Annotated in this window: 186 protein-coding genes and 1 tRNA gene; 119 read left to right on the top strand and 68 right to left on the bottom strand. The window is 60.1% G+C overall.

Annotated features, from left to right (window positions below):
* Nucleotides 1–24 precede the first annotated feature (24 nt).
* The 6 genes from H8695_RS09075 (at nucleotide 25) to H8695_RS09100 (ending at nucleotide 8,015) form a co-directional block, all read left to right on the top strand.
* Complete coding sequence (locus tag H8695_RS09075; protein WP_249300821.1) at nucleotides 25–1,230, top strand: N-acetylmuramoyl-L-alanine amidase family protein; 1,206 nt, start codon at nucleotides 25–27, stop codon at nucleotides 1,228–1,230.
* A gap of 281 nt (nucleotides 1,231–1,511) precedes the next feature.
* Nucleotides 1,512–5,165 (top strand): PBECR3 domain-containing polyvalent protein, encoded by a 3,654-nt coding sequence (locus tag H8695_RS09080; RefSeq protein WP_249300823.1) that lies wholly within the window; start codon nucleotides 1,512–1,514, stop codon nucleotides 5,163–5,165.
* A 431-nt stretch (nucleotides 5,166–5,596) separates the two neighbouring features.
* Nucleotides 5,597–5,839, top strand: a complete 243-nt coding sequence (locus tag H8695_RS09085) for a hypothetical protein (RefSeq protein ID WP_249300824.1) — start codon at nucleotides 5,597–5,599, stop codon at nucleotides 5,837–5,839.
* Between the two features lie 159 nt (nucleotides 5,840–5,998).
* Nucleotides 5,999–6,355 carry a helix-turn-helix domain-containing protein gene (locus H8695_RS09090; protein WP_249300826.1) on the top strand — a complete coding sequence of 119 codons (357 nt, stop codon included), beginning with the start codon at nucleotides 5,999–6,001 and terminating at the stop codon, nucleotides 6,353–6,355.
* A 6-nt stretch (nucleotides 6,356–6,361) separates the two neighbouring features.
* Nucleotides 6,362–6,598 carry a hypothetical protein gene (locus H8695_RS09095; RefSeq protein ID WP_249300828.1) on the top strand — a complete coding sequence of 79 codons (237 nt, stop codon included), beginning with the start codon at nucleotides 6,362–6,364 and terminating at the stop codon, nucleotides 6,596–6,598.
* 94 nt (nucleotides 6,599–6,692) lie between these two features.
* On the top strand, nucleotides 6,693–8,015 hold the full coding sequence (locus H8695_RS09100) for an AAA family ATPase (protein WP_249300830.1): 1,323 nt from the start codon (nucleotides 6,693–6,695) through the stop codon (nucleotides 8,013–8,015).
* A gap of 41 nt (nucleotides 8,016–8,056) precedes the next feature.
* On the opposite strand, the gene H8695_RS09105 is transcribed toward H8695_RS09100, so the two are convergent.
* A complete protein-coding gene (locus tag H8695_RS09105; RefSeq protein ID WP_249300832.1) occupies nucleotides 8,057–8,941 on the bottom strand; it encodes a DUF4397 domain-containing protein in 885 nt (294 codons plus the stop codon).
* 200 nt (nucleotides 8,942–9,141) lie between these two features.
* Between H8695_RS09105 and H8695_RS09110 the strand changes: the two genes are divergently transcribed.
* The gene (locus H8695_RS09110; protein WP_249300834.1) at nucleotides 9,142–9,948 is read left to right on the top strand and encodes a M15 family metallopeptidase; all 807 of its coding nucleotides are present in this window, start codon (nucleotides 9,142–9,144) and stop codon (nucleotides 9,946–9,948) included.
* A 200-nt stretch (nucleotides 9,949–10,148) separates the two neighbouring features.
* Here H8695_RS09110 and H8695_RS09115 read toward each other — a convergent pair whose 3' ends face one another.
* From H8695_RS09115 to H8695_RS09130, 4 genes are all read right to left on the bottom strand, one after another.
* A complete protein-coding gene (locus H8695_RS09115) occupies nucleotides 10,149–10,340 on the bottom strand; it encodes a ferredoxin (RefSeq protein ID WP_249300836.1) in 192 nt (63 codons plus the stop codon).
* 14 nt (nucleotides 10,341–10,354) lie between these two features.
* The gene (locus H8695_RS09120) at nucleotides 10,355–10,516 is read right to left on the bottom strand and encodes a hypothetical protein (RefSeq protein WP_249300838.1); all 162 of its coding nucleotides are present in this window, start codon (nucleotides 10,514–10,516) and stop codon (nucleotides 10,355–10,357) included.
* Between the two features lie 114 nt (nucleotides 10,517–10,630).
* Nucleotides 10,631–10,789 carry a hypothetical protein gene (locus H8695_RS09125; RefSeq protein WP_249300839.1) on the bottom strand — a complete coding sequence of 53 codons (159 nt, stop codon included), beginning with the start codon at nucleotides 10,787–10,789 and terminating at the stop codon, nucleotides 10,631–10,633.
* Nucleotides 10,790–10,836: 47 nt separating this feature from the next.
* Nucleotides 10,837–11,037 (bottom strand): hypothetical protein, encoded by a 201-nt coding sequence (locus tag H8695_RS09130; protein ID WP_249300841.1) that lies wholly within the window; start codon nucleotides 11,035–11,037, stop codon nucleotides 10,837–10,839.
* Nucleotides 11,038–11,353: 316 nt separating this feature from the next.
* Here H8695_RS09130 and H8695_RS09135 point away from each other — a divergent pair, with 316 nt between their 5' ends.
* The 5 genes from H8695_RS09135 (at nucleotide 11,354) to H8695_RS09155 (ending at nucleotide 15,794) form a co-directional block, all read left to right on the top strand.
* A complete protein-coding gene (locus H8695_RS09135) occupies nucleotides 11,354–12,028 on the top strand; it encodes a putative ABC transporter permease (RefSeq protein WP_249300843.1) in 675 nt (224 codons plus the stop codon).
* Between the two features lie 88 nt (nucleotides 12,029–12,116).
* A complete protein-coding gene (locus H8695_RS09140) occupies nucleotides 12,117–12,791 on the top strand; it encodes a LiaF transmembrane domain-containing protein (protein ID WP_249300845.1) in 675 nt (224 codons plus the stop codon).
* The gene (locus tag H8695_RS09145) at nucleotides 12,788–13,600 is read left to right on the top strand and encodes a DUF4097 family beta strand repeat-containing protein (protein ID WP_249300847.1); all 813 of its coding nucleotides are present in this window, start codon (nucleotides 12,788–12,790) and stop codon (nucleotides 13,598–13,600) included. Before H8695_RS09140 ends, H8695_RS09145 begins: the two co-directional genes overlap by 4 nt.
* 247 nt (nucleotides 13,601–13,847) lie before the next feature.
* Complete coding sequence (locus H8695_RS09150) at nucleotides 13,848–14,348, top strand: pyridoxamine 5'-phosphate oxidase family protein (RefSeq protein WP_249300849.1); 501 nt, start codon at nucleotides 13,848–13,850, stop codon at nucleotides 14,346–14,348.
* 102 nt (nucleotides 14,349–14,450) lie between these two features.
* Nucleotides 14,451–15,794 carry an MATE family efflux transporter gene (locus tag H8695_RS09155; protein ID WP_249300851.1) on the top strand — a complete coding sequence of 448 codons (1,344 nt, stop codon included), beginning with the start codon at nucleotides 14,451–14,453 and terminating at the stop codon, nucleotides 15,792–15,794.
* A 210-nt stretch (nucleotides 15,795–16,004) separates the two neighbouring features.
* Here the strand turns inward: H8695_RS09155 and H8695_RS09160 are convergent, their stop codons facing one another.
* The 3 genes from H8695_RS09160 to H8695_RS09170 are packed head-to-tail and all read right to left on the bottom strand — an operon-like array spanning nucleotide 16,005 to nucleotide 19,196.
* Nucleotides 16,005–17,525, bottom strand: coding sequence for a putative polysaccharide biosynthesis protein (locus H8695_RS09160; RefSeq protein WP_249300853.1), 1,521 nt, complete (start codon nucleotides 17,523–17,525; stop codon nucleotides 16,005–16,007).
* A gap of 60 nt (nucleotides 17,526–17,585) precedes the next feature.
* A complete protein-coding gene (locus H8695_RS09165; protein WP_249300855.1) occupies nucleotides 17,586–18,086 on the bottom strand; it encodes a hypothetical protein in 501 nt (166 codons plus the stop codon).
* A gap of 60 nt (nucleotides 18,087–18,146) precedes the next feature.
* Complete coding sequence (locus H8695_RS09170; protein ID WP_249300857.1) at nucleotides 18,147–19,196, bottom strand: inorganic phosphate transporter; 1,050 nt, start codon at nucleotides 19,194–19,196, stop codon at nucleotides 18,147–18,149.
* A 250-nt stretch (nucleotides 19,197–19,446) separates the two neighbouring features.
* Here H8695_RS09170 and H8695_RS09175 point away from each other — a divergent pair, with 250 nt between their 5' ends.
* From H8695_RS09175 to H8695_RS09190, 4 genes are read left to right on the top strand one after another with little or no spacing between them, the layout of a single operon-like run.
* Nucleotides 19,447–20,112 carry a 5-bromo-4-chloroindolyl phosphate hydrolysis family protein gene (locus tag H8695_RS09175; RefSeq protein ID WP_249300859.1) on the top strand — a complete coding sequence of 222 codons (666 nt, stop codon included), beginning with the start codon at nucleotides 19,447–19,449 and terminating at the stop codon, nucleotides 20,110–20,112.
* Between the two features lie 2 nt (nucleotides 20,113–20,114).
* Nucleotides 20,115–21,257: a toxic anion resistance protein gene (locus tag H8695_RS09180; protein WP_249300861.1), complete on the top strand. Its 1,143-nt coding sequence runs from the start codon at nucleotides 20,115–20,117 to the stop codon at nucleotides 21,255–21,257.
* Nucleotides 21,258–21,269: 12 nt separating this feature from the next.
* Nucleotides 21,270–21,818, top strand: coding sequence for a LemA family protein (locus H8695_RS09185; protein WP_249300862.1), 549 nt, complete (start codon nucleotides 21,270–21,272; stop codon nucleotides 21,816–21,818).
* A 17-nt stretch (nucleotides 21,819–21,835) separates the two neighbouring features.
* Nucleotides 21,836–22,870: a TPM domain-containing protein gene (locus H8695_RS09190; protein ID WP_249300864.1), complete on the top strand. Its 1,035-nt coding sequence runs from the start codon at nucleotides 21,836–21,838 to the stop codon at nucleotides 22,868–22,870.
* 49 nt (nucleotides 22,871–22,919) lie between these two features.
* Here the strand turns inward: H8695_RS09190 and H8695_RS09195 are convergent, their stop codons facing one another.
* The 4 genes from H8695_RS09195 to H8695_RS09210 form a co-directional block, all read right to left on the bottom strand.
* On the bottom strand, nucleotides 22,920–24,311 hold the full coding sequence (locus tag H8695_RS09195) for an aspartate ammonia-lyase (protein ID WP_249300866.1): 1,392 nt from the start codon (nucleotides 24,309–24,311) through the stop codon (nucleotides 22,920–22,922).
* 176 nt (nucleotides 24,312–24,487) lie between these two features.
* Nucleotides 24,488–25,108: an ABC-2 transporter permease gene (locus H8695_RS09200; RefSeq protein ID WP_249300868.1), complete on the bottom strand. Its 621-nt coding sequence runs from the start codon at nucleotides 25,106–25,108 to the stop codon at nucleotides 24,488–24,490.
* Nucleotides 25,102–25,968, bottom strand: a complete 867-nt coding sequence (locus H8695_RS09205; RefSeq protein ID WP_249300870.1) for an ABC transporter ATP-binding protein — start codon at nucleotides 25,966–25,968, stop codon at nucleotides 25,102–25,104. The genes H8695_RS09200 and H8695_RS09205 overlap by 7 nt, the downstream gene beginning before the upstream one ends.
* Before the next feature lie 4 nt (nucleotides 25,969–25,972).
* On the bottom strand, nucleotides 25,973–26,347 hold the full coding sequence (locus H8695_RS09210) for a GntR family transcriptional regulator (RefSeq protein ID WP_249300872.1): 375 nt from the start codon (nucleotides 26,345–26,347) through the stop codon (nucleotides 25,973–25,975).
* 140 nt (nucleotides 26,348–26,487) lie between these two features.
* On the opposite strand from H8695_RS09210, the gene H8695_RS09215 reads away from it, so the two are divergent.
* Genes H8695_RS09215 through eno form a run of 4 tightly spaced genes read left to right on the top strand, consistent with a single transcriptional unit; the run spans nucleotide 26,488 to nucleotide 29,716 of the window.
* Nucleotides 26,488–27,333, top strand: coding sequence for a putative manganese transporter (locus tag H8695_RS09215; protein ID WP_249300874.1), 846 nt, complete (start codon nucleotides 26,488–26,490; stop codon nucleotides 27,331–27,333).
* Nucleotides 27,333–27,740, top strand: coding sequence for a Fur family transcriptional regulator (locus tag H8695_RS09220; protein WP_249300876.1), 408 nt, complete (start codon nucleotides 27,333–27,335; stop codon nucleotides 27,738–27,740). Before H8695_RS09215 ends, H8695_RS09220 begins: the two co-directional genes overlap by 1 nt.
* Nucleotides 27,727–28,383 (top strand): HAD hydrolase-like protein, encoded by a 657-nt coding sequence (locus H8695_RS09225; RefSeq protein ID WP_249300877.1) that lies wholly within the window; start codon nucleotides 27,727–27,729, stop codon nucleotides 28,381–28,383. The genes H8695_RS09220 and H8695_RS09225 overlap by 14 nt, the downstream gene beginning before the upstream one ends.
* A 52-nt stretch (nucleotides 28,384–28,435) precedes the next feature.
* A complete protein-coding gene (eno, locus tag H8695_RS09230) occupies nucleotides 28,436–29,716 on the top strand; it encodes a phosphopyruvate hydratase (RefSeq protein ID WP_249300878.1) in 1,281 nt (426 codons plus the stop codon).
* A gap of 45 nt (nucleotides 29,717–29,761) precedes the next feature.
* Here the strand turns inward: eno and H8695_RS09235 are convergent, their stop codons facing one another.
* The 7 genes from H8695_RS09235 to H8695_RS11615 all read right to left on the bottom strand — a co-directional run bounded on the left by H8695_RS09235 (nucleotide 29,762) and on the right by H8695_RS11615 (nucleotide 43,218).
* Nucleotides 29,762–31,456: an alpha/beta hydrolase family protein gene (locus H8695_RS09235; RefSeq protein ID WP_249300880.1), complete on the bottom strand. Its 1,695-nt coding sequence runs from the start codon at nucleotides 31,454–31,456 to the stop codon at nucleotides 29,762–29,764.
* A gap of 163 nt (nucleotides 31,457–31,619) precedes the next feature.
* Nucleotides 31,620–33,338 carry an LTA synthase family protein gene (locus tag H8695_RS09240; protein WP_249300882.1) on the bottom strand — a complete coding sequence of 573 codons (1,719 nt, stop codon included), beginning with the start codon at nucleotides 33,336–33,338 and terminating at the stop codon, nucleotides 31,620–31,622.
* Between the two features lie 215 nt (nucleotides 33,339–33,553).
* The gene (locus H8695_RS09245; protein ID WP_249300884.1) at nucleotides 33,554–35,752 is read right to left on the bottom strand and encodes a HAMP domain-containing sensor histidine kinase; all 2,199 of its coding nucleotides are present in this window, start codon (nucleotides 35,750–35,752) and stop codon (nucleotides 33,554–33,556) included.
* A gap of 168 nt (nucleotides 35,753–35,920) precedes the next feature.
* A complete protein-coding gene (locus H8695_RS09250; protein ID WP_249300886.1) occupies nucleotides 35,921–36,616 on the bottom strand; it encodes a response regulator transcription factor in 696 nt (231 codons plus the stop codon).
* Between the two features lie 593 nt (nucleotides 36,617–37,209).
* Nucleotides 37,210–38,286, bottom strand: a complete 1,077-nt coding sequence (locus tag H8695_RS09255) for a DUF6709 family protein (RefSeq protein ID WP_249300889.1) — start codon at nucleotides 38,284–38,286, stop codon at nucleotides 37,210–37,212.
* 92 nt (nucleotides 38,287–38,378) lie between these two features.
* Entirely contained in the window at nucleotides 38,379–41,327 is a 2,949-nt protein-coding gene (locus tag H8695_RS09260; protein WP_249300891.1) for an N-acetylmuramoyl-L-alanine amidase, read from the bottom strand.
* Between the two features lie 118 nt (nucleotides 41,328–41,445).
* Nucleotides 41,446–43,218 carry a VanW family protein gene (locus tag H8695_RS11615; RefSeq protein ID WP_283243682.1) on the bottom strand — a complete coding sequence of 591 codons (1,773 nt, stop codon included), beginning with the start codon at nucleotides 43,216–43,218 and terminating at the stop codon, nucleotides 41,446–41,448.
* Nucleotides 43,219–43,528: 310 nt separating this feature from the next.
* On the opposite strand from H8695_RS11615, the gene H8695_RS09275 reads away from it, so the two are divergent.
* The 20 genes from H8695_RS09275 to H8695_RS09365 all read left to right on the top strand — a co-directional run bounded on the left by H8695_RS09275 (nucleotide 43,529) and on the right by H8695_RS09365 (nucleotide 61,310).
* Nucleotides 43,529–44,755: an argininosuccinate synthase gene (locus H8695_RS09275; protein WP_249300893.1), complete on the top strand. Its 1,227-nt coding sequence runs from the start codon at nucleotides 43,529–43,531 to the stop codon at nucleotides 44,753–44,755.
* 9 nt (nucleotides 44,756–44,764) lie between these two features.
* On the top strand, nucleotides 44,765–46,141 hold the full coding sequence (argH, locus tag H8695_RS09280; protein WP_249300895.1) for an argininosuccinate lyase: 1,377 nt from the start codon (nucleotides 44,765–44,767) through the stop codon (nucleotides 46,139–46,141).
* Nucleotides 46,142–46,152: 11 nt separating this feature from the next.
* Nucleotides 46,153–47,187: an N-acetyl-gamma-glutamyl-phosphate reductase gene (gene argC / locus H8695_RS09285; RefSeq protein WP_249300897.1), complete on the top strand. Its 1,035-nt coding sequence runs from the start codon at nucleotides 46,153–46,155 to the stop codon at nucleotides 47,185–47,187.
* Nucleotides 47,188–47,247: 60 nt separating this feature from the next.
* Complete coding sequence (gene argJ, locus H8695_RS09290; protein WP_249300899.1) at nucleotides 47,248–48,462, top strand: bifunctional glutamate N-acetyltransferase/amino-acid acetyltransferase ArgJ; 1,215 nt, start codon at nucleotides 47,248–47,250, stop codon at nucleotides 48,460–48,462.
* Nucleotides 48,463–48,471: 9 nt separating this feature from the next.
* On the top strand, nucleotides 48,472–49,353 hold the full coding sequence (gene argB, locus H8695_RS09295; protein ID WP_249300901.1) for an acetylglutamate kinase: 882 nt from the start codon (nucleotides 48,472–48,474) through the stop codon (nucleotides 49,351–49,353).
* Between the two features lie 11 nt (nucleotides 49,354–49,364).
* On the top strand, nucleotides 49,365–50,561 hold the full coding sequence (locus tag H8695_RS09300; protein ID WP_249300904.1) for an aspartate aminotransferase family protein: 1,197 nt from the start codon (nucleotides 49,365–49,367) through the stop codon (nucleotides 50,559–50,561).
* A gap of 14 nt (nucleotides 50,562–50,575) precedes the next feature.
* Nucleotides 50,576–51,484 carry an ornithine carbamoyltransferase gene (gene argF / locus H8695_RS09305; RefSeq protein WP_249300906.1) on the top strand — a complete coding sequence of 303 codons (909 nt, stop codon included), beginning with the start codon at nucleotides 50,576–50,578 and terminating at the stop codon, nucleotides 51,482–51,484.
* A 138-nt stretch (nucleotides 51,485–51,622) separates the two neighbouring features.
* A complete protein-coding gene (locus H8695_RS09310) occupies nucleotides 51,623–53,257 on the top strand; it encodes an alkaline phosphatase (RefSeq protein WP_249300908.1) in 1,635 nt (544 codons plus the stop codon).
* 149 nt (nucleotides 53,258–53,406) lie between these two features.
* On the top strand, nucleotides 53,407–53,544 hold the full coding sequence (locus H8695_RS11710; RefSeq protein ID WP_430413292.1) for a zinc finger domain-containing protein: 138 nt from the start codon (nucleotides 53,407–53,409) through the stop codon (nucleotides 53,542–53,544).
* A 238-nt stretch (nucleotides 53,545–53,782) separates the two neighbouring features.
* Complete coding sequence (locus H8695_RS09315) at nucleotides 53,783–54,016, top strand: hypothetical protein (RefSeq protein ID WP_249300910.1); 234 nt, start codon at nucleotides 53,783–53,785, stop codon at nucleotides 54,014–54,016.
* Between the two features lie 16 nt (nucleotides 54,017–54,032).
* Nucleotides 54,033–54,458 carry a phage tail protein gene (locus H8695_RS09320; RefSeq protein WP_249300911.1) on the top strand — a complete coding sequence of 142 codons (426 nt, stop codon included), beginning with the start codon at nucleotides 54,033–54,035 and terminating at the stop codon, nucleotides 54,456–54,458.
* 18 nt (nucleotides 54,459–54,476) lie between these two features.
* Nucleotides 54,477–54,794, top strand: a complete 318-nt coding sequence (locus tag H8695_RS09325; RefSeq protein WP_249300914.1) for a DUF6096 family protein — start codon at nucleotides 54,477–54,479, stop codon at nucleotides 54,792–54,794.
* Nucleotides 54,795–54,823: 29 nt separating this feature from the next.
* Nucleotides 54,824–55,165, top strand: coding sequence for a hypothetical protein (locus H8695_RS09330; RefSeq protein ID WP_249300915.1), 342 nt, complete (start codon nucleotides 54,824–54,826; stop codon nucleotides 55,163–55,165).
* Between the two features lie 3 nt (nucleotides 55,166–55,168).
* Nucleotides 55,169–56,743 (top strand): phage tail tape measure protein, encoded by a 1,575-nt coding sequence (locus H8695_RS09335; RefSeq protein ID WP_249300917.1) that lies wholly within the window; start codon nucleotides 55,169–55,171, stop codon nucleotides 56,741–56,743.
* Nucleotides 56,736–57,119 (top strand): hypothetical protein, encoded by a 384-nt coding sequence (locus H8695_RS09340; protein WP_249300919.1) that lies wholly within the window; start codon nucleotides 56,736–56,738, stop codon nucleotides 57,117–57,119. Before H8695_RS09335 ends, H8695_RS09340 begins: the two co-directional genes overlap by 8 nt.
* Before the next feature lie 10 nt (nucleotides 57,120–57,129).
* The gene (locus tag H8695_RS09345) at nucleotides 57,130–58,713 is read left to right on the top strand and encodes a hypothetical protein (protein ID WP_249300921.1); all 1,584 of its coding nucleotides are present in this window, start codon (nucleotides 57,130–57,132) and stop codon (nucleotides 58,711–58,713) included.
* The gene (locus tag H8695_RS09350) at nucleotides 58,710–59,183 is read left to right on the top strand and encodes a hypothetical protein (RefSeq protein ID WP_249300923.1); all 474 of its coding nucleotides are present in this window, start codon (nucleotides 58,710–58,712) and stop codon (nucleotides 59,181–59,183) included. The genes H8695_RS09345 and H8695_RS09350 overlap by 4 nt, the downstream gene beginning before the upstream one ends.
* A gap of 3 nt (nucleotides 59,184–59,186) precedes the next feature.
* Nucleotides 59,187–60,860 (top strand): hypothetical protein, encoded by a 1,674-nt coding sequence (locus tag H8695_RS09355; RefSeq protein WP_249300925.1) that lies wholly within the window; start codon nucleotides 59,187–59,189, stop codon nucleotides 60,858–60,860.
* A 16-nt stretch (nucleotides 60,861–60,876) separates the two neighbouring features.
* Nucleotides 60,877–61,182 (top strand): hypothetical protein, encoded by a 306-nt coding sequence (locus H8695_RS09360; protein WP_249300927.1) that lies wholly within the window; start codon nucleotides 60,877–60,879, stop codon nucleotides 61,180–61,182.
* Complete coding sequence (locus tag H8695_RS09365) at nucleotides 61,182–61,310, top strand: XkdX family protein (protein ID WP_249300929.1); 129 nt, start codon at nucleotides 61,182–61,184, stop codon at nucleotides 61,308–61,310. Before H8695_RS09360 ends, H8695_RS09365 begins: the two co-directional genes overlap by 1 nt.
* Before the next feature lie 153 nt (nucleotides 61,311–61,463).
* Here the strand turns inward: H8695_RS09365 and H8695_RS09370 are convergent, their stop codons facing one another.
* The 8 genes from H8695_RS09370 to H8695_RS09405 form a co-directional block, all read right to left on the bottom strand.
* Entirely contained in the window at nucleotides 61,464–62,555 is a 1,092-nt protein-coding gene (locus tag H8695_RS09370) for a M42 family metallopeptidase (protein ID WP_249300931.1), read from the bottom strand.
* Nucleotides 62,540–63,355: a DeoR/GlpR family DNA-binding transcription regulator gene (locus tag H8695_RS09375; RefSeq protein ID WP_249300933.1), complete on the bottom strand. Its 816-nt coding sequence runs from the start codon at nucleotides 63,353–63,355 to the stop codon at nucleotides 62,540–62,542. Before H8695_RS09375 ends, H8695_RS09370 begins: the two co-directional genes overlap by 16 nt.
* Before the next feature lie 10 nt (nucleotides 63,356–63,365).
* Nucleotides 63,366–64,397 (bottom strand): ABC transporter permease, encoded by a 1,032-nt coding sequence (locus H8695_RS09380; protein ID WP_249300935.1) that lies wholly within the window; start codon nucleotides 64,395–64,397, stop codon nucleotides 63,366–63,368.
* Complete coding sequence (locus H8695_RS09385; RefSeq protein ID WP_249300937.1) at nucleotides 64,387–65,415, bottom strand: ABC transporter permease; 1,029 nt, start codon at nucleotides 65,413–65,415, stop codon at nucleotides 64,387–64,389. The genes H8695_RS09380 and H8695_RS09385 overlap by 11 nt, the downstream gene beginning before the upstream one ends.
* Complete coding sequence (locus H8695_RS09390; protein ID WP_249300939.1) at nucleotides 65,412–66,899, bottom strand: sugar ABC transporter ATP-binding protein; 1,488 nt, start codon at nucleotides 66,897–66,899, stop codon at nucleotides 65,412–65,414. Before H8695_RS09390 ends, H8695_RS09385 begins: the two co-directional genes overlap by 4 nt.
* 128 nt (nucleotides 66,900–67,027) lie before the next feature.
* A complete protein-coding gene (locus tag H8695_RS09395) occupies nucleotides 67,028–68,068 on the bottom strand; it encodes an autoinducer 2 ABC transporter substrate-binding protein (protein ID WP_249300941.1) in 1,041 nt (346 codons plus the stop codon).
* 566 nt (nucleotides 68,069–68,634) lie between these two features.
* Nucleotides 68,635–68,710 (bottom strand) — tRNA-Val (locus H8695_RS09400).
* A 71-nt stretch (nucleotides 68,711–68,781) separates the two neighbouring features.
* Nucleotides 68,782–69,696: a magnesium transporter CorA family protein gene (locus H8695_RS09405; protein WP_249300943.1), complete on the bottom strand. Its 915-nt coding sequence runs from the start codon at nucleotides 69,694–69,696 to the stop codon at nucleotides 68,782–68,784.
* 147 nt (nucleotides 69,697–69,843) lie between these two features.
* Between H8695_RS09405 and H8695_RS09410 the strand changes: the two genes are divergently transcribed.
* Nucleotides 69,844–70,377 carry a DDE-type integrase/transposase/recombinase gene (locus H8695_RS09410; RefSeq protein WP_249300945.1) on the top strand — a complete coding sequence of 178 codons (534 nt, stop codon included), beginning with the start codon at nucleotides 69,844–69,846 and terminating at the stop codon, nucleotides 70,375–70,377.
* Between the two features lie 134 nt (nucleotides 70,378–70,511).
* Here the strand turns inward: H8695_RS09410 and H8695_RS09415 are convergent, their stop codons facing one another.
* The 4 genes from H8695_RS09415 to H8695_RS09430 all read right to left on the bottom strand — a co-directional run bounded on the left by H8695_RS09415 (nucleotide 70,512) and on the right by H8695_RS09430 (nucleotide 74,429).
* Nucleotides 70,512–71,960, bottom strand: a complete 1,449-nt coding sequence (locus tag H8695_RS09415) for a rhamnulokinase (protein WP_249300947.1) — start codon at nucleotides 71,958–71,960, stop codon at nucleotides 70,512–70,514.
* 26 nt (nucleotides 71,961–71,986) lie between these two features.
* A complete protein-coding gene (locus H8695_RS09420) occupies nucleotides 71,987–72,763 on the bottom strand; it encodes a DeoR/GlpR family DNA-binding transcription regulator (RefSeq protein ID WP_249300949.1) in 777 nt (258 codons plus the stop codon).
* A 71-nt stretch (nucleotides 72,764–72,834) separates the two neighbouring features.
* A complete protein-coding gene (locus tag H8695_RS09425) occupies nucleotides 72,835–73,470 on the bottom strand; it encodes a class II aldolase/adducin family protein (RefSeq protein ID WP_249300951.1) in 636 nt (211 codons plus the stop codon).
* A 26-nt stretch (nucleotides 73,471–73,496) separates the two neighbouring features.
* Nucleotides 73,497–74,429, bottom strand: coding sequence for a 1-phosphofructokinase family hexose kinase (locus tag H8695_RS09430; protein WP_249300953.1), 933 nt, complete (start codon nucleotides 74,427–74,429; stop codon nucleotides 73,497–73,499).
* Between the two features lie 247 nt (nucleotides 74,430–74,676).
* Here H8695_RS09430 and H8695_RS09435 point away from each other — a divergent pair, with 247 nt between their 5' ends.
* The 6 genes from H8695_RS09435 to H8695_RS09460 all read left to right on the top strand — a co-directional run bounded on the left by H8695_RS09435 (nucleotide 74,677) and on the right by H8695_RS09460 (nucleotide 81,572).
* The gene (locus H8695_RS09435) at nucleotides 74,677–75,846 is read left to right on the top strand and encodes an iron-containing alcohol dehydrogenase (RefSeq protein ID WP_249300955.1); all 1,170 of its coding nucleotides are present in this window, start codon (nucleotides 74,677–74,679) and stop codon (nucleotides 75,844–75,846) included.
* Between the two features lie 12 nt (nucleotides 75,847–75,858).
* The gene (locus tag H8695_RS09440; RefSeq protein ID WP_249300957.1) at nucleotides 75,859–76,980 is read left to right on the top strand and encodes a Gfo/Idh/MocA family protein; all 1,122 of its coding nucleotides are present in this window, start codon (nucleotides 75,859–75,861) and stop codon (nucleotides 76,978–76,980) included.
* 15 nt (nucleotides 76,981–76,995) lie between these two features.
* Complete coding sequence (locus tag H8695_RS09445) at nucleotides 76,996–78,474, top strand: sugar ABC transporter ATP-binding protein (protein WP_249300959.1); 1,479 nt, start codon at nucleotides 76,996–76,998, stop codon at nucleotides 78,472–78,474.
* An 18-nt stretch (nucleotides 78,475–78,492) separates the two neighbouring features.
* A complete protein-coding gene (locus H8695_RS09450; RefSeq protein WP_249300961.1) occupies nucleotides 78,493–79,482 on the top strand; it encodes an ABC transporter permease in 990 nt (329 codons plus the stop codon).
* Between the two features lie 52 nt (nucleotides 79,483–79,534).
* Nucleotides 79,535–80,614, top strand: a complete 1,080-nt coding sequence (locus H8695_RS09455) for a sugar ABC transporter substrate-binding protein (protein ID WP_249300963.1) — start codon at nucleotides 79,535–79,537, stop codon at nucleotides 80,612–80,614.
* Between the two features lie 61 nt (nucleotides 80,615–80,675).
* Nucleotides 80,676–81,572 carry a sugar phosphate isomerase/epimerase family protein gene (locus H8695_RS09460; RefSeq protein ID WP_249300965.1) on the top strand — a complete coding sequence of 299 codons (897 nt, stop codon included), beginning with the start codon at nucleotides 80,676–80,678 and terminating at the stop codon, nucleotides 81,570–81,572.
* Between the two features lie 73 nt (nucleotides 81,573–81,645).
* Here H8695_RS09460 and H8695_RS09465 read toward each other — a convergent pair whose 3' ends face one another.
* On the bottom strand, nucleotides 81,646–82,884 hold the full coding sequence (locus H8695_RS09465) for an MFS transporter (protein ID WP_249300967.1): 1,239 nt from the start codon (nucleotides 82,882–82,884) through the stop codon (nucleotides 81,646–81,648).
* Between the two features lie 491 nt (nucleotides 82,885–83,375).
* Between H8695_RS09465 and H8695_RS09470 the strand changes: the two genes are divergently transcribed.
* The 8 genes from H8695_RS09470 (at nucleotide 83,376) to H8695_RS09505 (ending at nucleotide 93,722) form a co-directional block, all read left to right on the top strand.
* Nucleotides 83,376–84,320 carry a zinc dependent phospholipase C family protein gene (locus H8695_RS09470; protein ID WP_249300969.1) on the top strand — a complete coding sequence of 315 codons (945 nt, stop codon included), beginning with the start codon at nucleotides 83,376–83,378 and terminating at the stop codon, nucleotides 84,318–84,320.
* A 182-nt stretch (nucleotides 84,321–84,502) separates the two neighbouring features.
* The gene (locus H8695_RS09475; protein WP_249300970.1) at nucleotides 84,503–86,458 is read left to right on the top strand and encodes a LysM peptidoglycan-binding domain-containing M23 family metallopeptidase; all 1,956 of its coding nucleotides are present in this window, start codon (nucleotides 84,503–84,505) and stop codon (nucleotides 86,456–86,458) included.
* 246 nt (nucleotides 86,459–86,704) lie between these two features.
* Entirely contained in the window at nucleotides 86,705–87,403 is a 699-nt protein-coding gene (locus H8695_RS09480; protein WP_249300972.1) for a response regulator, read from the top strand.
* A gap of 34 nt (nucleotides 87,404–87,437) precedes the next feature.
* Complete coding sequence (locus H8695_RS09485) at nucleotides 87,438–89,213, top strand: ATP-binding protein (RefSeq protein ID WP_249300974.1); 1,776 nt, start codon at nucleotides 87,438–87,440, stop codon at nucleotides 89,211–89,213.
* Between the two features lie 18 nt (nucleotides 89,214–89,231).
* Complete coding sequence (locus tag H8695_RS09490) at nucleotides 89,232–90,656, top strand: hypothetical protein (protein ID WP_249300976.1); 1,425 nt, start codon at nucleotides 89,232–89,234, stop codon at nucleotides 90,654–90,656.
* A complete protein-coding gene (locus tag H8695_RS09495) occupies nucleotides 90,656–91,480 on the top strand; it encodes a hypothetical protein (RefSeq protein ID WP_249300978.1) in 825 nt (274 codons plus the stop codon). Before H8695_RS09490 ends, H8695_RS09495 begins: the two co-directional genes overlap by 1 nt.
* A 72-nt stretch (nucleotides 91,481–91,552) precedes the next feature.
* Nucleotides 91,553–92,872: a UDP-N-acetylglucosamine 1-carboxyvinyltransferase gene (gene murA / locus H8695_RS09500; RefSeq protein ID WP_249300980.1), complete on the top strand. Its 1,320-nt coding sequence runs from the start codon at nucleotides 91,553–91,555 to the stop codon at nucleotides 92,870–92,872.
* 61 nt (nucleotides 92,873–92,933) lie between these two features.
* Nucleotides 92,934–93,722 (top strand): MBL fold metallo-hydrolase, encoded by a 789-nt coding sequence (locus H8695_RS09505; RefSeq protein WP_249300982.1) that lies wholly within the window; start codon nucleotides 92,934–92,936, stop codon nucleotides 93,720–93,722.
* Nucleotides 93,723–93,786: 64 nt separating this feature from the next.
* Here the strand turns inward: H8695_RS09505 and H8695_RS09510 are convergent, their stop codons facing one another.
* A complete protein-coding gene (locus H8695_RS09510) occupies nucleotides 93,787–94,200 on the bottom strand; it encodes a hypothetical protein (RefSeq protein WP_249300984.1) in 414 nt (137 codons plus the stop codon).
* 158 nt (nucleotides 94,201–94,358) lie between these two features.
* On the opposite strand from H8695_RS09510, the gene H8695_RS09515 reads away from it, so the two are divergent.
* From H8695_RS09515 to H8695_RS11680, 17 genes are all read left to right on the top strand, one after another.
* Nucleotides 94,359–94,829, top strand: coding sequence for an RNA polymerase sigma factor (locus H8695_RS09515; RefSeq protein WP_249300985.1), 471 nt, complete (start codon nucleotides 94,359–94,361; stop codon nucleotides 94,827–94,829).
* Nucleotides 94,826–96,082: a hypothetical protein gene (locus H8695_RS09520; protein WP_249300987.1), complete on the top strand. Its 1,257-nt coding sequence runs from the start codon at nucleotides 94,826–94,828 to the stop codon at nucleotides 96,080–96,082. The genes H8695_RS09515 and H8695_RS09520 overlap by 4 nt, the downstream gene beginning before the upstream one ends.
* 268 nt (nucleotides 96,083–96,350) lie before the next feature.
* A complete protein-coding gene (locus H8695_RS09525; RefSeq protein ID WP_249300989.1) occupies nucleotides 96,351–97,337 on the top strand; it encodes a substrate-binding domain-containing protein in 987 nt (328 codons plus the stop codon).
* A 69-nt stretch (nucleotides 97,338–97,406) separates the two neighbouring features.
* Nucleotides 97,407–98,519, top strand: coding sequence for a BMP family ABC transporter substrate-binding protein (locus H8695_RS09530; RefSeq protein ID WP_249300991.1), 1,113 nt, complete (start codon nucleotides 97,407–97,409; stop codon nucleotides 98,517–98,519).
* 103 nt (nucleotides 98,520–98,622) lie between these two features.
* Nucleotides 98,623–100,158, top strand: coding sequence for an ABC transporter ATP-binding protein (locus H8695_RS09535; protein ID WP_249300993.1), 1,536 nt, complete (start codon nucleotides 98,623–98,625; stop codon nucleotides 100,156–100,158).
* Nucleotides 100,148–101,284, top strand: coding sequence for an ABC transporter permease (locus H8695_RS09540; RefSeq protein ID WP_249300995.1), 1,137 nt, complete (start codon nucleotides 100,148–100,150; stop codon nucleotides 101,282–101,284). Before H8695_RS09535 ends, H8695_RS09540 begins: the two co-directional genes overlap by 11 nt.
* On the top strand, nucleotides 101,284–102,219 hold the full coding sequence (locus H8695_RS09545) for an ABC transporter permease (RefSeq protein WP_249300997.1): 936 nt from the start codon (nucleotides 101,284–101,286) through the stop codon (nucleotides 102,217–102,219). The genes H8695_RS09540 and H8695_RS09545 overlap by 1 nt, the downstream gene beginning before the upstream one ends.
* Before the next feature lies 1 nt (nucleotide 102,220).
* Entirely contained in the window at nucleotides 102,221–102,955 is a 735-nt protein-coding gene (locus tag H8695_RS09550) for an SUMF1/EgtB/PvdO family nonheme iron enzyme (protein WP_249300999.1), read from the top strand.
* A 2-nt stretch (nucleotides 102,956–102,957) separates the two neighbouring features.
* On the top strand, nucleotides 102,958–104,781 hold the full coding sequence (locus H8695_RS09555) for a hypothetical protein (protein WP_249301001.1): 1,824 nt from the start codon (nucleotides 102,958–102,960) through the stop codon (nucleotides 104,779–104,781).
* A gap of 72 nt (nucleotides 104,782–104,853) precedes the next feature.
* A complete protein-coding gene (locus tag H8695_RS09560) occupies nucleotides 104,854–106,281 on the top strand; it encodes an ADP-ribosylglycohydrolase family protein (RefSeq protein WP_249301003.1) in 1,428 nt (475 codons plus the stop codon).
* A gap of 11 nt (nucleotides 106,282–106,292) precedes the next feature.
* Nucleotides 106,293–107,009, top strand: a complete 717-nt coding sequence (locus H8695_RS09565) for a formylglycine-generating enzyme family protein (RefSeq protein ID WP_249301005.1) — start codon at nucleotides 106,293–106,295, stop codon at nucleotides 107,007–107,009.
* Nucleotide 107,010: 1 nt separating this feature from the next.
* The gene (locus tag H8695_RS09570; protein ID WP_249301007.1) at nucleotides 107,011–108,837 is read left to right on the top strand and encodes a hypothetical protein; all 1,827 of its coding nucleotides are present in this window, start codon (nucleotides 107,011–107,013) and stop codon (nucleotides 108,835–108,837) included.
* An 86-nt stretch (nucleotides 108,838–108,923) separates the two neighbouring features.
* Entirely contained in the window at nucleotides 108,924–109,811 is an 888-nt protein-coding gene (locus H8695_RS09575) for a LysR family transcriptional regulator (RefSeq protein ID WP_249301010.1), read from the top strand.
* Nucleotides 109,812–109,898: 87 nt separating this feature from the next.
* Nucleotides 109,899–110,258, top strand: coding sequence for a MerR family transcriptional regulator (locus tag H8695_RS09580; RefSeq protein WP_346726810.1), 360 nt, complete (start codon nucleotides 109,899–109,901; stop codon nucleotides 110,256–110,258).
* Nucleotides 110,259–110,263: 5 nt separating this feature from the next.
* Nucleotides 110,264–110,755, top strand: a complete 492-nt coding sequence (locus tag H8695_RS09585) for a flavodoxin (RefSeq protein WP_249301013.1) — start codon at nucleotides 110,264–110,266, stop codon at nucleotides 110,753–110,755.
* The gene (locus H8695_RS09590) at nucleotides 110,752–111,417 is read left to right on the top strand and encodes a flavodoxin (protein WP_249301015.1); all 666 of its coding nucleotides are present in this window, start codon (nucleotides 110,752–110,754) and stop codon (nucleotides 111,415–111,417) included. The genes H8695_RS09585 and H8695_RS09590 overlap by 4 nt, the downstream gene beginning before the upstream one ends.
* Complete coding sequence (locus H8695_RS11680) at nucleotides 111,414–112,532, top strand: carboxymuconolactone decarboxylase family protein (protein WP_346726811.1); 1,119 nt, start codon at nucleotides 111,414–111,416, stop codon at nucleotides 112,530–112,532. The genes H8695_RS09590 and H8695_RS11680 overlap by 4 nt, the downstream gene beginning before the upstream one ends.
* Nucleotides 112,533–112,567: 35 nt before the next feature.
* Here the strand turns inward: H8695_RS11680 and H8695_RS09605 are convergent, their stop codons facing one another.
* The 4 genes from H8695_RS09605 to H8695_RS09620 form a co-directional block, all read right to left on the bottom strand.
* Nucleotides 112,568–113,767 carry a glycoside hydrolase family 3 protein gene (locus H8695_RS09605; RefSeq protein ID WP_249301017.1) on the bottom strand — a complete coding sequence of 400 codons (1,200 nt, stop codon included), beginning with the start codon at nucleotides 113,765–113,767 and terminating at the stop codon, nucleotides 112,568–112,570.
* Nucleotides 113,751–114,269 carry a GNAT family N-acetyltransferase gene (locus H8695_RS09610; RefSeq protein WP_249301019.1) on the bottom strand — a complete coding sequence of 173 codons (519 nt, stop codon included), beginning with the start codon at nucleotides 114,267–114,269 and terminating at the stop codon, nucleotides 113,751–113,753. The genes H8695_RS09605 and H8695_RS09610 overlap by 17 nt, the downstream gene beginning before the upstream one ends.
* A gap of 80 nt (nucleotides 114,270–114,349) precedes the next feature.
* Entirely contained in the window at nucleotides 114,350–116,020 is a 1,671-nt protein-coding gene (locus H8695_RS09615; RefSeq protein ID WP_249301021.1) for a thiamine pyrophosphate-binding protein, read from the bottom strand.
* 184 nt (nucleotides 116,021–116,204) lie between these two features.
* Nucleotides 116,205–117,866 (bottom strand): thiamine pyrophosphate-binding protein, encoded by a 1,662-nt coding sequence (locus H8695_RS09620; RefSeq protein WP_249301023.1) that lies wholly within the window; start codon nucleotides 117,864–117,866, stop codon nucleotides 116,205–116,207.
* Between the two features lie 299 nt (nucleotides 117,867–118,165).
* On the opposite strand from H8695_RS09620, the gene H8695_RS09625 reads away from it, so the two are divergent.
* Together H8695_RS09625 and H8695_RS09630 are read left to right on the top strand one after the other, a co-directional pair.
* Nucleotides 118,166–119,005 (top strand): aminotransferase class IV, encoded by an 840-nt coding sequence (locus tag H8695_RS09625; RefSeq protein WP_249301025.1) that lies wholly within the window; start codon nucleotides 118,166–118,168, stop codon nucleotides 119,003–119,005.
* Nucleotides 119,005–119,280 carry a hypothetical protein gene (locus tag H8695_RS09630; RefSeq protein WP_249301027.1) on the top strand — a complete coding sequence of 92 codons (276 nt, stop codon included), beginning with the start codon at nucleotides 119,005–119,007 and terminating at the stop codon, nucleotides 119,278–119,280. Before H8695_RS09625 ends, H8695_RS09630 begins: the two co-directional genes overlap by 1 nt.
* A 43-nt stretch (nucleotides 119,281–119,323) precedes the next feature.
* On the opposite strand, the gene H8695_RS09635 is transcribed toward H8695_RS09630, so the two are convergent.
* Together H8695_RS09635 and H8695_RS09640 are read right to left on the bottom strand one after the other, a co-directional pair.
* The gene (locus H8695_RS09635; RefSeq protein WP_249301028.1) at nucleotides 119,324–120,784 is read right to left on the bottom strand and encodes a xylulokinase; all 1,461 of its coding nucleotides are present in this window, start codon (nucleotides 120,782–120,784) and stop codon (nucleotides 119,324–119,326) included.
* A 94-nt stretch (nucleotides 120,785–120,878) separates the two neighbouring features.
* Nucleotides 120,879–121,616 (bottom strand): UTRA domain-containing protein, encoded by a 738-nt coding sequence (locus H8695_RS09640; protein ID WP_249301030.1) that lies wholly within the window; start codon nucleotides 121,614–121,616, stop codon nucleotides 120,879–120,881.
* Between the two features lie 311 nt (nucleotides 121,617–121,927).
* Between H8695_RS09640 and H8695_RS09645 the strand changes: the two genes are divergently transcribed.
* Both H8695_RS09645 and H8695_RS09650 read left to right on the top strand, forming a co-directional pair.
* Nucleotides 121,928–123,013, top strand: coding sequence for a LacI family DNA-binding transcriptional regulator (locus H8695_RS09645; protein ID WP_249301032.1), 1,086 nt, complete (start codon nucleotides 121,928–121,930; stop codon nucleotides 123,011–123,013).
* Complete coding sequence (locus H8695_RS09650; RefSeq protein WP_249301034.1) at nucleotides 123,010–123,912, top strand: ribokinase; 903 nt, start codon at nucleotides 123,010–123,012, stop codon at nucleotides 123,910–123,912. The genes H8695_RS09645 and H8695_RS09650 overlap by 4 nt, the downstream gene beginning before the upstream one ends.
* Nucleotides 123,913–123,987: 75 nt before the next feature.
* Here the strand turns inward: H8695_RS09650 and H8695_RS09655 are convergent, their stop codons facing one another.
* From H8695_RS09655 to H8695_RS09680, 6 genes are all read right to left on the bottom strand, one after another.
* Complete coding sequence (locus tag H8695_RS09655; protein ID WP_249301036.1) at nucleotides 123,988–125,076, bottom strand: M23 family metallopeptidase; 1,089 nt, start codon at nucleotides 125,074–125,076, stop codon at nucleotides 123,988–123,990.
* A 182-nt stretch (nucleotides 125,077–125,258) separates the two neighbouring features.
* Nucleotides 125,259–126,263: an ABC transporter substrate-binding protein gene (locus H8695_RS09660; RefSeq protein WP_249301038.1), complete on the bottom strand. Its 1,005-nt coding sequence runs from the start codon at nucleotides 126,261–126,263 to the stop codon at nucleotides 125,259–125,261.
* 72 nt (nucleotides 126,264–126,335) lie between these two features.
* A complete protein-coding gene (locus H8695_RS09665; RefSeq protein WP_249301041.1) occupies nucleotides 126,336–127,154 on the bottom strand; it encodes an ABC transporter permease in 819 nt (272 codons plus the stop codon).
* The gene (locus tag H8695_RS09670; RefSeq protein WP_249301201.1) at nucleotides 127,141–127,908 is read right to left on the bottom strand and encodes an ABC transporter ATP-binding protein; all 768 of its coding nucleotides are present in this window, start codon (nucleotides 127,906–127,908) and stop codon (nucleotides 127,141–127,143) included. The genes H8695_RS09665 and H8695_RS09670 overlap by 14 nt, the downstream gene beginning before the upstream one ends.
* 135 nt (nucleotides 127,909–128,043) lie before the next feature.
* Nucleotides 128,044–130,236 (bottom strand): ferrous iron transport protein B, encoded by a 2,193-nt coding sequence (gene feoB, locus H8695_RS09675; RefSeq protein WP_249301043.1) that lies wholly within the window; start codon nucleotides 130,234–130,236, stop codon nucleotides 128,044–128,046.
* Nucleotide 130,237: 1 nt separating this feature from the next.
* Nucleotides 130,238–130,465: a FeoA family protein gene (locus H8695_RS09680; protein ID WP_249301045.1), complete on the bottom strand. Its 228-nt coding sequence runs from the start codon at nucleotides 130,463–130,465 to the stop codon at nucleotides 130,238–130,240.
* A 224-nt stretch (nucleotides 130,466–130,689) separates the two neighbouring features.
* Here H8695_RS09680 and H8695_RS09685 point away from each other — a divergent pair, with 224 nt between their 5' ends.
* The gene (locus H8695_RS09685) at nucleotides 130,690–131,646 is read left to right on the top strand and encodes an NAD(P)H-dependent glycerol-3-phosphate dehydrogenase (RefSeq protein ID WP_249301047.1); all 957 of its coding nucleotides are present in this window, start codon (nucleotides 130,690–130,692) and stop codon (nucleotides 131,644–131,646) included.
* 75 nt (nucleotides 131,647–131,721) lie between these two features.
* Here H8695_RS09685 and H8695_RS09690 read toward each other — a convergent pair whose 3' ends face one another.
* The 5 genes from H8695_RS09690 to H8695_RS09710 all read right to left on the bottom strand — a co-directional run bounded on the left by H8695_RS09690 (nucleotide 131,722) and on the right by H8695_RS09710 (nucleotide 137,595).
* Nucleotides 131,722–132,735 (bottom strand): ABC transporter permease, encoded by a 1,014-nt coding sequence (locus tag H8695_RS09690; RefSeq protein WP_249301049.1) that lies wholly within the window; start codon nucleotides 132,733–132,735, stop codon nucleotides 131,722–131,724.
* A 43-nt stretch (nucleotides 132,736–132,778) separates the two neighbouring features.
* Nucleotides 132,779–133,861, bottom strand: a complete 1,083-nt coding sequence (locus H8695_RS09695; RefSeq protein ID WP_249301051.1) for a sugar ABC transporter substrate-binding protein — start codon at nucleotides 133,859–133,861, stop codon at nucleotides 132,779–132,781.
* A gap of 58 nt (nucleotides 133,862–133,919) precedes the next feature.
* Nucleotides 133,920–134,894: an ABC transporter permease subunit gene (locus H8695_RS09700; protein ID WP_249301053.1), complete on the bottom strand. Its 975-nt coding sequence runs from the start codon at nucleotides 134,892–134,894 to the stop codon at nucleotides 133,920–133,922.
* Nucleotides 134,878–136,398 (bottom strand): sugar ABC transporter ATP-binding protein, encoded by a 1,521-nt coding sequence (locus H8695_RS09705; RefSeq protein WP_249301055.1) that lies wholly within the window; start codon nucleotides 136,396–136,398, stop codon nucleotides 134,878–134,880. Before H8695_RS09705 ends, H8695_RS09700 begins: the two co-directional genes overlap by 17 nt.
* Nucleotides 136,399–136,587: 189 nt before the next feature.
* Complete coding sequence (locus tag H8695_RS09710) at nucleotides 136,588–137,595, bottom strand: LacI family DNA-binding transcriptional regulator (protein ID WP_249301057.1); 1,008 nt, start codon at nucleotides 137,593–137,595, stop codon at nucleotides 136,588–136,590.
* A 343-nt stretch (nucleotides 137,596–137,938) separates the two neighbouring features.
* Here H8695_RS09710 and H8695_RS09715 point away from each other — a divergent pair, with 343 nt between their 5' ends.
* Nucleotides 137,939–138,850, top strand: a complete 912-nt coding sequence (locus H8695_RS09715) for a 6-phosphogluconolactonase (protein WP_249301059.1) — start codon at nucleotides 137,939–137,941, stop codon at nucleotides 138,848–138,850.
* 4 nt (nucleotides 138,851–138,854) lie between these two features.
* Nucleotides 138,855–139,802: a ribokinase gene (locus H8695_RS09720; RefSeq protein ID WP_249301061.1), complete on the top strand. Its 948-nt coding sequence runs from the start codon at nucleotides 138,855–138,857 to the stop codon at nucleotides 139,800–139,802.
* A 135-nt stretch (nucleotides 139,803–139,937) separates the two neighbouring features.
* Here H8695_RS09720 and H8695_RS09725 read toward each other — a convergent pair whose 3' ends face one another.
* Complete coding sequence (locus H8695_RS09725; protein ID WP_249301063.1) at nucleotides 139,938–140,216, bottom strand: YlmC/YmxH family sporulation protein; 279 nt, start codon at nucleotides 140,214–140,216, stop codon at nucleotides 139,938–139,940.
* A 686-nt stretch (nucleotides 140,217–140,902) separates the two neighbouring features.
* Between H8695_RS09725 and rlmB the strand changes: the two genes are divergently transcribed.
* The 19 genes from rlmB (at nucleotide 140,903) to H8695_RS09820 (ending at nucleotide 160,731) form a co-directional block, all read left to right on the top strand.
* Nucleotides 140,903–141,703 carry a 23S rRNA (guanosine(2251)-2'-O)-methyltransferase RlmB gene (gene rlmB, locus H8695_RS09730; protein ID WP_249301065.1) on the top strand — a complete coding sequence of 267 codons (801 nt, stop codon included), beginning with the start codon at nucleotides 140,903–140,905 and terminating at the stop codon, nucleotides 141,701–141,703.
* A 9-nt stretch (nucleotides 141,704–141,712) separates the two neighbouring features.
* Nucleotides 141,713–144,184 (top strand): hypothetical protein, encoded by a 2,472-nt coding sequence (locus H8695_RS09735; RefSeq protein ID WP_249301067.1) that lies wholly within the window; start codon nucleotides 141,713–141,715, stop codon nucleotides 144,182–144,184.
* 302 nt (nucleotides 144,185–144,486) lie between these two features.
* Nucleotides 144,487–146,565, top strand: coding sequence for an elongation factor G (locus tag H8695_RS09740; protein ID WP_249301069.1), 2,079 nt, complete (start codon nucleotides 144,487–144,489; stop codon nucleotides 146,563–146,565).
* Between the two features lie 131 nt (nucleotides 146,566–146,696).
* On the top strand, nucleotides 146,697–147,179 hold the full coding sequence (locus tag H8695_RS09745) for a DUF4830 domain-containing protein (protein WP_249301070.1): 483 nt from the start codon (nucleotides 146,697–146,699) through the stop codon (nucleotides 147,177–147,179).
* Nucleotides 147,180–147,359: 180 nt separating this feature from the next.
* Nucleotides 147,360–148,238, top strand: a complete 879-nt coding sequence (locus H8695_RS09750) for a YicC/YloC family endoribonuclease (protein ID WP_249301072.1) — start codon at nucleotides 147,360–147,362, stop codon at nucleotides 148,236–148,238.
* A gap of 19 nt (nucleotides 148,239–148,257) precedes the next feature.
* A complete protein-coding gene (gene remA, locus H8695_RS09755; protein WP_346726812.1) occupies nucleotides 148,258–148,521 on the top strand; it encodes an extracellular matrix/biofilm regulator RemA in 264 nt (87 codons plus the stop codon).
* Nucleotides 148,502–149,095 carry a guanylate kinase gene (gene gmk / locus H8695_RS09760; RefSeq protein ID WP_249301079.1) on the top strand — a complete coding sequence of 198 codons (594 nt, stop codon included), beginning with the start codon at nucleotides 148,502–148,504 and terminating at the stop codon, nucleotides 149,093–149,095. Before remA ends, gmk begins: the two co-directional genes overlap by 20 nt.
* Before the next feature lie 32 nt (nucleotides 149,096–149,127).
* Nucleotides 149,128–149,352 (top strand): DNA-directed RNA polymerase subunit omega, encoded by a 225-nt coding sequence (rpoZ, locus tag H8695_RS09765; RefSeq protein WP_346726813.1) that lies wholly within the window; start codon nucleotides 149,128–149,130, stop codon nucleotides 149,350–149,352.
* Nucleotides 149,353–149,400: 48 nt separating this feature from the next.
* Nucleotides 149,401–151,839 carry a primosomal protein N' gene (gene priA, locus H8695_RS09770; protein ID WP_249301081.1) on the top strand — a complete coding sequence of 813 codons (2,439 nt, stop codon included), beginning with the start codon at nucleotides 149,401–149,403 and terminating at the stop codon, nucleotides 151,837–151,839.
* An 11-nt stretch (nucleotides 151,840–151,850) separates the two neighbouring features.
* Nucleotides 151,851–152,360, top strand: a complete 510-nt coding sequence (def, locus tag H8695_RS09775) for a peptide deformylase (protein ID WP_249301083.1) — start codon at nucleotides 151,851–151,853, stop codon at nucleotides 152,358–152,360.
* 4 nt (nucleotides 152,361–152,364) lie between these two features.
* On the top strand, nucleotides 152,365–153,291 hold the full coding sequence (fmt, locus tag H8695_RS09780) for a methionyl-tRNA formyltransferase (protein WP_249301085.1): 927 nt from the start codon (nucleotides 152,365–152,367) through the stop codon (nucleotides 153,289–153,291).
* Between the two features lie 9 nt (nucleotides 153,292–153,300).
* The gene (locus H8695_RS09785) at nucleotides 153,301–153,993 is read left to right on the top strand and encodes a zinc metallopeptidase (protein WP_249301087.1); all 693 of its coding nucleotides are present in this window, start codon (nucleotides 153,301–153,303) and stop codon (nucleotides 153,991–153,993) included.
* The gene (gene rsmB, locus H8695_RS09790) at nucleotides 153,986–155,293 is read left to right on the top strand and encodes a 16S rRNA (cytosine(967)-C(5))-methyltransferase RsmB (RefSeq protein ID WP_249301089.1); all 1,308 of its coding nucleotides are present in this window, start codon (nucleotides 153,986–153,988) and stop codon (nucleotides 155,291–155,293) included. Before H8695_RS09785 ends, rsmB begins: the two co-directional genes overlap by 8 nt.
* 16 nt (nucleotides 155,294–155,309) lie before the next feature.
* Entirely contained in the window at nucleotides 155,310–156,356 is a 1,047-nt protein-coding gene (rlmN, locus tag H8695_RS09795) for a dual-specificity RNA methyltransferase RlmN (RefSeq protein ID WP_249301091.1), read from the top strand.
* Nucleotides 156,353–157,111, top strand: a complete 759-nt coding sequence (locus tag H8695_RS09800) for a Stp1/IreP family PP2C-type Ser/Thr phosphatase (RefSeq protein ID WP_249301093.1) — start codon at nucleotides 156,353–156,355, stop codon at nucleotides 157,109–157,111. Before rlmN ends, H8695_RS09800 begins: the two co-directional genes overlap by 4 nt.
* Nucleotides 157,104–158,978, top strand: a complete 1,875-nt coding sequence (gene pknB / locus H8695_RS09805) for a Stk1 family PASTA domain-containing Ser/Thr kinase (protein ID WP_249301095.1) — start codon at nucleotides 157,104–157,106, stop codon at nucleotides 158,976–158,978. The genes H8695_RS09800 and pknB overlap by 8 nt, the downstream gene beginning before the upstream one ends.
* A gap of 11 nt (nucleotides 158,979–158,989) precedes the next feature.
* Nucleotides 158,990–159,871 (top strand): ribosome small subunit-dependent GTPase A, encoded by an 882-nt coding sequence (gene rsgA, locus H8695_RS09810; protein ID WP_249301097.1) that lies wholly within the window; start codon nucleotides 158,990–158,992, stop codon nucleotides 159,869–159,871.
* Complete coding sequence (locus H8695_RS09815) at nucleotides 159,868–160,500, top strand: thiamine diphosphokinase (RefSeq protein WP_249301099.1); 633 nt, start codon at nucleotides 159,868–159,870, stop codon at nucleotides 160,498–160,500. The genes rsgA and H8695_RS09815 overlap by 4 nt, the downstream gene beginning before the upstream one ends.
* Nucleotides 160,501–160,572: 72 nt before the next feature.
* Nucleotides 160,573–160,731 (top strand): hypothetical protein, encoded by a 159-nt coding sequence (locus H8695_RS09820; protein WP_249301101.1) that lies wholly within the window; start codon nucleotides 160,573–160,575, stop codon nucleotides 160,729–160,731.
* Between the two features lie 127 nt (nucleotides 160,732–160,858).
* Here H8695_RS09820 and H8695_RS09825 read toward each other — a convergent pair whose 3' ends face one another.
* Genes H8695_RS09825 through csaB form a run of 3 tightly spaced genes read right to left on the bottom strand, consistent with a single transcriptional unit; the run spans nucleotide 160,859 to nucleotide 164,220 of the window.
* Nucleotides 160,859–161,536: a DUF2461 domain-containing protein gene (locus H8695_RS09825; protein WP_249301103.1), complete on the bottom strand. Its 678-nt coding sequence runs from the start codon at nucleotides 161,534–161,536 to the stop codon at nucleotides 160,859–160,861.
* Nucleotides 161,537–161,581: 45 nt separating this feature from the next.
* Nucleotides 161,582–161,998 (bottom strand): Holliday junction resolvase RuvX, encoded by a 417-nt coding sequence (gene ruvX / locus H8695_RS09830; RefSeq protein ID WP_249301104.1) that lies wholly within the window; start codon nucleotides 161,996–161,998, stop codon nucleotides 161,582–161,584.
* Nucleotides 161,995–164,220 (bottom strand): polysaccharide pyruvyl transferase CsaB, encoded by a 2,226-nt coding sequence (csaB, locus tag H8695_RS09835; protein WP_249301106.1) that lies wholly within the window; start codon nucleotides 164,218–164,220, stop codon nucleotides 161,995–161,997. The genes ruvX and csaB overlap by 4 nt, the downstream gene beginning before the upstream one ends.
* Nucleotides 164,221–164,512: 292 nt before the next feature.
* Between csaB and rpmG the strand changes: the two genes are divergently transcribed.
* The 5 genes from rpmG to rplA all read left to right on the top strand — a co-directional run bounded on the left by rpmG (nucleotide 164,513) and on the right by rplA (nucleotide 166,781).
* Nucleotides 164,513–164,662, top strand: a complete 150-nt coding sequence (gene rpmG / locus H8695_RS09840; protein WP_249301108.1) for a 50S ribosomal protein L33 — start codon at nucleotides 164,513–164,515, stop codon at nucleotides 164,660–164,662.
* Between the two features lie 39 nt (nucleotides 164,663–164,701).
* Nucleotides 164,702–164,944, top strand: coding sequence for a preprotein translocase subunit SecE (gene secE / locus H8695_RS09845; protein WP_249301110.1), 243 nt, complete (start codon nucleotides 164,702–164,704; stop codon nucleotides 164,942–164,944).
* A 29-nt stretch (nucleotides 164,945–164,973) separates the two neighbouring features.
* Nucleotides 164,974–165,495, top strand: a complete 522-nt coding sequence (nusG, locus tag H8695_RS09850) for a transcription termination/antitermination protein NusG (RefSeq protein ID WP_249301112.1) — start codon at nucleotides 164,974–164,976, stop codon at nucleotides 165,493–165,495.
* 108 nt (nucleotides 165,496–165,603) lie between these two features.
* Nucleotides 165,604–166,029 carry a 50S ribosomal protein L11 gene (rplK, locus tag H8695_RS09855; protein ID WP_249301113.1) on the top strand — a complete coding sequence of 142 codons (426 nt, stop codon included), beginning with the start codon at nucleotides 165,604–165,606 and terminating at the stop codon, nucleotides 166,027–166,029.
* 59 nt (nucleotides 166,030–166,088) lie between these two features.
* Nucleotides 166,089–166,781: a 50S ribosomal protein L1 gene (gene rplA / locus H8695_RS09860; RefSeq protein WP_249301120.1), complete on the top strand. Its 693-nt coding sequence runs from the start codon at nucleotides 166,089–166,091 to the stop codon at nucleotides 166,779–166,781.
* A 128-nt stretch (nucleotides 166,782–166,909) separates the two neighbouring features.
* Here rplA and H8695_RS09865 read toward each other — a convergent pair whose 3' ends face one another.
* From H8695_RS09865 to ytvI, 4 genes are all read right to left on the bottom strand, one after another.
* Nucleotides 166,910–167,140 carry a DUF4177 domain-containing protein gene (locus tag H8695_RS09865; protein ID WP_283243683.1) on the bottom strand — a complete coding sequence of 77 codons (231 nt, stop codon included), beginning with the start codon at nucleotides 167,138–167,140 and terminating at the stop codon, nucleotides 166,910–166,912.
* The gene (locus H8695_RS09870) at nucleotides 167,137–168,342 is read right to left on the bottom strand and encodes an MFS transporter (RefSeq protein ID WP_249301124.1); all 1,206 of its coding nucleotides are present in this window, start codon (nucleotides 168,340–168,342) and stop codon (nucleotides 167,137–167,139) included. Before H8695_RS09870 ends, H8695_RS09865 begins: the two co-directional genes overlap by 4 nt.
* Nucleotides 168,343–168,401: 59 nt before the next feature.
* The gene (locus H8695_RS09875; RefSeq protein ID WP_249301130.1) at nucleotides 168,402–168,944 is read right to left on the bottom strand and encodes a phosphoribosyltransferase family protein; all 543 of its coding nucleotides are present in this window, start codon (nucleotides 168,942–168,944) and stop codon (nucleotides 168,402–168,404) included.
* 100 nt (nucleotides 168,945–169,044) lie between these two features.
* Nucleotides 169,045–170,145, bottom strand: coding sequence for a sporulation integral membrane protein YtvI (ytvI, locus tag H8695_RS09880; RefSeq protein ID WP_249301132.1), 1,101 nt, complete (start codon nucleotides 170,143–170,145; stop codon nucleotides 169,045–169,047).
* Nucleotides 170,146–170,317: 172 nt separating this feature from the next.
* Here ytvI and H8695_RS09885 point away from each other — a divergent pair, with 172 nt between their 5' ends.
* From H8695_RS09885 to H8695_RS09905, 5 genes are read left to right on the top strand one after another with little or no spacing between them, the layout of a single operon-like run.
* On the top strand, nucleotides 170,318–170,761 hold the full coding sequence (locus H8695_RS09885) for an ACT domain-containing protein (RefSeq protein ID WP_249301134.1): 444 nt from the start codon (nucleotides 170,318–170,320) through the stop codon (nucleotides 170,759–170,761).
* 28 nt (nucleotides 170,762–170,789) lie between these two features.
* A complete protein-coding gene (locus H8695_RS09890; protein WP_249301136.1) occupies nucleotides 170,790–172,001 on the top strand; it encodes a homoserine dehydrogenase in 1,212 nt (403 codons plus the stop codon).
* A gap of 13 nt (nucleotides 172,002–172,014) precedes the next feature.
* A complete protein-coding gene (gene thrB / locus H8695_RS09895; protein WP_249301138.1) occupies nucleotides 172,015–172,893 on the top strand; it encodes a homoserine kinase in 879 nt (292 codons plus the stop codon).
* 20 nt (nucleotides 172,894–172,913) lie between these two features.
* Nucleotides 172,914–174,122: an aspartate kinase gene (locus tag H8695_RS09900; RefSeq protein WP_249301156.1), complete on the top strand. Its 1,209-nt coding sequence runs from the start codon at nucleotides 172,914–172,916 to the stop codon at nucleotides 174,120–174,122.
* Between the two features lie 9 nt (nucleotides 174,123–174,131).
* Nucleotides 174,132–175,106 (top strand): NAD-dependent epimerase/dehydratase family protein, encoded by a 975-nt coding sequence (locus tag H8695_RS09905; protein WP_249301158.1) that lies wholly within the window; start codon nucleotides 174,132–174,134, stop codon nucleotides 175,104–175,106.
* 51 nt (nucleotides 175,107–175,157) lie between these two features.
* Here the strand turns inward: H8695_RS09905 and H8695_RS09910 are convergent, their stop codons facing one another.
* A complete protein-coding gene (locus H8695_RS09910) occupies nucleotides 175,158–176,480 on the bottom strand; it encodes a Na+/H+ antiporter NhaC family protein (RefSeq protein ID WP_249301160.1) in 1,323 nt (440 codons plus the stop codon).
* Nucleotides 176,481–176,658: 178 nt separating this feature from the next.
* Here H8695_RS09910 and H8695_RS09915 point away from each other — a divergent pair, with 178 nt between their 5' ends.
* Entirely contained in the window at nucleotides 176,659–178,029 is a 1,371-nt protein-coding gene (locus tag H8695_RS09915) for an MATE family efflux transporter (protein WP_249301161.1), read from the top strand.
* 81 nt (nucleotides 178,030–178,110) lie between these two features.
* Here H8695_RS09915 and H8695_RS09920 read toward each other — a convergent pair whose 3' ends face one another.
* The 5 genes from H8695_RS09920 to H8695_RS09940 all read right to left on the bottom strand — a co-directional run bounded on the left by H8695_RS09920 (nucleotide 178,111) and on the right by H8695_RS09940 (nucleotide 185,346).
* Nucleotides 178,111–179,736 carry a glycoside hydrolase family 26 protein gene (locus tag H8695_RS09920; RefSeq protein ID WP_249301163.1) on the bottom strand — a complete coding sequence of 542 codons (1,626 nt, stop codon included), beginning with the start codon at nucleotides 179,734–179,736 and terminating at the stop codon, nucleotides 178,111–178,113.
* Between the two features lie 110 nt (nucleotides 179,737–179,846).
* Complete coding sequence (locus H8695_RS09925; RefSeq protein ID WP_249301166.1) at nucleotides 179,847–180,113, bottom strand: metal-sensing transcriptional repressor; 267 nt, start codon at nucleotides 180,111–180,113, stop codon at nucleotides 179,847–179,849.
* Complete coding sequence (locus H8695_RS09930) at nucleotides 180,113–182,701, bottom strand: heavy metal translocating P-type ATPase (protein ID WP_249301168.1); 2,589 nt, start codon at nucleotides 182,699–182,701, stop codon at nucleotides 180,113–180,115. The genes H8695_RS09925 and H8695_RS09930 overlap by 1 nt, the downstream gene beginning before the upstream one ends.
* A gap of 397 nt (nucleotides 182,702–183,098) precedes the next feature.
* A complete protein-coding gene (gene pepD, locus H8695_RS09935) occupies nucleotides 183,099–184,544 on the bottom strand; it encodes a beta-Ala-His dipeptidase (RefSeq protein ID WP_249301170.1) in 1,446 nt (481 codons plus the stop codon).
* Between the two features lie 34 nt (nucleotides 184,545–184,578).
* On the bottom strand, nucleotides 184,579–185,346 hold the full coding sequence (locus H8695_RS09940) for an exodeoxyribonuclease III (protein WP_249301172.1): 768 nt from the start codon (nucleotides 185,344–185,346) through the stop codon (nucleotides 184,579–184,581).
* A gap of 318 nt (nucleotides 185,347–185,664) precedes the next feature.
* Between H8695_RS09940 and H8695_RS09945 the strand changes: the two genes are divergently transcribed.
* Nucleotides 185,665–187,098, top strand: a complete 1,434-nt coding sequence (locus H8695_RS09945) for an aminoacyl-histidine dipeptidase (RefSeq protein WP_249301174.1) — start codon at nucleotides 185,665–185,667, stop codon at nucleotides 187,096–187,098.
* Nucleotides 187,099–187,151: 53 nt separating this feature from the next.
* Here H8695_RS09945 and H8695_RS09950 read toward each other — a convergent pair whose 3' ends face one another.
* Together H8695_RS09950 and H8695_RS09955 are read right to left on the bottom strand one after the other, a co-directional pair.
* The gene (locus tag H8695_RS09950; RefSeq protein ID WP_249301175.1) at nucleotides 187,152–187,685 is read right to left on the bottom strand and encodes a GNAT family N-acetyltransferase; all 534 of its coding nucleotides are present in this window, start codon (nucleotides 187,683–187,685) and stop codon (nucleotides 187,152–187,154) included.
* Nucleotides 187,686–188,181: 496 nt separating this feature from the next.
* Complete coding sequence (locus H8695_RS09955) at nucleotides 188,182–189,588, bottom strand: MATE family efflux transporter (protein ID WP_249301177.1); 1,407 nt, start codon at nucleotides 189,586–189,588, stop codon at nucleotides 188,182–188,184.
* 367 nt (nucleotides 189,589–189,955) lie between these two features.
* Here H8695_RS09955 and H8695_RS09960 point away from each other — a divergent pair, with 367 nt between their 5' ends.
* From H8695_RS09960 to cysS, 9 genes are all read left to right on the top strand, one after another.
* Nucleotides 189,956–190,456, top strand: a complete 501-nt coding sequence (locus H8695_RS09960) for a nitroreductase family protein (RefSeq protein ID WP_249301179.1) — start codon at nucleotides 189,956–189,958, stop codon at nucleotides 190,454–190,456.
* 6 nt (nucleotides 190,457–190,462) lie between these two features.
* Nucleotides 190,463–191,341, top strand: a complete 879-nt coding sequence (locus H8695_RS09965; protein ID WP_249301181.1) for a phosphatase PAP2 family protein — start codon at nucleotides 190,463–190,465, stop codon at nucleotides 191,339–191,341.
* 5 nt (nucleotides 191,342–191,346) lie between these two features.
* Nucleotides 191,347–192,285: a DUF1385 domain-containing protein gene (locus H8695_RS09970; protein ID WP_249301182.1), complete on the top strand. Its 939-nt coding sequence runs from the start codon at nucleotides 191,347–191,349 to the stop codon at nucleotides 192,283–192,285.
* The gene (gene prmC / locus H8695_RS09975; RefSeq protein WP_249301184.1) at nucleotides 192,279–193,124 is read left to right on the top strand and encodes a peptide chain release factor N(5)-glutamine methyltransferase; all 846 of its coding nucleotides are present in this window, start codon (nucleotides 192,279–192,281) and stop codon (nucleotides 193,122–193,124) included. The genes H8695_RS09970 and prmC overlap by 7 nt, the downstream gene beginning before the upstream one ends.
* Before the next feature lie 88 nt (nucleotides 193,125–193,212).
* Nucleotides 193,213–194,235, top strand: a complete 1,023-nt coding sequence (gene recA, locus H8695_RS09980) for a recombinase RecA (RefSeq protein ID WP_249301185.1) — start codon at nucleotides 193,213–193,215, stop codon at nucleotides 194,233–194,235.
* Nucleotides 194,236–194,284: 49 nt separating this feature from the next.
* Nucleotides 194,285–194,905 (top strand): regulatory protein RecX, encoded by a 621-nt coding sequence (locus H8695_RS09985; RefSeq protein ID WP_249301187.1) that lies wholly within the window; start codon nucleotides 194,285–194,287, stop codon nucleotides 194,903–194,905.
* Nucleotides 194,902–196,242, top strand: a complete 1,341-nt coding sequence (rimO, locus tag H8695_RS09990; RefSeq protein WP_249301189.1) for a 30S ribosomal protein S12 methylthiotransferase RimO — start codon at nucleotides 194,902–194,904, stop codon at nucleotides 196,240–196,242. Before H8695_RS09985 ends, rimO begins: the two co-directional genes overlap by 4 nt.
* A 304-nt stretch (nucleotides 196,243–196,546) precedes the next feature.
* A complete protein-coding gene (gene pgsA, locus H8695_RS09995; RefSeq protein ID WP_249301191.1) occupies nucleotides 196,547–197,086 on the top strand; it encodes a CDP-diacylglycerol--glycerol-3-phosphate 3-phosphatidyltransferase in 540 nt (179 codons plus the stop codon).
* Nucleotides 197,087–197,111: 25 nt separating this feature from the next.
* On the top strand, nucleotides 197,112–198,518 hold the full coding sequence (gene cysS, locus H8695_RS10000; protein ID WP_249301193.1) for a cysteine--tRNA ligase: 1,407 nt from the start codon (nucleotides 197,112–197,114) through the stop codon (nucleotides 198,516–198,518).
* A gap of 45 nt (nucleotides 198,519–198,563) precedes the next feature.
* Here cysS and H8695_RS10005 read toward each other — a convergent pair whose 3' ends face one another.
* Nucleotides 198,564–199,220, bottom strand: coding sequence for a GNAT family N-acetyltransferase (locus tag H8695_RS10005; protein ID WP_249301195.1), 657 nt, complete (start codon nucleotides 199,218–199,220; stop codon nucleotides 198,564–198,566).
* Between the two features lie 78 nt (nucleotides 199,221–199,298).
* The gene (locus H8695_RS10010; protein ID WP_249301198.1) at nucleotides 199,299–200,894 is read right to left on the bottom strand and encodes a DUF5050 domain-containing protein; all 1,596 of its coding nucleotides are present in this window, start codon (nucleotides 200,892–200,894) and stop codon (nucleotides 199,299–199,301) included.
* Nucleotides 200,895–201,171: the final 277 nt, after the last annotated feature.

The following is a 201,171-nucleotide window of genomic DNA, read 5'->3' on the forward strand; positions in this document are numbered from 1 at the left end:
CGACACCACAGAGGGAGAATAGCCATGAAACTCTGGTTAGACCCCGGCCACGGGACGCAGACTACATACTTTGACACCGGCGCTGTGGGGCCATATGGCACGCGGGAATGCGATGTCGCACTCTCAGTGGCGGAGGCCCTGCGCTCTCAGCTCGCACTTGCCGGGCACGAGGTCAAAGTCACCGATCAGCGCAATATGGTCATCGCCGACCGCTGTAAGCAGGCGAACGCATGGGGCGCAGATCTGTTTCTCTCGCTCCACTGCAACGCTGCGAACGGCAAGGCGCGGGGCGCAACGGCATTTGTGCGCAAGAGTGACAGCGTGTCAAAGGAGATCGCCGGGAGCATCATGGACAGTTATCTCGCGGCGACAGGCATCACAGACCGCGGCGTCAAGGTGGATGTGGATGCGCTCGGAAAGTCGCTTGGCGTGCTGCGTCAGACTGATATGCCGGCACTTCTGCTGGAACTGGACTTTATCGACAACACACAGGGAGAGCTCATGTTGAGCTCTCCCTTATTCGTGGAGGTGGCGGCAAAAGCCATTTACGAGGGAATTGAGGAGGCTATGACGGAGAAGAGCAGGTATTACGTAAAGGGCGGCATTCACTTTGTGGACATCGCGCCGGGGAAGTTTCACATCAAGGTGTGGGACGCGGCGAAGAAGACAACAAAGATCAGGGACTATTTCAATCTCGGCTTCTTCGGGATTCTCAAGGGCGGCGCGACCATTCCGGTGGGGAATCTCTGTGCGGATGGTGAGGTCATCACCGAGGCATCGAATCAGGAGAGCTGGCTTTCGAGCCACGGGCGCAAAATGACGACGCTTTGCGTGTTTGACGATGGGACAGTGAAAGTCATGAAGACGGACACGATCTCGGGACTGAAAGGATTGCAAAGTGCTGTGAGCGGCATTCCGGTGGTGCTCGGCGGGGAAGATGTGAGCTGGAAGAACGATTGCAAACCGGAGGGATACACGGGCGGCGAGTGCTATGCGACATGGCATGGATTTCTCGGGTCGCTGCGCGACGGCAGTCTGAAATATTTCGCGATGAAGACAAAGACGGGCAACTGCATCCAGTCGTCGGAGGTATGGAACAAGATCAAGGGGTATGGCTTCGACGACGTGATTATGCTGGATGGCGGGGGCAGCTTTGTGCTGGACAACGGCGGCAGGAATGTAGCGGTGACCAGTGAGAACCGCAGGATTCATTCAGTGGGACTGTATTGAGAGAGAAACGGCGCGATTTCCATTTGAGTGAGCGCGAAGTGCGAACTGGCGGCCCATCACGGGGCGGGTCCCTGCGTGACGGCAATGGGGGCCCCCGCGGGAACCGTAGTTCCTGTGGGGAGGAGGACGAGCGGCGAAGTAGACGTATGCCCGGCGGTCAGCCGGACGGAGGGAGCGGAGCGCACGGCGACAGGCGCTGAGGCTGCCACGATTCATTCGCGGCAACCTCACATGAAAAGAAAGGGACCCCCAACTGGGGTTGTCCCGTTGGGGGGAAGAAAATGAGAACTGACACGAAGACGGACACGGTGAAGAGAAAAAAGACACCCGCGGATTTGTTCAGCGGCGCAATGGGCACTATAAACGCGGCTGCGCAGGTGGGAGCCAATCTCCTTAACGCGGCGACATCGAACCCGGCGACGGCGGTTGTGGCAGCGCCGGTGATAAACAGAGTGAGCAGCGCCATTGACGGCCTTTTGGGGGGCGAGAGCAGCCAGCCGTCTGAGCCGGTGACTGGTCAACCAGCGGGTATGGGTGGTTTATCCCCGAGGAAAGAGGAGTCGTGGAACAACCGCGAGAGCCGTGACAGAGCAAGGCAGGAGCTTTTTGAGTCCGTTGGGACAAATCCTCTGGGGCTCAACCGACTGACACTCCCGACAAGCCGGCAGCGTACGGTCGACGAGATTCAACAGGAGATTGACCGGTTGACCCACGAGCGCAGCGCATGGGCGCAGGCAAAAGTGAGTGGTGAGAACGCGCGCAGGCGTGACAGCAGAATCACAGAGATTGACGCCCGGCTCAAACGGGATCGTGAAGAGATCTATGGCAGGGAGCTTCGCACAGCACAGCTCACGGATGACCCGGCCATGGCAGCGGATGTACTGAAACGCCGAGAGGGTGAACTGTACGGAGAGCTGACCGGCGGCTACCGCGAGACACGCTCGGCCGCCGTGACCGGGCCGCAGGCAAACCCGCAGGGAGTACGCGAGTATCAGAAGACGAAGCAGATGGCACAGACCGCAAGCCGCGAATCGGATGCGCGGGAGTACGGGAAGAAGTACCTTGAACGGAATTATGAGGACAATTTCTTTGGCCAGTTCGGGGCGAGCCATACGCTCGGGCGGCTGTCGCAGGATGAGAATGCCGCCTGGGCTGACTATGTAGCAAACCCTACCGAGAGCAACCTCCTTTATGCCCAGTCGGTCAGCGACGCAAAGGAGCAATTCGTCACACGAAACGCGCAGGCACTCGACGACGACGCTACACTGCCATGGATTTCACAGTCTTTGGCGGGATATTTACCGCAGTGGTGGGATCAAACCAAGGCGCGGGCCGCAGGAGGCATAGTCGGCGGATTTGCGACGCTGGGGAATCTAGGCGGCGTCAAGGCGGGTATCACAGCGGGCAGCGGCCTCTACTCCTACAACCAAATGAAAGGCGCGGCCTTTAAGGGTCTGATCGATGCAGGCGTACCGCAGGAGATCGCGCTCAAAGCGGCAAACGACGAGGCGCTTCTCTCGTCATTTTTTGAGATGGCGGACACAGGAATTGATCTGGTAACGCTCGGCACAGGCAAGCTGCTGAATCTTATTTTCAAGGGCGGCGCGAAGAATCTCGCCAAGAACGCAGCGCAGAAGACCGCGCTGAAAAAAGTTCTGGGTATACTCAAGGGGTATGGATTAAACATTGCCAGTGAGGGGGCGCAGGAGTTTCTGCAGGAGGGCGTCTCTATCGCGAACCGGAGCCGCGCGCAGGAGGGAAAGACAGGATTTTGGAACCTTGCAGGCAGCACGGCGAACACCATTGGCACCGCAGTCACAGGACAGGACCGGCAGGCCCTTGAGCAAATGCTTGAGGCCGGCGGCGAGGGCGCGAAGATCGCAGCCATGGTCGGCGGAGCGACGATTGTTGTCAACACGGCGACGGGCACTGTGATTCAGGGGCGCAGGGACACGCAGACCGGCAGGCTCATCACTGTGACAGAGAGCATTGACGCTGTGGTGGAGACCGGCCTTGAGAGCGCGCCCGGTACGGAGAGCTACCGGCTGGCGACGAAGATCAAAAGCGACATGGATGCGGGCAGACCGGTATCTGAGCGCCGGATTGGCGAGCTCTACCGCGCCAATATTCTGGCTGTTGAAGCTGAGAATGCCGCAGCGGGCGAAAAAAATACCCCCACGAATGTGGGGGATGAGTACGCTGATACCGGGGGAACGGGAGAGACTGCCTCGCAGAATCGCCTGATTCCGTACTCGGACCGGGAGGCCGCCAACCTGTTGACCGGTGTGAAAAACAGGATTTATCACACAGGTACAGATATTACGGACTTTGTTAAAAACGCACTGAGCGACAAAAACAGCAACCAGAAGCTCTATCTCGGCAAGGTGCCGCAGAGCACGGCAGATCAGATTGCCGGTCTGACGGGCGTAGATGTTTCCGGCTACAACGTCGTGATTCCCGGCGACGCCGTACGGCATACATTTAAGCACCACGGGGATGTGGTAAGCGAATCAAACAGAGGTCAGGTAGCTGTGACGCCTGAGACGGTGAGCCTTATTCCTGAGATTGTCGCAAATCCTGATAATATCAGAGTATCGCCTGTAAAAGATTCCAGCGGCAGGACTGCGCTCTTCTTTGAAAAGAGCTATGGGGACACTATAATAGTATTACAAGGCGTTTCACAGGGTCAGCACTCGCTGGTACTCGACACCATGTACATAAAAAAAGAGAGGTCTCCCACAACGTCCGATGCCAAAGGCCCCGAACACAACGTCCGAAACGGAGGTGGGCAAACCTCTAATAATAATATACCCAAAAATGGAGAAAATGTCAATCGGGCGGGCGGTGTGGCTGTGGTGGAAGAGCCGCAGAACATGCAGGGAACAAAGGCAGTCAATGCCGTTGCGCCCGCCGATGGCTCGGGGTATAATAAAACCAGCAATGGTGCAGCTTCTACGGGAAGAGCAAAAGAATTTGATGCAGACGGGAACCCTGTTTATGCAACAACCAGGGCGCAGGCGGATATTCAGCCGGAGAATTTTGCCGACCGGAAGCGCCGAAAGAGGGAAGCCGCTGAAAGGTATGGTATCACAGCGCAGGAGAGCATCTCCCTCGATAGTTATACCATGGGGATGTTCCATGAGCTCAACAAGCGTATGCGAGACGGAACTCTCAAAAGTGCGGATATGGCCATTTTGGACAGAATCGTTTCGGCTCTCAAAAAACATCCGGTTTTCAGCGGGCGAACTTACAGAAACCTCGACTTTGACAGCGAGGCCGCCTATAGGAGCTTTCTCTCTGAACACGGCGTCGGGCAGGAGATTTTGCTTAAGGCATTCACTTCTGCCTCCAAGCGCCCGAATGGATATCCCGTGTTCGGGTCTTATGTCATTCATATGGTGATTGACGGGGTCAGCGGCGCGGATATTTCTGACACTTACGGATACAAGCGTCAGCAGGAGGTTGTTTTACTTCCGGGAACCAAAATCAAAATCATATCTGTTGGTACGGCGAATGATGGAAAACCACTTATTTATGCACAGGAGGTAAGGGAAAATGACCTGGGACGAGATTATGCAGATCGAGAACCCGAACGAAGCACTGCTCAAGATCGACGAAAAGATCGTCAAAGAGTATCTGTCGATAGCAGAGATGGAGAAACAGATCTTAAATTATATGGAGAAGCACGGGGTCAGTATGGAGGAGATGGCATTCTATCCGGACGGGCGCCACGTGATCGGGTATCAACTCGATGTGGGGGAGAACAGGGAGTAAAAGCAGAGAGCAGCGCGGGTGAACCGGCTGCTCTTTCTCATATCTTTGGCGCAGACACAATCGGGGAGAGGCTGTTCACCCGTGAGGAGGTTAAGGCCATGACGCCGGAAGAGGTACACAAAAATTATGACAAAATAAGAAGATCAATGAGAAAGTGGTAGCCATGAAGTGTGAAAGGAAGCACTTCGCATGAGTCCCGCGATTGAAAAAGCGGCGCGCGAACTGGCGCGATAGCGCCCAGGAAGCCTGAATTGATTTCGGGCTTGCGCACATTAAATGGAAAGGGGTCCCCACGGGAACTATGGTTCCCGCGAGTGAGCGCGCAGCGCGAACTGGCGCGATAGCGCCCAGGAAGCCCGAATTGATTTCGGGCTTGCGCACATTAAATGAAAAGGGCCCCCACGGGAACAACAGTTCCCGCGAGTGAGTGCGCGGCGCGAACTGGCGCGATAGCGCCCAGGAAGCCCGAATTGATTTCGGGCTTCCGCACATTAAATGAAAAGGGGCCCCCACGGGAACAACGGTTCCTGTGGGGAAACACGCGTATAACGACATGCAAAAGCGGCAAGGCTGGTGGCAGAGGGGTGAGCGTATGCCACAGGATTACAGGGCGGCCTACGAGGCGTTTCGCCGCCGGCCGCCGCAGATGCCGCGCGAGCGCGCCGCCTGCGTCGAGGCGATCGAGACGCTGCGCCGGTGGCTCGGCGACGGGCTGTTCTTCCAGGTGGAGGACACCATTATGGAGTACGGCGAGCTGCGCGAGAGGATCGGTTTTGCGGGCGGGTTTCAACAGGTGTCTTCTCACAGACCGCAAATGGGCGAAAAGCAGGACTGAAAGTGGTGAAATCGGCGAAAGCAGCGTGGTATTACACACTTCGACAAGTTTTGACAATCTGCGTGTAGACAATAGGATATGTCATGGGAAAATGTTGTTTGTGACCTGTTGAGACCGCGGCAAAAAACTTCTATGATTGTTAAGACGGAGGTGATCGGTTTGCGTGATATCGGCTCGATTGTCGGCGAAAACATCCGCTACTACCGCCAGCGGCGCGGCCTGAGCCAGGAAAAGCTGGCGCTGGAAGCGGAGATTTCCACATCCTATCTGGGGGACATTGAGCGCGGGGGACAAAATCCGACAATAAATACGCTGTACCTGATTGCCAAGGCACTGGGAATTGATGCGTATCTTCTGATCATCGAGAAGAGCTCCGTCTGCGTCAAGGACCGGTCGACACGCGAGCTGTACCGGCGCATCTACCGCGATCTGCTGCTGATGCCGGAGGAGTGCAGAGAGACGCTGGCGCAGTTCGCCGACGAATTTGCGGCGCTCTGCGCCAGATATGGGGAGTGAGCGGCAATGAAAGACTGCGCCTTTCGCGTCTGCGTCTCGGCGCCCGGCCGTTTCGGCCTTGAGCTTGTGCGGGTCGACCACACGGTTCTGGCCCGGCGGCCCGACCTGACAGCCGACGAGCAGGCGCTGCACCGGCTCGCCTTTACCATGAACCGGCTCGGCCTCTCGCAGGACCACTTCAACGATGTGGTGGACGACTTTCTCAACGACCAGAGACACAGTGCCTTGATTGGCCGCCCATAGGGCGGCTTTTTTTCTGCGCCGGCGGCGGCGCGGCCCTTTTCAATTGCCGCGCCGTGGGGTACAATAGAGGCAGGTATGAGAGGAGGCGGCCTTTGTGAGACAGCAAACTTTCTTTGAGGGGCAAAGCGGCCCCGATCCGCTGGCGAGCCGCCTGCGCCCCGAGACGCTCGACGAGTTTGTCGGCCAGAGGCATCTGCTCGGCGAGGGCAAGGTGCTGCGCCAGCTCATCGACCAGGACCAGGTATCCTCCATGATCTTCTGGGGGCCGCCGGGGGTGGGCAAGACTACCCTCGCGCGCATCATCGCGGGCAGAACCCGCGCAAACTTCATCAATTTCAGCGCCGTGACCAGCGGCATCAAGGAGATCAAAGAGGTCATGGCCCGCGCCGAGAGCAGCCGGCTGCTCGGCGAGCGCACCATTCTGTTTGTCGACGAGATTCACCGCTTCAACAAGGCCCAGCAGGACGCCTTTTTGCCCTATGTGGAAAAGGGCAGCATCGTGCTCATCGGCGCGACGACCGAGAACCCCTCGTTTGAGATCAACTCGGCGCTGCTGTCGCGCTGCCGGGTGTTTGTGCTCCAGGCGCTCTCGCCGGAGGATCTCGCGGCGCTGCTGCGCCGGGCTCTCTCAGACGAGCGGGGCTTCGGCGCTCAGACGGTCGAGATCACCCCGCAGCAGATCGATGTGATCGCGAACTTTGCAAACGGCGACGCGCGCACCGCGCTCGGCACGCTCGAGATGGTGGTGCTCAACGCCCGGCGCGAGGGGGACAGAACCGTCGTGACCGACGAGATTCTCGAGCAGTGCGTCAGCCGCAAGTCGCTGCTTTACGACAAGAGCGGCGAGGAGCACTACAACCTCATCTCGGCGCTGCACAAGTCCATGCGAAACAGCGACGCGGACGCCGCGGTCTACTGGCTTGCGCGCATGCTCGAGGCGGGGGAGGACCCGCTCTATGTGGCGCGGCGCCTCGTGCGCTTCGCGAGCGAGGACATCGGCATGGCCGACAGCCGCGCGCTCGAGATCGCTGTCGCGGCCTACCAGGCCTGCCACTTCATCGGCATGCCCGAGTGCAGCGTCAATCTGACCCATGTGGTGGTCTACTTCTCGCTCGCGCCGAAGTCGAACGCGCTCTACCGCGCGTATGAGAGCGCGAAGAGCGACGCGCTCGGCATGCTCGCCGAGCCGGTGCCGCTGCAGATACGAAACGCGCCGACAAAGCTGATGAAAGAGCTCGGCTACGGAAAGGGCTACCAGTACGCCCACGACACCGAGGAGAAGCTCACGGCCATGCGGTGTCTGTCCGAGTCGCTTGAGGGGCGCGTGTACTACGAGCCGACGGGCGAGGGCAGTGAGGCGCGCGTGCGCGAGCGGGTCGAGCAGATTCGCGCCTGGCGCAGAGAGCACGAAAAATAGGCGGGGGCCCATGGGGCCCCCGCTTTTTTGCTTTGTCAGGGCTATGCGTCGGTGACAACGAGCGTCTCGAGGTCGTCGTCATCGTCAGAGCCGCGGCGGTGCAGCACGAAGATGGTGGTTGTGGTATCGGCCGGGATGTCGGCGGTGAAAGAGAGCTCGATGTCGCGCAGCGGCAGGCGCACGGCGCGCTCGAGCGTGTCGATGTCCTGAAAGCGCGGGGTGGGATTGTCCTCGGTCTCGGCTATGTAGAACGCATAGGAGCCGGGGCGTACCCGCACGACGGAGGTAACCTCCTTGAAGCGCACATCGCGAAAGACCGTGCGCCCGTCGCGCAGCAGCAGATCGAGCGGATCGCTGTCCCAGGCGAGATTCGCCATGCGCAGGCAGCTCATGCCATAGGGCCGTGTGCAGGTGGCATCGGCGATCTGGAGCAGATCGAGGCCGCCCGCGGTGTTGATCACGGCGATGGTCGCGGTGTCGTTCGCGCGGAAGGGGACGGGCTTTTGCAGGTAGACGTAGCCGTCCTGCCCGACGACGGAGACGGTCTGAAAGCCCTCGGTGACATAGCCGTAGGGCGTCAGAGACGCGTAGCCGAGCTGGCGCACAACCCGCCAGTTGTTGACAAAGATCTGAAAGGGGACGTAGCCGTCGGCGGCGTTCAAAAAGCGCACAAGACCGGTCGGCGAGCCCGCGCAGTAGTAGCAGGGCGTCTGGCCGGAGCCGGGCGAGACGGGGCCGCCCTCACCGGGATTGGGCAGAGGGATGACGGGCACGCCGCCGCCGGAGTCGACGGGGCCGCCCTCACCGGGATTGGGCAGGGGGATGACGGGCACGCCGCCGCCGGAGTCGACGGGGCCGCCCTCGCCGGGGTTGGGAAGAGGGATAACAGGCGTGGCGCCTGCTGACGATTCGGTAGATACAAGCATGACATGGTGTCCTTTCTGTGGTATTCTGTTCCATGGAGTCTGTACTGCTATTATATGTAGACAGCCGTGTCTTGCGCACTGGGCGCGGCGCTGCGAAGTGAAAAAATGCCCCTGACAAAATCAGACAGCATGCAACAATTTGCGCCGGCCATACGTTTAACATACAGAGAGACAATCGAATCGGGAGTGGAGAGAAAGACATGGGATATAAGGGCAGATCAGCAAGACGAACCACCGGCCGGCTCATCGGCGCGCTTGCGCTCGTTGCGGCGCTTGCGGGCATTTTGCTCTTGCTCGCGCAGACGCTCTTTCACGAGCCGGAACCCGCGCAGCCGGTGTCCGGGCAGAACGGCGGGGATGTGCTGACGCAGCCGGGCGGGGACGAACCGCAGCAGCCCCAGCAGCCCGAAGAACCCGAAGAACCCGAAGAACCCGAAGAACCCGAGGAGAGGCCGTGGAATCTGCGGCTTGTCAATTTTGAGAACCCGCTGCCGCAGGACTATGCGATCGAGACCAAGTCGCTGTTAAACGGCCTCGAGGTCGACGCGAGAATCTATGAGAAGCTGACCGCCATGCTCTCGGATGGGCGCAGCGAGGGGCTTCAGTTTGTGGTCTGCTCGGCGTGGCGCAGCGTGGAAAAGCAGACCGAGCTCTTCGAGAAGCAGAAGAACAAGTGGCTCAAACAGGGCTATGACGAGCAGCAGGCCAACGAGCGCGCGGCACAGGTCGTCGCGCGGCCCGGCACGAGTGAGCACAACCTCGGCCTCGCCTGCGACATCGTGGCGCTCGACTACCAGAATCTCGACGACGGCTACGCCGAGACGCCCGAGGCGAAGTGGCTCTATGAGAACTGCGCCAAATACGGCTTCATTCTGCGCTACCCGCCGGACAAGGAGGACATCACCGGCGTCATCTACGAACCGTGGCACTTTCGCTATGTGGGCGAACAGGCCGCGCAGGAAATCATGCAACGGGGCATCTGCCTCGAGGAATATCTGGAAAGCTGATCGGAAAGGACCAGGCGGCACTGCAAACCGATCGGCAAAATGCGGCCGCCCATGAAGAGCCGCAGTGGATTGCCCTCTACGGTAAACGAAAAGCCCTCAGAGAGAAAAGACAGGCCGGATGAAAACAAGGTCATACACGCACCGACCGTAAGATTTTGACAAAGCGCCCCGGTCCTTTTTGGACCGGGGCGTTCTGCGGTTTACCCGCTGACTTCAATGACGCTGACGGGGCAGCCCTCCTGGGCGGAGACGGCGTTGGCCTGCTGCCCGGCGGGAACGGGGTCGGCGTAGACCTCGGCCTTGCCGTCGTCGGCAAAGCGGAACACGGCGGGACAGATGTTGACACAGAGCCCACAGCCGATGCAGCCGGAGCGGTCAATACTCGCTTTCATCGAAGCACCTCCCCTCAGAGATCACCGCAGCAGCGGTGATGGGATTCGGCCAGCTTGATGCACAAATTGAGCTCTTCAATGGTCTCAATGGTGACCTTGGACTGCACAATGTTGTCGCGGATCTCGGCTGGCAGAGCGTCCAGATGGGGCAGAAGCGCCGGATTGATTTTGGCCAAGGGATCGCTTCCTCTCATGTTGTGTTGTAACCATAGTATGGTTGAATTGGGCCGGGATATGATAGAGAGCGAAAAGAAAGCCGGTGAATTTCTTCACCGGCTGGAGATCGTCTGTCACTCATATTGCTCTTTGAAGCGTTCGGCCACCATCTGGAGCTCGCCGAGCGTGCAGATTTTAATGCCCGATTCGATGATCAGACCCTGTACGATGGGGGGCAGCGTCTCAAAATACGCGCGCACAGACGGATCAAAGTCATAAAAAGACGGTTCCATACTATCACCTCACGGTTAGTATGACCCGCCCGGACAGCTGTATACCCTCAAAAACCGACAGCGTCGACGGTTCCGTAATCAATGGGCTTGTCCGCTTTTGTGCTGTCGATCTGGATAAACGCCGGAAAGCAGATACCCTGATCGACACTGTGATCGACAAAGGTCAGGTCGATGACATCGACGCCGTCTTCAGCAATCTGCTGAAGCTTACCGAGCAGCATCTGTGTGGAAACGGTCATTTTCAGCATAAATACTCCCTCTCTCTTGAATGGGGCGCAAAATTTCCGCCTTTTGCGAAAACCCTTTGCACCTTATGAATATCAGTCTAGCGGCCTTTAAAACTTTGTTCAAGAGCAAAAAAACAGAGATATTCACTAGTTTTGTCGATTTTATGGAAAAACGAGGGAATCTGACAAAATTCGGCCCGGCAAGGGGCGAAAGAAGCACCGGCAATATCGGGAAATGGAAATTCTTAAGAAAGTCGAACAAATTTGTCAAAAAAAAGACAGGGTGGGCAAACTGTGGTAGAATACCATCAGGCGCACACCGGAGAGGAGTGGGAAGTTGCACCAGAAGCAGAGACAAAAGAGCGACAGGCCCTTTGCAGAGGGTCTCGGCTTTTACAAATTGTTCTGGATCTTTTTCATCGGCTGTATTCTCGGGGTCATCATCGAGACCATCTGGTGCCTGGTCACCTCCCACCGCATCGAGTGCCGCGCGGGCGTGATCTACGGCCCGTTCAACCCCGTCTACGGCTTCGGCGCAGTGTTCATGACCGTCTGCCTGTACTGGCTGCGCGAGAAGCGCGACGCGTGGATTTTTTTCGGCGGCGCCATTGTCGGCGGCGTGTGCGAGTATGCGTGCAGCTGGGGGCAGGAGCTGCTCTTCGGCACCATCTCGTGGAACTACCAGGACCAGCGCTTCAATTTACAGGGGCGCACAAGCCTGATGTTCATGTTTTTCTGGGGCGTGCTCGCCGTGCTGTGGATCAAGGGGCTCTATCCCTGGCTGTCGCGGCAGATTGAGAAGATTCCGCGGCGATGGGGCGTGCCGCTGAGCTGGGTGCTCGCTGTGCTTCTGGCGGTCGACTGCGCCATCTCAGGGCTTGCCGTGGCGCGCCAGGCGGACCGCCACCAGGGCATTGCGCCGCGAAATACCGTGGAGGAATTTCTCGATGAGCACTACGACGACGAGCTTCTGAAGATCATTTATCCGAATATGATTATTGTGGAGCAGTGACCATCCGCGGTGCGGATTCTGCAAAGGTAACAGACCGGGTTTCAAACCCGTAAAAGACCCGCCGCCCGGCGGGAGAAAAGGGGATTCTATGAGAAACAAAGTTTCCAATGTACTCTGGGGCGCCGCGTTCATTCTGGGCGGCGTAGCGATCGCCGGAAATGTGCTTGAGTTGTGGAATTTCAGCCTGTTCTTCGACGGCTGGTGGACGCTCTTTATCATCATTCCGTCGCTGATCAGCATCTTTCAAAACGGCCCGCGCACGACGCCGCTTGTGTTTCTGGCAGTGGGAATCATGTTCCTGCTCTCGGCGCAGGGGCTCTTTGACTGGGGGCTTCTGATGAAGCTGCTCGTGCCGATCATTCTGGTCATCATCGGGCTGCAGCTTCTGCTGCGCGGCGTATTTCAGCGCCAGACGGCCGTGCCGCCCTACGAGGTGGGAAAGATTCCCGAGTACTCGGCCATCTTCAGCGGCAACGAGGTCAACTACGGCTGTGAGGAGTTCTACGGCGCGAGCCTGACCGGCGTCTTCGGCGGGGTCAATCTGAATCTCAAAAGCGCCATCATCACGCAGGATGTGGTCATCAATGCCGTGGCGGTCTTTGGCGGATGCGACATTCTCGTGCCGCCCAATGTGAAGGTAAAGGTCTCGAGTGTGCCGATCTTCGGCGGCACGAGCAACAAGGTGCCGCCCGTCGCCGTGGCGGACGCGCCGACGGTCTATGTCAACGCCACCTGTCTGTTCGGGGGAGTTGACATCAAATGACGGCGTTTCAAAAGACGGTCAAGTACCTTGCGATGGCCTTTGCCGTCGCGCTTGCCATCGGCATTTTCTCGCTGATCGCGGGTGTGCTCGGCAGTGTGTTCGGCGGCCTGTCCGACGGCTTTGGCGGCGAGCTCATGGATGTGAGCAGGAGCTTTGACGGCGTCAGCGCCATCGACATTGACAGCGCGGCCGGCGAGCTTGTCATACTGCGCGGTGAGCGCGCCGCGGTCGAGGCGCACGATGTGACGGACAAATTCACCTGCGAGCTGAGAGACGGCGTTTTGACCATTCGCAACCGCTGGAACGGCAGAATCGGCCTGTTTGACGACCGCCACACCAAAATCACGGTGACTCTGCCGCAGGGACTTCTGGACAGCGCCGTGATCGAAAACGCGGCGGGCAAGACCACTGTTTCGGCGCTGCGCACCCGGGAGCTCACGCTGTCGGCGGGCGCGGGCGAGTGTGAGTTGGACGGTCTCTATGCCGAGAGCGGCACGATCAAGGGCGGGGCGGGCGAAATCACCATCGTCGACGCCGAGCTCTACAACATGACGCTGAGCGCCGGCGTTGGCGAAATCACCGTCGACGGAATTCTCGGCGGCGAGAGCACCGTCAAATGCGGCGTGGGCTCGGCGAGGCTCACGCTGCGCGGCAGCCCGGAGGAGTATTATCTCGACATCAGCACCGGCCTTGGCGACACGCGGATCGACGGTGTGAAAGTGTCGAATGGGAAACAGGGTGACCTGGGCGCGGAAAACCGCCTCAAGATCAAGGGCGGAGTCGGCGAAATCAGCCTCGACTTCGACTGAGATGTAGCCTGCGTGACGCGGCGCCCCGGCGCCGCGTCCTTTTGCCCGTGCCGGGGGGCGCGCCTTTTGGGCGTGCCGTATGCGGCGTGTCAACGGGGCGGCAAATCTCCGTTTGAGGGGTTGACTTCTGAAATAAAGTGTGATATGAATAGTAAAAACCGCCGGGTTTGCGTCTTTGCCCCATTCCGTTAGGCCATGAAGGGATGGAGGACAGGACGCTTTATTTTTTTTCAGAGGGGAGATACCAATGTTCAGAGAAATGAGGCGAAAAAAACAGATGCTGTCGCCCGAGCAGAGCGCTGCCGTTCTTCAGAGGGGGACATCCGGCGTGCTGGCGCTCGCCGGCGACGGCGGATACCCCTATGCCGTGCCGATCAGCTATGTGTACGACGGGGAAAAGCTGTTTTTCCACTGCGCCAAAAGCGGCCATAAGCTCGATGCAATCCGCAGAGATGCGAGGGCCTCTTTTTGTGTGATTGACGAGGATCGCATCGTGCCGCAGGAGTACACCTCTTATTTCAGAAGCGTCATTGTCTTCGGCCGCGTTTGCATTGTCGAGGACGAGAGAGAAAAACGCGCGGCAATTGAAAAACTTGCGGCCAAATATGCGCCGGCTGAGGACGCCGCCAGCCGCAAAAACGCCATTGACCGGGAGTGGGAGCCTCTTTGCATGCTCGAGATGAGCGTTGAGCACATGACCGGCAAAGAGGCCATTGAGCTTGTCCGTCAAAGACAGCAGGGCTCTTGAGCCACAGGAGATACAATCGGCCCGCCGGGGCTTTTGTCATTGTGTAGTAGGCCAGCGTTACACAGAACGCTGGCCTTTTTATTTTGTCAGGAGGATATTGTCATGTACGAGGGAAAAACACACAAGCTGTTTGCAAAGTATGCCGTTGCACAGATGATCGGTCTGCTGCTCAATTCTGTCTATATGATAGTAGATGGAATTTTTATCGGCCACCGACTGGGGACGGACGCCATGGCGGCGGCTGCCGTATCGGTTCCGCTGCTTGAAGTGCTGATCGCGCTGTCAATGGCCATAGCGTCGGGCGCGGGCATTCTGATCTCCGGCCACATCGGCCGCGGGGAAGAGAACAGAGCCGTTGGGGTCTTTAACACAGCGGTGATCTGCGCGGTGGGCATGGGGCTTCTCATTGTGGCTCTGGGCAGCGCCTTTCTCGATGAGCTGGCGGAGCTTCTGGGCTCTACGGCGCAGATACACAGCCAGGCCACGGCTTATATGCGCTACATCATCCTCTTCTCTCCGTTTCTGATTTTGAGCTTTCTTCTCAGCGGGATTGCGCGCAATGACGGTAAGCCGGGTCTGGCGATGCTGGCGCTGGCCGCCGGCGCCGTCTCAAACGTCCTGCTGGACTATGTGTTTCTGTATCCGCTGAATATGGGAATCGGCGGAGCGGCTCTGGCAACGGCGTTGGGACCGATCTTCAGCGTTCTGATTCTTCTGCCTCACTTCCTGGGGCGAAGAGGGGCGCTGTTCTTTGCCAGAACGCAGCTGCATCTGAAAAAGGTGGGCCGCATTTTTACGCTGGGCTTCCCGTCTTTTATCATGGAGTTTACCATCGGTATGGTTACCTTTGTCTACAATTTCGCCATTGTCCGGCACGGATTCGGCGAGATCGGCCTTGCAGCCTATCTGGTGATCGGCTATCTGATGCTGATTATTTTGACGATCTTTCTGGGTATGGCCGAGGGACTGCAGCCGGTCTTCAGCTACTTTGCCGGGGTCGGTAAAACAGAGCGCAGCCGGGATATGCGGGCCTTTGCCGTCAGAGTGTTTCTTCTGGTGGGGGTGGTCTGCTATCTGTTGATTGTGCTCTTCTCCCGCCCGTTCTTCTCGATTTTCAACCCTCACGACACTGCGCTGATCGACTTCACACAGAGCCGGAGCCTGGGCTACTTCAGCGGCTTTTTCCTGGCCGGGTACAACATATTGATGATCTCTTACTGGCAGTCCACCCGCCGCACAGCGACGGCAATGGCGGTCTCACTGTCCCGCAGCGTCATCTGGCCGCCGGTTCTGATTGCGCTTTTGCCGCTGGCGTTCGGCCGCGAGGCGATCTGGGTCTGCCACTCGCTGAGCGAAGTGCTGACGGCCTGTACGGCGTTTATCCTGTTGCGGCGTGACGGCAGAGAGAAAGACCCCGGTGTGAGCCGGGCCGATGAGCCGGCGTGACCGCCGCGCCGGCCCCGGCGGTATCCCGGGGGAGGTGAGCGCACCCGATCAGACGGCAGCGCCGCAGTTGCCTTTGGGTTTCCTCGCGAGGGAGTTCATCCCGCGAGGCAGCCCGGTGCAGCGCCGCAGACAGCAAAGGGGCCGTGTCTGAACTTCAGACACGGCCCCTTTCATGGCGGAAAAGGGAGACACGCGGCCCCGCCCGCAGCCTCAGCGGCGCACGGGGGCCAGATCGTCCCGGCGCACGCCGCCCGTGATCCACAGGCACAGCGCATAGAGAGCGCTCAGCATCAGAGCGCCGAGCACCATTGACGCGAAAGCGGGCAGACTCTGCAGCGGCTCGACGCCGAACGTAAGGCGCGTGAGCAGCGCCGCTGTGAGCGCCGAGAGGACGGGCTTGCAAAACCACTTTCCCCAGCGGATGGGCAGCCCCGTGACCACAAAGAGCCGCCGGGCGTTCAAAAAGCAGGTGAGGAGATTTGACACGATCATCACCAGCAGAAAGCCCTTGATGCCCTCGTGCGGCACGATCAGGGCGATCAGCGCGATGCGCGAGGCCGAGTCGAGAAGACTGTAGCGCAGGGAGCTGACCTGCTGATTGAGGCCCTTGAGAATGCCGTCGATGATGTTCTCGAGATAGATCAGCGGCATGATGGGGGCGAGCACGCTCAGCAGAAACCCGACTTCGTCGCTCTTGTAGAGGAGCTGCCCGAGCGGGTAGGCGTAGACGCAGAAGAGCGCCCCGAGCAGCACCGAGATGGACAGCGTGATGTGAATGGCGCGCGAGATGGTGCGGTGGAGCTTTGCGTCCTGACGGCGGACGTTGGCCTCGCTGATCTCGGGCACCAGCAGCGTCGACAGAGAGTTTAAAAAGGACGAGGGGAAGAAGAGCAGCGGCATGGCCATGCCCTTGAGCATGCCGAACTGGGAGAGCCCCATCTCCTTGGAGCCGGTGTGCACCGCGAGCCGGTCGGGCACCAGCAGATTTTCAATGGTGCGAAGCAGGGAGTTGAGCCAGCTGCCCGCCGCGATGGGCAGGGCGATCTGGGCGAACTTTCTGAGAATGGGGGAGCGTGCGGGGGCGCCGCCCGCCGGAATGGTGCGGCAGTCGCGCCGGTAGGCCGCGAAGAGATAGAGCGTCGATGCGGCCTCGCTCACGGCATTGCCGACGACGACCGCGGCGCAGGCGGCGGCGATGCCGCGCGGGGCGTAGCGCCCGAGCAGAAAGAAGATCAGCCCCATGCGCACCGTCTGCTCGAAGAGCAGCGCCGCCGAGGAGCTCTTGACCCGCCGCCGGGCGATGAAGTAGCCCTTGAAGCAGGCCGCCGCGCTCATGCAGGGCAGCCCGAAGGAGAGGATGCGAAGCGGCAGCGCCGCGCGCTCGTCGTGGAGAAAGACCGCCGAGATGAAGTCGGACCCGAAGAAGAGGGCCGCAAAGGCCGCAAGGCCGACAAGGACACTCACGCCGACGGTGCGCCGCAGGATGCGCCGCACCGTGCGGCGGTCGGCGGTTGGGCTCTCGGAGATCAGCCGGGTCACGGCGATGGGGATGCCGGCCGTCGCGAGCGTGGTCGCGAGCACATAGAGCGAGAAGATCAGCTGGTAGAGCCCCATGCCCTCGGCGCCGATCTTGTCGGAGAGGTAGACGCGGAAAAAGATGCCGACCGTGCGCAGAATCAGCGAGGTCAGCGTCATGATGAGCGCATTTTTGAGAAAGGTCCACTTTTTCATCCGTTCCCAGCCTTTCAGGGGGTGTCCCCCTACTATTTATATTGGCCGGGCACGAAAAAATCACAGATTTTGCAGAATCAGGCGCTCCGCGGCGTCGGCAAGACGCCACAGCGCGGCGCAGAGCCCCTCGGCCGCCGCCGACGGCCCACGCGGGGAAGCGGCGCTGTCCGCGGGGGCGGCGAGTGCGCGCAGCCGGTCGCAGGCGAGCAGGGGAGCCGGCGACTTGTGAAAGGAGCCAAGCGACGCAAAGAGCTCGCCGAGGGCCGCCGCGCAGACGCCGGGATCGGGCGAAGAGGCAGGGGCGCTTTGCGCGCAGCGCCCGGCCTGCCAGGCGATCAGCTCGAGCGCCTGTGCGAGCTCCATCAGCTCGCCCGCGCCGACCGGGGGGATGAATTCGCGCGCGAGCCGGTCGCGGTAGCGCCCGCGCGCAAGGCGCAGCTCCCGCAGCGCCCGGCCGCAGGCCGCGGCATCGCGGTGTCCTGCCGCGTCGAGCACCGCACGGCACAGCTCCGCGAGGCCGCACAGCTGTTCGTAGCAGTCGGGTCTTTTTGCTCTGGCCATCACAGTCACTCCTTTTTTCAGTCCCCATATTCTATGAGAGAGAGGCGCGGCGCGTGCCGCCTAGAAGACCCGCAGGAAGAGCACCGCAAACAGGTACCCGAGTGCCCCGCAGCCCGGAAAGGTCAAAATCCAGGTCAGGGCCATGTTCCAGGCAATGTCCCAGCGCACGCCCGTGAGCCGCCGCGCTGCGCCCACCCCCATGACGGCCGAGGTCTTGGTGTGGGTCGTGCTGACCGGGAGCCCGCCGAGAGAGCTCAAAAGCAGACAGCACGCGCCGGCGAGATCCGCACAGAAGCCCTCGGGCGGGGTCAGGCGCACCATGTCGAGCCCCACCGATTTGATGATGCGGTAGCCGCCGATCGAGGTGCCGAGCGCCATCACCGCCGAGCAGAGAAGCATCAGCCACACCGGTACGGCGAAGCTGCCGGCGTCCGCTCCGCCGCGGGCGAGACAGACGCCGAGAAGAAAGATGCCCATGAACTTCTGCCCGTCCTGCGCGCCGTGCATAAACGCCATAGCGGCGCCGCCCGCCGCCTGCGCGCGGGAGAAAGCGCGGTTGGCGCTGGGGCGGCTGAGGCCCCGCCCGAGCAGACGGGTGAGCCTTGCGAGCGCGAAGCCGAGCGCAAAGCCGAGCAGCGTCGACAGCCCGAGCCCCCACAGCACCCGGCTCCACGCCGCCCACCGCACGCCGGAAAAGCCGCCGTGCAGCGCGACGGCGGCCCCCGTGACGCCGGCCGTGAGCGCGTGGCTCTCGCTTGTGGGGATGCCGAACCACCAGGCGGCGCTCGCCCAGACCACAATGGCGAAGAGCGCCGCCGCGAGAGCGGTGAGCGCCGCGCGCGCGTCGCCGCCGAAGTCGGCGATGCCGTAGATGGTCGCGGCGACGCTCGCGTTGAGAGCGGTCATGGTGAGCACGCCGAGAAAGTTGAAAACCGCCGCCATGAGCACGGCGGCGCGCGGACCGACGGCGCGGGTGGCGACGCAGGTCGCAATGGCGTTTGGCGCGTCGGTCCAGCCGTTGACGAGCACCACGCCGAGCGTGAGCGCGACAATGGCGGCGAGCGCCGGGTCGCGCAGCTCAGTCAGCAGCGCGCCGAGTGTCAGATCCATGAAAATCCCCCCTGTGACGGAATCGTTGTCCCACACAGGAAAATATATGTAAAGTGCCCGTCAAAAAGCCCGGCAGATGAGAAAACGGAAGAATGAGCGAGATTGAAAGAGCCTGACAGAGAAACAGCGGGGAGAGCCGCCGTGCGTTTTCCCCGCGGCCCGACGGAGACCGCAGGGAGCTCTGCGCGCGCTTGACGCAGTCGGCCAAAAAAGGTAAACTGAATTCAGAACACTGACGGGAGAGGATTTCTTGAGAGAGAAAAAGATCAAAACTGCCATTCCCATCTACCTTGCGGCGGGCGTCTTCGTGCTGCTCGGCATTCTCATTCCCCTGACGGGTATCGGCGCGATTCTGGGGGTGCTCGCGGCTGCGGCGGTGACCTTTGCCGTGGCGGACCGGCTGATCCCGGCGCGCACGGTGATGGTCCGGGAACCGGAGCCGGAGATCAAAACCGGCGACGAGACGGTCGACGAGGCCATCGCCCAGGGCCGCCGCGGGCTCGAGCAACTGCGCCGCGCAAACGAGCTGATCCCCGACGAGGTGCTCTCGGCCCAGATCGGCCGCATGGAGACCGCGGGGGACCGGATTTTAAAGCTCGTGGCACAGCACCCCGAGAAGCTCGACGACATCCGGCGTTTTCTCAACTACTTTCTGCCCACGGCGAACAAGCTGCTCGCCGCCTATGCCAGGCTCACCTCGGCCGATGTCCGGGGCGAAAATGTCGCCGAGGCGACCACCCGCATCCGCGACAGCATGGAGCTTGTTGCGCGCGCCTTTGAGCGCCAGCTCGACCGGCTCTACCACGATGAGGCGCTCGATATCACGACCGACATACAGGTGCTCGAGAGCATGATGGCGAGCGAGGGCCTGCTGGACCAAAACGAATTTAAAAACAACAAGGGAAAGGATGAATGACCATGAGCGAGATCCCGAAACTGACACTGGAGCCCAATCTGAACGAGGGCATGCCCTCATTGACCCTTGACCCGACCGCGCCGGCGGAGCCCAAAAAAGAGATCGTCCCGGTGACCATCGAGGAGACGAAGCTCACCCCCGAAGAGCAGAAAGCCGTCGACGAGTTCGCCGAGAAGATCGACATCGACAACACCAACATGGTGCTGCAGTACGGCGCGGCGGCGCAGAAGAGCATCGCCGACTTCTCGGGCTCGGCGCTCGAGAAAGTGCGCTCGAAAGACCTCGGCGAGGTGGGCGACATGATCACCGAGCTTGTGGTGGAGCTCAAGGGCTTTGACGCCACCGAGGAGAGCAAGGGCCTCTTCGGCCTGTTCAAAAAGACCCGAAATAAGGTGGAGGTTCTCAAGACACGCTACGACAAGGCGGAGAACAGCGTCAACAGGATCACCGGCATGCTCGAGGAGCACCAGGTCACCCTGATGAAAGACATCGCCATGCTCGACAAGATGTACGAGATGAATCTGCAGTACTTCAAGGAGCTGACCATGTACATCCTCGCGGGCAAGAAGAAGCTCGAGCAGGTGCAGACGGTCGATCTGCCCGCGCTCAATGAGAAGGCGAAAGCCTCGGGCCTGCCCGAGGATGCGCAGGCCGCAAACGACCTTGCCAACCGCTGCAACCGCTTTGAGAAAAAGCTGCACGATCTGGAACTGACGCGCAACATCTCCGTTCAGATGGCGCCGCAGATCCGCCTGATTCAGAACAACGACAGCCTGATGGCGGAGAAGATACAGTCCTCCATCGTCAACACCATTCCGCTGTGGAAGAGCCAGATGGTGCTCGCGCTCGGGCTCGCCCACTCGCAGCAGGCTATGCAGGCGCAGCGCGCCGTCACCGATATGACAAATGAGATGCTCAAAAAGAACGCCGAGATGCTCAAGACCGGCTCGATTGAGACCGCCAAGGAGTCTGAGCGCGGCATTGTGGACATCGAGACCCTGCGCCAGACCAACCAGTCGCTGATCTCGACGCTCGACGAGGTGCTCAAGATTCAGCAGGAGGGCCGCGAGAAGCGCCGCGCCGCCGAGCAGGAGCTGACCATGATCGAGGGCGAGCTCAAGGCGAAGCTGCTGGAGCTGCGCTAGGAGGAGAGGACGTTGAAGCTCTGGGAAAACCGCAAACTCGCCTGGGCCGTTCTGGCGCTCGCCGTGGTGCTGACCATTCTCTTCTCGTGCGCCGCGGGGCTGCGCCGTGAGCGAAGTCGCGCTCTCGATGTATTCTACGAGGGCACGCAGGGCGACGGCCTTTCGGCCTACAACGATCTGCAAAAGCGCGCCGAGTGCGCCTACAATCTGCTCACTCTCGCGACGAAGTACGACAAAAATGACACCGAGGGCGCAAGGGCGCTGACCGCAGCGCGGCGCGCGCTGCTCGACGCGCAGGAGATCGGCGAAATGGCCGAGGCGAACGCCGCGCTCACCGAGGCGCTCGCTCTCGTTCGCAGCGAGAGCGGCAGCTATGGCATGAATGAGCAGGACAGCAGGCTCTTCGAGCGCCAGGTCACCGAGATGGTCTCGCGCGGCGAGACCATCTCCCACAACGACTACGACCCGCAGGCGGCGCGCTTCAACGAGCGCCTGTCGGGTTTCCCGCGGGGCGTTGTCAGCGCTCTGATGGGCATCGAACCGCTTGAGCGAATCAAGTAGAGAAAGAGAGTACACAAGTGACGAATACCAGACACACAGCAAGGGAGCTCGCGGCGCTCGTTCTGGCGGCGCTGCTGCTCTGCACAGCCGCACTGGGTGCATCGGCCGTATCCAATCTGCCCGAGCCGAGCGAGAGCTTCTATGTGGCCGACTACGCCGACGTGCTCGAGAGCGACACCATCACCCACATCGTCGAGGAGAACGACAAACTCTTCGCGGCAAACGGCGCGCAGATCGTCGTTGTGACGATGGATTTTATCGGCGACAACAGCATTGAGGACTATGCCTACGCCCTGTTCAACGAGTGGGGCGTCGGCTCCGAGGAGAAACAAAACGGTCTGCTTCTCCTGCTCGACATCGGCGGGGACAACTACTGGATCACGCCGGGCCGGGGCATGGAGAAGGAGCTCTCGAGCGCCACGCTCGGCGATATTCTCTACGATTACCTCGAGGAGGACTTCGCCGCAAAGGACTACGACGCCGGCGTGAGAAAGGTCTTCGACGAGCTCGTCGACCGGGTGTATGACCACTACGGCGAGGGGACGATCGGCGGGACTGTCACGCCGCCCTCCGGCGGCACGTATGAGCCGGACTACTATGAGCCCGAGCCCCGGCGCTCGCCGCTTGCAACCATCATGACGGTGGGCTTCATTTTGCTTGTGGTGCTTGTCATCGCCTCGCTGATCTCCGCAAGCCGCCACCGGCGCTACTCGCGCCCCTATCAGGGCGGCTACGGGGCGCCCCCGCCGCGGCGCACAACGGTCTTTGTGCCCCTGTTTGGGCGCAGACCGCGCTATCCGCCGCCCCCGCCGAGAGGCCCCGGGGGCGGTCCTCCTCCGGGAGGGTCCTCCAGACCGCCGCGCGGCGGTTTCTGGGGCGGCTTTTCGAGCGGCGGCTCGTCACGCGGTGGCGGCGCGGGCCGGTCGAGCTTCGGCCGCTCCGGAGGCAGCAGTTTCGGCGGCCGCTCCGGAGGCGGACGCTCCAGTTTTGGCGGCGGCAGCCGCTCGGGTGGAGGCGGTTCCTCCCGCGGGGGCGGAGCCGGCCGGCGCTGAACGCATAAAAAGACCCGGCAGCACTTGCTGCCGGGTCTTTTTATGCAACTCAACCCGCGTGACCCATGGTCATGCCGCGCGGGTCGAGAAGCCGGTCGATCTCCTCGGCGGTGAGAGGCGTCTGCTCGAGCAGCAGCGCGCGCACCGGCCGCCCGGTGCGCAGGGCCTCTTTGGCGATGGCGGCCGACTTCTGATAGCCGAGCCTGGGGCAGAGCACGGTGACGACACTGACACTGCCCTCAAGCAGCGCGCCGCACCGCTCGCGGTTGGCGGTGACGCCGCGCAGACAGTTGTGATCGAGACTGGCGACGCCGTTTGCCAGCGTCTCGATGGATTCAAAGAGCTTGTAAAAGAGAATGGGCTCAAAGGCGTTGAGCTCAAGCTGACCGGCCTCGGCCGCAAGGGTGATGGCGCAGTCGTTGCCGATGACGCCAAACGCGATCTGACTGACCACTTCGGGAATGACGGGGTTGACCTTGCCCGGCATGATGGACGAGCCGTTCTGGCGCGCGGGCAAGGTGATCTCGCCGATGCCCGTGCGCGGGCCGGAGGAGAGAAGACGCAGATCGTTGCACATCTTCGAGAGGTTGACCGCGCAGTTTTTCACCGCCGCCGAGGCGGCGACAAAGGCGTCGAGATTCTGAGTGGCGTCAATGAGGTTGGACGCCTGGCGAAGCGGCAGCCCGGTCAGTTCCGCAAGCGACCCGACGATGTGGCTGACATAGAAAGAGCTCGCATTGAGACTTGTGCCAATGGCGGTGCCGCCCATGTTGACAACGGCGAGCTCGTCGCTCACGGCGCGCAGCCGGGCCATGTCGCGCTCTATCGCGCAGCGCCAGGCACCGAACTCCTGCCCGAGGCGGATGGGTACGGCATCCTGCAGCTGAGTGCGGCCGACCTTGACGATGTCATCGAACTCGAGCTCCTTGTCTGCAAGGGCCCGGCAGAGAGAGGCGAGCGACCCGATCAGCCGCCCGAGCAGAACAATCGCCGTCACGCGGCCTGCCGTGGGGATGACGTCGTTGGTCGACTGGCCCATGTTGATGTGGTCGTTCGGGTGCAAAACGGCGTAGTCGCCTCTGGCGCCGCCGAGCAGTTCGATGGCGCGGTTGCAGATGACCTCGTTTGCGTTCATGTTGGCCGAAGTGCCGGCCCCGCCCTGGATGGGGTCGGTGATGAACCACTCGCGCAGCTCGCCCGCGAGAATTTCGTCGCAGGCGGCGCAGATGGCGGTGCACTGACGGGTGGTGAGCAGCCCCGCGGAGTAGTTGGTGATGGCCGCCGCACGCTTGATCGCGGCAAGGCTGCGGATGAACTCCGGGTGGAGTGCTCTGCCCGTGATGGGGAAATTCTCCGCTGCGCGCAGCGTCTGAATGCCGTAGTAGGCGTTCTGGTCAACCCGCATCTCCCCGATGGAGTCGCGCTCGATTCGCATTGTCATGTCCGGTTCCTCCCACCGATATGAAAAAAATAATTCAAATTTCAAATTTTTGCAAGTTTTCTTTCATACTGTGAGTGTACCATGCCGCGTGATGGAATTCAATGCAAAATATAAAATAAATGAAAGAAAAGTTGCACAAAAAAATACCCCCGCCGTTTTGGCAGGGGCATTTTTCTTCAAAATTCCTTTTTGGCGAAAATGTGCCGCGAGATCAGAAACGAGAGGCCGAGCGCCGCGAGCAGCAGCAGCGGCGAGGCGTAGAGCAGAGTTCGGATAGCCTGCTCGGACGGGGTGAAGCCGCCCCCCGATTTGAACAGCACCAGAAAGCCGATGGAGGGGATGAGGAAGAGCGCCATGACGATCAGGCGGCTTCGCTCCACGCCGAAGCGGTATACAACCGGAATCATCACACAGCACAGCAGCATCCCCAGGGCGAAGTAGACGTAGCAGGGCAGAAGCACTTCGCCGAGATTCGCGCCCCGCTCGGCGGCGAGGACCGCCGCGGCGCAGTTGAGAAGCGTCGAGAGGCCGAGCAGAATGAGCGTGAGCAGATACCGCGCCCCGACGAACTGCGAGCGCTTGAGGGGCATGCACAGGCCGTAGGTGTCGAATTTGGAGTAGTTGTCATAGCTGAACGTGGACAGCACGCTCATCATCGGGTAGATCAGGGCCATGACGCTGAAGATGCTGACGTCGCCGAGCATGACGGCGTAGACGCCGAAGAGCACAATGGCGATGAGCATGGTGCGCAGATACTTTGCGAGATTGTAAAAGTCCTTGCAGACAAGGCCTAACATGCGGCATCCCCCTTTACGTAGTAGAGCATGATGTCATCGAGCGAACAGCCGTCGATGGGGTATTCGGGGTACTTTCTGCGGGCGAGGCGGCGGTCGTGCACGAGCACGTCGCAGCCGAACTGGTTCTCCCGGCGGCCGATGACATCCTCCCGGTCGAGCAGACGAAAGTCGCCGCTCGGGCAGTGGAGCACGCCGAGACGCTCGAGAATCTCGTCCTTGGACTCGGAGAATACGATATGTCCCTCGTGAATAAAGGTGATGTAGTCCGCCACTTTTTCAAGGTCGCTTGTGATGTGCGACGAGAGCAGAACCGCATGGCTCTCGTCCTCGATGAACTCCAAAAACAGATCGAGAATCTCGCTTCTCATCACCGGATCGAGGCCGCTTGTCGCCTCGTCGAGAATCAGAAGTCTCGGCCGGTGGGAGAGGGCCGCGGCAAACGAGAGCTTCATCTTCATGCCCTTTGACAGCTCTTTGATGGGCTTGCCGGCGGGCAGATCGAAGCGCTTGAGCCAGCTGTCATAGAGCGCGGGGTCAAAGCTGCGGTAGACGCGCTTTAAGACGGCGGGCAGCTGCCCCGGGCGCAGCAGCTCGTAGAAGAAGCCGTCGTCGAGCACCACGCCGATCTGCTCCTTGACGGCGCGCTCGTCGCGCACATGGTCGAGCCCGAAGAGCGTGACGTCGCCCGACTCCTTGCGAATGAGATTCAAAATCAGCTTGAGCGTTGTGGTCTTGCCGGCGCCGTTCTCCCCGATGAAGCCCATGATCGAGCCCGAGGGCAGGGTGAAGCTCACATTCTCAAGAGAGAACTGCGGGTAGGTTTTCGACAGATTTGATACGGTCAGGATGTTGCCATCCATAGGGTTACTCCTCCTTGTAGAGCAGAGTCAGCGTCTCGACAAGCTCGGCGAGCGTGACGCCGCCGCGCTTTGCCAGAGAGACCGCCCTTTGCAGACTGTCCTCACAGAGTTTCAAATGTTCCTCGCGGATCAGCTCGAGATTCTGAGCCGCGACAAAGCTGCCCTTGCCCGGAACGGTTGTGATGAATCCGTCCCGTTCAAGGTCCTCATAGGCGCGCTTGGTCGTGATGACGCTGATGCGAAGCTCCCGCGCGAGAAGCCGCATCGAGGGCAGCGCGTCGCCCTCTTTGAGGGCCCCGGTTGCCACCATCTGCTTGATCTGGCCTGTGATCTGCTCATAGATGGGGCGCCCGGAGCTGTTGGAGATGATGATGTCCATGAAGCACCTCGTTATAGTGTATATATACTATATATACACTATAACGCACACATATGCCCCTGTCAAGAATTTTTCTTGACTTTGCCGATGGAAATGATTAGACTGTATTAATGCAAATGATTTGCGTTTAAGGAGGAGTTATGACCGATCTCATTCTGGACACTCTGCTTGACGGCGCGAAGATGCTGCCGTTTCTCTTCGCGGCCTATCTGCTCATGGAGTGGTTTGAGCACCGCTCGTCGGAGAAGATGGAGCTTGCGCTGCGCCGCACCGGCCGCTTCGGCCCCATTGTGGGCGCGGTGCTCGGCATCTTTCCGCAGTGCGGCTTCTCGGTGGCGGCGGCCAATTTCTACGCCGGGCGCGTCATCACCATGGGCACGCTCGTGGCGGTCTTTGTCTCGACGTCGGACGAGGCGATTCCGGTACTTCTGGCCCACCCGGGCAGCGCCCACGAGATTTTTGCCATTGTGGGGGCGAAACTCGCCGTTGCGCTCGTCGCGGGCTTTGCGACTGATCTGCTGCTCGGCGGGCGGCGCAGCCTTGAGCCGGCCGAAGTGCGCCGTGAACATGAGGAGCACACCGCCGAGTGCGGCGGGGAGCACGGCATTCTGCGGCCGGCGCTGCGCCACACGGCGAGCACCTTTGCGTTTGTGCTGCTGGCGACGTTTCTGCTCAATCTCACCATCCACTTCATCGGCGAACAGAATCTTGGGCGCCTGCTGATGCAAAACAGTATTTTCGCCCCTGCCGTCGCGGCCCTGATCGGCTTCATTCCGAACTGCGCGGCGTCGGTCGTGCTCACCGAGCTCTACCTCTCGGGCGCCATCGGCTTCGGCTCCATCATTGCGGGGCTCTCGACCGGCGCGGGGGTGGGTCTGCTGATGCTCTTCAAGAGCAACCGCAGCCTGCGCGAGAACTTCAAGGTCATGGCGATCCTCTTTGTCTTCGCCACGGCGGCCGGCATGCTGCTCACGGGGGTGCTGTGATGGAGCGCACGAGGAACACCCGGCGCCGCCGAGCGATTTTACAGGCGCTCGAGCGCAGCGGCCGGGCGCTCACGGCGCAGGAGATCCAACTCGCCTGCGCCGGGACCGAGCCCGCGGATCTCTCGACGGTCTACCGCGCGCTCGCGGCGCTCTGCGAACGGGGGCTCGCGGTCAAGTCGGTGCGCGCCGACGGGCGCGCCTGCTACCGTCTGCCGCCGCCGCGCCACAGCCACACGCTGCGCTGCGAGCTCTGCGAGCGCACGGTGTCGATTGACCTGTGCCCCGTGGAGGAGCTCGCCGAGCGCATCGGAGAAGACACGGGCTTTGTCATCACCGGCCACCGGCTGGAACTCACCGGGCGCTGCCCGGACTGCATGAAAAAGGAGGAGTCTGATGAGACGCCATAAAATTGCACTGTTTGACCTCGACGGCACGCTCACCGCGTCGGCCCCCGGCGTGATTGCCGCGGTGAAATACGCGCTTACGCGCTTTGGCATCGAGGAGACCGACGAGAGCCGGCTCAGAAGCTTTGTCGGCCCGCCGCTGCTGGAGGCTTTCCGGGAGGTCTACGGCCTCTCGCACGAGGACGCAGCGCAGATGCTCAAGTATTTTCGCGAATATTACAACGACCGCGGGGTGTATGAAAACGCCCCCTTTGAGGGCGTTGAGCAGATGCTCGCTGCGCTCAGGGAGGCCGGCATCTTTGTGGCGCTTGCGACCTCAAAGCCGGAGTATCTGGCGCATGTGGTGCTGCGCCACTTCGGCCTGATCGAATACTTTGACTTCATCGCCGCCGCGACGCCCGACGAGGCGCGCACAACAAAGGATGAGGTGATGGCCTACGCCGTGGAACGCATCCCCATTGAAGACCCGGCGGATGCCGTGATGGTGGGCGACCGGAAGTTTGACATTCTCTCGGCGAACCGCTTTGGGCTTGACTCGATCGGCGTTCTCTTCGGCTACGGCGGCCGCGAGGAACTCGAACAGGCCGGCGCGACGCTGCTTGTCGAGACGGTGGAGCAGCTTCAGGTGGCGCTTCTCGGCGAATAAAATCGCTTTGATTGGACAAATCATCAATAGAAAGGTAAGGAGGTTTGTGAGTATGGATAAGACCAGAATTGTGAGTGTCACCGCCCGCGAGATTTTGGACTCGCGCGGCAACCCCACGGTCGAAGCAGAGGTTGCGCTCGCCGGGGGTGTGCGCGCCTGCGCGTCGGTGCCGAGCGGGGCTTCGACCGGTGCCTTTGAGGCGGTGGAACTGCGCGACGGCGACGGCGGCCGCTACGGCGGCAAGGGCGTTCTGCGGGCGGCGGGGAATGTCGACGGCCCCATCTGCGAGGCGCTCGCGGGGCTTGACGCCACCGATACCACAGCGGTCGACCGGGCGCTTCTCACACTCGACGGCACGCCGAACAAGGTGCACCTCGGGGCAAACGCCATGCTCGCGGCCTCCATCGCCTGCGCGCGGGCGGCAGCTGTGGCCTGCAATCTGCCGCTCTACCGCTTTCTCGGCGGTGTGAGCGCGCAGGTTTTGCCCGTGCCGATGATGAATGTGCTAAACGGCGGCGCCCACGCCACCAACAGCATCGACGTGCAGGAGTTTATGATCATGCCGGTGGGTGCCCCCTCGTTTGGCGAGGGCGTGCGCTGGTGCGCGGAGGTCTTTCACGCGCTCAGAAGTCTGCTGGTCGAGGAGGGGCTCAGCGCCAGTGTCGGCGACGAGGGGGGCTGTGCGCCCGATCTGCCGGGCGACGAGCAGGCGATCGAGTATCTGCTGCGCGCCATGGAGCGCGCAGGCTACCGCCCGGGCGAGGACTTTGTGCTCGCCATGGACGCCGCGGCGAGCGAGTGGAAGACGGCCGATGGCTACCGCCTGCCAAAGGCCGGAAAAAGCTGTACGGCCGATGAGCTCATCGAACACTGGCGCTCTCTTGCCGAGCGCTACCCCATCCGCTCGATTGAGGATCCGGTCGGCGAGGAGGACTGGGACGCCTGGCGGCGCATCACCGAAGCGCTCGGCGACAGGCTGCAGCTCGTCGGCGACGACTTCTTTGTCACGAACACCGCCCGGCTGGAACGGGGCATGGAACACGGCTGTGCCAATGCCATACTCATAAAGCCCAACCAGATCGGAACACTCACCGAGACCATGGACGCCATGCGCACCGCCCGTCGAAACGGCTACGCGAGCATCGTCTCGCACCGCTCGGGCGAGACGTCCGACACGCTCATCGCCGATCTCGCCGTGGCGCTGAACGCCGGACAGATCAAGACCGGCGCGCCGAGCCGCGGCGAGCGGGTCGCCAAGTACAACCGTCTGCTGCGCATCGAACAGGAGCTGTCGGGCGGCGGTATCTGGCCGGGGAAAAAGTGTTTTCTGTAAAAGAAGAGAGCGGGGCATCCGATCGGATGCCCCGCTCTTTTTTGCCTATCCTTTGATAAAAGCGGCGTAGTCGTCGAGAAGCTGCTCCTTCACCCGGTGGGGTACGAGATACTCGAGGTTGTTCATCGGGCCCTCCCCGTCCGCCTGCATGTGGTTCATCTTGGGGTAGGAGAGAAAGTTCCAGTTGGCGTCGTCTGCATGGGCGGCTTTCCACAGGGCGAAATCCTCCATGGTGACCTGGTAGTCGCGCTCGCCCTGGGTGACGAGCACCGGCTCGGTGATGGACTTTGAGACCTCGATCGGGTCATAGCCGAGCGTCTGTTTCCAGTAGTACTTGCGCGCGCCGAGCATGGGCAGAATTTCGCTGTCGGGCACGCTGTCGTCGGTGAGCTTGGCGATGTCGGCCTTGAGAGCGGCGACCATCTGTTTGCCCTGCTCGGTCTGCACGCCGTTTACGGTGGTCAGAAACGTGTACTGCTCCACCATCAGATCGGGCAGACTGCGCGCGGGGCCTGACATGATGATGAATTTATCTGCCTGATCGGCTTTCTCGGCGATGGCGGGGATTTTATATCCCCCCTGGCTGTGGCCGAGCACAACGATGTTTTCCGTGTCTACATAGGGAAGCTGCGCGACCATATTGACCGCATCCACGGCGTCGAGGGTCGTCTCCTTTTCCATATCAAAGGTCTCGTCGAGACTGGATTCGTTGGGATAGAGATAGGTGCGTTTGTCGTAGCGGTAGACCGCAATGCCCCGCTCGGCGAGCCCCCAGGCCACATCGCGAAACGGCTTGTTGGGGCCGGCCGTCTCGTCGCGGTCGTTCATGCCCGAGCCGTGAACCAGCACGACACAAGGAAATTTGCCCTCGCCGTCGGGCTTTGTCATGGTGCCGGAAAAGACCTTGCTGTCGGCCGCGGTGAAGTTCAGCTCGCTCTCGGACACCCCCTCGGGCATGACGGCCGGGACAGTCTCGCCGTAGGGCAGAAGCTGGATGCCGGCAATCTTTCCGGCGGTGTCGACCGTGACGCAGATGTTGGCCGCGCCCGCCGTGAAACGCGTGGGCAGCACTGCCATCTCGTAGCCCTGCATCGAGAACGAGTAGGGGGCGGCGAGCTGTGCGAACTGACCGGCGCCCTGAAAGAGAGAGTCGATGAGCACGCCCCCGTTCGGCGACGAGAAGAGAGCGCTCATGGCGTCGTCGAGCTCATAGCCGCCGGCCGCATAGGGGTTGCCGAGCAGCGAGAAGATGAAGTTTGCCGCGCTGCGCTCGGCGTCGGTCGCGCCGGGGTTGTGGTAGAGGGTGACAGTCGGGCTGCCGCCCTCAGACGACCAGCCGACAAAGAGACCGAGCCCCTCGGCGAGAGGCCGCACCGGCACCATCAGCTCGCCGTTTTCCAGATAGGGCGCGCCCCCCTCGAGCGGAACCGACACGCCGTTTCGCAGCATGGCGTCCTCGCCCTGCTGGAAGACGAGCTCCACACCGCCGGCCTGTACGGTCGCGGTGTCGTGAACGGTCGACACCGTGGCCCCCTGCGGGAACATGGCCCGGACGGTCGCGGCCAGCGGAACCATGGTGCGCCCGGCAGCGCTGAGCACAGGCTCGGCGTCAGCGGCCGCATAGGACAGGCGCTGCGCGTCGAGCATGATGGCGGGCGCGGGGGCCCCGGCGGCCGAGACCGCCGGCACCGCGCCGAGCAGCAGCAGCGCCGCAAGCAGTACGGACAACAGTTTTTTCATGAGCGAACCTCCCATAAGTCTTCTTTGGCCGCACCGGCACATGTTCCCGGCGCGGTCTTTATCAGGTGTTTTACGCGGGTAAAATCGAATGGCTCTCCCTCTTTGCGGCCATCCTGTCACGCCGCGGGCAAGAGAACAAGCCGGCGCGCGGCGCCGGCCTGTGTCAATTGGTCTTGAGAGACTGCGTCAGCGAGTAGCCCTCGCCGAGCACGCGGTCGTAGGTGAGCAGATCGAGCATGCGGTCGGCCGTCTCGGTGTCACCGTAGCCGGGTGAGTAGACAGGGCGCCTCTGCATCTCGGCGAGAATGCTCTTTGTGACGGCCGTCTTCGGCGCGCCGATGGCGTCCGCGAGAATGTGGGGCAGATAGAAAGCGCTCGTCTTGCCCTGCGGCAGGGCGCTGCGGTCGAGCAGATCTGCATTGCTCCAGATCAGGTAGCTCTGCTCATAGAGCGCGGCGCAGTTGTCGCCCGTGATACCGAGGTCCTCATAGGTGTTGCTCTGGGGGGTGAAGAAAGGGAAGTGGTCGCCGATGAAGAGCACCACCGTGGGCTCGTCAAACTCACGAAGAAAGTCGATGAACGCGCCGAGCTGCTTGTCGGAGTTGCTAATGTTCTGCAGATAGTAGCTGATTTCGGGTTCGGGCGAGTTCTCATCAAAGTAGGGCTGGTGGTTCTGCATGGTTGTGGTGAAGATGAAAGCGGGGCGCTCGCTTGTCTTCAGCTCCTGTTCAATCTGCTCATAGACGATGCGGTCGTCGATGTAGTGGCGGTAGTTCTCGGCGCCCACTGTGAGATTGTCGTCGAAGTAGAGCTTGTCAAAGCCGTAGGTGCTGTAGATCTCGTCGCGCGAGTAGAACGACCGGCTGAACGGGTGAATGTAGGTTGTGGAGTAGCCGAGACTGCGGTAGTAGGAGGCAAAGGTCTCGTGCGGCCGGTCGGAGAGAAGCCGGTGCGGAATGACGGGATTGCCGAGCGAGCGCACGGGAAGCCCGAACATCAGCTCAAACTCCGTCTTGACCGTATAGCCGCCGAACGTGGGTACAATGGCGGTTCCCGCGTAGCCCTCGCGGCGCAGCTCGTCGAAGTTCGCATAGGTGTCCTGCGCGATGGAGAGATCCTCAAAGATACGCATGTCGGCAAAGGACTCGTTCATGACGACCACGACGTTGGGGGCCTGAAAGCCGGCGGCGGAATCGGCCGGGAAGCCGGCGCTCAGAAGCGAGGCCACCGTCTGGCGGCTGTAGTCCTGTGGGACAGTGGCAGTCTCAACCGAGCGGTCGATCTGCTCGCTCGCAGAGTCCACCAGAAACGAAATCAGGCTGTTTTTCTCGTATTTCTCATTGACTTTAAACACGTTCTCGGCCGGCTCGGTGTCGATGGTGAACGCCTCCATGATCCGCTCGGAGATGGTCGAGGGGAAGAAGATGCCCAGCAGCAGCAGCGCCGACACCGAGACGGTGAGAATGGAGCGGTAGCGCTCCCACCCGACGCGGATGTCGAGAAAGAAGGCGATCAGAAGCCAGGCGAGCAGAAACAGAACCGACAGCACGACGCCGGGGTGGATGTCGAGCTTTGCGAATTTTGCGACGTCGGACATGTTGGTGGTCATCACCAGATCCGCGAGGGTAAAGTGGCTGCCGCTGACGTCGTACTTGTAGAATTCGACCAGCGACAGGGTGTAGAAGAGAAGCCCCGTGCCGGCCATCGCGATCCAGGCCTGGCGGGCGATGGCGAGCAGCACGACGAAGATTGCCGTGACAACCAGCGTGTCAAACAGGAAGATCAGCGGCTTGCCAAAGAGATACTCGCCGAGCTTCGCAAGACTCAGAGACTGGTTGAACTGGGTCGCCAGCGCCAAAAACACGGGAAAAAGAACCAGCATAATATTCTTTTGTGTCTGAAAACGTCCGCGGTTTTCCGCGCGGATCTGTCTGATGCGGGAACGCATATTACACCTCCGACCGGGCTCTGGGCGTGGTCTTTGTCACTTGTTAGACGACAGGGCGGCAAAAAAGGTTCAAAGGCCGCCCGGCGTCTCTATTGTACTATAAAACAGTGGAGAATGGGGAACAAATTTCTGGAAGCCGGGGCGGCGCTTCAGCTCACAAGGGGAATGGTGACCGTCGCTTTGAAGAGGTCGCCGTCGATCTCGATTTTGAAGCTGCCGCCCATGAGCTCGGTCAGGCTTCTCGCGATGGACAGGCCGAGGCCGCTGCCCTCGCTCGCGCGGGCCTCGTCGCCGCGCTTGAAGCGCTCCATGAGCTCCTCCTCGGGGAGATTGAGCTCGTAGGCCGACACGTTTTTGACCACGATCACGGCGTTGCCGCCGCTGGTCGCGACCGTGACATAGACCCGCGACTGGGGCGCGGCGTACTTGAAGACATTGGAGAAGAGATTCTCCAGCACCCGCCACAGCAGCTTTCCGTCGGCGAGCACCATGATGCGGTCCTCGGTAAAGGCGGTGCGGAACGTGAGGCCCGAGGCCTCGATCTTGTCGTCGAGCTCGCCGAGGCTCTGCGTGATGAGCGCCACGGCGTCAACCTGATCGAGGGTGAACGGAATGTTGCCCGAGCTCGCCTTGGTCGCCTCAAACAGATCCTCCGTCAGATTTTTCAGGCGCGCCGCCTTCTGTTCAAGGATATTCACATACTCCTCAAAGTGCTCCCCGCCGGGCCCCTCGGTTTTGAGAAGATCGATGTAGTTGATGATGGAGGTCAGCGGCGTCTTGATATCGTGGGAGACATTGGTGACAAGCTCGGCTTTCATGCGCTCGCTTTTGACCTCGCCTTCGACGGCGTTCTGAAGCCCCTCGGAGATGGTGTCGATGTTGCGCGCGAGAGTGGCGAGTTCTCCGTCGCCGGGCAGATTGATCTTGTAGTTGAGCTCGCCGCCCTTGACCCGCGAGACCCCCTCGCGGATGGCGCTGTACTCCCTGCAGTTTTTGACGAGCAGACGCAGCACGACGATGTTTGCCCCCGCGAGAATCAGAAGCCCCACCAGCACAAGAAAGCCGGAGTTTGTAAACAGGGACGCCATGGTCAGAAAGAGCAGCAGCTCCAGCCCGAACACGACAACGAAGATGCGCACAACCACCGGCCCGCTCATCGCCGCAGTGCGGATGGCTCCGCGGATCGCCTGCCAGAGTTTGTAGGGAATCAGCAGGATGAGCGTGTGCTGAATGAAACTGTGGTTTTTGACGTTTTTCGCAATGGCGAGCACGAAGTTGAGGATGATGACGATACTCATTGCAATGAGCACCGTGAACAGAGACTGGTTGATTGCGCGGTAGTAGAGCAGCGTGATCAGATAGGCGTCGCCCGTGATGACAAGCCCCACGATGATGGCATGCACCTCGAGAAACAGCCGATCGCACAGCAGCAGACGCACGCCCTCCTGCCGGGTGGTGTAACCCGCCGCCGAGCAGAGAAACACGACGGCCACAAGAGCCGTGAGCGCCAGCAGCCCCACGTCGCGCAGGATGCCGAGGTAGTAGGCGCGGCTCTGGTTGTAGCTGGACTGCATGGCGGAGTAGCTCGCCTCGTCCATGCCGAGGTAGAGCACGGCGTCGTCGGTCACCGACAGCCCCGCCAGTTCGCGCGAGCGGTCGATCTGATTTTGAATCTCATAGCCGATGTAGTCGGAGTGGAGCCCGCTTGAGAGCGAATTGGTGTAGCTCGCGTTTGCATAGAGCTTGTAGGCCGGCATTTTGAGAAAGTCAGCGCGCGAGAGCGAAGCGTCACTCGCTTTGACATAGTCGCCGAGCTTGTAGTAGTAGGTCAGGTAATTGGCCTGTTGGAACCGTTCGAGCTGGTAGCGAAAGTCGAGGAGCTGCTCCTCGATGAGCGCATCGCGAAGGGCTGCGATGCGCTGGGACCACTGCTGTGTAAAGAGTTTATACAGCTGCTCTTCATCCCAGGAGGGATTGGTCGGCTCTTCGGTGCCGGAGTATTCCGAGTAGTAGAGCTCGCGCTCATCGTCGTAGTAAAAACGGCTGCGAAAGTCCTCAAACAGCCGCTGCGTCTCACTTTCGATCATGGCATCGGTCACGAGAGCGCCGCTTTTGATATACTCCTCGCTGCGATAGTAGCACAGGCGCAGAATCGGCCAGGCCGCCTCGTCAAACTTCTCCTGGAGCATCTGGCTGTTTTCAAAATTCGCCTCAAAGACCGAGAAGATGTCGACCTGGTACTCGATAAAAGAGTTGATCAGCATCGAGCAGGCGAGCGTCAGGCAGACCACGGCGAGCGCAAATGCCGCGGTCTTGAGCACGATATTCTTCTTCCATTTGACAAACAAGGGTGTACCGCCTTTCAGACCGCTCAGCCCCGGGCGCGGCGGATGACACACGCGGCGAAAGCGCCGAGCGCCGCCACAACAAGGGCCAACCAGATTTTTTTGTGCCGGTTCAAATTGTGTTTCATCAGATACTTCCTCCGCAGCGGGCTCTGTCGGCCGGCCGCTGTTCTAGTCGTTTTCGTACTTTTCGATTTTGTAGCCGATTCCCCAGACCACCTTGAGATACTTCGGCTCTTTAGGGTTGATCTCGATTTTTTCACGGATGCGGCGAATGTGGACCGCCACGGTGTTTTCGGGCCGGAAAGAGGGCTCGTTCCACACATTTTCGTAGATCTGATCGATGGAGTAGACCCGCCCCGCATTCTCGGTGAGCAGCTTGATCATCTTGTACTCCACCGGGGTGAGCTTGACGGGCTCGCCGTCGACGGTGACCGACTTCTGCTCGTCGTCCACGACGAGGCCGCCGCTGCGAAAGACATTCTCCCGGGTGACGAAGCTGCCCAGCGTCGTGTAGCGGCGCAGCTGGCTCTTGACGCGCGCGAGAAGCTCAAGGGGGTTGAACGGCTTTGTGATGTAGTCGTCGGCCCCCATGTTGAGCCCCATGATCTTGTCGGTGTCCTCGCTCTTGGCCGAGAGCATGATGACGGGAATGTTTCGGCTCTCGCGGATTTTCATGGTGGTGCGCATGCCGTCGAGCTGGGGCATCATGATGTCCATGAGAATCAGGTGGATCTCCTGCTCCTCAAGAACTTTGAGCGCATCGAGACCGTTGTAGGCCCGGTAGACGTCATAGCCGTCGTTTTTGAGATAGATGGCGATGGCCTCCACAATGTCTCTGTCGTCGTCGCAGACGAGGATATTCATCTGTCTTCCCCCCGATTTGTCAGTCAGTGTCTGAGGTCATGCCGCCCTCACAGCGGCCGGCATGGCTGTTCGGTATTAGTATACCATACTTTGTATTTTTGCGTCGATCATCCGGCGCGCCCCTCTGATTGGCGGCCGGAAATCTGTCTTTAGCATACCGGGTAATTCTTAAGAGCCGCGCCCTTGGATTCTTACAATATTATTAATTCGCCGGCAACACAAAAATGGGCGGGGCAACCGCCGTTGACACGGCGCCGGCGCAGTGGAAAACGGGGTACAAAAGGTGGTGGCTTCGGCATGAGAGAGCGCAAGGGTATGTCATTTCTCAAAATTGCGCCGCGGCTTCGTCTCACCCCGGACAGAGTGCGCGGGCTCTATGACAGGTAACGCTCGAACTCATCCGCCGTCGGGCAGGGGGTGAAAAATCGCGCCGGGAGCTCTTTGCGTATTGCCGCGGTCGGTATGCAACGCCCAAAAAGCGCTATAAGGTCCTGCTGCGGGACAAATCGGACTGCGGCGGGCCGCCCGGCGGAGAGTGAAACGGCAGGGCAGAAAAAGAGCACCGGCGATTTGCCGGTGCTCTTTTTGCACGGTTACTGCTCGACCGAGGGATCGGGCGGAGTGGTGACGGGCTGGCGGACAAAGGCTTCGGGGTTGTTTTTGTACTCGCGTTCGAGCTCCTTTGCATAGCCGAGCACCACATGCGGCAGCCGCATACCGATCTCGTGAAGCGTCTGCTGCACGGTCGCCTCGGCCATGCCGAGATCAAAGCTGCGCTTTTTGCGGGTCTTGAGAATCAGACCGTAGGTCTTGCCGGTCGGAATGCCGTTGGTGCGGTGGCGGGTCGTGCGCTGATAGGCCCAGCAGAGGTCCTGCGCATCGAGCAGACGGGTCCAGGCGCCCTGCTGGAAGAGCACCCACCGGTCGTTCATGCGAATGCCGCCCACGGGCTGAGTCGACTGGTAAAAGGCCTCGAGCCGCTCTGTTGCAAACTCACCCTCGCCGCTTGTCTCACAGTACTTTTTGATCTCTTTCTGATAGGCGCCGGTGAGCGCGCGAATGAGCATCAAAAGGCCGATGGCAAGACAGACGACGCCGATGCCGGTGGTCACCCAGGTCAGAGCCGTCTGGGTGCGGCCCAGATAGTCCACCTTGAGGTAGTAGGGCAGAAACCAGGCCTGTGTCTCGGCGTCAAGCTCCTCATAGCCGATGGTGTCATGGTAGAAGCCGAGCGAATCCTCCGGCATGGGGAGAATGGTGCCCTTGACGGTGAAGTAGTTGTTGAGTTCACTGATCTCGCCGTCCAGATACGCCTGGGACTCCTCCATGATCTGGTCGGCGTAGGTGAGGTTTTCCTTATTCATCAGCACGCCCATGAATTCCATGTCGCCGACGGGGATGATGTACTCCCGGCTGACGACGGTCTTGACCGGGCTGCCCTCGCGGCGGCTCTCGGTCACGGCGTACCAGTCGGGCAGATAGAAGATCTCCGCCTCGACGTAGCTGCCGTTGAGCTCGTCGACGGGCAGATCGTAGAGATACTTCGGCCCGCCGATGAGCTTGAATACGCCGAAGCCGTTGTAGACAAACATGCCGATGCCGACGGCGAGAAGAATGATGACGGGAATCATCACGCTTTTGAGACTCTTTGCCTTGAGCTCTTTTAACATAGGTTCCACCCTTCCAATATGGTTATAGACAGTTCTTTCCGTATTGTATCACTGTAACTGAGGTCTTGACAAGAAGAAACGCGCGGGCGGCATCAGTATTTCACGAAGAAGTTTTCGACGCCCTTGGCGATGGCGGCCGCCTCCTTTTTGATCTCGGCGGAGTTGGAGAGGAGCTCAAACTCATAGGGGTTTGAGACATAGCCCATCTCGATGAGAATGGAGGGGCAGTCCATGATGCGGCAGACGGCAAGGCCGGTCTGGCGGGTGCCGCTGTCCTTGCGGCCGTCGAGCTCGGCGATGAGAGTCTGCTGCATGGTCTTGGCGAACGCGGAGGAGAAGTTCTCCGAGTACATGGTGAGGATGCCGAAGTACTTCTGAATGTCGTAGTTGCTCGACAGGCTGTTGTGGTGGATGGAAATGGACAGGTCGGGCTTTCTGGTGCGGGTGATGGCCGAGCGCTCATCGAGGGTGATGCTCGTGTCCTGCGTGCGGGTCATGATGACGGTGGCGCCCCTGGCCTTGAGGGCCGTCTCGAGCTCCTTTGCCACGAGCAGATTGAGCGCGGCCTCGTTCGGGCCGTCCTTGCCCATGGGGCCCATGGCGCCCGGGTCGCTGCCGCCGTGGCCCGCGTCGACCAGAATGAGCTTGCCCGCGAGCGTCTGACTGCCCGAGGCGAGATCCTGCGGGTTCTTGAACTTGATGGAGAGCACGCCGTTTTCGTGGCTCATGGAGTAGCCGTAGAAGCCGTCTTTCTGTTTGAGCGTCAGGGTGTAGACGGCGTTGTCGCCGTCCTGTTTGAAAGAGAAAGCCGAAAACAGCGGGTTGGACGAGGCCATGGTGAAAGCCTCTTTGCCCACGGTGTTGTAGAACGTGAAGACCATGCTGTCGGAATTCTGTTTGAGCTTGTAGGGGGCGAAGACCGGCATGGTGAATCGGATGTCGGTGATCTTCTCTGTGCGGGTGCCGGTGACTTTGGTGATGGTGTTTTTCTGCAGAGTCTGCTTGACGACCTTGACGTTGTCCTTGTGGACATAGCCGCCGTAGCGCAGCTTGTAGTAGCCGTTTTTCTCATCGGTGACATAGTCGGTCACACCCTTGGCGAGCGGCGTGATGCGGCTGTCGTTTGACGAGGGGCCGGTGCGTGCGATGGACTCGGTGGCCGTCACCTGCACGGTGAGCTGCGGGTCGGGGACAAAGAGCGTGACAGTGCCCGCAGCCGACTGCTTGTAGGTCTTGCCGCCGTAGCTGAGCACATACTCGGGCTTTCCCACGGTGATGCGGCCGATGCCCGCTTTTGCAGGCAGGGTGTAGGTCGCGGTGAACTTCGAGCAGGGAATGCCCTCTGTGGAGACGCTCTCGCCCCTATTGAGAGCGACCGCGGTGCCATTGATGTTCGCGATGACCTTGCCCTCGCTCGGGGCGATGCAGGAGAGGGTCACCTTGTCGCCGACCTTGTAGCTCTTTGAGGAGGTGGGTGCGAGGCTGCCGGATTTGAAGCCGGGCGAGTCCATCTGATAGGGGGCGGAGGTGGTCGACTGTCCCTTTGTACAGGTCACCTTGTAGTCGATGGTCTTGCCGTTCGACGCAAAGCGAAAGGTGTTGACCCCCGGCTCAAGCGCCACAAAGCAGGCAAAGTGGCCGCTTGCGGTGCGCGCCACGGTCTCGCCGTTCATGGTGACGGGGTAGCGGCTGTCGGCCGAGCCGATGATATAGGTCTTTTCGTATTCGGTCTTGTAGTTGTTCGAGGGGTAGGCGATGCGAAGCTCGTGGTTTTCAAAGACCTGTGAGCCGCCGTCGCCGGGGTCGGGCGTCACGGTCGGCAGACTGCCGCCGCCGAAGAGCGTCGCGAGATTGTCGCGCAGCGACAGGGTATTTGAGGAGATCTTGCTGTAGCCGTAGAAGATGCTGCCCGAGACAGTGCCCTTTTTGCGGTTGTAGGCAATCTGGTTTGGAATGGTCATCGGGTCAGTCCAGGCGGCGGGGGAGCTGTCGCCGACCTTGTAGGCGGCGTGGCTGATCATGAGCTTGACATCCGTGCCGTCGCACACGTCGCTCCACCAGTCGACGAGCACCTGGTAGTCGGCCGCGCTGTAGCCGATGGGCCAGTAGATCTGGGGCGCTATGTAGTCGAGGATACCCTCTTTGACCCAGCCGCGCGTGTCGGCATAGATCTGCGAATAGCTCTCAAAGCCGTTGGTCGCCGAGCCGAGCTCGGAGTTTTTGCTGTTTTGCCAGATGCCCGAGGGCGAGACGCCGAACAGGCAGCTGCTGTCAATGGCCTTGACCGCCTCATAGGTCTTTCTCACAAGGTCGGTGGTGTTCTTTCGCCGCCAGTCGGCGAGGGAGAGCCCGCCGCCGTACTTCTTGTAGGCGGCCGTGTCGTCAAATTTGTCGGTGCCGCTCGGGTAGAAGTAGTCGTCGAAGACCACGCCCGCGATGTCGTAGTTTTTGACCAGCTCCCGGACACCCTCGACAACCAGGTTCTGGGCCGCGGGCTCGCCGGGGTTCAGATAGAGCTTGCCGTCGGTGTAGGGCACGGCGATGGAGGGATTCTGGCGCACCGGATGGGTGGAAGACAGATCCCAGATGCTGTCTTTGGGGTTGGAGGCGGAGCCTTTGGTCAGCCGGTAGGGATTGATCCAGGCGTGGATGGCGATGCCGCGTTTTTTCCCCTCGTCGATCATGACCTGCAGAGGGTCGAACAGCGGCTTCGGGGCGAGGCCCTGGGTGCCGGTCAGCACCTCCGACCAGGGGTAGAGAGAGGACTTGTAGAGCGCATCGCCGGTCGGGCGCACCTGGAAGAAGACGGCGTTGAGCCCGGCGGACTGCGCCGTGTCGAGAATGTCGATGATCTGCTGCTTCTGCTGGGAGGTGGTGGTGCCGGGCTTCGGAAAGTCGATGTTGTAGACCGACGCAATCCAGACGCCGCGTATCTCCTCGGGCACGGCTTCGGCCGCCTCGGCCGGCCGCGCGGCGGGCGCCAGATTCACAAGCAGGATGAGAAGAAGCAGGACGGACAGAAGTTTTCGTGTTCTTGGCATATTGTTTTCCCTCGCTTTGCATAACTGTGGATGGAAAAGGGGGGCCAGTGTTCGTCTGGTCCCCCTGTGAGGTCAAAAATTCGTGATGTCGGGGCACCGGGCGGGCCGCTTCCGGCGCCTAGGCCGGATCGGTGGGCCCGGTCGGAGTGGCCGGGTCGGTGGGCTGGGTCGGCGTCACAGGCCCGGTCGGAGTGGCCGGATCGGTGGGCCCGGTCGGAGTGGCCGGATCGGTGGGCTCGGTCGGCGTCGCGGGCTCGGTTGGACCGACCGGGTCGACCGCAGGACCGCGGGTGATGATTTTGTTTGCGGGCTTGTAGCGGGACTTTGAGAGATACTTCTGCTCCACGACATTGCCGTCGGCATCCTTGTACACCTTGTAGCTCTCGACGACATAGCCGCGGTTGCCGGTCTGGGTGACTTTTTCGGTGCCGGGGGCCATGTTCGGGTCCTCCTGGTAGACCGTCTCATAGGGAGTGGTGCCGACGGTCACGTTTTTGATGGAGATGGTCGTCGTGACGGAGGGGTCCTTTGTGCCGTAGATTTTGATGTCGACGTAGTTGCTCTCCTGCACGGCCTTGATGAGAATGGGGTTGCCGGTGGTGTTTTTAAAGCGGAAGTCGATCGAGCCCCAGTAGAGGGTCGCATCTTCGCCCAGCGGCACATAGTCGACGGTGAAGACATGGGCCTTGCGCTCGACAATCTCCATCTCGGTGCGCAGCACGGCGCTGTAGATGGTCGAAGAGACCTGGCAGATGCCGCCGCCGAGGCCGTCGACTTTCTGGCCGCGCTCATAGATGATGGCCTCCTTGAAGCCGCGCGCGGCGGTGCGCTCGCCGACGATGTCGTTGAAAGAGAAGACCTCGTCCGGCATGAGAATGGTGTTGTTGAGGAAGCTGCACGCGAGCCGGATGTTGCTCGTGCGCCCCTTGAGATTGGGGTTGAGCTTTGTGCGCTTCTCGGCGAGAAGATCGGCGAAGAGAAGCTTTTCAAGCTCGGCTTTCGTGGTTTCGGGCTCGACGGTCTCGATCGTGATGAGCGTGGTTTTGCCGCTGCCCGGTTCTACTTTCTGCTTCATCTCGTCGAGATCAAAGTCGAGACCCCAGGTCTCGGGGACAATGGTATAGTCACCGTCGGCCCCCATTTCGGCGCGCGCGCTCTCGGCCTCGCGGTGCAGTTCGGCGTAGATTGCGTCGGCGTCAAAGTCGGCCTGTTTGCCCTCGGCCTCGGGGACGATGGTGGTGCTTTCAAGGTTCGTTGCCGCCGCCCGGAGCTGGCTTACCAGCGCATCGCGGGAGAAGCGGGTCTCGTTCTGCCCGGCGAAGACGACGAGGTAGGTGTCGCGCTGCTCGAAGCTCGAGGGGGCGTAGTCGCGTTCGGCGAGGGCGATGAAGTCGTCGGCAAAGCGCCCGAGCGCCTCGTCGGAGGGCTCGGCCCGGCTCTCAATCACCCGGCCGCCGAAGAGCGCTCCGAGGGCGTCGCCGATGCGGCGAAAGAGGTTTCCCGTGCGCCCGACGGCGTAGGCCTGCTGCGCGGCGGCGGTGAAATCCTGCCCCGCGAGAAGCGTGTCGAGCGGGCGGGAGAGCGTCTGCTCCCCATACTGTATAGACAGCGGCAGAGCCGCCTTTTGTTTGGCCTCTTCGCTCAAAAGCTGCGCGGCGGCGTCATAGCCGCGCCCGCCGAGCTCCTGCCCGCCAAAGCGCACACCGAGAAACACCCGGTCGCCGAGATAGAACCAGGAGAAGTAGGCCGCCGCGGCGATGAGCAGCACCAGGAGAACTGCGAGAATGGACAGCAGCGTGAGCTTCGCGTATTTGGGCATACCCGCCGTGTGCGCCCCGCCGTGCTTTGGAGCGCCGTTTTCGGGCTGCAGATTCGATGTCTCATTTGCCATTTGTCATTCCCTCGCTTTGTGAAATCTTACTATTAAATACGCACACAGGCAAAATAAGTTCCCCCGTGTGACAATATACCAATATCATACACGGTTTCCGGGGGAAAAACAACTGAAAGTTCCTGCCTGAAAGAGATACACCTTGTCCTATTTTATGCGAAATGACAGAAAACATGACCGGGCGGGAGGAGCTTTTGTATAATCTAATAAAATTGCATAGATATGAATATTTATTCAGAAAAACCCTTGCAAAACCCTCTTCCCGGGCGTATAATGGGACCAATCTAAAAACAATACGGGGGATTTTATCATGAACAACCAGAAAAAACAGATTAAAAAAGTGGTTCTCGCCTACTCGGGCGGCCTTGACACCTCGGTCATCATTCCGTGGCTCAAGGAGAACTACGACAACTGTGAAGTCATAGCGGTCGCCGCCGATGTCGGGCAGGGCAAGGAGCTGGACGGCCTCAAGGAGAAAGCCATCAAGACCGGCGCGTCGAAGCTCTACATCGAGGATCTCAAGAGCGAATTTGTCGACGACTTTGTGTTCCCGACGCTCAAGGCGGGCGCCGTCTATGAGAACAAGTATCTGCTCGGCACCTCCTTTGCGCGGCCGGTCATCGCCAAGCGCATTGTCGAGATCGCCAAGGCCGAGGGGGCTGACGCCATCGCCCACGGCTGCACCGGCAAGGGCAACGACCAGGTCCGCTTTGAGCTGACCATTAAGGCCTTTGCGCCCGACATGGCCATCATCGCCCCGTGGCGCACCTGGGAGCTCAAGAGCCGTGAGGACGAGATCGAGTACGCCGCGAAGCACGACATTCCGATTCCGGTCACCAAGGAGACCAACTACAGCAAGGACAAGAACCTCTGGCATCTGAGCCACGAGGGCCTCGACCTCGAGGATCCGGCAAACGAGCCGCAGCTCGACAAGATCCTCGAGATGGGCGTCTCGCCGATGAAGGCGCCCGACAAGGCGACCTATGTCACCCTCGGCTTTGAAAAGGGCGTGCCGGTGAGCCTCGACGGCGTCAAGATGGACGGTGTGACCCTCATCGAAAAGCTCAATGAGATCGGCGGCGCGAACGGCATCGGCATTGTCGATCTGCTCGAGAACCGGCTCGTCGGCATGAAGTCGCGCGGCGTCTATGAGACCCCCGGCGGCGCCATCCTCTACGCGGCCCACGAGGTGCTCGAGACCCTCTGCCTCGACAAGGAGACTTTCCACTACAAGCAGCAGGTCGCGCTCAAGTTCGCCGACCTCGTCTACAACGGCCAGTGGTACACCCCGCTGCGCGAAGCGCTCTCGGCGTTTGTCGACGACACCCAGAAGACCGTGACGGGCGAAGTCAAGCTCAAGCTCTACAAGGGCAACATCATCACCTCCTCGGCGACCTCTCCCTACAGCCTCTACAGCGAGGAGATGGCCACGTTCGGCGAGGACGATGTGTACGACCAGATGGATTCGCAGGGCTTTATCAACCTGTTCGGTCTGCCGATCAAGGTCAAGGCCATGCTCGAGAACAAGAAGAAGTAGGAGAGTGCCATGAAACTCTGGGCAGGACGGTTTCAGAAGGAGACCGACAAAAAGGTAAACGACTTCAACTCCTCCATCGGCTTTGACGCGCGCCTCTACCGCGAGGACATCGAGGGCAGCATCGCCCACGCGACCATGCTCGGCGAGGTGGGCATTGTCACCGCCGAGGAGGCAAAGCAGATTGTCGAGGGGCTTCAGGGAATTCTCGCCGACATTGAGAGCGGCAAGGTGGAGTTCACGGTGGACGCCGAGGACATCCACATGAACATCGAGACGCTGCTCACCGAGCGCATCGGCGACACGGGCAAGAAGCTGCACACCGCGCGCAGCCGCAACGACCAGATCGCGCTCGACATGCGCTCCCATTTGAAAAAGGAGGTCGGCGAGGTCATCGCCCTGATCAAAAAGCTCGAGGGCGTGCTCTACGACAAAGCGCAGGAGAACATGGAGACCATCATGCCGGGCTACACCCATTTACAGCGCGCGCAGCCGACCACATTCGCCCACTACATGATGGCCTACGCCCAGATGTTCCGCCGCGATGTCGGCCGGCTTCAGGACACCTATAAGCGCATGGACGAGATGCCGCTCGGCAGCGGCGCGCTTGCGACTTCGACCTTTCCCATCGACCGCCAGTCGGTGGCAAAGCAGCTCGGCTACGCCAGAGTCACCGAGAACTCGATGGATTCGGTCGCCGACCGCGACTTTGTCATTGAGTTTGCGTCGGCCCTGTCGATCATCATGATGCACCTCTCGCGCTTCTCGGAGGAGGTCATCCTCTGGTGCTCGAATGAATTTCAGTTTCTCGATCTCGACGATGCCTATTCGACCGGCTCGTCGATCATGCCCCAGAAGAAAAACCCCGACGTGGCCGAGCTTGTGCGCGGCAAGACCGGGCGGGTCTACGGCAGCCTGATGACGCTTCTGACCATGATGAAAGGTCTGCCGCTGGCCTACAACAAGGATATGCAGGAGGACAAGGAGGCCATCTTCGACGCGGTCGACACGGTCAAGCTCTGCCTCGACGTGTTCGCCGATATGTTCAAGACCGCGACCGTCAAGCAGTACAACATGAGAAAGGCGGCCTCGGGCGGCTTCATCAACGCCACTGACTGCGCCGACTACCTCGTGCGCAAGGGCATTCCTTTCCGCGACGCCTACAAGATCGTCGGCAAGCTCATCAGCTACTGCATTGAGCACGACGAGTATCTCGAGACTCTCACGCTCAAGGATTTCTGCTCGATCTGCAGCGAGTTTGACGCGAGCGTCTACGACGCCATCGCGCTTCGCACCTGCGTCAACGAGCGCAAGGTCGAGGGCGGCCCCTCGCACGACTCGGTGACAAAGCAGATGGAGAGTCTCAAGAAGTTCCTCAAGACCATTTAAAGGAGACGCGTATGATCAAAGCTGGCATCATCGGCGCGACCGGCTACGCCGGCGTCGAGATTTTACGGATTTTACAGAGCCACCCCGAGGTGCAGATCGCGGCCATCAGCTCCGTGAGCTTCGAGGAGCAGGGCATTGACACGGTCTACCCGAACCTCTATGGCATTGAAGAGCGCAAGCTCACCCATTCCGACGAGGTGATCGCGGGCAGCGACGTGGTCTTCGGCAGTCTGCCCGCCGGCGTCTCGGAGGAGTTCGCACAGAAGTGTGTCGACCGGGGCGCGGTCTTCATCGACATGGGCGCGGACTTCCGCCTCGACGACGAGGCGGTCTACGCGAAGTGGTATAAGCAGGCCTACAAGCGGCCCGAGCTCCACGAAAAAGCGGTCTACGGTCTGACCGAGTGGAATCGCGCCGAAATTGCAAAGGCGCCGGTCATCGGCAACCCCGGCTGCTTTCCGACGAGCGTTGCGCTCGGGCTCTGGCCCGCGCTGATGGGCGGTCTTGTCAAGACCGGGTCGATTGTCATCGACTCGAAGTCGGGCGTCACGGGCGCGGGGCGCGGTCTGACGCAGAACACCCACTACGCCGAGCTCAACGAGGGCTTTGCCCCCTATAAGATCGGCGCCCACCGCCACACGCCGGAGATCGAGCAGACTCTCTCGAAGATGGCGGGCACACAGGTGCAGGTGGTGTTCACCCCGCACCTGCTGCCGATCAACCGCGGGATTCTCTCGACGATGTATCTGAAGTTTGCCGACGGTGCGACCCTTGCGCGCGCCCACGCGGCCTATGAGGACTTCTACCGAAAAGAGCCCTTTGTGCGGGTGCTTCGCGCGGGGGACATCGCGAACGTCAAGAATGTCAGATATTCGAATTACTGCGACATCTCGCTGCACGAGGACGCCCACACGGGCACGCTCATCGTCGTGGCGGCCATTGACAACATGGTCAAGGGCGCGGCGGGCCAGGCGATCCAGAACATGAACGTGCGCTTCGGTCTGCCCGAGACGATGGGCCTTACGATGGTGCCGCCGGCATTTTAAAGTTGACAGAGCCAAATTGCCGGCGGGCAACCGCCGGCAATTTCAAATGGAGGAGAGAGCATGAAGCCAGTTGAGGGGGGCGTCACTGCCCCGAAGGGATTTCGGGCCGCGGGCATCCACTGCGGCATCCGCAAAAACAAGACAAAGAAAGATCTGGCGCTGATCGTGTCCGACTGTGACGCGAACGTGGCGGCAGTCTACACGCAGAACGTCGTCAAGGGCGCGCCGAACCGCGTGACAAAGGAACACATGAAAGCGGGAAACTGCCGCGCCATTCTCTGCAACAGCGGCATTGCAAACACCTGTGAGACCGACGGCGTCGAGAAAGCCGAGCAGATGGCAGCGGCCGCCGCGCAGCTTCTCGGCGTGAAGACGACCGACGTCGCCGTGGCTTCGACCGGGGTCATCGGCCAGCCGCTGCCGGTCGACGTCATTGCGGCGGGACTGCCGCAGCTCGTCGGCGAGCTCTCGCCGCAGGGCGGGCACGACGCGGCGGTCGCCATCATGACGACCGACACCTATCCCAAAGAGGCGGCGGCGGAGTTCACCGTCGGGGGAAAGACCGCCCGCATCGGCGCCATCGCCAAGGGCTCGGGCATGATCAACCCCAACATGGCGACCATGCTCTCGTTCATCACGAGCGACTGCGCCATCAGCTCCGCGATGCTCGACCGGGCGCTGCGTGAAGTGGTCGGCGTGACCTACAACTGCCTGGTGATCGACGGCGACACCAGCACCAACGACATGGTGATTCTACTGGCAAACGGACAGGCGCAAAACGCCGAGATCACCGGCGCCGGGCCGGACTACGAGGCCTTTGAGGCAGCGCTTTTGTCGGTCTGCCGCAGCATCGTCAAAATGCTCGCCGCCGACGGCGAGGGGGCGACCAAGTACCTCGAGTGCCACATCCGCGGCTGCCGGGATACCGCGAGCGGCCGGGTGCTCGCAAAGTCGGTGATGAGCTCGTCGCTGGTCAAGACCGCTTTCTTCGGCGCCGACGCAAACTGGGGGCGCATCCTCTGCGCGCTGGGCTACTCGGGCGTCGATTTTGACCCGCAGAAAGTCAACGTGAGCTTTCACTCGGCGGCGGGCGACATTCTCGTGTGCCAAAACGGCGGCTCGGTGGAGTTTTCCGAGGAGCTCGCCAAGCGGATTCTCAGCGAGAAGGAGATCACGCTCACCATCGAAATGCACGAGGGCGAGGCTGAGGCTGTGGCCTACGGCTGCGATCTCACCTACGACTATGTGAAGATCAACGGCGACTACCGCACCTGAGGAGGCAATATGGAAGACAGCTACAACAAGGCGGGCGTACTGGTACAGGCGCTGCCCTACATCCAGAGATACACAAACAAGACCATTGTGGTCAAATACGGCGGCAACGCCATGGTGAGCGGCGAGCTCAAGGATGCGGTCATCAGCGACATTGTGCTGCTGTCCCTTGTGGGCATCCATGTGGTGCTCGTGCACGGCGGCGGGCCGGAGATCTCACAGATGCTCGACAAAATCGGCAAGCAGAGCCGCTTTGTCAACGGCCTGCGGTACACCGACGCCGAGACCATGGACATTGTGCAGATGGTGCTCTCGGGCAAGGTCAACAAGGACCTCGTCTCGCTGATTCAGAAAAAGGGCGGCAGCGCCGTGGGCCTCTGCGGGCTCGACGGCTCGCTCATCCAGGCGAAAAAGCTCGAGGAGCCCGGCGTCGACTACGGCTACGTCGGCGAGATTACGGATGTGAACATCGCCCCGATTGTCGACGCGCTGGAGGACGGCTACATCCCCGTGGTCGCCACCGTCGCCGAGGGCGTGGACGACGACTGCTGCTACAACATCAACGCCGACACGGCCGCGGCGAAGATCGCCGAGGCGCTCGGCGCGCTCAAGGTGGTGCTGCTCACCGATGTGCGCGGCGTGCTGCGCGACGCGGCGGACGAGGCGAGCCTGATCTCGGTCATCCGCGCGGGCGAGGTGGATCTGCTCAAGCGCGACGGCGTGATCAAGGGCGGCATGATCCCGAAGATTGACTGCTGCGTCAACGCCCTCAGAGGCGGCGTTGGCCGGGCGTATATCATAGACGGGCGCGTGCCCCACTCGATTCTGGTGGAGATGCTCACCGACGAGGGCATCGGCACCATGATCGTCGGGGACAAGGACGCTCTGAAATAGGAGGAACTGCCATGACACTCGAACAACTCGCCGAGCAGGAGAGCCAGTACGTCGCCCACACCTACGGGCGCTTCCCGGTCGCCTTTGAGAGCGGCAAGGGCTGCATTCTCACCGACACCACGGGCAGACGCTACATCGATCTCGGCGCGGGCATCGCGGTGAGCGCGCTCGGCTACGGGGATACAAAGTGGGCCAGAGCCGTGGCAAAGCAGGCGGCAAAGCTCGCACACACGTCAAATTACTACTACACCGAGCCCATGATCTCTCTCGCGCAAAAGCTCTGCGAGGCGACGGGTTACCGGAAAGTCTTCTTTGCCAATTCCGGCGCCGAGGCCAACGAGGGCGCGATCAAAGCCGCGCGAAAGTACAGCTTTGACAAGTACCACCGCAGGGACCGCGGCGGCATCATCACGCTGAAAAATTCCTTTCACGGCCGCACGGTCGCCACGCTGACCGCCACCGGGCAGGAGGTCTTTCACCAGAGCTTCTTCCCCTTTGCCGAGGGCTTCGCCTACGCGCCGGCGGGAGATATTGAGGCGCTGCGCGCACTTGTGGACGAGAGCACCTGCGCCGTCATGATGGAGCCCGTTCAGGGAGAGGGCGGCGTCTATCCGCTCGATCACGACTATGTCAGGGCAGTGTTTGAACTTGCGGCCGAGCGGGATCTGCTGGTGATCTTCGACGAGGTGCAGACCGGCGTCGGCCGCACGGGAACCTTTCTCGCGAGCGAACAGTACGGCGTCAAGCCCGACATCACGACGCTCGCAAAGGCGCTCGGCGGCGGCCTGCCGATCGGTGCGGTGCTCTTCTCGGAGAAGACCGAGGCCGTACTCGGCAAGGGTGACCACGGCAGCACGTTCGGCGGCAATCCCGTGGCCTGTGCGGGCGCGAACGTGGTGCTCGACCGGGTGGCGAAAAAGAGCTTTTTAAACCGCGTCAAAAAGAAAGGCGAGCGCATGATGGCGGCCATCCGCGCCTTTGAGAGCCCCCATGTCAAAGATGTGCGCGGCATGGGGCTCATGATCGGCGTCGAGCTTGATGGCATGGACGCCAAGGACACGGCGCTCAAGCTGCTCGGCAAGGGCCTGCTGGCGCTCACGGCGGGCGGCAATACGCTGCGGCTGCTGCCGCCGCTGGTGATAGACGACAAGACCATCGACGAGAGCCTCGGCATTCTGAAAGAAGTGCTGAGTCTCTGGGGCGACTGAGAGGGGAAGACAATATGTTACAGAATGATTTACTGTCCATGGGCGAGCTCACCGAGGAGGATATTCTCGATTTGATCGACCTTGGCATCGACTTGAAGCAGAAGCTCAAAAGCGGCGAGCCGCACCCCTATCTCGAGGGGCAGACGCTCGGCATGATCTTTGAGAAGTCCTCGACCCGCACGCGGGTCTCCTTTGAGACGGGCATCTACCAGCTTGGCGGACAGGGCCTGTTTCTGAGTACCAACGACATCCAGATGGGCCGCGGCGAGCCGATCTGCGACACCGCGCGGGTGCTCTCGCGCTACATCGACGGCATCATGATCCGCACCTTTGCGCAGGAGACCGTGGAGCAGCTCGCCGAATATGCGACCATCCCGGTCATCAACGGGCTGACCGACTACGCCCACCCCTGCCAGGTGCTCGCCGACTTCATGACCATCAAAGAGCACAAGGGCGCGCTGCGCGGGCTCAAGATCGCCTTTATCGGCGACGGCAACAACATGGCGAATTCCCTCATCGCGGGCGGACTCATCTGCGGCATGGAGGTCGCCATCGCCTGCCCGAAAGCCTATGCGCCCCACCCGAAGATTCTGGCCTTTGCCGAGGGCAAACCCTTTACGATGACCGACGACCTCTACGCCGCGGCAAAGGATGCGGATGTGATCTTCACCGACGTCTGGGCCAGCATGGGCCAGGAGGGCGAAGCGGAGAAGCGCCGCGCGGCGTTTCGGGGCTATCAGGTCAACCGCGAGCTCATGGCGGCGGCAAAACCCGACGCCATGGTGCAGCACTGTCTGCCGGCCCACCGCGGCGAGGAGATCACCGCCGACGTCTTCGAGGAGCACGCCGACGAAATCTTTGATGAGGCCGAGAACCGGCTTCACGCCCAGAAAGCGGTCATGGTGCGCCTGATGCGCAAATGACATAAAATCCCCACCCCTCAAAGGCCCCGCCTGTCTGCCCACAGGCGGGGCTTTTACCATGTTTTTACGGGTGGGCCACAGAGAGCGCACACGGGGCTGGTAGAATGCGGCTGTAATCTTAAAAAAGGAAGTGGATTCATGAGACACAGACGATTTTTCACAGTCCTTGCGGCGCTGGCGCTGAGCGCGGCCATGGTGCTCTCGGTCGGCGCGGTGAGCCTTGAGCAAGTCGAGGTCAAGGCACCGGTCAAAAATGTCATTTTGCTGATTCCCGACGGCATGTCGACCGACGTGGTCACCCTCGCGCGCTGGTACCAGGGCGGCGGCGCGCTCAATCTTGACAGCATGGCCTCGGGCCTCGTGCGCACCTACTCCTCCGACGCGCCTATCGCCGACTCGGCTCCGGCCGGCACCGCCATGGCGACCGGACACAAATCCCACACGGGCTATGTGGGCGTTCTGCCGGACGTCAACTCCATGCCCGGTCTTGATCCGCTTGAGGCGGGCACCGCACGCGCCCCGGTGGCGAGCATCCTCGAAGCGGCGAGACTCGAGGGCAAGGCGACCGGCGTGATCGCGACAAGCGAAATCATGCATGCGACCCCGGCCGACTTCACCGCCCACTATGCCAGCCGCAAGGACTATGACATTCTCTCGAAACAGCAGGTCTACCAGGGCGTCGATGTGGTTCTCGGCGCGGGCTCGGGCTATCTTGCCGGGCAGGGCCGCGCAGACGGAAACGATTTGATCGAGGTCATCCAGGAGAACTATCAGTATGTCACCACTCCCGCCGGGATGGAAGCGGTCACCTCCGGTAAGCTCTGGGGCATGTTTGCCGAGACGGCGCTGGCCTACGAGTTTGACCGCGATCCGAAGAGCGAGCCCTCGCTTGCGCAGATGACCGAAAAGGCCATCGAACTTCTCAGCCAGGATGAGGATGGCTTCTTCCTGATGGTGGAGGGCAGCAAGATCGACTGGGCCGCCCACGCGAACGATCCGATCGGGCTGATTTCCGACTGTCTGGCATTTGACAGGGCAGTGGGTGTGGCGCTCGACTTTGCAAAGGCCGATGGAAACACACTGGTCATCGCCGCAACCGACCACGGCAACAGCGGCGTGTCAATCGGCTCGGCGGCGACCACAGGCGACTACGACAAGCAGCCGCTGTCAAATTTCATTGATCCGCTCAAAAAGGCGACGCTCACCGGCGAGGGCCTTGAGAAAGTGCTCAACGCCGAGCGCAGCAACGTGGTCGAAGTCATGAGCCGGTACTTCGGCATCGACGATCTGACCGATGAGGAAATCGAGGCGATCAAAAACACAGAGAACGGCTCGATGAACTACACCGTCGGCCCGATGATCGCGCGCCGCGCCGACATCGGTTTTACCACCGGCGGCCACACCGGCGAGGATGTGACGCTCTATGTCTACGCACCCGCCAACATCAGCCAGCTTACCGGCACCGTGGAGAACACCGACATTGCCCTCTACATGGCAAAAGCATTCGGCGTGGACCTTGACGAGACGACCGAGCGGCTCTTTGTGCCCGCGCGAAAGGCTGTCGAGGCCATCGGCGGCACAATCTCCTTTGACCGCAGCGACAAAGGCAACCCCATTCTCACCATCAGCAAGGGAGATGTGGAGGTCAAGATGCCGGTCTACACCAACATCGCCTATGTCAACGGGGAGAAAACCCTGCTCGACGGAGTGACCGTCTTCGATGGAGTCGGTACCAACTACGTGCCCCAGAGCGCCATCGATCTTCTGAAATAGCCGACAGCATCACCCGGAGATGCGCCAAAAGGCGCATCTCTTTTTTGTGCAATATTTAGTTAGAAAAAATACGATAAACATATTGACAGTACGATAGATATGTATTATACTATCAACAGTAAGAAAAATAATAATCAATGGGTGATAAAATGCTTGAAATTCGATGTGAACACTGTGGGCGGCTGCTCGGCTTTTTTCTGGGCAGGGCGCAGATCAAGTGCCCGCGGTGCAAAAGGATCAATACGATAGACACAGAGCGTCAAAGAGCGCCGGTCGCAGCCAGGTGATTCCGTAGGGAGTCGCAGGGGCGGCCGGCGCTTTTGATATAGAACGGGGTGGCACAGACTCAGCTATGGCAGGCTTTGCCGGGATAAAACAGGTCTTGTGCCCCTCTTGTTCTCTGAGAAAACGGGGGAAATCCCCCTTTTCATAGAGCCGCACACAGCGGCCAACCATTTGACCGATTGCCATCAGAGCGCCAGAGAGCGCCGGTGCAGATCGCAGGATCGCACCGGCGCTCTTTTGATGAAAGGAGGTGAACACATTGCAGTGGAGATTCGAGTGAGCTGTCTGGTAGAGCGCTACTGGGACTTGTCGACCAGGCAGTATGCCGGGCAGCAGAAGCAGGGGACACTGATCGCCGTCAGCTCACAGACGGACGACGGCGGACAAGTGGAGCCTGTGGGAATCGTCATGTTGGATGACGGAAAATGGGAAAGCGTACCCATTGCGTTTATCCAGAGAGAACAAACAAATTGAAAAGGAGAAATGAACAATGAGTGCTATGAGTGCAAACAAAACAAAAATGCTTTATAAGGCGGCGGGCGGTGACACGTTTACCCAGCTTGATGGCCTGATGGAAGTGCCGGAGTTTGGCGGCGCGCCGGAGAAGATCGACGTCACGACCCTCTCCGACGGAATCAAGAAATACGTCAACGGCATTGTGGACATGGGGGATCTGGTCTTCAAATTCCTGTATGACAATTCGAGTGCAACATCGAATTACCGCGTGCTTCGAACGATGCAGGAGAACGGTGAGACCGGCGAGTTCAAGCTGACTTATCCGGATGGCACAGGCCATGAGTTCAAAGCCCAGGTGTCCGTCAAGATGGATGCTGCCGCCGTGAACGGAGCTCTGACTTTCAGCTGCACCATGAATCTGCAGAGCGAGGTCACGGTAACCGACCCGAGCGAGGAATAAGAGAGGAGAGAGGACATCATGACACGTTTTGTGACACTGCAGGTCGGCGGGGAGGAGTACAGGCTGCGCCTTACGGCGGAGGCCATTCTCGCCGCGGAGAAGAAATTGGATAAATCGATCATCACGGCGCTTCAGACCATTCAGGAAAATCTGCTTGGCACTGTGACGGTGATTTTGTGGGCGGCAATGCAGCCGTTGCAGCCCGGAACCACAATGGAACGGGTCTATGAGATCTATGACGACTATATTGACGGCGGTCACACCGTTGAGGAGCTTCTCGCAGTGATCACCGAGCTGTTTGAGGTGTCCGGTTTTTTCAAGAGAGGTCAGGCGTAACGCCTGACCCTCCGCAAAAGCGGGAATACATGGATCTTCTGCTCGACAGCGCTCTGCAGGCGGGGCTGCCGGTGTCGGAGTTCTGGCAGGCATCGCCGGGTGAGATCGGCGCGGCTGTCCGGGCGCGTGAGGAACAGCGCATGGACAGCTTGAGGCTGCTTGCGTGGCTGTTTTACAGCTGTGCCGCGCTGACGGCGGTCGGCGTGCATGATCCAAAGCGCTTTCCCGGTATTCAAAAGGCGTTTCCCACCCTGTTTGAGGAGGAACCTGCACAGGATTGGCGCCTGATGAAGCAGCGCGTGGAGGACTACGGTGCGCTGTATCGGGAGAGACACCCGCCGGCGGATCATCCGTCTCAAGGGGGTGTATAACGGGTGGATGAAACAAACAAGAGCATGGACGCCATGCTCGCAAAACTTGAAAAGTTTGAACAAAAATTGCAGCTCGTGGCCGACGGCTTTTCCCGCCTCGATGAGGCGAGTGGAAAAGTGGCAAATCTGAACGCGCAGTTTACCTCGGGCGACCCGGGCCAGTGGGGCAAGAGCATCGCAGACGGGACACAGCTCGCCACAGACGGGCTGTCAACCCTGGCGCAGTCAATCGGCGCCGCGGACATCGCCTCGAAAATCGAGGCATTTGGCAACAGCGCGCAGAACGCCTGCGGGAAAGTAGAGACGCTCGCGAAGATCGGCGGACAGATGAGCGAGCTCGGCGCGCTGTTTGAAAGCGGCGAGATGAGCCAGTGGGGCAAGGGCATCAACGATGGTGCCAAGCTCGCCCTCGAGGGACTCAAAACGGTTTCCGACGCCTTTGGCGGCGACGAGCTGGCAAGTCAGGTGGAGGAGTTCGGCAATAGCTCCTCGGCGCTCTTCGATGATCTCGGCAAACTGTCGGAGATCGGGGGAAGCTTTGCGACGCTCGGCGAGCAGTTCCAGTCGGCGAACATCGGTGACTGGGTCGTAGGCGTTCAGCAGGGCATTGGCCTTGCCAAGGACAGCTTTTCCACACTGACCGATGCGTTTGAAAACGGAAAGGGCGTCTATGACAGTACAAAAGAGCTCATCGGCGGCCTTGCGACCGCCTTTCAGAATACCGAGCTGTACCAGAAACTGGCGACCGCCGCGACGACAATCTGGAACGGAGTCTCCGGCATTGCCGCCACGGTCACAACGGCTCTCGGTGCGGCGTTTCAGTTTCTGACGTCGCCCATCACGCTGATTGTCCTCGGAATTGCGGCGCTGGTCGCGGTCATTGTGCTGGTGGTGAAGTACTGGGATGAGATCAAGGCCGCGGCCGTTGCCTGCTGGGAGAAAGTCAAAGAGATCTGGGGTGTCGTGGCGCAGTGGTTTCACGATACCATTGTCGAGCCGATCAAGGAATTTTTCAGCGGGCTCTGGACCGGAATCACCGACTGGGCCACGGGGGCCTGGAACAACATCGTAGATGTGTGGAAGAAAATTGCGGGCTGGTTTCAGGAAACGGTGATTGACCCCGTCAAAAACGCATTTCGAGGGGCAATGAACTTTTTGATCAGCATTGCAGAGGGCTTTGTCAATGGCTTCATCAGCGGAATCAATTTCATCATTCGGGGGCTGAATAAAATCAGCTTCTCGATTCCGGACTGGGTGCCGCTTATCGGCGGCAACCGCTTTGGCTTTAACCTGAACGAAGTAGCACGCATTGAAATTCCACGTCTTGCCTCGGGCGCCGTCATCCAGCCCAACCGGGAATTTATCGCGGTGCTGGGCGATCAGAGAAGCGGGCGCAACATTGAGACCCCGGAGGGGCTGCTGCGCCAGATTATGCAGGAGGAGCTGCTCTCCGGACGGAGTGCGCAGGATGTCAACGTCAATGTCTATCTGGACGGGAAGCAGATTACAGCTGCCGTGGAAAAACGCCAGCGCGAGCGCGGGGCGACCATTATGACAGGAGGTGTCTACTTTGCCTAGAGCACTGGTATCCGTAGGGGGCGAGGCTCTTCCCGAGCCGTCGGCCTACAGCGCAAACACCTCGAGCCTCGTCGACTCGGACCGCAATGTCAGAGGGAAATTCATCGGAGCGGTCATACGGGACAACGTGGCGGAGATTGAAATGACCTGGAACTACCTCACCGTGCAGCAGTGGGCCGATATCAACCGCAAATTCAAAGAGTCGGATGGCGGACAGTTTGTCAATTCCGTCACGTTTCTGGATCAGTCGGCCGGGGACTGGATCACAAGACAGATGTACATCAGCGACCGCAAGGCGGGGCTCTGGCAGCGCGATGCCAGAACCGGCGACATTCAGGGCTGGACGAATTGCAAACTCAGCCTGACGGAAGTTTAGGGGGGAGCGCATGCAAAACACAACACAGGCCTGGGTGGACAACCAGAGTTTGCCGCTTGTCTCGGAGTCCTTTGTGGAAATCGAGTACAAAGTGACCGATCCCGGGGTGCAGGAGGATGCCAGCGCAGCTGACAACGGCGCCGCGGCGATTGCCGACACCGCGCAGATTACCACACAGGGCGAAAAAAATGAGCCCGCCTACGCGCTGCTCGAACAGAACTCATGGATTTTAAACGGAGGCCGCCGGCTTGTGCCGGCGGGCCCTCCCTATGGGGACACCGGCTTTTTGAGCGCGGTGCTCTGCGGCGACGACTGTCGGTTCGATCCCGTCCCGGTTGTGACACTCTCCTTTACCGAGGTGCATCAGCCGCTGATTCCCGGTGTGACCATCACATGGTCGCGCGCCTACGGGGAGTATGCAAGATCGTTTGAGGTGACGGCGTATCAGGGGGAGAGCGTTGTTGCGCAGAAGCGGATCGATGACAACAGCGAGCTGACAAGCCTTGTGTCTGTCGACATTCAGGGGTATGACCGCATGGAGATCGCGATCTATGAGTGGAGCCGGCCGCTGTGCCGGGCAAAGCTCAGCGAGGTGATGATCGGTTTTCAGAAGATCTACACCAAGGATCAGCTCATGGGATATGAGTATGTGGGTTCGGCCGATCCGCTGTGCGCAAAGCTGCCGGAAAATACGGCCGTTTTTAAAATCAGCAATGTAAACGGAGAATTCAATCCGGACGATCCGCAGGGCTTCTCGAGGTTTCTCATGGAGAGGCAGGAAATTCGCGTGCGCTACGGCTATAAGCTCGGCGACGGGGTGGAGTGGATCCGCGCGGGGACCTTTTTCATCAGCGAGTGGAATACGCCGCAAAACGGAATCACCGCGACATTCACCGCCAAGGGGCTGACGGAGTTCATGAGCGAAATCTATACCGGCGGCTACAGCGGCACGCTCTATGAGATCGCACAGCGTGCACTCGAGCAGGCGCAGCTTCCGCAGATGGAGGATGGCAGCTGCCGCTATGCAATCGACGACAGCCTCAGGGAGATCGCCGTGGACCTGGCGGAGGACCCCAATAAGTCCATAGCCGAAGTGGTTCAGCTCTGCGCGAACGCCGCCTGCTGCGTCATGCGGCAGGATCGCGACGGCATTCTGCGCATTGAGCCGCTTGCAAACGGGATCAGAGATTATCTGATCAACCAGGACAACAGCTACAAGCGCTCGGAGTACCAGCTCTCCAAAGAGCTGAAAGCCGTCAGCGTCAACAGTGGTCTTGCCGTTGTACAGAATAGCCCGTCTGGTGAGATTCAGACCATCGACAACCCGCTCATTCAGGATGCCGCCACGGCAAACCGTGTTGCACAGTGGGTGAAGAATTGTCTCAAAGGCCGCAAGACCATGAGCGGTCAGTTCCGGGCCGATCCGCGATTGGATGAGCTAGACACTGTGACGGTGGAGAACAGTTTTTCAAACAGTGCCGTCATCATCACGGAGATTCAATACACCTATAACGGCGCTTTTCGTGGCAAATACGAGGGCCGCGTGACAACTGATGCAGCAGCGGACACCCCGCAGCAGGAGGAAGAGCAATGAGCGAGTGGACTTTCGTTACAGACCGAACCTTAGCGGATGTTGACCTTGTCGAGCGCCTGCAAGCGCTTGGATGGGAAAATATGACCGCGAGCGAACGGGAGGCGTATTTAGCCGGGTTAAAAGGCGCCTATAACGCCGCCGACTTAAATCGCGTTGGTGAGGCAGTTGCCTATATTGCAGGCCGGCTTGAGCAAGTCGGGTATCTTGCCCCGGTGTCTCCAAAAGTGGATTGGCAGACCGGCGACATACCGCTTTCAAATGATTTAGAAAATTATTTAAGCGACATCAGAACACTTCGAGGAGTGTTGGCGGTATTGCCCACCACGCCCCAGGTGCCGCAGGACATGGAGAAGCTGACCTTTACAGAGGCGAATGATATTGAAAAAATACTGGCAGACCTTGAGACATTGATTGATAACATGACCGCCGTCTGGCATTACAGCGGCGAGATTTACAGTGAAGAGGTGTAAGAGATGAAAAACAGAGTTCCGACCTATCCCGGACGGGTGAAGCTGACGCCGGTTGATGGGGAAGCAAATACATATGATCTTGAGCGTGCAGACCAGCCTACGGAACTAGGGACGCCGCTGAACAAGGCGACACTGCTCAAAGATGAGACGGCAGCACTGTATGGTCTCGGAACCGACGCAGTGCCGGATGATGTGCTAGGGAAATTGAGTGGAGCGGCAATACCGTCAAAGGTTATGACCTCAAGTGAGGCTTATATCAATTATACTGATCAGAATTTACTTAACATTTGTACAGATACTGGTATAACCGCTATTGGTAGTCGTGCTTTCTCAGTTTCAGACCCCTATAATAGCGATTCGGCTTATTATTCAGCAACAAGAATTATGAGCCATGGAAAAACCTGTATAATGCCGTGCTCTGGTAAAGGAAGCACAATGCTGGACATTACTGCGAAAGGTATCATGAGGATACCGCCAACTGGAGAACCCGAGTATATTTCATTTATAAGCGCCGGTTTAGCGGCTTCCGGTATACGATGCCACTGCCTGTATCACGATAGTACGAGATGGATTATTGTATCAAGCACACCAAATCTGTTTATCAGCGACGATGACGGCGTCACATGGCAAGCAAGACAAATCACAGGCATTCCGAGTGGTGATAAGCCATATATCAACAGTATTTGCTATTTCAAAGGGTACTATTACCTTGGCACTCCAGAATACAGTAGATACAAAGTATTAGTATTGGATTCTGATTTTTCTTTTGTCCGGAGTATTGCCTATTCAAACATCGGCGGCAGCAATAGCAGATATTATGTTGGAGCCACAGATGATGTATTGGTATGTTATGCCCGCGGCGCGGTATATTGGAGTTTAACAGGAGAAGATAACAGTTTCACGAAAATATCTTTCTCAACTTCCGATTTCAATGACTATGGTACAAGCTATAATCTATCCATGATTGACATGGTTAGTGTTGGAAGTGAATTATATTTTAGAGGCACAAATACCGGCGATTTTGCAAGGTTTACATATTCACCCGAGGCTGGTGCGAAATTTCTTATAGCGGAAAATTCTCTGCCTATTGGCATAGGGACCAATTTGAGCGTCAACGCAATAACATATGATGGAACATATGCCTATTTATCAAATCATGGTAAAGGCACAGTTATTTATGGAAGCCCCGCTACACTGTTCAGTGGTAATTTCCTTATTGACAATATGCCAAATAATAGCCCGGTATTTACGATGAAACGGGATAACAGTATCTTTTTCTTCGGGGACACATTCACCAGAAGTCTCACCAAAGAACCGGCATACAGCAACTTGCTTTACAATATGAAAGCGACAGAAATACAAGGTGGCGTATACCATACTGCTTATATGGGAACCGGCACAACTGGTGTTGATAATCCTAATGTTATTAACTTTACGGGAGCCCCTGAAATAGCTGTTATATCCAGCCCAGCTTCTCAAGCATGGTATGTATTAACCCGGGCACAGTCTGATAACGGAAATTATGTATCGAGCTATCAGATCACTTCGTCCCAGAGTCTGGCAGGTATAAATGTGAGGTGGGGAGAAAACACCTTGTCCTGGTATCATTCCGGCAATAGTGCATATTGCCAATTAAATGAACTGGGGAAAATGTATCATGTCATGTTTATCTATTAACAGAAAGGAGCAGACTATGAAGATTATTCAGATTGAACCGAATAAATCAGGTAGTCGGCCGCCGATGCAAGACTGGGCTTTAAGAAATCTCCCACAAGGATACAGCTTTGTACCAAACGGCCTTGACACAGATATTTTTTATTCTTATAACGGCTTCGTAAATCTCACAATTGAGGGTGACATCGTGACAGCGATGACACCGAACATCGAGGCATGGCAGGCCTGGAAAGCATCTCTACCTGAGCCAAAAATTGAGATTGACCCGGTGGACAAGCTGCGGGCTGATGTGGACTATATGATGATGAAAATGGAGGGAATCTGATGGAGTGGTTCGATAAAATTCAGGGGTACTACGACGCCGGGCTGTGGCCGCCGGAATGGGTGATAGAGGCCGTAGCCAAAGAGAAAATTACAGCGGAGCAGGCAGATATGATTCTGAGCAGCAAATGACGACATCTAGCCTCCTGAATTGCGTTTGGGTATGAGAGAAAGCTCTTATAATAGTACAAAAGAGAACGGCGCGGCCAAAGCCGCGCCGTTCTCTCTGCCATGGGACCTCTTCGCACCGGGGCGCCTGGAGGGAGCGCCCCGCCGCCGGAATGCCTATCGGGACCGGTCGAAGCTGCGGTCGACGAGGTTCGTCATGGCCCTGATGACCTCGGTGAGCCGCTCGATGTCCCCGAGGTCGCACACCTCGCAGGGGCCGTGGCAGTACCGGATGCAGAAGCCCATGTCAAGGCACATGATGCCGCCGTTTTCAAACTGGACATAGCTCGAGTCGGTGAGCCCTCCGACATAGGCCTGGCGCTGGATACGGATTCCGGTCTTTTCACCGGCGGCCTCGGCCAGGCGCACCATCGCCGGGTGGGCGATGGTGCCGTTGAGGGTTCCGCGGCCGTGGAAGTTGTAGATGTCCATATAGGGGCCGCCGCCCAGGCGCAGATGCCCCTCGCCGGCGAGATCGGGCGTGTCGTAGGGCGCGCCGCCGTCGATGTCAATGGACATGTCGGGCTTGATTTTTCGCGCCGCGAGCATGGCGCCGCGCAGATTGTACTCCTCGAGCACGGAGGCGACAAGCCACACCGTCGCCGGCCGCGGCTCGGCGGTGAGAGTGTGGGCCAGCTCGAGCAGCGCGGCGCAGCCGCCGCGGTCGTCGAGAAACGTGGCGAGCACGCGATTGCCCGCAAGCCTTGTGTGGCGGGGCTTGTAGATGACAGGACTGCCGACGTCAATGCCGAGAGAGAAGACCTCCTCCCGGCTCGAGGCGCCGATGTCCACATACAGCTGCTGATAGCGGTCGACCTTGTACTTCTCTTCGGGCGGCGTCTGGTGGTGCGACTTGAAGGCGATCACGCCGTCGAGATAGCGGCCGGAGCACGTGCCGATGCACACCTCGGTCATGGGCAGCACTTTCTCGGGGATGCCGCCCGCCCGCTCCAGCTTGATAAAGCCGTCCGGGTCAACATACTTGACGAAGAAACCCAGACTGTCCATGTGGGCGAAGACCATGATGACGGGAGCCCCGGGGTCGGTGCCCTCAATTTTCGCCATGCAGTTGCCGAGGGTGTCGACCTCAGGCTTCAGCCCGCAGGCGGCAAACTCCCGCTTCATGATTTCGCAGACCGGCATTTCAAAGCCGCAGAGACCGGGCGCAAGCACAAGGGTCTCCACAAATCCGCCTATTCTTTCCAGCATATGTTCGTACCCCCTCTGTCTGAGAGCTCTGCGCCGTTTGAGGTCATCACACGAACGCCGATGCGCTCAAACGCCTCGCAGTTGGATTTTGTTATTTTGTCGGTGACCAGTATGTCGATGGCGTCGGTGTCGCAGACGTGAACAAACACCTCTCTGTTGTGCTTGGTGCTGTCGGCCACGGCGATCACCTGCTCTGCGGCCTCGATCATGGCCCGTTTGATCTCGGCCTCGATCAGGGTGCGGTTGGACATGCCCTTGATCGGGTCGAGCGCATCGCAGCCGAGAAACAGCTTGTTGACATGAAAGCGCCTGAGAAAACTGAGCGTCTCCACGCCGCATTGCGTGTATGTGTTCGGTTCGACTGTCCCACCGGTGATGATCAGCGTGATGTCGCCGTGATTGACCGACGCCAGAAAGGCGCCGATCTGCAGATCCGTCGTGATAACGGTGATGCGTTTGTGGCGCAGGTGCTTTGCCACCTCGAGCGCAGTCGAGCCGGAGTCGAGGATGACAATGTCGTTCTCCTCCACAAGGCCCGCCGCCAGCTGGCCGATCGAACGCTTGGCGGCGGTGTTCTGCCGCGCCTTGTTTTTGGACGGAATCTCGAGGTTGTACCGGTCGGTAATGGCGATCGCGCCGCCGTGCATCTTGACGACAAGCCCGTTGTTGTCAAGCTCTGTGATGTCGGAGCGGATGGTCACCACAGAGGTCTTGAAGATCTTTGCCAGCTCTTTTACTGTGACTCGTTTGTGAATGTTGATGTATTGCAAAATCCTTTCCTGACGTTCCTGTCGAAACATGTGAGCCACCTCAGGACTTTTGGCCGACGCGCGCCTTTGCGACTGCCTGAATGCTCTTTCTGCGCCGCAGCTCCTGGCTGATGAAGTTGAAGCTCAAAACGGCGATGAGGAGAATGCCCCATGCGAATTCCTTGAAATAGCCGCCCAGGCGCAGCATGGTGAAGCCGCTTGAGAGAAATTGCAGCGAGAGCATGGACAGGGCCATGCAGGCCATGCGGACGTAGCCGCCGTTCGGGCTGGTCGCCCCGAGAACCGAGCAGAGGATGGCCTGACCGACGTAGCTCTCGGCGTAGTCCGCCTTGGCTGCGTTTGTGTGCGCGAGAATCTCAATGGCGCACAGAGCGGAAATCAACCCGCTGTAAACATAGGCGCGAATGCGGATTTTGTTGATGTTGATGCCGGTGTAGTGGCTGGCCTTAAGATTCGAGCCGACAAATTTCAGCTTGAAGCCAAACGAGGTGCGGTTGATGAGAACCGCCGTCAGCGCAAACACGGCGATCAGCAGCCACAGGGCGTAGGGGATGCCGAGCAGGGTGTGATTGCCGAAGTAGACCAGCTCGTCGGGCACGCCCGCCATGGCCTTGCCCTGTGTGATGATGATGGCAATGCCCGTGAAGATCGCGGTGGTGGACATGGTCACGAGCATGGCGGGGACGTTGAAGTAGGTGACCACAAAGCCGTTGATCCACCCGCAGACGAGACCCACGGCAATGGCGGCAAGACAGCCCAGGAAGATGTAGCCCCAGGCCGCGCCGCCGGTCAGATTCTTTTCAACGGCCTGGTGCATGACCATCATACCCGTGATGCAGCAGAGGTTGCCGGTGGCGACAATCGAGAGATTGAACTGCCCGGTGATGAGAACGACCATGAAGGCGAGCGAATACAGCCCAAGCTCGGGCAGCTGGTAGCCCATGGAGACGAAATTGGCCGTTTTCAAAAACAGATTGGGGCGCATCGCCGTCATCGCGGCAAAGATGATGATGGTGACAATCAGCATGCGGACAAAGTCTCTGTCTGCCTTGAAATGCAGCTTATGCTTCATGTGGTACAGCCTCCTTTTTGAGAGAGTGCCTGCGGCGCTCGCGGTTCGACATCTGAATGACAAGGCCCACGAACATCAGCACACCGGATGCCAGCTGGATGTAGAAGGAGGGCACTCCGATCAGAATCATGTTTCCCGAGATATACTCCAGCAGCAGAACGCCGAGCAGCGTGCCGAGCACGCTGCCGCGGGCCTTTGCCGAGTTTGCCGTTCCCAGGATCACCGCCGCGATGGAGGTCAGCTCCTGCCCGACAAGATCGGAGGGGACCGGGTAGCTGCAGCGCGCCACCACGTCGTGGAGCACGCCGCCGAGCCCGCAGAGAATGCCGGCGATCACAAAGACCAGCAGCCGCACGCGGGCAACCCGGATGCCGGCGCGGGAAGCGGCGGCAGGGTCGGCGCCGACCGCATAGACCTGCCGGCCGAAGTTGGTGTAAGTCATGACAACGTGCATGATCACATACAGCGCCACAACAAAGATCAGCGTGATGTGCAGCTGGGATTCCACGCCGCTGCCGTAGGCGGCTGTGTGCAGGTAGGTCGTGCTCAGCTTGGAGATGCTCGCCGGCAGCGTGTAGATGAACTTGGTGCTGATAAAGGCCAGCATGGCGCCCTTGAGAATCATCTGTGTGCCGAGCGTCGCGATATAGGGCTGCAGCTCCAGCTTGGCAATCAGCGCCCAGTTGAACATCTCCAGCGACACGCAGATCACAATGGCGCCGAGGAAGATGAAGACCGCCGGCAGATTCCAGCCGTTGAGCGTGCACAGCAGCATCATGATGTAGGAGCCGAACGCGCCCACCATGGCGTAGGACATATCGAACGCCCCCGAGCAGATGACGACCATGATCGCCAGCGCAAAAATGGCGTCGACCGAGGCGGTGCGCACCAGTGCGTAGAAGTTTGCAAGCGTCAGAATGTCGGGGTTCAGAATCGAGAAAAACAGCGTGGTGACGACAAGCAGCGCCAGAAGCTTGCTCTCATTGGCGCCTCTGATCTTTTTCCATAGCCGGTTCATGCCAGTCCCTCCTCATCTGCCGCAAGGCTCGCTTCCAGATACTCGAGCGTGGTGTCGCCAATATCGGTCTGATAGGCGATTCTGCCGTTTCGCATGACAAGCACGCGATTGCAAAGCTGCATGATCTCGTAGATGTCGTCCGAGATGACGACGACGCCGATTCCCTGTTCGCGGGCAAGGCCGCGCACGATCTCGTGGATGTCGCTTTTGGCGCCGACGTCGACGCCGACGGTGGGACAGTTGAGAATCAGAATTTTCGGGTTGGAGGCCAGCCACTTGATCAAAACGATCTTCTGCTGGTTGCCGCCGGAGAGGGACTTGACCGGGTTGCCGGGACGCATTCCGCTCACCGTCATGGAGGAGAGACCCTTTTTCACCTGGGCGGAAAGCGCCTTTCGGTTGAGCAGTCCGAGCCGGTTGGCAAACGAGCCGATCACGCGCGAGACCGAGTTGTCCGCAATGCTCTGCTCCAGGTGGAGCCCCTCTGAGAGGCGGTCTTCCGGCACATAGGCGATCTCGTGTTTCAGAGCGTCTTCGACTCTTTTGAAGATGCCGACGTCGGTGCCGTTGATGAGAACGGTGCCGCTGTCGGCGGGCCTGAGCCCGAACAGAGACTCTGCAAGCTCGCTGCGCCCGCAGCCGAGAAGCCCGGTGATGCCGACAATTTCACCGGGCAGAAGCGAGAAGTTGATGTCCTCAAACGCGCCGCCGAGCGTGTAGTTTTTTACCTCGATCAGCGGCGTCTGCGAGGTGGCGCTGAAGTCGTAGACGGCACTGCTGAACTGTTTGCCGGTCATGTAGTAGATGACCTCTTCCTTGCTGAGCTTTTTGTCGGTGGTCTTGCCGTCGTAGACGTTTTTGCCGTTGCGCATGATGGTGATGCTGTCGCAGATCTCCAGCACCTCCTCGAGTTTGTGGCTGACAAACACAACGGCCACGCCCTGCGCCTTGAGCTGTTTGACGATTTCAAAGAGCGACTCAACCTCTTTGGTCGTGAGAGCCGTCGTCGGCTCGTCCATGACGAGCAGATTGCAGTCCTGCGCGAGAGCGCGGCAGATGGCGACCATCTGCTTCTGCGCGACGTTCAGACCGGACACATACTCGTCGGGGTCCATGGTGATGTGGATTCGCTCGAGCACCTCGAGCGCTCTGCGGCGGATTGCCCTGCGGTCGATGAGCACTTTTTTGGACGCGACCGTGGAGTACATCATGATGTTCTCCGCGATGGTCATGTTGTCAAAGAGCGAAAAGTCCTGATAAATGACCTGAATGCCCTCGGCGATCGAGCCGGCAGGGGTGATGTGGCGGTACTCTTTTCCGTTGATGCTGAGTGTGCCCTCGTCGAATGGATACACGCCGGAGATGACCTTGATCATGGTGGATTTCCCGCAGCCGTTTTCGCCGACCAGGCAGCGAACCTCCCCCTCGTCGATGGAAAAGTTCATTCCGTCCATCGCAACGACGCCGAAGAAGGACTTATACATGTTTTTGATCGTTACAATATTCTTCAAATCATCCACCGTCCCTGAAAGATTTCTCAGAGAAAAGCGGGGAATGCGACAAAGCGCATTCCCCGCCTGTCACTCTGTTGCCGGGTTGTGCCGGAGTGAAGCTAGAAGTTGTAGTCGTCCATGTTCTCCAGCGTGCAGTCGAACCAGGCGGAGCCGTAGAGAATGTTGCCCTTCAGCGTGCAATCCTCAAAGCCGGGAACGCCCAGATCGACGCCGTCGGCAATCTCGGCGCCCTCTTTGACCATGACGCCCAGCGCACACATGGCTTCGCCGGCGATCGCGGGATCCCAGGCGGTGAACACCTTGATGGTTCCGTTCTCGAGATACTGCTTGCACACGGAGAGCAGGCAGGTTCCGGTGACGGCGATCTTGCCGGCCTTTCCAGCCTCCTCGACGGCCATCGCGATGCCGGGAGGATCAACCATGTCGCAGCCGATGAAGCCCTTGACCTCGGGATAGGCGGCGATGACCTCCTTGGCGATGACATACGACCCCTCGCCTGAGCCGCCGCCCGCGGCGGACTCGACGGGATCACAGACCTGGTACATGTTCGGATAGGCCTCCTCCTGGCGCTTGACGGCGCCGGCGACCCACTGCTGGTGGGAGGTCATGGTGAAGGAGCCCATCATCAGGCAGTAGCCGCCCTCTTCGCCCATCTGCTCGGCGAGAAGATCCATCATGTGAGCGCCGTACTCCTCGTTGACGAAGGCCTCGATGTCATAGTCGACATTTTTCATGTTTTCGGCCTCGTGGGAGATGACCACGATGCCCGCTTCACGGGCCTTGGCCAGCGTGGTCTCACAGGCGTCCGGATCGGAGGGGATTACGTTGATGATGTCGACGCCGGAGGAGATGCAGTCCTCGATGGTGGCAATCTGAACGGCGGTGTCGTCGTTGCCGGCGGGACCGGCCTGATACACCTCATGCCCGGTCGCATCCATAAACTTTTTGTTGCCGACCTGCATGCGGTCCCACCACTCAATGCCGATGCACTTCGGCGTGTTGGCGATGACATATTTGGAGGTTGTGGTGCCGGATCCGGGTCCGTCGTCAGGGTTGACAGGTTCCTTGTCGCCTCCGCAGGCAGCGAGCAGGCCGACAAGCATTACAATTGCCAGAAGCAGCGCTATTTTTCTCTTCATCTTTTCCCAAGCCTCCTGAATCAAATTTGTACGGAAGTGCTTTCCGTTGGTAATGATTATGATTGCTGCCGGATATTGATGCAAACGGGCTTTCTTATTGTTTTCGCCCGGTTACAAGTGCCTTTTGAGGAAAAATTTATATAGTAATGACAATTTTTGATTGCTACATCTGGACAATTTAACGAAAGAGATCGCGCTGGGAAACAGATATCCCAGCCAGGCTTTGTACGATCTATCAAAAAAACCACGACCTTTTTGGAGAAAATGTAAATTCAATAAATTTACTTTTTCAGAAATATTTGGTTTAAATTGCCGATAAAAGAAAGTAAAAGAAAGGAAAAGGACTAAAATGGGAGAGATAAAACAGAGCACTCGCTTTTCAAAGCGGCCGAATCCTCCTCATTCGTTTTCCGAAAGAAACCAAAGCACAAAAAAAGAAACAGACCCTGCAGTGCAGAGTCTGTCAGAGCTGTGCCGTTGAAATGTCAAAAGCTCCCTGGTCGTCCGGCCGGAGCCGGACGCGAAAAAAAGCCCGTCTCATTTGAAAAAATGAGACGGGCTTTTTCTGGTGGACAATACAGGACTCGAACCTGTGACCACCCGCACGTCAAGCGGGTGCTCTACCAGCTGAGCTAATTGTCCGTAACATGGAGTGCTTGTCTATTATACAAAAACGCCGGTTAAATTGCAAGGCCTTTTTGAAAAAAGTTTCCTCAAAACCATCGGTGTTTTTTAAAGTAAAAGACCAGCCCGCCGATGATGGCAAGGCTTACTGCAATGAACACAGGGTAGGCGTAGCGGTAGCTGTACTCAGGCATCTGAAAGTTCATGCCATACCAGCCAACGAGCAGTGTCAATGGCAGAAAAATCGCAGTGATGACTGTGAATAATTTCATAATGGCATTGAGACTCAGGTCGGCCTGTGCCTGATAGGCTTCACGCAGTTGGGTGATGTAGTCGCGCAGATTGAGTACACTGTGGTAGAGCCGGTCAGTTTTACCGGCGAGAAGATGGAAGCGTTGAAGCGACCGCTCGGTAAACAGGTCGTTTTCGTTGGCCTCAATGCCGGCGAACAGGTCGAGAAGTTGTTCAAAATAACGTTTGAGTGCGAGCTGCTTCTGGCGAAGTACGGCAATGGCATTCAAATAACTTTTCCGCTCGCGACCGCTTGTTACAGTTTCCTCGAGAGCAGCGATGCCCTCCTCAATGTGGCTGAGATAGTCGTAATGCACCTCGGCCTGTGTTTCAAAGTAATCGCACAGTAGTTTGGAAAAGCTGATGTCCGGTTCGCCATCAGTGGCAATCCGATCAATAATCTGGGTAATCTGCTGAGTATTCTGCACAACAAAGAGGAGTGTTCGTTCGCTGAGAAAAATGCGCAGCAGACTGTCCTGAGTCTGTGTGCTGTTGTGAAAGCGGGGCACGAAGAGGATGTCAAGATGCTCGTGACTCTCGAGCCCCGCCGTACGCACATGCATCGCATGCTCAACAGAACTCTCAGACAGCTCAAAGAAAGGGCAGCTATCATGGGCCTGTGCCGGCGTGAGAACGCCGATGAGACCGCTGCGGGGAAGAGGATCGTCAACTGACAGCCGCAGTATTTTGCCATTGGAGAGATGGTAGTACATAGAAAACCTCCCGTGGAAAGATCACCGACAGTATATCACCGCAGGACGACACATACAAGCACCCCGGGACTTTGTCCCGGGGTGCTTGTATAGGAGTACAATATATATTGGACAGTTGAATAAAATCGGCCCAAACCCTACGAGCAGATGACCTATCCCGGTCAGAGAGTCCAAGTGGATGTGAAAGTCGTCCCCCTGCGCTGCATTGCAGACCCTGAGCTGCGGCTTTACCAGTACACTGCCATTGATGAGTTCACCCGCCTGCGCTTTCTGGCTGCTTACCCGGAGCAGTCCACCTACTCCTCTGCTGATTTCCTCAGAAAGCTGTTCAAGTGGTACGCCCGCAGGGGCATCCGGGGAGAATGCGTTCAGGCCGACAATGGCTTTGAGTTCACCAACCGTTTTTCCAACAGCAAACGGGATCTGTCTACTCTCTTTGAAACCGCAGCCATGCAGTTGGGCATCCGGCACAAGCTCATCCGCCCCTACATGCCCCGCCACAACGGCAAAGCAGAGCGCAGCCACAGGGAGGGCCAGAAGCGTTTTTATTCCTGCCGCAACTTCTATTCCCTCAACAACTTTGCCAAACAGCTCCCTGTTCACAACCGACGTTCCAACAACCTTCCCATGAGGCCGCTTAACTGGCTTTCTCCTATTGAGTTCACTGTCCAATATGTTTGAAATCCTACATTTTTGAAAAAAGTTACTCAAACCGTACGGCAGCTCTGCCGGTGGAGCTGCCGTACCCGGCTGCCGCCTGCGCTGCGGCAAACGGGCAGGACGGGGCCCGGGATATGGCCCCGAGCCCCGCATCCCTATTTCAGATGAAAGTGTTCGCAGTAGCACCTGTACACCGCGTCCCACTCGCCGCGGCGGGGCGCGAAGGTCTGTATGGGGAAGGATGCGCGTATGAGTGCGCGCCCGGCCTCCACGCTTTCCAGCTCGCCCGCCGCCATCAGCTGAACCAGAAGATTCCCGACGGCAGACGCGTCGGCCGGTCCGGCGTGGACGCTGCGGCCGCAGGCGTCTGCTGTGAGCTGACAGAGAAAAGAGTCCTTTGAACCGCCGCCGACAATGTGTATTTCCCGAAGCGGCCGTCCGCAGAGCTCCTCGAGAACTTCGATGCTGTAGCGGTATTTGAGCGCGAGGCTCTCACAGATGCAGCGCACGAACTGTCCCGGCCGCTCGGGCGGCACGGCCCCCCGGCCTCTGCTGCGGATTTTGCGGCGCACATCACCCGGAGAGAAGAAGCACTCGTCGTCCACATCAATGAGAAAGGAAAACGGGGGTTCGGCTGCTCCAAGCTCTGCGAGCCCGCCGAAGGAGAGAGTGACTCCCTCGCCGGCGTATTCGGCGCGCAGCTCCTGCAGAAGCCAGCTGCCCATGACGTTTCGCAGCAGCCGATGGTGACCGGGCAGCCCGCCCTCGTTTGCGACGTTGTGGGCAAAGCCGTACTCCGTGATGACCGGGGCCGGCGTCTCGGTTCCGACAAGGGACCAGGTGCCGCTGCTGATGATGGCGGCATCGCCGGTAAGCGGCGCCGCGAGAAAGGCGCTTGCCGTGTCGTGCTCGCAGACCGTCACCACGGGAATTGCGGGAAGCCCCGTCTCGGGTCGGATGACGCCGCGCGGCGAGCCGGGGTGACAGACGGGCGGCAGAAGCTCCGCCGGGATGCCGAAGGCCTTGAGCAGCTCCGCGTGCCAGGTATCGGCCGCGAAGTCAAAGAGCTGCGTCACGGAGCTGATGGTGTACTCGCCCGATACGTCTCCCGTGAGCAGAGCGCACAGCAGATCGGGCAGCAGAAGAAGAGTTGCGCCGCTGTCGAGCGAACGGTCGTTTTCCTCGCGCATGGCGGCGAGCTGCATGGCGGTGTTGAAGAGGGCCACCTGGTTGCCGGAGAGCGTATAGAGCCGCCGCGGCGGGCACTTTTGAAAGATGGCCTCCCGCGCGCGGGCCGTGCGGTCGTCACGGTAACAGCGCATGGGAGTGAGAAGAGCCCCATCCCGGCCGATCAGACAGAAATCGTTTGAGAAGGAGTCTATGCCAAGTGACGCGATCGGGCCGCCGGCTTCGGCGCAGGCGATGCGGATGCCCTCGCATAGATTGCGGTGGATTGCAAAAAAGTCCCAGTAGAGATGACGCGCCAGCGCGACCGGGCCGTTTTCAAAGCGGTGGACCTCGCGCAGCCGGAGCCGGCCGCCGTCCACCCCGCCCAGAAACAGCTTGCCGCTGCTGGCGCCGAGATCAAAAGCCAGATAATTCATCTGTTCCTCCCAATGGGGAGACGCTGTTACACGACCTTGACTTCCGCGCCGAGCGCGGCGACGAAATCGAGACTGCGCTGATCCACCCGCTGGTCGGTGATGACCGTGTCGCCGTGAGACAGGCGGGTCAGAAAGACCTGCCCGGCGGAGGTGAACTTGGTGTAATCCACCAAAAAATAGCTCTTGCGGCAGTGGTCGAGCATCAGCCGCTTGGTGTCCACTTCCTGCATGCTGGCGTCGGTGACAAGACCGTCCTCACGGATGCCCGCGCAGCTCAGAAACGCCTTGTTCGGGTAATAGGCCTCCGCGTTTTTGAGCGTGGTGTTTCCGTAAAAGGATAGATTGCTCTCTTTGAAAGAGCCGCCGAAGCAGATGAAATGGATGTTGGGATTTTGGAGAGCCGCGGCCTCGAGCAGCAGCTTCAGGGAATTTGTCACCACCGTGATGTGCAGCTCGCGTGGGATATAGCGCACAAGGTACATGGTGGTGGAGCTGTTGTCCACAAAGATGGTGTCGCCCTCCTCGATGAGAGCGGCGGCATACTTGCAGATCTCATTTTTCTCGCTGTAGCGCTGGATGCCGCGAATCGCCACGGGGTATTCGTTCTGCTCGTCGCGCCGTTCGCGGTTGTAGACCGCGCCGCCGTGCGTGCGGGTGAGAATCCCGTCCTGCTCAAGCTCGCGCAGGTCGCGCCGGACCGTCTCGCGTGAGATGCCGAAGGCGCCCGCGAGGGTGTTGACGTCGACCTCTCCGTCGCGTTCAAGTAGATTGATGATTTCTTCTTTGCGTTCAATGTTGTACATGGCGACCGTCTTCCCAAAAGTTTTCTTTTATCGTATCAAATTTCATCTGCCGAGTCAAATTATGGTAATTTTTAGCCAAGAACGGAGTCGGGCGGCACCTGCGCGACGATGTCGTGGGCAATGCCGCAGAACGCGTCGCACTCGATGCGCTCGAGCATGCTGTACGCAAGCCACAGATCGGGTCCCGAAACGACAACCCCATGCAGCGGCAGTATGACGCCGATGGGCTTGCGCTCGGCGAGCTCGCGGTGCTCTTCAAAGTAGCGGTAGACGTTTTCGGCGAGCTGGGGCGTGTAGGCTTTGGTGTAGGGGATGCAGCCCACGCTGCCGCGCCCCATGGTGGCCTCGGTCACATTGGGTATGGGGCGCGCCTGGCTGACATAGGGCATGCACCAGAAGGGGTGGGCGTGAATGGTAGCGCCGATGTTTTTGAAATTTTTGAGAATGTCGACGTGCATCTCGCCCTCGCGCGAGAGCTTGGCGGTGCCCTCGAGGATGTTCTGCTCATAGTCGATCAGAAGCAGATCGGAGGGCTGCATCTCGCAGTGCAGCCGCTCGCTCATGAGGCTCGGTGTGATGAGGATGCGGTTTTCGTCGACGCGCACGGCAAAGTTGCCTCCTGCGGCGTTGGTCAGCCGCCGGTCCCACATCTGCTTTGCGATGCGGCACATCTCCACGCGCATTTCGTAATAGGAAAGATTGCTCATGGTAAAGACTCCTTTTTCATTATGATTCAGGCCAGCCGCTCCACACGGCACAGAGGCAGAAGACGCTCGGCGTAGCCGCGGTCAAATCCGACCGAGAGGGGGCTCGCGGCGGTGGCGGATGAGACGGCCGTTGCAAAAGCGAGCGCCTGGGCGCTTGTCAGCCGGCTCTCGAGGCCATAGAGAAGACCGCTGAGAAAGCAGTCCCCGCAGCCGACGGTGTTGCAGACTTCGACCTCGGGCGGATGGGCCCGAAAGACGCCCTCGGGCGTCTTGACAATGGCGCCGCGGGCCCCGAGGGAGACGGCCACCACCTCGATGCGGTAAGGCGCGAGATCCTCGATGGCGCTCAGCACGTCGCCGTCCGACTCGAGTGACCGGCCGCAGAGGGCGCTGAGCTCATCAAGATTCGGCTTGATGAGGTAGGGAGACTCCCGCAGCCCCTCGCGCAGCGTCTCGCCGCTTGCGTCGAGGAAGACCCGCAGCCGGCGCCCGCGAAGCTCCCGGCAGATCCGGTTATAAATGGTGGGGTCGGGAAAATTGGAGGCGTCACCCGAGAGCACGAGGCTGTCGCCGTCAGCAACGGCATTGCGAAGCTCGCTGACAAGAGCCGCGATCTCACTGTCCGTGGGTGTGACACCCCGTTCGGCTATGGTGGTGCAGGTGTGATCGTCTTCGATCAGCAGGGTGTTTGTGCGGCTCTCGCGGTCAGGGGAGTAGACAAAGCGCGTCTCAACGCCGCAGGCCTCGAGCTCGCGCAGAATATACTGCCCGGTCTCACCATAGGCAAGGCCGAATGCGCGCGACGGAATTCCCAGAATCGCGAGATTCATTGACACATGCGTTCCTTTGCCGCCCACGGTTTTGACGCCGCTGCGCGTTCGGTTGGTGATGTTTTTCTGTACCCTGTTTAAATAGAGAATACGGTCGACCGCAGGATTGAGCGTTACTGTGTTAATCATGATCCTGTTCTCCTAACCCTGTCTGGAATGCCCGAAACGGTCAAATTCAAATTACCGTTTATGACTGAATTATAGCATAAGGCCGAAAAAGTGGCAATTATGCGATATTACAAAAATAAACGGTCATATTTGTGCATCTTTTTGTGGGAAACGGGCTTGTTTCTGCGCTCATTTTTTGCTATTATGAGCACAAACAGATCAATGCGGACGCATTCGGTCAAACTGAGGCGACGATGGAGGAATGGATATGAATGATTTTACCTTTCAGTGCTCAACCAAGATTGTTTTTGGCCGCGGCGCCGAGCGCTGCGTCGGGGAGGAGACTGCCCGATTCTCAAAAAACATCCTGCTGCACTATGGCGGCGGGAGCATCAAGAGAAGCGGTCTCTACGACCGTGTCATGGCTTCGCTTGCCGGGCAGGGCATCCATGTGACCGAGCTCGGCGGAGTTGAACCGAATCCGAGGCTCGACCTGGTGTACCGGGGCATCGAGCTCTGCCGGGAGAAAAACATCGACTTTATACTTGCCGTCGGCGGCGGCTCGGTCATCGACTCGGCCAAGGCCATCGCGCTGGGCGTGAAATATCCGGGCGACGTGTGGGAGCTCTTTGCCGAGACGGGAACGGTCGGCGAGGTGCTGCCGACGGGCAACATTCTCACCATACCCGCCTCGGGCACCGAGGCGGGCAACGGCACGGTGGTCAAAAACATGGCGCTCGGGCTCAAGCGCAACGTAAACGACCAGAAACTGCGCCCGCAGTTTACGATTCTGAATCCCGAGCTCACCCTGTCGCTCTCGCCGCTTCAGACGGCGTGCGGAGTGTCTGATATGCTCTCTCATGTGCTGGAGCGCTACTTTGCGCCGGAGAAGAATGTGGAGTACACCGACCGCCTGTGTGAGGCCACGATGAAGACCATCATCCACAACGGCCTGCGCGCCGTGCGAGACCCCGGCGACTGCAATGCCCGGGCCGAGCTCATGTGGTGCGGGACCGTTGCGCACAACGACTTTCTGCAGACCGGCCGTACGCCCGATTTCGCCTCGCACAAGATTGACCATGAGGTCAACGCCGTCTGCGACTGCACGCACGGCGCGAGCATCGCTGTGCTCTTTCTGGCCTGGTGCCGCTATGTCTATACGAAACACATCGACAAGTTTGCGCAGTTTGCAGTGCGGGTGTTCGATGCAGAAATGAACTTTGAGAATCCCGCGGAGACCGCCCGCGAGGGAATTGCCCGCCTGGAGCGCTTCTACCATGACCTCGGCCTGTCCACCCGGCTGCGCGACCTGGGCGTTGAGAAGAGCGACTTTGCCACCATCGCCAAAAACTGCAAGACCTTTGCCGGCGACAAGGTGGGGAATCTGGAGAAGATCTCCCGCGACGACATGCTCGACATATTGGAAATTGCCTACTAGGAGGGACGCACGATGGAAAAGAAAATCAATGTGGGCGTCGCAGGTCTCGGCTTCGGCGGCGAGTTTATTCCGATTTACCAGAGTCACCCGCTCTGCGGCGAAGTCGCGATCTGCACGCGCAACCCGAAGACGCTCAGAGAGATCGGAGACAAATTTTCCATCCCCGAGCGGCTGCGCTATACCGACTATGATGAGATGGTGAAAAACACGGAGCTTGACGCCATTCACATCGTCACCCCGATTCTGGAGCACCACCGCCAGACTCTTGCAGCGCTTGAGGCGGGCAAGCATACGGCCTGTACCGTGCCCATGGCGACCTCGCTTTCGGAGCTTGAGGACATCGTCCGCGCAAAAAAGCGCGCGGGCAAGGTCTACATGATGATGGAGACCGCACTCTACACCCGCGAGTTTCTCTATGTGCAGGACAAGGTTCGCAGGGGCGAGTTCGGCCGGCTTCAGTTTCTGCGCGGCGGCCATATGCAGAATATGGCCCTCGAGGGCTGGGGCGACTACTGGCGGGGCTTTCCGCCGTTCTACTACGGAACCCATGCGCTCTCGCCGCTGCTGACTCTGCTCGGCACACGGGCGAAGTCGGTCAGCTGTCATGGCTCGGGCCGCCTGTCGGCCGACAAGGCCGAAAAATACGGCTCGCCCTTTGCCGTGGAAACCGCAACCTTTGTCATGGAGAACACCGACGTTGTGGTCGAGGCCACGCGCTGCCTCTTCGAGACGGTGCGCCAGGTGGTGGAGTCCTTTGACGTCTACGGCGACCGGATGAGCTTTGAGTGGGAGCAGATTCTCGACGACGGCCATGTGATCTTTGAGAACATCGACGACGCGCATAAAATCCACATGCCGGAGACCGACCATCTGCTGCCCGAACCCATCCGCAAATACGCAAGGCGCGTCAACATCAGCGACCCGACGCAGCCGTCGTTCATCCAGGGCGCGGGGCACGGCGGCTCCCACCCGTTTGTGGTCGACGAGTTTTTAAACGCCATCCGCGAGGACCGCGATTCGGCCATCGACGCCGTACAGGCGGCGCAGATCACGGGCGCGGGCATCTGCGCGCATCTGTCGGCAATGCGTGGGGGCGAGGTCATAGAGATCCCCGATTTTTCAAAAGTTGTCTAAAGCAAGGAGAGTGTCATGTCACTGTTAACTCTGAACCGGATGAAGAAGTCGTTTTTCGGTGTCGAGGTGCTGCACAGTGTGGACTTCACGCTGGAGGCAGGCGAGGTGCACGCTCTCATCGGGGAAAACGGAGCGGGCAAGAGTACGCTGATGAAGCTGCTCATGGGAGAATACCGGCCCGACGGCGGCGAGATCGTACTCGACGGCACGCCGGTGAAAATCGGCTCGCCCGCCGAGGCTCTGCGCCACGGCATCGCCAAAGTTCACCAGGAACTCAGCCCCATTCTGGATATGAGCGTTGCGGACAATCTCTTTCTCGGCCGCGAGTCAAAGCGCTTCGGCCTTGTGCGCGAGGGCGATCAGCTTCGCCGGGCGCGCGAGCTCTTTGAGAAGCTGGGCCTCACGCTCGACCCGCGCCGTCTCATGCGCGAGCTCTCCGTGGCCGAGACGCAGATGGTCGAGATCGCAAAGGCCGTCTCCTACGACTCGCGTGTTCTGATTCTCGATGAGCCGACCTCAGCCATCACCCATGTGGAGGTCGAAAAGCTCTTTTCCATGATCCGCCTGCTGAAGAGCCGGGGCGTCGGCATCATCTACATCTCGCACAAGCTCGAGGAGCTCTATGAGATATCAGACCGCATCACGGTGCTGCGCGACGGGAGCCATGTGCTCACCGACGACACAAAAAGCCTGCCGAAGCCGAAGCTCATCAACGCCATGGTCGGCCGGGAGCTCACCGAGCTCTACCCGCGCACAAAAAATGAGGTGGGGACACCTCTGCTCGAGGTAAGGGAACTCACCCGCGCGGGTGAGTTCCGGAATGTGAGCTTCACACTGCGCCGCGGCGAAATCGTGGGTCTTGCCGGCCTGATGGGCTCCGGGCGCACGGAGATCTGTATGGCGCTCTTCGGCGCGGCCCGCCCCGACGCGGGCGAGATTCTGCTCGACGGCAGGCCGGTGCGTTTGCGCCGCCCGGCCGACGCGATTTCAAAGGGAATTGCGCTGATCTCGGAGGACCGAAAGCGCGAGGGGCTCAATCTGCAGGGCTCGGTGGCCGACAACATTCTCGGCGTGGTGCAGCGCCGGTATGCCCGGGCGGGCTTTCTCGACGGACGGCGCTCACGCGGCGCCGTGCAGCAGATGGTGGAGGAGTTCCGCATCAAGGTGCACGAGGTGGGCCAGAGCGTTTCAAACCTCTCCGGCGGCAACCAGCAGAAAGTTGTGGTCGCCAAGTGGAAGCTCACCCAGCCGGATATTCTGATTTTTGACGAGCCGACCCGCGGCGTCGACGTCGGGGCAAAGGCCGAAATCTACCGCATCATAAACGGCTTTGCGCAGCAGGGGAAAGCCGTGCTGATGGTATCCTCCGAGATGCCTGAGATCATCGGTATGTGCGACCGGGTGCTTGTGCTGCACGCGGGCCGCCTCACGGGCGAGCTGACGGGAGAGCGCATCACCCAGCAGGAAATTATGAAACTGGCCAGCGGCCTTTGAATTTGGGAGTAGACAATGATGAACGCTTTGAAGACAGACCTTTCCCCGGCGGCGCCCTCAAAGAGGGGCGGCCGGCTCAAAAACATTCTGGTGCGGTGTGCGCTGCCGCTTGTCATCGTGGTCATGGCGCTGGTCTTCACCGCCATAGAGCCGCGCTTTCTGAGTATGCAGAATATGATGAACATCATGCGCCAGATCTCATTCAACGGCATTCTGGTCGTGGGCATGGTCATGGTCATCATCGCCGGCGGCACAAACCTCTCGGTGGGCTCGACCGCAGCGCTGAGCTGTGTGCTGAGCTTCATGATGGTGCGCGCGGGTGTGCCGCTGCCGCTGGTGGTGCTCGCGGCAATGGGCGTGGGCGCGCTGTGCGGGCTCGTCTGCGGCCTGTTCGTCGCCTATGGCAAAGTGCCGGCTTTCATTTTGACCCTCGGCGTCGGCATCTCGGTGCGGGGCATTGCGATGCTGCTGTGCGGCGGACGCCAGATTTCGGGCACCTATCCGGCGGCGTTTGCGAACATCGCAAGCGGCCAGCTTCTGGGGCTGCCGAATCTGTTCTGGATTCTGATGATTGTGGTGGCGTTCGGCGTTGTGCTCATGCGCTGCACCGTCTTTGGCAAGTGGGTCTATGCTGCCGGCGGAAATGCGGATGCAACGCGTCTCGCAGGCGTCAACGTGGCCTTTGTCAAGTGCATGACCTTCGTTATCAGCGGGGCGCTTGCAGGGCTTGTGGGGCTGCTTCTCTCCTCGCGCACCTGCCTCGGCGACCCGACTGTGGCCGAGGGCTTTGACCTGACGGCGGTCGCCACGGCAGTCATCGGCGGCGCGAGCATGTCGGGCGGCGTCGGCGGGGTGTTCGGGGGCTTTCTCGGCGCCATTATCATGGGCACAATGTCAAACGGCTTTGCCTTTCTGGGCATCCCGCCGCTCTACCAGGACGTCATGGAGGGCGTCATTGTAGTGGCGGCCGTGTTCTGGGACACGAAGTCCAAGAATTTCAAGCGTTAAAAAGGGGAGCTACGCCCCTTTATATTGAAGAGGATAAGGAGAATGAATGACTATGAAGAGTGCGAAAAGAGTCCTTGCGGTGCTGCTGAGCATCGCCATGCTTTCGATGATGCTGCTGAGCGTCACCGGCTGCAAGCCCGCCGAGAGCGATCCCGGCACCGCTGATCCGGGCACGTCCGACCCGGGCACGACCGACCCGGGAACAGCCGACCCCGGCGCAGAGCAGAAGAAACTGAAAATCGTCTTCACCATCACCCACCAGAACAACGAGTTCACCGTCGGCATGGGCGAGGAGTTCCTGGCCGAAGGCGCCCGCCGCGGCCATGACGTGTCGCTGGTCAACGCCAATCTCGACTCGGCGCTTCAGGTCAGCCAGATGGAGACGGCCGTCACCCAGGGCGCCGACGCCATCGCCGTGTTCTCGGTCAATGTCAGCTCTCTCGGCGCGGGCCTTCAGGCGGCGAAGAACGCGGGCGTACCGGTGTTCACCATCCACTCGGGTGTCGACGACGAGAGCCTGCGCGTGGCCCACATCGGCAGCAATCTGGTTGAGGGCGGCAAGATGAAGACCGAGCAGATGATCCGGGATCTGCAGGAGAAGTACCCCGACGCCACCGACATTGAAATCGGCTCCATGCTCGGCGGAATCGGCGCTCAGACCCAGATTGACATCACCGAGGGCGAGTGCCAGGCGCTCGGCTACACCTATTCGGCAACGCCGAAGTATCCGATTGCGACCTCGGCCGACGAGCGCATCAAAATCGTCGTGCAGGACACCGGAAGCTGGCAGGGACCGGCCGCCGCCGACCTTGCGGAGGTCTGGCTTGACAGCTACCCGGGAATCAAGGCCATCAACTGCAACAATGACGGCATGGCCCTCGGCATCTGGCCCATTCTTCAGGCGAAAAACCGCACCGACGTTCTGCTCTACGGCCACGACGGCACGCCGACCACTCTGCAGGCGATCAAGGACGGCAAGATGGCCGGTACGGCCAAGGTCGACATTGAGGGCATGATCAAGGCGCTCTACGACTCCATCGAGGCAAACGCCGCCGGTGAAAACGTTGAGTCGGTGCAGTATATCCTGCCCGATCTCGTCACACCCGAGAATGTGGACGAATATCTGAAATAAGACAATCCGGGCCGCCTGGAAAGGGCGGCCCGGCATACAGAGGTGCGTTATGACAGAGGCAATGACCAAATACCTGCGCATGGGAACGGTGCACTTTATGTCCTATCCCGATGTGCTCGCGGACGAGAGCAGAATCGTGCCGACCGTCAGGCGGCTGCTCGCAGATCCGTACTTTTCCGTGCTCGAGATCGCCCACATCAGGGACCCGGAAATCCGGCGCGAGGTGAGGGCGCTCTTCGAGCACTCGGACTGCGGCTTCGTCTTTGCCGCACAGCCCGAGCAGCTCGGTCAGAAGATCAATTTAAACTCCCTCGACGGGAGCGAACGCCGCCGCGCGGTTGAAACCCTCAAGGCCCGCATCGACGAGGCCTATGAGATGGGCGCCGAGGGCTTCGGCTTTATCTCGGGCGGCTTTGACCCGGCGCACCGCGACGAGCAGCTTGCGCTCTTCACGGAGTCCTGCCGCGAGCTGTGCGACTACGCAGCGGGGCTCGGCGACCTCTTTCTTGAGGTGGAGCAGTTCGATTTCGACTTTCACAACCGGCTTCTCATCGGCCCGGCGGAGCTGACGGCGCGTCTTGCCGAAAATATGACGGACCGGGACAACTTCGGCGTCCTTGTGGATTTGAGCCATCTGCCGCTCGTGCACGAGACGCCGCGCGAGTGCCTTCGCCATCTGGGAGGCCACATCACCCACGCCCACATTGGAAATGCCGTCTGCCGAAGGGCGGACGACTATCTCTACGGCGATTTCCACCCGCGCTTCAGCGTGCCGCACAGCGCGGTGGGCCCCGAGCAGGTCGCGGAGTTTCTGCGCGAGCTCTTTGCCGTGGGATTTCTCGGCGGAGACAGGCGTCCGGTCGTGAGCTTTGAAATCAAAGCCTGGCAGGGCGACGATCCCGAGGCGGTGCTCGCCGAGTGCAAGCGTGTGATGGATCTCGCCTGGGCGCTTGCCTGATCACTCACATTTTCCTCCGGACAGACGGGAGCCCGCGCCGACCGGCGCGGACTCCCGCTGTCTTTTTTTGTTGTCACTGCGTCTCTTTTGGAATCCGGCACAGAAGCGCGAATCCCGCGGCGAAGAGCGCCACAAGCGCGAGAATACCGTAGCGGGAGGAGCCGGTCAGAATGCCGATGAAGCCGACGAGCGCCGGGCCCATGAAGTCGGCAAATTTGCCGAAAATGTCGAAGAAGCCGAAGTACTCGTTGGATTCCTCCTTGGGAACCATCTTGCCGAAAGTGGAGCGCGACAGGGACTGAATGCCGCCCTGGGCCATGCCGACGACGACGGCCATCAGCCAGAACTCCCACGCCTTGTCGAGTTGAAAGGCGAACAGACACACGCCCATGTAGATGGCGATGAAGATGCGAATCAGCCGCAGCGGCCCGATTTTTGAGGCGTACCGGCCGGTGAGAATTGCAAAGGGAAAGGCGACGAACTGGGTCAGCAGCAGCGCGAGAATCAGACTGGAGTCGGCAATACCGACCTCGGAGCCGTAGGCGGTGGCCATGCTGATGACGGTGTAGACGCCGTCGATGTAGAGAAAGTAGGCGAGAATGTAGTAGAGCATCGGCTTGTTTCGGGTGATGGCCCGAAGCGTCCTACCGAGCCGGCGGAAGACGTCGCCGACGCTGAGTCTGCCCCTCTCCAAATAGTGGGTCTGGCGCACATTTTTGAGCAGCGGCAGCGACAGAAGCCCCCACCAGAGGGCTGTGATGACAAGCGAAATCTGCGTGGCGGCGGTGGTGGTCAGACCGAACGGCGTTGTCAGAATGAGCAGGATGCAGCCGATGAAAGGAATGCAGCTGCCGACGTAGCCCCAGGCGTACCCGTGAGCCGAGACCTGGTCCATGCGCTCGTCGCTCGTCACATCGGTGAGCATGGAGTCGTAGAATACATTGGCCGCCGCATAGCCGAGCCGCGCGATGACGAAGACGGCCAGAAAGCTGCCCCAGGTGCCGACGAGCCCGAGCGATACCGCGCCGAGAAGTCCCAGCACGAGCGCCAGGGAGAACAGGCGCTTTTTCATGCCCTGATAGTCGGCCACGGCGCCGAGAATCGGGGAGAGCAGAGCCAGAATGAGCGTCGCCGCCGAGGTTGCGAAGCCGAAGTAGGCGGTGGACTCGTGATCGGCAATGCCTGCGGCCTCGGTCAGGCTGCGAAAATAGATGGGGATGACGGCCGTGACGATGAGAATAAAGGCCGAGTTTGCAACGTCGTAGAGGATCCAGCTTCGCTCCACTTTGGAGAATTTACCGCTGCGCGGCATGGCAGACACTCCTTTGGGCGGACCGTTGGTCCGTAATAAGCGCACATGCTGCCCAATATTATATCGGAACTTGTGTGAAATGGAAAGATTCGGGTGTAAAAAATGTGTAATTTCAACAAAAAAACGGTGAAGGCGGCCACGGGGCTGAAAAGCCGTGGTATAATAGCCATAAAGCGGCTATTATATGGAATTCAGGCCATGCTCTCGCCCCTTGCGGGGCAGTCCCTGCGGGACGGCTGAAAAATATGGCCACATTGTACCATGATCGCTTTGCGCTTATGATACAATAGCCATAAAGCGGCTATTCTATTGAACCCGGGCTTGTGCTCCCGTTCCCTGCGGGACGGCTGATAACATGGCCGTTTTTTGCCATGACTGCTTCACGGCCTGGTGATTGGGCCGATCATACCCGTGCAGCGCGGGCTCTGCGCGCATGGTCACTTCGGCGCTTCGGGCGCGGCCCGGCGCAGCCGAGAGGAGGAAACCGTCCCGTGCCGTCCAACATCACACACTATCTGTTCGCCGAAGAGGTTCGGCCTCTGCTCGGCGAGAGCTGGAAAAATACGCTTGAGAAGAATCCGTGCGTCTATTCGCTCGGCGCGCAGGGACCGGATTTTTTGAGCTACCACCGCTTTCTGCCCTGGCAGGGGAAGAGCCCTCTGCACGAGGTGGACGAGCGGATTCACCGGGGCGCCAACAGCGCCTTTTTCGAGGGGATGCTGGCCTGCGGCAGTGAAGAGGGCGAACGCGCTCTGCTCGGCGCGTACCTTGCGGGCTTTCTATGCCACTATGCGCTCGATATGACGGCGCACCCGTTTATCTTCTCGATGCAGAGCATCATCCTGCGCGGGGAGAAGCTGCCGCCGGAGTATGCGACGGCGGTGCACCGCCGCGTGGAGACTGCGCTTGATCTGATCACGCTGCGCCGCTCGCGCGGCGAGCTGCCCGGAAAGCTCAAAATGGCCGCGACCATCGCGCTGGATGCCGGGGAGCGCGAAGTGCTTGCGCAGGCTGTGGCGCACGGCGTCGCCTGCCTGACCGGCGAGCGCTATCCGCAGGCGCTCTTCGACGAGGCCATGCGGGATATGAAGAGGGCCTTTGCCCTGTTTGGGGATCCGACAGGGCTGATTCGGCACGCCGCGCGGTTCATTGAAAAGAGACGGGGCATGCCGCCCGAGCTCTCGGCGATGTTCCCCACCGATGTGGAGAGCGACGAATTCGACTACGCAAACGCCCTTGCGGAGCAGTGGGAGGACGCCTTTGACGGCGGCAGTCTTCACAGCGAGACTTTTTTTGAGCTCTACGATGCGGCAAAGCAGAGAGCCGCACAGATGATCGATGGCCTCGGCGCGGTGCTTGCGGGCGAGGAAAAATTTTCAAATCTGACGGGTGACGTAAGCCTGTCAACCGGCCGTCCGCCGCGCGATTCGGAATAATTTTATTCGGCCGCACACATGCTAAAAGCGGCCGAAAGAGGGCCGCGGTTTGACAGACAGAGGGATTTTATAGTAAAATACAACTTGCTTACTTGTAGAGATTGGCTCCCGCCACAGGGAGAAAACCATAGGGCGCCGTGAGACTGGCGCCGCGACCACCCTTTTACAAAGGAGATGTTTGCATGGCTCAAAAGAGGGCTGGCACGAAGAAAAAGCCCGCCGATGCAAGGCAGGCCAGGCCAACGGAAGCCAAAGACGGCAATAAGCCGCTTTCCTATTATTTCGCCGCAGTGCTTCGCACGGCGCTCCGGGTAATTTACCGCACCGGTATGTGGGAGCGAAAGACCCTGAGGCGAATCGCCAGGAAGACAAAGCGCCTGTGGAATCGTGTAAAATACCAGATTCTCGTGCTGCTCGGGCGCAAGCCGAAGATCGAGACCTATCAGGCAAAGCGTCGCATACCGACCCTGTTTGAAGAGGAAAAGCAGCCGGCGCTCGAAAACCGCGCGAGCAAAACCGAGTACGCCCACGTCTACGAAAAGGCCGCCGACAGGGCGGCGGAGAAGACGGTACAGGCTCCCGTCGCGGCTGCCGCGACGCAGGTACAAGCCGCACCGCAAGTAGCCGCACCGCAGGTGCAGGCTGAAGCGCAGACGCAGGCTGCGCCGCAGGCGCCCGCCGAACCGCGCGTACCGGTTTATCAGCGCCTGTTCATTGCCTTTCTCTCTCTGATTTCGGGCTATCCGAAAGAGGAGATCACTCTGCCGCTCTCCGCATCCATGCGCAAAAAGTGCCTGCATGCGACGGTGGCGCGAAGCCTCTCCTATGTGGCGCCGGTCATGGCGCTCGCTGCGCTGACTGTGCTCATCATCTCCGCGAAAGACTATACGCTCGGCGTCAAGGTTGCCATCGACGGGGAGAATGTCGCGGTTCTTCAGAGCGAGGAGCAGTACGATGAGATTCTGCTCAATGTGGAGCGGTATGTCGCCAACATCACCGGTGAATATCATCACATCGACGCTGAGCCGACTTTTCAGACCACGCTGGTCAACAAAAATCTCCTGGAGGACCACGCCGCGCTCGAGGACAAGATGATTGAGAAAGCTGGAGACGTCATCACGGAGTCCTATGGGCTCTACCTCGACGGCGAGCTCATTGCGGTCAACAGCGATGGAGCGGCCATGCAGGACGTGCTTGACGGCATTCTCGACTCCTATCGCAGCGGCGCCGAGGGCGAGCGCGTCGAATTCATTCAGAATCTGCGCATCGAGCGCGACCTGCTGCCGAAGAAACAGGAAAAATCCCTCTTTGAAATTACTCAGATGCTCACCGCGACTTCGGTCGGTGAGGTCACCTATACGGTCCAGAAAAACGATACGCTCTCCAAAATCGCCTCCAAGTGCGATATGAAGCTCACGGAGCTGACCAACCTCAACGAGGGCGTCGATCCCATGAAGCTCAAAGTCGGCATGAAACTCACAGTGGCAAAGCCGGTGCCGGCAATTTCAGTCAAGGTGGTCAAGAACGTCACCTATGAGGAGAGCATCCCCTACGAGGTCGTCTCGTCGACCACGGGAGACCTCTATAAGAATCAGGTCAAAGTGACAACCAAAGGCGTCAACGGCGTCGCGCAGGTGGAGGCTGAGGTCTGCCTGGTGGACAACGAGGAAGTGAGCAGACTCGAGCTCTCGCGCACCGTAGTCTCCGAACCTGTGACACAGGTTGAGCTTCGCGGAACCAAGGCGCTGCCCGCCAAGGCGCCCACCGGCACATTCCGCCGCCCGCTCTCGGGCACGATCACGTCGCGCTTCGGCGTCAAGCGGGGCAAGAGTTACCACACCGGTCTTGACATCGCCGCCAAGCGCGGCACGGTCATCGTCGCCGCTGACGGCGGCACCGTGACCTTTGCCGGCTGGAGCGGCAACTACGGCAAGCTGGTCAAGATCGACCACGGAAACGGACTTGTGACCTATTACGCCCACTGCGACACGTTGCTCGTCTCAAAGGGCGACAAGGTCGCCAAGGGCGAGTCCATCGCCAAGGTCGGTTCAACCGGAAACAGCACCGGCCCGCATCTGCATTTGGAGGTGCGCAAAAATGGCAAGCCGGTCAATCCCACAAATTACGTCAATTACTAAGACAGATCAGGAGGGCGTCGCGCTGCGGCGCCCTCTTTTCCGCAGAACATACCAGTTGAGAAAGAGCGGCCGACTGTTGTATAATAACTGCATATGCGGCCATTCTATGGGGCGCCCGCCCCTTGCGGAGTATGCCCCTTGCGGAGCAAGTTCCTGCGTGACGGCGGGAGATATGGCCCCATGTATCATGACCGCTTAGCGTTTGTGGTACAATAGACTGAGAAACACCAGTGAGGAGTGACACCAGTGGAGCAGGTCATTTTGATGATAGAAGATGAGAAGACCATCGCAGATATCGTGGAATTCAACCTCCGGCGGGAGGGGTTTTCAACCGTGACGGCCTATGACGGCGCCGAGGGGTTGGAGCGGGCGCGAAAGGGCCGGTTTTCCCTGATTCTGCTCGACGTCATGCTGCCGGGCCTGGACGGGTGGGAGGTTCTCAAAGCGCTGCGACGCGATGGAGATACGACTCCCATTCTGATGCTGACCGCCCGCGAGGAGGAGATTGACAAAATCCGCGGGCTCGAGCTCGGCGCCGACGACTACATCACCAAGCCCTTTTCCATGAAAGAGCTGCTCGCGCGCATCCGTGCGAACATCCGCCGGGTGGCCTATGAGAGCCTCGAGCGCAGCGAACAGACGACCGAGGTGACGGCGCGCGAGCTGACAATCAACCTCGAGCGCGTCGAGGCGCGAAAAAACGGGACACTTGTGGAGCTGTCAAACCGGGAGTTTTCGCTTCTGAGCTTTTTCGCCACACACCCGGGCAAGGTCTTCTCCCGCGAGGAGCTGCTGTCAAACGTGTGGGGCTACGAGGGCTATCTGGGCGATCTGCGCGCGGTGGACGTCATGATCCGCCGGCTGCGCGAGAAGATCGAAGAGGACCCGGCCGAGCCGCAGTTTATCATGACCAAGAGGGGCGCCGGCTACTACTTTGAGATGTGAGTGAAACCGATCCGCCGCGGATGGGAGGAGTTCTGTGAAAAACAGCCTGCAGCTAAAACTGGTGCTGATCCTGGTCATTTTGACTCTGTCGGTCATGTGCGTTGTCGGCACGGTGCTCGTCAACAGCACCACCGACTTCTACCACGAGGACTTCACCAAGCAGATTCAGACCGTATTTGACGATTCCGATTTTCAGGCGATCGTGCGCGGCTCGGCGTCGTCGGTCAACACGGCCGACGATCTCTACCGGAAGATCTCGCTGTACGCCTCGCAGCTCGGCATTGACACCTACCGCAATTTCTATGTGCTCGACGCCGGGGGAGGATTTCTTGCGGGGACAAACACCGACCTCGGCCAGTCGCTTGCAAAGTCGGCGAATCTGCTCGCCGCGATGAACGGCGAGACGGGCGCGCGGGTCTCGGCGGCCTACCCCTATATGGACTATGCGTGGCCTGTCAGCGAGGGCGACGGCTACATCATCTACATCAAGGACACCAAGGAGGAGATCCGCGACCTGGTCTGGGTCATGGTGGTCATCATCATCGAGACCCTGTTTGTGGGCCTGATCATCGCGCTGATTCTCTCGGTCTTCCTGGCCAAGACCATCACAAATCCGATTGAGAACATCACCTATGGCGCGAGCAAGATCGCGGCGGGCGACTTCTCCTATCAGCTTCCGGTCAAGTCGAGCGACGAGATCGGTACGCTGACAAGGACTTTCAACAACATGGCGGGCGTCCTCAAGGATACGCTCGAGGACATCGACCGCGAGCGAAACAAGCTCAAGACCACTCTTTTGTACCTCAGCGACGGTGTCACGGCCTTTGACCGCGAGGGAGTCCTCATCCACATCAACAAGGCGGCGCTCGCCATGCTCGGGCAGGACTGGCGCGAGAGCGAGAGCACGTTCGGCGAGGTCTTTGCGGCTCTGCCGGAGGCGGATTTTGAGAAAGTGCGCCAGACGGAAAATTTCACCACGCTCTTTGAGATCGGCCAGAAGAAGCTGCGCGTCAACTTTGCCCCGTTTGACGCCTCGCCCGCCGAGGGCGACAGCGCCCAGATGGCGGGCGGCGTGGTGGCGATCATCCACGACGTCACCGAGGAACAGCGCCTGGAGCAGTCGCGCCGCGACTTCATCGCCAACGTCTCGCACGAGCTGCGCACGCCGCTCGCCAACATCAAGGGCTACACCGAGACGGTGCTCGACACGCCGGATCTCACAGGGGAGGAGCGCGAGCGCTTTTTGAGCGTGGTCACGGGTGAAGCCGACCGCATGGCGCGCATCGTCAAGGATCTTCTGGTGCTCTCGCGGCTCGACAGCAACAAGATGGACCTGCACTTTGTGCCGTTTTCGATGGAGGCGTCGCTGCGCAAGGTCTACGAGGCCATGCTCATCGACGCGCGCAAACACGCGGTCGAGCTGACGCTTGAGATCGACCACAGCGTCAGCGAGGTAGTGGGCGACTGCGAGCGCATTGAGCAGGTGCTCGTCAACATCATTTCAAACGCCGTGAAGTACACGCCCGAGGGCGGCGCGGTCCGTGTGGAGGCCGAACAGAGCGCCGACGCCGTATTTGTCAAAGTGACCGACAACGGCATCGGCATTCCCAAAGAGGATCTGCCGCATGTGTTCGAGCGGTTCTACCGGGTCGACAAGGCGCGCTCGCGTGCAGCCGGCGGCACAGGTCTCGGGCTTGCGATCGCAAAGGAAATGGTCGAGGCCCACGGCGGCAGCATTGATATCAAGAGCCGACTCGGGGAGGGGACAGAGGTCTTTCTCACCTTTCCCGTACTGCAGCGGATGATCTAGCGCCGCGGGGAGAGTCATTTGAAACGAGAAGTGTTGCGAAAAAGTAAAGAGGCGGCAAAGACCGCCCTGCTGATAGCGCTGATTCTGTCGACCATACTGCTCTCGGGCAAACTGTGGGTGTACGACAGGCTCTACGACGGGAATGCTGCGGCCATTCAGACGATTCAGTCGGTCCTCTCGGCGTTCGGTCTCGACTTTCTCGCCGAGCGGCTCGATGCGCCCGGCTCCCAGAGCGAGGTGACCGACACGCCCGAGCGCTATCTCTACCCGAGCTCGGTGAGTCTGCTCGGCGAGACGCTGCGCTCAACCGCCTATTCAACCGACAGTACGGTGCAGGTCTACCCGGTCATCCGGGAGCTGATCGGCACGCTGATCGCCGGGCAGCCGGCGCAGATTGACACGCCGTTTGAAGAGCTCCTCGAGGGAGAGGGTGTCCTTGTCGACTTCGGAAGATGGATGAGCTTTGATACGCTTGCCGCGCTTTCGGGGGGCGAACGTCCGGTGCGCGACGGACTCGGTGCGCGCCATCTGCTGCTGCGGCCCGAGCAGGACGGCTTACGCTTGTTGGCGCAGGACGACCGCACGGGCGCCGTGTGGGAGTTCACAGGCGGCGTCGAGCAGCTCGAGAGCTTTGAGCAGAATCTGCTCCGCCTGAGCGACTCGGGTCTCTTTCTGCCCGCTACGCTGTATACCGGGGGACAGGGACGCCTCGGCGCGTATGTCTTTCCGAATGCTCAGGGCACTCTGCCGGGGCGTATTTTAATCGAAAACCCGATCTTCGACGGAGAGCTCAACGCGGCCGCCTCCAAGGACGTGCTCAAGGTGTTCGGCTACAACGCCGGCACGCTGCGCCGCGACACCGACCCAGACGGGACGACCATCTATGTGGAAAACTACAGCAGTCTGCGCATCAGCCCCGAGGGCGAGCTGCGCTACCGGGCCTCTCAGATCACCAAGGGGATTCCGGTGTCGCGCTATGTCGGCAAGCAGGACATCAGCGAGTACTCCTACGACGAGGTGCTCCTGGCGGCCTACCGGTTCGTCGACTCATTCCAGTCGGGCATCGTGGGCGGCGACGGGGCCGACCTGCGCTTTACGGAGAGCTGGTTTGACGCGCAGGACAACAGCCTTGTGCTCTGCTTCGACTATGTCAGCGAGGGGATCTCTCTTGAGCTTGTCAGCGGCGGCGTGTCGCAGAGCGCCGTGACGCTTCGCTACCAAAACGGCTATTTTACATCGGCGCAGATGCTCTTTCGAAGCTTCACACAAACCGATGCGGGCAAGAGCGAGCTCCTGCCCGACAAGGCCGACGAACTTCTCGGCCTTGCAGCGGGCGGTCTGCCGGCCGGGTATACCCTTGAGGCGGACTACCGGTTTGACCGGCAGAGCGTCAGCGCGGAGTTTGCCTACTTCGCGCGCCTCGCAGAGAGGAGTGAGCAGTAGTGGAGTGGTCAAAGGTCAAGACCATTTTGATTGTGGTTCTCCTCGTGGTAAATCTCTTCCTCGGGGTGAACATTGTGCGCAGCTACCACGCGCAAAACTATCTTCAGAGGGACTATCTTGAAAACGGCCGCACAGCGCTCAGCGCCCAGGGCCTTGTGCTCGACGATTTCACCATTCCGTCGAAAAAACCGAAGCTCTCGTCCATTCGGGTGGCGGGCGGCCTTGACAGTCTCAAACAGATCGGGTATCTTCTGCTCGACACGGACGAGGCGCAGACGCCCGGGCGGCTGGAACGCGGTGAGACCATCATGGAGAGAGACGGCGCTCTCTTCGCCGTGCGCGGTCAGCACAGCTTTCGCTATGAGGCGAACCGCTCTTTTGGCGAGGACAGCGAGAGTGCGCTTTCAAATTTTTTACAGAGTATTGGCGTTGAGAAAAGAGACTATACTATAGTCAAACAGGATGAGGCGGGCGGTGTCTACGAGCTCGCACAGCTGCTCTCGGGCGCGGAGGTTGCCGACTGCCACATGGTTCTGCGCTTTGATGGAGGAACGCTTTTGGAGGCCAGCGGCACCTGGATTTTCACAGGGGAACTCACCGATGAACCGGCGGAGCTTCTCGACTCGGTGGCGGCTCTGCTGGAGCTCGCCGCGGCGGCGTCCGAGCGGGGCGAGACACTGCGTCCGCTTGAGATGGAGCTCGTCTATGGCTTCACCGAGAGCGCCGGCTTCAACGTGACGACGCTTCACCCCATGTGGCGGGTCGCGTTTGACGGCGGGGTCTGCATGATCGACGCTGTGAGCGGCGGAGTGCGTTTTTCGTAGAGACGGGAAAGTAAGGTTGAGTTTGCCTGTCAACTGTGATACAATAACAATTCGTATAGGGACACAATTAGGATGGTGATTGTTACGCTCGAAAAGTATGTGATTGAAGGCGGGAAACCGCTCTACGGCGACATCCAGATCAGCGGCGCGAAAAATGCCGCGGTGGCGATACTGCCCGCGACCGTGCTCATCGAGGGCGTCTGCCGGATTGAGAACATTCCGAACATACTCGATGTAAAAAAGATCGTTGACATATTGTATCAGATGGGCGCACAGGTAAGGCTCATCAACAAAAATACCATTGAAATTGACACCACCAACATCAAGAACATGGCGCCGCCCTACGACATGGTGCGCAGCATGCGCGCGTCCTACTATCTGCTCGGGGCCATGCTCGGGCGCTTTCACGAGGCGCAGGTGGCCATGCCCGGCGGCTGCAACTTCGGTGTGCGGCCCATCGACCAGCACATCAAGGGCTTTGAGGCCATGGGCGTGTCGGTCTCGGTGGAGCCGGGCGGCCTGATCGACGCGCGCGTCGCCGAGGGCACGCTGCACGGCGGCGGTTCGATCTATCTCGACGTCGTCTCGGTTGGCGCGACCATGAACATCATGCTCGCCGCCGCGCGCGCCGAGGGGACGACCATCATCGAAAACGCGGCGAAAGAGCCCCACATCGTCGACCTCGCGAACTTCTTAAACTCCATGGGAGCGGATGTCAAGGGCGCGGGCACCGACAGCATCAAGATCAACGGCGTCAAGGCGCTTCACGGCGGCACCTACTCGATCATTCCCGACCAGATCGAGGCGGGCACCTATATGGCGCTCGCCGCGGCGACCGGCGGCGAGGTGTCGATCAACAATATTATCCCCAAGCACATGGAATCCATCACGGCGAAGCTCATCGAGATGGGCGTTGAGGTCGAGGAGGGCGACGACTCCATCGTCGTGCGCCGTGATCCGGCAAAACGGCTCGAGCGGGTCAACATCAAGACCATGCCCTACCCGGGCTTCCCGACCGATATGCAGCCGCAGATGGCCATTTTGCTGACGCTCGCCGACGGCATCGGCATCATCACCGAGGGCGTGTGGGACAATCGCTTCCGCTATGTGGATGAGCTCAAGCGAATGGGCGCGAACATCCAGGTTGACGGCAAGATTGCGGTCTTCGAGGGAGTGGATCACCTCATCCCGGCGCCGGTCAAGGCGTGCGATCTGCGCGCGGGTGCGGCGATGGTCATTGCCGGGCTCGTCACAAAGGGCCGCACCGAGGTTGAGGACATCTTCCACATTGAGCGCGGCTACGAGGAAATCGTGGAAAAGCTGCGCGGCGTGGGCGCAGACATCAGAAAGATCACGGTGAACGACCCGTCGGTCATCGGCAAAATCGGATAGGAAACACAGGCAGCGGGCGGCGAGAGCCCCGGCTGCCTTTTCTCTTAGAAGGAGCAAAAACTTGAGATTTGTCACACTCTGCAGCGGGTCCAGCGGAAACGCAACGCTGGTCAGCCACCAAAACACCCACATTCTCATCGACGCGGGCCTCTCGTTTCGCGCACTGAAGACGTCGCTTGCAAAGCTCGGGCTCGAGCCGCGCGATCTCACGGCGCTCTTTTTGACCCATGAGCACTCCGACCATGTGCGCGGCGTGCCCGCCATCGCCGAGAAGACGGCCGTTCCCATCTACGGCCGGCGGGCCTCGCTCGAGGCCGTAGTCCTCGCGAGCGGCACCATAATGCCCGACCGGCTCACAGCGCTCGCCGGCGACGGCAACTTTGAAGCGGGCGAGCTCTATGTGCACCCCTTTGAGACGCCGCACGATTCGGCGGCCTGTGTGGGGTACAGCATTTTCTCACCGGACGGGCGAAAGCTCTCCCTTGTGACCGACCTCGGTTGTGTGACCGAGACAGTGGCCAAGAATCTACATAATTCCGACTTTGTCCTCATTGAGTCCAACTACGACGAGCAGATGCTGCGCACGGGGCGCTACCCGCCCTATCTCAAGCGGCGCATCGCGTCGGACAGCGGTCACCTTTCAAACGCCGCCTGCGCCGAAGTGGTCGAGAGCCTTGTCTGCGGCGGTACGGAGCACTTTGTGCTGGTACATCTGTCGGACAAGAACAATCTGCCGAAGCTGGCGCTCGAGACCACCTGCCGCAGACTGATGAGCCGGGGTGTCCGCCCGGGCGAGGTGACGGTGGACATCGCACCGCGCTTTGAAATGAGCAGGCCGTTTGATTTTTGAAGAGAGAAAAGGAGCACACCCTGGGGTGTGCTCCTCTTTTGTCCGTCAAAGACCGGGGTGGGGTTCATGGCAGAAAGCTGCTGCCAAAGGACACGATTTTCTCGCAGGGGGCGTATTCCGCCTCATAGCATACCTCGTCGATGAAGAGAAACGGGGTGAACGCGCCGATCGTGTGCACGGTGCCGTCCTGAAGCGTCAGGGTGTAGGTGACGAGCTGCCCGGCGTAGTGTTGGCCGCCGTTGCTCTCACGGTAGACGCGCAGCTTTTGAAGCAGCGCGGCGAGCGTCTCGAGATCGGCGGGCTCGGTGAGCTCGGTCGACCACTCCGGCGGCTGAAGCGTCAGATGCACCCCGCGGATCTTGTCGGCGGTGAGCCTGGAAAAGGGCCGCCGTCCCAGAAGAGAGCCAGACACAGCGAGCAGACAGAGCGAGATGGCAAGAAGAGCGAGCAGGATCAGAAGAATGGTTTTTCGTCTCATGGCGGCCTCCTTTTGGCATACGTATGTTAGACAGTTGACACGACGCGGAAAGTTCTTCCGAAAGATTTTTTCAAAGGTTTGCAACATTTGCTTCTCCCGCCGCGTATAAGGGGTGAAAACGGTTCCGGAATTCGTTTGAAACAGAGGGGGATGGCGCGATGGCGATTGTGTGGCGGGCGCAGGAGTTGGTCGAACGCGAGGAAAACCATGTGTACCGCGCGGCGCTTGCGATTTTGAAAAACCGCGAGGATGCCGAGGATGTCACGCAGGAGACGTTCGTCAAGCTCTTTTTGAAGCAGCCGACCTTTGAGAGCGAGACCCACGCGAGGGCGTGGCTGCTGCGTGTGGCAATCAACCTCAGCAAAAGCCGCCTGCGCCTGGTGTGGCGCCGGCGCCGGGAGACGCTGCTCGAGAGCTATCCCGCGCCGGAGCCCGAGAGCAGAGAACTGCTCGAAGCGGTCATGGCGCTGCGCGCGCCCGAGCGCACAGTAGTTCATCTGTATTACTACGAGGGCTATTCAACCGCAGAGATCGCGACGCTGACCGGCAGCCGCGAGTCGACTGTCCGCAGCCGGCTCTCGCGTGCGAGAGCGAGGCTCAGAGCACAGTTGGAAGGAGAGATACCATGAAGAACAATGCCTATGTGACATACATGAATTCCATTGAGGTGGACGGTGAGCTCCACCGCAGACTTCTCGAGGGGGCCGGCGCCGCTCAGCCGCGCCGGCGCCGGCCGCTGCTGCCTGCTGCCGCCGGCCTCGCCGCCGCGCTCGCGCTGAGCTTTGCGATGCTCTGGGCGCCGGGGCTACAGAGCGAACCGCCGTCCGTCGCCGACCCGGCGCCGGGCACCCCCGTACAGAGCGCGCCGCCGGGAGTGCCCGACGACTTTGTAGGCACCCTGCAATTCCCGCGGCAGACGATTGAAACCGACGCCGCCCGGGTTCTTCCGCCGGAGGGATACTTTGAAAGAGAGCTTTCGCGAGAGGAGCTCGAGGAGCTCTTCCCCGTGGGGCTGCCCGCTCTTTTCACAGACAGTTTTGACCCGGCGGTCGCGGGCTATACCGGCCAGGGGGAATTTTACTGCCTGCGCCTTGCGGCGCAGGGTGAGCAGCAGCTGGGCCTCGCGGTATCGCAGTCGGGGTTCACCTGTGGGGTCACGCAGCAGAGCGACGCGGTTCTCTATCGCGGGACATGGGTACAGTGCGGCAGCGACACCGGTGGGGAGCACTGGATTCGCTTTGAGCAGGGCGGCCTCCACTGGGAGATCAGAGCCGCGGGAGAGGACGCCGCGCGGCGGGCGGAGTATCTGCTCGGCGAGCTGCTGCCCGACAATCTGCCCGACGTGCAAAGCCTCCGGGAGAGTGATATTCCCGAGTGGGAGAACCGGGTGCTTACACTCTCCGAGGCGCGCAGCGACGGGCGGTTCGGCAGCTTTGTGCCGCAGCGTGCGCCGAAGGGCTTTTCCTTCGAGTCGGCGCGCCGGTACCGCGACTGGCGCAGCGATGGCCTGAATGTCCTCTACACCGACGGCGGCTACGGCACCTTTGAGCTGAGAGTCCGCGCCGCGAGCGAAGACGACGCCGCCCGCGTACTCGACCCGGAGAAGCGCGAAGCCTACGACACCGGTCTCTATGAGATACCCTGGGCCGATTCGGTGCCGCAGCAGTACGCGGAGAATTTTGACAATCCCGTCTTTCTCGCTCAGGATGTCACAGCGGAGCTTCTCGGCAGACGGATGTACCATGTCGAAGATGCGGGAGACGCCGCGGGCGTCCGGGTGCGGCTCTCCGTTCTACTGGATGACACGCTCGTGGAAGTGAGCGGAAAAGGCCTCGAGCAGGGCGATGCCGTCTCGGTGATCCTCGCTCTGCTGGAAGAGTGAAAACCATTACCTAAATCCATATTTTCCCATCAAATCTCAGAGCGGACCATTTTGTAAAATGGTCCGCTCTCTGTTTGCTAAAAGGCTTTAGTTAAAAATTTAACCAGTGAAAAATGCCGAATTGACCCCAAAATTAGTGATATTGACAAATAAACAGAGAATTATTTTGTGTAAAAAAACAGTGTTCCTGAGCAGAAATCCGTGGTAATATGGAACCAGGCAATTACGAAAACGATAACCTAAAACGATTTCCCGACCGGAGTGAGCCGTGAAAGTGACGATCAAGGACATTGCGGAACAGGCGAATGTCTCGACAGCGACAGTCTCCAAAGTTCTCAACAAGAACGATTTGAGTATCTCCAAGGCAACGCGCGAACGGGTGCTCAAGGTCGTCAAACGCAACAACTACATACCGAACGCCATGGCGAAAGGCCTCAAGAGCCGCCGCTCCAACATGATCGGTTTCATCCTGCCCGATATTACAAACCCCTTTTTCCCGGAACTTGCGCGGGGAATTGAAGACAAGGCCAAAGAGTACAACTTCGGTGTCGTGTTCTGCAACACCGACGACGATCCCGACCGGGAGGGGGAGTGCTTCCGCTTTCTCGGCTCCCAGATGATCGACGGCATCATCTTCGCAAGCAGCCAGGAGGAGAGCTCCTACGACAACGCGCTGCTTCGAAGCGTGCCGGTCGTCATGGTGGACCGCGGCGTCACCATTGCAGATGGGAACGTCGGCAAGGTGTCCATTGATTCGCGAAGCGCCTCCGCCGCCGCGACCCAGCTGCTCGTCGGCTCAGGTTGCCGGAGAGTCGCCTACATCTCGGCGAAGTGCAACACCGCAAACCAGCGCTATCTCGGCTATCTCGGGGCCCTTGAGAAATCGGGCATCAAGGTGGATGAGAGCCTGATCTACCTCGGGGAGTATGATGTGGAGACGGGCCTGCGTGGAACGCAGTGGCTTCTCGAGCAGGGAAGTTTCGACGGAATCGTCTGCGGCAACGACCTCATCGCCGCGGGCGCCATGACCGTCCTCGGGCGAAACGGGCTGAGTGTGCCGGGCGATGTCAAAGTCATCGGCTTTGACAACATCTACCTGTCGCAGCACCTGAACCCTCCGCTGACCACGGTGGAGCAGCCGACCTATGAGATCGGCCGCACGGCGGCGGAGATGCTGCTCGAAAACATCGTCAACGGCGTGCCGCTCTACAGCCGAAAGCTCGACTACCGCATCATCATGCGCCAGACCGTATAAACAGGTTCCTCGCGGGACAGGGAGTCCCGTAAAATAAACTCGAAATCCAAAAAGTGGAGGAGAAATGACATGAGTAAAAGAATTCTCGCATTCCTGTTGGCGACCGTTCTGCTGCTGGCAGTCTTTGCAGGCTGCTCGCCGAAGACGAACGATCCCGGCACAACCGATCCCGGAACGACCGACCCGGACAACCAGGGCGGCGCTGGCGCCGTCGATGGCGGCAGAAGCGAAGACGGAACAGGCAAAGCCTGCCTGATCACTTCCACCGCACGCGGCAACGAGTTCATCGACCTGATCTGGTCGGGCTTCACCGATCTCGAGAAAGAGGGCTGGGAAGTCAAGTGCATCGAGACCTTTGAGACCGCTGAGCAGGCCGAGCAGGTCCGCTCCATGTGCGCCGAGGGCTACAACATCATCTACACCCAGGGCGACGACGTCATGAAGACCGTCCTCGACATGCAGGATGAGCTCACCGACATGTATCCCGACACTTTCTTCATTTTCCTTGACACCTATTCCAAGACCACCATGCCGAACTCCTGCGCGGTCACCATCGACCCGTTTGAGGCCTGCTTCATCGCCGGCTATGTCGCGGCGAAGACCTCTCAGAGCGGCGTTGTCGGCCTGATGCTCCCGCTCGACACCCCGATCATGCAGCGCTTTGAGTACGGCTACTATGCCGGCGCCGACTATGCCAACAACGGCACCGAGATCATCAAGGCATATACCAACGACTGGTCCGATACCACCAAGGGCTACGAGTCCGCGAAGGCTCTCAAGGGCAACAACCCCGACATGGACGTCATGATCCAGGCTGCCTACATCTCCGGCTACGGTGTCATCCAGGCCTGCGCCGAGATGGAGCTGCCCTGCATCGGTGTTGACGACTGGCAGGGCGACATCGACCCGATCGTCTTCTGGAGCGCCATCAAGTCCATGAACGTGGCGGTCTATGAGACAGCTCACATGTGGGCTGAGGGCGACGAGTTCCCGTTCGCGATGGAGTTCGACCTCAACGACGGCGGCTATGCCTATGAGGATGTCGACCTGAAGAACCTCAGCGACGAGCTCGCTGCTGAAGTTGAGCAGCTCAAGGCTGACATCATGTCCGGAACCGTCGACATCTTCGCCGGCGACTACGAGGAGTGGAGAGAGACCAACTTCGACCAGGAAGGCGAATAATCTGCTGACGTAGGTTTGATGTTGAGGGGAGGGGGCAATCCCCTCCCCTCAATTCGCAGATAGAAAATACAACGCAACCGCCAGGGAGGTGCAGGTTTAAGACATGAGTGAAAACGAGTACATCCTGCAAATGAAAAACATCCGAAAGACATTCGGAAAACTGGTCGCCAACGACAACGTCACATTCAATGTGAAAAAGGGGACCGTGCACGCGCTGATCGGTGAGAATGGCGCGGGCAAGAGCACATTGATGAACATTCTCACCTGCATTCACAAACCCGATCACGGTGATATCATCATCAATGGGGAAAAAATGGCGTTTCGGGATTCTCTCGACGCCGCAAGACACGGCATTGGCATGGTCTATCAGGAGTTCATGCTCTTCAAGGATCTGAGCATTGCCGACAACATCATGATGGGCTTTGAGGAGAAGAAGCTCGGCATCTTCCTCGACAAGAAAAAGTCGAGAAAGAAAATTGAAGAGATCTGCGAAAAGTATCACTTCAATATCCCGCTTGACGAAAAGGTCAAGGACTGCCCGGTCGCCATGCTGCAGCAGGTGGAGATCGTCAAGGTCCTCTACAAGGGCGCCGACATCATCATTCTCGACGAGCCGACTTCGGTTCTGACTCCTCAGGGTGTTGAGGGCCTGTTTGATGCAATCCGCTTTCTCACCCAGCAGGGCAAAACCGTCATCTTCATCTCGCACAAGCTCAAAGAGGTCTTCGCCATTGCTGATGAGATCACCGTGCTGCGTGACGGCAAGATCTCGGGCCATGTGCTGCCGAGCGAGGTCAACGAAAACGAGCTTGCCAACATGATGGTCGGCCGCGAGGTCATGCTCCAGTCGAACAAGGTCATGCGCGAGCCGGGTGAGAAGATCCTCGAGGTCAAAAATCTCAGCGTCAAGGACAAGGAGGGTATCCTCCGCGTCAAGAATGTCAGTTTTGACATCAGAGCCGGTGAGATTGTCGGCATTGCGGGTGTTGCGGGCTCCGGCCAGCAGCAGCTTGTCGAGGCCATCTTCGGGGCGCGTGCTCCCGAGCACGGCGCAGAAATCCGCTTCTGCGGGCAGGACATCACCCAGAAGACCTCCCGCGAGCGCCGCTGCATGGGTATGGGCTATGTGCCGCAGGATCGTCTGGGCGCCGGCGGCAACGGCGTTGGAACCCTCTGGGAGAACGCCATCATGGGTTACCATGTGGCCCATGGCTTCAAGAGCAAAGTCTTCCTTGACCGCAAAGAGGTCAATGACTTTTCGAGCCGTGTCATCAAGGAGTTCAATGTCAAATGTCAGAGCCTGAATGACAGACTGCGCAGTCTGTCAGGCGGCAACATCCAGAAACTGATTGTCGGCCGTGAGAGCATTCAGGACAACAAGCTGCTCATCGTCGAGGACCCGACCCGTGGTATTGACGTCGGTGCCATCGAATTTGTGTGGGCAAAGCTTCTGGAAATTGCAAAATCCGGCATGGCGGTTCTGCTCGTCAGCCACGAGCTCAATGAGGTCATGCAGCTGTCCGATCGGATTCTTGTCATCTACAACGGCGAAGTCTCCGACGGCGGCAGATACCAGGAGCTCACGGATAAAGAGATCGGTCTTTTGATGCTGGGAGGTGAACAGGTCCATGCAAGCTAAAGCAAATCAGAGCGGTCTGAACCGCACTGTCAAGAAGTACTTCGGGCCCGAATTCAGAATCGGAGTAGCGCGCTACGTGCTCTCGTTCATTGGTGTTCTGATCGTCGGCTCTCTTCTGATCGCCTCGCAGGGCGAGGACCCGGTTCACGCTGTACAGGAAATCGTCAAGGGCGCGTTCGGCGGCAGGGTTCAGTTCGGCAACACTCTGCGCTGGGCAACCCCCTGTCTGCTGACCGGCGCCGCGGCCATCGTCGCGTTCAAGTCGGGCGTCACAAACCTCGGCATTGAGGGCCAGATGTATGTCGGTGCCGTCACCGCCGGCATCCTCGGCTACATGGTACAGCTGCCGGCCCATCTCCACGCGATTCTCTGCGTGATCTCGGCCGGTATCGCCGGTGTCATCTGGGTCATCATTCCGGCGATCATGCGCCTGTTCTTCAGCATTGACGAGTACGTCACAACCATGATGATGAACTTTGTCGCGACGCTCTTCTGCGACTACATCGTCGTGTGGCATGTTCTGCCGAGCATCGGTGTCACGACCGTCACGGCCGCCACGCCGAACATCCACAAGACTGCGCGCCTGTCGCAGCTGATCAAGGGAACCTCGTCAAGCACCGGTTTCATCATCGGCATCGGCGTCACGCTGCTGGTCTACGTCATCTACAAGTACACCATCAAGGGATATGAGCTCAAGCAGGTCGGCGAGAACCTCAAGTTTGCGCAGACCGGCGGTGTCAACGTGAAAAAGACCTTCATCTCGATCTTCGTGCTCTCCGGCTTCATTGCCGGTATGTGCGGCGGCATCGAGGTCTCCGGCGGCTACTACCGCTATGTGTCGAACTTCTCGACCACGATGGGTTGGGAGGGCATCATGATTGCCAACATCTCCAACCGCAACCCCATCGCGCTGATCTTTGTCTCGCTGGTCTGGGGTGCTCTCAAGACGGGAGCCATGGCCATGGAGCGTGCGACAACGCTCAATCGCCTGACGGTCAACCTGCTGCAGATGATCTTTGTTCTGCTCGTGTCGATCGACTATGAGGGCATTGCAAACCACTTCAAAGACAGAAAGAGAAAGAAAATGGAAGCCAAACAGTTTGCCATGCAGGGAGGTGCTCAGTAATGTTTTGGGATGTTGTTATGACCTGTCTGAGCCCGATCACGTTCGCAGCGGCGCTTCGCCTGTCCTGCCCGCTGATCATCGGCTCCATCGGCGGCTGCTTCAACGAGAAGATCAGCACCGGAAACATCGCCTACGAGTGCTTCATGCTGACCGGCGCTTTCTTTGCCGCCTACGGCAGCTACCTCACCGGCAACCCCTATATGGGCTCGCTGATTGCCATTCTGTCGGGTCTCGTACTCGCGGCGATCTACGGAATCCTCGTCTATCACCTCAACTGCAACGCGATGATCGTGTCGGTTGCGTACAACAACGGCGCCTGGGCGCTGACCACGCTGCTTCTCGTCACCGTCTGGGGTGTCAGAGGCAACTTCACCGACCCGTCCATCGTCAGCTACAATACCATCACCTTTGACTTCTTGAAGAATATTCCGATTCTTGACACCCTGTTCAACAACAACATCGGCATGGTCTACTTCGCGTTTGTCTTCGCGGTCATCGGCGGCATCGTCATGTACAAGACGCCCTTTGGCCTGCGGCTGCGCGGTGTGGGCAGCAACCCCGATGCGGCGCAGACTGCCGGCATCAGCGTGAGAAAGTACCGCTGGATCGGCCTGCTGATCATGGGCGCCTCGATGGGCCTTGCGGGCTCCTACCTGCCGCTGAGCGGCCTTTCGATGTTCACCGAGAACATGACCCGTGGCCGCGGCTTTTTGTGCCTGACCGCCATTCTCGTCGGCAAGGCCGACCCGTTCAAGACGACGCTGGTCGCGATACTCTTCGGCTATTCGACATCCATGACGCTGGTTCTGTCCACCTTTGGCCTGCCGACGCAGATCATGAATATGGTGCCCTATGTCATGGTGCTGGTTGTGCTTCTTGTCGCGGGCATGCGCAACTTCAAGGGCACGGCTGAGATCAGCGGCGACACCATTTGATGTGAGAGAGGAGATCACCATGCTCAAACAGGAACTGGTCAAAATCGAGCGTGACAGCTACATCTACCGCGTCGTGCACCGCATCATGGAGGGCGACTGCCAGATGAATCACGGACCCGAGCTCGTGACGGTTGGCCCACTGCTCGCGCAGAAGTACTGCGTGACAAACGCGATGTACTACGAGTTCATCCGGGAGAGCGGCTACCAGCCGAAGAATCCCGTCAATTACTTAAAGCACTGGGAAAACGGCAAATACCGCCCGGGGCAGGAGGATCTGCCAGTGGTCAACATCTCGCAGGACGACGCGCGCGCCTATGCCGAGCACTACGGCATGCGCCTGCCGACCGAGGCCGAGTGGCAGTACCTCGCCGCCGGTCCCGCCCATCTGAAGTACCCCTGGGGCAACAATAAGGAATACGCCCGCTGCAACGTCTACGGCGAGCAGCTTGAGAGGGTGGACAGCCACCCCGAGGGCGTGTCTCCCTTCGGGCTCTACAACATGTGCGGCAACGTCTGGGAGTTCACCGCCGACTGCATGCACGACCACGCTCCCGGCCACGAGGACGACCACCGCTTCATCGTGCTGCGCGGCGGCTCCTACTACACCGCGCCCGACTACTGGCATGCCGAGGGCGGCGCTACGCCCAACGACTACCATCTGAAAGTCCATCAGCTCGGCGACGCGATGAACCGCTACGAGACCGTCGGTTTCCGCTGTGTAAAGGAGTGTGACTGACGATGCTGAAACATGACACCGCCAAAAAGACAATCACTCTGCAAAACAACACCCTGCGCGTGACGGTCGGCTATGCCGACGGCGTCACGTTCGAGGAGCTCTCCAACGTCAAGGCCGGCGGGGAGCAGAACTGCGGCCGCGAGGCGTTCTGTCTGTCAATTTACGGCAAGAACTACACGAGCAGGGACTTCACCGTTGTCGATGTCACGACGGCGCAGGACCGGGTGATGGAACTTGCGAGCTTCCTGCTCGAGCTCAAGGAGGAGGGACTCAAGCTCAAACTCCACCTGATGAACGACGGCAGGGACACCATCACCGTGCTCTACCAGGTCTACGACAGCTACAAGCTGGGCGTGCCGTCGGTCTGCAAGCTGCACATGCCGCTTCTCGCTCAGCTGCAGATGACCGACCGCGACACGAAGTACTATCCCGCGGGCGCCGTGAAGACGCCGGACGGGGAGAATGTGCTGCTGCCGGTGCGCGAGCTCTTCTACAGCACCGACGTCATCCTGCCTCTGGTGGTCTGTGACAGCGAGGAGCACTACGGCTTCTCGGTGCAGTTCCCGGTGGTCAGTGACCTGACCGATACGGGTGCGGCGCAGAACATCAACAGCATCCTGCGCACCATCGCCAATGAGAGCGACCTGCGCGATCACGAGATTCAGATCAACCCCGACGCCTCTTTCAACGACACCGTTGAGATGCGCATTGTGGGCCTCTCAAACGGCTGGCCCGAGGCCTTTGACCGCTGCCGCGACTACTGGGCGGCGAACTACGACTTCGCGGAGTACGAGCGCGAGGATCTCAAGTGGTTCAACGACTGCGTGGTACACAACTTCACATTCCTCTACGGCAGCGAGGGCTTTGACCACGAAAAGCAGAAAATCGACGTCGAGAGTCTGCTCAAACAGGGCGAGGACTTCGGCGGCTACGACACCGTGACCATCTGGAACCAGTATCCGCGCCTGGGCATCGACAAGCGCTCCCAGTGGGATTTCTACGATGACTTCCCCGGCGGGCGGCCGGCGTTGCGCAAGGCGGTCGACGAGTTCCACGCGGCGGGTGTGCCGGTCTTTCTGCCCTACATCCCGTGGGATCGCGGCATGAACGAGAGCACGGAGAGCATGGGCGACGAGTTCGCGCGCATTGTCGCCGACACCGACGCCGACGGCTACCAGCTCGACACCATGAAAGATCTGCCCTACTCTTACCGCAAAAAACTCGACAAGGTGAAACCCGGACTCGTGCTCACCACGCAGAGCCACCCGATGAAAAAGCACCCGATCGAGTTTATCACCACCTCGTGGGATGAGTTCTGGTACACCGATCCCATGCCCGAGGTCGATGTCTTCCGCTTCATCAACCCGCGCCATCTGGCGCCGGTGATCTCGCGCTGGCTGCGCCTGGAGGACAAGGACGTTCTCATCAAGCGCGTCGAGTTCGGCGCGGCGCCGATTGTCATCTGGCAGGATATCTTCGGCCGCTGGATGCCTTTCAACGACGCGCAGCGCGCCGAGATCAAGCACTGGAAAGAGACCTATCTCAAATACCGCGCAATCTACCAGGGGCTCAAGCCCATTCCGCTCTATCCGACCAAGGTCAAAAACCTCTACTGCAACCTCTTTGTGGGGGATGCCGGCGAGGGACAGATCTACTCGTTCTACAACGATTCGGATGAGGAACTTCATGTAAAAGATCTTCCGGTTTACCTTTACGAGGGTAAGAAGGCCGAGGTCATCCTCGGAGTCGGCAGCGCCACGATCGCTGCCAACAAACTGAATGGTACCGTCGCGCCGGGGGCGGTCGTGCATGTTCTGGTAAAATAACGTGACACAGACCCCCAGGGGCGATGGACGCCCCTGGGGGTTTTGTTGTCCCGTGGGAAGAGAGGAGTCAACATGAAGCACTTTGCTCAAAAGGATCCCTTTGGCAGCTATGTCGCGCGCATCTACTACGAGTGGTGTCAGGCCCGCGACGAGGGCAGGCGCGTGGAGGAGCTCGAGGAGCTCTGCCGCGCCATGCAGGAGAGTTTTTCCCTTGACGATCCGGCGCCCGCCGCGGGCTACCGCGAGCTTGCCGCCGCCGTGGGCCGCTATCTGACGGCGGCCCCGGTCTATGACGACTACCCCTACAGCGAGCCGTCCGACTACGGCGAAATCGCCGCGCAGAGTCCGGGCGGTGCCGAAAAGCCGGCGCTGCCGCCGCGCGGGGAGCTGCGCGACCGTGTGGCCGGCGCGTGGACCGGCCGCGTCGCGGGCTGTCTTCTCGGAAAACCGCTTGAGTTTATGAAGCGAAGCGCCGTCTGCGGCGTGCTGCGCGAGACGGGCAACTACCCCGTGACCCGCTACGTCTCCTCGGCGGAATTCACCCCTGAGATGCGCCGCCGCCTGCGGCTGAAGACCGGAGTGCCCGAGCAGCCGTGGATCGATGAGATCGGCGATTTTGCGCCGATAGACGACGACACCAACTACACCGTGCTCAACCTGAAGCTCCTGCTGACCTTTGGGCGGGACTTTGCGCCGAACGACGTGCTCTACGCCTGGCTCAACTGGATGCCGGCGGGAATCGTCGCCACCGCCGAGCGTGTGGCCTACCAAAATGCGGCAAACGGCATTTTGTACCCCGAGAGCGCGGTGCACCAGAACCCCTATCGCGAGTGGGTGGGCGCGCAGATTCGCGCCGAGGTCTTCGGCATGGTCAACCCCTGCGACCCGCACGCGGCGGCCGAGATGGCCTGGCGCGACGCCTGCATCTCCCACACGAGAAACGGCATCTACGGCGAGATGTTCACCGCGGCGCTGGTGGCGCTTGCCATGGGCGGCGGCAGTGTGCGTGAGCTCATCGAGGGCGCGCTGCGGGAAATCCCGGCCCACTCGCGCTTTGCCGAGTGTGTGCAGACCGTGCTCGGGTGGTATGACGAGGGCCTGAGCATGGAACAGGCGGCCGACCGGATTCACAAGACCTATGACGAGAACAACCTCTACGACTGGTGCCACATCCTGCCGAACGCCATGATCGTGACGGCAGCGCTGCTCTACGGCGAGGGCAGCTTTGAGCAGGCGCTGCACTGCGCCATGCTCCCGGCGTTTGACACCGACTCAAACGGCGCCGTTGTGGGCGCCGTCATGGGGGCGATGCTCGGCGAGCGGAGGATCCCCGCCTACTGGGGGGAGACGTTCCACCGCCGGATGGCAAGCTCGGTGTCAGGCTATGAGCTCATGGAGATCGACGAGCTGGCAGAGCGCACCATGGCCGTCATCGAGGGCAATTTCACACCCGACGAAAAGATCAGAAAACGCTACGACTACACAGAAGAATTTGACTGAGGAGGAGAACCATGATCAAACAGCAGACCGTCAGAGTGGAACGCGCAGGCTATATCTACCGCGTGATGCACCGCATCATGGAGGGCGACTGCCAGATGGAGCACGGGCCGCTCTATGTCGAGATCGGCCCGCTTGAGGCGGACAAGTACTGCGTGACAAACGCCATGTACTATGAATTTTTACAGGAGAGCGGCTACCGGCCCGCAAATCCCGAGAACTTTCTCAAGCACTGGGAAAACGGCAGGTATAAGGCGGGCGAGGAGGATCTGCCGGTGGTCAACGTCTCGCAGGACGACGCGCGCGCCTACGCGGCGCACTACGGCAAGCGCCTGCCGACCGAGGCCGAGTGGCAGTATCTCGCGGGGGGACCCCAAAAGCTGCTGTGGCCCTGGGGCAACGAGAAAGACTACGACAAGTGCAACGTCTACACCGAGGGCCTCGTACCGGTCGACGCCCATCCCGAGGGCGTGTCGCCCTTTGGGCTCTACAACATGTGCGGCAATGTATGGGAGTTCACCGACGAGTGCATCCACGACCATGCGCCCGGCCACGACGACGACCACCGCTTCATTCTGCTGCGCGGCGGCAGCTATCACCTGGCACCCCACTACTGGCACGCCGAGGGCGGCGCTATCATGAACAACAGCCACCTGAAAGTCCATCTGCTCGGCGCCGCCATGGACCGCTACGAGACAGTTGGCTTCCGCTGCGTAAAGGAGGTCGAGTAAGATGCTGAAATTTGACGCTGCAAACCAGACGTTTACCATGCAGAACAACACCCTGCGCACCACTGTGGACTTCTCACAGGGCGGTGTCATCCGCGAATTTTCAAACATCGCCGCTGGAGACGTGGTCTCGAACCGCGACCGGGAGCTCTTTGTGCTTGAGATATACGGACAGGAGTTTACAAGCCGCGACTTTGCCCTTGTGAGCGCCGAGGCGCACGAGGATGAGACCGAGGAGCTTGTCACGCTCCTCTTTGAGAATGCGCAGCAGGCGCTTCGGGTGCGGGTGCACTTCATCAGCGACCGGCGCGACTCCATCCGCGTGCTCTACCAGGTGCGCGACGACTACAGAGACGGCGTGCCGTACGGCTGCCGCTTCAAGGCGCCGCTGCTCAGTGAGATCGAGTATCTCGGCGAGGGCGACACCCTGCTCCCTCCCGGTTGCCAGTTCCGCAACAGAGACGGCAAGAAGATCATCATGCCGGTGCGCGACTACCAGTACAGCTCCGACATCCGCCCGCCGCTGGCGCTGCTCGGGCCGGACGGCGAGGCGGGCTTCTCGGTCGTGTTCCCGTCGCTGAGCGACCTCAACAACGACGGTTCCTCCCAGAACTCAAACCGGCTGCTCGCCATGTATGAGACCGTCGATCAGATCCGCGCGGGCTGGGTCACCATCGCGCCCGACCCGTCGTTCAACGATACGGTCGAGCTGCTGGTCACCGGCGTCCGGCGCGGCTGGGCCGAGATCTTTGACCGCTACCGCTCCTACTGGGCGACGCCCTATGACTTCGGCGAGTACGACAAGCAGGATCTCAAGTGGTTCAACGAGTGCGCCGTGCACAATTTTGTCGACTTCTACGGCAGCGAGGGCTTTGACCACAAGACCATGACGGTCGACGTCGACGGGCTTCTCAAACAGGGCGAGGAATTCGGCGGTTACGACACCGTGACCATCTGGAACATGTATCCGCGCCTCGGTGTCGACAAGCGCACCCAGTGGGACTTCTACGACGACTTCCCCGGCGGGCGCCGCGCGCTTCGCGAGATGGTCGACAAGTTCCACGAAAAGGGCGTCAAGGTCTTTCTGCCCTACATCCCGTGGGACCAGGGGCCCGAGGAGACCACCGAGTCGATGGGCGACGAGTTTGCGCGCATCACCGCCGACACCGACGCCGACGGCTGGCAGCTCGACACACTCTACAGCCTGCCGCTGTCTTTCCGCGAGAAGTGCAACAAAATCCGCCCGGGCATTGTGATGACCTCGCAGTTCCACCCGACCAAGAAGCACCCCATGGAGATCCTCACCACCTCCTGGGACGAGTACTGGCGCTTTGACGCCATGCCCGAGGTCGATGTGCTGCGCTTTGTCAACCCCATCCACATTGCGCCGATGATCTCGCGCTGGGCGCGCTATGAGGACAAGACGAGGCTGATTCACCGCGCCATGTTCGGCGCCGAGCCGATTGTCATCTGGCAGGATATCTTCGGCCGCTGGATGCCCTTTGCGGACGACCAGAAAGAGATGATCAAGACCTGGAAAGCCTGCTATCTCAAGCATCGTCTGATCTACCAGGGCAGACGGCCGATTCCGCTCTACCGTGTCGAGGGGGAGAACCTCTACTGCAACGTCTTTGCCAGCGACGACGGGACGGGCACGATCTACTCGTTCTACAACGACTCGGCGGCGCCCGCGCAGGGCAGCGTGAAGTTCTGGAAAGACAACCACACCGGCGCCGAGGTGGTACTCGGCTCGGGTGAAGCGGCGAATACCGGCGACGGGCTTGCTGTGACCGTACCGGCGTTCGACGTGGTTCATGTACTGGTCAGATAAGAGAGAAGACGCCATGCGGCTTTGCCGCATGGCGTCTCGCTTTTCAGCGGCGCTGGAATCTGGTAAGATAGAGGGGGAGGGATGATATGGAACTTCGGGTTCTTCGGTATTTTCTCATGGTTGCCCGTGAAGAGAACATCACGAGAGCGGCTCAATTTCTGCACCTGACACAGCCCACTCTCTCGCGGCAGCTCGCGGCGCTCGAGCGGGAGCTTGGCGTGAAGCTCTTCCGGCGCAGCAACCACAACATCGTTCTCACCGAGCAGGGAATGCTGCTCAAGCGCCGGGCGCAGGAGCTCATCTCGCTGGCTGACAAGACCGAGCGGGAGTTTCATCAGGCCGAGAGTCTCGGCGGTGAGCTCGCCATCGGCAGCGGCGAGCTGCAGAGCACCCATCTGCTCTCGGAGCTGCTCGCTGCCTTTCACCGGGAGAATCCGCTGGTGCGCTTTGAGATCTACAGCGGCAACGCCGACAACATCAAAGACCGCATTGAGAGCGGCAATCTGGACCTTGGGCTGCTGCTCGAGCCGGTCGACATCGGCCGGTACGACTTTGTGCGCATGCCCGGGCGGGAGCAGTGGGGCGTCCTCGTCAGCGAGGACTCGCCCCTTGCGCAGCAGCAGGCCGTCGGGCCTGAGCTCCTCGCGGGGGAGCCGCTGATCTTTTCCCGGCGGGAACTGGTGCAGCATGAACTGCTCAACTGGTTTGGCCCCTATGCCGATCAGATCACAACCACGGCGAGCGGCAATCTGCTCTACAACATGGCCGCCCTTGCCAGAAGCAGGTTGGGCGTTGTCATGTGTCTGAGGCTCGACTGCCGCTACGAGGGGCTGCGCTATGTGCCGCTCTCGCCGCCGCTGACCTCCGGCACCGTACTGGTATGGAAAAAGGCACAGACACTCTCGCCGACCGCACAGGCTTTTATCCGCCATACAAAGAAATATTTAAAAAGCATTTCTGATGATTCAATATAAGTATTGGACATTTCTTATGGACGGCATTACAATAGAGGCGTCCCCGAGAGGGGGCGCCTATTCTGTCTTGAAAGGCGGCGTATGACCATGGAGCAGGCGAACGAAGCTTACGGCATCCCCCCGGCCATTCTCCGGGAGTATGAGAGACTGGCTGCGTGTAAGGCGCAGAGGAGGGGCATGGCTGCGCAGGAGTATGACGAGCGCGACCTCGAGCGGATGAGTCTGATGATGACGCTGCACGACATCGGGTTTACCGCCGGACAGGTGGAGACCTATATGCGTCTGCTGCTGCAGGGCGATGACACGGCGCACGAGCGGCTTCGCATGCTCAATGACAGACGCCGCTGCACGCTGGAGGAAATTCACCTCAGAGAGCGGCAGATGGACCGACTTGACTATCTCAGACACGAGATGCGTAAGACAGAGAACAAACACAGACAGGAGTGAAGCAGATGAAAAGTATGGTTGTCTATTACACCTGGTCGGGGCGCACGAGGGCAATGGCAGAGCTCATTGCCGCGCAGACCGGGGCGGAGCTTTTGGAAATTCAGCCGGAGATCCCCTACACGAGCGACTACCATGCCGTGGTGGAGCAGGTGAAAAAGGAGATTCGAGAGGCAGCGCCCTGTCCCATTCGGGCCGCGGCATGCGATCCGGCGCAGTACGACGTATTCTATCTCGGAACCCCCATCTGGTGGGGCACTGTGGCTACGCCGCTGGCCACATTTTTAAGGGAAAAGAATCTCGCCGGCAAGATTGTCATGCCCTTTTCCACCCACGGGGGCGGCGGCAAGGGCCACGCGGACCGCGATATACAGAAGCTGTGCGCCGGAGCCGATGTCAGGCGGATGTATACGGCCTACGAGGGCGGCGGCAGCAAGGCCGCAGACGAGATTGCAGCCTGGATTGGTGAAAATCTGGGTGAACGGGAGGGCCGCAGATGAAGAGATGGCTGAGCCTGCTTATCGCATGTATTCTTGTGCTGTCGCTTTCTGCGTGCGCGCCTGCGCAGCAGCCGGCACCCGAGGGGCAAGAGCCGCCCCAAGACAACACCCCGTCCACCCCCGAGCCGGAGCAGACGCCAGACGATGAGCCGCAGGGCGGCGGAATACTCATTGCCTACTTCTCCTGCACGGGCAACACCAAGTCGGTGGCCGAGCTTCTCGCACAGGCTTCGGCGGGCGATCTGTACGAGATCGTGCCCGAGCAGCCCTACACGGCTGAGGACCTCAACTACAACGACGCAGACAGCCGCGCCAGCCGGGAAAACGACGATCCCGCCGCCCGGCCCGCTCTGTCGGGAAGCGTGGAGAATCTGGAGGATTACGATGTGATCTTCCTCGGCTATCCCATCTGGTGGGGCGAGGCACCGCGCATCATCAGCACGTTCCTTGAGAGCCATGACTTCGCCGGAAAGACCATTGTGCCGTTCTGCACCTCCGCCAGCAGCGGTATGGGGGACAGCGCCGAGAATCTGCGCGCTCTCTGCTCCGACAGCACCACCTGGCTCGACGGCCGCCGCTTTGGCGCCAGCGCCGGCGAGGAAGAGGTGGCCGCCTGGTTTGAGAGCCTCGCGCTCGTCGAAAGAGGGGGAGAGGCACAGTGAACTACCATCTGACTGATCCGGAGTTTATGGAGAGCTTTGCGCACTTTGCCCTCGACGAGGTCGTTCACGAGCCGGGGCAGGAGCTGCCCGGCGACACCCGCCATCTCGCCATTCTGGCGGCGCTCATCGGCTGTCAGGGGGTGGAGACCTACCGCGCCGTGCTGCCCCGCGCACTCGACTGCGGCCTGACTCCCGTCATGGTCAAGGAGACGGTCTATCAGGCAGTCGACTATCTCGGCATGGGCAGGCTCCTGCCGTTTCTGGCTGCGACAAACGACGTACTGCTTGAGCGCGGTGTCAGCCTGCCCCTCGAGGGACAGGCCACCACCACGCCGCAGAATCGTCTGGAGCGGGGCGTTGAGGCGCAGGCTGCGATTTTCGGTGACGGCATGCGGCAGGCCTGGAAGTCGGGCCACATCAACCGCTGGCTTGCGGCAAACTGCTTTGGTGACTACTACACCCGCGGAGGGCTCGATCTGCGCCAGCGTGAGCTGATCACATTCTGCTTTTTGGCGGCGCAGGGCGGCTGCGAGCCGCAGCTCACCGCCCATGCACGGGGCAATATGAATCTGGGCAACGACCGGGACTTTCTGATTCGGGTGGTCTCTCAGTGTCTGCCCTATATCGGCTATCCGCGCAGCCTGAATGCCATTCGGTGCGTCGAGCAGGCCGCGCAGGAAATGGAAAAACAGACGGGAGGAAACAACATGTCAAAAGAGAAGACACTCTTCGGCACAGGGGGGCCAAACGATGCCTACGCAAAATATTTTACCGGCCAGAGCTATCTGAATCCTCTGACATCGGCGGGAGTTTCCATATGCAATGTCACCTTTGAGCCCGGCTGCCGCAACTTCTGGCACATCCACAGAGCGGCGGCAGGCGGCGGTCAGATTCTGCTCTGCACCGACGGGCGCGGCTGGTACCAGGCGTGGGGCGAACCCGCGCGCGAGCTGCACCCGGGCGATGTGGTCGCCATTCCCGCCGGGGTGAAGCACTGGCACGGCGCGGCAAAAGACAGCTGGTTTTCCCACCTCTCGGTGGAGGTGCCGGGAAGCGACACGAAAAACGAGTGGCTGGAGCCGGTCGAACAGAGCGAATACGACAAGCTGCCATAATAAAAGGCCGGCGCGCCGTCTGGCGCGCCGGCCTTTTATTCCGGTGGGATGATACCGAGCTCCATTTTGCACTTGAGAATGCGCAGAACCGACTCGTCGATTCGCTGTTCGGTGATTTCGCCCGAAGCCACCGCGTCGAGTACGGCGGGAATCTGGGTTTCAAAGTCCGTACAGCAGAGCAGATCGTTTCCCGCAAGCACCGCGAGCACAGCCGCGCGCTCATCGCTAACAAGCTGGCGCACCCCGTCCATTGCGAGGTCGTCTGTGACGATGACGCCGGAAAAGCCGAGCTCCTGCCGCAGGATCTCATGCACGCGGGCGGACAGCGAGGCAGGAAGTTCCCCGTCCATGCTCGCGACGATGTTGTGCGAGACGAGCACCATGTCCGCCCCGGCGGCGATGCCCGCCTCGAAGGGCAGAAAGTTGCTGTCGGTGAAGACCTCATAGGGCCGCTCGTCATGGGCGACGCCGGTGTGGGTGTCAGCGTTGCTGCCATAGCCCGGAAAGTGTTTGAGCACACTGCCCATACCCCGCCCGCGCATGGCCGTGACCACGGTTTCGACATACTGCGCCGTCTCAGAGGCGTCTGCGCCGAACGAGCGCGGGTAGATGAAGTCCCCGGGGTCTGTGCTGATGTCACACACGGGGGCAAAGTTGAGATTGATTCCAAGCGAGGCGAGAAGTTCGCACTTTTCGGCGGCATCCTGAGCCACGGCGGGGAAGCCGCCGGCGGCATACACCTCCTGTGGAGAGGGGAAGGGCTCCTCGCGAAATTCCGGGTAGCGGCTCACTCGGGTCACCGTGCCGCCCTCCTCATCCACCCCGATGAACAGGGGCGTCGCCGCCGCGCGCTGGTAGCTCTGGATGGTCTCGGTCACCTGTTCGGGCGTGCGGGCCCTGAAGTCGCGCGCGAAGAGAATGTAGCCGCCGAGATGCCAGCGCGCCGCTTTCTCCGGCGCCTCTTCAAGAGGGCACCGGGCGATGAAGAGCTGGCCGACCTTCTGCTCGAGCGTCATCTCATTGAGCAGCGCGCGGGCCCGATCGTCCGGGGTCGGTTCCGGCTCCGGTTCGACGGGCGCGGGGTCCGGCTGTCCATCGGAGACGGCGTCGTCCGGCGGATCGGCGGCGGTGGGCTCAAAGAGCGGGCGCAGCGCAAAAAAAGTGGCGGCGAGCACAGCGGCGGCGCACAGAAGAGCCAAAATGTGCGGCGCGTTTGTTCTACGTCTTCGGCGCATGGCGGTCCCCCTGACTGTGAGCGCGTTCTCCGGAATCCGAGAAGCGCTTTTCCATGTGATAGTTCGTCAGAACCTGCCCGCGCCGGGGAACCTGCTGTTCGCGCACGATCCGGTAGCCGCGCCGCTCGAAGAAAGGGCGCGCCGTGATGGAGGCGTCCACCGTGACCGAGCGGTGCCCGCGCGAGCGTGCGAGCGCCTCGAGCTCATCGCAGAGCTGAGAACCGATGCCGCGGCCGCCATAGCCGCAGCGCACATAGAGGCGGTCGAGGTAGCCGCCGTCGAGATCGGCAAAGCCGACGGTCGTGCCGTCTTCCAGCGCGACGAGCGTGTCATGTTCCGCCAGGGAGACAGCCCAGGCGCTGCGGTCCAGCTTCTCCGGCGCCCAGGCGTCGAGCTGGTCCGGGGTGTAGTCGCCGGCGCAGACGCAGTGCACCGTCTCACGAAAGAGCCCGAGCAGCTCGTCGAGATACCCGGGGCGGTAGGGGGTCAGAATAACAGCCATAGCAAAAATCCTCCGTACCGAAAGCATACCATGAGAAAGCGGGCCGCGCAAGTGCGCGGCCCGCAGTGTCTGTGCCGGTTTTAAAAGGCCTCGGGAAAAATCTGATGTGTGCCGTCAAATTTGACTTCGATCAGGCAGGGCCGGTTCATGGCCTTGGCGCGCGTCACAGCGGGCGCAATCTCATCGGCGCGGTTGACGACAATGGCCTCGCAGCCAAAGCCCCGGGCGACAGCCGCGTAGTCGAGCGCGTCGGGCGGGGTGAGCATGGTGCCGATGTTCGGCCCGGCGCCGAACATATGGTCCTGCTCAAGGCGGATCAGGCCGTAGGCCCCGTCGTTGATGACGATGACAATGACCGGCAGATTTTCGCGCACCAGAGTCTCAAGCTCGCCGACCGTCATGCCGAGCGCGCCGTCGCCGAGAAAGGCGATGGTGGTCATGTCGGGCCGCGCGACCTTGGAGCCGATTGCCGCGGGGATGCCAAAGCCCATATTGCCGAAGTTGAAAGCCTTGTTGTAGACGGTGCCTTTGCACATTTTGAGCCGGTGCGTCCAGATGACGCAGGTGCCTGCGTCACAGGTGATGGAGGTGTTGCCGTCAATCACCTTGGAGAGCTCGTCCATCACGGCGAGAGGCGCCGCGGGGGAGGCCGTGGCATCGCTCATGGGACTTTCGGCGAGCTCGCGCTCACGCGCGTCGCGCGAAGCCTTGCGCTCCTCGAGAAAGGCGCGGCGCTCGGCGTCGTTGCGGCTGACGGTCTTCTCGAGCGCCGCATTCAGCAGCCCCAGCGTCAGCTTGCAGTGGCCGACAAGGCCCAGTCGCGTCGGATACTGGCGCGCGATCTGTTCGGGCTCGATGTCAATCTGCACAATGTCGGGCATTTTCAGCGCCCAGCGGGCGGTGGTGCCGGCCGAGAGGCTGGACCCCACGACGAGCACGCAGTCGGCCGCCTCGAGCGTTTCGCGGGCGAGACGGGTCGCCATACGGGTGCGCGCGCCAAAGGAGTGCTCGTCGTCGGTCGGGAAGACCGATATGCCGTTGTGGGTGGTGACGACCGGCGCGTGCAGAAGCTGCGCGGCCCGGAGAAGCTCATCGGTGGCGTGATCCATCTTGGCGCCGCCGCCTGCGAGAATGGCGACCTTTTTGTAACCGCTGAGAATGTCCGCAGCCTGTTCAATCAGCCCGGGCGCGGGCACATACTGCGAGGTCGTGCGGGTCAGCGAGGGGTCCATGGGCTCATAGTCCACCTCTTCGCTCTCGAGCGCGTCGCGGAAGCAGTCGACCACGACAGGCCCGCGGCGCCCGCTCATCGCCACGCGGTAGGCCTCGCGCACCGCCCACGGGGCGACAGAGGCCTTGCGGATGGCAATGTACTTTTTGCAGATGGGCTTGAAGATGTCGCCGTGGTCGACCTCCTGCACATCGCCGCGGCCAAAGTCCTGACTCTTGTTCTGGAAGACAAAGGCGATCATGGGGCTGCCGTCGCGCAGCGCGCCGCCCATGGCGGTGAGAAAGTTGGTGGCGCCGGGGCCGGTGGTCGCAAAGCAGACGCCGGGCTCGCCGGTGACGCGGCCGTAGTTGTCGGCCGCGGCGCAGGCCGCGTTCTCGTGCCGCGTCGCAATGACGCGCACATCCGTGCCGATAAAGGAGTTCACAACCGAGAGCATCTGGCCGCCCGGCACCTCGAAGACCGCCTTGCAGCCCTGCTCGATGAGCGTCATGGCAACTGCTTTTCCGCCTGTCATTTTCATAGAGAATCCCCCTTTTTTGCCGGCCGGCCGATGCCGCCGCGGCAAGGTCTGCTGCAGAGCGCTCGGGGCGCCCTGTGCTCTTAAAAAAAGTGTACCGCTTTTTTACACCCGCCGCAAGCGGGTTTTTGCCGGAATTTTAAAAAGGGCGGGAAACCGAGGTTTCCCGCCTTTTGGGCAGTGTGAATCAGTATGCCTCCGGGAAGACCGAGTCGGTCTGGCCGTCGGTGATGATGTTGATGAAGAAGGGCTTGTCGGCCTTTTTGGCTTTCTCGACGAGAGCCGGCAGCTCCGTGATCTTGTCGATGGTGACCGCCTCGCAGCCGAGCGCGCGGGCAGCGCCCTCGTAGTCGCAGACATGGCTGATGTTGGTGCCGAGATTGTGGCCCGGGCCGTACATGTGGTCCTCCTCCTGCTTGATCAGGCCGTACTGGCCGTCGTTCATGTGCAGGACGATGATGTTGGCTTTCTCGCGGGCGGCAGTCTCAAGATCGGCAAGGCTCATGCCGAGCTCGCCGTCGCCGAGCAGACAGAAGACATCCTTGTCGGGCTCGGCCAGCTTGCAGCTGATGGCCGCCGGCAGGGCAAAGCCCATGGCGCCGAAGTTGACAGGCTTGAAGTAGCGCGTGCCCTTGGGCAGCTGCAGAATCTGAGACCAGATGCCGCTGTTGCCGGCTGCGGCGCAGACGATCGAGTTCTCGTCGATGAGTTTGTTGAAAGTCAGCATATAGGCGACCGGACGCACTGGGGAGGCGTTGACGTCGGCGCGGTCGCTCTCGCGCAGTTTCTTCCAGTAGGCGGCTTTCTTCTCGAGCACGCCGGCATAGTATTTCTCACGCTCAGCGTCGTTCTCGGCGACGACTTTCTTGACCGCGTCGATCAGCAGCCGCAGCGTTGCCTTGCAGTTGCCGACAAGGCCGGCGACAACCGGGTAGTGGCGGCCGATCTGCTCGGGCTCGATGTCGATCTGGATGATGTCGTTGAGCTTGAGAGCCCATCTCGACGTGGTGGAGGCGGACAGGGAGGAGCCGCACACCAGCACGCACTCGGTGTACTCGAACACCTCGCGGGCAAGGGAGCCGGCGAAGCGGGTGCGAACGCCCAGGGCGTGCTCATCGGCGGTCGGGTAGACCGACATGCCGTTGTGGGTGGAGACGACCGGCGTATGCAGCAGCTCTGCGAGCTCCATGAGCTCATCGGTGGCGTGGGAGTTCTTCGCGCCGACGCCGGCGAGAATCGCAACGGACTTGTAGCCGACGAGCTTCTTCGCGGCGTCTTCGATCACACTGGCATAGGGCACGCAGGCCGAGGCGACCATGGTGTTCTTCGGATCCAGCGGCTCGTAGTCAACTTCCTGATTTTCCATCGCGTCACGGAAGCAGTCGACGACGACCGGGCCAGGACGGCCGGATTTCGCGATGCGATACGCCTCGCGGATGGCCCAGGGGCCGACCGAAGCGGTGCGGATCGGGATATACTTCTTGCAGATGCCCTTGAAGACATCGCCGTGGTCAACATCCTGCGCGTCGCCGCGGCCGACGTCCTGGCTCTTGTTCTGGAAGACGAGGGCGATCATGGGGCTGGAATCGCGCAGAGCCGAGCCCATGGCGGTGAGAAGATTGGTGGCGCCAGGGCCGGTGGTCGCAAAGCAGACGCCGGGCTCGCCGGTCAGGCGGCCAAAGGCATCCGCCGCGGCGCAGCCGGTGTTCTCATGGCGCACCGGGATGACGCGAACGTCGGTTCCGCGGAAAGAGTTCATGACGGAGAGAATCTGGCCGCCCGGAACCTCGTAGACGGTTCTGCAGCCCTGCTCGATCAGGGTCATGGCGACAGCTTTACCACCTGTCATTTTCATAGAGTATTACCTGCCTTTCCTCTCTTTTGGGAGAGATATAATAGTGATTTGTGAGTGTACAAGATACGCGATTGTGAAGAATTTTGTATTTAAATTGTATCTTTGTCTTAAGGATAACACAGTCGTATTTCCGTGTCAAGAGTATAACGAAGAAATTATAACAAGGTTACGACAAAAGTGCAAAATTGTATGTTTGCCAAATGATCCGAAAAATTCCTCGTGGGAATCTTTACAATGTTGCGCCGGTACACTATGATAGAGACAATTCCATTTTGACACAGGGAGGACTGAATATGCAGGATCTCGGCTATTACAATGGGGAGTACGGCCCGATCGACCAGATGAAAGTGCCGATGCTCGACCGCGCGCTCTACTTCGGCGACGGCGTCTACGAGGTGACCTACACCAGAAATCACAGGCTCTTTGCGCTCGACGAGCACATCGACCGCTTTTACAACAGCGCAGGCCTGCTGCAGATCAAACTGCCCCACACAAAAGAGCAGATGAAGAAGCTGCTCGAGGAGATGGTTCGGAAAGTGGACGACGACCGGCTCTTTGTCTACTGGCAGGCGAGCCGCGGCGCGGGCGCGCGCGAGCACACGTTCCCCGAGCAGGGCGAGGCCTGTATCCTGATGATGATCCGCCCCGGCCGGCTGAAAGACCTCGGCGAAAAGGTCGGATTGATCACCCTGCCCGACACGCGTTTTCTGCACTGCAACATCAAGACCATCAACCTCATCCCGAGCGTCATGGCGGCCCAGCGCGCCAAGGAGGCGGGCTGCTTCGAGGCGGTGCTCCACCGCGACGGCCGCGTGACCGAGTGCGCCCACAGCAACGTCTCCATTCTGCGCGACGGCGTCTTTGTCACGGCCCCCACCGACCACCTGATTCTCCCCGGTATTGCGCGGGCCCATCTCATCAGAGCCTGTAAGGGGCTCGGCATCCCGGTGGATGAGACACCGTTCACGGTCGATGAGCTCATGCGGGCGGATGAGGTCATTGTGTCGAGCTCCTCGGTGCTCTGCCTCGGGGCGGACCGCATCGACGGCAAACCGGTCGGCGGCCGCGCGGCGCAGCTTCTCGCGGCGCTGCAGAAAACCGTGCTCGACGAGTTCGAGCGGGAGACGCGCTGATGTACTGTCTGCGCTGCGGCGGCGAGATGCAGTCGCTCGGCGTCGAAAAATTGCAGCTCGGCCAGGCTGGCCTGCTCACGGGCGTGTGGGCGAACATAAATGCCGGCGCGCTCGAGGCGGAGATTTTGATCTGCGAGCAGTGCGGCAAACTCGAATTCTATGCAGTTGACGCACCGCCCGGCGAGATCGCCCAGGTAGAGTGCCCGCGCTGCCACCGGCTGCACGATCTGGATGACCCGAAGTGTCCTTTCTGCAAACACAGGCTCACAGAATGAAGAGAGAGCGGGAGATTTCCCGCTCTCTCGTTGTATTTGCGCGTCACTCGTGGTGGTCGGGGTGGTTGTAGTACTTGCAGATGGTGCGAAACAGCAGCATGTAATCGTGGTAGACCGTGTCGTAGGGCCCGACGTTTTCGGGGTTCGGCTGAAAGGTGTTGGCGATGGAGTCCGGATCGACTGTGACCTTGCCCTTGAGCATGTATTCAATGAGCATGGCGACGCCGAGTGTCGTCGCCTCAAAGACCTTCGGGGTGTGCAGCGTGACGTTTGTGATATCGGCCTTGATCTGCATCCAGAGCTTGCTCTTGGCGCCGCCGCCCACGGCGGTCACCTGCCGGCAGTCAAGCCCCATCTCGTGCAGGCGGTCGAACATGTAGCGGGAGTTGAAGCAGTTGCCCTCCATCAGTGCGCGGAACAGGTGTGCCGGCGTGTGCTGTAGTCCGATGCCGCAGGCCGTACCGCGCACGTCGGGATTCCAGTGGGGAACACGCTCGCCGGTGAAAGTCGGAATGAAGCGCACGCCGTCGCAGCCGGGGGAGAGCTTGGCCGCCGCGGCGTCAAGCTCCTTGAGCGAGTACTTCTCCTCGAGCAGATTCTCGGCGTACCAGGCGACCGACGCGCCGGAGAGTCCCATCGGCCCGCCGACGAGCCACTTGCCCGGCAGCACGTGGGGATTGGTCATCAGCTCGCAGTGCTCATCGAGGCGCAGCGTATCGCTGCACACGTAGAGCACCTCGGTCGAACCCATGATGTCCGCGGCGGTGCCCTCCTCGACAACACCGGTGCCGAGAGCTCCCACCACGCCGTCGAGCCCGCCCATGGAGACCGGGGTGCCGGCCGGAAGGCCGGTGCTCTCCTCAAGAGCCTTGGTGGTGTAGCCGCACAGCTCCGTGCACTCGCGAATAACGGGCAGCTTGTCGAAGTCGACGCCGAGCGCGTCGACGAAAGGGGCGTGCCAGTTCTTGGTGTGCAGGTCGATCATGGCGCTGTAGGCGCCGCCGACGGGATCCATGCTGAACTCGCCGCAAAGCCTGGCATTGAGAAAATCCTTGAAGTGAAGCAGCTTGTATGTTCTGCGGTAGCGTTCGGGATCGGTGTTTTTCAGATGCAGCAGCTTGAAGCCGCCGAACTCGGGGTTCGGCGGGCGGCCGACCTTGGAAAAGAAGCTCTCCCTCGAGAAGCTCTCGCAGAATTTGTCGCACTCCTCGTGGCACTGGTGCATGTAGCTGAACAGTTCCGTCGTGGGGTTGCAGTCGCGGTCGACCATAACCCAGCCCACCATCGTGCTAACGCCCACGCCCAGCACCCGCACGCCGGAGTTGTCGGCGAGCAGCTCACGGGTGAGCGTCACAATCTGCTCCCACTCGCGGTCCGCGTCCATGGTGAGCCCCGCGACTCGGATGAGAGTCTTGCTGTCGAGTGGGACAATATTTTCTCCAATCAGGGAGACGCGCACCGAGCCCGTTCCCACGTCAATGGTCAGGTAGGCATTCTGGTTCATGGTCAGCACCCTTTCTGTGTTGCAACATATTGTATTTGTTTTGTATTTAAGATACTGCAGGTGGGCGGGGTTGTCAAGGGAAAACAGAGTTCTCTCAGCGATAGAGAGTCAGCCCATATTTGTAGCGGTCGGACAGGTAGTAGATGTCGCTGAACTCGATCGGCTCGCCGCTGATGAGATGCACCACACTCTCGATGTGCATCAGCGGGATCTTATCGCGGATCTCCAGATACTGCATCTGCTGCCTGGTGGGCATTTTGATGTCGAACTGCTGATTTGCCCGCGAGAGCCGAAGCCCGATGCGGCGCTCCATCACCTCGTAGAGGGAGTCGTTCTGGTCGATGGTGTTGAAGTCAAAGTTGCCGCACAGGCGGCGAACCAGGTAGGTGTTCTGCTCGCAGATCGGAATGTCGTCTGCGTAGCGAACACGGTGAATGACCACAACCGGCTCGCCCACGGGAATCTCAAGGTGGCCCGCAACCTCGCCGCCGGCGGGCTCCTCTTTGATCGAGAGAATCTTGCTCGTGCCCTTGATGCCCTCTTTGGCGAGCGCCTCATGCAGACCGCTCAGCCGGGAGATGTGGCGGTTGAATACGTGATTTGCCACCACCGGCCCCTTGCCGCGGGTGCGTTCGATGACCTTTTCCTCGATGAGTTTATTCAGGGCGTTTCTGACCGTAACCCGGCTGACGCCGTAGTAGCGCACAAAAAAATCCTCTGTCGGCAGCTTGTCGCCGGGGTTGAGTTCCTTGTTGTTGATCTTCTGCTTGATGTCCTCGGTGATCTGATAGTACAGCGGAATGGGCTTTGACTTGTCTACAATGCTTTTCACTGTTCGGCCTCCCTGCTGAAAAAGGTATTGGTATTGTATCGTTAACTATACAATAGAAAATTAATGTATGATTGTCAATACTTTTTTCCTGTGTTACAATTTTCTCTGGCGCTGTCGTGCCATTTTGGGCGCGAACACGGGGCAGGGTAATGTTAATGTTGACAGAAACCGGCCCCTATAATTGTAGAGATTTTACAAAAACGTCCTGTTTGGCTGAAAAAATCCGCGAAACAATTGACTTTCCCCAAGGGGGATGGTACTCTCAAGATAAACGATAAACTAAAACGATTTAGTAGTTTTGAGGGATCACAGTGAGAGCGACAATCAAGGATGTAGCAAAGAAATCCGGTTTTTCGATTTCAACCGTCTCCATGGTGGTCAACAACAAGCCGGGGGTCAGCATCCCCCAGCGAACGCGCGACAAGATCATGGAGGCCGTTCGGGAACTCGGGTACCGGCCGAATCGGCTTGCGGTGAGTCTTGTCACCAAAAAGAGCAACACGCTCGGCCTGATCATTCCCGACAACAGCAATGTGTTTTTCGCCGAGCTCTCCAAGGGCGTTGAGGTGGCCGCGCGCAAGCTCGGCTACAATCTCATCTACGGCAACACCAACAACAAATCCAAGCGAGACCTGGATTACATCAGGGTCTTCATAGACCGCGGCGTCGACGGCATCATCTTCACCCGAAGCGCGGGAACGGACCCCGACGACGAGCGCGCCTGCATTGATCTGCTGCTGCAGAGCGGCGTCTGCTTTATGACAATGGACCGCGTCATCGGCAACCGGGCGATCTACTCCGAGGCGCTCGGGCGCATGATCAGCAGCGAAGACATCTTCTCCGTTGCGCTCGACCATGTAAAGGGCGGCTATCTCGCGACCCGCCACCTGATTGATCTCGGCCACCGCCGCATCGGCTGTGTGTCAGGTCCCGCCGGTCTGACGACCTCCGATGATCGCCTGCTCGGCTACCAGCAGGCTCTGGAGGAGGCGGGAATCCCCTATGACCCTGCGCTGATCTTTGAGGGAGACTACGAGCCCGGCAGCGGCGCGACGGCGCTGCCCTATCTGCTGGGCAGGAATGTCACGGCCATTTTCGCATTCAACGACATGATGGCGTTCGGCATCTACCGCGAGGTGCACAATTTCAATTTGTCCATTCCCGACGATCTCTCGGTCGTGGGATTTGACGACATTTTCTTCTCGGAAATCATCCAGCCTCCGCTGACCACTCTCCGGCAGCCTGTCTTTGAGATGGGTACGCAGGTCGTCAACGAGCTGGTCGATTTGATAAACGGCGTCCCCCAGGGGGAGCTGCAGCGGCACATCCGCTTTGAACCCACGCTTCAGGTGCGCGGGAGTACGGCTAAAGTAAGAAAGGAGGAGGAGAGAATTTGAGTCAGATTCTCAACTTCGGTTCACTCAATAACGATAAGACCTATCATGTACACGATTTTGTCAAGGCAGGCGAGACCATTCTCGCTCAGAGCTATGACCTCTTCTGCGGCGGAAAGGGACTCAACCAGTCCATCGCCGTGGCCCGCGCCGGGGAGCCTGTCTACCACGCCGGCGCCGTCGGAAACGACGGCGGCGAGCTCAAGAGCATGCTCGAGTCGAGCGGCGTCAATCTGAGCTATCTTCAGACGCTTGACGGCCCGAGCGGTCACGCCCTCATCCAGATCAACGACAAGGGCCAAAACTGCATCATCGTACACAGCGGCACCAATCATCAGCTCACCCGCGACTACATCGACGGGGTGCTCGCCCACTTCGGCGAGGGCGACTTTCTGGTGCTGCAAAACGAAATCAATGAGGTCGGCTATATCATGCGGCGCGCGAATGAGCGCGGTATGAAAATTGTGTTCAACCCCTCGCCGGTGACCCGGGAGCTCTGTGAGAGCTACCCGCTGGAGCTTGTGGACTACTTCATCCTCAATGAGATCGAGGGCGCCACGCTCGCCGGGGGCGGCGAGACCGACGAGGAGATCCTGCAGGGGCTCAAAAAGCGCTTTCCGCGCGCGGCAGTCGTGCTGACAGTGGGCAAGCGCGGCGTGCTCTACTACGACGGGGAAAACCGCTTTGCCCACGGCATCTACGATGTGCCGGTGGTGGACACCACGGCCGCCGGCGACACGTTTTGCGGCTACTTTGTGGCGTCTGTCGCCCAGGGGGTCACAGCCGACGAGGCGCTGCGCCGCGCGTCGATCGCCTCGTCCATCGCCGTGTCCCGTCCGGGTGCGGCGCCGTCGATTCCAACGCGGGAGGAAGTGCTCGCCTTCCAGGGGGCGCTTGTCTGAGACGAACGATTTCAAACTTTCATATATTCCTCACAGTAAGAGAAAAGGGACGGCGCAGAGCCGTCCCTTTTCTCTTCAGCTGTGTCCCGTGACCGGGTCGCGAAACCGGTAGACGCGGGTGTACTCTCTGGTCTGTTCGTCTTTGGCAACGGTGCTTCGGTGCTTTTTGAGAAGCTGGGTGATGTCATAGACGTCAATCCAGATCTCGCCGTTTCCCTCTTTCTGCGACTCGTCAAAGATGATCTGCATGCCGAAGTGGAGATGCGGGGTGTTGATGTTGTTGACGTTCTCTTTCTGGCTGTAGCCGGTCATGCCGAGGTAGCCGATCACATCGCCCGCCTGCACCACGCTGCCGACGCTCAGCCCGCTCTGATAGGGGTGGTCGCGCCGCAGATGGGCGTAATAGTAGTAGCGTTTGGTGTCAAAGCTGCGTATGCCGATGCGCCAGCCGCCGTACTGGTTCCAGCCGAGCGCCTCGACAATGCCGCTCTCCACCGCGACGATGGGCGTGCCGACGCTGCCCATCATGTCGTGCCCGAGATGGCGGCGCTTGTAGCCGTAGGAGCGCGACGAGCCGAAATCGTCATAGTCGCCGTAGGAGTAGCCCTCGGCGATGGGGGAGTAGGCCTTGAGCCCGTACTGGTGCATCCACTTCTTCTCGCCGGGGTGCTCCGGGTCGTCAAGCTCGATGTCAAACTCGCCGAGAAATCCCCCCAGAATGGCGGTGTAGGCCTCCTGGTAGTAGCTGTAGTACTCCATGTCCGCGGCGAGCTGTTCCATGGTCTGGCCCTCGTCGAGCTTCTGCACAAGGGCTTTCCAGTCCTTTGTCCTGTGCGCTTTGAAATTGCCGCCGCACTTGCAGGCGAGATAGGCCAGCATGTCAATCCAGCTCACGTGCCGGTCGGTGCCGTAGGTGTCGATGTCGAGCCGCATGGCCTTTTCCAGCAGACTCGACGGGATGTCGAAGTCCACCCATTTGATGTAGCTCTTCTCCTCGTGGAGCACCGGGCTGTCGCTCTCGGCGCCGCAGTCGCACTCAAGTTCCGGTACAGGCTCCTCCCGCCGCGCAGGGCTCTGAAAAAAGACCGCCGCCAGCGCAGCGGTCAGAACCACGGCGGTGACAGCCGCAATCAGCCTCTTTCCCCGTATGACAAACACATTCACAGCGCTCTCCCCCAACAGGTGTTTTTTACATATATATGAGGCAGCTTGTTTTTTAACACAACTTGCTGCGGGGAGACTGACCTGCCGGCGGGCGGAGGCGTTGCCAAAAAGCGGGATCGGAGAGCCGGTAAAGGCCGGCGCAAAAAGAGAGGGACGCAAAAGCGTCCCTCTCCTCGGGTGGACTATTTGCCGTTTTTGACGGCTTTTTCGGCGAAGCTGTTGTCGACCAGTTTGTCGTGGGGGGCGGTCTTTACGAGCTCTCCGGCCTCGGTCATGACCATCTGGAGACGCTCAAAGGGCTCCTGATCCAGAATCGGGTCGGTGCAGTAGGCGTCGATGTCCTTGTAGTTCTGGATGGCGGCTGTCAGAAGCTCCATGTCAGTGTCGGGGAAAGAGGGGGCAATGGCCTTTGCAATCTCCTCGGCGGTGTGGGTCGCGACAAACTGCTGTCCCTCGTAGATGGCGTCGACGAAGTCCTGCACAAGGTCGCTGTTCTCCTCGAGGTAGCTGCCGCTGGCAAAGTAGGCGGTGTACGGAATCTCGCCGCTCTCCGCGCCGATGGAGGCGACAATGTGGCCGCGGCCCTCCTGCTCAATGATGGAGGCGGTGGGCTCGAAGAGGGAGACGTAGTCGCCGGTGCCGCCGGTGAAAGCGCCGGCCATGGCGGCAAACTGAACCGAGTCGTCAAGCGTGATGTCGACGCCCGGCGTCAGGCCGTTTTGCTTAAGTACATAGCAGAGGGTCATATAGGGCACGCCGCCCTTGCGCCCGGGGAGCAGCACCTTTCCCTTGAGATCGCTCCACTGGAAGTCGCCGTCCTCGCGGCCGACGAGGAAAGAACCGTCGCGCTGGGTGACCTGGGCGAAGACGCGCGGGTAGTCCTCGCGGCCCTCGTTGTAGACATAGATGGAGGCCTCGGGGCCCGCAAAGCCGATGTCGATGCCGCCGGAGAGCACGGCCGCCATGACCTTGTCGGCGCCCTCGCCGCTGGACAGTTCAATGTCGATGCCGCGTTTGGCAAAGTACCCCTCGTTGATGGCAACATACTGCGGGGCGTAGAAAATGGAGTGGGTGACCTCGGCGAGTCTCACCGTTCGGCTCTCCTCTTTCTTCTGGCAGCCGGCAAACGCGGTCAAAATGAGTGCCAGACAGACAGTGAGAGCGAGAATTTTTACTTTTGCTTTCATGTGGGTTCTCCTTTCGGATGGACGGCAGCGCCGTCGATTACTTTCACGCCCCGGCGGGGCGGTGAAGACGAATTAGGGTTGATGGCTCAGGCGCTTTAAGACGATTTTTTCAACCAGGCGCACAATCTGGTAGAGAGCCGCCGCCAGAATTGCGAGGATGATGACGCTCGCCATGACCAGGTCGAGCTTGAAGACCTGGCCGCCGTAGACGATCAGGTAGCCGAGTCCCGCCTTGGAGACCAGAAATTCACCCGAGATGACGCCGACCAGCGACAGGCCGATGCTGATTTTGACGGAGTTGAAGATGGTGCGGATGTTTGAGGGAAAGACGATCTTGGTGAAGAGCTCGCGCCGTGTTGCGTCAAAGGTACGCCCCATTTTGATCAGATCACGGTCGGTAGCCGAAAAGCCGCCGAGCACCTCGAGAATGGTGACAATCAGCGAGATGGCGAGGGCCATGACGATGATGGCGCGGGTGCCGGCGCCCGCCCAGATGATGATGACGGGGCCGAGAGCCACCTTGGGCAGACTGTTGAGCACCACCAGATAGGGCTCAAACACGCGGGAGAAGAAGTCGGACCACCACAGCGCGATGGCGCACAGAGTGCCGAGGATGGTGCCGAGCAGAAAACCGACGACCGTCTCATAGACGGTGACGCCGACGTGCAAAAGCAGATTGTTCTGCGAGAGGTTTAAAAAGGTTGCGAGAATCCGGGAGGGCTGGCTCATGACAAAGCTGTCAATGACGCCGATGCGCGCGAGTACTTCCCACAGGGCGAGAAAGCCCACGAGCAGAGAGATCTGTATGGTGAGAATCAGCCGCTTTCTGCGCTTTTTGCTCCGGAGGTACTCGCGCCTCTCTTTCGAGACGGATTGATCAGACGTGTACATCGAGTTCTCTCCAAATCATATTGAAATATTTGCTGAAGTTCGGGTGCTCACGGCAGGTGAGAGGGCTGCGGTTCGGCATGTCGAATTCGAGCGTGTGAATCTGTTTGATGTGCGCGGGGCGATTCGACAGAACAATGATCTTGTCGGCCATACTGATGCTCTCGGGGATGTCGTGGGTGACCATGAGCATGGTCTTGTTCTCCTCGCGCAGAATGCGGTAGACATCGTCGGTGACGGCGAGGCGGGTCTGGTAGTCGAGCGCCGAGAAGGCCTCGTCGAGCAGCAGAATTTTCGGCCGCACCGCGAGGGTGCGAATCAGCGCCACCCGCTGGCGCATGCCGCCCGAGAGCTGGGGGGGATATTTGTCACGGAACTCATAGAGCCCGTATTTTTTCAGCAGTTCGACAACGTAGCTGAGATTCTCCTCGGTGAGTTCACGGCGAATTTCGAGCCCGAGAATCGCGTTTTTGTAGATGGTGCGCCAGTCGAGAAGATTGTCTTTTTGCAGCATATAGCCGATGTCTTTGCTGATGCCGGTCACCGGCTCGCCGGAGATGGCGACGCTGCCGTGAGTCGGCGCAACAAGCCCCGCGAGAATGGACAGGAGGGTGGATTTGCCGCAGCCGCTCGGGCCGACAATGCTGACAAATTCGCCCTCATTGATGCAAAAGGATATATGGTCAAGTGCGTCAATCTCCCCGTTTGCCGACTGGTATTTCAGCGAGAGATCGGCGACATTGAGAAGTTCCTGCAGGGAAATCACCTCATTTCAAAAGCAGTGCGCGCGAAGCCGCGCGTTATTAGTAGTATATTAAGTAGCCACTGCATTGGTGAGAGATCCCCAAAACAAAAAGGCACACTCTGTGAGTGTGCCTTTTGGGAAAAATCACTATTTTCGAATGTTTTCGCAGTCCGACGCCTTGTCGCACGAGGCGCACCCTCCGGTGCAGCCTGCGCAGCCCGCCCCGCAGCCGCCCTTTTTGCGGCGCCGCTTCAAGAAGCTGTGGGCGAGAACGACGAGCGAAATCAGCAGCGCCGCGAGCAGCGCGTCTGCCGGACCGAACGTGAGACCGCGCGCGATCCAGGCGGAGCCCGTCTGGTAGACACAGAGCGCCACCAGCCAGGCCACACAGGTCTGAAAGGCCATCATCATCGCCGCCGAGAGGCTGCTGCCCATCTCGCGGCGCACTGCGGCCATCGCCGCGACGCAGGGCATATAGAGCAGCGTGAACACCAGAAAGGAGAAAGCGGCCATCGGAGTGAAGATCTCCCCGAGCAGGGGGATCAGGTGGGCGCTGTCTCCGGCGCCGGTCAGAATGGCGAGAGTGCTGACCACCGTCTCCTTTGCAGTGAGCCCGGTGATGAGCGCCGTGGAGGCGCGCCAGTCGCCGAAGCCCAGCGGCTCAAAGATGGGTGCGATCAGCCGCCCGAGCGAGGCGAGCATGCTTTTGGAGTTGTCCGTGACAAGGTTGAAGCGAAAGTCGAGATTGGACAGAAACCACACGACGATGGTCGCCATGAAGATGATGGTGAACGCCTTGACGAGAAAGTCCTTTGCCTTTTCCCACATGTGGATGACGACGCTCTTCGGCGACGGCAGCCGGTAGACCGGCAGCTCCATGACAAAGGGCACGGGATTGCCGCGAAAGAGCGTGCTCTTGAGAAGCAGCCCCACGAGAATGGCGACGACAATGCCGGTCACATAGAGGCCGATCATCACAAAGGCCTGGTATCGGGGGAAGAAAGCCGCTGTGAACACCGCGTAGATGGGCATTTTTGCGCTGCACGACATGAAGGGGGTGAGCATGATGGTCATCTTGCGGTCGCGCTCGCTCGAGAGCGTGCGCGTGGACATGATGGCGGGTACCGAGCAGCCGAAGCCGATGAGCATCGGCACAAAGGAGCGCCCTGACAGGCCGATGCGGCGCAGCAGTTTGTCCATGACAAAGGCGACGCGCGCCATGTAGCCAGAGTCTTCGAGAAGAGAGAGAAAGAAGAAGAGCACCACAATCGTCGGCAGGAAAGAGAGCACGCTGCCGACTCCCGCAAACACGCCGTCGATGAGAAGCGAGTGCATCCACGTGCTCACCCCGGCGGCCTCGAGCGCCCGCGAGGTGAGCCCCGTCAGCGAGTCGATCGCCACAGACAGCAGAGCCGAGAGCCGCGCGCCGATCACGTTGAACGTCAGCCAGAACGTGGTGAGCATGATCAGAAGAAAAATGGGTATGGCAAAGACCTTGTGGGTCAGAATGTTGTCGATTTTCTCGGAGCGAATCTGCTCTTTGGACTGCGTGGGCTTTATGACGCAGTCGGCCACCAGTTTCTCAATGAACTCGTAGCGCATATCCGCGAGCGCGGCCTCCCGGTCGGTGCCGAGCTCCTGCTCCATCTCCTCGGTGACATGGCCGAGGATGTCGAGCTCGTTTTGCGTCAGCGCGAGCGCGCGGATCATGGGCTCGTCGCTTTCGACGAGTTTGGTCGCCGCGAAGCGCACCGGAATCTGCTTCTGGCGCGCCTTTTCCTCCACGATGTGGGCGATGGAGTGGATGGCCTTGTGGACGGGTCCGGTGCAGAAGTCCACCTTTTTCGGGGCGATGTGCTCCTCGCCGACCTTGATGGCCCGCTCGACAAGCTCGCCCACACCCTCGTTTTTGTAGGCCGCAATGGGCACCACCGGAATCTGGAGCTCGGCCTGCAGCTTTTCGATGTCGATGGTCCCGCCGCTTGCGCGGACCTCGTCCATCATGTTGAGCGCCACCACCATGGGGATGCCCAGCTCCATGAGCTGGAGTGTGAGGTAGAGGTTGCGCTCGATGTTTGTCGCGTCGACAATGTTGATGATGCCGTCCGGCCGGTCGACTGTGAGAAAGTCGCGGGTGACGACCTCCTCCGACGTGTAGGGGGACAGCGAGTAGATGCCCGGCAGATCGACGATGGTGACGTCGCGGTGCTTGCGCACGCGGCCCTCCTTTTTCTCAACCGTCACGCCGGGAAAGTTGCCGACGTGCTGGTTGGAGCCGGTGAGCTGATTGAAGAGGGTGGTCTTGCCGCAGTTCTGGTTGCCGATGAGAGCGAAAACCATCTCACTTCACCTCTTCCACTTCGATATTTGCCGCGTCGTCGCGGCGTATGGTCAGCGAGTAGCCGCGTAAGTTGAGCTCGAGCGGATCGCCGAGCGGCGCGGTCTTATGTAAGGTGACTCTGGTCTTCGGCGTCAGCCCCATGTCGAGAAGCCTGCGGCGCAGCGCGCCGCTGCCGCCGACCGTCTTGATTACGGCGCTTCGACCGACTTTCAGATGATCCAATGTCATGGCAGTCCTCCTGCGTTAGCCTTTGCTAACATGTCGGTAACGAAATACAGACGGCTGTGCGCCGACTGCATGAATACTCTAACTCACGGGCCACGGGCTGTCAAGAAAAACTTGCTTTTGAAAAACGTCGAATCGCCGGCTTTTTGGCGCGCGCATTGTAGCGGCGCACCGGATGTGTTAAAATAGAGGGCGGCGGTCTATACTATTTCCAAAGGGGATTGCATATGAGAGTTTCTGTTCTGGGATGCGGCAGGTGGGGTTCGTTTATCGCCTGGTATCTCAATCACATCGGCCACGAGGTGACGCTCTGGGGGCGCGAGGGGTCAAAGAACCTCGAGCATCTTCGTGCGTCGCGGGAAAACGGCATTTTGACCTTTGACTCCAAAATCGAGATCACAAGCGACCTCGCCGCGGCGGTTGCCCATGCCGAGGTGCTTGCAATATCCATCAATTCCCAGAACCTGCGCGAGCTGCTCGCGAGACTGCGCGGCCACCACCGCGGCCAGCCGCTGGTTCTCTGCATGAAAGGCATCGAGGAGGGGACCGGCCTGCGCCTGAGCGAGGTGGCGGCCGAGGTGCTCGGCCCCGTCGAGACGGCAGTGTGGGTGGGCCCGGGCCACGTGCAGAACTTTGTCAAAGGTGTGCCGAACTGCATGGTGATCGACGCGAACGACGACGGCCTCAGGCGCCGCCTGGTCGAGGCGTTTTCCAGCGATCTCATCCGCTTCTACTACGGGGCGGATCTCATCGGCAACGAGGTGGGCGCCGCGGCGAAAAATGTCATCGGCATCGCGGCGGGCATGCTCGACGGCCTCGGGCTGACTTCGCTTAAGGGAGCGCTGATCTCGCGCGGCCCGCGCGAGATTGCGCGGCTCATCCGCGCGATGGGCGGAGACGAGCTGTCGGTCTATGGTCTGAGCCACCTGGGGGACTTTGAGGCGACGGTCTTTTCGGCCTACAGCCACAACCGTCGTTTCGGCGAGGCCTTTGTGCGCGGCGAGCCCTACGACGAGCTCGCCGAGGGCGTTCGGACAACCAGGGCTCTTCTCACGCTCGGCGAGCGCTATGAAATTGATCTGCCCATTTGCCGCGCGGTGTCAGCCGTGGTACACGGGGGGCGCGACCCGAGAGAGATTCTCTCAAAGCTCTTCATGCGCAGCCTCAAAGAGGAGTTCTATTAGAAAGTGGAAGAAAACGGCCCGCAGGTTTTGCCTGCGGGCCGTTTTGCTTTGGGGCTTATATGAGTGGAGAAAAAGTCAGGTTTTCCGGGCGGCCGGCGCGCGCTCCTGTTTGATCAGGCGGATGAGCCGCCGGTCGGAGGTCCTCTCCTTGAATGCGTCCATCACGACGGCAATCAGGATGATAAACCCCTTGATGATGGTCAACACATTGTACTCGACATTGAGCAGATCGAGCCCGTTTGACAGAAGCCCGAGCGCGACCACGCCGAAGGCGGTGCCGAGCAGAGAGCCCTTGCCGCCCGACATGCTCGCCCCGCCGATGAGAACGGCGCTGATGATGTCGAGCATGACGGTCTTGGTCATGCCCTGCGAGGCTGCGCCGAGCCGGATGGAGAGCATCATGCCTCCGACGCTCGCGCAGACGCCGCAGATCCAGTAGGCGATCATCTTGTACTTGACCGGGTTTACGCCCGACAGAAAGGCGGCGTCGCGGCTGGTACCGACGGCGTAGAGACAGCGCCCAAAGCCCGTGTGTCCGAGCACGTAGGAGCCGATGAGATACACCACAATGACAAAGACCATCATGGCGGGGAGCCCCAGGATGTTGGTGCGCGCGATCATCAGAAGCCACTTTGGCATATAGCTGAGTGTCTGGGCATCGGTGACGACAAGGCCGACGCCCTCAAAGATCAGAGAGGTGACCAGCGTCGCAATAAAGGGATTGATCTGAAGCTTCGCGACCAGAAAGCCGTTGATGGTGCCGAACAGCAGCCCCACCAGCACTGCGGCAAAGAGGCCGAATACAGTGCCCATGGTGCCGCCGATGCGCATCATCACAAGGTTTGCGACGACGGCGGCAAAGGCCATATTGGATGCGGCCGAGAGGTCCTTGGCATTCGAGATGAACACAAAGGTGACTCCCATGGCGACGATCATGGTCGGAGAGATCTGCTTCATGATGTTGACAATGTTGCCCCACGACAGAAACGAGGGAACCGTGGCAATCAGGACCACGACCATCGCGCACAGCATGAGAATGACCGGATTGTCGATGAAGCTCTGCTTCACTCTCTCTTTGAGACGTTCCATAACAGTTCCCCCGCCTTAATTTGGTAGTGTTGCGATCCGCAGATCAGTCGAGATCGAGATATTCGTCGAGATTCAAAGTGCCCCAGGTGGACTTGTTTTCCACAATCTCCTTGACATTCCAGGTTGCGACACACGAAGTCGGCACAATGTGAATCTGCTCGTCAGGCATGTTGCCCTCGAGGATCTCGAGCGTTGTCTCAATGGAGGTCATGATGACGTCAAAGGCATCGGCCGCAACCGAGAAGTCGAGATTGCCCTTGTAAATTTCAGAAATGGCGTAGGCGTCGGCGTCAGTGCCGCAGACAATGATGTGATTCGGGTCGCCCACGGGATAGAAGAGCCCCTCCTTGTCAAGTACGGAGAAGCAGCCCGAAATCAGCATGTCGGAGGGCATGTAGACCGCGTCGAACTCCTTGACCACCTGAAGCAGGTCGTTGAAGCGGTTGTAGGCCTTTTCGGTGTCCCACTCGGTGTTGACAGTGCCGACGATCTCGAGGTTGTACTCCGCAGCGGCGTCGTTGAAGCCCTCGTGGCGCTCGACAGCGGCCTGGTCGGTCATGTTGCCGATCATCTCAATGACCTTGATGGTGCCGGTCTTGCCCATGTCGTCAGCGACCTGGCGGATGAGCTTGGCGGACTCAATGGCTCTGGTGTAGTTTTCGCCCTGCGCGCCGAATGTGACATTTTCCATCTCCGCCGGCATGCGGGCCACGGCGATGTAGGGGACGTTTTTCGCTTTGCAGGAGTCGACTACGGAGACGATGGCGGCGTTGTCAACCGGCACGCAGAGAAGCGCGTCGACATTCTGTGTCAGCAGATTCTCGCACTGCTGAAGCTGTTTTGCCGAGTCGTTGTCGGCAACGGTCACAACAAGGTCGAAGCCGAGCTCTTCGGCGGCCTGCTCCGCGCGCTCTTTCTGCGCCTGGAAGTAGAGAGCGTCAAGCGACGCAAAGGAGAGGCCGAGCTTAAATTTTTTCTCGCCGGGCTCGTCAGTCCCGGGATCCGTGGTGCCGGGATTGGTTGTGCCGGGATTGGTTGTGCCGGGGTCCGGACTCTGCTCCTGTGTGCAGGCCACCAGCGACAAAACCATCAGGATTGCCAGCAAAAGCGCAAGATATCTCTTCATGATTCAGACTCCTTTTCGCAGTTTTTATTTGCTTCCGGCGCAGCCGCCGGAAAAATTCTTATGCGAGTTGTTTTCTGCCCTGGCTGCGCACCACCTCGAGCACAATCACCGCGAGGATGACACAGCCGTAGATCACGTTGTAGAGATAGGCGTTGGCCTGCAGCAGCACCATCGCGTTTGAGACGGTGGCGTAGAGCAGCGCGCCGAAGAAGACGCCGGGGAAGAGTTTGCCCTTGCCGCCGGCAAAGCTCACTCCGCCGAGCACCGCCGCGAGCATGGAGGTGTTCTCAAGCCCCACCCCCATCGAGGAGGGCACGCTCATCACCTGGGAGCTGAGCAGAATCGCGGCCAGACCGCAGAGCAGACCGTTGATGGTGTAGGCCAGCGTCTTGATGCCGAAGACATTGATACCGCGCTCACGGGCGGTCTTCACGTTGTCGCCCACTGCGTAGATGTGGCGTCCCGTGCGCGTGTTCATCATGAAGATGTGCAGCAGAAACACCACGATGATGGGCAGAAAGACCGTGATGGGCACGCCGGCGATGGAGACAAGAGAGATGTTGTTCCACGATTTTGGCATGTGGGCCAGAGCGCCGCGTGTGAAGATGAACGCGAGCCCCCGGAAGACATAGCCCGTCGCGATGGTGTTGAGCATGGGGTAGACTTTCAGCGACGCCGAGATCAGCCCGTTGAGAAGTCCGCAGAAAGTGCCGACGAGCAGCATCGCGACGATCAGAGAGGCGGTGTTCCACCCCTGGCGGTTGAGCCAGGTGCCGATGGCGGCGCAGAGGTAGACGTTGCCGCCGATGCTCAGATCGAGACAGTTTGTGAACATGACCATCGAAATGGCAGTGGCGCACAGATAGGTCGTGCCCGACGCCGAGAGGATGCTTGAGAGGTTGCTCACCGACAGAAAGCTGCTCTCGGTGAAGCCCATGACGATGATGAAGATGAGCACCGCGATTTTTACACCGTGCTGCATGAAGAAATCCGCGACCGGCGGCAGGCCGATCTTTTTAGCTGACGAGTTCACGGCGATCCCCCATTGTATAGCGTAATATGGTCTGCTGGTCGGCTGTGGCGGCGTCGAGGCTCTCGCTGATGCGGCCGTCGCACATAACCTGAATCCGGTCGCTGAGCCCCATGATCTCCTCAATTTCGGAGGAGATCAGAAGAACCGAGATGCCGTTGTCCACCAGGCTGTTGATCAGCTTGTAAATCTCCTCCTTGGCGCCGACGTCAATGCCCTTGGTCGGTTCGTCGAGAATGAGGATGCGCGGGTCGAGATGCAGCCACTTGCCGATGATGACTTTCTGCTGGTTGCCGCCCGAGAGCTTGCCTGCGGCCTGGTGTGGACCGGGTGTGCGGATGCGCAGGCGCTCAATGGTGTCGAGCGCGATCTGATCGGACTTTTTGCGGCTGACATGGTTGAAAGGCCCCGAGAGGATCTTTCCGATATCGGTGATGGTGATGTTGCGGTCGATGCCGAGGGTGAGAAAGAGCCCCTCGTCGCGGCGGTTCTCGGTCAAATAGCCGATGCCGCTGCGCTTCATGGTGACAGGGTTTCGCTTCCTGAGAAGATTTCCCTCCACCCGGACTTCGCCCACCGCCGTGCGGTCGAGTCCATAGATGGCCTGAATGAGCTCGGTGCGGCCCGAGCCGACGAGGCCGTAGAGCCCGAGCACCTCGCCGCGGCGCAGCTCCAGCGATACGTCGAAGACTTTCTGAGAGTTCATGTGCGAGACCTCGAGCACGATGTCCGACGGGTCGGGTGAGCGCTCGGACTTGTGAAAGCTCTTGCCGCTGCTCGAGCCGATCATCATCTGGATGACATCCTGCTTGGTCAGCTCCGCACAGGACCGGTCGCCGGCGTTTTTTCCGTCTCGCAGAACCACGGCGCGGTCGCAGAGCTGGATGGCCACATCGAGGTCGTGGGTGATGTAGATGACTGCCTTGCCGTCACGGCGCAGCTTGCGCACCAGCTCATAGAGTTTTTCGCGCTCGTGATTGGCAAGAGAGGTGGATGGCTCGTCGAGGATGATGACGCCGACGTCCTTGAGCAGCGCGCCGGCGATCTCGACGATCTGCTGCTGGCTGACGGGAAGACTGCCGACCGGTCGGTTGACATCGAGTTTGACGCCGAGTTCCTCGAGCATCTGCGCGGCGCGCTTTTTCATGCTGCGCCGGTCAATGAACAGCGGAAAGCCGCGGCGGCGAACCAGATTGTCGATGAACATGTTCTCGTAGATGGGCAGCTGCTTGAACAGGCTGAGCTCCTGATGGATGAACGCGATGCCAAGCCTCTGCGCGTCCGACGCGCTGCGGATCGATACGGGCTGCGAGTTGATGAGAATCTCGCCGCCGTCCGCCCGGTAGATGCCGCCGAGCACATTCATCAGCGTTGACTTGCCCGCGCCGTTCTCCCCGAGAAGAGCGACGACCTCGCCGCGGTCCACCGAGAAATCAACGTCCTCCAGAGCCTTGACGCCGGGGAAGAACTTGCTGATCCCCCGCATCTGTAACCATTTCTGGTTCAATGCTATCCCTCCGTCCCGTGCAAACTAAATGCGGTAAATGGAAAAGAGCAACCTTATTGATACCTCCAATATATGCGAATTGCATTCGTAAGTCAATGATTTTTTACTAATTTTTTGAAAAAATTTTATAAAAAAAGCCCGGCATAAGCCGAGCTTTTAATAAAATAATTTAATAAAAATGTTTTACCACTACTTCTCGGTGCTCTTTCGCTCCACCAGGTAGGAGCTCAGACGCATTTTTGTGGTGGGCGAGTCCGGATACTCGATGAGATCGCACAGCAGCCGCACCGCCCAGATGCCGATGCGCCGGCAGTCGGGGTGCATGGAAGTCAGCGGCGGCTCCGCCATGGCGGCTGCGGCCGTGTCGTCGCTGCCGATGAGAGCCACGTCCTCGGGGATGCGGTACCCCGCCTCTTTGAGGGCTTTCATGGTGCCGAGAGCCAGATTGTCGTTGTTGGTCAAAAGCGCGCTCGGCACCGACCGCCCGGCGGCCAGATGGTCGCGCATGGAGTGGTAGGCGCCCATAAAAGTGGGGCTGACTTCGTAGACCAGCTGCTCGTCAAAGGGAATGTCGAGCTCGGTGAGCGCGTCGCGGTAGCCGCGGTAGCTCTCAAGACAGTTGCAGGACGGCTCGGTGGTGAGCAGATAGCCGATTTCCCGGTGGCCGCGTGAGCTGAGATAGCGTACGGCCGTGACGATGTTGGAGTAGGGGTTGCCGGTGACGCAGTTGTAGGGCAGATTGGTCAGGTCGTTGTCGAGCACCACAAGCGGGATGTCGAGCCCCTCGAGATAGCGGCAGTCGGCGGGCGTCCACTCCGTGCCGAGCAGCAGGACGCCGTCGGGCCGCTCGCGCCGCAGACTCTCGAAGATCTCTCCGGTCGCCTTCTGGCGGAAAGCCGTCATGGTCAGACTGTAGCCGAGCCGGCGGCACTCGCGCTCAACCGAGTCGATGATCGCCGAGATAAACCCGGGGTTCTCGTCGACCAGATGGGAGCTCAGGCTGTATTTGAGAAATCGGATGTTCCGGCCGCCTTTCTCGCCGTTTTCGCTCTTGGAATCAATGGTGTAGCCGTTTTCGATCAGCAGAGCCTCCACTCTGGTTCTGGTCTCTCTGCTGACGCCGCCCTTGTTGTGCAGCACCATAGACACGGTCGCAGAGGAAACGCCCGCGCGGTTCGCGATGTCTTTGAGATTCATCCCTTGCACCTCATTATTTTGTAATTTTATCGGGATTTTTGCTGACTGCGCACCGGAGAGGCCGCCGGCATGTCGGCGGAAGCTGAGCAGCGCCGTGGGGCGTGAGCTCCCGAGCGGTTGGCAATGGCCGCTCCCGTGCGCACTTTGCGGCATATGTTTTAGAATTTTACTAAATTATATCACATCTGCTTGGTTAGTCAAGAAAATTGAAGTTTGGTTCTTGAAAAAAATTCGCCGATTAATTTTATTAAAAATAGAGAGAAAATACTAAAATTTTATTGACATTTTAGTTTGTCATCCCTTATGATGGGCTTACAGAACGCAAACTTAAGGAGGGAACGGTATGCAATTTGAATGGGAGAGCGGCGAACGAAGACGCTGGTGCAGCATCCCGATGGAGGAGCTCGCCGATCATCCGCAGCGCAAAATCGGCCGCGTCATCATAGAGCAGACCCCGGCCGACGTCATGAAGCTGGTGGGGAACATGATGGCCGATGAGGTGGCCGAGAACAACCGCCGCGGCGAAATCACGAGATGGGTGCTCCCGGCGGGTCCGAGACAGCAGTATGAGACCTTTGTCGAGAGGGTTGTCCGCGACCGGATCAGTCTGAAAAACCTGCACGTCTTTCACATGGACGAGTGGCTCGACTGGAACGGGCGCCCCTACCCCTATGGCAACCACCACGCCTGTCTGCGGGGGATCATGGACCATCTCTTCTATGAGAAGCTGCCCGCAGAGCTCACCGTGCCCGAGAGCCAGCGGGTCTGGCCAAATTTGAGTGATCTCGACGAGCTCGACCGCAGGATCGAGCAGATCGGCGGGGTGGACACCGTCTGGGCGGGCGTCGGCTTTAAAGGGCTGGTCGCGTTCAATGAAGCCCCGCGCGACACCTACTATCCCATCACTGCCGACGAATACGCGCGCTCGAAGACAAGGGTGGTCAAGATCACCGATGAGACCATCGTCACCCAGAGCCACCGCCGCTGGGGCGGCAACACCGACCTCGTGCCCCCCATGGCCCTGACCATCGGCTTTCAGTCCATGCTCAACACCCAGCGGGTGGTCTTCATGATCGCCACCGGCGCGTGGAAACAGACGGTCGTGCGGGTGCTGCTCTTCTCCGGTGAGACGCTGGAATACCCGGCGACCCTCATGACAAATCGCGTTGCAAACTGTGTTCTCGCGATGGACCGCTTCACCGCGACCCACCCGCTTGAGAGCTATGAGAAGAGCATGCTGCAGGAGGGGTGGTGAGCCGATGGCAAATCCGGTGCAGGCCGTGGTGTTTCACAGCCACGGCGTCGGCCAGTATGTGCGGGTCAGTCAGTTCCCGCGGCCCGGCCAGACCATACGCGCGCTGAGCTGGGACAATGACCGCGACGGGGGAAAGGGCTCCAATGTGGCCATAGCCCTGGCGAAGCTCGGTGTGAGCACTGCGTTCTTCGGCAAGGTGGGCTGCGACATCTGGGGGGATCTCGGCGAGCAGTGGATGAGCGAGGCGGGTGTCGACGTGAGCGCGCTGCTGCGAAGCGAGCGGCTTCGCACCTCGACGGGCGTTGTCATGATTGACAACGAGGGTGCGAACATGATTGTGACGCGAAACACCAGCACCGATTTCACCCGGGAGGAAATTCTCACAGCGCTCGGGCGCTTTGCGGGCGCAAAGGTCTTTATCACCGGCTTTGAAATCAATGTGGAGGCGGCGCTCTTCGGTGCGCAGACGGCCCACGGCATGGGCATGACGACCATTCTCAACCCAAGCCCGATACCGGAGCGGCCCCTCGGGGAGCTGCCCTACATCGATGTGCTGATTGTCAACGAGCACGAGGCGCTCGAGCTGGCAGGACTGGCGCAGGACGCCGACTGTCTGGCCCGCCTTGAGGAGATATCGGCGCGCCTGATGGAGCGCTACCGGGTGGGCTCGGTCATCATGACGCTCGGCAGACACGGCAGCTTCTGCCGCAGTCCGGGTGGGGTCTGGCGCCACGGCGCGGTGGAAGCGCCGGTTGTCGACACCACGGGCGCGGGCGACGGCTTTCTCGCGGCGGTGGCGGCAAAGCTCATCGGCGGCAGCAGTCTGCCGGAGGCCTGCGGCTTCGCCAACGCCTTTTCGGCCTACTCGGTCGGGGTGCAGGGGACGTTTCCCTCCTACCCGACACTCGAGCAGCTGACGGCCTTTCTGGAGGAGCGGACAAAAGTGTCCTGAGCGCCGGCCGCTTTCTGCAGGCGGCGTTTTGGAGGCCTCTTGGATGACCGTGGGCGGCTCCCGGCGGAGCCGCCCACAGACGCCTGTGTGTAGCAGTAAAAAAGAGGGCCGTAAGAAAAAATTTCTTACGGCCCTCTATTCGCGCTTCCACTTTTTGTACTTGCGGGTACAGCGCTCCGGCAGGTCGACAAAGACCAGAATGATGTCCTCGCCGATCTTTTCGATTTCATCCCAGGAGATGACGATGTCCTCCTCGCGGCCGAAGAGACCGAAAAATTTGGGCGCGCCCGGTACGACGATGGCCGTGAGCTTGCCGCTGCACACGTCGATCTCGACGTCACAGATGTAGCCGAGCCGCGACCCGTCTTTCATGTTGATGACTTCCTTGCTTCGCAGATCGACGATTCTGCACATGAAATCCCCTCCTTTTGGGCGGATGTTCTATTTATATGAAAGAAAAATCCCTCAAATGCAAGTCCGGCTTCCACATGTTGGAAGCCGGACTTTTTCGCCCCGCGGGAGCTTTCAAAGAAACCGGAAACATGCTATAATAACCGCAGAGCGGTTATTACATGAAACGCAGGCCGTGCTCCCGCCCCTTGCGGGCAGTCCCAGCGGGACGGTGGAAACATGGCCGCATGACACTACGACCTCAGAGCGGTTATCACATGAAACGCAGGCCGTGCTCTCGCCCCTTGCGGGGCAGTCCCAGCGGGACGGCTGGAAACATGGCCGCATGACACTACGACCGCAGAGCAGTTATCACATGAAACCCTGGCCGTGCTCTCGCCCCTTGCGGGGGAGGTCCCAGCGGGACGGTTGAAAACATGGCTATATGACACCACGACGGCAGAGCGGCTTGCTGTATTTGACCTGGCCCGCTCTTTTGCAGGCGTGGGGAAACTGCTGTGAGCCCCGGAGCAGCGCGTCGCCGGAGCTGCGCGTCGCCGGAGCTGCGCGTCGCCAGAGCTGCGAAAAGCTGCCCTATTCAGGCTGTGCTGCCTGCGCGGGAAACCGGGTCAGCGGGCAGGCAGAGCCGTTTTGTACCGTGGGCTCCGCGTTCATGGTATATCCATTACACAGAGGAAAGGTGCGAGACTATGGATGCGAAAAGACCCGCAGCGGGGAGAGGCACGCGTGCAGACACGGCGGTCAACCAGACGCGCGAGGGCGTGATCGCGGGCCGCAACGGCGTGCTCGAGGCGCTCAAGGGCGGCGCCGCCATTGAGAAGATCTATGTTTCCAAAACCGAGAAAGAGGGCTCGATCATCCGCATTCTGGCGCTTGCGCGCGAGCGGCGCATTGTGGTCGCCGAGTGCGACCGTGTCAAGCTCGACTTTCTCTGCGGCATCAAGACTCACCAGGGCATCGCGGCGACATTGCAGCAGACCGAATACTGCGAGATTGCCGACATTCTCGCTCTTGCACGCGAGCGGGGAGAGACGCCGCTCGTGGTTATTGCCGATGAGATCGAAGACCCCTACAACCTCGGTGCCATCATCCGCACAGCCGAATGCGCCGGTGCGCACGGCGTCATCATTCCAAAGCACCGGGGAACGGGCGTCACCCCCGCGGTGACCAAGGCCTCGGCGGGCGCAGTCTTCCACATGAAGATCGCAAAGGCCGTCAATCTCGCCCAGGCGCTCGACGAGCTCAAGCAGGGCGGCCTGTGGGTGTACGGCGCCGACGGCGGCGCCGAGAGGAGTCTCTATGAGACCGACTTGAGTGGCCCCGCGGCCGTTGTGATCGGCTCAGAGGGCCGCGGGATCGGCAGACTGCTGCGCGAGAAGTGTGACTTTCTGGTCTCCATTCCGCTCGGCGGCCGGGTCAATTCCCTCAACGCCTCTGTGGCCGCGGGGATCGTGCTGTTTGAAATTGTGCGCCAGCGCGGCGTGAAATAGGAGTTAGAAGTGGCAAAGGACAGAAGAGAACTCAGAGAACGATACGGAATTCCGGATGTTTCCGCCTCCGGTGAGAGAAAGGCGGATCCGGCCGAGCTCGACGCGATGCTCGCCGAGTACCGCGCCAGAAAGAAGACCGGCGCCGTGGAGCCGGTGCCGCTGGTGCGCTTTGTCGAGCAGGCGACGGGAATCCCCATTCCCGCCCCGGAGCCGGCGAAGCAGGAGCAGGCCCCGGCGCCCAGGCAGGAGAAGAAAAAGCCGGCCCCGGCGACGCGGGGCGCCGAGACCGCAGAGCCGGCAGAGGAGAGCCGTACCCCCGCTGAAGCGGCGCCGGGCGCATCCGGCGACACGCTGGAGTTTGTGCCGCCCGGGGAGGAGCATTCGCACCGGGCCGTCGCCACGATGGAGAGGCCGGCTGAAAAGCCGCCCGAGGACCCGAAGCCGAGAGCAAAAATCGCCGAGGTGCGCGAGTATGTGCAGACCTCGTTCGAGGGCACGCCGGAACTGCCCAAAAAGTCGAAAGCTTTCCGGGTGGCCATTCCCGAGCCCGAGCCGGAGGAGAAGCCGCACGAGGAGATTGAAGAGCTCACCTTTGACAGCTATCTGAATTTTCCCGATGAGCCGCAGGAGCCGCCGACGCGCGGCCTGTTTCGCAAGATGCTCTCGGAGTTTGACGACATCGAGCAGGAGGATGACGACGAGCCGCTCTTTGAGCGCCGCCGGCGCGAGCCGCGGCCCCGGCGCAGCATCAGTTACAAATACGACGAGGACATTGACCGTGAGGCGGTCATCCGCGAGCTCTCCCACAAGCTCAGGCGCATGGCGGGCTTTCGCGCGGTGGCGCTGCTGCTGCTTTTGCCGCTGCTGTGGCTCGGCGTCTCACAGACGAGAGCGTTCTGCTACGTGCCGCAGGCGATTTCCCTCGCAGAGAACCCCTGGCTCTTTACGCTGATCAACGCCATTCTCTACGGCCTCTTTCTGGCGGTGACGGCGGGCGGCTTTGCCGAACCGCTGCGCGAGCTCGCACACGGCCGGCCGGGCTTTGAGCTCGGCGTGCTGCTCGCGGCGGCGGCGGCCCTCTGCCAGATCGCCGTCGGGCTTTTTGACCCGCAGCCCGAGCGCCTGCTGTACTGCGCGGTGCCGGCACTGTCCGTCTACTGCTATTACCACACGCGCGTGCAGTATCTCAAAAAGGTGCGCACCGACTACAAGATCGCGACCATGCCCGGAAACAAGACGGTCGCGACGACCGTCGGGGATGAGCAGCTCAAGCAGAAGCTCTGCGACAGTCCGGACGAGACCATCGGCATAGCCCTGCGCCAGCGGCAGAGCGTGCTGAAAAATGTGTTTGCCAAGTCCTTTGCCAGAACGCCGGTCGGCGTCCTCGGCGCGGCTGCGGGCATCCTCTGCGCGGTCGCGGCCGTGCTGATCGGGCTGTATTGCGGCATCGGCACAGGAGACGTCCAGGGCATGCTTGTGTGCCTCGCGGGCGGACTCTGTCTGATCGCGCCGGTCAACGGGGCCTTTGCCCTGCGCGCCCCCTTTGCCGCGGTGAGCGAGCGCATCAAGTCGAGCGGCGCCGCCATCATCGGCTACGACACCATTGAGAGCTTCTCGCGGCTCGACGAGATGATTCTCAATGACAACGACCTCTTTCCGCCCGAGTCGGTGGTGCTCACCGGCACGAAGATGTACGGCTCGGCCCGCATCGACGAGGTGATTGTCAGCGCCGCGAGCATCTTCCGCGCGCTCGACGGGCCGCTGTCATCGGTCATGCTCTCCATCATCGACGGGCGCGAGGAGCTGCTGCGCCCCGTCACCGAGATCAAATACCAGGACGAGCGGGGCATACTCGCCTTTATCGAGGGGGCCGTGGTGCTCGTGGGCAACCGCGAATTCATGGCCTACAACAAGGTGCCCGTACCAAACGACAACCTCGACCGGCGCGTGCTCGACAGCGGCAAAAGCCCCGTCTATGTCGCCATCAACGGCAAACTCGCGGCGCTCTTGAGCCTGCACTACCAGGTGAGCCCCATCATGCGCCGGTACCTTCGAAAATTTGTTTCGGGCGGGGTCAATCTGCTCGTCAAGACCAACGACCCGGTCGTCACGGCTGAGTTTGTCGCGCAGAAGTTCGGCCTCGCCGCCGACTGTGTACGCCTGATTCCGTCGCGCTTCAACGCGGAGATCGTCGAGGAGGAGCGCAAGGCGGTCGAGAGATCGGACATCTCGATTGTGACCATCACGCGCGACTACGCCACGTTCCTGCGCACGGCGTCCGGCTGCCTGCGGCTGAAAAATGCGCTCGCCATCACGGGGCTCTGCTGTCTGCTGAGCATCGTCATGGGTGTGGTTCTTGTGGGGTTCATCGCGTTCACCGGGCGCTTTGAACTCTTTGACCCGGCGATTCTGCTCTTTTTCGGCGTGCTGTGGAGTCTGCCGGCGCTGCTCGTGAGCCGCATTACAAAGTGGTTGTCCTAAACGGCGGTGCTGCCGCATAGAAATAGAAGCGTCAAAGCGAAAAATCTTCGCTTTGGCGCTTTTTTCAGCCCCGCCCTTTTGGCAGATGTAACGGAATGTGGGGGCCCGGTTCGTGAACTTTGTATAAAGTTCACAGGCCGGTGGGGAAAAATCGCCGGTTTAAGTTGATTTTTTGGACATGCGCGATTATAATTTTATGCATAGGAGTCATCAAATTGTGCAAAATGAACAACTCTAACTGTGCAAAATGACGAGCTACGAAGTCCTATCTGTATTACCTATTTTTGAAGGGAGAGAAAGAGATGAAACCATATCCTGTTAAGAACCTGCGAAATGTCTGTCTGCTCGGCCGAGGTGGCGACGGAAAGTCCACTCTGGTGGAGGCGGCGCTGTTCTTAACCAAGGCGACCGACCGTTTGGGCAAAGCGGCCGACGGGAATCTGGTCTGCGACTTTGACCCGGAAGAGGTCAAGCGTAAAATCTCCATTTCGACGGCGGTGGCGCCGGTGGAATACAAGGGCTGTAAAATCAACTTCATCGACACCCCCGGCTACTACGACTTTGTCGGCGAGGTGGAGCAGGGCGCGCGCGTCGCCGAGACGGCGCTCATCGTCATCTCGGCCAAGGCCGGCGTCGGCGTATCGGCGGAGAAAGCCTGGAAAGTCGCGATGGACGCGAAGCTCTCCAAGCTCGTGTTCGTGTCGAAAGTCGATGAGGAGAACGCGCATTTCTACCACGCGCTCGAGAAGCTGCACGAGAAGTTCGGCGTGTCCATCTGCCCGGTCATGATTCCGATCATTGAGGAGGAAAAGGTCGTCGGCTATGTCGATCTGCTCTCGCTCAAGGCCAAAAAGTACAAGGACGGCGTGCCGAGCGAAGTGCCGGTTCCCGAGGCGATGAACAAGAAGATCGAAGAGCTCACCAACATGATCAACGAGGCGGTCGCCGAGACCTCCGAGGAGCTTATGGAGAAGTTCTTCTCGGGCGAGCCTTTCACCCGCGAGGAGATTGTCAAGGGCTTCAAGGCCGGCGTGCTCGACGGGTCGATCACCCCGGTCGTCTGCGGCATCTCCACCAAGATGGAGGGCGTCTCAAACGTGCTCGACATGCTGGTGGAGTACTACCCGTCGCCCGATGAGCGCGCGAGTGAGAAAGTGCTCGACAAAGCGGGCAGCGAAACGGAGCTCAAAATGGACGAGAGCGGCCCCCTGGCGGCGCTCGTCTTCAAGACCGTTGCCGACCCGTTCGTCGGCAAGATGTCCTACTTCAAGGTGTTCTCGGGCGTCATGAAGCCCGACAGCTCGGTGGTCAACACCCGGACCGGTCAAAACGAGAAGATCGGCCGGTGCTACTTCGTGCGCGGCAAGAAACAGGTTGAGGCGCCGCAGGTCGGCGTCGGCGACATCGGCGTGGTCACAAAGCTCGCCGGCACCGCCACGGGCGACACACTCTGCGCGCCCGGCCATGAGATCACCCTGCACGGAATTGATTTCCCGAAGCCCTGCCTGACCATGGCGATCATCCCCAAGGCGAAAGGCGACGAGGAGAAGATCTCCTCCGGCGTGCAGCGCCTGCTCGAGGAGGACCCGACGCTCGGCTTTGTCACCGACAAGGAGACCAAGCAGCAGCTCATCTCGGGTATGGGCGACGTGCATCTCGACGTCATCGTCTCGAAGCTGAAATCCAAATTCGGCACCTCAGTCGATCTCGAGGAGCCGATCACCGCCTACCGTGAGACCATCCGCAAGAAAGTCAAAGTCGAGGGCAAACACAAGAAACAGTCGGGCGGCCACGGCCAGTTCGGCCACGTCTGGATCGAGTTTGAGCCCTGCCCCGAGAGCGAGGAGCTCGTCTTTGAGGAGAAGGTCTTCGGCGGCGCGGTTCCGAAGAACTTCTTCCCGGCGGTGGAAAAGGGTCTGCGCGACTGCGTCAAGGCGGGCGTGCTCGCGGCCTATCCGGTGGTGAACCTCAAGGCGACGCTGGTCGACGGTTCCTACCACCCGGTCGACTCGTCGGAGATGGCGTTCAAAGTTGCGGCCGGCCTCGCGTTCAAAAACGGCCTGCCGAACGCCGGCCCCGTGCTGCTCGAGCCGATCGGCCATCTGAAAGCCTATGTGCCGGATAAGAACATGGGCGACGTCATCGGCGACATCAACAAGCGCCGCGGCAGAATTCTCGGCATGAATCCGGCCCACGACGGCCTGCAGGAGGTCGAGGCGGAGGTGCCGATGGCCGAGATGCACTCCTACGCGACGGATCTGCGCTCCATCACCAAGGCTCGCGGCTACTTTGAGCTCGCCTTTGAGCGCTATGAGGAGGCTCCGCCGAATGTGGCGCAGAAAGTTGTGGAGGAGAGAAAGAAACTTCTCGAAGCGGAGTAACAGATGAATTTTGGACCCGGGCCGGTTTTGGCGGCCCGGGTCTCTTTCATTTTGCTCTTTTTGGCATGTTTGGCGCGGGGGATACATAAATATGATTCAGAGCCAAAATAGTCAAAAAGGAGCCAAATGCTATGTTTGTCATCTCAATGAAGCTGGGGAAGAAAAAATTAATTGCCATCATCGCCGTGGCGGTGCTGCTTGTCGTGGGGCTCGTGTGGCTTCTGATGCCGAAGGATGTGCGCGAGGACACGGCGCCCGTCGCCAAGATCAAGACCACGCGCATCAAGGAGAACGCCGACCGCATCGCCTTTTTGAATCAGTACGGCTGGGAGGTTGTCAGCGAGCCCGCCGAGATTGTGGAGGTGACGGTGCCAAAGGAGTTCGACGACGTCTACGAGAACTACAATCAGCTGCAAAAGCAGCAGGATTTCGATCTGACCAAATATAGGGGCAAACGCATCAAGCGCTACACCTATGAGGTGACCAATTACCCGGACGCCGACGCCGGTACGGTGGTCGCAAATGTGCTCATCTACAAAGATAAGGTAATCGGCGGCGACATTTGCAGCACGCAGCTCGGCGGTTTCATGCACGGCTTCTCACAGGACTCTTAAGTGATCTCACGGCGCGCCCGGCGGACAACCGCCGGGCGCGTTTTCTTTTGCGGCGCGGTTTGACAAAGCGGCCGGATGCGGGTAAAATAAACTTGTTGTTCCCTTGCAGGATTTGGAAGAGAAAGGGAACCCAAAAACAGATGGAGAGGATGCGTCCGCCGCGCGGGCGCGAAGAGAAGTATGATCAAAAGTATGACCGGCTACGGTAGAGCGCAGGCGCTCGTGGGTGGCAAGGACATCACGGTGGAGATCAAATCGGTTAACCACCGCTATTTCGACTTCAGCATCCGTGCGCCGCGCATCTACGGTTTTCTCGAAGAGAAGCTCAAGACCCTCACCCAGAAATACATCAGCCGCGGCAAGGTCGACGTCTACGTGTCGGTCAATGTCGTCGAGGGACCAGATGCGGACATCCAGCTCAACACCTCCCTGCTGAGAAGCTATCTCGACGCGCTCGGGCGGCTCTCGAGCGAGTTCGGGCTCAAAGACGACATCTCGGTCATGAGCGTCGCGCGCTACAGTGACATCTTCACCGTGGTCCGCGCGGAGGAAAACGCCGACGAGCTCTGGTGCGAGGTGGAGCAGGTGGCGCTCGAGGCGATCTCCTCGTTTATGCAGATGCGCACCGCCGAGGGCGAGCGTATGTATCAGGATCTTCTCAGCCGGGAAGCCTATATTGAGCAGGTGCTGGAAAAAATTGAGGCCCAGTCCCAGAACACACTGACCGACTACCGCAGCCGCCTCTACGCAAAGGTCAAAGAGCTGCTCGGCGACACTCAGATCGACGACAGCCGCATTCTGACCGAGGTGGCGCTCTATGCCGACAAGATCGCGGTCGACGAGGAGACGGTGCGCCTGCGCAGCCACCTCAAGCAGTATCTGAGCATGATCGGCAGCGATGTGCCCGTCGGGCGCAAGCTCGACTTTCTGATTCAGGAGATGAACCGCGAGGTCAACACCATCGGCTCCAAGTCGAACAACCTCACCATCAGCCAGATGGTGGTCGATCTCAAGGCGGAGATTGAGAAAATTCGTGAACAGGTGCAGAATATCGAATAAAGAGCGGGGGAGTTAAAGCGTGAAGCTGATCAATATCGGGTTCGGCAACATGGTCTCGGCGAGCCGCCTTGTGGCGATTGTGAGCCCCGAGTCCGCGCCCATCAAACGGATCATTCAGGAGGCGCGCGACAAGAGCATGCTCATCGACGCGACCTACGGCAGACGCACCAGGGCGGTCATCATCACCGACAGCGACCACATCATTCTGTCGGCGGTTCAGCCGGAGACGGTGGCCGGGCGCCTTGACGACGGGGGTGACGACGATGAGCTCGACGAGGAGTGACCGCGGGCTGCTGCTGGTGATCTCCGGCCCGTCGGGCGCCGGCAAGGGCACGGTGATCGCCGATCTGCTCAAAAAGACCGACGACACGTTCTACTCGGTCTCGATGACGACGCGCCGGCCGCGCCCGGGCGAGGTCGACGGCAAAAACTACTACTTTGTCTCGCGCGAGAGCTTTGAGCACGAGATTGAGACCGGCGGTCTGCTCGAATATGCCTGCTACAACGACAACTACTACGGCACGCCGGTGCGCGCGGTGCGCGAGCAGCTCGAGGCGGGCAAAAACGTCATTTTGGAAATTGAGGTCAAGGGCGCCGCGATCGTCAAGGAGCGTATGCCCGAGGCGCTGACCATCTTTGTGATGCCGCCGACGCCGGAGATTCTCGCCGAGCGGCTTCGCGGGCGGCAGACCGAGACCGACGAGGAGATTCAAAACCGCCTGCGCATCGCCGCCGAGGAGATGAAGCTGGCGGCCATCTACGACCGGCTTGTGGTCAACGACGAGGTGTCGCGCGCGAGCGACGAAATATTGTCCATTATCCGCGCTGAGCGGCAGCGCCGCATGGCAGCGGTGTGAAACTGACAGAATTGTGAAGGGTGGAAATGTTCATGAGTATGCTCAAACCGGCAATCAGTGAGCTGATTGGCAAGGATGACAGCAGGTATTCTCTGGTGATTGCTGTGGCGAAGAGGGCGCGCCAGATCGCCGACGACTCGGAGAAGCTGGGGGTACATCTGAAAGAAAAACCGGTGAAAATCGCCGTCGGCGAATTCGCGCAGGGCAAGATCAAGATTGTCGAGGCGGATAAAAACGTCTGGCGTGAAGACGAGTGAGATGCGAAGGTGGCAGTTTTGCCACCTTTTGTTTTAGGATGAGTGACGATGATAGCAAAAGTTGCCATTGAAAATCTGACCTATCCGGCGGACGCCCTGTTTGACTACGAGGTGCCCGCAGAGCTCGAGGGTGCGCTGCGCCCCGGCTGCCGGGTGGTGGTGCCCTTCGGCGGCGGCAACCGGCGCCGCCAGGGCATGGTCATGGCGCTCGCAGAACACAGCGAGCTTGCGTCGCTCAAGCGGGTGCAGCGGCTGGTCGACGAGACGCCTGTGCTGTCCGAGGAGCTTCTGGGGCTTGTGGGCTTTTGCAAGCGCAGGTGGTTTTGCACCTACTTCGACGCGATCAAGGCCATTCTGCCGACGGGCAGCCGCGTGCGGCTGCGCGAGTACGCCGTGCCGACCGGCGAGCCCTATTCGGGCGACGATACGCTTGCGCGGGAGCTCATCGCCCTTGCGCAGAGCTCCGGCCGGCTCGATCTGGAAAAGCTGAGAAAAGAGCGCAGCGAGCCGATCGACTCCGCGCTCGCCGAGCTGCTGCAGGCGGGGGCGCTCAGACGGGTGTCGGATGTGCGCCGCAACGCCAGCGATATGACGCGGCTCGCGGCGCGGCTTGCGGTGTCCCACGAGGAGGCGGACGCCTATGTGCGCGACTGCCGCGCAAACGCGGCCAAGCACGAGAAAGTGCTCGACATCCTCAAGGGCTGTGAGAGCGTGCCGGTGACAGAGCTGTGCTACCTTTCCGGGGTGAGCAAGAGCGTCGTCGACACGCTCGCCCGGCGGCAGATCATCGAGCTTCACACCCTCGAGCTGCTGCGCCGCCCCTACCGGGAGAAGACGCGCGGCGGCGACCGGGAGCCGATCCGCCTCAGCGCCGGGCAGCACAGCGTCCTCGAGGGGCTCTGGGCCCTGTGCGCCGGCGGACGGCCCGAGGCGGCGCTTCTGCACGGCGTCACGGGTTCGGGTAAGACCGAGGTCTACATCAGCCTGATTGACCGCGTGATCGCCGCCGGGCGGAATGTCATTGTGCTGGTGCCGGAGATCGCGCTCACCCCGCAGCTGACCGACCGCTTCTACTCGCGCTATGGCGAGCGGGTCGCGGTGCTGCACAGCGCGCTCTCGGTCGGCGAGCGCTACGACGAGTGGAAGCGCCTGAAAAACGGCGAGGCGAGCATCGCTGTCGGCACGCGCTCGGCCATCTTCGCCCCGCTCGACAACGTGGGGCTGATCGTCGTCGACGAGGAGCAGGAGGGCTCCTACAAATCGGAGAATTCGCCGCGCTACCACGCGCGCGACGTCGCGAAGTACCGCGCGGTGAAAAACGGGGCGCTGCTGCTGCTCGCGTCGGCCACTCCGTCGGTCGAGAGCTACATGAGTGCGAAGCTCGGGCGCTATCATCTGTTCACCCTGAGCGAACGCTACGGGGGCAGCACTCTGCCGGAGGTTCTCATCGCGGATATGCGCGAGGATCTGGCAAAGGGCGAGACGAGCGCCATCGGCGAGACACTGGCGGCGGAGCTGCGCTTCTGTCTCAAGCGCGGCGAGCAGGCGGTGCTCTTTCTGAACCGCCGCGGCTACAACACCTTTGTCGGCTGCCGGGCCTGCGGGGAGGTGCGCACCTGCCCGAACTGCAGCATCGCCATGACCTACCACAGCAGAAACGGGCTGCTGATGTGCCACTACTGCGGCCACAGCGAGGAGCTGTCGGACGTCTGTCCGGTCTGCGGCAGCCGCGGTATGCGCCATCTCGGCACCGGGACCCAGCGGGTGGAGGAGCAGCTCGCCGAGCTCTTTCCCACGGCGCGCGTCTGCCGGATGGATCTCGACACCACAAGCTACAAATCCTCCCACGAGAAGCTGCTCGGCGCGTTTCGCGACGGGGAGTACGATATTCTGCTCGGCACGCAGATGGTCACCAAGGGGCTCGATATGCCGAATGTGACGCTGGTCGGCGTGCTCTCGGCGGACGCCATGCTCTTCGTGGAGGACTACCGCGCCGCCGAGCGCACTTTCATGCAGCTGACGCAGGTGGTGGGCCGCGCGGGCCGCGCGGGAAAGCGCGGCTACGCCGTGATTCAGACCTACTGCCCGGACAACCGGGTGATCGAGCTCGCCCGCCGGCAGGACTATGAGGGCTTCTTTGAGGAGGAGATCCTCTTTCGCAAGAACATGATCTATCCGCCCTACTGCGACATCTGTCACATCATGTTCACCGGCGCTGACGAGGGCGGGGTGCGCGAGGCGGCAAAGCGCTTTCACACGGCTCTCGCGGATGAGTTTCGCCGGACGCAGGCCGCAAACATCATTCTCTTTGCGCCGGCCCCGCCGCCGATTGCGAAGATCAGTCAGAAGTACCGCCAGCGGATTCTTCTCAAGTGCCGCGACGACAAAAAACTACGCCAAACGCTTGATAAAATGCTTTGCAATTTTTATAATAATAGGGAAAACAGAGGTGTCTCCATCTATGTGGACATCAACCCGAATCTGTAAAGGAGAACCAAATGGCCATACGTACCATACTCAATAAAAAAGAGGACGCGCTGCGCAAGAAGTGCCGTCCCATCGATCGCATCACCCCCCATCTGCTGACGCTGCTCGACGACATGCGCGAGACGGTCGTCGACGCCAACGGCGCCGGGCTCGCGGCGCCCCAGGTCGGCGTTTTGCGCCGCATCGCGGTGGTGGTCAATGAGAACGATGAGATCTTCGAGCTGATCAACCCCGAGATCGTCGAACGCCGCGGTGAGCAGCAGGAGCTCGAGGGCTGCCTGTCCGACCCGGGTGAGTGGGGCATCACGAGCCGCCCCCAGTGGGTCAAGGCCAGGGCCATGAACCGGCAGGGCGAGTGGTATGAGCTCGAGGGCGAGGGCCTCTTCGCGCGGGCCATCTGCCACGAGATCGACCATCTCGACGGCATCCTCTTCACCGACCATGCGCTGAAGATCCTCACGGACGAACAGCTCACCGAATTTCTCGAGCAGCAGGCCGCCGCCGAGAACGAGAAAGCGTGACGGTTTGAGAATTCTGTTTTACGGCACGCCGGAGTTCGCCGCTGTGCATCTGCGCGCGCTGCTCGGCGCGGGCCATGAAATCGGGGCGGTGGTCACCCAGCCCGACAAGCCGCTCGGACGCAAGAAGATCGTCACGCCGCCGCCGGTCAAGGCGGCGGCGCTCGAGGCGGGCATCCCGGTATACCAGCCGGTGCGCCTGCGCGACGGCAGCTTTGAGAGCCTCGTGCGCGGCATCGCGCCCGAGCTTGCGGTCGTGGTGGCCTACGGCAGGCTGCTGCCAGCCGGCGTACTCGCCATTCCCCAATATGAGACCATCAACATCCACGCGTCGCTGCTGCCGAAATACCGCGGCGCGGGCCCCATCCAGTGGGCGATTTTAAACGGCGAGCGCGAGACCGGCGTCACCAGCATGATGGTGGGCGAGGAGCTCGACGCGGGGGACATTCTGCTGTCAAAGGCCACGCCGATCGGCGAGGGGGAGACCTACGGCGAGCTGCAGGAGCGACTCGCGCCTCTCGGGGCGCAGCTGCTGCTCGAGACGGTCTCCGCCATCGAGAGCGGCGCCGCACGCCGCACGCCGCAGGATGCATCACAGGTGAGCCTGGCCCCCATTCTGACCAAGGAACTCTCGCCGATTGACTTTCATAAGCCGGCCTTTCTGGTTGCGCGCCAGGTCTGCGGGCTCAACCCGTGGCCGGTCGCAACCCTGCCGTGGGACGAGCGTAAACTGCGGGTGTTTCGCGCCTTTGTGGGCGGCGAGACCGCCGATCGGCCCGGCACGGCCCGCGCTGACGGCGACGCGATCTCGGTCGCCTGCGGCGACGGAAAAACCGTGCGCCTGACCGATGTGCAGCTCGAGCTGTCAAAGCGAATGAGCGCCGCCGATTTTCTGCGCGGGCACCCCATCGAGGGGACCCGGCAGCTGCTTTAGGAGGATTGTATGTTCTGGATTGACTATTGGTATATTGTCCTGGTGCTGCCCGCCGTCCTGTTCGCCTCGTGGGCCCAGTGGAACGTCAGCAGCGCCTTTCGCAAGTACGGCAGTGTGAGAACGGCCCGCGGCGTCACCGGCCGTGAGGTCGCCGAGCAGATTCTGCGCGACAACGGCATCACGGATGTCACGGTGGAGTCGGTGCGCGGCAATCTCTCGGACCACTACGACCCGCGCGCAAAGAAGATCCGCCTGTCGGACGGGGTCTACGCCAGCGACTCCATCGCGGCGCTCGGCGTCGCCGCCCACGAGGCAGGCCACGCAGTGCAGCACCATGTGGGCTACAGCCCGCTCAAGCTGCGAAACGCCATCATTCCCGTTTGCAACATCGGCTCGAACCTCTCGATGCCGCTGATTCTGCTCGGCATCTTCATGAGCTATCAGCCCCTCGTGGTGGCGGGCATCGCGCTCTTCGGCCTTGTGACGCTCTTTCAGCTTCTCACCCTGCCGGTGGAATTCAACGCGAGTTCCCGGGCCATGGCGGTGCTCTCAAACGGAGGGTATCTCACCCCGGGCGAGCTCGACGGCGCGGGACGCATGCTCAAGGCGGCGGCGCTGACCTATGTGGCGGCGCTGCTGGTGGCGCTTGCGAATCTGCTGCGGCTGATTCTGCTCTTCGGCCGCCGCAACAGCCGTGACTGACGCGCGCCAGACGGCGCTCTCGGCGGCGCTCACCATGCGAAAGACCGGCGGCTACTCGAATCTCGTGCTCTCGGCGCAGCTTGCGCGCGCCGGACTGCCGCCGCTTGAGCGGGGGCTCGCGGCCGAGCTCTTCTACGGCGCTCTCGAGCGCCGGCGCACACTTGACTACTACATCGCCCGGTACAGCGGCCGCCGCGTGGAGACGCTGGATGCGGCCGTGCAGGAGATACTGCGCCAGGGGATGTATCAGCTTTTGTATCTGACGCGGATTCCGCCCTCGGCGGCCTGCAACGAATCGGTGCGCCTCGCTGCGCGCCATGCCGCGCGCGCCAAGGGCTTTGTCAACGCCGTGCTGCGCGCCGCCGCGCGGGGGCTTTCGGCCGCCGAGCCGCCGGACAGCCTCGCTGTGCGCTGCTCGGTGTCGGACAGCATCGCAGGGCTTCTGTGCCACCAGTACGGCGAAGAGACCGAGGCGATGCTCATGAGCTTTTTCGAGCGGGGGGGCACCGATCTCACGGTCAACACGCTGCGCACGACGCCCGCCGCGCTCGCCTCCCGCTTCGCGCAGGCCGGCGTCGAGGCGGTCGAAAACGATGCGGGCGGTCTCACCATCCCCGCGAGCGGAGACATCACGAAGCTTCCCGGCTTTGCCGAGGGGCTCTTCTTTGTACAGGACACGGCGTCCCGGCTCACCGCCTGGATCGCGCGCCCCGCGCCCGGGCAGACGGTCTTTGATCTTTGCGCCGCGCCCGGCGGCAAGAGCTTTCTCATGGCGCTCGCCATGGGGGATGAGGGCAGAATCCTCTCGTTTGACTGCCACGGGGCAAAGCTCCCGCTGATACGCGACGGCGCCGCGAGGCTGGGGCTTGCCAGCATCGAGACAAGGCTCGGCGACGCGGCGGTCTTTGACCCGTCTCTCTCGTCGGCAGCCGATCTCGTGCTGTGCGACGTGCCCTGTTCGGGGCTCGGCGTCATGAGAAAGAAGCCCGAGATCCGCTACAAGGAGGTCGACGACTTCAAGCATCTGCCAAAGACCCAGCTTGCCATTCTGGAAAACGGCGCGCGCTATGTGCGCCCCGGCGGAGCGCTTCTCTACTCGACCTGTACGCTCAACCGGCGCGAAAACGAGGGCGTCGTGGAGGCGTTTCTCAGCGCGCACGACGACTTTCGGCCCGTCGACGGTTGGGAACTGCTGCCGCGCTCTTTCGTCGAAAGAAGAGACGACAGCCCCTATGTGCGTCTGCTGCCGCAGATTCACGCAACAGACGGCTTCTTCTTCTGCAAAATGATTCACCGCTGACACACGAGGAGACTCTATGGAAAAAACCGATCTCAAGTCGCTCTCCTTTGAAGAGCTCACAGCTTTTTTCACGGCGCTCGGCGAGCCGGCCTTTCGCGCGGGCCAGGTTTTCACCTGGCTGCACCGCGGGGCCGAGAGCTTTGACGAGATGACCAATCTCTCCCTCGCGCTGCGAAAGAAGCTGTCGGAGCAGGCGCTTGTCACCGTGTCCCGCATCGAGCGAAAGCTCGTCTCGAAGATCGACGGAACCATCAAATACCTCTTTCGGCTCGCCGACGGACAGTGCATCGAAACCGTACTGATGAGCTATCGCCACGGCGACTCCATCTGTCTGTCGACCCAGGCGGGCTGCCGCATGGGCTGCAACTTCTGCGCGTCGACGCTGGGCGGGCTTGTGCGCCATCTGACGCCGGGCGAGATTCTCGACCAGGTGCTCTTCGCCCAGAAGGACAGCGGGCGGCGCGTTTCGTCCATTGTGCTGATGGGAATCGGCGAGCCGCTCGACAACTTTGACAATGTATTAAAGTTTTTAAAACTGGTCAATGATGAGAGAGGCGTCAACATCGGCATGCGGCACATCTCGCTGTCGACCTGCGGCATCGTGCCGAAGATCGACGAGCTCGCCGCGCACCATCTGCCGCTGACCCTGTCGATTTCGCTGCACGCGCCAAGCGATGAGATCCGTGACAGGATGATGCCCATCAACCGCAAATACCCCGTGGAAGAGCTGCTTGCGGCCTGCCGGCGCTATGTGAATGAAGTCGGGCGCAGAATCACGTTTGAATACGCCCTGATCGAGGGGGTCAACAACTCCGACGAGACGGCGCGCATGCTCGCCGATAAGCTTCACGGCATGCTCTGCCACGTCAATCTCATCCCCGTAAACTATGTAAAGGAACGGGGATATCACAAGCCGTCGCCCGAGCGGGTCGCGCAGTTTGCGCGCGTACTCGAGCAGCGCGGGATCCCCGTGACCGTGCGCCGCAAGCTCGGCGGGGACATCGACGCCTCCTGCGGGCAGCTGCGCCGGGAGAGCGATCAGACACAGGAGGTGGGCCTATGAGAGGGCATGGACAGACGGATATCGGGCTTGTGAGAACGGAAAATCAGGATACTTACCTGCTGACGACTCTCGGCGAGAACACGGCGTTCGCCGTGGTGTGCGACGGCATGGGCGGCATCAGCGGCGGCCAGCTCGCAAGCCGCCTTGCGATTCGCACGCTGGAGCAGCAGGTGCGCGAGCGCTACTACGAGGAACTGTCGATGGCCGAGGTCAAGGAGCTTCTCCAGTTCGCGCTGCAGAGCGCAAACGATGCGATTCTCGCCGAGGCGCGGCGCGACGCGACCAACCACGGCATGGGAACCACGGCGGTCGTGGCGCTCTTCCGTGAAAACGAGGGCGTCATCGCCAACATCGGCGACAGCCGCGCCTACATCCTCGCGAGCGGGGAAATCGCCCAGATCACCGAGGACCACTCCATGGTGCAGGAGCTTGTCCAGAGCGGCAAGATTACGCCCGAGGAGGCGGCCCACCACCCGCAGAAGAACATCATCACCAAGGTGCTCGGCATGCCGGGCAAGTGCGAGGTGGACTACTTCGATATCGAGGTCTACGAGAGCATACTGGTGCTGCTGTGCTCAGACGGGCTGACCAATGTGCTCGACGCGCAGAAGATCGCCACCATCATCTTCGGCGCGGCCGATCTCGACGCGGCGGTGAGCGGTCTGATCGAAGCCGCCAACGCCGGCGGCGGGCAGGACAATGTGACGGCGGTGCTCTTCACGCCGGGGAAAGAGCAGGTGAGAGCGGATGGATAGGCTGATCGGAAAAATCATCAACGACCGCTACCGCATCCAGAGCATCGTCGGCACCGGCGGCATGTCGGTGGTCTTCAAGGCGGTCGACATGCTCACAAACCAGACCGTGGCGGTCAAGGTGCTCAAGCAGGAATTCCTTGAGGACAGTCAGTTTCGCCGCCGCTTTGAGACCGAGTCGAACGTCATCGCCATGATGGACCACGAGAACATCGTGCGCATTCTCGACGTGGGGCTCAACGACGACCTCTACTACATCGTCATGGAGTATGTCGACGGCATCACGCTCAAGCAGTACATCGAGCGGCAGGGGCCGCTCAAGTGGCGCGAAACCCTCTACTTTGTCACCCAGGTGCTCGAGGCGCTTGAACACGCCCACAACAAGGGCATTGTGCACCGCGACATCAAGCCGCAGAACATCATGCTGCTCGACAACGGCTCCATCAAGGTGACGGACTTCGGCATCGCGCGCATCTCGAGCACCAACACCAACACCATGACCGACAAGGCGATCGGTTCGGTTCACTACATCAGCCCCGAGCAGGTCAGCGGCGAGAAGACCGACTACCGCTCGGACATCTACTCGCTGGGCGTGATGATGTACGAGATGCTCACAAATTCGCTGCCGTTTGACGCGGAGAATCCCGTGTCGGTCGCGCTGATGCAGCTGCAGAGCACGCCGAAGCGCCTGACTGAAATCGACCCGGAGATCCCCGAGGGCCTTGAGGACATTGTGCTCAAGGCCATGGCGAAGAGCCCCGACCGGCGCTACCAGTCGGCCGGCGAGATGCTCGAGGACATTGAGCGCTTCAAGAGCAACCCGTCCATCCGCTTTGAATACGAGTACTTCAGCGACGACAAACCCACCAAGTACATGGACGCCATCAAGCTCGTGCGCGAGGAGGAAGAGGTCACGACCGGAAAGAACAAGAAAGTCTTTTTGAGCGTCGCCACCGGCATCATCGCCTGCTTTTTGGTGGTGGGCGTGCTCGCCGCGTTCCTGTGGCCCATGCTCTTTCCGGGCAACACCGCGCCGAGCGACATCGAGGTGCCCACGCTCCTCGGGCAGGACTATGAGGCGGTGCTCTCAAACCCGGAGTACGAGGGCAAATTCCGCATCATCAAAATCTCCGAGGAGTACAACGAGCAGTACGGAGCGGGGCAGATCTTCGATCAGGACCCGAATCCCGGCATGACCGTCAAGGTCGGCGCGGACATCCGGGTCTCGGTGAGCCTCGGCGAGAAGACCGTGGTCGTGCCGCCGCTCGCCGGACGGGACTACCGCCAGGCCGAGGTGTCGCTGGGCAAGCTCGGCATCAAGTATGAGATCATCGAAGAGTATCACGACACAGTCGTGCAGGACTATGTCATCCGCACCGAGCCGGCGGAGAACACTGTGGTCGACGAAAACACAGTGGTCAAGGTCTATCGCAGCCTCGGCCCGGAGATCAAGATGACTAAGGTACCATATGTGATTGACCTGCTTGAAAACGAGGCCCGCCGCGAGCTGGAAAAAGCCGGCCTCGTAGTGGGCACGGCGGAGTCGGTGCCCTCTGACAAGGCGCCGGGCGTCGTTCTGAGCCAGAGCATTGAAGCCGAGACCGAGGTCAGCGAGGACACCGTTGTCAACCTCACGGTCAGCGACGGCTCGCTCTACCCGCAGGAGCGCGAGATCACCATCACGCTGCCCCAGATGGCGGAGCCGTTTCTCGTCACGGTCAGGCAGTCGAACGAGATCGTCTACGAGCAGACCCACACCTCCGACCAGGGAAGCCTGCGCCTCGTGCTGCGTGGCAGCGGTGAGGAGATGGTTGAGATCTACATCAACGGGGAGCTCAGTCAGTCGAGCTACGTCAACTTCAGCGACTGAGGCGCGGCGCAATGACTGGAAGAGTGGTAAAGGGAATCGGCGGCTTCTACTATGTGCAGACCGACGGCGGCGTCTACTGCTGCCGTGCGCGCGGCCGGTTCCGAAAGGACTCGGTGTCCCCCGCGGTCGGGGACCGGGTTGAGATATCCGTGGTCGATGAGGCAGCCAGAGAGGGCGCGCTTGAGCGCATTGAGCCGCGCAGAAACTTTCTCATCCGCCCGCCCATCGCAAACATCGACGTCATGCTCATCATTGCGGCGGCCGCAAACCCCGCGCCGTCGACGCTGCTGATCGACAAGCTTGTCGCCATCTGCGAAAAAAAGAACATCACGCCCTGCGTCTGTATCAACAAGACCGATCTTGCGGACGGGGAGGAGCTCTGCCGCATCTACCGGGACATCGGCTACGAGGCGCTCGCGGTCTCGGCTGCCACCGGCGAGGGGATCGACCGTCTGCGCACAGTGATCGAGGGGCGCGTGTGTGCTTTCTCGGGCAACTCGGGCGTTGGCAAGTCGAGTCTGCTCAACGCGCTCGACGCGTCGTTTGCTGCTCAGACCGGGGAGCTCAGCGCCAAGATCGAGCGCGGCCGCCACACCACGCGCCACGTCGAGCTCTTTGCGCTGGCCGGCGGCTGGATCGCCGACACGCCGGGTTTCGGCGACATCAGCATCGAGCGCTTTGAGACGGTGTACAAAGAGGAACTGCCGGGCTGCTTTGCGGAGCTTGGGCAGTACGAGGGGCAGTGCCGCTTTCTCGGCTGCGCCCACGACCGCGAGCCGGGCTGCGCCGTCAAGCGGGCGGTGGAGACGGGTGAAATGGCCCGCAGCCGCTACGAGAGCTATCTTTCCATGTATCATGAAGTCAAGGACATCAAGGAGTGGGAGCGCCGATGAACACCTGTTACATTCTCGCGTCAGGCGGGTTTACAAAGCGCGAGGCCGAAGCCATCCGCCGCGAACGCGGGCCGCAGGATCTTCTCATCTGCGCCGACGGCGGCTTTGACCACGCGGTGCGCTACGGGCTCACCCCCGATTTGATCATGGGCGATTTTGACTCGGTGCGAAACCGCGATTTCGGCGGTGTGCCGGTCAAACAGTTCCCCGCTCACAAGGACGACACCGACACGGGTATTGCCATCGCCGAGGGCGAACTGAGAGGCTACCGGCGCTTTGTGCTCTACGGCTGTCTCGGCGGGCGGCTCGACCACACGGTGGCGAACCTCTCGCAGATGGAGGGGCTGGCGCAGCGCGGGTGTGCCTGCGAGCTGCGCTCTGCCCGAAACGAGGCGCACATCCTGCGCGACGGCGTGCTGCGTCTGCGCGCGCGCCGAGGCTGCAAGCTGTCGGTTTTTGCGCTGTTTGGCGAGGCGCGCGGCGTGACGCTTGAGCAGGTGGAGTACCCCCTGAAAAACGCAACGCTCACGCCCGGCTATCCGCTCGGGGTGAGCAACGAATTTCAAAAGGGCGAGGCAATTATCAGCGTCCGGGAGGGGACGCTGCTCGTGATACTCTCAAAAGATTGACGCGCGGACAAGCTACATTTGAAAAAAACCCTCATATACTGCTCATAAGAACAGAATATGGGGGATTTTTTTATGCGGTTCTCGAAAAAGATGGTGGGCCTGCTCGGCGTGTGCCTGGCAGTGGGAATCATCATTGCGAGCTTTCTCCCCTGGCGGGCTCTCGCCATGATCGAGGCACTGCTGCTGGTAGCCATCGGGATCATCTGTTTCGGTTCGGACAGGGGGTGCTGAATATGAAGATCAAGTGCGTGAAAATGCCGAAGTGGCTCGGGACAATCGTACGGGTCCTCACCGGGCACAGACGGGTGGACTGAGACGAGGCGGGCGGGAGAGTGCTCTCCCGCCCGCCTGCGTGCGGTCATTTGATCTGCGCTTCGCGCGCGAGGCGCTCGGCTCTGTTCATCATACGGTAGAAGGGGACAAGCTCGTCGAAACGCTCGGTGAGATAGTCTGCGAGACCCTCGGAGAAGAGGAGCGAAAAATCGTGGCTCTCAAGCGACATCGAGATGCCCCGGCGGTTGAGAAAGTCGGCGCGCTCGGCGTCGGCCTGCGGGTAGCGGTCGCGCTTGAATTTTTCGCCCTCGAGCTGGTAGCGTCCCGTGCGGTAGAGGGCGAGCACTTCGTCGAAGAGCGGGTCGCCCGACAGGATCATCTCGCGCATGCAGGCCATCACCGCGGCCGGCGCCTGATAGTAGCCGCAGCCGCACCAGAAGCCCTGCGGCGAGAGGGAGAAGTAGAAGCCCGGCAGATCGTGCTCCTCGCGCAGGCGCACAAAGAGAAACCACATCTCATCGCGGTAGAGCATGCCGTCGCGAATGCGGCGCACGTCGCGGTGGACCCGTGAGACCGCACGGATGGGATCGGTCATAAATTCCGGGTCGATGGTCAGCATGTGGGGAGAGAGCGCGGCGAAGAGCTCGCGCATGGGTCTGACGACGCGCTCCTGGTAGACGGCGCGGTGGGCGCCAAACCATTCGCGGCTGTTTTGCAGTCTGTTTTCAAAGAGAAAGTCAAGGCTCTCTGGGGTAAAGGTCATGGTGGAATCCTCCGTTGACGCGGCCTTGCGGCGGGTGAAATCCCGTCAGCGGGCCATGCTGTCGAGATAGTCCTGCAGGATGATGGTGGCGGCGACGGCGTCGAGCACGGCCTTTCTCTTTTTGCCGCGCGTGTTGGTGTCGTTGAGCTGGCGCGTCGCCGAGATGGTGGTGCAGCGCTCGTCGCGCAGAACGAGCTCACAGCCGGTAAGCCCGGCGAGCTCATCGCGAAAGGCGAGGGTCTTCTCGACCCGCGGGCCGAGGGTGTTGTTCATGTTTTTCGGGTAGCCGATGACAATGGCCGACACCGCGTGCTGCGCGGCAAGCGCCGCAACCTGCGCAGCCACTTTTTTCATATCGGTCTCGGTGATGGTGCACAGGGTCGACGCGAGAAAGCCGGAGGGGTCGCTCAGGGCGATGCCCGTGCGCACGTCGCCGAAGTCCACTCCCATGACGCGGCTCATGACGGCTCCTCCCCGTCGAGCAGCTGCGCCGCGTAGACGGCGTTGAGCGCCGCGTCGGCAATGAGAGCGCGCGAGCGCTCGCCGAGCTCCCGCCCGAGCTCGGCCCGGCGGCTCATGATGTCGGCCGCCATGCGCAGAAGCTCGCCCGTATCGATCTGCTCGCAGGGCAGAAAACGGCTGACGCCGATGTACTCGAGAAAATCCGATACCTTGGGGTCGTAGACGATGCCGATGGTGGGCACGCCCGCGCCGGTGGCAAAGATCAGCGAGTGCAGGCGCATGCCGATGACGAACTGCGAGCGGGCGATGATCTGCATGATCTCCTGCGAGCTGAGGCCGGTCGGCAGCACCGAGCCGGGCACATTCTCGTGCAGAAGTTTTGAGATCTCAAGGTCGGTCGACTCGTGCAGCGCGAGAATCACCGGCGTGAGCGAGTAGGTATAGCTGAGGTTTTTGAGCACGATGGTGAGCTTGGCAAGGCACTCGGCATCGAGCGTCGGCCACTCGCGCAGCGAGACGACGAAAATGTCGCCCTCGGGCAGCCCGCTGACCGGGGCGTCCGCCGCCCTGCGATCGCCCTCGAAGAGAGTGAAGACCTCGTCCGCCGTCACCTCCACTCTCGGGTGAGTGACGCCGAGCTCCTTTAGAAACTGGGCGGAGTTTGGCTCACGCAGCGTCACAAGATCGAGCCGGTCGAGCACCTGCCCGGCGCGGCGGCGGTTTTTGGGCTTAGTGATCGGGCCGATGCCGTTTGCGTAGAGCATGGTGCGAAGCCCGTAGCGGTAGGCAAGCCGCAGAAGCGCCAGATAGTAGAGCAGGGACTTGGTCGAGGTGGCGTCCTGGATGAGGTTGCCGCCGCCGAAGATCAGCACCCGGGAATTGCGAATGGCCTTTCGCACCTTGAACAGGTGAAAGCGGTTGACCAGAGACGCGACCCGCAGATCGACCCGTGTCTCGGGGTCGCGCACCAGCACGCAGATGGAGACGCCCGGCCGGTGGCGATTGAGATTTTCCACCAGACACGAGAGCATGGTGTCGTCGCCGGCGTTCGCATAGCCGTAGTAGCCGCAGACGATATAGTCGTATTTCCGCTTGCCGCTCAGGCAGAGAATGTCCCGGTAGGTGTAGATGGCGTCATCCGCCATGCGGCTGACCGAGTAGCTCGCAAGCACGCGCTCGCGCCCGACAGCGCCCAGGCGCTCGAGCTCCTGCACGGGTCTTGCAAGAAGCGCGTCGAGTTCCTCGAGCAGGGCGCGCTCGCTCGGGTAGGGAATGTCGCGGCAGGTAAAGTTCGTGGCGACGCAGTCGGGCAGCTTGTCCTCCGTGTAGAGGCCGAGGTAGCCCTGGTTGCCTGCGAGCACCACGGGCTTGGCGCAGGACATGGCCTCGAGCGCCGCGCGCGACACGCCGACAAAGATGTCGCACAGCGCCGCGAGACGGCTGATGTCGGTGCGCCCGCCGGTGAGAATGAGATGGCGCTCGCCGAGCCGGCGGTTTACCGCCTCGGCCCTCTCGCGGACATCCTCAAGGGCGTCGCCGCTGCCGACGATGACAATGCGCACATCCGGGTGCGCGCGGCAGAGCTCCTCAGCGCAGTCGACGAGCAAAAAGGCCGACTTGCAGGCGTTGTAGTCCATGCGGCTGACGGTGAGAATGACCCGCGCATCCGCGGGCAGGCCGAGCTCGGCGCGCAGATCGTCGACCGGCTGCCCAGGACAAAACGTCCCGGTGTTGATGCCGTTGACCGTGACGCGCACGTCGGACGGGTGGAGATTGTAGTTTGAAGTGAGATACTTCTTGAGGTCCTCGCTGACCGCGATGGACTTCTTGCCCCACCGGGTCAGAAACCGCAGCCCGCCGGTGGTCTTGAAGTTGAAGTGGGCGGTCGTGACCATCGGCGTACCGGTGAGGGCGCAGGCGATGGAGGAGAGGAAGCCCGGAATGCGCGCATGGGCGTGCACGACGTCGGGCCGCTCGCGCCGGATGACCGACAGAAGCCGGAAAAAGGATTTGACCATGGCCGGCACACTGCGCACGTGCATGGGGGCCTGATAGTGGCGAATGCCGTGGCGCTCGAGTTCGTCGACGTAGACGCCCCCGTTGGAGCACACGACGATTTCATAGCCCTTGCGCGCGAGCTCCTTGGAGAGCTCGACAATATGGGTCTCAGCGCCGCCGAGACCGAGCCCCATGGTGGTCATGAGAATTTTTGTCTGATGCAATACAGTCACCTCATATGATTGGGCGGGAGAAGTATTCAAAACGGGAGCGCCGCCGCTCCCTGCGGAGTTTTCACTTCATTATAATACAAAAAACCGGCCGAGACAATCACGATTGTCTTGACAGGCGGGGCGCGTGAGAATAAAATGGAAAAGTAACAAAGAAGACCGAGAGAAAAGTCTTGACCCGGCTTGTTTGCTGTGTTATACTGGCTATACCTCTGTTTGGGTCTTTTTTTTGTGCCCAATTTGAGGAAGAAAACAAAGTCGTTTTCGTTATTAGGAGGTGCGAAAAATGCGTGTTATGATCACCCTCGCCTGCAGCGAATGCAAGCAGAGAAACTACAACACAAAGAAAAACAAGAAAAATACTCCCGACAGACTGGAAATGAACAAGTACTGCAAGTTCTGCAAGAAGCACACGCTTCACAAAGAGACGAAGTAAGACCGTTCATGACCACTCTATAAAGGAGGTAGTTACCGCATGGCGGAAACCAAAGACACCAAAAACGCAATGCCCGAGAAGAAGAAAAAGAAGCCCGGCCTCTTTAAGAGAATCGGCAAGTTCTTCCGCGAGAGCAAAAGCGAGCTGAAAAAAGTCGTCTGGCCGACCCCGAAGCAGGTGGTCAACAACACCGGTGTGGTGCTTGCGATGATCGTGATCATCGGCGCCTTTGTCGGGGCGCTTGACTTCGGCCTGACCATGCTTCTCAGAGCGGTTGTGTGACCCGGCTTTACGAAAGGAGGTAGGACCTTATGGCAGACGTGGCAAAGTGGTATGTCATTCACACCTATTCGGGATACGAGAATAAGGTCATGACCAACCTTGAGAAAATCGTGGAAAACCGCAAGCTGCACGATCTGATTGAGGACATCAAAGTCCCGACCGAAAAAGTGGTCGAAGTGCGCGACAACAAGAGCAAGGAAATCGAGCGCAAGGTCTTTCCGGGCTATGTGCTCGTCAAGATGGTGATGACCGACGAGAGCTGGTATGTCGTGCGCAACGTGCGCGGCGTGACCGGGTTTGTCGGCCCGTCCTCAAAGCCCGTCGCGCTGACTGACGACGAGGTGGCAAACCTCGGCGTCGAGCAGAGAGTGCTCGAAATCAACTACGGCGAGGGCGACAACGTCAAAATTATGGACGGGCCGCTCGAGGGTTACATCGGCGTCGTGGAGGAGATCAGCAAGGAGAAGAAAAAAGTGCGCGTGATCGTGTCCATGTTTGGCCGCGAGACGCCCATTGAGCTCTATCTCGACCAGGTTCGGCCGCTCGAATAAGGTAAATAGCGTCAAGCTTTTTATATTCGGCCCGATGGGCCGTCTTACGTGGGAGGAGGGGAATCTGACCTCTCCGCTCAAACCACATTTGTTTAAGGAGGTGTAACAATGGCTCAAAAAGTAGTGGGTTATATCAAGCTCCAGATCCCGGCAGGCAAAGCCACCCCGGCACCGCCTGTAGGACCTGCATTGGGTCAGCACGGCGTCAACATCATGGCATTTACGAAGGAATTCAACGAGAGAACGAAGAATGACATCGGCTATATCATCCCGGTTGTCATCACGGTCTACGCGGATCGCTCCTTCTCCTTTATTACCAAAACACCGCCGGCCGCGGTCCTGATTAAGAAAGCGGCCAATATTGAGAGCGGCTCCGGTGTGCCGAACAAGACCAAGGTAGCGACCTTGACAAGCGAGCAGGTCAGAAAGATCGCCGAGACGAAAATGCCCGACCTGAACGCGAGCAGCGTCGAGTCTGCGATGAAGATGATCGCGGGCACTGCCAGAAGCATGGGTGTCGTCGTCGAAGACTGACACGCCGCTTCTTAAGTGGGAGGAAATTTCCGAATTACCACGATTGAGGAGGAACATCTGTGAAAAGAGGAAAACATTATCAGGACAGCGCCAAGCTGATCGAGAGATCCAAGCTCTACGATCCCTCTGAGGCGCTTGATCTTGTCTGCAAGACCGCCAAGGCGAAATTCGACGAGACCATCGAGCTGCATGTGAAGCTCGGCGTCGACTCGAGACATGCCGACCAGCAGGTCCGCGGCGCGGTCGTTCTGCCGCACGGAACCGGCAAGACCGTCCGTGTGCTCGTCTTTGCGAAAGACGATAAGCTCAAAGAGGCCGAGGCGGCCGGCGCCGACTATGTCGGCGGCGAGGACATGATGCAGAAGATTCAGACCGAGAACTGGTTTGACTTTGACGTCGTCGTTGCGACTCCCGACATGATGGGCGTCGTGGGACGTCTCGGTAAAGTGCTCGGCCCGAAGGGCCTCATGCCGAACCCGAAAGCCGGTACCGTCACCATGGATCTGACCCGCGCGATCGCCGAGATCAAAGCCGGTAAGATCGAGTACCGTCTCGACAAGACCAACATCATCCACTGCCCGATCGGCAAGGCGTCGTTCGGCGTGGAAAAGCTCTCCGATAACTTCAACACCCTGGTCGACGCCATCATCAAGGCGAAGCCGTCGGCTGCAAAGGGCCAGTATATCAGAAGCTGTGTCGTGGCGTCCACCATGGGCCCCGGCATCAAGGTCAATACCGCGTCCCGCCTGTAAAGGACAGTGAGGGGCGGCAGTCACACGACTGCCGCCCCTTTTTTGTGAGGAAGCACCGGCCGGCACCGCGCGGTGCCGGTCGGTGCGCACAGAAGCCCTGTGCCGAAACGGCGCAGGGCTTCTGTCGTCTAGTCCGCCTCTTTTTCAAAGATAATCGGGTAGCATCCGGCGCCGTATACTCCGGTTCTCTCATTGAAAGAGATGACGATCTGCTGGAAGCGCCAGCCCTGCTGCGCCCCGGCCAGAATCGCGTCTTGGCACGCCTCAAAGGCGCCGCCCGGCGCCGCTCCCCGTCCGGCCCTTGCAGATGCTTTCACGAATTTGTATTCGTAGTGTTTCGCGGTGCGCCCCCGTGTCATATTGTCCCGCTGTTCTCTTGTGTGACCGGCTCTGTGTGCTTTCGTGCGGCGAGCCCGACGAGAAGCAGCACCGCAAAGAGAACGGCGGCGCCGAGACCCGCCCGCAGACTGCCGCCAAAGTGGTCCGCGACCGTTCCGACGACCGCCGGACCCGCCGCGCAGCCCAGATCCCCCGCGAGGGCGAGCAGCGCGAACATTGCCGTTCCCCCTGCGCACTCGCGCGCCGCGAGACTGAATGTCCCCGGCCACAGAACGCCTGCCGACAGTCCGCACAGCGCGCATCCGAGCAGTGACAGCGCGGGGAGAGGAGCGGCGGCTGCGAGCAGAAAGCCGCAGGCGCTGCCCACGGCGCTCAGTGCCATCACACGGGCCTCGCCGCCGGGCCTGCCGAACTTTGCGTGAAGCAGCCGCGCCGTGCCCATGAGCGCCGCGAAGAGACAGGGCCCCGCGAGGTCACCCGCGGCCTTGGAGACCCCGAGCCCGGCCTCGGCAAAGGCGGAGGCCCACTGGCTCATGGCCTGCTCCGCCGCCCCGGCGCAGACCATCAGCAGCGCGAAGATCCAGAAGAGCCGCCCCGAGAGCAGCGCGCGCAGGGAAAGCCCGCCGCCGTGCTCCTCCAGAGACCGCAGGGGCACACGGCTAAAATACAGGGCGTTTCCCAGCGGCAGAAGGGCCCAGAGCAGAGCAAGCAGCCGCCAGTTTTCAATGCCCGCGGCGGCAAAAAAGAGTGTGGACGCCAACACGACAAAGACCTGGCCCCAGCAGTAGAACGAGTGGAGAAGACTCATGGCGCTCGATTTTTGGGCCATGGGGCAGGCCTCGACAATGGGGCTGATCAGCACCTCAATCAGCCCGCCGCCGACGGAGGTGAGACAGACCGCCGTGAGAAGTCCTGCAAAAGGCGCGCCGAACAGCTCCGGCAGAATGCCGAGCCCCGCAAGGCCCGCCGCCGCGAAGAGATGGGCGGCCACGATCAGGGGGCGGTAGCCGATGCGGTCGGCACAGCGCGAGGCGAGAAGATCCACCAGCAGCTGGACGCCGAAGTTCACCGAGACGAGCAGGGTGATCTGCCCGAGAGCAATGGCGTACTCGCTCTGAAAGCTTAAAAACAGCAGCGGGGCGAAGTTGTTGACGATGGCCTGCGTCACATAGCCGAGATAGCTTGCGCGCAGGGTGTGATCGAAGCGGTCGCTCTGTCGCATGGGTATCCTCCTGAAAAGAGCGCGCCCGCCTGAGCGGACGCGCTTTCAAATGTCGCTTTTTATTCCGCCGGAAAGAGCGGCAGTTCCTCGAGGTAGATGATGTCGGTGCGCTTTGCGGCATCGCCCTCGGCGAGAATGGCGGCCTTGGCCACAACCTCAGCCCCGGCTTTCTCCACCAGGCGCTCGATGGCGCTGAGCGACTCGCCGGTGGAGATGACGTCGTCCACAATGGCGATGCGTTTGCCCTTGATGACCAGCGCGTCCTTGCCGTCGAGACAGAGCGTCTGGGTCTTCTGGGTGGTGATGGAGTCGACCTCGTCGGTCAGCGGGGTCTTCATATAGGGCTTGATGCTCTTGCGGGCGACGATGTAGTAAGGCAGCCCCAGTAGCCGCGACAGCTCATTTGCCAGCGGGATGCCCTTGGCCTCGGCCGTGACGAGATAGTCGACCTCGGGCAGACGCTTTGCGATCTCGGGCGCGGCGGCGGTGACCAGCTCGCAGTCACCGAGAATGACAAAGCTCGCAATGGCGAGATTGGGCGCGATCTGAATGATGGGCAGGCTGCGCGTGACACCCGCCACGGTGATATCGTAGTAAGACATTTGACAAATCCCTCTCTCTGTTTCATCTGGCCGAAAGGCCAGTTCCATTATATAGTCGGCGGGGCGAAGATGCAAGAAAAACGCCGCCGAAGAGAGCTCTTCAGCGGCGAACTTTTTTGTGGGGGCTGTTCCACAGGCGCACATAGCCGAGTTCACGCAGATGCTTGAGCAGAAGAAAGGCCACCGGAAAGAGAAAGATGCCGGCAAAGCCCAGAGTCTTCCAGCCCACATAAAAGCAGATCAGCGACACCAGCGGATCGAGACCGATCTGGCGGCCGACGATGTTCGGCTCCACCATCTGGCGCACGCCGGTGATGACAAGATAGAGAAGCGCCAGCGACATCGCGAGGGCATACTCCCCCGCAAACAGGGCGCCGACCGCCCACGGAATGAGCACCGTGCCCACGCCGAGCACGGGCAGAATGTCGATGAGCGCGACGACGAGGCCGAAGACGATCGGGTAGCGCACGCCGATGATGGCAAAGCCCACCGACAGCTCGACAAAGGTGAGCGTGATGATCAGCGCGTAGGCGCGCAGCATGCGAAAGACGGTTGAGAAGAGAAATTCCCTTGTCTCAAAGAGCACGGTCCGGAGCCGGTCGGGAATTTGCAGATAGACAAAGGCCTTGATGCGGTGCAGGTCGCCGCTGATAAAAATGGCGGCCACAACGGTTACAACGCTTACAATCAGGGCGCCGGGCAGCCCTGAGGCAAAGGCGGTTGCAAAGCCCAGAGCCCAGACTGACAGATCGACCGCAAGCCCCGGCAGCCGCTCGACGAGAGAGCTGACCGCACTGCTCACAAGGCCCGACATGCCGTCGGGCAGCGCGCCGAATGAGCGCTTGAGGGACTCCCAGTAGCCGGTGCACCGCTCGGTAAACGAGGCGACAAATTCAGGCAGCACGGCCGCGAGGGAATTCAGCTCATAGAGCAGCCGCGACACGAGCGCCCAGAGCCCCCAGCCGATCAGCCCCAGCAGAGCGAAGACGCACAGAAAGCTCACCACCGACCGGCGGCGCAGGCGCAGCCTGCGGCAGAGAAAGCCGACGACAGGCTCGATGAGCGACGCGATGAGAAAGGCGATGAGAAACGGCACGCACAGCGCAAACAGCCGCAGCGCGAGATAGCAGAGCGCCGCGACCACCGCAAAGAAGACAATGTTGATGATGAAGTGGAGCTTTCCGCGATCGGATTCGATCAAGCAAAACACCTGCCAAAGCGTCAATTTTCACTGGTGAAAGTGCAAAGCCCGGCGCCGAAGCCGCCGCCCTTTTTCGGCGAAAGCGCTGAAAAGCGCGCGGGCGGTTGTAATGGGGCCGGCAATGTGGTATAGTACAATAACACTACAAATGTGTGCAAAGGGAGGACACCGCATGGAGAGGGAACACAAATTCTACCTTGTGGAATCCTCGGTGCTGCCGAGGGTATTTAAAAAGGTGGTGGAGACCAAGCGCCGTCTGCAGACGGGCAAGAGCAAGACCATCAACGAGGCGGTCCGCGAGACGGGAATCTCCCGCAGCGCCTACTACAAATACAAGGACTATGTCTTTCCATTCTATGACAAGGACAAAGATAAAATTATCACCTTTACCATTGTTCTGCGCGACGAGCCGGGCGTGCTGCACCAGCTGGTGGGTCTCTTCTCCAAGCTCAAGTGCAACATCATGACCATCAACCAGTCGATCCCGAACAACGGCGTGGCGACCGTGACGGTCTCGATTGAGACCGGTTCCATGAAGACCGATGTGGACGCGCTCGTCAAGAGCCTTGCCAATGTCCGCGGCGCCATTGAGGTAAAGGTCTCCGGCCGGGAGTAAACCATCACAGCGAAGAGAGGGAGAAACAATGCAGGATCGCAAGATCGCGCTTCTGGGACACGGAGTCGTGGGCTCCGGCGTAATGGAAGTATTGACAAAAAACCATGACAGTATAGCCAAAAAGGCGGGCTTTCCCATTGAGGTCAAGTACATTCTCGATCTCAGAGACTTTCCCGAGCTGCCCTACCACGACCGGTTTGTCAAGGATTTCAACGTCATTTTAAATGACCCGGAGATCTCGGTGGTCGTCGAGGTGCTCGGCGGGCTCCATCCGGCATATGATTTTACAAAGGCCGCGCTGCTCGCGGGCAAGAGCGTCGTCACCTCGAACAAGGAGGTTGTGGCGACCTGCGGCGCCGAGCTTGTCAATCTCGCGCGGCAGCAGGGGCAGAGCTATCTGTTCGAGGCGAGCGTCGGCGGCGGTATCCCGATCATCCGCCCGCTTCACCAGTGCCTCGCGGCAAACCAGCTCGACGAGATCTGCGGCATATTGAACGGCACCACAAACTACATTCTCACCCGTATGATGAAAGCGGGGCTCGGCTTTGACGACGCGCTCGCCGAGGCCCAGCAAAAGAGCTATGCCGAGCGCGACCCGAGCGCCGACATCGAGGGGGTCGACGCCTGCCGCAAGATCTGTATCCTCGCGGCGCTCGCATTCGGCCGCCACATCTACCCGCAGCACGTCCACACCGAAGGAATCACGAAGCTCACGCTGGCTGATACGAACTACGCCGAGGAGCACGGCTACGCAGTCAAGCTGCTCGGGCGCGCCGTCCGGCAAGGAGACGGCGCGGTGTACGCCGTGGTCGCGCCGTTTCTGGTCAGCCACGACAACCCGCTGTCAAACGTCGAGGACGTGTTCAACGGCATTCTCGTCAAGGGCGACGCCATCGGCGACGTCATGTTCTACGGCCGTGGCGCCGGCAAACTGCCCACCGCAAGCGCCGTGGTCGCCGACGTCATCGACATTGTCAAAAATGAGGCCCATCACAAGCAGATGCTCTGGGAGGACAGCGGGGAGAATCTCGTCTCGGATTACACCGCCATGACCTACCGCTTCTATCTGCGCGTACAGGGCGCCGACCGCCGGGAGGAGCTCGAGCGGACTTTCGGCGGCGAGTGCGACACGGTCGGCGGCGACCTTGCACTCATCACGCGCCCCATGCGCGAGGCGGATTTCCGGAGCGCGGCCGCGGCTTTCTCACCGCTCGGTGTGATCCGCGTTTTAGACGACTGATGGGGGCGGCAGTATGATACGCGTAAAAGTGCCGGCGACCAGCGCCAATGTCGGTCCCGGCTTCGACAGTCTCGGCATCGCGCTCGACCTCTACAACTTTGTGGAGATGCAGGAGTGTGAGCGCATTGTCGTCGAGAGCGACGCCGCAGTGCCGACCGATGAGAACAACCTCATTGTCAAAACCGCCCAAAAGCTCTATGAGCACTGCGGGCGGCGCTTTACGGGCATCCACATCCGGCAGGAGAACCATGTGCCCATGACCCGCGGACTCGGCAGCAGCTCCACCTGCATCGCGGCGGGGGTGCTCGGGGCAAACCGCCTGCTCGGCGACCCGCTCTCCCCGCAGGAGGCGCTCGACTTTGCCGTGGCGCTCGAGGGGCATCCCGACAATGTCGCCCCCGCGATTCTCGGCGGGTTTGTGGTGTCGGCCCTCGAGGACGGACACGTGAGCTGCTGTAAGGCGGCTCTGCCCGACACGCTCAGCTTTGTGGGATTTATTCCCGACTTCATGCTCAGCACGGCCAAGGCCCGCGCCGCGCTGCCAAAGCAGATCGCCCACCGGGACGCGGTCTACAATCTCTCCCGCGCGGCTCTGATGACGGCGGCGCTTCTCACCGGCCGCCACGAGCTGATCCGCACGGCAATCGGCGATGCGCTCCACCAGCCCTACCGGCTGCCGCTGATCGCGGGCGGGGAGGAGGTCTTCCGCCTGAGCCGCGAACTCGGGGCGCTCGGCACCTACATCAGCGGCGCGGGGCCGACCATCATGTCCATGGTGGACAAACGCGACGAAAGCTTTTATAATAGTGCAGTGGACTATATTGACAAAAATCTGCCAAACTACCGGGTTCTCCGGTTTCATGTGGATAATACCGGCACACAAATTTTATGAAAAAGGGTTGAGAAGCTTCTATGAGTCTGATTGTTCAAAAATTTGGCGGTAGCTCCGTTGCCAATGCCGAGCGGCTGGAAAATGTCGCGCGACTGGTCACCGACACCTACCGCGAGGGCAACTCCGTGGTGGTCGTCGTGTCCGCGCAGGGCGATACGACCGACGACCTCATCGCGAAAGCGCATGAGATTAACGACAATCCCTCGAACCGCGAGATGGATATGCTGCTGTCGACCGGCGAGCAGATCTCGATTGCGCTGCTGGCGATGGCGATTGAAAAGCTCGGTTTTCCGGTCATTTCGCTGACCGGCTGGCAGGTGGGTATGAAAACCGACTCAAACTGCGGGCGCGCGCGCATCAAAGAGTGCTCGGCGGAGCGCATCCGCTCGGAGCTCGACAAGAAGAAAATCGTCATCGTGGCGGGCTTCCAGGGCATCAACAAGTACGACGACATCACGACGCTCGGCCGCGGCGGCTCGGATACCACCGCCGTCGCGCTGGCGGCCGTGCTCCATGCCGACTGCTGCCAGATTTACACCGATGTCGAGGGTGTCTACACCTCCGACCCGAGACGCGTACCAAACGCCCACAAACTCGAGGAGATCACCTACGACGAGATGCTCGAGCTCGCCTCGCTCGGCGCGCAGGTGCTGCACAACCGTTCGGTGGAGATGGCCAAAAAATACAATGTGAAAATGGAAGTGCTCTCAAGCTTCGTCAAGGTGCCGGGCACGATTGTCAAGGAGGTTTGTAAATTGGAGAAGATGGAAATCAGAGGCGTTGCCAAAGATTTGAATGTCGCGAGAATTGCGCTGATGGGTGTGGCGGATGAGCCGGGGATGGCGTTTCGGGTGTTCTCCGCTCTCGCACGCAAGAACATTGACGTGGATATCATCATCCAGTCCCAGGGCCGCGACGGCACAAACGACATCAGTTTCTCCGTGACCAAGGAGTCGCTGCAACCGGCGCTCGACCTCATGGAGGAGATCAAGGACGTCGTCAAGGCCAAGGAGATCATCTACGACGAAAACGTGGCGAAGATCTCGATTGTCGGCGCCGGCATGACCAGCAAGCCCGGCGTCGCCGCCAAGATGTTTGAGGCGCTCTACGAGAAGAGCATCAACATTGAGATGATCACCACCAGTGAAATCAAGGTCTCGGTGCTCATTCGCGCCGAGGACGCCGACCGCGCGCTCGTGGCGGTGCACGACAAATTCATCGGGGCCTGAGGAGAAAACATGCTTACTGAACTGGGATTTGACAGGGAGAACGACCTGTTTCTCGTGACGGGAGCCGCCGGCTTCATCGGCTCAAACCTGATGGAGGCGATTGCCGAAGAGGGCTTTCGCGTGCGCGGGCTCGACGACTATTCGCTCGGCAAAAAGGAGACCGTCAGCCGCCTGCAAAAAGAGTACTCGATCGAATTTGTCTCGGGCAGCGTCGCGGACTTTGAGGTCTGCAAACGCGCCTGCAAGGGCGTGAGCTATGTGCTGCACCAGGCGGCGTGGGGGTCCGTGCCGCGGTCGCTCGCACAGCCGCTCGACTACGACCGTATGAACATCACGGGGACACTCAACATGATGCAGGCTGCGCGTGAACAGGGCGTCAGACGCTTTGTCTACGCCTCCTCCTCGGCGGTCTACGGCGACATAGAGGCGAGCACCATGGTCGAGGGGCTCGAGGGCAATGCCCCGTCGCCCTACGCGCTGACAAAGCAGGTGGACGAGCTCTACGCCAGACTCTACTCGACGGTCTACGGCCTTGAGTGCGTCGGGCTTCGCTACTTCAACGTCTACGGCAAGAATCAGGACCCGCACGGCGCATATGCGGCGGTCATCCCGATCTTCATCAAGGCGCTGCTCGAAAACCGCGAGCCGACCATTTTTGGCGACGGCAGCGCGACGCGCGACTACATCCATGTGTCGGATGTGGTGCGAGCGAATCTGCTCGCGGCAAAGGCGCCGGCGGCCGCCGTGGGCGAGGCGTTCAACATCGGCTCAGGGCGGGAGACGAGTCTCAACCGGCTCTTCTCCATCATCCGCGACACGCTGTGCATCGAGATCGAGCCGATCTATGAGCCCGAGCGGCCGGGCGACGTGCCCCACTCGGTGGCGAGTGTGTCAAAGGCCCGCGACGTGCTCGGCTTCGAGAGCGAAGTGGAGCTGCGCGAGGGCATCAAAAAGACCATAGAGTGGTACCGCAACAACCTGTGAGACAAAAGCGGGGCCCCCGGACAAGAGTCCGGGGGCCTTTTTGCTGTCGTGTCAGAGCCGTGCAGGCTCCGGCGCCCTGCGGTGCAGCAGCGACCGGGCAAGCGAACACAGAGGCACGGCGAAGAGGTAGAACGCGTACGGCAGCGCTCCGTTTCCGACGCCGAGCGCCGCGAGGGGAACCGCCGCGGCAATGCTCCACGGGATGAGGCCCGCCGTCACGATGACGGAGTCCTCCATGTCGAGGGCGAGACGCTGCCGGTCGTCGCCGTAGAGACCGCGGGTCAGCTGGCAGGTGAGCATGGTGGCAAGCGTCTGGTTGCAGGAGAAGGCGTTGGTCACCAGAGCCGTCAGCAGCGTCACGCCGAAGCGGGTCAGGGACTTTGCAAGCCGGCCGAGCGCAGACTCGATTCCCGCGAGGAGCCCGGTTCCCTCAAAGATGCCCGAATAGGTCGATGTGACGAGCACCACCGCGATGACGCTGAGCATGCTCACAAGACCGCCTCCGCCGATGATGGCGGCAAAGGGGCCGCCGCCCCCGGCCCGAAAGCCGAATACCAGCGTGTGCAGAACGGCCGTCAGAGACTGACCCTGAATCAGGATGCTGATTACCGCTGCGCCGAGTGTGCTCAAAAAGATACAGAGACTGACATTGACGCGGCACAGGCACAGCACAAGGAGCAGGACCGCCGGCAGAATGGTCAGCGGATGCAGCGAGAAGAGAGCCTTGATCTCGCCGAGCACTTCGCGGTCGAGACGCGAAAGCGGGTTTGCAAGCGAGAGAGCGAGATAGCCGCCCGTGCAGAGCAGAAGAGCGGGGAGCCCCGAACGCAGCATGTTTTTCACATTTCGGTAGAGCTCGGTATCGGTGAGGGCGGCGACCATGTTCGCGCTCGACGAGGTGGGCGCGCAACGGTCGCCGAAGTAGGCTCCCGAGATGACGGCGCCGGCCGCGAGCAGCGGGTCGACTCCGCCGCTTCTCGCGAGCATCATCAGCACCACGCCGATGGTGCTCACCGTGCCGAACGATGTGCCGAGCAGAAAGGAGAACAGGCAGGTCAGCAGAAAGCAGAGCAGCACAAAGAGAGGCGCGCTGATGATGCCCGCGCCGTGGTAGACAAAGAAGCTGACCGTGCCCGCCGACCGCCACACGGCGGTGACACAGCCGATCAGAGCCATGATGCGCAGCACGACCAGTGAGCGCCGCGCGCCGGAAAGCATCATCCGCCCGAGCTCACACGGGCGAAATCCTCGGCGCAGCGAGACGCCGAGAAAGCACATAAGCCCCGCAAGCAGGGGCAGCAGAACCGGCAGATTCCACACGAGCCCCGCGCAGAGCGCGGCGAGAAAGACAAGAAGAGCCACCAGAAGATCCAAGCAAAGCGCCTCCCAACACTGACGTAGGCCCTCATTTTATCGCAGAGGGCCGCCAATTTGCAAGGGGGTAAAACAATTTACAACAAATTTCAACCAACAATTGCATTTTATTTTATTATCTATTAGAATAGTATGGTTGCAAACAGAAGAAAGAGGTTCCATTGAGAGGAGTGATGGAATGGAACAGAACAAAGAGAACAAGATGGCAAACACACCGATGCTCAAACTCATCTTATCCATGTCGGTGCCGGCCATGTTCTCCATGCTGGTGCAGGCGCTCTACAACATTGTCGACAGCGTCTATGTCTCCCACTACAGCCCAGACGCGCTGACCGCGCTGTCGCTTGCCTTCCCGATTCAGTCGCTGATCATAGCGGTGGGGGTCGGTACCGGCATCGGTATCAACTCGCTCGTCTCGCGCCGCCTCGGCGAGGGCCGGCGCGAGGAGGCGGACAAGGCGGCGTCCCACGGAATGGTGCTCGGCGTCATCAACGGCCTTGTGACCGCGCTGCTCGGCATTCTGTTCACCGGTACATTCTTTGGCTCTTTTCAGCCGACGCAGACCGTCTTTTCGATGGGCTGCCAGTATGTCTACACGGTGACGATCTGCTCGCTTTTCGTCTACGTCGAGATCAATGTGGAGAAGACGCTTCAGGCGACGGGCAACATGATCTACCCGATGCTCTTTCAGCTCACCGGTGCGATTGTGAACATCATACTGGATCCCATCATGATCTTCGGCTACCTCGGCTGCCCGGAGATGGGGGTGTTCGGTGCGGCGCTCGCAACCGTCATCGGCCAGTTCTGCGCGCTCGCGTTCTCGGTGTATGTGCTGCGCACAAAGAGCCATGAGGTCAAGATCAATCTCAGGCATTTTCGCTTTGAGGGGAGCACAGTCAAAAACATCTATCAGGTTGGCATTCCCTCCATCATCATGCAGTCGATCACGGCGTTTCTCGTGACGCTGCTCAATGGCATTCTCATCAAATTCTCCGAGGCCGCGGTCTCGGTGCTCGGCGTCTACTTCAAGCTGCAGTCCTTTGTGTTCATGCCGGTGTTCGGCCTGACGCAGGGGGTCATGCCCATCATGGGCTACAGCTATGGCGCAAAGAAGAAGCAGCGGCTCGTCTCGGCGCTCAAGATCGGCATTGTCTTTGCCATCGTCATCATGGCTGTCGGCTTTGCGATCTTCCAGCTCGTGCCCGATCTGCTGCTCGACATCTTCAAGGCCGACCCGGAGGTCATGCGAATCGGCGTACCGGCGTTGAAGATCATCTCGCTGTCGTTTATTCCGGCGGCGCTCGGCATTTTGTTTTCGACCATGTTCCAGGCGGTGGGCCTCGGCACGCGCAGCCTGATCGTGTCGGTGCTGCGGCAGCTTGTGCTCATTCTGCCGTCGGCCTACCTCTTCGCACGCATCGGCGTGGAGTATGTGTGGTATTCGTTCCCGCTCGCGGAGGGCGTCTCATTCATTGTGAGTGTGCTGCTCTTCTGGCAGGTCTACCGCAAATATGTGAAAAATCTCGACTCACCTCTACAGGTGGCATAGTAAGAGAAAGCGCCCGGCTGCTGCCGGGCGCTTTTCTTTATGAACCGTGTCAATTCCCGCCGTTTCGGCGGGGCAAATTTTTCAGCCCTGCAGTCCTGCAAGACCGCGGCGGAAAGCCTCCAGCGTCTCGGGGGTCTCGTCGAGCCAGTAGGGGCGTGCCGCCGTACCCTCGCGGCCGGGCCGGGTATCAAAGTCCGCATAGTGGAACCAGACCGCCGCCTTGATGTTCGGAAAGGTCTTCAGATCGGCAAACATCTCGGTGATCCACCGCGCCTTGTCTCCGCCAAAGGAACTCGAGGAGAACTCGGTGATGATCCAGGGGAATTTGCCGAAGACAGGCTCATAGCTGCGGTTGAGTGCGCGGTAGATCCGCTCAAAGGAGCGCCACACCTCGCCGGTCTCGGCGTTGTAGTAGGTGCCGGTGTTGTAGCCGGTCAGGCCGATCATCTGCACATACTCATCACCCGGGTAGTAGCACAGAAAGTTGTTCCACTTGTTCGGCGGGTAGTTGTTGTCGTTGGGATTGAAGACCCAGATGGCGTTTGTGACGCCCTCCTGCTCAAAGATGCGGTAGAAGCGCTGCCACACGCTGCGGTAGAGCTCGGGATCGCCGAGGGTGACGATGCCGCTGTAGCTGGTCCAGTCGCTGTTCATCTCGTTGTTGAGCCGGAAGAGCAGCGGCCGCCCAAAGGCCTTGATGTTCTGCGCGAGCGCGCGAATCTGCCCGTCAAGACGGCCGTCGGCAAGATCAAACATGGGGGTGTAGCCGAAGATGTCCTCGTTGTTCTGAGCCGAAACCTGAATGGTCAGTTCCACCGTCTTGCCGAGCTCGGCCGCTTTCTCCATAGCGGCCATGGGAAAGGGCATGTGGAGCTGGCTGTAGATCAGCGAGATTTCAAAGCGGTAGTCGAGGCGCTCCTCCAGAGACAGAAGTTCGCCCTCATCGACATTCACCTGCAGCGGGGAGGAGAAGATGCCGAAGTCCACGCCGTCCGACTCGAGGTAGTGCCGGTAGAGCGCGCGTGTGGGCTCGTCCCACTGGGCGGGCAGATGGGGCTCGGCTTCGCGGTGCGAATAGGAGAACCCCACAGGCTCGCTCGACCGATAGGTCTCAAGCAGCGCCCGGCAGCGGGGGAGAAAGGCGTCGTCCGCCTGCGTGCCGCGAAAGAGAAAGCGCATATAGTTTTGGCCGCCGGTGTAGAGATAGGCATAAGCATAGACCTTTGGCAGCCCATTTTCGGCGCCGGGCCGCTCGAGCGCGAGCAGATCACACCGCAGCCCGCCCACATCGAACGTCTCGTCACACAGCAGATTCAGCCCGTTTGCCGCGCGAAAGCCCTCGTGGGTGTAAAAGCGGTTCTGGTAGTAGTCGATGTAGCCCTCCACGTCCTCGTAGGGGGAGCGCTCACAGCTGACGGTGACGCTGTAGTCGGGCGTGTCGGCCTGTACAAGAAGCTGGCAGAGGGAGCAGTCAAACTGCGTCCCGGCGGGGAAGTCGAGTGTGTAGCCCTCGGGATAATTGACAAAGCGCAGCGCGCCATCCTCCTGCGCAGTCACGGTTTTGATGTCGTGGGTGCGCGGGCTCTTGTTCGTCGACTCAGCGCGCACGCCGTTTACGAAACAGTAGTCGGCGCGCGGCGCGCCGCCGCACCCTGAGAGAACGGTCAGGCAGAGAGCGCACAGCGCCAGCATCAGTATTTTTTTCAAATCGGCACCTCCTGCCTCAAGCTACTGATAGCTTAAGCCATCCGGTGGGGGAAAGTCAAGCTTTCATATAGCGCAAGAGAGCCGCCTCCCCTCGGGGAGGCGGCTCTCTTTTACGACTTTGTCAGCTTGTCGAGCAGCTCGGCGATCTCGTCGATGCGCTCGGCGTGGTTGCCGGTTGCCACAGCGTCCTTGACGCAGTGCTCCAGATGGGCGCGGATGATCTCGGCGTTGGTCTTTTTGAGAATGGAGGTCGTCGCCATGAGCTGGTTTGAGATGTCGACGCAGTAACGATCCTCCTCCACCATTTTGAGAATGCCGTCGAGCTGGCCGCGCGCAGTCTTGAGCAGACGGGTGATCTTTGCCTTGTCGGCCTGCATCACGCCACCTCCTCAATGCCGGTCACGGTGTAGCCGGCTTCGGTGACGGCGGCGGTGAGCGCTTCGTCGGACACGGCGGCGCTCAGCGTGACAGTCGCGGTCTTCGCCTCGAGGTCAACGCTCGCGCTGACGCCGTCGAGCGCACCCAGCGCCTTCTCGACACGGGCCGAGCAGTGACCGCAGGACATACCCTCAATGTGCATGAGTTTTTTCATGGTTTCCCTCCTCTCCTGCGTTTCTTCTACCATAACGGGGCAGGCGGTGACGGCTGCCGCTGATGCGGCTGCCACGGCCTGCTGCCCGAGGGCGGTGCGGTATTTGGGTTTGAACCACTTGAGCCGCAGGGCGTTTGACACCACGCTCACCGACGAGAGGCTCATGGCCGCCGCGGCAAACATGGGGTTGAGCTTCCAGCCGAGAGCCGTGAAGAAGACGCCGGCGGCAAGCGGAATTCCGATGGAGTTGTAGAAAAAGGCCCAGAACAGGTTCTCTTTGATGTTGGTGATGACCCGCCGGCTGAGCTGAATGGCCGATACCACGTCGAGCAGATCGCTTCGCATCAGCACGATGTCGGCCGACTCGATGGCGATGTCCGTTCCGGCGCCGATGGCGATGCCCACGTCGGCGCGCGCGAGGGCGGGCGCGTCGTTGATGCCGTCGCCGACCATGGCGACGCGGTGGCCGCCCTGCTGCAGCTCGGCGATTTTGGCCTCCTTGTCCTGCGGGAGAACCTCGGCCACAACCGATTTGAGGCCGAGCCGGCGGCGGATGGCCTCGGCAGTACGGCTGTTGTCGCCGGTGAGCATCACGACGTCGATGCCCATTTCGGACAGCTCGCCGATGGCGGCGGCGCTGGTGGGCTTGACGGTGTCGGCCACGGCGATGACGCCGAGGAGCTGTGTGTCCTGCGCGAAGAAGAGCGGGGTCTTGCCGTCCTCGGCGAGTGCTTCGGCGCGGGCGTCAAACTCCCCGAGTGAGACGCCGCGCTCGCGCATCATCTTGAGATTGCCGGCAAAGCGGCGCGTCTGCTCCATGGTGACCTCGACGCCCTGGCCGGGGATGGCGGCGAATCCCGACACCTCGAGAAGACGCAGCGAGCGCCGCTCGGCCTCCTCGACGATGGCCTCGGCGAGCGGGTGCTCCGAGGGCTTTTCCAGAGAGGCTGCAATCTGCAGAAGCTGCGCCTCGTCGAATCCCTCGGCGGGGAGAATATCGGTGACGCTGGGCTTGCCCTCGGTGATGGTGCCGGTCTTGTCGAGTACTACGGTCTTGACTGTGTGGGCGATTTCCAGCGCCTCAGCCGACTTGATGAGAATGCCGTGCTCGGCGCCCTTGCCCGTGCCTACCATGATGGCGACCGGCGTCGCAAGGCCGAGCGCGCACGGGCAGGAGATGACCAGAACCGAGATGCCGATGGAGAGGGCAAACGAGAAGCTGTAGCCCAGAATCAGCCAAACGATGGTGGCGACGAGGGCGATGCCGATGACGGCCGGCACAAAGACGGCGCTCACACGGTCGGCCATCTTGGCGATGGGCGCCTTGGAGCCGGCTGCGTCCTCCACCAGGCGGATGATCTGGGAGAGGGTGGTGTCATCGCCGACCTTGGTCGCGCGGCAGGTCAAGAAGCCGCCCTTGTTGACGGTGGCGGCTATCACACGATCGCCGCTGTTCTTTTCCACAGGGATGCTCTCGCCGGTGATGGCGGCCTCGTCGACGGACGAAAAGCCGTCCTCCACCACGCCGTCAACCGGTATCGAGGCGCCGGGGCGCACGAGGAACGTGTCACCGACGACAACCTCCTCCACCGGAATGACAACTTCTTCGCCGTTTCGAAGAACGGTCGCGGTCTTGGGCGCGAGATCGAGAAGCTTTGTGATGGCGTCGCTGGTGCGTCCCTTGGAGCGGGTCTCAAGGTATTTGCCGAGGGTGATCAGCGCGAGAATCATCGCCGCCGACTCGAAGTAGAGATCCATCACATAGCTCGCCGCGAGTTCCATGTCGCCGTGTCCCAGGCCGTAGCCGATCTGGTAAATGGCAAAGATGCCGTAGACCATGGCGGCCGAAGAGCCGATGGCGATCAGAGCGTCCATGGTGGGCGCGCCGCGAAAGAGGGTCTTAAAACCGTTTTCAAAGTAGGAGCGGTTGACATAGAGGATGGGAAGCGTCAGCAGAAACTGCGTCAGAGCGAACGTCATGGCGTTTTCCGTGCCGTGAAAGAAATGGGGCAGAGGAAGCCCCATCATATGGCCCATCGAAATGTAGAACAGGGGAATCAGGCAGGAAAACGAGACAATCAGCCGCAGCTTCATCGATTTGAGCTCGGCCGCCGTATGCGCTGCGGGCGACTGCGGGCTCGGTTTTTTCTCGCCTTTCTGAAAGGCGGGCGACGCGCCGTAGCCCGCCTTTGCAACGGCCTCGACGATGTCAGCCTCACTGAGCTTGCCGCCGTCAAAGGTGACGCTCATGCTGTTCGCCAGAAGATTGACCGATGCGCTCTCGACGCCGTCGAGCTTTTGCACGGCCTTTTCCACGTGTGACGAACAGGAGGCGCAGGTCATGCCGGTGACATTGAATTTTTGCGTGGTCATGGTTCTGCTCCTTTCTAATACCACTACACCCCCCTGGGGTATCTGAAACAATAATAACAGCAGCAGTAGTATTTGTCAAGAGCCCATTTTCTATAACGAGCGAAGCGAGTTTCATAAAACAAAACATCTAAGGGAGGGAGCGCCCTCTGCGACCGACCCATTTTATATGTAATTGTTTTTTATAACGAGCGAAGCGAGTTTCATAAAACAAAACATCTAAGGGAGGGAGCGCCCTTAGCGACCGACCCGTTTTATATGTAATTGTTTTTTATAACGAGCGAAGCGAGTTTCACAAAACAAAGATTCTGACAGAGCAACCCCGCTAAGGCTGACTGCTTTTACAGCTTTGCGCAGGGACAAAAAGCCCCGCCACAGCGGCGGGGCTTTTCAAGAGCAGCTACCGACTCCTCTTTAACACTTCGCAGACGAGATCGTAAAGATGCGCGATCGAGCGAACGCTGACCCGCTCGTGCACGGAGTGCACGCCCTGCAGGTCGGGCCCCGTGGAAATTGCGTCCAGTCCGGGGATGCGATCGACAAACAGGCCACATTCAAGTCCCCCGTGAGAGGCGACGACGCGGCCCTCCCGGCCGCTGATATCGCGGTAGGCCGAGAGGATGAGCTCACGCAGAGCGGAGCTCTTGGCGTACTGCCAGCCGGGATAGTCGCTGCGTTCGGCCACGCTGCCGCCTGCGGATTCAACGGCGGCGCGCACGCGCTGCACCATCATCGCTTTCTGCGATGCGATGCAGGAGCGGATGGAACAGGTGAAGCGCAGACCATCCGGCTCGAGACAGACGAAGCTGAAATTGAGCGAAGTCTGAACCAATCCGGGAAACTCCATGCTCATCGCCTGTACGCCGTGTGGCAGCCCGAGCAGAAGATGGAGCGCGCGGGAAGTGTCGCGCACGCTCAGCGCGTCGGATGGCGCCGCGGCGTTCCAGCTCAGAGAAAGCTCCGGCTCGCAGGCCCACTCGTTTTTGAGCACGCCGCCAAACGACGCGAGAAATTGTTCCAGCGCCTGTGCCTGCTCATGAGGAACCGCTATTTTAGCGCGGCAGCTGGGGCTGATGACATTGTCGAACTGGCCGCCGTGGATATCGCATAGCCGCAGCAGGGGAATTTGCTCCATCGCCGAGTAGAGCACACGGACCATCAGCGGATTGGCGCTGGCGCGCCCCTTGTCGATGTCGGCGCCGGAGTGTCCGCCGATCAGCCCGTCGAGTACAATCTCATAGCAGCATTCACCATCGAGGGGCTCGCGCGCTGCCGCAAGCGCACAGTCGAGACTCACGCCGCCGGCGCTCGAGACCGTAAAGACGCCCTCATCCTCAAAGTCGAGATTCAGAAGCGTCCTGCCGCGCAGATCGGAGCAATCCAGCGCAAAGGCGCCGACCAGGCCGATCTCCTCATCGGCAGTGAAAACTGCCTCAATGGGTGGATGGGGCAGCGTGTCGTCGGTGAGAATGGCGAGAATGATGGCGATGGCGACGCCGTTGTCGGCGCCGAGGGAGGTCTTGTCCGCCCAGATCCACTCGCCGTCAGTCACGAGATCCAGTCCCTGGGTTGCCATATCCTTGGTGCAGTCCTCCGTCTTGGCGCACACCATGTCGAGGTGACCCTGCAGAATGATGGGCGCTGCACCCTCGTAGCCGGGCGAGGCGTCTTTCCAAATGATAACGTTGTTTGCGGCGTCCTGCCGGCAGCGCAGGCCGAGCTGCCGGGCATATGCCGCGCAGAGATTGCTCGCACTCGCCGTGTTGCCGCTGCCGCGGGGAACACGGGAGAGCTCTTCAAAATAGGAAAAAACCCTCTCGGGTTTCAATCCTGATAAAATGGCCATAAAAACCTCCTGTGAGCCGGATCGACTCTGTCGATCACGGTATTTGTTCCAGATTCAGCGTGAGCCCCACCGGGCAGTGGTCGCTGCCGGTGACCTCAGGGAAGATGGTGCTCTCGGCGACGGCGGGGGCGAGCCGGTCGGAGACGATGAAGTAGTCGATGCGCCACCCCGCGTTGTTGGCGCGCGCGTTGAACATGTAGCTCCACCAGGAGTAGGCGCCGGTGCGCTCCGGGTAGAGCAGACGGAAGCTGTCGGCAAAGCCGGACTCGAGAAGCAGAGTCATCTTCTCGCGCTCCTCGTTGGTAAAACCGGAGTTTCCGACGTTGCTCTTGGCATTTTTCAGGTCGATTTCCTGGTGGGCGACATTGAGATCGCCGCAGTAGACCACGGGCTTTGTCCGGTCGAGCTCCATCAGATAGGCGCGCAGGTCATCCTCCCACTGCATGCGGTAGTCGAGCCGGGTGAGCTCGCGCTTTGAGTTCGGGGTGTAGACGTTGACCAGATAGAACTGCTCAAACTCCAGCGTGATGACACGGCCCTCGTGGTCGTGTTCCTCAATGCCGAGCCCATAGCGCACCGACAGGGGCTCGACGCGGGTGAAGACGGCGGTACCGGAGTACCCTTTCTTCTCGGCGTAGTTCCAGTACTGATGGTAACCCGGCAGATCAAGTTCGATCTGACCCTGCTGGAGCTTTGTCTCCTGAATGCTGAAGACGTCGGCATCGAGCAGGGAAAAGAAGCCCTGAAAGCCCTTGTTGATACAGGCTCGCAGGCCGTTTACATTCCATGAGACAAGTTTCATGTCGCATCTCCTCTGTGTTTTTGTATCCACGACGCGCAGGCGGTCATGGGATGGGGTCAATATTCGCCTTATAAGGGGCGAGAGCATGGCTGGAATTCCGTATAACAGCCGCCCTGCGGCTGTTATATCATGAGAACGTAGCGCTCTTGATATAACGCGGCCATGTTTTCAGCCGCCCCGTAAGGGGCGAGAGCACGGCCTGAATTTCATATAATAGCCGCCTTGCGGCTATTATACCATATCTGTATAAATTAAAAAACTGGATTTTTCACGATCTGAAGCTTACAATAGAAAAAAACGCAAGTGAGGAGCACCGCCATGAGACAGAATGTTTTGAACTATTTTAAGGAGCTCAGCGCCGTTCCACGCTCGTCCGGCGAGGAGAAGGCGATCAGCGAATATCTGATGAATTTCGCCCGCACGCGGGGCCTTGAAGCCGTCTGTGACGAAGCGTATAACGTTGTCATCCGCAAGCCCGCCTCTCCGGGCTACGAAAACGGCCCTGTCGTGATGCTGCAGGGCCACTCGGACATGGTCTGTGAACAGAACAAGGGCACGGACCACGACTTTCACAACTGCGGGCTCGATCTCATTGAGCAGGACGGCTTTCTGCGGGCACGCGGCACGACACTCGGCGCGGACAATGGAGTGGGAGTCGCGATGATGCTCGCCATTCTCGATGACGGCGAGGCCGCGCATCCTCCGCTCGAGTGCGTCATCACCTCCGCTGAGGAGATCGGGCTCATCGGAGCCGCTGCAATGGACAAGTCCGCTCTGCGCGCGCAGATCATGATAAACCTTGACTCGGAGCAGGAGGGGATTGCGACAGTCAGCTGCGCGGGCGGCATGCGCGTCGATGTCACCCGCGAGGCGGCGTCTGAGGAGGTCTTGGGTCTCAGTGCGCTGCGCCTCGCCGTTCGCGGACTTTCGGGGGGCCACTCCGGCACAGAGATCGACCGCGGCCGGGGCAACGCAAACAAGCTGATGGGCCGGCTGCTCTGCCAGGTGCAGCAGCTGTGCCCGGTGCGCATCGCATCTCTCTCGGGCGGCAACAAGGACAACGCCATCCCGCGCGAGTGCGACTGCGTGGTTCTGCTGCCGCAGGAGAACAGCGCCGCCGCAGCCGAACTGCTCCGGCGGACGGCGGACAAGATCAGCCGCGAGCTGGCAGCTGCCGATCCGGGCTTTCGCTTTGAATGCGAGCCGGTGGCCGCTCCGCGGCAGGCCCTCTCACAGGCCGTGTCGCACGATGCGATCGAATTTCTCTTCCTCGCGCCGGACGGCCCGCTGCACCGGGACCACAGCGCGGGCGGCTTTGTTGTCAGCTCTGTCAATCTCGGCGTTGTGTCACTCACAGAGGGGACGCTCAGCTTCCGCTTCTCTCCGCGCAGCTCCGTCGAGTCGCTCCAGCGGGAGACCGAGCAGATACTGACTCATCTCGCCGGTCTTCTCGGCTTTGAGGCCCAGACCTGCAGTGAGTATCCCGGCTGGGCATATGAGCCGAAGTCCCGTATCCGTGAGCTCTTCGCCGAGACCTACCGTGAGCTGACAGGCGGTACTCTGCGCACGGAGGCGATTCACGCCGGGCTTGAGTGCGGCCTCTTCAAAGCGGCAATGCCGGGGCTCGACCCCATCGCCATCGGCCCGAATATCTCGGGCGCCCACACGCCGCAGGAGACGCTTGACATCGCCTCGGCCGAGCGCACGTATGAGCTTGTCCGGGCGGTGCTCGCCAAGCTCCGGCAGGCGTAGTGCAGGCGGCCGATCTGAGAGGAAAATTTCCGAAAAAAAGAGCAGGTCCCATGTCATGGGACCTGCTCTTGCTTTTTTGAGATGGAATAGAGACTGTAAGTGCCCTCGACACCCTGATAGACGTGCTGAAAGTCCTTGACATGCGTCATGCCGATGCGTTCGGCGACGCGCTTGCCGGGCTCGATCGTACTGCGCACGGTCGAGGTCACACGGTCAAACCCGAGATTGTCAAACGCGTAGCGCACACAGGCCTGCGCTGTCTCGGTGGCAAAGCCTCTGTGCCAGAACTTCTGCAAAAAGACAAAGCTGACGTCGAGCACCTGCTCTCCCTCGCACTCCTGCCAGGTGAGACCCGCCTGCCCGAGAAAGAGATTGGTCTTCTTCTCGATGACTGCCCACATGCCGAACCCATCGTTCTGATAGCGCTTCATCTGGCGGTGGAGCCAGTCGAGCACCTCGTCGGGGTTGAGCGCATGGTCAAAAGCGGTCATCACGTTCTCGTCCTGGAGCAGCTTGCAAAGATCCTGAAAGTCATCGTACTTGAGCTCGCGCAGATAGGTTCTCTCGGTTTCAATCACTTTTTTCATAGCAGTTCACCTCTACATGACACTCCACGATTGGTAAGCCAACGGGCTTTTTCGGCCGTCCGGCGCATAGACTGAAAAGAGAAAAGGGGTGGCGAATATGTACGAATACAAACGCCTGATCTGGTTTTTCCTCACAGCACTGGTCTGTGTGGGACTCATCCTGACGGCAATCAAACTCAGAGGGCTTCTCTTCGGCTGATGTGTTTTCTATTATATCATGAGCGCGAAGCGATCATGATATAATGTGGCCATGTTTTTCGGTTGCCCCGCAAGGGGCGAGAAAAACGGCCTGAGTTCCATATAATAGCCGTTCTGCGGCTATTATATCATGAGCACGAAGCGATCATGATATAATGTGGCCATGTTTTCAGCCGTCCCGCAGGGACTTGCCCCGCAAGGGGCAAGAAAAACGGCCTGAGTTCCATATAATAGCCGTTCTACGGCTTATTATATCACAAACCGCCTACAGATGGTTCGCTTTTTGAAAAGAGGCAAACTATATTTTAATGGTGAGCCACTTGCAGCTGCGGTAGCGCAGAAAAATCAGCGTGTAGCGCGCGAGCTGATCGACGATGATGGCAATCCAGGCGCCCGGCAGACCAAAGTGGAAAACACGGGTCAGAATGAGAGCGCCGAGAGGCCGGATGAACGTGACTGTGACAAGCATGGTCGCGGCAACATACCGGGTGTCGCCGCCGCCGCGCAGGGCGCCGGCCATGATGACCTGTGTCGTCTGGATAAACTGAATGAATGCGACAAACAGGATAACCGTCGCCGCCATGTCGACGACATGAGGCACATCAGTGAAGCGCTCGGCGATGAAATAGCGCCCGATGGCGAGCACGGCGCAGAGAATGCAGGCGAAGAAAAAGGCGATGCGCTGACAGATTTTTCCGTACAGATAGGCCCAGTCGCGCCGCTGCTGGCCGAGGCTCTGACCGATGAGCGATGTGGCCGCAACCGCGAAGGCATCGCCCAGCGTAAAGGTGATGTTGAAGACATTCATGCCGATGTTGTGGGCCGCAAAGGGATCGGTGCCGAGATCGGCGACGATACGCGCATAGATCATAAAGCCCACGCGCAGGAAGATCTGCTCGAGGATGGCGTTGCTGCCGATGGCCCAGATACTGCGAATCATCGGCACGTCAATGCGAAACGGTTCCGAGCGCCGAAGCCGCAGAAAACCGTCCCGGTGGGCGAGGGACAGAAAGGCGAGAATCAGCCCGATGAAGTTGCCGAAGGAGGTCGCGATGGCAGCCCCAGCCACCTCGAGCCGCGGGAAGCCAAAGTGGCCCTCGATGAGCAGGTAGTTGAAGATGATGTTGACAATGTTGGCGGTCAGATTGACCTTGAGTGAGATCTTCGTGTTGCCGATGCCGCGCTGGGCCGCCGTGATGGACAGGGCCATGGCCTGAAAGAAGAGACCGAGCGCACAGATGCGAAAGTAGACGACGGCGTTGTCGATCATCTCTTCGTTGGCGCCGGCGAGAATGAGCAGCTCCCGTGCCCAGATGTAGGCGGCAACCGTCAGAATGACGGAGAGGACGGCCGTGATGATGATGGACTGGCGCAGACAGAGGTTCGCCTGCTCCTGGTTGCCCTCGCCTTTCTTGCGTGCGGTGATGGCGGTCACGCCGACATTGAGCGCGAAAAACAGCGCCATGAGCAGCATGCGCGGCTGCGTCGCGATGCCGACCGAGGAGATGGCGGCGGGGCCGAGCTTGCCGACCATCATGGTGTCAAATGTGCCGATCAGCGCGACCAGAACAAGCTCAATCAAAGCGGGCATTGCCAGCCTCAAGGTTGTCTGGTAAGCCGTTCTGGCGTCGGGCAGCTCTCCCTGAATCAGTTTCTTCGGCACCATTTCAGAGGGGAGCAGCAGTCTGGAGAAAAGCTTTGTCAATCCTGTCATCCCTTTGATTAAATTGATAAAAATAACAATGTTTGCGCACTTTCATACTACTCTTCTTGCAACACCCTGCCAAGATGATTTTACGAAATTGTAAATTTTGTGTAAAATTGAACCAAAAAGCAAATGCTGTCAGCATAGAAAGTTGTATAACAAGCTTATATCCCCAAGTGGTGGTGACGCGGCCCTGCCGCCTTCCGTGTTTGCCGGGAAATGCGGGCGGCTCAGACCGCTGGAACCGGCCGGAAAGAGCAGCGCACGCCTGTTTACCAGACGCCGAAAACCGCGTTGCCCCTTGTACACGGGGGGTATTTTTGCTATAGTATATCTTGAAATAGAATCGGTAAGGGAGGATTTCGGTATGGAAAGCAGTCTTCTCGACAGAAGAAGCATCCGCAGATACAAAGCAGGTGTTGCACTCACACAGCAGCAGCTTCACAACCTGCTTGAGGCGGGCATGTATGCGCCCTCGGCGCACAACAGCCGCCCCTGGCACTTTGTCGTCTGTACCGACCGGGATAAGCTGCGCCAAATCTGTGAAGTTCATCCCTATTCCAAGATGCTCGAGACGGCGTCGGCGGCGATCCTCGTCTGCGCCGACCCGGAGAAGAGCCCGCTGCACTACCAGCAGGACTGTGCCGCGGCAACGCAGAACATTCTTCTCGCCGCGCAGCAGCAGGGCCTCGGCAGCTGCTGGCTCGGTGTGTGCCCGCGTGAGGAGCTGATGCGTCCCATGGCGGAGATCTTTTACATCCCCGGGAACATCGTCCCGTTTGGCATCATTGCCGTGGGCGTGCCGGATGAGCAGAAGCCCCGGCCCGAGCGCTTTGAACCGGAGAAAATTCACAGAGAGCAGTGGTAACAGGGCATGGGAATTGAGCTGAATCTGTTTCTGGCGCAGCTTCGTACGCCCTTTGCAAACGGACTCATGGAGGGAATTTCGTTTTTGGCGGAGTCCTATGCTATGATCTTTGTCGTATGCTTTTTCTACTGGTGCCACGACAAACGACAGGGCCGTGTCATGGCGCTGACCATACTCTCGTCTGCGTCGGTCAACGCGTTTTTCAAAAACCTGTTTCGCATCTCGAGACCTTTCCAGGTCGATGAGAGACTCACGGCCATCCGCGTTGAGACTGCCACAGGCTACTCCTTTCCGAGCGGACACACCCAGAATGCCGCCACACTCGCTACGTTCTTTGCCATTCGCAGCCGGACACTGCGCGCACTGCTGATTGCCGTGAGCTATGTGGTGCTCGTCGGCTTTTCGCGCATCTATCTGGGGGTGCACTTTCCCTCCGACGTCGTGGCAGGGCTGCTGTTCGGTGTGCTCTGGTGCTTTGTGGCGCACTGGATCAACCGGTTTGTCGAGCGCCACGGGGGCGGCTGGTTCTATTTGCTGTTCACCATTCCGGCGTTTGCGAGTCTTGTGACGCTGCTGCCGCTCTACCCGACAAAACCCGCCGACCCGAAAGACACTCTGACCATGTTCGGCCTCACGCTCGGCGCGGTACTCGGCTTTATTCTGGAGCAGCGCCATGTCCGCTTCGACCCGGCGGGGCCGGTAAAAATCAAACTGCAGCGCTTCGCCGTCGGCATTCTGATTGTGCTGGTGGTGGAAGTGGGGCTGAAGCTGCTCTTCCCGGCGACCGCGCTGTTTCGCGTTGTGCGCTACTTTGCCGTTGGCATTGTGGCGACTTACTGCTGCCCGATGCTCTTCGGGCTCATTGAATCAAAGAGAGGAAACTGAAACCCATGGAACAAAAACAAATCCATCGCACCTCCATCGGCGGTCAGGCGATCATCGAGGGAGTGATGATGCGCGGCGTGGAAACCTGCGGCGTCGCAGTGCGAAACCCCGAGGGGGAGATTGTCACCAAGACCGAGCCGGTACCGACCATCACGAAAAAGTACCGCATTCTGCGTCTGCCCATTCTGCGCGGCATTGTGAACCTCGTCGAGACCATGCGCTTTGGCTATAAGACCCTGATGTACTCGGCCGAAATCGCGGGCGTGGAGGAGACCGAGGAGGAGCCCGGCAAATTTGAAAAATGGCTCACCCGTGTGTTCGGCGACAAGCTGATGACCGTGCTCGGCGTTGTGGCGTCGGTGCTGGCCGTCTGTCTTGCGCTCTTTTTATTCATGTTTTTGCCATCGTTTCTGGTCAAGCTTGTCGGCGGCGGACTGCCGGGCGCAGTCAAGTCGATTCTGGAGGGCCTGGTCAAGATCGCCGTGTTCGTGCTCTACCTCTACCTGGTCTCGCGTATGAAGGACATACAGCGCGTCTTCGAGTACCACGGCGCCGAGCACAAGACCATCTTCTGCTATGAGAACGGCGAGGAGCTGACGGTGGAGAATGTGAGAAAATTCCAACGCTTCCATCCGCGCTGCGGCACGAGCTTTCTGCTGATTGTCCTTATCATCAGTATTCTAGTCTCATCGGTCGTCACCTGGGATGTGCTCTGGATGCGGGTTCTGATCAAGATCGCGTCGCTGCCGCTGGTGGTGGGCATCTCCTACGAGATCATCAAGTACGCCGGCCGCCACGACAATCCTCTCACCTTTGTGCTGTCGCGCCCGGGTCTGTGGCTGCAGAGATTGACCACGCGGGAGCCCGACGACTCCCAGCTGGAGGTCGCCATCACATCGCTCAAGCTGGTACTCACCGGCAACCCGGAGGATGACAAGTGGTGACGCTCACCGCGCTCTACCGGCAGATCAAGGAGTTCTACGAGCAGCACGATATGGACAGCGGTCCCGCAGAGGCGAGGGAGATCATCTGCCGCTTCTGCGGCACCACGAAAGACCGGTTTTTTCTGTGGGGCGACCTCACGGCGGACGAAAGTCAGACAGAGGCCTGCCTTGATGCGGCAAGGCGCCGGGCGGCGCACGAGCCGCTTCAGTACATATTGGGCGAGTGGACCTTTTTCGGCGGTGCGATCCGCTGCTTTGAGGGAGTGCTCATTCCGCGGCCGGAGACGGAGCTTCTCTGTGAGGTCGCGCTCTCCAAGGTGGGGCCTCGCGGAGCCTATGAGGCGATGGATCTCGGCTGCGGCAGCGGGGCGATCGCCGTCACGCTCGCGGCGAACAGCGAGGGGCGCGTGCTGGCGCTCGACATCTCGCCCGACTGCCTTGAGGCGACACGGACAAACAGTGAGCTCAGAGGCGTGAGCGGCCGCGTCACCGTGCGCCAGGGCTCCATGCTGGAGCCCTGTGGGGAGAGCGGGCGCTTTGAGCTGATCGTATCCAATCCCCCCTATGTGCGCTCGGATGAGATGGCGGCTCTGCAGCCGGAGGTCCGGTGTGAACCTGCGCTTGCTCTCGACGGCGGGGCGGACGGTCTCGATTTTTACCGCGCGATTGTCAAAAATTATGCCGCCGCTCTGAAGCCGGGCGGGTGGCTGCTCTTTGAGGTCGGCCTGGGTCAGGCGGAGCAGGTCGCACGCCTGCTCGCCGACGCGGAGTTTCGGTCCGTTGAGACACACGACGACTTTGCCGGCATCGCCCGGGTCGTGGGTGGACAGAAAATATAAAGCGAACAAATGTTGCTTTTTGGGACAAGCCGTAGTATAATGTGACTAAAAGTGCGGTCGGAAGCGGCCGGGTGGAGGGTTAACAGGTATGGTAGACAAAAAAAAGGCGCTGGAGACAGCGCTCGCGCAGATTGAAAAGCAGTTTGGCAAGGGCGCCGTCATGAAGCTCGGGGAAAATGCCTCGATGAATGTCGGTCACATCCCAACAGGCTCCATCGCGCTCGACGCGGCGCTCGGCATCGGCGGCGTGCCGCGGGGCAGAATCGTCGAGATCTACGGGCCGGAATCCTCCGGTAAGACAACGCTTGCGCTGCATGTCATCGCAGAGGCCCAGAAGCTCGGCGGCGATGCGGCCTTTGTCGATGCGGAGCATGCACTCGACCCGGTCTATGCAAAGGCGCTCGGCGTCGATGTGGACTCGCTTCTCGTCTCGCAGCCTGACACCGGCGAGCAGGCGCTTGAGATCACCGAGGCGCTCGTGCGCAGTGGCGCGATTGACGTGGTCGTTGTCGACTCGGTTGCGGCTCTCGTGCCGCGCGCCGAGATCGAGGGCGAGATGGGCGACAGCCATGTGGGACTGCAGGCGAGACTGATGAGCCAGGCGCTGCGTAAGCTCGCGGGCGCCATTGCCAAGTCGAATACGGTGGTCATCTTCATCAACCAGCTTCGAGAGAAAGTCGGTGTCGTCTATGGCAATCCCGAGACCACGCCGGGCGGCCGGGCGCTGAAGTTCTATGCCTCGGTGCGCATTGATGTGCGCCGCATTGAGCAGCTCAAGTCCGGCACCGATGTCGTCGGCAGCCGCACGAGAGCGAAAGTGGTCAAGAATAAGGTTGCGCCGCCCTTTAAAGATGCGGAATTCGATATCCTGTACGGCCAGGGCATCTCCAAGGAGAGCGAGCTGATCGACATCGGCGTCAAATATGATATCATCAACAAGGCGGGCGCCTGGTTCTCCTACGGTGACATGCGCATCGGCCAGGGCAAGGACAATGCCCGCGAGTTCATTCGGCAGAATCCCGAGATCGCCCAGGAGATCGACGGCAAGATTCGGGCAATTCTGGAGAGGCACGATCAGACCGAGGAGCCTGAGGAAACCCCGGAAGTGTAAAACAAGGGCGGGTCAGCTTGACCCGCCCTGCCTTTCTTTGAGGTGAAATATGTATCTGACCAAAGTGAAGCACTTGCCGAACGCCGTGGAGCTGACCATCGACGGCGAGAAAGCGGGGCGCATAGACCCAGCCGAGTACTACCGGCTGAACCTCAGCGAGGAGGAGCCGCTCGACGAGGCGACGGTGGAGAAAATCCGCGAGCTCGCGCGCGATTTCACCGCAAAAAGCAAGGCGCTCTCCTCGCTTGCGAGCGCCGATTTTTCCAAAAGAGGCCTCGAGCGCCGGCTGCGGCAAAAGGGAATCGACGAGCAGAAAGCGCGCGAGACAGTCGACTACTTTGCCGAGCGGGGCTATGTCAGCGACGAGATGTTCGCCCGGCGCATTGTGACGGCCTACTCGGTTGAAAAGCACTTCGGCCGCCGCCGGGTGGCTCAGGAGCTCTACAAGAGGGGCATCGCGAGAGAGGCGGCCGACGCCGCGCTCGAACAGTACGCCTTGCCGGACGAGGAGAACATCGCGCTCTTCTTTGAGCGCTACCGCAGCTGGGATCTGTCGGATCAGAAGATGCGCGCCAGGGCGAGCAATGCGCTGCTGCGCTACGGCTACCAGTTTGAGGATATCCGGCAGGTACTCAGAGATTGTGAGGAGAGGGAGGACTACATCGAATGAATCCCATTCGCGTGACCATGATCAGCCTTGGCTGTTCCAAAAACCAGGTGGACGGCGAGGTCATGCTCGGCAGGCTCGCACAGTCAGACGGAGAATTTGTCCTCGTCAGCGAGCCCGAGCAGGCGGACGTCGTGATTGTCAACACCTGCGGCTTTATTGAGTCGGCCAAGGCCGAGGCGATTGAAAACATTCTTGACATGGCGCAGCTCAAGGTGAATGGCGTCATCCGCGGCATCGTCGTCACAGGCTGTCTCGCCGAGCGCTACCGCGAGCAGCTGCGTGCCGAGATGCCGGAGATTGACGTGGTGCTCGGCATCGGCAGCAACGATGACATTGCGCGCGCCGTGCGCGAGGCCTCTTCCGGCCACGGCTTTGAGCAGTTCGGGCCCAAGACGAACCTGGTCGGCGGCGGCACGCGCATACGCACCACGCCCTGGTATACCGCCTATCTGAAAATAGCCGAAGGCTGTGACAACCGCTGCGCTTTCTGCGCCATTCCCTCGATTCGCGGCCCCTACCGCAGCCGCCCGATGGAGGAGCTGCTCGACGAGGCGCGGACTCTTGCCGCGGACGGTGTGTTTGAGCTCAACGTCGTCGCGCAGGATACGACCCGCTACGGCGAGGATCTCTATGGGGAGAGCCGTCTGCCGGAACTCCTTGAGGGACTTGCACAGATCGAGGGAATCCGGTGGGTGCGGACACTCTACTGCTACCCCGATCGGATCAGCGAGCGGCTGCTGCGGGTCATCGGCGCACATGAGAGTCTGGTGCCCTACATCGATCTGCCCATTCAGCACGCGAGCGACCCGGTGCTTCGCCGCATGAACCGTCACGCCGACGCGGCGCGCACCATGCAGGCCATTGAGGACATCCGCCGGCTGCTGCCGGATGCGGTGCTTCGCACCACGCTCATGGTGGGCTTCCCCGGAGAGACCGAAGAGGATTTTGAGCTGCTTTTGGACTTTGTCAAAAAAGTCCGCTTTGATCGTGTCGGCGTCTTCACCTTCTCGATGGAGGAGGGCACTCCCGCCGAGCGCTTTGGCGACGATGTGCCCGAAGAGACCAAGCAGAGCCGCCGGGAACGGCTGATGCTCGCGCAGCAGCGCATTGTCGAGCAGAAGAACCGCGAAAAGATCGGCGACGTGTATGAGACGGTGGTAGAGGGCTATCTGCCGGAGGACGGCGTGTACTTCGGGCGTACACAGTACGATGCGCCCGAGGTGGACGGCACGGCGTTCTTCCACAGCGAGCGGGCGCTCTGTGAGGGCGATCTGGTACCCGTCGAGATCGAACAGGTCGTGGACTACGACCTCTACGGACATGTGGTGCAGGCGTGACGATCCCCGGTGAGGTGCGGCAGATGAGAGTGTGTCGTTGCCTTTCCATCCACTGGCGGGCAGGCGGACTCCACCGCCCGGCAGAGCTTTGAAGAACTGACGGCAAACCTGAGGAAAGCTATGAAATGGCCGTGCGCCAAGCGGGGCTGACGGCTGCTCTCCGCCGTATTTACGGCACTGAGAAATGCGTTGAGAAAAGCGGGCGGCTCCCTTGACCGCCTCTTCCGGCTGGGATATAATAAACGGGATACGGAGAAACGTAAGAATCTCTTTCGAAAATTGTAAGCAAAGAAGAGGGCTTGTCATGAACACACCCAATAAGATATCCATTCTGCGCATCCTGATGGTGCCGGTTTTCATGATCTTTCTGATGTTTCCGTTCAACGAGTACAGCAAGCTCATTGCCGTGGCGGTCTTTGCCCTCGCCTCGCTGACTGATGGCATCGACGGCTACATCGCGCGCAAGTACAACCAGATTACAACCTTTGGCAAGTTCCTGGACCCCCTGGCCGACAAGCTGCTCATCACGGCGGCGCTCGTGTGCCTGGTGGAGCTGGGTTTTGTCAGCTCCTTTGTCGCAATGATCATCATTGCGCGCGAGTTTATCGTGACCTCGTTTCGCATTGTCGCCATCGGAGCAGGCAAGGTGATTGCGGCGGACATCTGGGGCAAATTCAAGACGACGGCGCAGATTATTGCCGTCATTGTCATTTTGCTTGAAAAGCAGTTTCTCACGACACACATTCTGGGCAACATCACCATGGGCATTGCAGTGGTGCTGACCATTTATTCGGCATACAATTACATTGCGAAAAATTGGGATCTGATCGGCGACGACCGCTGACGGACCGGGAGGAGACAGAAACAGTATGAAGCTATACAACGACCTCACGCGCAAAAAAGAGGAATTTGTCCCCGTGGAAGAGGGAAAGGTGAAGATCTACTCCTGCGGCCCCACGGTCTACAACTTTTTCCATCTGGGAAACGCGCGCCCTTTCATTCTCTTTGACACGCTGCGCCGCTATCTGCGCTACCGCGGGTATGAGGTGACTTTTGTGCAGAACTTCACCGACATTGACGACAAGATGATCAATCGCGCCAACGACGAGGGAATCACCGTCAAAGAGCTTGCGGACCGGTTCATCGCCGAGTACTACACCGATGCGCACGGCCTCGGCATCGAGGATGCGACGGTGCAGCCCAAAGCGACCGAGCACATTGACGACATTATCGGCATTGTCAGCACACTGATTGAAAAGGGCCACGCCTACGAATCGAACGGCGACGTGTATTTCCGCACCCGGTCGTTTCGGGACTATGGCAAGCTCTCGCACATGCCCATTGAGGATCTGGAGTCGGGTGCGCGCATCGACGTCAGCGAGAGCAAGGAGGACCCGCTCGACTTCGCCCTGTGGAAAGCGGCAAAACCCGGCGAACCCTCGTGGGATTCCCCCTGGGGAAAGGGCCGCCCGGGCTGGCACATCGAGTGCTCCGCCATGGCAAACCGCTACCTCGGCAAGACCATTGACATCCACTGCGGCGGGCAGGATCTGACGTTCCCCCACCATGAGAACGAGATCGCCCAGAGTGAGGCGGCAAACGACGCCCCCTTTGCGAACTACTGGGTACACAACGCCTACATCAACATCAACAACCAGAAGATGTCAAAGTCGCTGAACAACTTCTTCACCGTGCGTGACGTCTCGAAAGAGTACGCCTATGAGGTGATTCGTTTCTTCATGCTCTCGGCGCACTACAGAAGCCCCATCAACTACTCGGTTGAGATCCTCGAGCAGTCCAAGGCGGGTCTTGAGCGCCTGCACAACTGCCTTGCAAATCTCGACTTTCTCATGAAGTCGGCGCCGGCAGGAGAATGGACCGCGCAGGAGAGCGAGACGCTCGCGCAGTACGACGAATTCAAAACCAGGTTTGTCGAGGCGATGGACGACGATCTCAACACGGCGGATGCCGTGGCGGTGCTCTTCGATTTCGCCCGCGCGATCAACACCGAGGTGGGCGGGGACAGCGTCCACACCGGCGCGTTTCTGGCGGCAGCAAGAGATCGGTTCATGGAGCTCGCCGGGGTGCTCAACATCTGCCAGAACCGGGCGGAGCAGTCGCTTGACCAGGATGTGGAAGCGCTCATTGAGCAGCGCCAGCAGGCCAGAAAGAACCGGGACTTTGCCCTCGCCGACAAGATCCGTGACGATCTCAAGGCACAGGGGATTGTGCTCGAGGATACGCCTCAGGGCGTCAAATGGCACCGGGAATCCTGATGGTAAATGAGAAAAGCGAACCGTGAAAACGGTTCGCTTTTTTGTCTATCGGGGTCTTCGGCGCTGCACGAGCTCACGAAAGCGCCGCTGGGAATCGGAGTTGTCCTCGAGCGCTGTTCGCGGCGCAAAAGAACGGTCGAAAGCGAGGGCCTCTTTCTCATCCAGCTCAAACACACCACTCTCGACAAACCGCCCGGAACAGCCCGCAAGCGCCCCGTCGAACAGTTCCAGCGCGAGAAGAGAGTCGGCGTACATGTTGTCGGCCGTGCCGATTTGGTGGTGCTCCGCGGGAGCAAAGCCCAGCCTGCCGTAAAACAGGGGGTCGCCGTAGATCAGAATGGCGCGGTGACCGAGATCACGGGCGAGTTTGACCGTGTGCTCAATCAGGGCAGATCCCACGCCGTGCCTCTGGTGCGCGGGAGCGACGCTCAGCGGCCCGAAGCAGAGAACCGGAATCCTGCGCCCGTCGTCGCAGCAGACGGAGGCCTTTGAGTAGAAAATACTGCCGATGATTTCGCCGTCCAGAGTGGCGACATAGTCGAGCAGCGCCACGAAGTCGGGACTGTCGCGCAGGATGTGCGCCAGATAGTGCTCGCAGCAGCCCGGCGAGAAGTGGTTCCAGAAAGCTTCCCGTGTCAGTTCTTCAACCGCGCGGTAATCGCACGGCGTCTCGCGCCGCAAGACAAGGTGGTTTTGTTGCATACTTTTCTTTCCCATCGTCGTAATGTTGTGATTTGGTCAAAACACGATGCAGGGGGCCATCGGCCCCCTGCGCTGGTGTCAGTCAAGTTTGGTGCGGCCTGTGCCGTCGAGAGAGATGCGGTAGAGGTTTGAGGAATCGCTGTAATTGGTATAGTAGAGATACTCCCCCGAGATACTGAATTTGCCGCCGTCGTCACTCGTCAGGCGAACGGTATCGCCTCCGGTCAAATCGGTTCGGAAGATTCCCTTGTCGGAAGAGCCGCGGTAGTAGATGCTGCCGTCGTATACGTTGAATTCCGACACGGCGACGGTGGTGACAGGGGAGCGGACATTGCCGTCAAAGCTCACCGAGTAAATTTTGCCGCCGTCGCTGAGGTTGATGTAGTAGATCTTGTCGCCGTAGTAGTTGATGCAGCTGGCGCGATCTTCAAGAAGCGCGCGCTTGTTGCTGCCATCGGCCAGAACACTGTAGAGCGCGTCGGAGGCGGTGTCATTCTTGTAGAAGACGGTACCGTTGACCACGTTGAACTGTGTGACCTTATCGGTTACAATGAGCTTTTTGTCAGACCCATCGGCTTTGACCGAGTAGAGGTTGCTGTTGTCGCTCTTGTTCTGGTAGAAGATGGTTCCGTTTGCCATCTGCATCATCCCTGCGGCGTCGGGGCAGACACGCTTGAGCTGCGAACCGTCGGTGTTGATGCGGTAAATAGCGTTGCCGTCACTGGCGTTGACAAAGTAGAGCTGCCCCTTATACTCGCTGAGATAGTAGGCCTCCTCGCTGCTGACAAGCTCGCTCGTCCCGTCCTCGCCGAGCCGGTAGATGCTGTGGGAGTTTTTGGCGCTGCTGTAGTAGGTCACGCCGTCCACGACCACGCTTGCACCGCCGCCCACTGTGTTGTTGCCGGTTGCGGCGACGACGCTTGTGTCAGTCTTGATGTTTGACACGTCGCCCACCTGGTAGATATGCTCCACCGTGTGGCTCACATTGCCGGCCGAGTCGATGCGCATGATCTTGAGTGTTGTCAGCCCCTTGCCGATTTTAATGGCCTTGCCGTCGTAGAGCTTGGCGGTCTTGGCGGAGGAAGAGGGGTTTGAACCGTCCGTGGTGTAGTAGACGGTGTCACCCTCGGCGAAGTTTGTCACACTCACGCTCAGCGGCTGCTCGTATTCTCCGCCGGGCGAGGAGAGCTCGGGCACCGGGACATTTTTCATCTGCGCTCTGATCTCGGCGAGCTGGTCGGCATAGGTGGAATCACCGAAGATTTGAATGGCGAGATTGAGAAGACTGATCTGTTTCTCCGCCGTGGCGCCTGACTCCTTATAATATCCCAGAAGCCGGTCGTAGACAGCGGGAGTGCGAAGCCGCTTTTCCGTGTAGCTCTCAAGTATGGAAATGGCGTCGTCCATCCGGCCGAGGCTGTAGCAGGTCTCAGCTGCGAGCAGATAGGCCTCGGCGTTGGTGGGCGAGGCTTTGATCGCTTTCTCAAAATGCTTGAGAGCCCCCTCGAGATCGTTCTCGGCCAATTTGTCGTTGCCCCGTGAAAGCTGTTCCTGGTAGCCGCCGTCAAAGCCGCTGAGCGACAGATAGACAAACACGCCGCCGAAGCAGATCAGGATTGCCAGCAGCCACGCGAAGAGCTTGATGAGCTTGCGGTGATAGATGATTCTGTTCATGTGTTACAGACATCCTCTCCTTATTATATAAAGAAACTTGCCCCAAAACACGGCAGAGAAAATGGAAAATTCATCTTCTCTATTGTATCTGTTCGGACACAAGCCGTCAATAGAAATGACCTTTCGACGGCCGACGCATAATTTGTAAAAATTATGTCAAAAATGAGCTTGACAGTGGGGGTATGGAGATGGTATTATAGGGAAGCACTCGAACGGACAGGCCCTTTTTGGAGAGGAAGAAGAAAAAAAGGGTTGACAAGAGGGATTTGGAAGTGAT

This window comes from Feifania hominis (assembly GCF_014384765.1).
Lineage (GTDB): Bacteria > Bacillota > Clostridia > Oscillospirales > Feifaniaceae > Feifania > Feifania hominis.

Coding starts and splice junctions, on each gene's coding strand:
- H8695_RS09075 (WP_249300821.1), top strand. CDS start 25: ATGAAACTCTGGTTAGACCCCGGCCACGGGACGCAGACTACATACTTT.
- H8695_RS09425 (WP_249300951.1), bottom strand. CDS start 73,470: ATGAGCAATCTTTCCTATTACGAAATGCGCGTGGAGATGTGCCGCATC.
- argF (WP_249300906.1), top strand. CDS start 50,576: ATGTTACAGAATGATTTACTGTCCATGGGCGAGCTCACCGAGGAGGAT.
- H8695_RS09555 (WP_249301001.1), top strand. CDS start 102,958: ATGCTGAAACATGACACCGCCAAAAAGACAATCACTCTGCAAAACAAC.
- H8695_RS09345 (WP_249300921.1), top strand. CDS start 57,130: ATGCAAAACACAACACAGGCCTGGGTGGACAACCAGAGTTTGCCGCTT.
- H8695_RS09105 (WP_249300832.1), bottom strand. CDS start 8,941: ATGCTTGTATCTACCGAATCGTCAGCAGGCGCCACGCCTGTTATCCCT.
- H8695_RS09885 (WP_249301134.1), top strand. CDS start 170,318: ATGGAGAGGGAACACAAATTCTACCTTGTGGAATCCTCGGTGCTGCCG.
- H8695_RS09515 (WP_249300985.1), top strand. CDS start 94,359: ATGGCGATTGTGTGGCGGGCGCAGGAGTTGGTCGAACGCGAGGAAAAC.
- H8695_RS09370 (WP_249300931.1), bottom strand. CDS start 62,555: ATGCTGGAAAGAATAGGCGGATTTGTGGAGACCCTTGTGCTTGCGCCC.
- H8695_RS09900 (WP_249301156.1), top strand. CDS start 172,914: ATGAGTCTGATTGTTCAAAAATTTGGCGGTAGCTCCGTTGCCAATGCC.
- nusG (WP_249301112.1), top strand. CDS start 164,974: ATGGCAGACGTGGCAAAGTGGTATGTCATTCACACCTATTCGGGATAC.
- H8695_RS09215 (WP_249300874.1), top strand. CDS start 26,488: ATGACCGATCTCATTCTGGACACTCTGCTTGACGGCGCGAAGATGCTG.
- eno (WP_249300878.1), top strand. CDS start 28,436: ATGGATAAGACCAGAATTGTGAGTGTCACCGCCCGCGAGATTTTGGAC.
- H8695_RS09560 (WP_249301003.1), top strand. CDS start 104,854: ATGAAGCACTTTGCTCAAAAGGATCCCTTTGGCAGCTATGTCGCGCGC.
- priA (WP_249301081.1), top strand. CDS start 149,401: ATGATAGCAAAAGTTGCCATTGAAAATCTGACCTATCCGGCGGACGCC.
- H8695_RS09210 (WP_249300872.1), bottom strand. CDS start 26,347: ATGGACATCATCATCTCCAACAGCTCCGGGCGCCCCATCTATGAGCAG.
- H8695_RS09220 (WP_249300876.1), top strand. CDS start 27,333: ATGGAGCGCACGAGGAACACCCGGCGCCGCCGAGCGATTTTACAGGCG.
- argC (WP_249300897.1), top strand. CDS start 46,153: ATGATCAAAGCTGGCATCATCGGCGCGACCGGCTACGCCGGCGTCGAG.
- H8695_RS09580 (WP_346726810.1), top strand. CDS start 109,899: ATGGAGCAGGCGAACGAAGCTTACGGCATCCCCCCGGCCATTCTCCGG.
- H8695_RS09785 (WP_249301087.1), top strand. CDS start 153,301: ATGTTCTGGATTGACTATTGGTATATTGTCCTGGTGCTGCCCGCCGTC.
- H8695_RS09155 (WP_249300851.1), top strand. CDS start 14,451: ATGTACGAGGGAAAAACACACAAGCTGTTTGCAAAGTATGCCGTTGCA.
- H8695_RS09145 (WP_249300847.1), top strand. CDS start 12,788: ATGACGGCGTTTCAAAAGACGGTCAAGTACCTTGCGATGGCCTTTGCC.
- H8695_RS09690 (WP_249301049.1), bottom strand. CDS start 132,735: ATGGAACGTCTCAAAGAGAGAGTGAAGCAGAGCTTCATCGACAATCCG.
- H8695_RS09415 (WP_249300947.1), bottom strand. CDS start 71,960: ATGAATTATCTGGCTTTTGATCTCGGCGCCAGCAGCGGCAAGCTGTTT.
- H8695_RS09615 (WP_249301021.1), bottom strand. CDS start 116,020: ATGAAAATGACAGGCGGAAAAGCAGTTGCCATGACGCTCATCGAGCAG.
- H8695_RS09320 (WP_249300911.1), top strand. CDS start 54,033: ATGAGTGCTATGAGTGCAAACAAAACAAAAATGCTTTATAAGGCGGCG.
- H8695_RS09970 (WP_249301182.1), top strand. CDS start 191,347: ATGGAACAAAAACAAATCCATCGCACCTCCATCGGCGGTCAGGCGATC.
- H8695_RS09150 (WP_249300849.1), top strand. CDS start 13,848: ATGTTCAGAGAAATGAGGCGAAAAAAACAGATGCTGTCGCCCGAGCAG.
- H8695_RS09720 (WP_249301061.1), top strand. CDS start 138,855: ATGGCAAATCCGGTGCAGGCCGTGGTGTTTCACAGCCACGGCGTCGGC.
- H8695_RS09235 (WP_249300880.1), bottom strand. CDS start 31,456: ATGAAAAAACTGTTGTCCGTACTGCTTGCGGCGCTGCTGCTGCTCGGC.
- H8695_RS09740 (WP_249301069.1), top strand. CDS start 144,487: ATGAAACCATATCCTGTTAAGAACCTGCGAAATGTCTGTCTGCTCGGC.
- pepD (WP_249301170.1), bottom strand. CDS start 184,544: ATGGCCATTTTATCAGGATTGAAACCCGAGAGGGTTTTTTCCTATTTT.
- H8695_RS09205 (WP_249300870.1), bottom strand. CDS start 25,968: ATGGATGGCAACATCCTGACCGTATCAAATCTGTCGAAAACCTACCCG.
- H8695_RS09325 (WP_249300914.1), top strand. CDS start 54,477: ATGACACGTTTTGTGACACTGCAGGTCGGCGGGGAGGAGTACAGGCTG.
- H8695_RS09095 (WP_249300828.1), top strand. CDS start 6,362: ATGAAAGACTGCGCCTTTCGCGTCTGCGTCTCGGCGCCCGGCCGTTTC.
- H8695_RS09960 (WP_249301179.1), top strand. CDS start 189,956: ATGGAAAGCAGTCTTCTCGACAGAAGAAGCATCCGCAGATACAAAGCA.
- H8695_RS09275 (WP_249300893.1), top strand. CDS start 43,529: ATGAACAACCAGAAAAAACAGATTAAAAAAGTGGTTCTCGCCTACTCG.
- H8695_RS09160 (WP_249300853.1), bottom strand. CDS start 17,525: ATGAAAAAGTGGACCTTTCTCAAAAATGCGCTCATCATGACGCTGACC.
- argJ (WP_249300899.1), top strand. CDS start 47,248: ATGAAGCCAGTTGAGGGGGGCGTCACTGCCCCGAAGGGATTTCGGGCC.
- H8695_RS09450 (WP_249300961.1), top strand. CDS start 78,493: ATGAACGCTTTGAAGACAGACCTTTCCCCGGCGGCGCCCTCAAAGAGG.
- H8695_RS09710 (WP_249301057.1), bottom strand. CDS start 137,595: ATGAATCTCAAAGACATCGCGAACCGCGCGGGCGTTTCCTCTGCGACC.
- rpmG (WP_249301108.1), top strand. CDS start 164,513: ATGCGTGTTATGATCACCCTCGCCTGCAGCGAATGCAAGCAGAGAAAC.
- H8695_RS09255 (WP_249300889.1), bottom strand. CDS start 38,286: ATGTTAAAAGAGCTCAAGGCAAAGAGTCTCAAAAGCGTGATGATTCCC.
- H8695_RS09520 (WP_249300987.1), top strand. CDS start 94,826: ATGAAGAACAATGCCTATGTGACATACATGAATTCCATTGAGGTGGAC.
- H8695_RS09385 (WP_249300937.1), bottom strand. CDS start 65,415: ATGAACCGGCTATGGAAAAAGATCAGAGGCGCCAATGAGAGCAAGCTT.
- H8695_RS09440 (WP_249300957.1), top strand. CDS start 75,859: ATGGAAAAGAAAATCAATGTGGGCGTCGCAGGTCTCGGCTTCGGCGGC.
- rpoZ (WP_346726813.1), top strand. CDS start 149,128: ATGAGTATGCTCAAACCGGCAATCAGTGAGCTGATTGGCAAGGATGAC.
- argB (WP_249300901.1), top strand. CDS start 48,472: ATGGAAGACAGCTACAACAAGGCGGGCGTACTGGTACAGGCGCTGCCC.
- H8695_RS09510 (WP_249300984.1), bottom strand. CDS start 94,200: ATGAGACGAAAAACCATTCTTCTGATCCTGCTCGCTCTTCTTGCCATC.
- H8695_RS09350 (WP_249300923.1), top strand. CDS start 58,710: ATGAGCGAGTGGACTTTCGTTACAGACCGAACCTTAGCGGATGTTGAC.
- rplK (WP_249301113.1), top strand. CDS start 165,604: ATGGCTCAAAAAGTAGTGGGTTATATCAAGCTCCAGATCCCGGCAGGC.
- H8695_RS09965 (WP_249301181.1), top strand. CDS start 190,463: ATGGGAATTGAGCTGAATCTGTTTCTGGCGCAGCTTCGTACGCCCTTT.
- H8695_RS09310 (WP_249300908.1), top strand. CDS start 51,623: ATGAGACACAGACGATTTTTCACAGTCCTTGCGGCGCTGGCGCTGAGC.
- H8695_RS09455 (WP_249300963.1), top strand. CDS start 79,535: ATGAAGAGTGCGAAAAGAGTCCTTGCGGTGCTGCTGAGCATCGCCATG.
- H8695_RS09870 (WP_249301124.1), bottom strand. CDS start 168,342: ATGCGACAGAGCGACCGCTTCGATCACACCCTGCGCGCAAGCTATCTC.
- rsgA (WP_249301097.1), top strand. CDS start 158,990: ATGACTGGAAGAGTGGTAAAGGGAATCGGCGGCTTCTACTATGTGCAG.
- H8695_RS09110 (WP_249300834.1), top strand. CDS start 9,142: ATGGGATATAAGGGCAGATCAGCAAGACGAACCACCGGCCGGCTCATC.
- H8695_RS09315 (WP_249300910.1), top strand. CDS start 53,783: ATGAAAGGAGGTGAACACATTGCAGTGGAGATTCGAGTGAGCTGTCTG.
- H8695_RS09250 (WP_249300886.1), bottom strand. CDS start 36,616: ATGAATATCCTCGTCTGCGACGACGACAGAGACATTGTGGAGGCCATC.
- cysS (WP_249301193.1), top strand. CDS start 197,112: ATGAAGCTATACAACGACCTCACGCGCAAAAAAGAGGAATTTGTCCCC.
- H8695_RS09395 (WP_249300941.1), bottom strand. CDS start 68,068: ATGAAGAGAAAAATAGCGCTGCTTCTGGCAATTGTAATGCTTGTCGGC.
- H8695_RS09570 (WP_249301007.1), top strand. CDS start 107,011: ATGCTGAAATTTGACGCTGCAAACCAGACGTTTACCATGCAGAACAAC.
- H8695_RS09405 (WP_249300943.1), bottom strand. CDS start 69,696: ATGTACTACCATCTCTCCAATGGCAAAATACTGCGGCTGTCAGTTGAC.
- H8695_RS09475 (WP_249300970.1), top strand. CDS start 84,503: ATGGCTCAAAAGAGGGCTGGCACGAAGAAAAAGCCCGCCGATGCAAGG.
- def (WP_249301083.1), top strand. CDS start 151,851: ATGGCCATACGTACCATACTCAATAAAAAAGAGGACGCGCTGCGCAAG.
- H8695_RS09635 (WP_249301028.1), bottom strand. CDS start 120,784: ATGAACCAGAATGCCTACCTGACCATTGACGTGGGAACGGGCTCGGTG.
- H8695_RS09815 (WP_249301099.1), top strand. CDS start 159,868: ATGAACACCTGTTACATTCTCGCGTCAGGCGGGTTTACAAAGCGCGAG.
- H8695_RS09130 (WP_249300841.1), bottom strand. CDS start 11,037: ATGCTGAAAATGACCGTTTCCACACAGATGCTGCTCGGTAAGCTTCAG.
- pknB (WP_249301095.1), top strand. CDS start 157,104: ATGGATAGGCTGATCGGAAAAATCATCAACGACCGCTACCGCATCCAG.
- H8695_RS09200 (WP_249300868.1), bottom strand. CDS start 25,108: ATGTTAGGCCTTGTCTGCAAGGACTTTTACAATCTCGCAAAGTATCTG.
- H8695_RS10010 (WP_249301198.1), bottom strand. CDS start 200,894: ATGAACAGAATCATCTATCACCGCAAGCTCATCAAGCTCTTCGCGTGG.
- H8695_RS09800 (WP_249301093.1), top strand. CDS start 156,353: ATGAGAGGGCATGGACAGACGGATATCGGGCTTGTGAGAACGGAAAAT.
- rlmB (WP_249301065.1), top strand. CDS start 140,903: ATGGATGCGAAAAGACCCGCAGCGGGGAGAGGCACGCGTGCAGACACG.
- H8695_RS09535 (WP_249300993.1), top strand. CDS start 98,623: ATGAGTGAAAACGAGTACATCCTGCAAATGAAAAACATCCGAAAGACA.
- H8695_RS09300 (WP_249300904.1), top strand. CDS start 49,365: ATGACACTCGAACAACTCGCCGAGCAGGAGAGCCAGTACGTCGCCCAC.
- H8695_RS09725 (WP_249301063.1), bottom strand. CDS start 140,216: ATGTGCAGAATCGTCGATCTGCGAAGCAAGGAAGTCATCAACATGAAA.
- H8695_RS09545 (WP_249300997.1), top strand. CDS start 101,284: ATGTTTTGGGATGTTGTTATGACCTGTCTGAGCCCGATCACGTTCGCA.
- H8695_RS09260 (WP_249300891.1), bottom strand. CDS start 41,327: ATGCCAAGAACACGAAAACTTCTGTCCGTCCTGCTTCTTCTCATCCTG.
- H8695_RS09390 (WP_249300939.1), bottom strand. CDS start 66,899: ATGTATAAGTCCTTCTTCGGCGTCGTTGCGATGGACGGAATGAACTTT.
- H8695_RS09715 (WP_249301059.1), top strand. CDS start 137,939: ATGCAATTTGAATGGGAGAGCGGCGAACGAAGACGCTGGTGCAGCATC.
- H8695_RS09620 (WP_249301023.1), bottom strand. CDS start 117,866: ATGACAGGTGGTAAAGCTGTCGCCATGACCCTGATCGAGCAGGGCTGC.
- H8695_RS09940 (WP_249301172.1), bottom strand. CDS start 185,346: ATGAAACTTGTCTCATGGAATGTAAACGGCCTGCGAGCCTGTATCAAC.
- H8695_RS09930 (WP_249301168.1), bottom strand. CDS start 182,701: ATGACCACGCAAAAATTCAATGTCACCGGCATGACCTGCGCCTCCTGT.
- H8695_RS09225 (WP_249300877.1), top strand. CDS start 27,727: ATGAGACGCCATAAAATTGCACTGTTTGACCTCGACGGCACGCTCACC.
- H8695_RS10005 (WP_249301195.1), bottom strand. CDS start 199,220: ATGCAACAAAACCACCTTGTCTTGCGGCGCGAGACGCCGTGCGATTAC.
- H8695_RS09985 (WP_249301187.1), top strand. CDS start 194,285: ATGTATCTGACCAAAGTGAAGCACTTGCCGAACGCCGTGGAGCTGACC.
- H8695_RS09875 (WP_249301130.1), bottom strand. CDS start 168,944: ATGTCTTACTACGATATCACCGTGGCGGGTGTCACGCGCAGCCTGCCC.
- ruvX (WP_249301104.1), bottom strand. CDS start 161,998: ATGAGCCGCGTCATGGGAGTGGACTTCGGCGACGTGCGCACGGGCATC.
- H8695_RS09660 (WP_249301038.1), bottom strand. CDS start 126,263: ATGAAAGCAAAAGTAAAAATTCTCGCTCTCACTGTCTGTCTGGCACTC.
- H8695_RS09170 (WP_249300857.1), bottom strand. CDS start 19,196: ATGGATCTGACACTCGGCGCGCTGCTGACTGAGCTGCGCGACCCGGCG.
- H8695_RS09140 (WP_249300845.1), top strand. CDS start 12,117: ATGAGAAACAAAGTTTCCAATGTACTCTGGGGCGCCGCGTTCATTCTG.
- H8695_RS09905 (WP_249301158.1), top strand. CDS start 174,132: ATGCTTACTGAACTGGGATTTGACAGGGAGAACGACCTGTTTCTCGTG.
- H8695_RS09685 (WP_249301047.1), top strand. CDS start 130,690: ATGAGAGTTTCTGTTCTGGGATGCGGCAGGTGGGGTTCGTTTATCGCC.
- H8695_RS11615 (WP_283243682.1), bottom strand. CDS start 43,218: ATGGCAAATGAGACATCGAATCTGCAGCCCGAAAACGGCGCTCCAAAG.
- H8695_RS09925 (WP_249301166.1), bottom strand. CDS start 180,113: ATGCAGGCCGACAAGGCAAAGATCACCCGTCTGCTCAAGACTGCGCGC.
- H8695_RS09360 (WP_249300927.1), top strand. CDS start 60,877: ATGAAGATTATTCAGATTGAACCGAATAAATCAGGTAGTCGGCCGCCG.
- H8695_RS09695 (WP_249301051.1), bottom strand. CDS start 133,861: ATGAAGAGATATCTTGCGCTTTTGCTGGCAATCCTGATGGTTTTGTCG.
- H8695_RS09380 (WP_249300935.1), bottom strand. CDS start 64,397: ATGAAGCATAAGCTGCATTTCAAGGCAGACAGAGACTTTGTCCGCATG.
- H8695_RS09460 (WP_249300965.1), top strand. CDS start 80,676: ATGACCAAATACCTGCGCATGGGAACGGTGCACTTTATGTCCTATCCC.
- thrB (WP_249301138.1), top strand. CDS start 172,015: ATGATACGCGTAAAAGTGCCGGCGACCAGCGCCAATGTCGGTCCCGGC.
- H8695_RS09165 (WP_249300855.1), bottom strand. CDS start 18,086: ATGGCCAGAGCAAAAAGACCCGACTGCTACGAACAGCTGTGCGGCCTC.
- H8695_RS09565 (WP_249301005.1), top strand. CDS start 106,293: ATGATCAAACAGCAGACCGTCAGAGTGGAACGCGCAGGCTATATCTAC.
- H8695_RS09195 (WP_249300866.1), bottom strand. CDS start 24,311: ATGACAATGCGAATCGAGCGCGACTCCATCGGGGAGATGCGGGTTGAC.
- H8695_RS11710 (WP_430413292.1), top strand. CDS start 53,407: ATGCTTGAAATTCGATGTGAACACTGTGGGCGGCTGCTCGGCTTTTTT.
- H8695_RS09665 (WP_249301041.1), bottom strand. CDS start 127,154: ATGTACACGTCTGATCAATCCGTCTCGAAAGAGAGGCGCGAGTACCTC.
- H8695_RS09115 (WP_249300836.1), bottom strand. CDS start 10,340: ATGAAAGCGAGTATTGACCGCTCCGGCTGCATCGGCTGTGGGCTCTGT.
- H8695_RS09410 (WP_249300945.1), top strand. CDS start 69,844: ATGACCTATCCCGGTCAGAGAGTCCAAGTGGATGTGAAAGTCGTCCCC.
- H8695_RS09375 (WP_249300933.1), bottom strand. CDS start 63,355: ATGTTTCGACAGGAACGTCAGGAAAGGATTTTGCAATACATCAACATT.
- rlmN (WP_249301091.1), top strand. CDS start 155,310: ATGGAAAAAACCGATCTCAAGTCGCTCTCCTTTGAAGAGCTCACAGCT.
- feoB (WP_249301043.1), bottom strand. CDS start 130,236: ATGGTTTTCGCTCTCATCGGCAACCAGAACTGCGGCAAGACCACCCTC.
- H8695_RS09430 (WP_249300953.1), bottom strand. CDS start 74,429: ATGATTAACACAGTAACGCTCAATCCTGCGGTCGACCGTATTCTCTAT.
- H8695_RS09240 (WP_249300882.1), bottom strand. CDS start 33,338: ATGCTGGTTCTTTTTCCCGTGTTTTTGGCGCTGGCGACCCAGTTCAAC.
- gmk (WP_249301079.1), top strand. CDS start 148,502: ATGAGCTCGACGAGGAGTGACCGCGGGCTGCTGCTGGTGATCTCCGGC.
- H8695_RS09125 (WP_249300839.1), bottom strand. CDS start 10,789: ATGGAACCGTCTTTTTATGACTTTGATCCGTCTGTGCGCGCGTATTTT.
- rimO (WP_249301189.1), top strand. CDS start 194,902: ATGAATCCCATTCGCGTGACCATGATCAGCCTTGGCTGTTCCAAAAAC.
- H8695_RS09605 (WP_249301017.1), bottom strand. CDS start 113,767: ATGCGCCGAAGACGTAGAACAAACGCGCCGCACATTTTGGCTCTTCTG.
- H8695_RS09355 (WP_249300925.1), top strand. CDS start 59,187: ATGAAAAACAGAGTTCCGACCTATCCCGGACGGGTGAAGCTGACGCCG.
- H8695_RS09610 (WP_249301019.1), bottom strand. CDS start 114,269: ATGGCTGTTATTCTGACCCCCTACCGCCCCGGGTATCTCGACGAGCTG.
- murA (WP_249300980.1), top strand. CDS start 91,553: ATGGTGATTGTTACGCTCGAAAAGTATGTGATTGAAGGCGGGAAACCG.
- H8695_RS09365 (WP_249300929.1), top strand. CDS start 61,182: ATGGAGTGGTTCGATAAAATTCAGGGGTACTACGACGCCGGGCTGTGG.
- pgsA (WP_249301191.1), top strand. CDS start 196,547: ATGAACACACCCAATAAGATATCCATTCTGCGCATCCTGATGGTGCCG.
- H8695_RS09540 (WP_249300995.1), top strand. CDS start 100,148: ATGCAAGCTAAAGCAAATCAGAGCGGTCTGAACCGCACTGTCAAGAAG.
- H8695_RS09745 (WP_249301070.1), top strand. CDS start 146,697: ATGTTTGTCATCTCAATGAAGCTGGGGAAGAAAAAATTAATTGCCATC.
- H8695_RS09625 (WP_249301025.1), top strand. CDS start 118,166: ATGCAGGATCTCGGCTATTACAATGGGGAGTACGGCCCGATCGACCAG.
- H8695_RS09420 (WP_249300949.1), bottom strand. CDS start 72,763: ATGTACAACATTGAACGCAAAGAAGAAATCATCAATCTACTTGAACGC.
- H8695_RS09530 (WP_249300991.1), top strand. CDS start 97,407: ATGAGTAAAAGAATTCTCGCATTCCTGTTGGCGACCGTTCTGCTGCTG.
- H8695_RS09950 (WP_249301175.1), bottom strand. CDS start 187,685: ATGAAAAAAGTGATTGAAACCGAGAGAACCTATCTGCGCGAGCTCAAG.
- H8695_RS09630 (WP_249301027.1), top strand. CDS start 119,005: ATGTACTGTCTGCGCTGCGGCGGCGAGATGCAGTCGCTCGGCGTCGAA.
- H8695_RS09590 (WP_249301015.1), top strand. CDS start 110,752: ATGAAGAGATGGCTGAGCCTGCTTATCGCATGTATTCTTGTGCTGTCG.
- H8695_RS09890 (WP_249301136.1), top strand. CDS start 170,790: ATGCAGGATCGCAAGATCGCGCTTCTGGGACACGGAGTCGTGGGCTCC.
- H8695_RS09585 (WP_249301013.1), top strand. CDS start 110,264: ATGAAAAGTATGGTTGTCTATTACACCTGGTCGGGGCGCACGAGGGCA.
- H8695_RS09465 (WP_249300967.1), bottom strand. CDS start 82,884: ATGCCGCGCAGCGGTAAATTCTCCAAAGTGGAGCGAAGCTGGATCCTC.
- secE (WP_249301110.1), top strand. CDS start 164,702: ATGGCGGAAACCAAAGACACCAAAAACGCAATGCCCGAGAAGAAGAAA.
- H8695_RS09945 (WP_249301174.1), top strand. CDS start 185,665: ATGAGACAGAATGTTTTGAACTATTTTAAGGAGCTCAGCGCCGTTCCA.
- H8695_RS09575 (WP_249301010.1), top strand. CDS start 108,924: ATGGAACTTCGGGTTCTTCGGTATTTTCTCATGGTTGCCCGTGAAGAG.
- H8695_RS09825 (WP_249301103.1), bottom strand. CDS start 161,536: ATGACCTTTACCCCAGAGAGCCTTGACTTTCTCTTTGAAAACAGACTG.
- H8695_RS09820 (WP_249301101.1), top strand. CDS start 160,573: ATGCGGTTCTCGAAAAAGATGGTGGGCCTGCTCGGCGTGTGCCTGGCA.
- H8695_RS09865 (WP_283243683.1), bottom strand. CDS start 167,140: ATGACACGGGGGCGCACCGCGAAACACTACGAATACAAATTCGTGAAA.
- H8695_RS09680 (WP_249301045.1), bottom strand. CDS start 130,465: ATGACATTGGATCATCTGAAAGTCGGTCGAAGCGCCGTAATCAAGACG.
- H8695_RS09180 (WP_249300861.1), top strand. CDS start 20,115: ATGAGCGAGATCCCGAAACTGACACTGGAGCCCAATCTGAACGAGGGC.
- H8695_RS09445 (WP_249300959.1), top strand. CDS start 76,996: ATGTCACTGTTAACTCTGAACCGGATGAAGAAGTCGTTTTTCGGTGTC.
- H8695_RS09435 (WP_249300955.1), top strand. CDS start 74,677: ATGAATGATTTTACCTTTCAGTGCTCAACCAAGATTGTTTTTGGCCGC.
- H8695_RS09085 (WP_249300824.1), top strand. CDS start 5,597: ATGCCACAGGATTACAGGGCGGCCTACGAGGCGTTTCGCCGCCGGCCG.
- H8695_RS09080 (WP_249300823.1), top strand. CDS start 1,512: ATGAGAACTGACACGAAGACGGACACGGTGAAGAGAAAAAAGACACCC.
- H8695_RS09330 (WP_249300915.1), top strand. CDS start 54,824: ATGGATCTTCTGCTCGACAGCGCTCTGCAGGCGGGGCTGCCGGTGTCG.
- argH (WP_249300895.1), top strand. CDS start 44,765: ATGAAACTCTGGGCAGGACGGTTTCAGAAGGAGACCGACAAAAAGGTA.
- H8695_RS09750 (WP_249301072.1), top strand. CDS start 147,360: ATGATCAAAAGTATGACCGGCTACGGTAGAGCGCAGGCGCTCGTGGGT.
- H8695_RS09915 (WP_249301161.1), top strand. CDS start 176,659: ATGGAACAGAACAAAGAGAACAAGATGGCAAACACACCGATGCTCAAA.
- recA (WP_249301185.1), top strand. CDS start 193,213: ATGGTAGACAAAAAAAAGGCGCTGGAGACAGCGCTCGCGCAGATTGAA.